At 71.3% G+C, this 186,960-nt stretch carries 163 protein-coding genes, 5 tRNA genes and 3 pseudogenes (1 of these 171 running past the window's edge); 91 read left to right on the plus strand and 80 right to left on the minus strand.

Annotation, left to right across the window (positions count from 1 at the left end; genetic code table 11):
- Positions 1-205, plus strand: partial view of a 4-hydroxyphenylpyruvate dioxygenase gene (gene hppD / locus E5082_RS25690; protein WP_135793631.1) — the 3' portion only. 941 nt of this gene lie to the left of the window's left edge; the window shows 205 of its 1,146 coding nt (coding positions 942-1,146); the start codon falls outside the window, past its left edge; its stop codon occupies positions 203-205.
- Between the two features lie 53 nt (positions 206-258).
- Here hppD and E5082_RS25695 read toward each other — a convergent pair whose 3' ends face one another.
- A complete protein-coding gene (locus E5082_RS25695) occupies positions 259-1,737 on the minus strand; it encodes a tetratricopeptide repeat protein (protein WP_135793632.1) in 1,479 nt (492 codons plus the stop codon).
- Between the two features lie 92 nt (positions 1,738-1,829).
- Here E5082_RS25695 and E5082_RS25700 point away from each other — a divergent pair, with 92 nt between their 5' ends.
- Complete coding sequence (locus E5082_RS25700) at positions 1,830-3,245, plus strand: FAD-binding oxidoreductase (RefSeq protein WP_135793633.1); 1,416 nt, start codon at positions 1,830-1,832, stop codon at positions 3,243-3,245.
- Positions 3,246-3,256: 11 nt separating this feature from the next.
- Here E5082_RS25700 and E5082_RS25705 read toward each other — a convergent pair whose 3' ends face one another.
- Positions 3,257-3,670, minus strand: a complete 414-nt coding sequence (locus E5082_RS25705) for an SsgA family sporulation/cell division regulator (protein WP_135793634.1) — start codon at positions 3,668-3,670, stop codon at positions 3,257-3,259.
- 234 nt (positions 3,671-3,904) lie between these two features.
- Here E5082_RS25705 and E5082_RS25710 point away from each other — a divergent pair, with 234 nt between their 5' ends.
- Positions 3,905-5,239, plus strand: a complete 1,335-nt coding sequence (locus tag E5082_RS25710; protein WP_135793635.1) for an RDD family protein — start codon at positions 3,905-3,907, stop codon at positions 5,237-5,239.
- A 61-nt stretch (positions 5,240-5,300) separates the two neighbouring features.
- Entirely contained in the window at positions 5,301-6,056 is a 756-nt protein-coding gene (locus E5082_RS25715; RefSeq protein WP_135793636.1) for an RDD family protein, read from the plus strand.
- A 90-nt stretch (positions 6,057-6,146) separates the two neighbouring features.
- On the opposite strand, the gene E5082_RS25720 is transcribed toward E5082_RS25715, so the two are convergent.
- Complete coding sequence (locus E5082_RS25720; RefSeq protein WP_167514140.1) at positions 6,147-6,440, minus strand: hypothetical protein; 294 nt, start codon at positions 6,438-6,440, stop codon at positions 6,147-6,149.
- 371 nt (positions 6,441-6,811) lie between these two features.
- Here E5082_RS25720 and E5082_RS25725 point away from each other — a divergent pair, with 371 nt between their 5' ends.
- From E5082_RS25725 to E5082_RS32700, 3 genes are all read left to right on the plus strand, one after another.
- A complete protein-coding gene (locus tag E5082_RS25725) occupies positions 6,812-9,169 on the plus strand; it encodes an immune inhibitor A domain-containing protein (RefSeq protein ID WP_135793637.1) in 2,358 nt (785 codons plus the stop codon).
- 121 nt (positions 9,170-9,290) lie between these two features.
- Entirely contained in the window at positions 9,291-9,596 is a 306-nt protein-coding gene (locus E5082_RS25730; protein ID WP_135793638.1) for a hypothetical protein, read from the plus strand.
- Between the two features lie 79 nt (positions 9,597-9,675).
- Positions 9,676-10,050, plus strand: a complete 375-nt coding sequence (locus tag E5082_RS32700) for a hypothetical protein (RefSeq protein ID WP_190045384.1) — start codon at positions 9,676-9,678, stop codon at positions 10,048-10,050.
- 108 nt (positions 10,051-10,158) lie between these two features.
- Here E5082_RS32700 and E5082_RS25745 read toward each other — a convergent pair whose 3' ends face one another.
- Together E5082_RS25745 and E5082_RS25750 are read right to left on the minus strand one after the other, a co-directional pair.
- Positions 10,159-10,752: an isochorismatase family protein gene (locus E5082_RS25745; protein WP_135793639.1), complete on the minus strand. Its 594-nt coding sequence runs from the start codon at positions 10,750-10,752 to the stop codon at positions 10,159-10,161.
- Between the two features lie 59 nt (positions 10,753-10,811).
- The gene (locus E5082_RS25750; protein ID WP_135793640.1) at positions 10,812-12,158 is read right to left on the minus strand and encodes a nicotinate phosphoribosyltransferase; all 1,347 of its coding nucleotides are present in this window, start codon (positions 12,156-12,158) and stop codon (positions 10,812-10,814) included.
- Between the two features lie 57 nt (positions 12,159-12,215).
- On the opposite strand from E5082_RS25750, the gene clpS reads away from it, so the two are divergent.
- The 7 genes from clpS (at position 12,216) to E5082_RS25785 (ending at position 17,588) form a co-directional block, all read left to right on the plus strand.
- A complete protein-coding gene (clpS, locus tag E5082_RS25755) occupies positions 12,216-12,533 on the plus strand; it encodes an ATP-dependent Clp protease adapter ClpS (RefSeq protein WP_135793641.1) in 318 nt (105 codons plus the stop codon).
- A gap of 10 nt (positions 12,534-12,543) precedes the next feature.
- The gene (locus E5082_RS25760; RefSeq protein ID WP_135793642.1) at positions 12,544-13,152 is read left to right on the plus strand and encodes a DUF2017 domain-containing protein; all 609 of its coding nucleotides are present in this window, start codon (positions 12,544-12,546) and stop codon (positions 13,150-13,152) included.
- Positions 13,153-13,488: 336 nt separating this feature from the next.
- Positions 13,489-14,907: an amino acid permease gene (locus E5082_RS25765; protein ID WP_135793643.1), complete on the plus strand. Its 1,419-nt coding sequence runs from the start codon at positions 13,489-13,491 to the stop codon at positions 14,905-14,907.
- Positions 14,908-15,051: 144 nt separating this feature from the next.
- A complete protein-coding gene (locus E5082_RS25770; protein WP_086694341.1) occupies positions 15,052-15,474 on the plus strand; it encodes a M67 family metallopeptidase in 423 nt (140 codons plus the stop codon).
- 165 nt (positions 15,475-15,639) lie between these two features.
- Positions 15,640-15,918 carry a MoaD/ThiS family protein gene (locus E5082_RS25775; protein WP_086694342.1) on the plus strand — a complete coding sequence of 93 codons (279 nt, stop codon included), beginning with the start codon at positions 15,640-15,642 and terminating at the stop codon, positions 15,916-15,918.
- A 17-nt stretch (positions 15,919-15,935) separates the two neighbouring features.
- The gene (locus E5082_RS25780) at positions 15,936-16,886 is read left to right on the plus strand and encodes a PLP-dependent cysteine synthase family protein (RefSeq protein WP_135793644.1); all 951 of its coding nucleotides are present in this window, start codon (positions 15,936-15,938) and stop codon (positions 16,884-16,886) included.
- A gap of 258 nt (positions 16,887-17,144) precedes the next feature.
- Positions 17,145-17,588: a hypothetical protein gene (locus E5082_RS25785; protein WP_135793645.1), complete on the plus strand. Its 444-nt coding sequence runs from the start codon at positions 17,145-17,147 to the stop codon at positions 17,586-17,588.
- A gap of 76 nt (positions 17,589-17,664) precedes the next feature.
- Here the strand turns inward: E5082_RS25785 and E5082_RS25790 are convergent, their stop codons facing one another.
- Positions 17,665-18,144: a type II toxin-antitoxin system PemK/MazF family toxin gene (locus E5082_RS25790; protein ID WP_135793646.1), complete on the minus strand. Its 480-nt coding sequence runs from the start codon at positions 18,142-18,144 to the stop codon at positions 17,665-17,667.
- Between the two features lie 216 nt (positions 18,145-18,360).
- On the opposite strand from E5082_RS25790, the gene E5082_RS25795 reads away from it, so the two are divergent.
- The gene (locus E5082_RS25795) at positions 18,361-19,113 is read left to right on the plus strand and encodes an MBL fold metallo-hydrolase (RefSeq protein WP_135793647.1); all 753 of its coding nucleotides are present in this window, start codon (positions 18,361-18,363) and stop codon (positions 19,111-19,113) included.
- Positions 19,114-19,179: 66 nt separating this feature from the next.
- Here the strand turns inward: E5082_RS25795 and E5082_RS25800 are convergent, their stop codons facing one another.
- Positions 19,180-20,445 (minus strand): PTS transporter subunit EIIC, encoded by a 1,266-nt coding sequence (locus tag E5082_RS25800; protein ID WP_135793648.1) that lies wholly within the window; start codon positions 20,443-20,445, stop codon positions 19,180-19,182.
- Positions 20,446-20,705: 260 nt separating this feature from the next.
- On the opposite strand from E5082_RS25800, the gene E5082_RS25805 reads away from it, so the two are divergent.
- From E5082_RS25805 to E5082_RS25815, 3 genes are all read left to right on the plus strand, one after another.
- On the plus strand, positions 20,706-20,939 hold the full coding sequence (locus tag E5082_RS25805) for a PTS sugar transporter subunit IIB (RefSeq protein WP_135793649.1): 234 nt from the start codon (positions 20,706-20,708) through the stop codon (positions 20,937-20,939).
- Between the two features lie 89 nt (positions 20,940-21,028).
- Positions 21,029-21,766 (plus strand): ribonuclease PH, encoded by a 738-nt coding sequence (rph, locus tag E5082_RS25810; protein WP_086690994.1) that lies wholly within the window; start codon positions 21,029-21,031, stop codon positions 21,764-21,766.
- 137 nt (positions 21,767-21,903) lie between these two features.
- The gene (locus tag E5082_RS25815; protein WP_135793650.1) at positions 21,904-22,299 is read left to right on the plus strand and encodes a prefoldin domain-containing protein; all 396 of its coding nucleotides are present in this window, start codon (positions 21,904-21,906) and stop codon (positions 22,297-22,299) included.
- Positions 22,300-22,311: 12 nt separating this feature from the next.
- Here E5082_RS25815 and E5082_RS25820 read toward each other — a convergent pair whose 3' ends face one another.
- From E5082_RS25820 to E5082_RS33075, 5 genes are all read right to left on the minus strand, one after another.
- A complete protein-coding gene (locus tag E5082_RS25820) occupies positions 22,312-23,058 on the minus strand; it encodes a DUF1707 SHOCT-like domain-containing protein (RefSeq protein WP_135793651.1) in 747 nt (248 codons plus the stop codon).
- 9 nt (positions 23,059-23,067) lie between these two features.
- On the minus strand, positions 23,068-24,039 hold the full coding sequence (locus E5082_RS25825; protein WP_135793652.1) for an ABC transporter ATP-binding protein: 972 nt from the start codon (positions 24,037-24,039) through the stop codon (positions 23,068-23,070).
- Between the two features lie 4 nt (positions 24,040-24,043).
- Positions 24,044-24,808, minus strand: a complete 765-nt coding sequence (locus E5082_RS25830; RefSeq protein WP_135793781.1) for an ABC transporter permease — start codon at positions 24,806-24,808, stop codon at positions 24,044-24,046.
- A gap of 49 nt (positions 24,809-24,857) precedes the next feature.
- A complete protein-coding gene (locus E5082_RS25835) occupies positions 24,858-25,658 on the minus strand; it encodes an ABC transporter permease (protein ID WP_135793653.1) in 801 nt (266 codons plus the stop codon).
- Between the two features lie 257 nt (positions 25,659-25,915).
- Positions 25,916-26,104, minus strand: a complete 189-nt coding sequence (locus tag E5082_RS33075) for a hypothetical protein (RefSeq protein WP_135793654.1) — start codon at positions 26,102-26,104, stop codon at positions 25,916-25,918.
- Between the two features lie 661 nt (positions 26,105-26,765).
- Here E5082_RS33075 and E5082_RS25845 point away from each other — a divergent pair.
- Complete coding sequence (locus tag E5082_RS25845; protein ID WP_425276874.1) at positions 26,766-29,027, plus strand: transglycosylase domain-containing protein; 2,262 nt, start codon at positions 26,766-26,768, stop codon at positions 29,025-29,027.
- Positions 29,028-29,109: 82 nt separating this feature from the next.
- On the opposite strand, the gene E5082_RS25850 is transcribed toward E5082_RS25845, so the two are convergent.
- Positions 29,110-29,412: a co-chaperone GroES gene (locus E5082_RS25850; protein WP_373310107.1), complete on the minus strand. Its 303-nt coding sequence runs from the start codon at positions 29,410-29,412 to the stop codon at positions 29,110-29,112.
- A gap of 150 nt (positions 29,413-29,562) precedes the next feature.
- Positions 29,563-29,904: a DUF3618 domain-containing protein gene (locus tag E5082_RS25855; RefSeq protein ID WP_135793655.1), complete on the minus strand. Its 342-nt coding sequence runs from the start codon at positions 29,902-29,904 to the stop codon at positions 29,563-29,565.
- Between the two features lie 93 nt (positions 29,905-29,997).
- Between E5082_RS25855 and bcp the strand changes: the two genes are divergently transcribed.
- Both bcp and E5082_RS25865 read left to right on the plus strand, forming a co-directional pair.
- Positions 29,998-30,465: a thioredoxin-dependent thiol peroxidase gene (gene bcp, locus E5082_RS25860; protein WP_135793656.1), complete on the plus strand. Its 468-nt coding sequence runs from the start codon at positions 29,998-30,000 to the stop codon at positions 30,463-30,465.
- A 39-nt stretch (positions 30,466-30,504) separates the two neighbouring features.
- Positions 30,505-30,591, plus strand: a tRNA-Leu gene (locus tag E5082_RS25865).
- 4 nt (positions 30,592-30,595) lie between these two features.
- On the opposite strand, the gene rdgB is transcribed toward E5082_RS25865, so the two are convergent.
- Positions 30,596-31,198 carry an RdgB/HAM1 family non-canonical purine NTP pyrophosphatase gene (gene rdgB / locus E5082_RS25870; protein WP_135793657.1) on the minus strand — a complete coding sequence of 201 codons (603 nt, stop codon included), beginning with the start codon at positions 31,196-31,198 and terminating at the stop codon, positions 30,596-30,598.
- A gap of 43 nt (positions 31,199-31,241) precedes the next feature.
- Complete coding sequence (locus tag E5082_RS25875) at positions 31,242-32,573, minus strand: SGNH/GDSL hydrolase family protein (RefSeq protein ID WP_135793658.1); 1,332 nt, start codon at positions 32,571-32,573, stop codon at positions 31,242-31,244.
- 206 nt (positions 32,574-32,779) lie between these two features.
- Between E5082_RS25875 and E5082_RS25880 the strand changes: the two genes are divergently transcribed.
- Positions 32,780-34,126, plus strand: a complete 1,347-nt coding sequence (locus tag E5082_RS25880; protein WP_135793659.1) for a DUF445 domain-containing protein — start codon at positions 32,780-32,782, stop codon at positions 34,124-34,126.
- A 114-nt stretch (positions 34,127-34,240) separates the two neighbouring features.
- Positions 34,241-35,740, plus strand: a complete 1,500-nt coding sequence (locus E5082_RS25885) for an MFS transporter (protein WP_135793660.1) — start codon at positions 34,241-34,243, stop codon at positions 35,738-35,740.
- A gap of 524 nt (positions 35,741-36,264) precedes the next feature.
- Here the strand turns inward: E5082_RS25885 and E5082_RS25890 are convergent.
- Positions 36,265-36,567 carry a hypothetical protein gene (locus E5082_RS25890; RefSeq protein WP_135793661.1) on the minus strand — a complete coding sequence of 101 codons (303 nt, stop codon included), beginning with the start codon at positions 36,565-36,567 and terminating at the stop codon, positions 36,265-36,267.
- A gap of 184 nt (positions 36,568-36,751) precedes the next feature.
- Between E5082_RS25890 and E5082_RS25895 the strand changes: the two genes are divergently transcribed.
- Positions 36,752-37,195: a DUF2267 domain-containing protein gene (locus E5082_RS25895; protein WP_135793662.1), complete on the plus strand. Its 444-nt coding sequence runs from the start codon at positions 36,752-36,754 to the stop codon at positions 37,193-37,195.
- A gap of 322 nt (positions 37,196-37,517) precedes the next feature.
- Here the strand turns inward: E5082_RS25895 and E5082_RS25900 are convergent, their stop codons facing one another.
- The gene (locus tag E5082_RS25900; protein WP_135793663.1) at positions 37,518-38,345 is read right to left on the minus strand and encodes a helix-turn-helix domain-containing protein; all 828 of its coding nucleotides are present in this window, start codon (positions 38,343-38,345) and stop codon (positions 37,518-37,520) included.
- A 236-nt stretch (positions 38,346-38,581) separates the two neighbouring features.
- On the opposite strand from E5082_RS25900, the gene E5082_RS25905 reads away from it, so the two are divergent.
- The 4 genes from E5082_RS25905 to E5082_RS25920 all read left to right on the plus strand — a co-directional run bounded on the left by E5082_RS25905 (position 38,582) and on the right by E5082_RS25920 (position 43,352).
- Positions 38,582-39,262: a hypothetical protein gene (locus E5082_RS25905; RefSeq protein WP_135793664.1), complete on the plus strand. Its 681-nt coding sequence runs from the start codon at positions 38,582-38,584 to the stop codon at positions 39,260-39,262.
- Between the two features lie 88 nt (positions 39,263-39,350).
- A complete protein-coding gene (locus E5082_RS25910; RefSeq protein ID WP_135793665.1) occupies positions 39,351-40,766 on the plus strand; it encodes a ParB N-terminal domain-containing protein in 1,416 nt (471 codons plus the stop codon).
- Positions 40,763-42,592 (plus strand): DEAD/DEAH box helicase, encoded by a 1,830-nt coding sequence (locus E5082_RS25915; protein WP_135793666.1) that lies wholly within the window; start codon positions 40,763-40,765, stop codon positions 42,590-42,592. The genes E5082_RS25910 and E5082_RS25915 overlap by 4 nt, the downstream gene beginning before the upstream one ends.
- Entirely contained in the window at positions 42,579-43,352 is a 774-nt protein-coding gene (locus E5082_RS25920) for a protein NO VEIN domain-containing protein (RefSeq protein WP_135793667.1), read from the plus strand. The genes E5082_RS25915 and E5082_RS25920 overlap by 14 nt, the downstream gene beginning before the upstream one ends.
- Positions 43,353-43,394: 42 nt before the next feature.
- On the opposite strand, the gene E5082_RS25925 is transcribed toward E5082_RS25920, so the two are convergent.
- The 3 genes from E5082_RS25925 to E5082_RS25935 form a co-directional block, all read right to left on the minus strand.
- A complete protein-coding gene (locus E5082_RS25925) occupies positions 43,395-44,762 on the minus strand; it encodes a DNA cytosine methyltransferase (RefSeq protein WP_135793668.1) in 1,368 nt (455 codons plus the stop codon).
- A gap of 379 nt (positions 44,763-45,141) precedes the next feature.
- Positions 45,142-45,597, minus strand: a complete 456-nt coding sequence (locus tag E5082_RS25930) for a very short patch repair endonuclease (protein WP_135793669.1) — start codon at positions 45,595-45,597, stop codon at positions 45,142-45,144.
- Between the two features lie 117 nt (positions 45,598-45,714).
- Complete coding sequence (locus E5082_RS25935) at positions 45,715-46,731, minus strand: SEC-C domain-containing protein (RefSeq protein ID WP_135793670.1); 1,017 nt, start codon at positions 46,729-46,731, stop codon at positions 45,715-45,717.
- A 177-nt stretch (positions 46,732-46,908) separates the two neighbouring features.
- Here E5082_RS25935 and E5082_RS25940 point away from each other — a divergent pair, with 177 nt between their 5' ends.
- A complete protein-coding gene (locus E5082_RS25940) occupies positions 46,909-47,232 on the plus strand; it encodes a DUF6412 domain-containing protein (RefSeq protein WP_135793783.1) in 324 nt (107 codons plus the stop codon).
- A 103-nt stretch (positions 47,233-47,335) separates the two neighbouring features.
- On the plus strand, positions 47,336-48,031 hold the full coding sequence (gene yidC, locus E5082_RS25945; RefSeq protein WP_135793671.1) for a membrane protein insertase YidC: 696 nt from the start codon (positions 47,336-47,338) through the stop codon (positions 48,029-48,031).
- Between the two features lie 29 nt (positions 48,032-48,060).
- On the opposite strand, the gene E5082_RS25950 is transcribed toward yidC, so the two are convergent.
- The 3 genes from E5082_RS25950 to E5082_RS25960 all read right to left on the minus strand — a co-directional run bounded on the left by E5082_RS25950 (position 48,061) and on the right by E5082_RS25960 (position 50,573).
- Complete coding sequence (locus tag E5082_RS25950; protein ID WP_135793672.1) at positions 48,061-48,942, minus strand: LLM class F420-dependent oxidoreductase; 882 nt, start codon at positions 48,940-48,942, stop codon at positions 48,061-48,063.
- A gap of 81 nt (positions 48,943-49,023) precedes the next feature.
- Positions 49,024-49,500: a heme-degrading domain-containing protein gene (locus tag E5082_RS25955; protein WP_135793673.1), complete on the minus strand. Its 477-nt coding sequence runs from the start codon at positions 49,498-49,500 to the stop codon at positions 49,024-49,026.
- Positions 49,500-50,573, minus strand: coding sequence for a Gfo/Idh/MocA family protein (locus E5082_RS25960; RefSeq protein WP_135793674.1), 1,074 nt, complete (start codon positions 50,571-50,573; stop codon positions 49,500-49,502). Before E5082_RS25960 ends, E5082_RS25955 begins: the two co-directional genes overlap by 1 nt.
- Positions 50,574-50,629: 56 nt before the next feature.
- Between E5082_RS25960 and E5082_RS25965 the strand changes: the two genes are divergently transcribed.
- The 6 genes from E5082_RS25965 to E5082_RS25990 all read left to right on the plus strand — a co-directional run bounded on the left by E5082_RS25965 (position 50,630) and on the right by E5082_RS25990 (position 56,618).
- The gene (locus tag E5082_RS25965) at positions 50,630-51,754 is read left to right on the plus strand and encodes an ROK family transcriptional regulator (protein ID WP_135793675.1); all 1,125 of its coding nucleotides are present in this window, start codon (positions 50,630-50,632) and stop codon (positions 51,752-51,754) included.
- A gap of 186 nt (positions 51,755-51,940) precedes the next feature.
- Entirely contained in the window at positions 51,941-53,236 is a 1,296-nt protein-coding gene (locus tag E5082_RS25970) for a hypothetical protein (RefSeq protein ID WP_135793676.1), read from the plus strand.
- A 126-nt stretch (positions 53,237-53,362) separates the two neighbouring features.
- Positions 53,363-54,142, plus strand: a complete 780-nt coding sequence (locus E5082_RS25975; RefSeq protein ID WP_135793677.1) for an HAD-IIA family hydrolase — start codon at positions 53,363-53,365, stop codon at positions 54,140-54,142.
- Between the two features lie 117 nt (positions 54,143-54,259).
- Positions 54,260-54,859 carry a hypothetical protein gene (locus E5082_RS25980; RefSeq protein ID WP_190045380.1) on the plus strand — a complete coding sequence of 200 codons (600 nt, stop codon included), beginning with the start codon at positions 54,260-54,262 and terminating at the stop codon, positions 54,857-54,859.
- Between the two features lie 12 nt (positions 54,860-54,871).
- Positions 54,872-55,525 carry a class F sortase gene (locus E5082_RS25985; RefSeq protein ID WP_135793678.1) on the plus strand — a complete coding sequence of 218 codons (654 nt, stop codon included), beginning with the start codon at positions 54,872-54,874 and terminating at the stop codon, positions 55,523-55,525.
- Positions 55,526-55,631: 106 nt separating this feature from the next.
- The gene (locus E5082_RS25990; protein ID WP_190045379.1) at positions 55,632-56,618 is read left to right on the plus strand and encodes a glycoside hydrolase family 6 protein; all 987 of its coding nucleotides are present in this window, start codon (positions 55,632-55,634) and stop codon (positions 56,616-56,618) included.
- 12 nt (positions 56,619-56,630) lie between these two features.
- Here E5082_RS25990 and glxA read toward each other — a convergent pair whose 3' ends face one another.
- The 3 genes from glxA to E5082_RS26005 form a co-directional block, all read right to left on the minus strand.
- Positions 56,631-58,565, minus strand: coding sequence for a radical copper oxidase GlxA (gene glxA / locus E5082_RS25995; RefSeq protein WP_135793680.1), 1,935 nt, complete (start codon positions 58,563-58,565; stop codon positions 56,631-56,633).
- Entirely contained in the window at positions 58,562-60,439 is a 1,878-nt protein-coding gene (locus tag E5082_RS26000) for a glycosyltransferase family 2 protein (RefSeq protein ID WP_135793681.1), read from the minus strand. Before E5082_RS26000 ends, glxA begins: the two co-directional genes overlap by 4 nt.
- A gap of 367 nt (positions 60,440-60,806) precedes the next feature.
- Positions 60,807-60,880, minus strand: a tRNA-Lys gene (locus E5082_RS26005).
- 186 nt (positions 60,881-61,066) lie between these two features.
- Between E5082_RS26005 and E5082_RS26010 the strand changes: the two genes are divergently transcribed.
- From E5082_RS26010 to E5082_RS26025, 4 genes and pseudogenes are all read left to right on the plus strand, one after another.
- Positions 61,067-62,359: a peptidoglycan-binding protein gene (locus E5082_RS26010; RefSeq protein ID WP_135793682.1), complete on the plus strand. Its 1,293-nt coding sequence runs from the start codon at positions 61,067-61,069 to the stop codon at positions 62,357-62,359.
- 85 nt (positions 62,360-62,444) lie between these two features.
- Positions 62,445-63,563 (plus strand): SPFH domain-containing protein, encoded by a 1,119-nt coding sequence (locus E5082_RS26015; RefSeq protein WP_135793683.1) that lies wholly within the window; start codon positions 62,445-62,447, stop codon positions 63,561-63,563.
- Positions 63,564-63,696: 133 nt separating this feature from the next.
- Positions 63,697-64,312: pseudogene (locus E5082_RS26020) on the plus strand (lytic polysaccharide monooxygenase auxiliary activity family 9 protein).
- 88 nt (positions 64,313-64,400) lie between these two features.
- Positions 64,401-64,838, plus strand: a complete 438-nt coding sequence (locus E5082_RS26025) for a DUF3592 domain-containing protein (protein WP_135793684.1) — start codon at positions 64,401-64,403, stop codon at positions 64,836-64,838.
- Between the two features lie 48 nt (positions 64,839-64,886).
- On the opposite strand, the gene E5082_RS26030 is transcribed toward E5082_RS26025, so the two are convergent.
- The 3 genes from E5082_RS26030 to E5082_RS26040 all read right to left on the minus strand — a co-directional run bounded on the left by E5082_RS26030 (position 64,887) and on the right by E5082_RS26040 (position 66,953).
- Positions 64,887-64,960: transfer RNA gene (locus E5082_RS26030), tRNA-Lys, on the minus strand.
- 75 nt (positions 64,961-65,035) lie between these two features.
- Entirely contained in the window at positions 65,036-65,794 is a 759-nt protein-coding gene (locus tag E5082_RS26035) for an IclR family transcriptional regulator domain-containing protein (protein ID WP_167514141.1), read from the minus strand.
- Between the two features lie 211 nt (positions 65,795-66,005).
- Entirely contained in the window at positions 66,006-66,953 is a 948-nt protein-coding gene (locus tag E5082_RS26040; RefSeq protein ID WP_135793686.1) for a D-2-hydroxyacid dehydrogenase, read from the minus strand.
- A gap of 230 nt (positions 66,954-67,183) precedes the next feature.
- Here E5082_RS26040 and E5082_RS26045 point away from each other — a divergent pair, with 230 nt between their 5' ends.
- Positions 67,184-67,915, plus strand: coding sequence for an aspartate racemase/maleate isomerase family protein (locus tag E5082_RS26045; protein WP_135793687.1), 732 nt, complete (start codon positions 67,184-67,186; stop codon positions 67,913-67,915).
- A gap of 108 nt (positions 67,916-68,023) precedes the next feature.
- Positions 68,024-69,112 carry an LLM class flavin-dependent oxidoreductase gene (locus E5082_RS26050; protein WP_135793688.1) on the plus strand — a complete coding sequence of 363 codons (1,089 nt, stop codon included), beginning with the start codon at positions 68,024-68,026 and terminating at the stop codon, positions 69,110-69,112.
- A gap of 10 nt (positions 69,113-69,122) precedes the next feature.
- Here the strand turns inward: E5082_RS26050 and E5082_RS26055 are convergent, their stop codons facing one another.
- Positions 69,123-71,111, minus strand: coding sequence for a putative bifunctional diguanylate cyclase/phosphodiesterase (locus tag E5082_RS26055; protein ID WP_229918968.1), 1,989 nt, complete (start codon positions 71,109-71,111; stop codon positions 69,123-69,125).
- A 379-nt stretch (positions 71,112-71,490) separates the two neighbouring features.
- Here E5082_RS26055 and E5082_RS26060 point away from each other — a divergent pair, with 379 nt between their 5' ends.
- Positions 71,491-72,705: a M6 family metalloprotease domain-containing protein gene (locus tag E5082_RS26060; RefSeq protein ID WP_167514146.1), complete on the plus strand. Its 1,215-nt coding sequence runs from the start codon at positions 71,491-71,493 to the stop codon at positions 72,703-72,705.
- A gap of 49 nt (positions 72,706-72,754) precedes the next feature.
- On the opposite strand, the gene E5082_RS26065 is transcribed toward E5082_RS26060, so the two are convergent.
- From E5082_RS26065 to E5082_RS26095, 7 genes are all read right to left on the minus strand, one after another.
- Positions 72,755-72,828, minus strand: a tRNA-Lys gene (locus E5082_RS26065).
- On the minus strand, positions 72,819-73,394 hold the full coding sequence (locus E5082_RS26070; RefSeq protein ID WP_135793690.1) for a bifunctional DNA primase/polymerase: 576 nt from the start codon (positions 73,392-73,394) through the stop codon (positions 72,819-72,821). Before E5082_RS26070 ends, E5082_RS26065 begins: the two co-directional genes overlap by 10 nt.
- Before the next feature lie 122 nt (positions 73,395-73,516).
- The gene (locus E5082_RS26075) at positions 73,517-73,888 is read right to left on the minus strand and encodes a hypothetical protein (RefSeq protein ID WP_086692790.1); all 372 of its coding nucleotides are present in this window, start codon (positions 73,886-73,888) and stop codon (positions 73,517-73,519) included.
- Positions 73,889-74,014: 126 nt separating this feature from the next.
- Positions 74,015-75,352 carry an AAA domain-containing protein gene (locus tag E5082_RS26080; protein WP_135793691.1) on the minus strand — a complete coding sequence of 446 codons (1,338 nt, stop codon included), beginning with the start codon at positions 75,350-75,352 and terminating at the stop codon, positions 74,015-74,017.
- Positions 75,349-76,947 carry a hypothetical protein gene (locus E5082_RS26085; RefSeq protein ID WP_135793692.1) on the minus strand — a complete coding sequence of 533 codons (1,599 nt, stop codon included), beginning with the start codon at positions 76,945-76,947 and terminating at the stop codon, positions 75,349-75,351. Before E5082_RS26085 ends, E5082_RS26080 begins: the two co-directional genes overlap by 4 nt.
- On the minus strand, positions 76,938-78,131 hold the full coding sequence (locus E5082_RS26090) for a hypothetical protein (RefSeq protein ID WP_373310100.1): 1,194 nt from the start codon (positions 78,129-78,131) through the stop codon (positions 76,938-76,940). Before E5082_RS26090 ends, E5082_RS26085 begins: the two co-directional genes overlap by 10 nt.
- Positions 78,028-78,981, minus strand: a complete 954-nt coding sequence (locus E5082_RS26095) for a phosphatase PAP2 family protein (RefSeq protein WP_135793693.1) — start codon at positions 78,979-78,981, stop codon at positions 78,028-78,030. Before E5082_RS26095 ends, E5082_RS26090 begins: the two co-directional genes overlap by 104 nt.
- Before the next feature lie 216 nt (positions 78,982-79,197).
- On the opposite strand from E5082_RS26095, the gene E5082_RS26100 reads away from it, so the two are divergent.
- Positions 79,198-79,794: a histidine phosphatase family protein gene (locus E5082_RS26100; protein WP_135793694.1), complete on the plus strand. Its 597-nt coding sequence runs from the start codon at positions 79,198-79,200 to the stop codon at positions 79,792-79,794.
- Positions 79,795-79,891: 97 nt separating this feature from the next.
- Here the strand turns inward: E5082_RS26100 and E5082_RS26105 are convergent, their stop codons facing one another.
- Positions 79,892-81,283 carry an NsdA family TPR-like regulatory protein gene (locus E5082_RS26105; protein WP_135793695.1) on the minus strand — a complete coding sequence of 464 codons (1,392 nt, stop codon included), beginning with the start codon at positions 81,281-81,283 and terminating at the stop codon, positions 79,892-79,894.
- Between the two features lie 265 nt (positions 81,284-81,548).
- On the opposite strand from E5082_RS26105, the gene E5082_RS26110 reads away from it, so the two are divergent.
- Complete coding sequence (locus E5082_RS26110) at positions 81,549-81,956, plus strand: hypothetical protein (RefSeq protein WP_135793696.1); 408 nt, start codon at positions 81,549-81,551, stop codon at positions 81,954-81,956.
- Positions 81,957-82,002: 46 nt separating this feature from the next.
- Positions 82,003-82,869, plus strand: coding sequence for a spermidine synthase (locus tag E5082_RS26115; RefSeq protein ID WP_135793697.1), 867 nt, complete (start codon positions 82,003-82,005; stop codon positions 82,867-82,869).
- 6 nt (positions 82,870-82,875) lie between these two features.
- On the opposite strand, the gene E5082_RS26120 is transcribed toward E5082_RS26115, so the two are convergent.
- Positions 82,876-83,394, minus strand: coding sequence for a hypothetical protein (locus E5082_RS26120; protein WP_167514142.1), 519 nt, complete (start codon positions 83,392-83,394; stop codon positions 82,876-82,878).
- 139 nt (positions 83,395-83,533) lie between these two features.
- Here E5082_RS26120 and E5082_RS26125 point away from each other — a divergent pair, with 139 nt between their 5' ends.
- The 3 genes from E5082_RS26125 (at position 83,534) to E5082_RS26135 (ending at position 87,199) form a co-directional block, all read left to right on the plus strand.
- Positions 83,534-84,238, plus strand: coding sequence for a response regulator transcription factor (locus E5082_RS26125; protein ID WP_135793699.1), 705 nt, complete (start codon positions 83,534-83,536; stop codon positions 84,236-84,238).
- Complete coding sequence (locus E5082_RS26130; protein ID WP_135793700.1) at positions 84,235-85,611, plus strand: sensor histidine kinase; 1,377 nt, start codon at positions 84,235-84,237, stop codon at positions 85,609-85,611. The genes E5082_RS26125 and E5082_RS26130 overlap by 4 nt, the downstream gene beginning before the upstream one ends.
- Before the next feature lie 148 nt (positions 85,612-85,759).
- Complete coding sequence (locus E5082_RS26135) at positions 85,760-87,199, plus strand: cellulose binding domain-containing protein (protein WP_135793701.1); 1,440 nt, start codon at positions 85,760-85,762, stop codon at positions 87,197-87,199.
- A gap of 76 nt (positions 87,200-87,275) precedes the next feature.
- On the opposite strand, the gene E5082_RS26140 is transcribed toward E5082_RS26135, so the two are convergent.
- From E5082_RS26140 to E5082_RS26155, 4 genes are all read right to left on the minus strand, one after another.
- Positions 87,276-88,727 (minus strand): GH1 family beta-glucosidase, encoded by a 1,452-nt coding sequence (locus E5082_RS26140; protein WP_135793702.1) that lies wholly within the window; start codon positions 88,725-88,727, stop codon positions 87,276-87,278.
- A 112-nt stretch (positions 88,728-88,839) separates the two neighbouring features.
- The gene (locus tag E5082_RS26145; RefSeq protein ID WP_135793703.1) at positions 88,840-89,724 is read right to left on the minus strand and encodes a carbohydrate ABC transporter permease; all 885 of its coding nucleotides are present in this window, start codon (positions 89,722-89,724) and stop codon (positions 88,840-88,842) included.
- On the minus strand, positions 89,711-90,742 hold the full coding sequence (locus tag E5082_RS26150; protein ID WP_135793704.1) for a carbohydrate ABC transporter permease: 1,032 nt from the start codon (positions 90,740-90,742) through the stop codon (positions 89,711-89,713). Before E5082_RS26150 ends, E5082_RS26145 begins: the two co-directional genes overlap by 14 nt.
- Positions 90,739-92,061 (minus strand): ABC transporter substrate-binding protein, encoded by a 1,323-nt coding sequence (locus tag E5082_RS26155; protein WP_135793705.1) that lies wholly within the window; start codon positions 92,059-92,061, stop codon positions 90,739-90,741. Before E5082_RS26155 ends, E5082_RS26150 begins: the two co-directional genes overlap by 4 nt.
- Before the next feature lie 303 nt (positions 92,062-92,364).
- Between E5082_RS26155 and E5082_RS26160 the strand changes: the two genes are divergently transcribed.
- Positions 92,365-93,423: a LacI family DNA-binding transcriptional regulator gene (locus E5082_RS26160; protein WP_135793706.1), complete on the plus strand. Its 1,059-nt coding sequence runs from the start codon at positions 92,365-92,367 to the stop codon at positions 93,421-93,423.
- 204 nt (positions 93,424-93,627) lie between these two features.
- A complete protein-coding gene (locus E5082_RS26170) occupies positions 93,628-94,368 on the plus strand; it encodes a class I SAM-dependent methyltransferase (protein WP_135793707.1) in 741 nt (246 codons plus the stop codon).
- A 78-nt stretch (positions 94,369-94,446) separates the two neighbouring features.
- On the opposite strand, the gene E5082_RS26175 is transcribed toward E5082_RS26170, so the two are convergent.
- From E5082_RS26175 to E5082_RS26190, 4 genes are all read right to left on the minus strand, one after another.
- Positions 94,447-94,519, minus strand: a tRNA-His gene (locus tag E5082_RS26175).
- 104 nt (positions 94,520-94,623) lie between these two features.
- A complete protein-coding gene (gene orn / locus E5082_RS26180) occupies positions 94,624-95,226 on the minus strand; it encodes an oligoribonuclease (protein WP_135793708.1) in 603 nt (200 codons plus the stop codon).
- A gap of 116 nt (positions 95,227-95,342) precedes the next feature.
- On the minus strand, positions 95,343-96,560 hold the full coding sequence (locus tag E5082_RS26185; RefSeq protein WP_135793709.1) for a GlxA family transcriptional regulator: 1,218 nt from the start codon (positions 96,558-96,560) through the stop codon (positions 95,343-95,345).
- A gap of 387 nt (positions 96,561-96,947) precedes the next feature.
- Entirely contained in the window at positions 96,948-97,193 is a 246-nt protein-coding gene (locus tag E5082_RS26190) for a hypothetical protein (RefSeq protein WP_135793710.1), read from the minus strand.
- A gap of 312 nt (positions 97,194-97,505) precedes the next feature.
- Between E5082_RS26190 and E5082_RS26195 the strand changes: the two genes are divergently transcribed.
- Positions 97,506-98,033, plus strand: coding sequence for a universal stress protein (locus E5082_RS26195; RefSeq protein WP_086694268.1), 528 nt, complete (start codon positions 97,506-97,508; stop codon positions 98,031-98,033).
- Between the two features lie 222 nt (positions 98,034-98,255).
- Here E5082_RS26195 and glmS read toward each other — a convergent pair whose 3' ends face one another.
- Entirely contained in the window at positions 98,256-100,073 is a 1,818-nt protein-coding gene (gene glmS / locus E5082_RS26200) for a glutamine--fructose-6-phosphate transaminase (isomerizing) (protein ID WP_135793711.1), read from the minus strand.
- Between the two features lie 25 nt (positions 100,074-100,098).
- On the minus strand, positions 100,099-100,356 hold the full coding sequence (locus E5082_RS26205; RefSeq protein WP_135793712.1) for a hypothetical protein: 258 nt from the start codon (positions 100,354-100,356) through the stop codon (positions 100,099-100,101).
- A gap of 164 nt (positions 100,357-100,520) precedes the next feature.
- Between E5082_RS26205 and E5082_RS26210 the strand changes: the two genes are divergently transcribed.
- Together E5082_RS26210 and E5082_RS26215 are read left to right on the plus strand one after the other, a co-directional pair.
- Positions 100,521-102,092 carry a purple acid phosphatase family protein gene (locus E5082_RS26210; RefSeq protein ID WP_190045394.1) on the plus strand — a complete coding sequence of 524 codons (1,572 nt, stop codon included), beginning with the start codon at positions 100,521-100,523 and terminating at the stop codon, positions 102,090-102,092.
- A 222-nt stretch (positions 102,093-102,314) separates the two neighbouring features.
- Positions 102,315-103,919, plus strand: a complete 1,605-nt coding sequence (locus E5082_RS26215) for a beta-N-acetylhexosaminidase (RefSeq protein ID WP_135793714.1) — start codon at positions 102,315-102,317, stop codon at positions 103,917-103,919.
- 108 nt (positions 103,920-104,027) lie between these two features.
- On the opposite strand, the gene E5082_RS26220 is transcribed toward E5082_RS26215, so the two are convergent.
- Positions 104,028-105,797, minus strand: a complete 1,770-nt coding sequence (locus tag E5082_RS26220) for an IucA/IucC family protein (RefSeq protein WP_135793715.1) — start codon at positions 105,795-105,797, stop codon at positions 104,028-104,030.
- Positions 105,794-106,342, minus strand: coding sequence for a GNAT family N-acetyltransferase (locus E5082_RS26225; RefSeq protein WP_135793716.1), 549 nt, complete (start codon positions 106,340-106,342; stop codon positions 105,794-105,796). The genes E5082_RS26220 and E5082_RS26225 overlap by 4 nt, the downstream gene beginning before the upstream one ends.
- A gap of 140 nt (positions 106,343-106,482) precedes the next feature.
- Between E5082_RS26225 and E5082_RS26230 the strand changes: the two genes are divergently transcribed.
- Entirely contained in the window at positions 106,483-107,742 is a 1,260-nt protein-coding gene (locus tag E5082_RS26230) for an RNA-guided endonuclease InsQ/TnpB family protein (protein ID WP_229918967.1), read from the plus strand.
- Here the strand turns inward: E5082_RS26230 and E5082_RS26235 are convergent.
- From E5082_RS26235 to E5082_RS26275, 9 genes are all read right to left on the minus strand, one after another.
- Positions 107,697-108,971, minus strand: a complete 1,275-nt coding sequence (locus E5082_RS26235; protein ID WP_190045378.1) for a lysine N(6)-hydroxylase/L-ornithine N(5)-oxygenase family protein — start codon at positions 108,969-108,971, stop codon at positions 107,697-107,699. The two genes, E5082_RS26230 and E5082_RS26235, sit on opposite strands and share 46 nt — an antisense overlap.
- Positions 108,955-110,397: a lysine decarboxylase DesA gene (desA, locus tag E5082_RS26240; protein ID WP_135793717.1), complete on the minus strand. Its 1,443-nt coding sequence runs from the start codon at positions 110,395-110,397 to the stop codon at positions 108,955-108,957. The genes E5082_RS26235 and desA overlap by 17 nt, the downstream gene beginning before the upstream one ends.
- 131 nt (positions 110,398-110,528) lie before the next feature.
- Positions 110,529-111,374 (minus strand): siderophore-interacting protein, encoded by an 846-nt coding sequence (locus E5082_RS26245; protein ID WP_135793718.1) that lies wholly within the window; start codon positions 111,372-111,374, stop codon positions 110,529-110,531.
- A 42-nt stretch (positions 111,375-111,416) separates the two neighbouring features.
- Positions 111,417-112,463 carry an ABC transporter substrate-binding protein gene (locus E5082_RS26250; RefSeq protein ID WP_135793719.1) on the minus strand — a complete coding sequence of 349 codons (1,047 nt, stop codon included), beginning with the start codon at positions 112,461-112,463 and terminating at the stop codon, positions 111,417-111,419.
- A gap of 105 nt (positions 112,464-112,568) precedes the next feature.
- Positions 112,569-113,024 carry a hypothetical protein gene (locus E5082_RS26255; RefSeq protein WP_229918966.1) on the minus strand — a complete coding sequence of 152 codons (456 nt, stop codon included), beginning with the start codon at positions 113,022-113,024 and terminating at the stop codon, positions 112,569-112,571.
- A 249-nt stretch (positions 113,025-113,273) separates the two neighbouring features.
- Positions 113,274-114,434 (minus strand): acyl-CoA dehydrogenase family protein, encoded by a 1,161-nt coding sequence (locus E5082_RS26260; RefSeq protein ID WP_086694271.1) that lies wholly within the window; start codon positions 114,432-114,434, stop codon positions 113,274-113,276.
- Positions 114,435-114,439: 5 nt separating this feature from the next.
- On the minus strand, positions 114,440-115,390 hold the full coding sequence (locus tag E5082_RS26265; protein ID WP_135793720.1) for a hydroxymethylglutaryl-CoA lyase: 951 nt from the start codon (positions 115,388-115,390) through the stop codon (positions 114,440-114,442).
- A complete protein-coding gene (locus E5082_RS26270) occupies positions 115,391-117,325 on the minus strand; it encodes an acetyl-CoA carboxylase biotin carboxylase subunit (protein ID WP_135793721.1) in 1,935 nt (644 codons plus the stop codon).
- Between the two features lie 15 nt (positions 117,326-117,340).
- On the minus strand, positions 117,341-118,957 hold the full coding sequence (locus tag E5082_RS26275) for a carboxyl transferase domain-containing protein (protein WP_135793722.1): 1,617 nt from the start codon (positions 118,955-118,957) through the stop codon (positions 117,341-117,343).
- 86 nt (positions 118,958-119,043) lie between these two features.
- Between E5082_RS26275 and E5082_RS26280 the strand changes: the two genes are divergently transcribed.
- The 5 genes from E5082_RS26280 to E5082_RS26300 all read left to right on the plus strand — a co-directional run bounded on the left by E5082_RS26280 (position 119,044) and on the right by E5082_RS26300 (position 123,359).
- The gene (locus tag E5082_RS26280) at positions 119,044-119,640 is read left to right on the plus strand and encodes an SACE_7040 family transcriptional regulator (protein ID WP_135793723.1); all 597 of its coding nucleotides are present in this window, start codon (positions 119,044-119,046) and stop codon (positions 119,638-119,640) included.
- Positions 119,641-119,679: 39 nt separating this feature from the next.
- Entirely contained in the window at positions 119,680-120,255 is a 576-nt protein-coding gene (locus E5082_RS26285) for a Uma2 family endonuclease (RefSeq protein WP_135793724.1), read from the plus strand.
- 122 nt (positions 120,256-120,377) lie between these two features.
- Complete coding sequence (locus tag E5082_RS26290; RefSeq protein ID WP_135793725.1) at positions 120,378-121,535, plus strand: acyl-CoA dehydrogenase family protein; 1,158 nt, start codon at positions 120,378-120,380, stop codon at positions 121,533-121,535.
- 36 nt (positions 121,536-121,571) lie between these two features.
- Positions 121,572-122,438 (plus strand): acyl-CoA thioesterase II, encoded by an 867-nt coding sequence (gene tesB / locus E5082_RS26295; protein WP_135793726.1) that lies wholly within the window; start codon positions 121,572-121,574, stop codon positions 122,436-122,438.
- Between the two features lie 399 nt (positions 122,439-122,837).
- Positions 122,838-123,359, plus strand: coding sequence for a hypothetical protein (locus E5082_RS26300; RefSeq protein WP_135793727.1), 522 nt, complete (start codon positions 122,838-122,840; stop codon positions 123,357-123,359).
- 70 nt (positions 123,360-123,429) lie between these two features.
- Here E5082_RS26300 and E5082_RS26305 read toward each other — a convergent pair whose 3' ends face one another.
- Complete coding sequence (locus E5082_RS26305; protein WP_086691296.1) at positions 123,430-124,218, minus strand: phosphatase; 789 nt, start codon at positions 124,216-124,218, stop codon at positions 123,430-123,432.
- Between the two features lie 70 nt (positions 124,219-124,288).
- The gene (locus tag E5082_RS26310; RefSeq protein WP_135793728.1) at positions 124,289-125,821 is read right to left on the minus strand and encodes a PucR family transcriptional regulator; all 1,533 of its coding nucleotides are present in this window, start codon (positions 125,819-125,821) and stop codon (positions 124,289-124,291) included.
- A gap of 196 nt (positions 125,822-126,017) precedes the next feature.
- Between E5082_RS26310 and E5082_RS26315 the strand changes: the two genes are divergently transcribed.
- From E5082_RS26315 to E5082_RS26325, 3 genes are read left to right on the plus strand one after another with little or no spacing between them, the layout of a single operon-like run.
- Positions 126,018-127,478 carry a sodium:solute symporter family protein gene (locus E5082_RS26315; protein ID WP_135793729.1) on the plus strand — a complete coding sequence of 487 codons (1,461 nt, stop codon included), beginning with the start codon at positions 126,018-126,020 and terminating at the stop codon, positions 127,476-127,478.
- A gap of 56 nt (positions 127,479-127,534) precedes the next feature.
- Positions 127,535-128,506 carry an agmatinase gene (gene speB, locus E5082_RS26320; protein ID WP_086691293.1) on the plus strand — a complete coding sequence of 324 codons (972 nt, stop codon included), beginning with the start codon at positions 127,535-127,537 and terminating at the stop codon, positions 128,504-128,506.
- A gap of 5 nt (positions 128,507-128,511) precedes the next feature.
- Positions 128,512-130,197 (plus strand): thiamine pyrophosphate-binding protein, encoded by a 1,686-nt coding sequence (locus E5082_RS26325; RefSeq protein ID WP_135793730.1) that lies wholly within the window; start codon positions 128,512-128,514, stop codon positions 130,195-130,197.
- A 70-nt stretch (positions 130,198-130,267) separates the two neighbouring features.
- Here the strand turns inward: E5082_RS26325 and E5082_RS26330 are convergent, their stop codons facing one another.
- Complete coding sequence (locus tag E5082_RS26330) at positions 130,268-131,071, minus strand: endonuclease I family protein (RefSeq protein WP_135793731.1); 804 nt, start codon at positions 131,069-131,071, stop codon at positions 130,268-130,270.
- 441 nt (positions 131,072-131,512) lie between these two features.
- Between E5082_RS26330 and E5082_RS26335 the strand changes: the two genes are divergently transcribed.
- The 4 genes from E5082_RS26335 to E5082_RS26350 all read left to right on the plus strand — a co-directional run bounded on the left by E5082_RS26335 (position 131,513) and on the right by E5082_RS26350 (position 137,388).
- On the plus strand, positions 131,513-132,790 hold the full coding sequence (locus E5082_RS26335; protein ID WP_135793732.1) for an AAA family ATPase: 1,278 nt from the start codon (positions 131,513-131,515) through the stop codon (positions 132,788-132,790).
- Entirely contained in the window at positions 132,790-133,470 is a 681-nt protein-coding gene (locus E5082_RS26340) for an RloB family protein (protein ID WP_135793733.1), read from the plus strand. The genes E5082_RS26335 and E5082_RS26340 overlap by 1 nt, the downstream gene beginning before the upstream one ends.
- Before the next feature lie 95 nt (positions 133,471-133,565).
- Positions 133,566-136,187, plus strand: a complete 2,622-nt coding sequence (locus E5082_RS33495) for a type I restriction-modification system subunit M (RefSeq protein ID WP_135793734.1) — start codon at positions 133,566-133,568, stop codon at positions 136,185-136,187.
- Complete coding sequence (locus tag E5082_RS26350) at positions 136,177-137,388, plus strand: restriction endonuclease subunit S (RefSeq protein ID WP_135793735.1); 1,212 nt, start codon at positions 136,177-136,179, stop codon at positions 137,386-137,388. The genes E5082_RS33495 and E5082_RS26350 overlap by 11 nt, the downstream gene beginning before the upstream one ends.
- Positions 137,389-137,449: 61 nt before the next feature.
- Here E5082_RS26350 and E5082_RS26355 read toward each other — a convergent pair whose 3' ends face one another.
- The gene (locus E5082_RS26355) at positions 137,450-137,671 is read right to left on the minus strand and encodes a DUF397 domain-containing protein (protein ID WP_135793736.1); all 222 of its coding nucleotides are present in this window, start codon (positions 137,669-137,671) and stop codon (positions 137,450-137,452) included.
- A complete protein-coding gene (locus E5082_RS26360) occupies positions 137,664-138,458 on the minus strand; it encodes a helix-turn-helix domain-containing protein (RefSeq protein WP_135793737.1) in 795 nt (264 codons plus the stop codon). Before E5082_RS26360 ends, E5082_RS26355 begins: the two co-directional genes overlap by 8 nt.
- A 77-nt stretch (positions 138,459-138,535) precedes the next feature.
- On the opposite strand from E5082_RS26360, the gene E5082_RS26365 reads away from it, so the two are divergent.
- The 4 genes from E5082_RS26365 to E5082_RS26380 all read left to right on the plus strand — a co-directional run bounded on the left by E5082_RS26365 (position 138,536) and on the right by E5082_RS26380 (position 143,903).
- Positions 138,536-139,018 carry a hypothetical protein gene (locus tag E5082_RS26365; protein ID WP_229918965.1) on the plus strand — a complete coding sequence of 161 codons (483 nt, stop codon included), beginning with the start codon at positions 138,536-138,538 and terminating at the stop codon, positions 139,016-139,018.
- On the plus strand, positions 139,015-139,383 hold the full coding sequence (locus E5082_RS26370; RefSeq protein WP_135793738.1) for a hypothetical protein: 369 nt from the start codon (positions 139,015-139,017) through the stop codon (positions 139,381-139,383). Before E5082_RS26365 ends, E5082_RS26370 begins: the two co-directional genes overlap by 4 nt.
- A 163-nt stretch (positions 139,384-139,546) precedes the next feature.
- On the plus strand, positions 139,547-143,119 hold the full coding sequence (locus E5082_RS26375; protein ID WP_135793739.1) for a type I restriction endonuclease subunit R: 3,573 nt from the start codon (positions 139,547-139,549) through the stop codon (positions 143,117-143,119).
- A gap of 4 nt (positions 143,120-143,123) precedes the next feature.
- Positions 143,124-143,903 (plus strand): M48 family metallopeptidase, encoded by a 780-nt coding sequence (locus E5082_RS26380; RefSeq protein ID WP_229918964.1) that lies wholly within the window; start codon positions 143,124-143,126, stop codon positions 143,901-143,903.
- A gap of 219 nt (positions 143,904-144,122) precedes the next feature.
- Here E5082_RS26380 and E5082_RS26385 read toward each other — a convergent pair.
- Together E5082_RS26385 and E5082_RS26390 are read right to left on the minus strand one after the other, a co-directional pair.
- A pseudogene (locus E5082_RS26385) lies at positions 144,123-144,808 on the minus strand (alpha/beta fold hydrolase).
- 263 nt (positions 144,809-145,071) lie between these two features.
- Positions 145,072-146,460, minus strand: coding sequence for an MFS transporter (locus tag E5082_RS26390; protein WP_135793740.1), 1,389 nt, complete (start codon positions 146,458-146,460; stop codon positions 145,072-145,074).
- 123 nt (positions 146,461-146,583) lie between these two features.
- Here E5082_RS26390 and E5082_RS26395 point away from each other — a divergent pair, with 123 nt between their 5' ends.
- Positions 146,584-147,462, plus strand: coding sequence for a helix-turn-helix transcriptional regulator (locus E5082_RS26395; RefSeq protein ID WP_135793741.1), 879 nt, complete (start codon positions 146,584-146,586; stop codon positions 147,460-147,462).
- Here the strand turns inward: E5082_RS26395 and E5082_RS26400 are convergent.
- The gene (locus E5082_RS26400) at positions 147,437-147,700 is read right to left on the minus strand and encodes a hypothetical protein (RefSeq protein ID WP_135793742.1); all 264 of its coding nucleotides are present in this window, start codon (positions 147,698-147,700) and stop codon (positions 147,437-147,439) included. The two genes, E5082_RS26395 and E5082_RS26400, sit on opposite strands and share 26 nt — an antisense overlap.
- 123 nt (positions 147,701-147,823) lie before the next feature.
- Between E5082_RS26400 and E5082_RS26405 the strand changes: the two genes are divergently transcribed.
- Together E5082_RS26405 and E5082_RS26410 are read left to right on the plus strand one after the other, a co-directional pair.
- Entirely contained in the window at positions 147,824-148,747 is a 924-nt protein-coding gene (locus E5082_RS26405; protein ID WP_135793743.1) for a serine hydrolase, read from the plus strand.
- Between the two features lie 54 nt (positions 148,748-148,801).
- The gene (locus tag E5082_RS26410) at positions 148,802-149,791 is read left to right on the plus strand and encodes an esterase-like activity of phytase family protein (protein ID WP_135793744.1); all 990 of its coding nucleotides are present in this window, start codon (positions 148,802-148,804) and stop codon (positions 149,789-149,791) included.
- Between the two features lie 39 nt (positions 149,792-149,830).
- Here E5082_RS26410 and E5082_RS26415 read toward each other — a convergent pair whose 3' ends face one another.
- Entirely contained in the window at positions 149,831-150,109 is a 279-nt protein-coding gene (locus E5082_RS26415) for a hypothetical protein (protein WP_135793745.1), read from the minus strand.
- Between the two features lie 118 nt (positions 150,110-150,227).
- On the opposite strand from E5082_RS26415, the gene E5082_RS26420 reads away from it, so the two are divergent.
- The 4 genes from E5082_RS26420 to E5082_RS26435 all read left to right on the plus strand — a co-directional run bounded on the left by E5082_RS26420 (position 150,228) and on the right by E5082_RS26435 (position 157,970).
- The gene (locus tag E5082_RS26420; RefSeq protein WP_135793746.1) at positions 150,228-153,947 is read left to right on the plus strand and encodes an ABC transporter ATP-binding protein; all 3,720 of its coding nucleotides are present in this window, start codon (positions 150,228-150,230) and stop codon (positions 153,945-153,947) included.
- 106 nt (positions 153,948-154,053) lie between these two features.
- Positions 154,054-154,443: a hypothetical protein gene (locus E5082_RS26425; protein ID WP_135793747.1), complete on the plus strand. Its 390-nt coding sequence runs from the start codon at positions 154,054-154,056 to the stop codon at positions 154,441-154,443.
- A gap of 87 nt (positions 154,444-154,530) precedes the next feature.
- Positions 154,531-155,964 carry a S28 family serine protease gene (locus tag E5082_RS26430; RefSeq protein ID WP_135793748.1) on the plus strand — a complete coding sequence of 478 codons (1,434 nt, stop codon included), beginning with the start codon at positions 154,531-154,533 and terminating at the stop codon, positions 155,962-155,964.
- Between the two features lie 164 nt (positions 155,965-156,128).
- Positions 156,129-157,970 (plus strand): glycoside hydrolase family 3 protein, encoded by a 1,842-nt coding sequence (locus E5082_RS26435; protein ID WP_135793749.1) that lies wholly within the window; start codon positions 156,129-156,131, stop codon positions 157,968-157,970.
- Positions 157,971-158,148: 178 nt separating this feature from the next.
- Here the strand turns inward: E5082_RS26435 and E5082_RS26440 are convergent, their stop codons facing one another.
- Genes E5082_RS26440 through E5082_RS26455 form a run of 4 tightly spaced genes read right to left on the minus strand, consistent with a single transcriptional unit; the run spans position 158,149 to position 163,610 of the window.
- Positions 158,149-159,051 carry a ribokinase gene (locus tag E5082_RS26440; protein ID WP_135793750.1) on the minus strand — a complete coding sequence of 301 codons (903 nt, stop codon included), beginning with the start codon at positions 159,049-159,051 and terminating at the stop codon, positions 158,149-158,151.
- Between the two features lie 29 nt (positions 159,052-159,080).
- On the minus strand, positions 159,081-161,033 hold the full coding sequence (locus E5082_RS26445) for an ABC transporter permease/substrate-binding protein (protein ID WP_135793751.1): 1,953 nt from the start codon (positions 161,031-161,033) through the stop codon (positions 159,081-159,083).
- Positions 161,023-162,555: a sugar ABC transporter ATP-binding protein gene (locus E5082_RS26450; protein ID WP_135793752.1), complete on the minus strand. Its 1,533-nt coding sequence runs from the start codon at positions 162,553-162,555 to the stop codon at positions 161,023-161,025. Before E5082_RS26450 ends, E5082_RS26445 begins: the two co-directional genes overlap by 11 nt.
- The gene (locus E5082_RS26455; protein ID WP_135793753.1) at positions 162,552-163,610 is read right to left on the minus strand and encodes a LacI family DNA-binding transcriptional regulator; all 1,059 of its coding nucleotides are present in this window, start codon (positions 163,608-163,610) and stop codon (positions 162,552-162,554) included. Before E5082_RS26455 ends, E5082_RS26450 begins: the two co-directional genes overlap by 4 nt.
- 180 nt (positions 163,611-163,790) lie before the next feature.
- Here E5082_RS26455 and recD2 point away from each other — a divergent pair, with 180 nt between their 5' ends.
- Both recD2 and E5082_RS26465 read left to right on the plus strand, forming a co-directional pair.
- Positions 163,791-166,136: an SF1B family DNA helicase RecD2 gene (recD2, locus tag E5082_RS26460; protein WP_135793754.1), complete on the plus strand. Its 2,346-nt coding sequence runs from the start codon at positions 163,791-163,793 to the stop codon at positions 166,134-166,136.
- A gap of 132 nt (positions 166,137-166,268) precedes the next feature.
- Positions 166,269-167,573, plus strand: coding sequence for a citrate synthase (locus E5082_RS26465; RefSeq protein ID WP_135793755.1), 1,305 nt, complete (start codon positions 166,269-166,271; stop codon positions 167,571-167,573).
- Between the two features lie 560 nt (positions 167,574-168,133).
- Here E5082_RS26465 and E5082_RS26470 read toward each other — a convergent pair.
- The 4 genes from E5082_RS26470 to E5082_RS26485 form a co-directional block, all read right to left on the minus strand.
- A complete protein-coding gene (locus tag E5082_RS26470; RefSeq protein WP_135793756.1) occupies positions 168,134-170,398 on the minus strand; it encodes a heavy metal translocating P-type ATPase in 2,265 nt (754 codons plus the stop codon).
- Positions 170,399-170,518: 120 nt separating this feature from the next.
- Positions 170,519-170,758 (minus strand): heavy-metal-associated domain-containing protein, encoded by a 240-nt coding sequence (locus E5082_RS26475; RefSeq protein ID WP_135793757.1) that lies wholly within the window; start codon positions 170,756-170,758, stop codon positions 170,519-170,521.
- 211 nt (positions 170,759-170,969) lie between these two features.
- Positions 170,970-171,170 carry a helix-turn-helix transcriptional regulator gene (locus E5082_RS26480; protein WP_135793758.1) on the minus strand — a complete coding sequence of 67 codons (201 nt, stop codon included), beginning with the start codon at positions 171,168-171,170 and terminating at the stop codon, positions 170,970-170,972.
- A gap of 295 nt (positions 171,171-171,465) precedes the next feature.
- Positions 171,466-172,380 carry a sugar phosphate isomerase/epimerase family protein gene (locus tag E5082_RS26485; protein WP_135793759.1) on the minus strand — a complete coding sequence of 305 codons (915 nt, stop codon included), beginning with the start codon at positions 172,378-172,380 and terminating at the stop codon, positions 171,466-171,468.
- A 151-nt stretch (positions 172,381-172,531) separates the two neighbouring features.
- On the opposite strand from E5082_RS26485, the gene iolC reads away from it, so the two are divergent.
- From iolC to E5082_RS26525, 8 genes are all read left to right on the plus strand, one after another.
- Positions 172,532-173,497 carry a 5-dehydro-2-deoxygluconokinase gene (iolC, locus tag E5082_RS26490; protein ID WP_135793760.1) on the plus strand — a complete coding sequence of 322 codons (966 nt, stop codon included), beginning with the start codon at positions 172,532-172,534 and terminating at the stop codon, positions 173,495-173,497.
- A 142-nt stretch (positions 173,498-173,639) separates the two neighbouring features.
- On the plus strand, positions 173,640-174,539 hold the full coding sequence (locus E5082_RS26495) for a Cgl0159 family (beta/alpha)8-fold protein (RefSeq protein WP_135793761.1): 900 nt from the start codon (positions 173,640-173,642) through the stop codon (positions 174,537-174,539).
- 9 nt (positions 174,540-174,548) lie between these two features.
- Complete coding sequence (iolB, locus tag E5082_RS26500; protein ID WP_135793762.1) at positions 174,549-175,373, plus strand: 5-deoxy-glucuronate isomerase; 825 nt, start codon at positions 174,549-174,551, stop codon at positions 175,371-175,373.
- Positions 175,370-177,247 carry a 3D-(3,5/4)-trihydroxycyclohexane-1,2-dione acylhydrolase (decyclizing) gene (gene iolD / locus E5082_RS26505; RefSeq protein ID WP_135793763.1) on the plus strand — a complete coding sequence of 626 codons (1,878 nt, stop codon included), beginning with the start codon at positions 175,370-175,372 and terminating at the stop codon, positions 177,245-177,247. The genes iolB and iolD overlap by 4 nt, the downstream gene beginning before the upstream one ends.
- 16 nt (positions 177,248-177,263) lie before the next feature.
- Positions 177,264-178,766 (plus strand): CoA-acylating methylmalonate-semialdehyde dehydrogenase, encoded by a 1,503-nt coding sequence (gene mmsA, locus E5082_RS26510; protein WP_135793764.1) that lies wholly within the window; start codon positions 177,264-177,266, stop codon positions 178,764-178,766.
- Between the two features lie 298 nt (positions 178,767-179,064).
- Complete coding sequence (locus E5082_RS26515) at positions 179,065-180,465, plus strand: APC family permease (RefSeq protein ID WP_135793765.1); 1,401 nt, start codon at positions 179,065-179,067, stop codon at positions 180,463-180,465.
- A gap of 128 nt (positions 180,466-180,593) precedes the next feature.
- Complete coding sequence (locus E5082_RS26520; RefSeq protein ID WP_135793766.1) at positions 180,594-183,227, plus strand: CocE/NonD family hydrolase; 2,634 nt, start codon at positions 180,594-180,596, stop codon at positions 183,225-183,227.
- A complete protein-coding gene (locus E5082_RS26525; RefSeq protein ID WP_135793767.1) occupies positions 183,224-184,087 on the plus strand; it encodes an ABC transporter permease in 864 nt (287 codons plus the stop codon). Before E5082_RS26520 ends, E5082_RS26525 begins: the two co-directional genes overlap by 4 nt.
- A gap of 63 nt (positions 184,088-184,150) precedes the next feature.
- Here E5082_RS26525 and E5082_RS26530 read toward each other — a convergent pair whose 3' ends face one another.
- A complete protein-coding gene (locus tag E5082_RS26530; protein WP_135793768.1) occupies positions 184,151-184,558 on the minus strand; it encodes a rodlin in 408 nt (135 codons plus the stop codon).
- A 224-nt stretch (positions 184,559-184,782) separates the two neighbouring features.
- A pseudogene (locus E5082_RS26535) lies at positions 184,783-185,061 on the minus strand (rodlin); the annotation flags it as partial.
- A gap of 183 nt (positions 185,062-185,244) precedes the next feature.
- On the opposite strand from E5082_RS26535, the gene E5082_RS26540 reads away from it, so the two are divergent.
- The 3 genes from E5082_RS26540 to E5082_RS26550 form a co-directional block, all read left to right on the plus strand.
- Positions 185,245-185,655, plus strand: a complete 411-nt coding sequence (locus E5082_RS26540; RefSeq protein WP_135793769.1) for a rodlin — start codon at positions 185,245-185,247, stop codon at positions 185,653-185,655.
- 272 nt (positions 185,656-185,927) lie between these two features.
- Positions 185,928-186,155: a chaplin gene (locus tag E5082_RS26545; RefSeq protein ID WP_135793770.1), complete on the plus strand. Its 228-nt coding sequence runs from the start codon at positions 185,928-185,930 to the stop codon at positions 186,153-186,155.
- Positions 186,156-186,278: 123 nt separating this feature from the next.
- Positions 186,279-186,960, plus strand: a 682-nt coding sequence (locus E5082_RS26550; protein ID WP_135793790.1) for a chaplin, incomplete at its 3' end; no start/stop codon positions are given.

Genomic DNA, 186,960 nt, shown 5'->3' on the forward strand with positions numbered 1-186,960 from the left:
CGAGACGCTGCGCGAGATGAAGATCCTCGCCGACCGTGACGAGGACGGCTATCTGCTGCAGATCTTCACCAAGCCGGTCCAGGACCGGCCGACGGTGTTCTTCGAACTCATCGAGCGCCACGGCTCGATGGGCTTCGGCAAGGGCAACTTCAAGGCTCTCTTCGAGGCCATCGAGCGGGAGCAGGAGAAGCGGGGCAACCTGTAACCCGGCTGCTCACAGACTGAGTCGGGGGCGCGAGGAGCGGTCGCGCCCCCGACTCACAGCACGTCGGCGGGCAGTGGCCCCTCGCTCCTCTCACCCATGTCCTGCAGCGCCGCCCGCGCCTCGGGCGCCCACAGCGGCGAGAACGCCGGGTTCACCATCAGCGCGTCCTCCAACTGCAACCGGGCGGAGCCGTACCGCTCCAGCTTGTACTCGATCATGCCCCGGTGGAAAGCGTGCAGCGCGCTGCGCACCCCGCCGCCCTTGGTCCTGTCGGTCGCGGCGGTGGCGTATTTCAGCGCCTCCTTGTCCGCGCCCGCCCGGTGCAGCGCCCAGCCCAGCGCGTCGGCCACCTCGGTGCCGGGATGTTGCCTGTACTCCGCGCGCAGCCGGGTCACCGCCTCCTGCGGGTCGCCGTGGTCGGCCTCCAGCCGGCCGAGCAGCAGCTCCTCGTCGACGCCGTCGGAGGCCGACTTCTCCGCCCGCTTCCGCACCAGCGCGTACTGCGCCTCGGCGTCCCGGGTGCGGTGCAGCGACTCGTACAACTCGCCCAGCTCCAGCGTGACTTCCGCGTCCGGCCGCTTCGCGAGGGCCTCGCGGTACGCGGTGAGCGCGTCGGCGGTACGGCCCCGGGCGGCGAGGGCGCGGGCCTTGCCGGGGCCCGCCGTCACCTCGGCCGGGTCCAGGCGAAGGGCCTCCGTGAACTGTTCGAGAGCGTCCGTGAGGTCGCCGCGCTCCCAGGCCAACTGGCCGACCCCGGCGCGGTAGGCCGCCTGCTCGGCGGGTGTACCGGCGGCCGCCGCCGCGTCCGTGAGCTGGGCCATCGCGTCCTCGCGCCAGCCCCGGTCCCGGTACACGGCCGACGCCCGCGCCATCACGGCCGGGCGGTCCGCGGGGGCGGTGCGCAGCGCCATCAGCTTGTCCAGGGTGTTCCGGGCGGCGGTGTAGTCACCGAGCCCGTTGTACGCGTCGATCAGCGGGGGGTACGCCGACCAGCGTTTCGGGGTCAGCTTCAGCGCCTGCTCCCCGTACCGCTTGGCCGCCGCGAAGTCCCGGCGGGCGTTGGCCAGCGCGGTCATCCCGGCCAGCGCCTCGGTGTTCTTCGTGGCGAGCGCCTTCAGCGAGGTGCCGAGCGCGCGCTCGGCGCGCGGGAGGTCGGCCGCGTCGGCGGTGCGGTTCGCCCGGGCCACGTAGGCCAGGCCGAGCACCGCCCAGGCGCGGGCGTCGGCGGGGCGGGCCCGTACCGCGCTCTCCTGCCGGGTGATCAGCTCCGTCAGGTCGGGCAGCGCCGCCGGGACGCCGGTGGTGACCGCCGTCAGTGCCCGCGCCTGCGGTCCGGGCGCGGGTGCCGGGGGCCGGTGGGGGGCCCGCTGCTGCGCCTCGCGCGGCAGCAGTGTCAGCGCCACGCCCGCCGCGGCCCCGGCCGCCGCCACGGTGAGCAGCGTGCGGCGCAGCCATCGCCGGGGGCGGCGCGGAGGGGGCTCGGCCACCAGGGACGTACCGGGCCGCGCATCACCATGCTGTCTCTTCGCCATGCCGTTCACTGTGCGTCAATATGACGAGCACATCCGGGTGGCCCAAGGGCGGCGCGTGCGGGGTTCACACCGATGGCCCCGAGTGACACGCTGTGATCATGAGCCGTATCGAAGCACCCCGTCACGGCGACACCGCGCCCGCCGAGAACCTCATCGAAGCGCTGCTGGCGGGGCTGCCCGCCGGGGCCGTGCTCACCGATCCCGACGTCACCGCCTCCTACGCGCACGACATGGCGAGCTTCTGCCCGGCCGGGGCCCCCGCCGCCGTGGTCCTGCCACGCACCGTCGAGCAGGTCCAGCACGTGCTGCGCACGGCCACCGCGCTGCGCGTGCCGGTCGTCCCGCAGGGTGCCCGCACCGGGCTGTCCGGCGCTGCCAACGCCTCCGAGGGCTGCATCGTGCTGTCCCTCACCAAGATGGACCGCATCCTGGAGATCAGCCCCGTCGACCGGATCGCCGTCGTCGAACCGGGCGTGGTCAACGCCGTGCTCTCCCGCGCGGTGGAGGAGCACGGGCTGTACTACCCGCCGGACCCGTCGAGCTGGGAGACCTGCACCATCGGCGGCAACATCGGCACCGCCTCCGGCGGCCTGTGCTGCGTCAAGTACGGGGTGACGGCCGAGTACGTCCTCGGGCTGGACGTCGTCCTCGCCGACGGCCGTCTGATGTCCACCGGCCGCCGCACCGCGAAGGGCGTCGCCGGGTACGACCTGACCCGGCTGTTCGTCGGCTCCGAGGGCTCGCTCGGCATCGTGGTCCGCGCCGTGCTCGGGCTCCGGCCCAAGCCGCCCCGGCAACTGGTGCTTGCCGCCGAGTTCGCCACCGCCGCCGAGGCGTGCGACGCGGTGTGCTCGATCATGGCCGGCGGGCATGTGCCCTCGCTGCTGGAGATGATGGACCGCACCACCGTCAAGGCCGTCAACGACTTCGCCCGGATGGGTCTGCCGGAGTCCACCGAGGCGCTGCTGCTGGCCGCCTTCGACACCCCGGAGCCCGCCGCCGACCTGGCCGCCGTCGGCGCCCTGTGCGAGGCGGCCGGGGCCACCGGGGTGGTCGTCGCCGACGACGCCGCCGAGTCCGAACTCCTGCTCCAGGCACGGCGGATGTCGCTCGTCGCGCTGGAGGCGGTCAAGGGCACCACGATGATCGACGACGTGTGCGTGCCGCGCTCGAAGCTGGGCGCGATGCTGGAGGGCGTGGAGCGGATCGCCGCCAAGTACGACCTGACCATCGGCCTGTGCGCGCACGCCGGGGACGGCAACACCCACCCCACGGTCTGCTTCGACGCCCTGGACGAGGACGAGTCCCGCCGCGCCCGCGAGTCCTTCGACGAGATCATGGCCCTCGGCCTCGAACTCGGCGGCACCATCACCGGCGAGCACGGGGTGGGCGTGCTGAAGAAGGAGTGGCTGGCGCGCGAACTCGGGCCCGTGGGGATGGAGATGCAGCGGGCCGTGAAGGACGTCTTCGACCCGCTCGGCATCCTCAACCCCGGCAAGCTCTTCTGAGCCGGGGCCCCTCACCGGGCCAGCAACTGGTCGAGCGCGTCGTCGATGCCGAGCTGGGCGGCCTCGGCACCCGGCGGCACCGCCCGCAGCGTCCGCTCCAGCCAGGCGGACACCTGCGGGGTGGGCGCCTCCAGCAGGGCGTCGCCGTCCGGGGAGCTGAGCGCCATCAGCACCACGCTGCGGCCGTTCACCTTCGTCGGCCACACCCGCACGTCCCCGTGCCCGCACGGCCGGAACACGCCCTCCACCAGCAGCTCGCGGGCGAACGTCCAGTGCACGGGGGAGGCGGAGTTGACGTGGAAGGTGATGTGGACGGCGCAGGGATCGTCCGACCGGTACGCGAGCCGGGCCGGGACCGGGATGCTCCGCTCCGGCGAGAGGATGAGCCTCAGCTCCAGTTCGCGCTCCACCACCGTGTGCTCCATGACCTGTCTCCTTCACCTGACCGGGGGCCGCTCGGACGGGCCCGTGCCAGGAGAGAGGCGGCAGGGGCGCGGTCATTACGCGGGTTCCCGGAAATTTTTTTCCAACCGGTGGCCAGGAGCTCCACGGCATCGCCCGGAAGGGGTCGGCTGCGGCCGGAGAGGGGTAAGGGGCGCCCCGGGTCTGATAGATGTGGAGGCTCCCTTCCACCCCCGAGCAGATACGGGACGACGGACATGAGCGCCCCTACGCCGGCCCACGGTGACGACAGGCCCCGCGAGGGCTACTACCCGGACCCGTCCATCCCCGGCTACGTCCGCTACTGGAACGGCACCGCCTGGGTGCCCGGCACCAGCCGCCCTGCCCCCGCGGACGGCGAACCGCTCACCGCCCCGTCAACCTCCGGCCCCGACACGCCCCCTGTGGAGGAGACGGGTCCGCATTTCTTCGAGGAGGGCGGCTCCGCCGACGCTCCGGCGGCCAGGGGCGAGGCGGCCCCGGACACCTTCCTGTTCCGCCGCCCGACTCCGGGTCCGGCGGCGGGAGGTCAGCGGGACGACGGGACGATGACGTTCCGGCGGGTACGGCCGGGGGCCGAGGCCCGGGGACCGGTCGGGGGCGCCGGGGACGAGGACCGGTTCGGGCCCGCGTCCTCCGCAGCCGCGGGCGACGGAAGTTCCGGCGCGGGCGGAGGCGTGGACCCCGTCGCAAGGTTCGGGGCCGCCGCGCCCCGGGGGTCCGTCGGCGAAGGTGCCCTCGCGGCCGGCGGCCCCGCCCGGACGGCCTCGGGGCCCGCCCGGGCCGATGTCGCCCCGACGGTCCCGGCGCAGGGCACGCCCGGCGCGGCCGACCCCCGCCGGGCCGGCCTGCCGCCGCAGGCGGGCGCCCCGCAGGGTTCCGCCTCGCCGGCCCCCGGCCCCGTACTCCCGCCCCGCGCCGGCGGCCCCCTCGCCCCCGGTCCCGGCGGCGGACAGGCGTCCTGGGCGCAGCAGGTGCACCAGTTGGCCGGGGCGGGCGAGGAGCAGCCCGTGGCGCCGTGGAAGCCGCCGGTGGAGGACCCGTTCCTCGCGGCGGCCGGGCGCCAGGCGGAGGCCCGACCGGCCGGACTCGGCAGGCGCTTCGCCGCCCGCCTGATCGACAACGTCTTCATCGGCGCCGTCACGGCAGCCGCAGCCGTACCCCTGGGCGTGCGCGCCGTCGACCACACGCAGAGCAAGATCGAGGCGGCCCGGCTGTCCGGCCGTACCGTCACCGTCTGGCTGCTCGACGGCACCACCGGCGTCTCGCTCGCCCTCGTCCTCGCCGTCCTGCTGGTCTTCGGGGTGGTGTACGAGGTGCTGCCGACCGCCCGCTGGGGCCGCACCCTGGGCAAGCGGCTGTGCGGCATCCAGGTGCGGGACATCGAGGGGCATCAGCCCCCGTCCTTCGGGGCCGCGCTGCGCCGCTGGCTGGTCTACAGCCTGCCCGGCGTCCTCGGCATCGGCGTGATCGGTGTGCTGTGGGGGCTGTTCGACCGTCCGTGGCGCCAGTGCTGGCACGACAAGGCGGCGCACACCTTCGTGGCCGAATAGGGTCCCCCGTACGGCCGCCCGCCGGGTGCGGCGGCCCCGCGTTCGCGGTCGACTCGGTGCCATGAGCAGTGAACCGCCCTCCGGCTCCGGACCGCAGCCCCCCGACGACGACCCGCTGAGGAAGCGGCCCCCGTCGGACCCGGGGCAGGGGCCGGGTTCGCCGTACGACCGCCCGTACGGCGCCCAGCAGCCCCCGCCACCCGGCGGCGAGCCGCCGCCCCGGGGCGGCGGCCCCTACGGGTCGGGCGACCCCTACGGGGCGGGTGGCCCTTACGGGGGCGGTCCTCAGGGCCCCGGCGGCCCCTACGGAGACAGCCCGTACGGGGGCGGCCTCGGAGGTCCCGGCCGGCCCGGCGACCCCCTCGCCGGCATGCCCCCGCTCGCGGACAGCGGCAAGCGCACGGTCGCCCGCATCATCGACATGATCATCGTCGGTATCGCCGTCTGGCTGCTGACCTGGGCCTTCGGGGTGCACCAGTACGACGTGAACGGCGACCGGATGGAGGTCGGCAAGTCGCTCGGCCAGTCCATCATCGCCGCCGTGCTGTACGTCGCCTACGACACCATCCTGATCGCCCGCACCGGACAGACGCTCGGCATGCGCTTGCTCAAGATGCGGGTGGCCAACCTGCACGACGGCGCCACTCCGTCCCGGCAGTCCTCGCTGATCCGGGCGCTGGTGCTGTGGCTGCCCTTCGCCTTCTGCTGCGCGTGTATCTGGACCGCGATCTGCGGCGGCTGGAGCTACTTCGACCGCCCGTACAAGCAGGGCCTGCACGACAAGGCGGCGAAGACCGTGGTGGTCGCCACCACCTGAGCGGGCCGGGACGCGGCGCGCCGGAGCGGCGGGCGGGGGAGGAATCCCCGGCCCGCCGCTGACGCGTGTGGTCTCAGCGGGCGGCCGCCGTCAGGACGCCGCGCGGCCGCGTACCGACTCCGCGGAGGCGCCGACGGGGCGGCGGCGCTCGGACAGCCGGGCGGGCTCGGCGGGTGTCGGCCCGGTGGCGGCGGCGGACCGGGTCGGGCGCGGCCGGGGCAGCGGCACCGTCATGGCGACCAGCAGTCCGAGCGCGAGCGCGGCCAGCGCGATGACGGCGACGCCGACGCCCGAACTGGTCTGGGACAGGGCCAGCATGGCGACGGTGGAGAGGATCACGGTGCAGGAACCGTAGACGAGCTGTGCGACGGTCGGACGAGGCATGGCAATCGTGTCCTCGGAAGACGGGGGTAGGGGGTGTGCGGGGCGCCGTTTCGACTCTATTCGCGTGCATGCCCGAGTCCTGTGCCAGGTAAGCCCCGCCTCACCCCGGGGGGCGGTGCACGGGGGGCGCACGGAGTCATGACCCACGCTAACTGGGGCGATGCGCGCGCCCGTTCTGCCGTAGCACGTGTTCGTAAAGCGGACGCCAACTCCGCATAGTGCACTTGTCCTGCTCAAGTCAAGGTCTGTCTTTTCTGGAGAACCTCTAGTCAAATTACGGCACTTGACTACACGCGTTGATCGTGCGCGCACGGAATCTTCCAAGGTCCGGAACCCTCCTGCCGTGCGCGCGGCGCGGGGGAGGATCTCAAGTGACCAGCAGACCCTGGACGTTCAGAGCCGCGGCGATAGGCGTGGCCCTGGCGGCGTCGTCCGCCACCTTCGCCACGTTCGCCGTGGCCGAGGCCGGCACGATGGCCCGCCCGGCGGCCGAGAACCGGCACGACCCGGCCCCGGCCGGACAGCGGGAGCACGACCTCGACGGCCCGCTGAGCAAGACCCAGGAGGCTCAGCGCCAGGAGGCCCTGAACCAGCTCATCGCCGGCAAGGCCACGGCGAAGGAGCGCAACGGCTCCAAGGTCGTCCAGCTCAAGAGCAAGAAGGGCGACAGCAAGTACGTCGAGCTGAGCCGGGAGAAGACCGACAAGATCTTCACCATCCTGGTGGAGTTCGGGGACCAGACGGACCCCAAGTTCGGCGGCACCCCCGGCCCGCTGCACAACAAGATCGCCGCGCCGGACCGCACCAAGGACAACTCCACGGCCTGGCAGGCGGATTACAACCAGCAGCACTACCAGGACCTCTACTTCGGCACCGGTGCCAAGACCGAGTCGCTGAAGAAGTACTACGAGAAGCAGTCCTCGGGCCGCTACTCGGTCGAGGGCGAGGTCTCGGACTGGGTCAAGGTTCCCTACAACGAGGCCCGTTACGGCAACAACGCCTGCGGCCAGACCAACTGCACCAGCGTGTGGAACGTGGTCAGCGACGGTCTGAAGTCCTGGGTCGCCGGGCAGAAGGCGGCCGGCAAGTCGGACGCCGCCATCAAGGCCGACCTGGCCCAGTACGACCAGTGGGACCGCTACGACTACGACGGTGACGGCGACTTCAACGAGCCGGACGGCTACGTCGACCACTTCCAGATCGTGCACGCCGGTGAGGACGAGTCCGCGGGCGGCGGCGCCGAGGGCGAGAACGCCATCTGGGCGCACCGCTGGTACGCGTTCGGCACCGACGCGGGCGCGACCGGCCCGGCCGGCAACAAGCTCGGCGGCGCCCCGGTCGGCGACACCGGTGTCTGGGTCGGCGACTACACCATCCAGCCGGAGAACGGCGGCCTCGGCGTCTTCGCCCACGAGTACGGCCACGACCTCGGTCTGCCGGACGAGTACGACACCGCCGGCGGCGACAACTCCACCGGTTTCTGGACCCTGATGTCCTCCGGTTCCTGGCTCGGCACCGGCAAGGACTCCATCGGTGACCTGCCCGGCGACATGAACGCGTGGGACAAGCTCCAGCTCGGCTGGCTGACCTACGACACCGCCAAGGCGGGCGTCTCCTCCTGGCACAAGCTCGGTCTCGCGGAGTACAACACCAAGTACCGCCAGGCCCTGTTGGTCACGCTGCCGGACAAGGCGGTCAAGACCGAGATCGTCACCCCGGCCCAGGGCGCGACCCAGTGGTGGAGCGGCAGTGGTGACAACCTCAAGAACACCCTGACCCGTTCGGTCGACCTGACCGGCAAGTCCAACGCCACGCTGGGCCTGGACGGCTGGTACGACATCGAGGCCGGCTACGACTACCTCTACGCCGAGGTCTCCACGGACGGCGCCAACTGGACCGCCCTGGACGGCACGGTGGACGGGCAGCCGATCCCGCATGACGGCTCCGACAAGCCCGCGCTGACCGGCACGGTGGACGGCTACAAGAAGCTCTCGTACTCGCTGGACGCGTACGCGGGCCAGAAGATCCAGCTCCGCTTCCGCTACCAGACCGACGGCGGCGTGGCGCTGAAGGGCTTCGCGGCCGACGAGATCACGGTCACCGCGGACGGCGCGCCGCTGTTCTCCGACAACGCCGAGACGGCTGACGCCGCTTGGGCCGCGGCCGGGTTCTCCCGCATCGGCGCGTCCTTCACCAAGGACTACGCGCAGTACTACCTCGCGGAGAACCGCCAGTACGTGTCGTACGACAAGACGCTGAAGGTGGGCCCGTACAACTTCGGCTTCACCGGCACCGACCGGCCCGACTGGGTGGAGCACTACCCGTACCAGGACGGCCTGTTGATCTGGAAGTGGGACACCTCCCAGGCGGACAACAACACCAACGCGGACGCGCACCCCGGTACCGGTCTGATCCTGCCGGTCGACGCCCACCCGAAGGCGCTGAAGTGGTCCGACGGGACGCTGCTGCGCAACCGGATGCAGGCGTACGACTCGCCGTTCTCGCTGGACCCGACGGACGGGATCACGCTGCACAAGGCGGGCAAGGCGACGAGGATCAAGGCGCAGAACGGGGTGTCGGTCTTCAACGACCGCACCCACACGTACTGGGACCCGTCGAACCCCACCGGTGGTGTGAAGGTCACTGACACCAACACCAAGATCAAGATCAAGAAGCAGGCGGAGGACGGCTCCACGATCGAGCTGGAAGTCGGCCCCGCGGCGAAGTAAGCGACATCTTCGCAGGTCAGAGACGTATTGGCGGTGACCCCCTAGCGGGTCGCCGCCGATCGTGTTTAGGTGCGTCCTGTGGATCGCTTATTGACACCTGACTGAACGGGGATGTGACCGCATGGCCGCAGGAGGATTCTGCAAGCTGCCCGGTGGGACGGTCGTGGTGGCGGTGAACCTGCCGCACGGTGCCGCCGGGGTACGGGTTCTCGTCCATGCGGGGAATCGTGCGCGGGCCCTGACCCGGCTGCGGAATCTCGGCCTGTGGTCCGTGTTCCTGCGCGGCAACACCGCCCCGCCCACCCCGGACGAGGTGACCGCCGTCCTCCACCATCCCGACGGCCTCATATGGCGCACGGCCCCGACGGAGGGCACGGGCCTGTGGCGCCCGATCAGGGCCCTGCGCACGTCCGCGGTCCAGCCGTAGACCCCCGGGTGCCGGCACATCGTGGCTGGTCGCGCAGTTCCCCGCGCCCCTGAGGTGGGTGTCGTGGGAGCATCTTCGGATGGATCAGGGGGATGCCGCTCGGCGGGTGGGGCTGGTGCGGGAGGCGCTCGTGCTGGTGGCCGCCTCCGCGGAGGAGCAGCGGGAGTGGGTGCTGCGGGCCGGGGTGGGGACCGATGAGATCGCGCTCATGTTCGACGACGTCTGGCGGCTCGGGGAGGGGCTCGTGCCCGGCCTGCGGGCCATCAACGAGGTCTTCGAGGAGATGACCGACGACCGCACGGTGGACCACTGGAGCGTGGCGGCTCTCGCCGAGGACGAGGGGTGGGAGCGGGCCCGTGTGCTCGCGCGGCAGGTTCTCGGCCGTCAGCGGTCGTCTGCGGGTGCGGCGTGGCTGGTCGCGCAGTTCCCCGCGCCCCTTGGGCGGGTCATCTGAGCCGGAGCCTTCAGGCGGACGCCGGTCCACGCACGCGACCCCGCCCGGGCTCGCCAGCCCAGGGGCGCGGGGAACTGCGCGACCGGCCACAGCGGGCCCGCAGCCGGACTACGCGTTCACCACCGGCTTGCCGGTGAGCTGGACGCCTGCCTCGCGCAGGGCTTCCAGCGCCTTGTCCGTGGTCTGCTGGGCCACCCCCGCCGTCAGGTCCAGCAGGACGTGGGTGCGGAAACCCTCGGCGGCCGCGTCCAGGGCGGTGGCCCGTACGCAGTGGTCCGTGGCGATGCCGACCACGTCGACCTCTTCGACGTCCCGCGCCCGGAGCCAGTCCGCGAGAGACTGCCCGTTCTCGTCCGTGCCCTCGAAGCCGCTGTACGCGGCGGAGTACGCGCCCTTGTCGAAGACCGCGTCGACCGCGCCGGAGGCGACCGCCGGGGCGAAGTTGGGGTGGAAGCCCACGCCCTCCGTGCCCGCGACGCAGTGCGCGGGCCAGGAGTGGACGTAGTCCGGGTTGTCCGCGAAGTGACCGCCCGGCGCGATGTGGTGATCGCGGGTGGCCACCACGTGCCGGTACCCGGACCCGGCCGCCTGGCCGATCAGCTCGGTGATCGCGGCGGCCACATCCGCACCGCCGGCCACCGCGAGACTGCCCCCCTCGCAGAAGTCGTTCTGCACGTCTACGACGATCAAGGCGCGGCGCATGGTGGTGTCCTTCGAGTGGGGTCCAAGGAATCGAGCCTAGAGACTTCCGGCCTCCCGCACTAGCTACCCGAGGGCAGGTGCAGGTACTCCGTCGGAATGACGGGCTCCCCGCGCGAGAGCTGCGTCGCGGACAGCGGAAGGTTGCCCCGCGCCGCGATGTGCCGCTCACGCGCCGCGTCCAGCGGCTCACGGGCGACGACCTCGCCCCCCTTGACCAGCTGCACCAGCAACTGCCGGTCGGCCAGCTCCTCCGGGACCGGCCCGGTGCCCACGACCTCGGCCTCCGCGACCCCGTACTTGTCCAGCCGCCGTGCCGCCCACTTGCGGCCGCCGATGGAGGTCTTCCCGCTGCTGGACTTCTTCGCCACCGGCACCAGCTCGGCGGCGGGATCGGCGGACTCGGCGCGGGCGACCAGCTTGTAGACCATCGAGCAGGTCGGATGCCCGGAGCCGGTGACCAGCTGCGTGCCCACCCCGTACGCGTCCACCGGCGCCGCCGCCAGCGAGGCGATGGCGTACTCGTCCAGGTCGGAGGTGACCACGATCCGGGTCTTTGTCGCGCCGAGCTCGTCGAGCTGCTGCCGCACCCGGTGCGCGACCAGCAGCAGGTCGCCGGAGTCGATGCGTACCGCACCCAGTCCGGGGCCGGCCACCTCCACCGCCGTACGGACGGCCTCCTCGACGTCGTAGGTGTCCACCAGCAGGGTGGTGTCCGGGCCGAGGGCGTCGACCTGGGCGCGGAAGGCGTCCCGCTCCTGGTCGTGCAGCAGGGTGAAGGCGTGCGCGGAGGTGCCCACGGTCGGGATGCCGTACCGGAAGCCCGCCGCGAGGTCGGAGGTGGTGGCGAAACCGCCCACGTAGGCGGCGCGCGCCGCGGCGACGGCGGCCAGCTCGTGGGTGCGGCGGGCGCCCATCTCGATCAGCGGCCGTCCGCCCGCGGCGGAGGACATCCGGGAGGCGGCGGCCGCGATGGCCGAGTCGTGGTTGAGGATGGAGAGGATCACCGTCTCCAGCAGCACGCACTCCGCGAAGCTGCCCTCGACCCGCAGCAGCGGCGAGCCGGGGAAGTACACCTCGCCCTCCGGGTAGCCCCAGATGTCGCCCTGGAAGCGGTAGTCCGCGAGCCACTTCAGGGTCGGCTCGTCGACGATCCCCCGTTCGCCCAGGAAGGCGAGCACCGCTGCGTCGAAGCGGAAGTTCGTCACCGCGTCCAGCACCCGGCCGGTGCCCCCGACCACGCCGTAGCGGCGGCCGTGCGGCAGGCGGCGGGTGAAGACCTCGAACACGCTGCGCCGCTCGGCCGTCCCGGCCTTGAGGGCGGCTTGCAGCATGGTCAGCTCGTACTGGTCCGTGAAGAGCGCCGTCGACGGGACTTCCACCGGCAGCCCAAGGTCCGCTGTGTTCATGACGACGAAGCCTACTCCCATTTCGTCAGTGTGACGATTTCTGGGCTGCGTGGCAGCATGGCTGTTGTGACGTCACCCGCGCCCGTAGAGATCGAACGCACCGAATCGGCGGAGGAAACCTTCGCCGTACCCGAGCTGGACGTCCCCTGGATCACGATCGTCCACAATGATCCGGTCAACCTCATGAGCTACGTGACCTACGTCTTCCAGACGTACTTCGGCTACTCGAAGGACAAGGCCACCGAGCTCATGCTCGACGTCCACCACAAGGGCCGGGCGGTCGTCTCCAGCGGGAGCCGCGAGGAGATGGAGCGCGACGTGCAGGCGATGCACGGTTACGGACTGTGGGCCACCCTCCAGCAGGACCGGAAGTAAACCGACACAGATGCCCGGACACTTCGAACCGCTCCCCGGCGGCGGCGCGACCGTCGCCCTCGACGACGTCGAGATCTCCATCATCCGCTCGCTGGCCGTCCAGCTCCTGGAGCTGATCGGACCCGGCCCCGCCGAGGACGCCGGCGGCGACCCGCTCGCCGAGCTGTTCGCCGAGGGCCCCAGCGAGCCGCCCGCCGACCCGGTGCTGCGCCGGCTGTTCCCGGACGCCTACACCGACCCGGAGCAGGAGCCGGCCGACCCGGCCGAGGCCGAGGAGCGGCGCGCGCACTCCGCCGAGTTCCGCCGCTACACCGAGAACGACCTCCGGGCCGGCAAGCGGGAGAACGCGCTCGCGGTCATCCGCACCCTGGACCAGCTCGCGTCGTCGGCCGAGGGCGGCGAGGCGGTGCTCAAGCTGTCGCCCGAGCGGTCCCGGCAGTGGCTCTCCGCGCTGAACGACCTGCGCCTGGCCATCGGCTCCCGGCTGGAGATCTCCGACGAGGAGGACACGGACCCGCTGTACCGCCTCCCGGACGAGGACCCGCGCAAGCCCATGGTGCTGGCCTACCTCTGGCTCGGCGGCCTCCAGGAGACCCTCGTCTCGACGCTGATGCCGTAAGCGCCGCTTTCGCGTTCGCTCAGAGGACGCTCAACTCCGGATAACGATCGCGTTACCGTTGCGGCCGTTTTTGACGCATTTGAGCGTACTTTGTCCGGTTCTTCCTGTGTGGTGCCTCACAGGGCCCCCCTTTGCTCAATATTGCGGCCGTGATAAATCTTCACGACCGCCCGGCGGACACCACCCATGTCCGGCCGGGTGCGCCACCGAGCCGGCGACCGCCGGCCAGGCACGAGCGGGTCGACGACCTGCTCACTCCATCAGTTCCGGGGGGATCGAGACCCGATCCGAGGCCGAGTGAAGGCCGCGGGTCGGCATGGAGAAAGGCGCACCACCATGGCCTCTGAGAAGGTCACCGAAGCCCCTGAAGAGGGTTACGAGCGAGGGCTCGGCAGCCGGCAGGTCCAGATGATCGCCATTGGTGGCGCCGTCGGAGTCGGTCTGTTCCTGGGAGCCGGGGCGAACATCGCCAAGGCCGGTCCCAGCCTCATCCTCATGTACGCCCTCGCAGGCGTGATCATCTTCTTCATCATGCGAGCCCTGGGCGAGCTGCTGCTCTACCGCCCGGTGTCGGGTTCGTTCGCCGAGTACTCGCGCGAATTCCTCGGCGACTTCTTCGGTTACTTCACCGGCTGGACGTACTGGCTGATGTGGGTCGTGACCGGCATGGCCGAGCTGACGGCCGCCGCCATCTATGTCAACTACTGGTTCCCGGCCGTCCCACGGTGGGTCACGGCGCTGGTCTTCCTGGTGGTCCTGTTCGGCGTCAACCTGATCTCCGTGAAGCTCTTCGGTGAGCTGGAGTTCTGGTTCTCGATGGTCAAGGTCACCGCCCTGATCGGCATGATCGTCATCGGCCTCGGCGTGCTGACCTTCGGCTTCAGCGCCGCCGGTGACACCGCCTCGGTGGCGAACCTGTACCAGTTCGACGGCTTCTTCCCCAAGGGCATCGGCTCCTCGCTGATGACCCTCCAGGGCGTCATGTTCGCCTACCTCGCGGTCGAGCTGGTCGGCGTCACCGCCGGCGAGTCGGAGGACCCGGAGAAGACGCTGCCCAAGGCCATCAACACCCTGCCCTGGCGCATCGCCCTCTTCTACGTGGGTGCCCTCACCGTCATCCTCTGCGTGGTCAAGTGGACCGAGTTCGCACCGGGCGTCAGCCCGTTCGTGAAGGCGTTCGCGGTGATCGGCATCCCGGCCGGCGCGGGCATCGTGAACTTCGTCGTCCTCACCGCCGCCCTGTCCTCCTGCAACTCCGGCATGTACTCCACGGGCCGCATGCTGCGCACCCTGGCGGACAACGGCGAGGCCCCGCGCGTCTTCGCCAAGCTGTCCTCCACCAAGACCCCGGCGCTCGGCATCACCGTCTCGGTGCTGTTCATGGGCATCGGCGTGGTGCTGAACTACGTGGTCCCGGAGAAGGCGTTCGGCTACGTCACCTCGGTCGCCACCGCCGCGGGCATCTGGACCTGGCTGATGATCCTGATCAGCCACGTGCTCTACCGCCGCGCGGTCGTCGCGGGCAAGCTGCCCGCCTCGTCCTTCCCGGCGCCGGGCGGCTCGGTCTGCTCGTACGTCGCCATCGCCTTCCTGCTCTTCGTCACCGGCCTGATCGCGTACGATGCCGACTCCCGCGTCTGCCTGTACGTGATGGCCGTCTGGGCCGTCGCCCTCGGCATCGGCTGGAAGATCATGAAGTCCCGCACGCCGCAGAGCGGCGAGCGTGACGAGCCGGCGCTGGAGAAGGTGGGCTAGACCCCGCCGAGGGACCATCCAGGACGCCTGGCCGTCGGGAGTACTCGTGGCACCCCCGGCGGCCGCCGCTCAAGGCGTCCGCCATGCGGGCCGTCCCGTACCGCACTGCGGTACGGGACGGCCCGTCCCCCTATCCTGGCCCGCATGCTGACCATCACCCAGGACCTGTACGACCGGATCGTCGCCCACGCCCGCGAGGACCACCCCGACGAGGCGTGCGGTGTGGTGGCCGGGCCGGAGGGCACCGGGCGCCCCGAGCGGTTCATCCCGATGCTGAACGCCGCCCGCTCGCCCACGTTCTACGAGTTCGACTCCCAGGACCTGCTGAAGCTCTACCGGGAGATGGACGACCGCGACGAGGAGCCGGTGGTCATCTACCACTCCCACACCGCCACCGAGGCGTACCCCTCCCGCACCGACATCGGCTACGCGAACGAGCCCGGCGCGCACTACGTCCTGGTCTCCACGGCGGACGCCGACGGCCTCGGCGACTTCCAGTTCCGCTCGTTCCGCATCCTGGACGGAGCGGTCACCGAGGAGGAGGTCAAGGTCGTCGAGGCGTACTGATCCCACTCCCCGGTCGCCGACCGTCCGCCATACGGGACAGGATTCCGGTCGGTGGACCGGGAATCGTTACGATGAGCCCATGGTTCTGACTGTGGTGCGCGCCTTCCGCTGACGACGTACCGAGCCGCAGCCCCGACGAACACCTTCGAACAGGAGCCCGCAACCATGGCCATCGAGGTCCGCATCCCGACCATCCTCCGCCAGTACACCGACGGCCAGAAGGCGGTCGAAGGCACCGGGGAGACCCTCGCCGACCTGTTCGCCGACCTCGAGACCCGGCACGCGGGCATCCAGGGCCGTGTGGTGGACGGCGGCCAGCTGCGCCGCTTCGTCAACGTGTACCTGAACGACGAGGACGTCCGCTTCGTCGACGGCATCGAGACCAAGCTGTCCGACGGCGACACCGTGACCATCCTGCCGGCCGTGGCCGGCGGCATGGTCTGATCGGCCGCCGCGCTCCGATGCGTTACGACTCCCCGCTGGCCGCGGTGGGCAACACCCCTCTGGTGCGCCTGCCGCGGCTCTCGCCGTCCCCCGACGTCCGGATCTGGGCCAAGCTGGAGGACCGCAATCCCACCGGCTCGGTCAAGGACCGGCCCGCCCTGCACATGATCGAGCAGGCGGAGAAGGACGGCCGGCTCACCCCCGGCTGCACCATCTTGGAGCCCACCTCGGGCAACACCGGTATCTCGCTCGCCATGGCCGCCAAGCTCAAGGGCTACCGCATGGTGTGCGTGATGCCGGAGAACACCTCCCGCGAGCGCCGTGACCTGCTCGGCATGTGGGGCGCGGAGATCATCCCGTCCCCGGCGGCCGGTGGCTCCAACACCGCCGTCCGGGTCGCCAAGGAACTGGCCGCCGAGCACCCGGACTGGGTGATGCTCTACCAGTACGGGAACCCCGACAACGCGGGCGCCCACTACTCCGGCACCGGCCCCGAGATCCTGGCCGACCTTCCCTCCGTCACCCACTTCGTCGCGGGCCTCGGCACCACCGGCACCCTGATGGGCGTCGGCCGCTACCTGCGCGAGCAGAAGCCGGACGTGAAGATCGTCGCCGCCGAACCGCGCTACGACGACCTGGTGTACGGCCTGCGCAACCTCGACGAGGGCTTCGTGCCCGAGCTGTACGACGCCTCGGTGCTCACCACCCGGTTCTCCGTCGGCTCGGCGGACGCGGTGGCCCGTACCCGTGAGCTCCTCCAGCAGGAGGGCATCTTCGCGGGCGTCTCCACCGGCGCGGTGCTGCACGCGGCGCTCGGGGTGGGCCGCAAGGCGGTCAAGGCGGGGGAGAGCGCCGACATCGTCTTCGTCGTCGCCGACGGCGGCTGGAAGTACCTCTCCACCGGGGTCTACACCGCCGCGACCACCGAAGAGGCGGTCGAGACGCTGCACGGCCAGCTCTGGGCCTGACCCTCCTCCGGCGACTGATTTCCGTGCGGTACTGCCGGGCCTCCGCACGCCGGGACCTAAAGCGGCGAGGCCGCGCACGCCGGTGCGTGGACGACACCGCCCTCCCCACGAGCTGAAGACCGCACCAGCACCCCGTCCCGCGCGCGGAAGCCGTCCGCGCGCGGGACACGCGCGCTTCCCGGGAGCCGATCGCGCCGGTGGTACGTCACATCACCAGCGGTGCCGGACGGTACCGGCCACGACGGAGAGGCGGACCCCATGCGCCGTACGACGTCCCGCGCCCTCGCGGCGACGGCCCTGCTCCTGCTGCTCGCGGGCTGCGGGGGCGAGTCCACGCCCTCGGCGTCGGCCAAGCCGTCCGCCGTTCCCTCGCGCTCCGGCGGCTGCGCGGACCAGGCGCGGCTGACCTCATCCGCCGCCGGGAAGACCGTCTGCCTCAAGCGGGGCGGCGAGCTGCGGCTCACCCTGGACGGCACCAGGTCCCGCCCCTGGCAGCCGGTCAGGGCGAGCGGCCACGCGCTGACCGCGATCAACACCGGGCTCGTCCTCCAGCCGGGTGACGCCACCGCCGCCTACCGCGCCGTCGCCACCGGCACCGTCCAGCTGACCTCCAGCCGCCCGCTGTGCGCCCGGCCCACCACACCGGACGGGGTCTCCTGCAAGGGCATCCAGGAGTTCCGCGTCACCGTGCGGATCGGCTAGCACCGGCAGGGGTGCGGTCGCCGGGCGTTCTCCGGCAGGTGCCGGAAGGGCGGCGGACACGGCCGCGTCCCTCCGCCTAGCGGGTCAGGCGGCGTACCTGGTCCCACAGGGCCGGGTCGACGGTGCCCACCCGGCGCCGGAAGTCCCGCACGCGCACCTCGCGCACCTCGTCGGTGCGCAGGAAACTGGGGCGGCCCCGGGCGTCGCCCACCGAACCGGGCGGCAGCGGGAGGACCCCCGCGCGCCGGTCGTGGTCCTTGCTGGTGATCTTCGCGACCGTGACCCGGTCGCCGCGCACGGCCAGCACCAGACACGGCCGGTCCTTGGACTCCGGCCGGTCCTCGTAGGGCACGTCGGCCCACCAGATGTCGCCCGGTCGCGGACGGTCCGTCAGCTTCCGTGCCCGGTCCCGCGGTCGGGGCCGCGGCGCGGGCCGGCCGGGCGGCCGCAGCCGACGCCCGCGCGGCCGGTGACCCCGTCCCCAGCCGTCCACCAGCGTGGCGACCAGGGCCAGCAGGAGTACCGCCACCAGCGCGAGCCACCAGGTCGTGTCCATGCGGAGGACGTTACCGGCGCGCGCCGCCCGCCGCGCGCCCTCGGCTGATACCCATGCGCCCCCGGTCCAGCCGAACCGGTGACAGCACAGGTGAGTTCGCCCACAACGGCCCCTGGCGAAGGAGCGACCCGCGCTTTCGCGCCTTACGCTCGACGAACCGCACAACCATGCCCTGCTGCTTCCCGACCCGCTTCTGCCCACGGAGGTTTCCGCTCCATGAAGCTCACCGTCGTCGGCTGCTCGGGGTCGTTCCCGTCCGCGGAATCGGCCTGTTCGAGCTACCTCGTCGAGGCCGACGGCTTCCGGCTGCTTCTCGACATGGGCAACGGCGCCCTGGGGGAGTTGCAGCGCCACATCGGTCTGTACGACCTCGACGCGATCTTCCTCAGCCATCTGCACGCCGATCACTGCATCGACATGTGCGCCTACTTCGTCGCGCGCTACTACCGGCACGACGGCGGCCGCTGCGAGCCGATCCCGGTCTACGGTCCCGAGGGCACCGAGCACCGGCTGACCACGGCGTACGCCGACACGCCCTCCGCGTCCTCCATGAGCGAGGTCTTCGACTTCCACACGGTCAAGCCGTCCACCTTCGAGATCGGCCCCTTCACCGTGCACACCGAGCGGGTGCGGCACCCGGTCGAGGCGTACGCGATCCGGATCGAGCACGGGGGCAAGTCCCTGACGTACTCCGGGGACACCGGGGTCAGCGAGGCGCTGGACGAGCTGGCGCGGGACGCCGACCTGTTCCTGTGCGAGGCCGCCTTCACGCACGGCAAGGAGAACATCCCCGACCTGCACCTCAACGGCCGCGAGGCCGGGGAGACGGCCACCCGCGCGGGCGCCCGCATGCTGGTCCTCACCCACATCCCGCCGTGGACCGACCCCGTGGTCAACCTGGTCGACGCCCGCCAGACCTTCGCCGGCCCGGTGGAGCTGGCGGTGCCCCGCATGACGTACGAGCTGTAGGCCCGAGCACGACGAAGGCCCCGGAACCTGGTGAGGTTCCGGGGCCTTGCGCGTACCTGGGCCGGGTTACTTGGCCTCGGCCTTCTGGATCTCGGCCAGCTCCTCGTCGGACTCGCGGCCCGGCGTGGGGAGGTTGAACTTGACGATGGCGAAGCGGAAGACCACGTAGTAGACGACCGCGAAGCACAGGCCGACCAGGATGAGGCCCCACGGGTTCGACGCGATGCCCCAGTTCAGGCCGAAGTCGATCGCGCCGGCCGAGAAGCCGAAGCCGTCCCGCATGCCCAGCGACCAGGTCAGCGCCATGGAGACACCGGTGAGCACCGCGTGGATCCCGTACAGCACCGGGGCGATGAACATGAAGGTGAACTCGATCGGCTCGGTGACACCGGTGAAGAAGGAGGTCAGCGCGAGGGAGAACATCATGCCGCCGACGACCTTGCGGCGCTCGGGGCGGGCGCAGTGCACGATGGCGAGGCAGGCGGCGGGCAGCGCGAACATCATGATCGGGAAGAAACCGGTCATGAACTGGCCCGCGTGCGGGTCACCGGCGAGGAAGCGCGCGATGTCGCCGCTCTTGCCGTGGTAGTCGCCCGCCTGGAACCAGGGGAACGAGTTCAGCAGGTGGTGCATGCCGATCGGGATCAGCGCGCGGTTGGCGACACCGAAGATGCCGGCGCCGACCGCGCCCGAGCCGACCAGCCACTCACCGAAGTTGTGCAGACCCGTGCCGAGCACCGGCCAGATGTAGCCGAAGACGATGCCGATGAGCAGACCGGCGAGCGCGGAGAGGATCGGGACCAGGCGGCGGCCGCCGAAGAAGCCGGCCCAGTCGGGCAGCTTGGTGCGGTAGAAGCGCTGGTAGAGCAGGGCGACGACGATGCCCATCACCACGCCGCCGAGGACCTTGGCGTCCACCGGGGCGTTCACCATGACGACCTTGCCGTCGACGGCGGTGGCCACCTTCGGCAGGTTCTTGTCGGTGAAGGTGGCCAGCACGTTCTTGAAGACCAGGTAGCCGACGACCGCGGCGAGCGCCGTGGAGCCGTCCGACTTCTTGGCGAAGCCGATGGCGATGCCCACCGCGAACAGCAGCGCCATGTTGTCCAGGATCGCGTTGCCGCCCGCCGCCATGAAGGAGGCGATCTTGGTGAGGAACGCCGGGTAGGAGGGGTCGCCCAGCATGTCGCCGTTGCCCAGCCGCACCAGGATGGCGGCGGCGGGCAGCACGGCGACCGGCAGCATCAGGCTGCGGCCGATCCGCTGGAGGACGCCCATCACCTTGGCGCCCCTCTTCTTCTCGGCCGGGGGCGCGGCGCTGGCCGTGGTCACAACTTCCTCCAGATGGGCAGGGCGCCGCCCTGGGACCATGGAGGGGGACGGCAGCGTCTGTGGTCTACACCACTTGTGGTGTAGACCTGTTGTAGCACGATGGCACGGATATAAGGAACCCGTGAAATAGCGATCGTGGGGCTACACGGAGTGCCCGGCCCGTGGGGGCCGGGGGGCGGTTTGGTGGGGTTCCCCATGGTGGTGTAGACCAGTCTTCGGACGGTTCTCGTTCGGACCAGTTCGGACCAGGGAGAAGGAACATGGCCACCAAGGCTGAGAAGATCGTCGCCGGGCTCGGCGGCATCGACAACATCGACGAGGTCGAGGGCTGCATCACCCGCCTGCGTACCGAGGTCCACGACGCGTCGCTCGTCGACGAGGCCGCCCTGAAGGCCGCCGGCGCGCACGGTGTCGTGAAGATGGGCACCGCCGTCCAGGTCGTCATCGGCACCGACGCCGACCCGATCGCCGCGGAGATCGAAGACATGATGTGAGCCGCCCGCCCAGCGGCAGCTGACCGGCACGAGGGGCTTCTTCCCATGGGGGAGGAGCCCCTCGCGTCACTCCCGATAGGCTCAGCCGCATGTCTCGCATCGACGGCCGCACCCCCGAACAGCTCCGCCCCGTCACCATCGAACGCGGCTGGAGCAAGCACGCCGAGGGCTCCGTCCTCGTCTCCTTCGGCGACACCAAGGTGTTCTGCACCGCCAGCGTCACCGAAGGCGTCCCCCGCTGGCGCAAGGGCAGCGGCGAGGGCTGGGTCACCGCCGAGTACTCCATGCTGCCCCGCTCCACAAACACCCGCGGCGACCGTGAGTCGGTCCGGGGCCGGATCGGCGGGCGCACGCACGAGATCTCCCGCCTCATCGGCCGCTCGCTGCGCGCCGTCATCGACTACAAGGCGCTCGGCGAGAACACCATCGTCCTGGACTGCGACGTCCTCCAGGCCGATGGCGGCACCCGCACCGCCGCCATCACCGGCGCCTACGTCGCCCTCGCCGACGCCGTCGCCTGGGCGCAGCGCAAGAAGCTGATCAAGGCGGGCCGCCAGCCGCTCACCGGCACCGTCGGCGCCGTCTCGGTCGGCATCGTCGACGGCGTCCCGCTGCTCGACCTCTGCTACGAGGAAGACGTGCGCGCCGAGACCGACATGAACGTGGTCTGCACCGGCGACGGCCGCTTCGTCGAGATCCAGGGCACCGCCGAGGCCGAGCCCTTCGCCCGCGAGGAACTGAACGCCCTGCTCGACCTGGGTGTGGCCGGCTGCGCCGAACTCACCGAGTTCCAGCGGGCCGCCCTCGCACTGACCCTGCCCGAGTAGCACCGGCCGGGTAAAGGGCACCCCAAAACAGCTGAGCTTCCCAGGCAACCCCGCCCCGGCGAACGGCGTCTTGGACGGTACGGGCGCGCGGCTCGATCCCGCGCGCCCGGCCAGCCGTACCTGGGGAGGGACACCGCATGGCCGCCGGCCGCCGACGCCGTACCACCGCCATCGCCGCACTCGCGGCCGCCGCGCTCACCATGGGCCTCACCACCGGCTGCGACGCCGTGAACAAGGCCCTGGACTGTGTGCAGACCGCCGACTCCATCGCGGACAGCGTCACCGACCTCCAGCAGGCCGTGGAGAACGCCGCGAACGATCCCACGCAGGCCGACGCCTCGCTGGACTCCATAGAGCAGAACCTCGACCGGATCGGCGACCGCACGGACGACGCCGACGTCAACAAGGCCGTGGACGACCTGAATTCGGCGGTCTCCAACGTCCGGACCGCCATCAGGAACGGCGACAACACCCCGGACGTGCGCCCGGTCACCGACGCGGCCGGTGAACTCACCAAGGTCTGCACGCCCTAGGGGCCCCAGGGGTCAGCGCCCCCGGTCCTCCCGGCGGCCCCGGCGGAGTTCCTGCCGGGCGTCGCGGCGGTCCAGGCGTTCCTGGCGGCGCAGCTCCTTCAGCCGTTGCCGCTCGGCCCGCGTGAGCTTGCGCTCCACGCCGACCCCGCCCCAGAACGCGAACCCGCTGATGATCACGCGCGGCGCCCCCGGATCGCCGGGCTCGTCCCGGTCCGGGTGCTCGAAGCCGCCCATGATGCCGATGCCGCGCACCACGACCTCGACCCCCGGCGGCACGATCACCTCCAGACCGCCCATCACGGCGACGCAGCTGATCTCGACCTCACGGTCCGCGAAGAACGCCTCGCGCAGGTCGATCTCGCCGCCGCCCATGAAGGCGAAGCAGGTGAACTTCTTCGGCATCGTCCAGCGCCCCTTGCGCTGGAATCCGGACAGCACCGCCACCGCCCCGGTCGAGGTGCCCTCGCCGCCGACGATCCGGGACGCCCAACTCCCGTCGTCCACCGGCCGCTTGGTGAGGAACACCGGGGGAGCGGCGGCCGGGGTCGCCGGGAGGTCGCTGGTCAGCGGGGCCAGCTCGCCGTAGGTGCGGGCCTGGTACGCCGACTCCAGCCGCTCCTCGAACTCCGCCATGTCCAGGCGGCCTTCGGCCAGGCCGTCGCGGAGGATCTCGGCGACCCGCTCCCGGTCGGCGTCCGAGGCGCGCAGGTCCGGGACGGGACCGGGGGAACGGCGGTCCGGGGCAGCGTCGTCGGTCATGACAGCAGACTACGAGACGGCCTTCTCCGCGTACATCTTGGCGATGACGGCCTCGATGTCGGGTTCGCGGACCGAGAGGTCCACCAGGGGGTAGGCGGCCGCCAGATGGGCCACCAGGGGCGCCGCGGACTGCCCGGCCGGGAAAGCCAGCCACTGGCGTGGCCCCTCCACCCGTACCACCCGCGCCGAGGGCACCTCGATGGGCGGCAGCTCCCGCTCCAGGTCCACCACCAGCGTCCGCTCGCCCTCCCCGGCCGCGTGCAGCCCGGTCAGCGAACCGTCGTACACCAGGCGGCCGTGGTCGATCACCATCACCCGCGAGCACAACTGCTCGATGTCCGTCAGGTCGTGGGTGGTGAGCATGACCGTGGTGCCGCGCTCCGCGTTCAGCTCCTTCAGGAAGCCGCGCACCTTGGCCTTGGAGACGACGTCCAGGCCGATCGTCGGCTCGTCCAGGTACAGCACCTCCGGGTCGTGCAGCAGGGCCGCCGCGATGTCGCCGCGCATCCGCTGGCCGAGCGAGAGCTGGCGTACCGGAACGTCCAACAGGTCGCCCAGTTCCAGCAGTTCCACACAGCGGGCCAGGTTCTCCCGGTACCGGGCGTCCGGAATCCGGTACATGCGGTGCGCCAGGCGGTAGGAGTCGGTCAGCGGCAGGTCCCACCACAGGGTCGTCCGCTGTCCGAACACCACGCCGATCCGGGACGCCAGCCGGGTCCGCTCCCGTGAGGGGTCGATCCCGGCGACCCGCAGCCGGCCCGAGGTCGGGGTGAGGATGCCGGTCAGCATCTTGATGGTGGTCGACTTGCCCGCGCCGTTCGGCCCGATGTAGCCGACCATCTCACCGCGCGCCACGGTGAACGAGATCGAGTCCACCGCCCGCACCTCGCGCCGTTCCCGCTTGAGGAACCCCGTCTTCTTGCGCACCTCGAATACCTTGCCGACCTTCTCCAGCGCGATGAACCCCTCGCCGTCCGCCATCAGTTCAGCTCCCCGTGCTCCGGTACGAACGCAGTCCCGCCCGCCAGGCCAGCCCGGCGAGCGCACAGCAGGCCAGCGCCACCAGCGGGGAGACGAACGCCGTCCACCCCGGCAGCCCCAGCGGATACGGGCGCCCCAGCACATAGGCGGCGGGCACCCAGTTGACGAAGGCCAGCGGGAGCACGAAGGTCACCCCGCGCACCAGCTCCTCGGTGAAGACCGCGGGCGGGTACTGGAGGAGCGTCGTACCGCCGTAGGTGAAGGCGTTCTGCACCTCCGAGGCGTCCTGCGCGAGGAACTGGAAGGCGGCGCCCGCCACGAACACCGCGCAGAAGATCCCGCAACCGCCCGCCACCATCACCGGCATCAGCAGCAGCTTCAGCGGCGTCCAGGCCACCTCCAGCCGGCTCAGCGACCAGCCCAGCACCAGCGCCCCCTGCGTCACCCGGCCCAGCCGCCGGAGCGCGAACCGGTCCGCCGCGACCTGCGCCAGCACCGGCGCCGGACGCACCAGCAGGGTGTCCAGCGTGCCGTCCCGCACGCGGCGCCCCAGCCGGTCCATCGACCCGATCAGCAGGTCCGCCATGCCGAACGCCACCGCCGACAGCCCGTACAGGAACGCCACCTCCGGCAGCGACCAGCCCGCCAGGGAGTCCACGCGGGAGAACATGAGCATGATCGCGACGAAGTCGAAGAAGGTCGCCGCGAAGTTGCCGAACGTGGTCATCACGAACGACGCCCGGTACACCATCGTGGAGCGCACCCACATCCCGGCGATCAGCCCGTACGCCCGCACACCCTCGCGGACCCGGCCGTACTCAGCCACCCTGGACCACCACTCGCCGGGTCGCCGCCGACTGGAGGAGGCGCCCCGCCCCCAGCAGCGCCACCGCCCACCCGGCCTGGAACAGCCAGACACCCAGCGGGTCCGCCCGGCCCAGCAGCACGTCCGCCGGGGCCTGGAGCAGCGCGGACCAGGGCAGCGCCCGGACGACCTCGCCGAGCGTGCCCGGGAAGACGTTCAGCGGGAGCAGCATCCCCGAGCAGAAGTACCCCGCCAGCCAGGCGATCCGGGTGACGCCCGCGCCGTCCAGCAGCCAGAACGCGCTCAGCGCCAGCAGGTACCGGATGCCGAAGCCGACCAGCATCGCCAGGGCCAGCGTCACCAGCAGCGCCAGCCAGGTGCCGGCGTCCGAGGGCAGGTAGGCGGGGAAGCAGAGCATCCCGAAGAGGAAGGGCAGCACCCCCCGCCCGAGCAGCTGGAAACAGGACCGGCCCAGGTCGGCCGCGAGCCACCACAGTTGCAGGTCGGCCGGCCGGTACAGGTCCACCGCCACGTCACCCGTACGGATGCGCTCCATCAACTCTTCCTCGGCGCCCCCGCCGCCGATCGCCAGCGTGGAGAGCAGGGCCTGCCCGAGCCATACGTAGGTCACGGCCTGCGCCTGGTCATATCCGCCCAAGTGCGGGCGGGCGTCCCACAGGGCACGGTAGGTGCAGACGATGATCAGACCGAAGACGGTATTGGTGAACACCCCTGCCGCCGTGGCCGCGCGGTAGGTCGCGTACCGTCTGAATCCCCCTGCCGCGACGGCCACGTACAACCGTCCAGCGCCCACGCCGGTCCACCTCCTCGGACTGCTCGACACCGAAGCGCAGGAGCCTAGTCCCGGCCCCCGCGAACGGCCACGCGTTTTCCGTGACCGAAGCGTGCCGGAATCCGGGAACGGTTCGCCAGGTGCGAGAGTCTTCAACCAGGGGGCGCAGAAGGCGTACGAGGCGTACGGGAACGTACGACGAAACAGGAGTCCGTGCACGACATGAGCGACGAGCCGCAGCCGCAGCAGCCGAACAAGGGCGGGGGGCCGGAAGAACCTCAGCCGGCTGAGGGGCCCGCAGCAGCGGAACCGCAGGCGGAACCGGCGAAGAGGCCGGCCGACCGCGCGCCGGCGGAGACCGCGCCGAAACCGGAGAGCGCCCCCGTGCGCGACTCCGCGACCCCGAACGCCCCCCGGCCGACGGGATCTTCGGCGACGGGATCTCCGGCCACGGGATCTTCGGCCACGGGATCTCCGGCCAGGGGCGGGAAGGCCGGGGCGGAGAAGCCGGACGAGGGTGCCAAGGGTGCTCCGAGCGCTTCGGCTGCGAAGGAGGCCGGCGGTGCCCCCAAGGGCGCGCCTGCCGTGCCCGCGCAGTCCGGCGCCAAGGAGGCCCCGGCGGAGAAGACCCCGGCCGGCAAGACCCCGGCTGCCAAGAGCCCGGCCGGCAAGAGCCCGGCCGGCAAGAGCCCGGCTGCCGAGCCGCCCGCCGCCGAGAGCACCCAGGTGCTGCGCCGGGTCAGCGCCCCCGCCGGGTCCGCAAAGCCCCGTACCGGTGGTGCCGAGCCGCAGCAGGCGCCCGAGAGCACCCAGGTGCTCCGGCGCGTCAAGGCCGACCAGCCGCCGCCCGCCGAGAGCACCCAGGTGCTCCGCCGGGTCAACGCGCCCCGGTCCGGCGACACCCCCAAGCCCGGCGCCGGCGGGCCCACGGCCCCCGTCGCCCCGGCCGCCGCGGCCGGAGCCACCAGCGTCCTGCCCCGCACCCCGTCCGAGTCCACCGCGACCCCCCAGGCGAGCGGGAACGGCAGCGACGGCGGCGAGGGCGGCGGCGGTACCGGTGACGGCGGCGGCAAGAAGCCCAAGCGTCCCAAGCGCACCGGCTGGCGGCGGATCTTCCCCACCTGGCGGATGGTGCTCGGCACCTTCGTGCTGGGCGTGCTCGTGATCATCGGGCTGCTGTTCCTCGGCTACTCGATGGTCCAGATCCCGGCCGCCAACGCCCTGGCCACCAAGCAGGCCACCGTCTACCTCTACGCGGACGGCTCCCAGCTCGCCCGCGACGGCGAGGTCAACCGCGAGAACGTGGGCCTCTCCCAGATCGCCAAGCCCGCCCAGCACGCCATTCTGGCCGCCGAGGACCGCGACTTCTACACCGAGTCCGCCGTCGACCCCAAGGCGATGCTCCGCGCGGGCTGGAACACCGCCCTCGGCAAGGGCAAGCAGTCCGGCTCCACCATCACCCAGCAGTACGTGAAGAACTACTACCTGGCCCAGGAGCAGACGGTCACCCGCAAGGCCAAGGAGTTCTTCATCTCGATCAAGCTGGACCGGGAGAAGTCGAAGAACGAGATCCTCGAGGGCTACCTCAACACCAGCTACTTCGGCCGCAACGCCTACGGCATCCAGGCCGCCGCCCAGGCGTACTACAGCCGCGACGCGATCGACCTCGACCCGGCCCGCGCCGCCTACCTCGCCGCGCTGGTCAACGCGCCCAGCGAGTACGACGTCGTCTCCCACCCCGAGAACAAGCCGGCCGCGCTCGCCCGCTGGAACTACGTCCTGGACGGCATGGTCGCCAAGGGCTGGCTGAGCCAGTCCGACCGTACCGGGATGAAGTTCCCGATGCCGAAGGAGCAGACCGTCTCCACCGGCATGTCCGGTCAGCGCGGCTACCTGGTGGAGGCCGTCAAGGAGTACCTGGTCGGGCACGACATCCTCACCAAGGACCAGCTGGCCACGGGTGGTTACCGGATCACGACCACCATCCAGAAGCCCAAGCAGAACGCCTTCGTGAAGGCCGTCGACGACCAGCTCATCTCCAAGCTGGACAAGAAGAACCGCAAGGCCGACACGTACGTCCGCGCGGGCGGCGCCTCGATCGACCCCAAGACCGGCAAGATCGTCGCGATGTACGGCGGCATCGACTACGTGAAGCAGTACACCAACGGCGCGACCCGGGGCGACTACCAGGTCGGCTCCACCTTCAAGCCGTTCGTGTTCACCTCGGCGGTGCAGAACTCCTCCAGCACGCAGGACGGCCAGCGCATCACGCCCAACGCGTACTACGACGGCACCAACATGCGTCCCGTGCAGGGCTGGTCCGGCGGCCGGTACGCGCCGGAGAACGAGGACCAGAAGTCCTACGGCCAGATCACCGTCCGCAAGGCCACCGACCTGTCCGTCAACGCGGTGTACGCGCAGATGGCCGCCGACGTCACCGGTGACAAGGTCAAGGAGACCGCGATCGACCTCGGCATCCCGGCCGACACCCCCGACCTCTACCCGTCCCCGTCCATCGCGCTCGGCACCGCCACCGCCAGCGTGCTGGAGATGACCGAGGCGTACGCCACCCTGGCCAACCACGGCCGGCACGGCACGTACACGATCATCGAGGAGATCAGCAAGGACAACGTCCCGGTCCACCTGCCCGGCCGTCAGACCAAGCAGGCCGTCACCCGCGAGGCCGCCGACACCACCACCTCGGTGCTGAAGAGCGTGGTCGAGGGCGGCACCGCCACGGCCGCGCAGGCCGCCGGCCGTCCGGCCGCGGGCAAGACCGGCACCGCCGAGGAGGACACGGCCGCCTGGTTCGCGGGCTACACCCCCGACCTCGCCACGGTGGTCTCCGTGATGGGCCAGGACCCGGTCACCGCCAAGCACAAGCCGCTGTACGGAGCCCTCGGCGTGGCCCGGATGAACGGTGGCGGTCCGCCCACCGAGATCTGGGCGCAGTACACGCGGGACGCGCTGCGCGGCAAGCCCGCCGCGAGCTTCGACCTGGAGCTCCAGCCCGGCGCCGACGTGGTCGCGCCCAGCACCCGGCCCTCCACCTCGCCCGGCACCGACGCGGGCCAGGACAACGGCGGCACCACCGGCACCCCGAGCCAGGGCACCACGCCCACCGACGGCGGCCAGGGCAACGGCGGCGCCACCGGTACCCCGAGCCAGGGCACCACCCCGGTCGACCCGACCACCACGGGCGGCGGTGACACCACCGACGGCGGCGCCGGCGGCGGTCCGGCCACCACCACCGGCGGGCCCACCGACGGGGGCGCCACCGGCGGCGGCCCCGGCGGCCAGCCCGGTACGGGCGGCACGGACGGCGGCGCCGACCAGGGCACGACCGGTCCGCCCGGCGGCTTCGCCCCGCAGACGGCCCGGCGCCAGTAGCAGAGAACACGAGAAGGGGCTGACGACCACGGTCGTCAGCCCCTTCTCGTGTTCTCCCGGGCGGCTCAGCGAGGGCGGCGGTTCAGAGGTACAGCCCGGTGGAGTCCTCCGACCCCTCGAAGCGGTCCGCGGCCACCGCGTGCAGGTCCCGCTCGCGCATCAGCACGTACGCCACGCCGCGGACCTCGACCTGGGCCAGGTCCTCCGGGTCGAACAGGACCCGGTCGCCGGGCTCGACGGTCCGGACGTTCTGCCCGACCGCGACGACCGCGGCCCAGGCCAGCCGGCGCCCGACCGCCGCGGTCGCGGGGATCAGGATGCCGCCGCCCGAACGGCGCTCGCCCTCACCGGTCTCCTGCCGCACGAGGACCCGGTCGTGCAGCATCCGGATGGGCAGCTTGTCGTGGTGGGGGGTGCTCTGCTCGTCTCTGTTGGCGCTCACGTACCCGAACCTACCTGCCCGGGCGGCGCGGACACGCCTCCGGGTCGCCGCGGCTCCCCACCGCGGCGACCCGGTCGCAGAAGTCGTCCGTGACTAACGCCGGCGGCGGTGCCTGCGCTTGCGCGACCCGGCGACGATCAGCCCGACCGTCCCGGCGACGATGAGCGCGGCGGGCACGATGCGCTCCACGCGGGGCGCGCCGTCGTCGTCCACGAACTGGTCGCGTACCTCGGTCATCACTCGGTTGACCTGCACGTACGCCCGTCCGAAGACACGGTCGACGCCGGCGACGGCCTTCGCCTTGGCATCCCCGACGATCGTCTTCGGGTGCACCCGCACCCCGATCTCGTCGAGCGTCTCGGCCAGCACAGCGCGACGGCGCTCGATGTCCGCCTCGATCTGCGCCGGTGTTCTGGTGTCCGACGTCTCCGCCACCGTACGGCCTCCGAAATCTCCTGATGCTGTTCCGAACAGTCTGTCAGCTCCACGCCACACCGCACGGCAGGGGCACCCGGTTAGGCTGGCCCGATGAGCGAGCGACTTGAGCCCGGGGACGTTGCCCCCGCCTTCACCCTGCCCGACGCCGACGGGAACGAGGTGTCCCTGTCGGACCACAAGGGCCGCAAGACCATCGTGTACTTCTACCCCGCGGCGCTTACCCCCGGCTGCACCAAGCAGGCGTGCGACTTCACCGACAACCTCGCCCTGCTGGCCGGTGCCGGGTACGACGTCATCGGCATCTCGCCCGACAAGCCGGAGAAGCTAGCCAAGTTCCGTGAGCAGGAGAACCTGAAGGTCACCCTCCTCGCCGACCCGGAGAAGAGGGTGCTGGAGGCTTACGGCGCCTTCGGCGAGAAGAAGCTGTACGGCAAGACCGTCACCGGTGTCATCCGCTCCACGGTCGTGGTGGACGAGGAAGGCAAGGTCGAGCGCGCGCTGTACAACGTCAAGGCCACCGGCCACGTGGCGAAGATCATCAAGGATCTGGGCGTCTGAAGCCGCCGCCCGGCCGCTAGCATGGCCGGGCAGCAGCAGGCGGCCGTGGTGGAATTGGCAGTCACGCTGGGTTTAGGTCCCAGTGGGGTAACTCCCGTGAGGGTTCGAGTCCCTCCGGCCGCACCAGAACTCAGCCCAGCAGCTCCCGCACCACCGGGACCAGGGCCCGGAACGCCTTCCCGCGATGGCTGATGGCGTTCTTCTCGTCCGCGCTCAGCTCGGCGCAGGTACGGCTCTCGCCCTCCGGCTGGAGGATCGGGTCGTAGCCGAAGCCGCCCGTACCCGCCGGGGCCTGCCGCAGGGTGCCGCGGAGCTGCCCCTCCACCACCCGCTCCGTGCCGTCCGGCAGCGCCAGCGCGGCCGCGCAGGCGAAGTGGGCGCCCCGGTGCTCGTCCGCGATGTCGGAGAGCTGGGCGAGCAGCAGGTCGAGGTTGGCGGTGTCGTCGCCGTGCCGGCCGGCCCAGCGGGCGGAGAAGATGCCGGGGGCGCCGTTCAGCACGTCGACACAGAGCCCGGAGTCGTCGGCGACAGCCGGAAGCCCGGTCGCCCGGGCGAGCGCGTGCGCCTTCAGCAGGGCGTTCTCCGCGAAGGTGACGCCGGTTTCCTTGACGTCCGGGATCTCGGGGAAGGCGTCGGCACCGATCAGCTCGTGCGGCAGCCCGGCGTCGGCCAGGATGGCCCTCAGCTCGGTGATCTTTCCGGCGTTACGGGTGGCGAGGATCAAGCGGGTCATGGGGGCCAGTATCCCCGGCCCCCTTCCGCCGCCCCGTCAGGGGTCACAGCTCCGCCTGTCCGGCGCCCTTCAGGAGCGACAGGTTCAGGGTCTCGGCCATGGTGTGGAAACCGAGGTCACTGGGGTGCAGGTGGTCGCCGGAGTCGTACTTCGGGAGCATCCGGTGCGGGTCGCGGGGGTCCTTCAGAGCGAGGTCGAAGTCCACCACCGCGTCGTACACCCCGCCGGCCCGGATCTCCGCGTTGACCTGCTGGCGCATCCGCTCCAGGGCCGGGGTCCAGGTCCGGTGGCCGCCGAAGGGGGTCAGGGTGGCGCCGACGACCTTCAGGCCGCGCGCGTGCGCCTGCCGGACCAGGGCGCGCAGCCCGTCGGTGATCTTCTTGCCGTCGGCGGCCGAGCGGGAGTGCGTGACGTCGTTGATGCCGAGGTCGATGACGACGACCTTGACGTTGGGCCGGGACAGCGCGTCGCGGCCGAAGCGGGACAGTCCGCTCGGGTTCTCGGCGGGTCGGCCCAGGCCGTCGGCCAGCACCTGGTTGCCGGTGATGCCCTCGTTGACGACGGAGTAGCGCGGAACGTCCGCCCCGCTCGCCGCGGCCGAGCGCAGCCGGGAGGCCAGCACGTCGGGCCAGCGGCGGTTCTCGCCCATGGTGGAGGTGACGCCGTCGGTTATGGAGTCGCCGAACGCCACGACCGTGCCGTCCGCCTCGTTGCTGAGCACGTCCAGCGCGGTCAGGTAACGCCAGTACGCGCTCCGCTCGGCGTACGGCATGCCCGTCGCCTCCTCGGTGCGGTCACCGGGCGCCACGAACGAGATCTGCCGCGCGTGCGGGTGGATGGTGACCGGCCCGGAGGGCGTGGGGGAGTACGTGGTGACCAGAACGTCCTGGTCGTGCGGTACGACGATCCGCACCGCGTCGCTGACGGCCTGGCCGCCGGCCGGGATGGTGACGGCGTAGGCGCCGTCGAACGTCAGGCGGCGCATCGTTTCCGCACGGGCGGCGGCGGTGCCCCGGCCCGCCGAGAGGGCCACCGAGGCGTGAGAGATCGTCAGCGGCGCCTGCCCGTACAGGTTGGAGAGGGTGACGCGGGCGCTCGTACCGCCGGTGTTCGCGTGCACGACGTTGCGCACCGAGCGGCCCGCCAGGCCGGCGGCCTCGGTCCCGGGCTCGGCGCCGACGGGCGAGGCGGCCCAGGAACCGACCCAGGTGCCCGCGGAGGCGGGTGCGGCGGACGAGCCGTGGGGGCGCCGGCCCGTGGCCGAGGACCCCGAGGTGCTGTCGCCGGCCGCCGACCTGATGAGGACGGTGACGGAAAGGGCGACGACGAGTGCGACGAACGCACTGAGCAGGGCATAACCGTGGCGCTTGGTCACGCTGGCGTTGTTCTCCTCGGGAGACGGGAAGCCGGACGATCAATACACCATGATGCGGCATATGGGGGAACGGAGTTGACGGGCACCCCGGTCCATGGGACCTGGCCCGACCCCCTTTCAGTCTGACGCCGGGAACCTCCTGTCCGTTCCGCGGGACGGCGGGAAGGGACAATGTGTGTGCGGGATCACCGATCGGGCGGAGCGAGATGGAACGCGCGCAAACGGAAGAGGCACAGCCGGGACGCACCCCCCGGCCGACGGCTGCCGGACGGGCCGGTTCGCACCGGACCATGACCGCCTTCACGGCGGCCGACGAGGAGCGCCAGCGCGGCGTACGGCGCATGAAGCTCACGGCCGCCGGACTGCTGCTGTTCGTCGCCGTCGTCTACGCCCTGGCCACCTGGGCCGGGCACGCGGGGGCGGGACCCTGGACGGGCTATGTGGCGGCGGCCGCCGAGGCCGGAATGGTCGGCGCGCTCGCGGACTGGTTCGCGGTCACCGCGCTGTTCCGCCACCCGCTGGGCCTGCCCATCCCGCACACCGCGATCATCCCCACCAAGAAGGACCAGCTCGGCGTCTCCCTCGGCGAGTTCGTCGGGGAGAACTTCCTCTCCGAGGACGTCGTACGGCAGCGGCTCGCCGCCGTCGGCATCGGCAGCCGGCTCGGTGACTGGCTGGCCGAGCCGGCGAACGCCGACCGGGTCACCGCCGAGCTGGCCACCGCGCTGCGCGGCGCGCTGACCGTACTGCGCGACTCCGACGTGCAGGCGGTGGTGGGGGAGGCGATCACCCGGCGGGCCGACGCGCGGGAGATCGGTCCGGCCGTGGGCAAGCTGCTGGACCGGATCGTGGCCGACGGCGGTCACCGGCGCGTGGTCGACCTGGTGGTGGGCCGCGCCCACGAGTGGCTGGAGCGGCACCGGGACGACGTGATGGTGGCCATCGAGGGCGGTGCGCCCGGCTGGACACCGCGCTTCGTGGACCGCAAGGTCGGCGACCGCGTCTACAAGGAACTGCTGCGCTTCGTCACCGAGATGCAGGAGATGCCCACGCACCCGGCGCGGGCCGCCCTGGACCGCTTCCTCACCGACTTCGCCTCCGACCTCCAGTCCGACACCGAGACACGGGCGCGGGTGGAGCGGCTGAAGAGCGAGGTGCTGGCGCGGGACGAGGTGCAGGACCTGATCGCGTCCGCCTGGACGGCCGTACGGTCGATGATCGTCGCGGCGTCGGAGGACGAGCACAGCGAGCTGCGTCTGCGGGTGCGGGCCGGGCTGCTCTCGCTGGGGCAACGGCTGGCGACCGAGCCGAAGATGCAGGGCAAGGTCGACCGCTGGATCGAGGGCGCGGCCGTGCACGTGGTGACGACCTACCGCAGGGAGATCACCTCCCTGATCACCGAGACGGTGGCGGGCTGGGACGCGGAGCACACCACCCGCAAGATCGAGGCGCACATCGGGCGCGACCTCCAGTTCATCCGGATCAACGGCACGGTGGTGGGTTCGCTGGCCGGGCTGGTGATCTACACCGTGTCGCGGGCGCTGGGCGGCTGAACGGCTCGTCCGGCGAGGTGAGCCTGCCGGACGGGCCGGTCTGATCCCGCGCGGCGTGGGCACCCGTAACTCGTCCTTCGACGAAGAAGGGGTGCCGATGAGCGAGGGGTGCCGATGAGCACGGGAGCAGGGACGCCGTCGAGAGCGGGCGGTTCGACCACCACCGACATCCCGGCCCGCCTGGACCGCCTGCCCTGGTCCCGCTGGCACTGGACGATCGTGATCGGGCTGGGCACGGTGTGGATTCTGGACGGCCTGGAGGTCACGGTCGTCGGCAACATCGCAGGCCGGCTCTCCGAGCCCGGCAGCGGGCTGTCCATCAGCTCCGGGCAGGTCACCGGCACCGCGGCCGCGCTGTACGTGGCCGGTGCGTGTGTCGGCGCCCTGTTCTGGGGGCGCCTGACGGACCATTTCGGGCGCCGCAAGCTGTTCATGATCACGCTGGCGGTCTATCTCGCGGCGACCGCGCTGACCTCGCTGTCGACCGAGGCATGGTGGTTCTTCCTGTTCCGCTTCCTGACCGGCTTCGGTATCGGCGGGGAGTACGCGGCCATCAACTCCGCGATCGACGAGCTGATCCCGGCCGCCTATCGGGGCCGGGTCGACCTGATGATCAACGGCAGCTTCTGGCTGGGCGCGGTGGGCGGCTCCCTGCTGTCCATCCTGGCGCTGGACACGGCCTTCCTGCCGGAGAACATCGGCTGGCGGCTGACCTTCGCCCTCGGCGCGGTGCTCGCCCTGGTCATCCTGCTGGTCCGGCGGCACGTACCGGAGAGTCCGCGCTGGCTGCTGATCCACGGACGGGACCAGGAAGCGGAGGAGATCGTCTCCGGGATCGAGCGGAAGATCGAGGAGCAGACGGGGGAGCCGCTGCCCGCGCCCGAGGGCCGGCTGGAGATCCACCGGCGGGGCAGCGTGACGTTCCTCGAGATCGCCCGCACCGTCTTCGGCCGCTACCGCCGGCGCGCGGTGCTCGGCTTCTCCCTCTTCATCGGCCAGGCGTTCCTCTACAACGCCATCACCTTCGGCTTCGGCGCCATCCTCACCCGCTTCTTCGACGTCCCGGCCGACCGGACGGGCTACTACTTCGCGGTCATCGCGGTCGGCAACTTCTTCGGCCCGCTGCTGCTGGGCAAGCTGTTCGACACGGTGGGCCGGCGGGTGATGATCTCGTCGACCTATCTGCTGTCCGGGGTCCTGCTGTTCGCCACGGCCTGGCTCTTCGACCGGGGTTCGCTGAGCGCCTCCACCCTGACCGCCTGCTGGTGCGCGGTCCTCTTCTTCGCCTCCGCGGGCGCGTCGAGTGCGTATCTGACGGTCTCGGAGATCTTCCCGATGGAGACCCGCGCGATGTCGATCGCCTTCTTCTACGCCCTGGGCACCGCGGCGGGCGGCATCAGCGGCCCGCTGCTCTTCGCGGACCTCACGGGCACCGGCAAGGTGGGGGACACGGTCCTCGCCTTCCAGATCGGCGCGTCCCTGATGTGCGTGGCGGGGCTGGTGGCGGCGGTACTGGCGGTACGGGCGGAGGGACGGTCGCTCGAGGACGTGGCCACGCCCCTGTCGTCCACCTCGCCTTCGGGGGCGGGGGAGAAGGGGGTGGGGGTGGGGTAGGGGGCTGAGTTCTGTGAAGTCGGGGCCGTCCGGGGATTACCGGACGGCCCTTGCGGCTTGAGGCCGGGCGGGGCCGAGGAGGCTCAGCTCTAAGGGTCGGCGAGCGCCGGGGCGAGGGCACCGGCCTTCGGTGTCGGCCCCGGCGGTCGGCCCGGGCGGATCGGGGCGGTAGCGGCGGTCCCGTGGTGCTCAGTTCCGGCGGGTCGGTGAGCGCCCGGGTGGAGAGGACGCCGGCGCCGGCCTCGCGGGATTCCGCCTTGGCGGCCGGCGACGAGCGGGTCGGCAGCACCGGGGCCCCTGGTTTTCAGCCCTGGCGGCCGAGGAGGGCCGACCAGGGCGCCGGCACCGGCTCCTTCGCGGGTGGCCCCGGCGGTTGGCCGGCCTGAGCTGGGCGACAGCACCGGTCCCGTCGTGCTCCGCCCCGGCGGTCGGCCAGGGCCGAGTGGGCGGCGCCGGCCTCGCGGGGTCCGGGTCTCGACGGTCGGCCGGGGCCGAGCAGAGCGACAGTACTGACGCCCTGGTGTTCAGTTCCGGCGGTCCGCGAAGGCCCAGGAGGCGAGGGCGACGGCGCCGGCCACGCCGAGGACGGACGGCCAGGCGCCGACCTTCTTGGCGAGGGGGTGGGAGCCGGCGAAGCCGGCCACGTACGCACCGGTGAGCGCGGCGGCCGTAGGAGCCCCGGCCCGGGCGTTCCACTCGCGGGCGGCAACGGCCCCGGCGGCGGCCAGCACGACCCCGCCGAGCGGCCGCTTCTTGGTCCAACGAGCGACGCCGTACCCACCGACGAGCCCGGTGGCGGCGACCACCGCGCCAGGAACCTTGGCCATGACTTGTCTCCTGTCGTCCCGTATGCCGTGTTCGGCATGCCTGCCGCCGAGGCTAACGCGCGGCACGGAGCACCCGCCGACCGGGCCACCCTCCCCGAAGTGGCCGAAAACCTCCCCCATGCCCCCGCGATCACGGGGCATCCGAGCTTCGCTGTCCCGACGTCCCGGAAGAGGAGCCCCCACGATGACCGTGACGACCATGCAGCCGAGATCCCCCATGACGGTCTCCGACTGGACCGACCTGGTGGAGGCCGTTCGCGAGACGGGCCGGTATCCGACGGCGGCGGAGGCCGAACAGGTCACCCGTATCGTCCTGTCCGGCTTCGGCGGCGTGCTGAGGGGTGACTCGCGCGCGGCCTTCGCGGAGGTCCTGCCCCCGGAGGCGTGCGAGGCGCTCTTGTCCCAAACCCCCGAGAGCTTCCAGCCCACGGCACGGGAGTTCGTCGAGTCCATGGCGACCCGCATCGAGGGCGCGACCCCCGCGACGGCCCGGTGGCATGTCAGCTCGGTCCTGAACGTCCTCGCCGAGCGCGCGGGCACCCCGGCGACCGCCCGCCTGATCTCCCAACTCCCACCGGGCTACGCCCTGCTGTTCGGACTGGCGGAGTTGATGGGGACGGCGGCGTAGAGCCCTCGGCGCGAGCGCGTTTGTTCAGCCGCGCAGATACGCGTGTATGGACGCGGCAATCGCCTTGCCCAGAGGGACGGTGACCAAGGGGTCGTCGTACCGAAGCCTTCCCGCCCCGTGGAATGGCCTTGTACTGGGCGCGGGAGAGCACCTCCGTGTTCCTGCCGAAGTGCAAGGTCGAGCCGGGAGACGGTCTCGGTACGCGAGAGCCGAACGAGCAAGTGACGCCCGCTTAGGTGGATGCGTCGCCAGGTGCGTTAGGAGGCGACCCCGCACTTCCGGCATGGTCTGCGCGAACCGGTCTGAGCCGGCGGGGCCGCTCTCAGCGGTCAGTACGCGCGGCTGCCAGTATGGTCTGCGCGTCCGCGTACTGATGGCCGTCATGGAGCGCGGCCACGATGTTGAGTACGGCCTTTACGTCACGCTCGACGACGACGGTTCGCAGCAGGGCCTCAGCCGCTTCTTCCAGCCCGGACGCTCTGTACGCGGCGAGCACCTCCGGAAGAGCCTCCGGAGTGATCTTCCGAGCCCTGTCCCACACCAGCATGTAAGTGTCGCGAACGCGCCCTGCCGTCTGATGGCGGTGAAGCAGCGCTAGTTCGGTGGAGAGTGCGGGACTCGCGGCCGCTGTCAGGTGCCGGTCCCCCTCGGCCGGGGGGACCGGCACCTCAGTACGCGGCGGCATGGCAGCCGTGCGCCGTCGGCTGCCGTGAATGTGCACGCGCTTTCGCGCCAGTCGGCGAACAAACCGGGGAGCCGGCCGACCCCGCTCAGAAGCGGGTGCCTCCGCAGAGGGTGACCCGGGGCCGGGAAGCGGGGTCCCTCCACCACGCTGAGGGCACGACATGCAAAGTGACGCGCGCCCGCGCAGCGCGATCAGTTCGTCAAGCGAGCTCGTCAAAGTCTCGCTGCGCAGCCGGACATCCTCCGAGATGACGGCGTAGATCGCCCGGATGTCCTTTTCTTTCGGCAGCCTCGCACCGTTGAGGTAGCTGGAGTACGTGCTCGCCGCCAGCCCGGAGGCGTCGGCGACTCTCTCCTGAGTCAGCGGGGTGCAGTCCTTCAGATCACGCATCGCGGTCACGAACTTGCCGAGAGCGGGAGAGCGTTCGCTCGGGATCTCTCTCCACCTCTGTGTTCTGCCGGTCACACCCGTCCCCTCCTCCGCGGCCCCACGCCAGACGCGCTCCCATTGTGAGCGATGAGACACCAGCCTTGAAGATTCCGTGAAGGATGTGACGTACGCGTTCGCCGTGAAGGTCTCGCAGCCCTGGATTTCTGGACCGTGACCGGGTGAGAGTGGACCACCGCCGGGGACATGCTGCGGACTTCCTCCGCCGTCTGGCTGACACCGGCTTTCGGGGAACTTGCGTAAGGGGAACGTGAATGACTCTTCCGTCGTACGAGGACACCAGGCTCGGCACGATGAAGCGCGCGGCGCTCTGGCTCGTGACTGTGGTGGGGGAGGGCAACGTCTTCACCAAGGAAGACGTCAAGGCGGTCTTTCCGGGCGTCAGCCAGGCCGATCGCCGGGTCCGGGATCTGCGCGACTACGGCTGGCAGATCGACACCAACCGGGAGGACGCTTCCCTCGGCCAGCACGAGCAGCGCTTCGTCCGGCAGGGAGTGCCGGTGTGGGAGCCGGGCAAGGGGACGCGGCCCAGCACGACGATCACTCAGACCCAGCGCCGCGAAGTCCTCGCGCGGGACGGTCACTTCTGCCGCTCTTGCGGTATCGCCCCGGGGGAGAACTACGCCGGCACGTACGAATCCGCGCAGCTGGACATCGCGCGCCGGGTGGTACGGCGGCCGGGCGGCGGCGAGGCTGTCGAACTCGTCGCCGAGTGCAACAGGTGCCGGGTCGGGGGGCGCGGCCTGACGGCGGACCCGGGAACGGTGCTGGCCGGCGTCAAGGAACTCAGCGGTCTGGAGCGCAGGATGCTCGCGGACTGGATCGACCAGGACAAGCGCGAGTTCAGCAGGGTGGAGCAGATCTGGGCGGAATACCGCACGCTCCCCGAGGAATCGCGGACGAGCATCCGTAAGGCGCTCTCGTCCGGCGACTGAGACTCAGCACCGCACTTTCCGGTGAGGCCGGCCCAGAGCCGGCCTCACCGGCAGGACCTGACAGACACTTCCGCAGAAGAAGGCTTTCGTGAGCAAGGACTTCGGCCGGCCGCCGCTGGCACGGCAGAACCAGACACTGGTCGAGCAGCGACTGAAAGAAGCAGCCGGCGCTGGTGGCCTCCGTGAAACCCTGACCGTGGAGTGGCGTACCAAGCCGCTGCACGTCGAGGTCATCGACATGCCGGTGGACTCCCTCTACTACAACCCCGGCACCCACCGCATCCGGGCTCAGCGCAGCCACGATCCGGTGCAGGACCTGCGGCTGGACGAGGACCCGTGGAGCCCCGAGAGCCAGGACTACCTGCACATCCTCCTCATGGCCCTGCCGGCCGATCCGACGAAGAAGGACCCTGAGTTCGAAAATCTCGCGGACAGTCTGCGTGATTACCGGCAGAACGAGCCCGGTCTCATCACGCGTGACGGGATCCTCGTCAACGGCAACACCCGCAGAGCGGCGCTCAAGGAGCTGGGTGTCGCGAACATCCGGGTGGGAGTACTGCCTGAGTCCTGCACCTGGGATGACATCAACGCGGTCGAGCTCTCGCTTCAGCTCCGTCCGGACCAGCGCCGTGACTACTCGTACATCAACCGGTTGCTTGCCATCGAGGAGCAGCACCTGCTCGGCCGCAGTGTGGCCGACATCGCCCGTGAGTTCCGGATCCGGCCCTCGACCTGTGAGCAGGACTTGTGGATCCTCTCGTGCCTGCGTGACCTCATCGACCGGTCCAGAGACGCAGACGCGCAACTGCGCCTTCTGGACTTCGAGCAGCATCAGGAGAAGCTCCGGGAACTGCATCGCCGTTACGTCAAGGAAGTCGCGGTCAACCGTGAAAACGCGGAGCTGCTGAAGGAGAATCGTCTCGCCGCGATCGTTCTGGGATTCTCCAAGACGGACGTCCGTCTCATCGAGCCGGACTTCCGGGCGCGGTACCTGGATCAGAAGCTGCCCGCGTCGCTGAAGCCAGAGGCGCCCGTTACGGCGGCTGTGTCCATCCCGGGGCTCAACCGGACGGTGAGATCTGCGGCGCCGAAGGTGGCCGAGGCCAAAGCCCTTACGGACACTGTTCTGAAGGCGAAGGCGGTTGGAGCCGCCGAGGACGGGAAGCTCACGGAGCGCGGGACGACTGCGGCGAAGGCGTTCTCGATGGTTAAGGAGGCGGTGGAGGCCGCGCTGGAACCCGCGGGCAAGGACGCCCGGGTACGGAAGCGCAAGCAGGCTGCTCCCGACCGGATCACTGACGCGTGCCAGGACATCGAACAGTGCGTTACTGACCTGACTCTCGCCAAGGCATCCAACAGCCTTGACGAGGAAGCATTCGATGAGGCGGTGCTCGCCCTGCGGAAGTCGCTGACGAAGCTGGCGATCGCGACTCAGCGGAGTATCAAGGCGCCTGGAGACGGCGTCTCATGGCTTCTGGACGCGGTGCGCCAGGAGGGCGCATGACCACGGGCACGGAGCCGACCCTGCGGGTCGCCTTCGACGCCACCCGTACCCGGGCGGTGCTGAGGGCGGCCCCGGGGCTGGAAAGCGACTTCTCAAAGATGTCCATCCGCTTTCCGGCGGGCGGGCAGCGGACCTCGCTGGCTGTGGAGGTTGACCTCGACGACTTCCTGACGGGACTGGACGCTCTCACCGCGTGGCCGCACGCCGATTCGGTTGAGTGGGACCAGGATCTCGCCACGCTTGTCGGTGAAGTGCTCGATGACGCGGACCGGGCAGAGGAACTCCTCGGCAATCCGGACACCGCTGGCGTCGTCACACCAGATGAGGTAACCCAGCACCTCGGCCTGGACTGGTGCGCCGAACTCACGGACTTCCAGCGCCGGGACATCGCTCACCTGCTGTCCATGCAGCATGGTGCGAACTTCTCGGTGCCCGGAGCCGGCAAGACGCGCGTCGGGCTGGCGGTGTTCGCGGCGATGCGCGCGAGAGGCGATGTCCGCCGGCTTCTCGTGGTGAGCCCTAAGTCGGCTTACGAGTCCTGGCAGTTCGAGGGCGAGACGTGTTTCAAGGAGCCCCTGACTGTCCGCGTCATGGACGGGGCCCCGGATCCGGGCACGGATGTGCTCATCGTCAACTATGAGCGCCTCGACCGTTCCCTGAACGCCCTCGCCTCATGGCTCCGTGCCGCTCCCGCGGTGCTCATCCTGGACGAGGCGCACCGGATGAAACTGGGAGCCCGGGGGAAATACGGCAGTGCCTGTATGGCGCTGGGGCCACTCGCCCGACGGCGTCTCATCCTGACCGGCACGCCCGCTCCGAACGGCGCCCGGGACCTGGAGAACCTGCTGTCCTTCGTCTGGCCGGGCCACGGGCGCCGAGTGGTGACCCAGGCAGTGGCGGGCGGCGATCTCGCCTACGCCAGCACCGTGCTGCGGCCGATGTTCACACGCACTACCAAGAACGAACTCGGCCTGCCCCCCTTCGAGACGCGCGTTCGTTATGTCCAGCTGCCCGGACTGCACCGTGAGTTGTACGACGCGCTGATCGGCAACTTCACCGCGCGGGCCGAGGCGGGCCGCTCGGACTTCGACGCGCTCGGCAAGGCGACTTTGCGTCTGCTCATGGCAGCCACCAGTCCGGCTCTCCTGGCGGAGGGAGAGAGCCGGCACTCGCCGCTCTCGTATCTGGTCCCGCCGCTCGCTGTACCCGAGTCTGATTCGCTGTACTCCCTGCTGCACCGGCTGCCCAGCTACGAACTGTCGCCCAAGTACAAGGAAGTGCTCAGTATCGTCGCCGAGAACGCCGCGATGGGCCAGAAGACCCTGGTCTGGTCGACATTCGTGCGCAGCCTGACAACGATGGAGAGGCTCTTCTCCGCCTATCAGCCCGCTGTCGTACATGGCGGCACGCCTGACCGGGAGGAGCAGATCCAGCGGTTCCGTGACGACCCTGACTGTCACGTGCTGCTGTCGAACCCGGCCACCCTCGGCGAGGGCATCAGTCTCCATCACGTCTGCCACGACGCTGTCTATGTCGACCGTGACTTCATGGCAGGGCGCTTCCTGCAGAGCCTCGACCGTATTCACCGGCTCGGTCTCGCCCCTGACACGGAGACGCGCGTCACGGTACTAGCCGCCGAAGCCACGATTGATGAGGTGGTGGCCCACCGGCTGGAGGACAAGCTCGCGTTCATGGGGCAGATTCTGGACGACCCCTCGGTGCAGCAGCTGGGAGACCTTGAGGAGGAACCGGCCCTCGCAGCGGGGATGGACATGGCCGACGTCCGGGCACTGCTGAAGCACATTGATACACATGGCGCCAGGTGAAGGTACCCGGCGTGCCGCGCGGCGCTGGATCGAGTACCTCGCGGTGGCCGATATCCCTCGGGTGCGTTCGCTCTTCACACACCACCCCGATTACTCGGATCTCACGCCGGTCCAGTACGCGGACGGCCTGGCCTGGCTGCTCAGCCGAGGCCTCGTCACGTCTGACGGCCGCTCGCTGATCAGGGCTTGCGGGCATGAACAGCGTGATGGAGAAGCCGCCTTGGACGGAGCGCCGGCCCAGTGGACCCCCGCGTTGGAGGCTGCCCGCAGGGAGACAGGAACGGCTGGAGAGCGTGCCGTGGTCCGGCTGCTGGAACTGAGCGGTGCGGCCCGCGTCGTTCATGTGGCCGCGCTCTCCGACGCGTACGGATACGACGTTCACACGGAGCTGGGGGACGGAACGGCTGGACACATTGAAGTCAAGGCGACAACCGACCCGACCCGCCTGGTCATTCACCTGACGCGGCATGAGTACGACGTGATGCGCAGCGATCCGGACTGGCTGCTCGCGGCTGTCCTGGTCGGCGCGGATGGCGGTGCGCTGAATGTTGTGACAGTCAGCCGTGACTGGCTCAGCACAGCGGCTCCGGAGGACCGGGACCGCCGCGTGGAGTGGGAGTCGGCGCGTTTCAGCATCCCGGATTACGCGGTACTGCCAGGCATTCTGCATACCAGCGGCCAGCGGCTGGTTCCTGAGGCGATCGCGCCGTCCCTGCCCGTCTGGGGACTGTCGCGGGCGCCGTCAGCTTCGCCAGTGTGACTCAGCGCAGCCGCGGGTTATGGCGGCTGCGCTGCCTGGAAGTCAGCTGATCTTGGCGCGGTGCTGCGCGAAGCGTTCGTGCCGGGTGTGATCCTCCTGGCCGGTGAACGCTTTGAACTCCCCAATGCGGTACGCCGTGGCTCCGTTGGACCGCGTTTCAGTGGTCAGCTCGAAGTCATGGCTGAGGTGATTGAGGTGGCGCTCGACACCAGGCAGGTCCATGTGTGTGCCCTGCTTGGCCAGCCTGTCGATGATCTGGTCGACCGTCAGTGCCCGGAGCTCACCGCGGAGCAGCTTGTATACCGGGTCCAGGACCGCGTCGGTCGCCTCCAGGAGGACCCGCTCCTCGCCGACCTGCCGGATCGCATCCCGGATCGAGTCCCCCAGCGCCTTCGCGACGGGAGGAGGGAAGGCGTTTCCGATCTGGCGGTATACAGCGGTCTTGCGGCCGGGAAACTCCCAGTGGAAGTCCTTGATCTCCTCGGAACCGTCAGTCGCGACGGGCCGGATATCGTCCCAGCCTTGGATGCGGGCCACCATGGCGGTAGTGAGCTTGGGGCCTGGGACGCCGTCCGCGGGCCGCCAGCCCTTCTCCGGCGGGGTGTCACGCACACCCATCGCGTCCACCCCGAGCTCGGCCCACGCACGCTTAGCGCGGGTCGGGCCGAGATCGGCACCGCCATGCTTCTTCGAGCCGCCAACGATGGTGGGAGCAATCCTGCTGGCCTTCTTGACCCACTTCTCGACCTGATCCTTCTCCCAGCCGTTGCTGCCCATGAGGTCTTCAAGGAGTTTCCCTACCGTCCGGGCTTCCTTGGCGTGCGGCTCCGGCCACCGGAAATACTTGGCGTACTCGGGCCGGAGGGCGATGAGAACGAAGCGCGGGCGGAGCTGGGATACGCCGAACTCGTTGGCCTGCAGAAGTTTCCACTCGCCGATGTAGCCGTACTCGCGCAGCTTGTCGAGTACGTGCTGGCGGTAGCCGGCGAACCGGTTGGCGCTCAGCCCCTTCACGTTCTCAAGGAGGAGTGCCTTCGGCCGGATTTTCCCGCAGAGCTCTACCGCCCAGGCGAAAAGATCACGCTCGTCATTGGCGCCCAGCTGCTTGCCGGCAATGCTGAAGGGCGGGCACGGGACACCCCCTGCCAGCAAGTCGATGTCCGGATACTTCTCTGGCTGCCAGACCTTGCGATCCGCTACGTCTCCGACCCGTACCGTGCGCTCGACCTCGTCCTCGCTGTAGCCGAGGAACTTCACCAGATTGTGCTTCAGCGTCGCGGCGGCATGCTTGTCGAGTTCCACAGCGAGGCGGTGACGGAAGCCAGCCCGCTCCAGGCCGAGCGTCTGGCCGCCAGCGCCGGCGCAGATTTCGACAACTTCGAGTGGCTGAGTGCCCTCCGGCGCTGACATTCCGATCTCCTTCCAGACGCGCAGGCGGGGCCAGCGCGGGGGCCGCAGGGGTCGGCCGCATGTTCACAGCGTGCATCCGACTGCCTTGAGGCAGCACAGTAGCCGTCGCTCTGCAGCGGCGGCGGCTGACCGGGACAGCCGGCCGGACGGGTTTACGAAGTCTACGGCGCCCCGCTGGGATGCTGGCATCCCAGTCGCCCCACGCGTCCGGCGCGGGCGGACTGACCGGTTTTCAAGCAGTACCTTGCCGTGATCGCCCTCCGGAGGGCTGGCTCCGCTGGGCGGATTCTGCTGCCTGTGCGGCAACGTCTGCATTCCGTTAAGTAAGGGATGTTTTCGGCCATGGGAAAGCATTGCCCCCATGCTGTGTTCACCCGCGTCACAAGGAAGGCTTACGCCGGTCAGCGACCTGGCGGATAATCGCAGCTGCGGTTTCTTCGGCGGGGGTGTGTTCCCAGAACCGGAGGACCAGCCACCCCGCGGCCTCGAGCTGCTTGTCGGTATCCCGGTCGCGGGCAATGTTCCGTGCGACTTTTTCAGACCAGTACCCCGGGTTGGTCTTTGGTGACACGTAGTGAATAGGGCAGCCGTGCCAGTAGCATCCGTCAATGAATACGGCGACCTTCGTCGGCCGGAAGACCATGTCCGCCGACCGGCGAAGGTCAGGCAGCGGGCGTGCTGCCACCCGGTAACGCAGGCCATTGGCATGCACCAGCCGCCGCACCAGGCGCTCTGGTTTGGTGTCCCGGCTGCGGATGGCCTGCATGTTGCGGCGTCTCGCGGCTGATGACGCCCAGGATCCCTCCGGTGGGGTCCAGGGCTGTGGATCGTTCATTTCGTGACTCCTGCGGCGCGTACTCGGCGCTGACCCCGCTTTCCGCCGAGTACTAGCCACGTTATGCGTCTATCACTGCCGGATGCCCACGTGTCCGCGCGGCTAACGGGGGCTGGGTCACCGGCCGTCTCCGTGGCACTCCCCGTACTCCCGCCCACTCCCGCACCAACACCCAGCCCCCCGCTGCGGCGGCCAAGCCACCGCCAGTCCCCGCGCCGCCAGTGTCGTCGCGTACTCGGGGAGCAGGGCGGGGTCCGCCGGAGACGCGCCCTCCGAGGCCGCGAAGGCCTCGTACGACGGGACCGTGCCCGTGACGATGCCGAGGTTCGGGGTGCCGGAGGCGGCCAGTTCGCGGAGGGACGTCTCTATGGTCGCGAGGTGGTGGGCATGGGACGTGTACTCCGACTCCAGGGTCGGGTACGCCGTCACCAGTTCCGTCAGCTCCGAGGACGGCCAGTGCAGGACCGCCACCGGATACGGGCGGGAGAGAGCCTCGCGGGCCGTGGACAGTTCCGCTCGGAGGCGGGAGATCTCGGCTTCGAGTTCCGCCGGGTTCTCCGAGCCGAGGGACCAGACGCGCTTGGGGTCGTGGAGTTCGTCCAGGGAGACCGGGGAGGTGTGGAGGGTGTCGGCGAGGGCGTCCCAGGTGTCGTGCGGGAGGCCCAGCATGCGGCGGACCCGGTGGCGGCCGAAGAGGAGCGGGTGGGTGGCGTACGGCGGCTCCGGCGCGTCCGTCAGCAGCACGACCGCGCCCTCGTGGAACGTCTCGTGCGCCGCCTCCAGTTCGTCGTGCGACTCCAGCGCCTCCGCGACGATCACCCACGGCGCCGCGTCCCGCGGAGCGGCCGTGCGGATGCCGTCGATGATCGCGCGCGCCTCGGCCTCGTGGCCGTACTCCCACAGGTTCGCCGCCTTCAGGGCGCGGACGAGCTGCGGATGCTCCAGCGGGCCGGCCGAGAACAGCAGCCGGTCGTAGAGCGCGGTCGCCGCGGGGCGGGCGCCGGACAGTTCGAGGTGGGCCGCGGCGCGCAGCAGCAGGGCCTCCGCGTCCTCGGGGTACAGGCCGGCGGTCCGCTCCAGGCGTGCCGCTTCGGCGGTGTGGTCGACGTTCTCGGCAGGCGTGTCGGGGCGCATGCATGACACCGTACTGCCGAGGGGTGACAGCGGAGGAGGGCGCCCGACGAGGAGATTTCTCCAACTCGCGGCGAAGATCGGGAACCGGGCCGGAACACCGGGCGTTGTACGGGGTGAACGGGCCTGTACAGCCCGTAGCCATGGGGGCAAGGGGACAGAAGGGGGGTGTCGTCGGTGGTGCACAGTCGTTCCGCCGTCGCGCGCGCCCTGCTGCCGCTGCTCGTCCTGGTCCAACTCCTGCTGCTCCAGGCCGCCCTGCTCGGCTCCGGCGGTCTGAGCACCGCCGTCGCGCTCGCCGCGACCACCGCCGCCGGCACCGCCCTCGCCCTCTGCTCGGTCCTCACCGCCCGCCGCGTCCCCGCCGTCGCGCCGACGCGCGTCCGCACCGCGATACGCGACAGGGCCCGCCGTACGGCGTTCCTGGCGCAGCGCGACCCCGACGCGAGGGGGCGCCGCAGGCCACGGGCGCCCGGCCGGGTCCTGCCGACGACCTGCGCGTAGGGCCGCACCACCCCTCTCTCCGCCCCGCCCGCGCGGGTCGTCCTGCCATCGGCCGCTTCCCGGCCGCATCCCGCATGACGCCACCCCGTACGGAGGGTTCCCCATGTCTGTCTTCGCCCACCTGGTCGAGCAACTCGCCGACCTGCTGCAGCCGTTCTTCCATGCCTCCGCGACCGCCGCCGCGATCGTCCTGTTCACCGCGCTGGTCCGGCTGGCCACCCACCCCCTCGCCCGCGCCGCCGCCCGGGGGCAGCGGGCCCGCACCGCGCTCCAGCCCAGGATCACCGAGCTGCGCGCGAAGCACGCCCGCGATCCCGAGCGGCTCCAGCGGGCGGTGCTGGAGCTGCACACCGAGGCGAAGGTCTCCCCGTTCTCCGGCCTGCTGCCCGGCCTGCTCCAACTCCCCGCGTTCTTCCTGCTGTACCACCTGTTCTCCAACGCCACGATCGGCGACGGCCGCAACACCCTCCTCGACCACGACCTCCTCGCCGCCCCGCTCGCCGGCCGCTGGGCCGATGCTCTCGGTGGCGGGATCTTCGGCGGGCCCGACCTCGTCTACCTGGCCCTCTTCGCCGTCGTCGCGGCCGTCGCCACGGTCAACTTCCGGCGCGCCAGGCGTGCGGCGGCCGAGAACCCCGTACAGGCAGGTGACGTGCCCGGTCAGGCCGCGGTCGGCAAGGTGGCCCCGTTCCTGTCCTTCCTCACCCTGGTGACCGTCGCCGTCGTCCCCCTGGCCGCCGCGCTCTACGTCGTCACCAGCACCACCTGGAGCGCGGTGGAGCGGGCGATGCTGTCGTGAGCGGCCAGGGATACGGCCGGCCGGCAGGGTCAGAGGAGGATGCCCGCCAGCTTCCGCCAGGCCGCGCGGTGCAGGTCGTCGGGAGAGCCCTCCTGCACGACCTGGAGGGCGACGTGATCGGCGCCCGCCTCGAGGAAGGCGTTCACCTTCCCGCGGATGGTGTCGTCGTCGCCCCAGGCGTACAGCGCGTCGATCAGCCGGTCGCTGCCGCCGTCGCGCAGGTCGTCCTCGGTGAAGCCGAGCCGCTGGAAGTTGGTGGTGTAGTTGGGGAGCTGGAGATACATGTCCAGGTGGCCGCGGGCCAGTTCGCGGGCACGGGCCGGGTCGGATTCCAGTACGACCGCGAACTCCGGCGCCAGCAGCGGCTCCTGGCCGAGGATCTCGCGGGCCCGCGCGGTGTGCTCGGGGGTGACGAGATACGGGATCGCCCCCAGCGAACGCTCGCCCGCCAGCCGTACGGTCTTCGGTCCGAGCGCGGCCAGGACGCGCCGCCCGGCCGGGACACCGGCCGCGTCCAGCTCGTCCAGGTACTCCACCAGCGCCGAGTACGGCCGCCGGTACTGCTCGGTCAGCCTGGCGTGGCTCACGCCCAGACCGAGCAGGAAGCGGCCGGGGTGCGCGGCCTCCACCTCGGCGTAACCGGCCGCGCTCTCGCGGGCGTCGTGCTGCCAGATGCTCTGGATGCTGGTGGCGACGATCAGCCGGTCGGTCTTCTCCAACAGGGGCAGGGCGTTGACGGGTGCGCTGGAGCCGCCGAGCCAGGCGGTGCCGTAGCCGAGTTCCTGAAGTTCGGCCGCCGCCTCGCCGATCTCACCGCGCCGGCCCGGGTCCTCGTTGCGCAGGCCGAGGCTCCATACGCCGTACCGGCCGATCTCCGCCTTGGAGATGCTCCCGCTCGTCGAGTCGCTCATCGGTTCTTTCCCTCCGGCTGGATGTCGTGCACGAACGATCGTCGTGCACGACAGGCCCGACCGGAGGGAGCCGCGCGGGTGTCACACCTTCAGGAACCGCTCCAGCGCCTCGACGACCAGCCGGTGGTCCTCGATCTGGGGCAGACCGGAGACGGTCACCGAGCCGATGACGCCCACGCCTTCCACGGTGATCGGGAAGGAACCGCCGTGCGCCGCGTAGCGGTCGGGGTCGAGGCGGGACGAGTCCTCGAAGGTGGTGCCCTTGGCGCGGAAACGTGAGCCGACCAGGTAGGAGGCGGAGCCGTACCGCTCCACCACCCGGCGCTTGCGGGCGATCCAGGCGTCGTTGTCCGGGGTCGAGCCGGGCAGCGCCGCGTGGAAGAGCTGCTGGCCCGCGCGGTGGATGTCGACGGCGATCGGCGCCTGCCGCTCCCGGCCCAGTTCGACCAGGAGGGAGCCCAGCGCCCAGGCGTCGTCGTGGGTGAAGGTACGGAAGACCAGGCGCTGTTCCTGCGCCTCCAGATCCGCCACGCTCGGGGTGTTCTGCGCTTGCGTCATCAGAGGGTCACCGTCACCTTGTCGCGGGCGGAGCGGCGGGCCGCCTCCAGTACGTCGAGGGTCTCGGCGGCCTCCAGCGCGGTCACCGGGTTCGGGCCGGTGCCCCGGACGGCTGCGGCCACGGCCGCGTAGTAGGCGGGGTAGTCGCCGGGCAGGGTCTCCACGGCGGTGCCGCCGCCGGTGACTGGGGACTCGCCGGCGCCCAGGCGGCCCCAGAGCGACTCCTCCTCGACGCCCCACGCGGCGTCGGTGCCGGGGCGGGCGCCGTCGCGCAGCGCCGCCTCCTGCGGGTCCAGGCCGTACTTCACGAAACCGGCGCGCGAGCCGAGCACCCGGAAGCGGGGGCCGAGCTGGGCGGTGGTCGCGGAGACGTACAGGTGCGAGCGGACGCCGTTCGCGTGGGTCAGGGCGAGGAAGGTGTCGTCGTCCGTCTCGGCGCCGTCACGGCGGACGACCGCCTCGGCGTACACCTCGGTGACCGGGCCGAACAGGGTGATGGCCTGGTCGACGACGTGGCTGCCGAGGTCGTAGAGCAGGCCGCCGATCTCCGCCGGGTCGCCGGACTCGCGCCAGCCGCCCTTGGGCTGCGGGCGCCAGCGCTCGAAGCGGGACTCGAAGCGCCAGACGTCGCCCAGCGCGCCGTCGGCCAGCAGCTTGCGCAGGGTGAGGAAGTCGTTGTCCCAGCGGCGGTTCTGGAAGACGGAGAGCAGCACCCCGTGCTCGTCGGCGAGGGCGGCCAGTTCGCGGGCCTCGGCGGCGGTGCCGGAGATCGGCTTGTCCACCACGACCGGCAGGCCGGCCTTGAGGGCGGTGGTGGCGAGGGGCACGTGCGTCTTGTTCGGGGACGCGATGACGATCAGGTCCAGCTCACCGGCGCGCTCGAACAGCTCGTCCGGGGTGGCGGCGACGCGGACGTCCGGGAACTCGGCGCGGGCCTGCTCCTGGCGCTCGGGGTTCGAGGTGACGACCGTGTCCAGGACGAGGCCGTCCGTGGCGGCGATCAGCGGGGCGTGGAAGACGGAGCCGGCGAGGCCGTAGCCGATCAGGCCGACGCGGAGGGGTGTACCAGTCATGACTCCTACTTTCGCAACGCTGTTGCCAAAGTGCAAGCGGCGGGGAGAATGGACCCGTGAACAGGACGAGGAGCAATCCGGCGGGGGCGAATCTGCTCGCGGTGCGGTCGCACAACACCGCACTCGTGCTCGATCTGCTGCGCGGCGCCGGGGCGGAGGGCATCAGCAGGCTGGAACTCGCCGAGCGCACGGGGCTCACCCCGCAGGCCGTCAGCAAAATCACCGCGCGGCTGCGGGAGGACGGCTTCGCCGCCGAGGCCGGACGCCGGGCCTCCACCGGTGGCAAGCCGCGCACCGTGCTGCGCCTGGTCCCCGAGGCCGGGCACGCGGTGGGCGTGCACCTGGACCGGGACGAGCTGCGGGTGGTGCTGCTCGATCTCAACGGCACCGTGGTGGGCGAGCGGCGCGGTGACACCGGCCTCGGCGGCGGGGCGGAGACGGTGCTCGCGCTGGTCGTGGACGAGGTGACGGCGCTGGTCACCGAGGTGCTGGGCGGCGAGGGGCTCGCGGACGCCGGGACGCTGCTCGGGGTCGGGGTCGCGCTGCCCGGCCCGCTGGACCACGTCGGCGGGGTGCTGCACCGGGTGACCGGGTTCCCGGAGTGGGAGGGGTTCGCGCTGCGGGACGCGCTCGCCGGGCGGCTCGGGGTGCCGGTGGTGGTCGACAAGGACACCAACGCGGCGGCGCTCGGTCTTGCGGCGGGGGGCGAGGGCGGGTCGTTCGCCTACCTGCACCTCGGTACGGGCCTCGGCGCGGGCCTGGTGATCGGCGGGAGCGTGCACCGGGGGGCGCATACCGGGGCCGGTGAGTTCGGGCACCAGGTGATCCAGCTCGACGGGCCGCCGTGCGAGTGCGGGGACCGGGGATGCCTGGAGGCGCTGTGCCTGGCGGCTGTCGGGCGCGGCGAGACGGGGGAAGCGGCGCGCGTGCTCGGGGTGGGGGCCGGGAATCTCGCCGGGCTGCTGGACATCGACCGGGTGCTGCTCGGCGGGCGGACGGTCGCCGCGGCGCCGGGGGAGTACGTCGAGGGGGTCGCCGGGATACTCGCGGCGCGGGCCCGGCGCGAGGGGATGCTCGGGGACGCGGTGCCGGTACGGCTGGCGCCGGGCGGGGAGCGGGTGGTGGCCGTGGGGGCGGGGCAGTTGCTGCTGGCGCCGGTGTTCGGGCGGGCTGGGGGATAGGGGCCGGCTTCCGGGTCAGGCCGGCTCCGGGCCGCGGCGCCTTCCGGACGGTCCGGGCGGGGGCTGGTGCGTGCGGGCGCGAGCCTGCCGGTTGGCTCAGCGTGGGTCCACCGATCGGGCGGAGCTGGGGGTGGGGCCGGAGTGGCGCGTGGGTCGGGGACGGGGGCCCGGCATGTTCATGTGTTCATGCGATTGTCCTCGGCCCTGTCGTTGTCCCTGCCCCGCTGCTCCACGTGCGCCTCCGTGCCCGCCTCGCTCTGTCTGGTCGCGGTCACCGCGCTCGCTCCCGTGCCGTCCGCGGCAGCCGTCGCGCCCTGTGCGGCGGGGGACGACGGGTCCTTCCCGCTCGGCACCCGCATCCACGGCGGCCCCGACACCTACCGGGCCGGTGGGGCGCCCGGCACCTGGTACATCGACCTCGTCAACACCGGGGCGCAGACGTGCGCGGGTGTCCATCCGGTGGTGGTCCTCGTCGACGACGAGCGTCTTCTGCGGCCGTCGCAGGCCAAACTCGATTTCTACGACGGACGCAGGCGGCGCCCCGTCCGGCTGGAGAGCACCGATCACCAGGAGCTGGTCGGCGTGGTCGGGGCCGACGGTTTCGCCGGGTACACCGTGGCCCCCGGCAAGACGGTCACCGTCAGGCTCCGCCTGATGATCACCTCCGAGGCGTACGCCGACCACGTCACCGTCAAGGCCGCGCTGGTCCAGCGGCGGGGGCAGGACGGGGAGTGGGTGGGGGAGTCCGAGGACTACGTCTTCGACATCGACGGCGAGGAGCCGGACCCTGCCCGCACGAAGGGCTCCGCCCCGCCGACCCGCCCGAGCCGGCCCACCGGTCCGACAGCCACGGACGCGGCGGGCCGCCCGGTGGGTACCCAGGACCCCGCTCGTCCGACGGGCACCGACGAAGCCGGTCGCCCAGTGGGCACCGAGGACCCCGCTCGCCCCGTGGGTACCGACGAAGCCGGTCGCCCGGTGGGTACCGATGAAGCCGGTCGCCCGGTGGGTACCGAGAACCCCGCTCGTCCGACGGGCACCGACAAAGCCGGACGCCCGGTGGGTACCGACGAAGGCGGTCGTCCGGTGGGCACTGATGAATCCGGCCGCGCGGGGGACACCGAGGCGCCCGGCCGGCCGGTGAGCACCGACGAACCCGGCGAGACCCCCGACCCGACAGACCCCGACAGCATCCCGGTCAGCCCCTCCCGAGCTCCCGACACCACGGAGGCAGGCGTCACCCCGGCCCCCGAAGACCCCTACGCCCCGGACACCCCCGCCCCCGCCGACCCCTCCCCGCCCGCCTCGTACGACGCCGAGAACCCGGACGACCCCGACGACCCAGAGGACCCCGACGACCCCGACCTCCCCGAACTCGCCCACACCGGCAGCCCTCTTCCCCGAGCCCTGCTCGCAGCCGTGGCCGCCCTCCTCATCCTCCTGGGCGCCACCGCGCTGGCCCTGACCCGCAAACGCCGGTGACGCCTGCCGCCGCCCCCCCGAGCCCTCCACCTCGCCCGACACCCCGTCCCCCGCCCCCGCAACCCCTCCCGCCTCACTACCCTGGACCTCTCAGCCGTCGGCAGACACTCGCTGGAGGACGTACGCATGGCAGACCGCAGGCCCATCGAGTCATGGCTCACCGACATGGACGGCGTTCTGATCCATGAGGGAGTGCCCATTCCGGGCGCCGACGCGTTCCTGAAGAAGCTCCGGGAGGCCGAGCGGCCGTTCCTGGTGCTGACGAACAACTCCATCTACACGGCCAGGGACCTGCACGCCCGGCTGAAGCGGCTGGGCCTCGACGTGCCGGTGGAGAACATCTGGACGTCCGCGATGGCCACCGCCCAGTTCGTGAACGAGCAGCGGCCCGGCGGCAGCGCGTACGTCATCGGTGAGGCCGGGCTGACCACCGCGCTGCACGACGTCGGCTACATCCTCACCGACCACGATCCGGACTTCGTGATCCTGGGGGAGACCCGGACGTACAGCTTCGAGGCCATGACCAAGGCGGTCCGGCTGATCAACAACGGCGCGAGGTTCATCGCCACCAACCCGGACAACGTCGGCCCCTCCACCGAGGGCGCGCTGCCCGCCACCGGCTCGGTCGCCGCGCTGATCACCGCCGCGACGAAGAAGAAGCCGTACTTCATCGGCAAGCCCAACCCGCTGATGATGCGGGCCGGCCTCAATGTGCTCGGCGCCCACTCCGAGACCTCCGCGATGATCGGTGACCGCATGGACACCGACGTACTCGCGGGACTGGAGGCCGGCATGCGGACCTTCCTGGTGCTCACCGGCGTCACCCAGGCGGCCGAGATCGACCGCTACCCGTTCCGCCCGTCCAAGGTCGTCGACTCCATCGCGGACCTCGTGGACCTCGTCTGAGCCGGGACGATACCGAGCATCTCAAGCCCGGCCCCACCCGTACGGAGCAATCGGACGCCCTGTCCGGATGCGGGTGCGCACCGGACGGGGGAACCTCCCACTATCTGGAGGTTCACGATGGGCTCACTTCGCCTCACTCTCTGTTCCGGAATCATCGCCGCCACCGCGTTCACCCCGGCGGTCGCCCACGCGGCGGACGGCGGCGGCACGCACGGCGCCGGCGGGCTCACCGTGGCCCCGGCGGTCCCGCTGCCCGGCACCGACGTGTCGCTGCGGGTACGCGGCTGCACGGCCTCGCAGGGCACGGCGGTCTCCAGCGCGTTCGTCTCGGACGCCCGGCTGACCGGCGGCCAGGGCGACCTGTCCGGGGAGACCCGGGTGCGCACCTCCCTCAAGGCAGGTACGTACGACGTGCGGATCACCTGCGCCGACTATTCGTTCACCAGCAGGATCAGCGTCGACGCGGCCGGGCCGGGCACCCGTCCCGACGCCGACTCCGGCTCGGGACCGGTCACCGGCCTCTCCCCGGTCGCCCCGGTCCTCGCGGGGGGCGGCGGTACGGCCTCCGGGGCGGACACCAGCACCCTGTTCGCCACCGTGGCTCCCACCGGCTCAGGACCCGGCGCGGCTCAGGCACTGACCGGGCTGGCCCTCGCCGGCTGTACGGCGGTCACGGTCGGGGCGCTCCGGTCCCGCCGGAGCCGGAACGACGGCTGAGCGGGCGCCGGGATGGCCGAGGAGCAGGGACGCGCCACCGGCCGGATGGTCACGGCCGTGGCCTGGGCCGTGCTGCTGCTCGGACTCTGGCTCTGGGGCCGTGACGTGACCGGGCTGCCGCACAGCCCGGCCGGCACCACGCACGGTGACATCGCCGGACTCGACGGCATCACCCTGCCCGCCCCCGCGACCCCACTGCCCGACTCCGCCCCGCAGCGCGTCGACATCCCCCAACTCGCCATCCAGGCACCGGTGGTGAAGCGTGGGCTGGACAGCCGGGGCGGCATCGACCCGCCGCCCTTCGACCAGCCGGCGGTGGTCGGCTGGTACGGCGCCGGCACCGCACCCGGCGCGGACGGCACCGCGCTGCTGGTCGGCCACGTCGACACCAAGACCCGGCCCGCCGTCTTCTACCGGCTCAGTACCCTCGAACCCGGCGAGACCGTCCGGGTGGTCCGCGCGGACGGCAAGGTCGCCCGGTTCACCATCGACGACGTCGAGGTGCTCCCCGCCGATCACTTCGACGCCGCCCGCGCCTACGGCACCCGCCACCCCGGCCGCGCCGAACTCCGCCTGATCACCTGCGGCGGCACCTACGACCGCACCACCCGCGCCTACACGGCCAATGTCGTCGTCTCCGCGTACCTCACCGGTACGGGGGCCTGAACAGCCCTGGCAATCAAAGGCGGTGGCTTCCACGTCTGGCCATGTCCGGCACGGCCGGTATGCCACGATTGGCCCTCCGGAGCGAATGCGCCCAGGGGGGAAACGCATGGACGGGAAATGGGGGACCCGCGCGTCCGTGGTGCTGCTGGGGGCGGCACTGCTGACGGCCGGGTGTTCATCGGGGGACGGCGCCGGGGGAACGCCGGCCGGTAACCGGGGGCCGGGGAACCCCTACTGGGTCAACCCCGACGGCAACGCCGCCCGCCAGGTCGCCGCCTACGAGAAGGCCGGCCGGAGGGCCGAGGCCGCGCGGATACGGCGGATCGCCGAGCAGCCGGTGGGGGAGTGGCTCGGCCCGGAGAACCCGGAGGGGGAGGCGCGCGGGTACACCGAGGCCGCCGCCAAGTCCGGCCGTACCGCCCTGCTGGTCCTCTACAACATCCCGCACCGCGACTGCGGCCAGTACTCGCAAGGGGGCGCGGCCGACGGGGCCGCGTACCGGGCCTGGGTCGACGGGGTCGTGCGCGGCATCGGCGACCGCGCCGCCACCGTCGTCCTCGAGCCCGACGCCCTGCTCCACCTGGTGGACGGCTGCACCCCGAAAAAGTTCCAGGAGGAGCGCTACGACCTCCTGCGGGGCGCGGTCACCAGACTCGCGGCCCTGAAGCACACCAGGGTCTACCTGGACGCGGGCAACGCGGGCTGGGGTCACCCCGGCCAGATCCACGCTCCGCTGAAGTCGGCGGGAGTGGAGGACGCCGACGGCTTCGCCGTCAACGTCTCCAACTTCTACTCCACCGCGGACTCCGTCACCTACGGCAAACGCCTCTCGGCCAAGGTGGGCGGCAAACACTTCGTCATCGACACCAGCCGCAACGGCAACGGCCCCTACACCCGGGGCGCCCCCGGGGAACGCTGGTGCAACCCACCGGGCCGGGCCCTGGGCGACCCCCCGACCACCAGGACAGCGGACCCCCTGGTCGACGCCTACCTGTGGGTCAAACGCCCGGGAGAGTCGGACGGCGAATGCCGAGGAGGCCCGAAGGCGGGAGCCTGGTGGCCGGAGTACGCCCTGAAGCTGACCGAGGACTAGAGGACCAGGGGACTACGGGACCCGCACCCACCGGGCCTTGGAAGGCGTCCCCTGGTCGTCGTCCACGAACAGCATGTACCACCCCGCCTGCACCAGATTCCGGTTGGCCGGCACCCGCACCGTCACCCGGTCCCCGGCCACACTGAACCCCAACGCGATGGACCGCTGATCGACATCCGTCACATGTGTGGCCGCACTCGGCCGGATCAACCGCACCTTCCGGATGCTCGAAGCGTGCGGGGAGACGAACGTCCCCGACCCGCCCCGCACGATCCGCTCGGGCCCCGCGCCCAGCGACGGCCGCGATCCCCGGTACAGATAAGGCGGCGTATAGATCTCGATCCGCTGCTCGAAGCTCCCCGGCCGGGTGTTCGCCCGGTCCCCGTACAGCGGGTCGGAGCCGAAGAACATCACCCGCCCGTCCGGCAGCAGGACGGAGCCGGAGTGATAGTCCCGTCCCACCAGCGGATCGGCGACCCGAGTGAAACGGCCGCTGTCCGGGTGGTAGATCCGCGCCTGGAGGATGTCCGAGTCACCCCGCCCCCGGTAGTCCTCCGAGCCCCCCGACACCAGCACGGTGTCGTCGGGCAGCACCGAGGCCTGGGGATACCGGGTCCCCTTCTCCAGTGAGGGCCCGTCCACGAACCGTGGTTCGGGTGCCCCGAGGTCGATCAGCCGGGTCTTCCTGCTGGCCAGCGCGGACTCGCCCACCCCGCCCCCGCCGATCACCAGATACCGCTCGTCCTGCGCCGGAGGCAACAGCACGGTGCCGGAGGTCTCCAGCCGGTCGGGATCGCTCATCCCCGGCAGCTCGGTGAACCGATTCGTGCCCACGTCCCAGACGCCCGGCTTCCGGCCCACGTCGTCGGGCCCGTACCCCGCGTTGGAGCCCGAGTAGAAGACCTTGCCGTTCTGCATCAGGAACAGCGCCGGGTAGGTCGGGAACTGCCGGACTTTCGGCGTGTACGCCCACTTCTTCGTCGCCGGGTCGAACACCTCGTTCTTGCCCGGCACCAACTGCCCGATGTCGTCCAGCCCGGAGACGCTGAGGACCTTGCCGTCCGACAGCGTGGTGAGCGTCGGGTACCAGCGGGCCTCGTTCATCGGGTCGACCTTGATGTACCGCTCGGCCACCGGATCGAACTCGAAGGCGTCGCGGATGCCCTGGAAGTCCTTCTTGTCGAGCGCGAGCTTCTGCGCGATGCCGTACGTGTTGCGCGCCTCGGCGCCGGTGAGCCCGCGCACCCGGTAGTTGTCCTGGGTGCCGGTCTCGTACCTCGTGCCGCTGCGCTGGGCCTCGACGTAGATCCGGCCGAGGCCGGGGTCGTTGCGCAGGAAGCGGCCGGCGCGGTCGAAGACCTTGCTTGCGCGCGGGACGAGGACCGGGTCCTTGGAGACGAAGGTGCGGCCGTTGCTCCGCCCGGTGAACCGGGTGCCGGCGGGCAGTGTGACGGGGCGGTCCGGGTTCTCGTTGTGGACGATCATCAGGCCGCCCGCCTTGGTGACATCGCCCTTGAGCTTCTCGTACCGCTTGGTTCCGCCCGCGATCAGCAGACGGCCGTCGGCCAGTTGGGTGTGGCCGGTGCAGAAGAGGTCCTTGGGCGTGGGGATCTTCTTGACCGTGCCCCTGACCGGGTCCCAGAGCCGGGTGTCGAACTTCTTGGCGTCGAAGTTCTCCTGCTTGTTGCCCGACCCCGCCACCAGCAGCACCTTGCCGGTCCGCAGCAGCGCCGCGTGGATGGTGTCCTGGCGGTACTCCTCGGGGAACTCCACGATCTCCCAGTGGCCGTTGGCGGCCTTGTACTCCGGCTTGTCGATCTCGTACTGGTGGTACCGCTCGGTGCCGAAGCGGTAGAGCCAGGGGCCGTTCATCCCGGCCAGCGCGAGGACCACCACGGCACCCGTCCCCAGTCGGCGGGCGCGGCGGCGGCCGGTGAGGTCCCTCATTCGTCCCGTCCCCCCAGCCCGCCGACGGCGATCCGCAGGGTCTGCTCGCTGTCACGGGCCGTGCGCTGCGCCGGGACACGCGGCGCGGGCAGCGGTTCCGGTACCGGCTCGGCGGCCGCGCCCGGCAGGCGCTCACCCCGCAGCGACCACCCCCACACGAGGATCGGCGCAGCCGTGATCAGCAGAGCGAAGACCGCCCAGGTGATCATCGCGGGGTGGGCGTGGTCCAGCGCGAAGCCCGCGGTCAGCGAGCCCGCGAAGACCGCGATGAAGAACCAGTGGATGCGAAACGTCCCGAACAGCGTGTCCGGGCTGGCCGAGTCCCCCTTGGGGGTCACCACGAAGCCGCTCCTGCGGCGCAGTACCGCGTCCAGCAGCGAGCGGGCGTACACCGGCGCGGAGAGCGCCGACATCATCATGCCCGCGATCCCGCGGGACCCCTCCGGCTCGTGCGGGGAGACGTTGTGCCGCCGGTTCCAGAGATACAGGCCGATCTGGAGTGCGGAGGCGTTGCCGTACAGCATCAGCCAGACGGTCGGGTCGATGTTCACGCCCGAGGCGCCCAGACCCAGGAAGAGCGCGCAACTCAGGGCGGCCAGAATCCAGTTGAGGGCGGACATCGGGTAGAACACGATCATCATCGTGTAGTTGAAGAGCTTGCCCGGCGGCAGGGTGGCGAAGCCCTTCCAGTACTGCTTGAGGATCGTCTCGTACGTCCCCCGCGACCAGCGCAGTTGCTGCGTGAAGAAGTCGGTCCAGGCGTTCGGGCCCTCGCCCACCGCGAGCACGTCCGGGGTGTAGACCGACCGCCACTTGCGGCCGGTGGCCGGGTTGGCCGCCCGGTGCATCTCGAAGCCGGTCGCCATGTCCTCGGTGATCGAGTCGTACAGCCCGCCGATCTGCTTGAGCGCGCGGATCCGCACCGCGTTGGAGGTGCCGACGAACATCGGGGCGCCGTAGCGGTTCCCGGCGCGCTGGATCAGGGCGTGGAAGAGGAACTGCTGCGACTCGGCGGCCTTGGTGACGAACGTGTCGTAGTTGCCGTACACCTGCGGGCCGATGACGAAGCCGACGTCCGGGTCGCGGAAGTAGCCCAGCATCCGCTCCAGGTAGTTGGGGAGCGGGACGTGGTCGGTGTCGACGGAGGCGAAGAAGTCGTAGGCGTCGCCGTGCGCGTCCAGCCAGGCGTTGTAGTTGCCGTGCTTGGTCTTCGCGCGGTGCGGGCCCGAGGGCTGGTTCCACTTCGCCACGCCCTTGCGGCTGAAGTGGCGGACGCCGAGCCGGGCGCAGACCTCCTTGACGGCCGGGTCGTCGCCCTCGTCCAGCAGCCAGACGTGCAGCGGGCCCCGGTGCCGCAGCCGTACGGCGGCCTCCAGGGTCCGGGTGACCATCTCCAGCGGCTCCTTGCCGGGCACGAAGGAGGTCAGGAAGGCCACGCGGGTCCCGGCCTCGGGCACCACCGGCACCGGGTCGCGGGCGACGAGGGTGGCGTGCGCGTTGGACAGCACGTTCAGACAGCGGAAGAACTCGATCAGGCCGATCGAGACCAGCATCAGGGTGTCCAGCGCCGGCAGGAAGCCGTAGGCCGGGTAGTCGCGCTCGGTCCAGTGCTCCGGCCGGAGCAGCCAGCTCAGCAGGACGAGCGAGAGCAGCGGAGCGGCGCCCAGCATGAGCGCGGCCCGCATCCGGTGCGGCTCCTGCGAGAGCAGCGAGCGGTAGCGCACCGTGTACGGCCGGTCGGCGGGCGGCTCGGTGAGCGGGCCGGCGAGCCGGCTGTAGTGCTCGTAGTCGTATCGCGGCAGGCTCCTCGCGGCCCGGCCGGGCCGGTGCGCGACGGCTCTGGGTCTGGTGGTGCGTGACGGATCGTCCGTCATGAGTCATCCCCCCACACGCGCGGGTCGGCGCGTGTTTCGTCAGTCCTTCCGCCCGCGACGGACCTCCCCAGGCCGGCGCGGGCGACTTCATGGCATGCGACCGTGACCACGCCCTGACTCACCGTGAGCAGGGCAGGGAACGGCGATGCTCCGGTCGCGGCGCGTGATGGCCCCCCTGGGCGCGGTGCGCGACCGGTACTTCCCCCCAACTGCCGTGTTTCCACGGCATCGTGGACAACAGGGTTCTACGACGATGAGCATGATCGCAAGAGGCGAAACCTGTTGTTTACCGGTCAAAACCGTTCATTGCGGTGCAAGGAAACGCAAGCAGGCCCCCCGCTCGCACGGGGGGCCTGCTTGTTGTCTGTGCGCCGCCAGGGACTCGAACCCCGGACCCGCTGATTAAGAGTCAGCTGCTCTAACCAACTGAGCTAGCGGCGCCTGCTGACGGGAAAACTCTACAGGACCCGCCAGGGTGCTCCTGACCACCTGAGGCGGGCCCGGCGGGGCCCGAGCCGGGGGGTGTGCACCATTCGGACCGTCAACATGCGCGTCACGCGGACAGTTGTGAGACTGATCAACGTGCACACACGCGGACATATCCACCCCGAATGTGAGGCAGATCGCATGACGGCTCCGGTGTTCGAGGAATTCGATCCGGTGAGCGACTGCGACTGCCTGGGCTGTGCCCGGTGGCGGCGGCTCGCCCCCCGCCCGGCACCCGCCCGTACCGGAGGCCGCCCGGCCGCCCGCGGCGCGGTGGTCGTGGCCGCCGCCGCGTCCGCCGTCCTCGGCGCCGCCCCCGCGGCCGGAGCGCTCGCCCAGGCGCCGCCCCCGCACGCGGCCCCGCACCGCCCCGGCGCCCCGGCGGCGGACGGTGATGCCGCCACTCCCCAGGGCGGCACCGCACCGCTGCACGGCCCGGCCGGCTCGCCCGCCCGGCCGCAGGACAGGACCCCCGCCACCACCCGGACGGCGATCATCAACCGGGTCAAGCTGTGGGTCACCGCGCAGGTGCCGTACAGCATGACCAAGTTCTGGTCGGACGGTTACCGCCAGGACTGCTCGGGTTATGTCTCCATGGCCTGGGGGCTGCTCTCCAACGAATGGACGGGCAGCCTGGCCAAGCTCGGGGTGAAGATCACCAAGGAGGAACTCCAGCCCGGCGACATCCTGCTCTTCCACAACACCGCCGACCCTCAGGGAGGCTCCCACGTCGTGATCTTCGGCGGCTGGACCGACTACACCCGCACCGCCTACACGGCGTACGAGCAGACGCCCCCGCACACCCGCCGCCAGAGCACGCCCTACCCCTACTGGAACAACACCACCAAGTACGTCCCCTACCGCTACAAGGGCGTGACCGCGGGCGCGGCGGGCGCCGAGCCGGCGGCCACCGCGGTGCCCTTCCCCGGCACCCGGTACTTCGGTCCCGGAGCGAACAACAAGTACGTCACCCAGCTCGGCGAGATGCTGGTCGCCCGGGGCGCCGGCCCGTACTACTCGACGGGGCCGGGCCCGGTCTGGGGCGAGGCCGACCGGCGCGCCACCCAGGCGTTCCAGAGGGCCCAGGGCTGGACCGGCTCCGCCGCCGACGGGCTGCCCGGCCCGCGCACCTGGGAGCTGCTGGTCACCGGCGCGGGCAAGGACATCGCCGCCGGCTCGGCCGGCCCCGGCGGTGTCCCGGCCTTCCCCGGCAAGCAGTACTTCAGGGCGGGCGCGGAAAACGCCCACGTCACCCGACTGGGGCGGCAACTGGTGAAGAAGGGATTCGGCCGGTTCTACGCCACCGCCCCCGGACCCCGCTGGAGCGAGTCGGACCGGCGTGCCGTCGAAGCCTTCCAGCGCGCCCAGGGCTGGCGCGGCGGAGCGGCGGACGGCTGTCCGGGCCCCGAGACCTGGCGCCGCCTGTTCGGCTGAGGCGCCCGGTCACCTCCGGGCCCCGCGTCCGCGCGGCCCGGCATCCCCTGTCATGACGCACCCGGCGCGGAGGCTGGAGGCACCCATGAGCACGACCACATCCCACACGTACGAGTCCGAGAAACACCCGGAGAGCCTGCCGGGCGGCGCGGGGACGGCCGTCCGGCCGCCCCGGCTGATCCACACCGAGGCGACCACCGAGATCCCCGTCCATCTGCTCTTCCGCGACGAAGGGGCCCCCGCGGCACGGCGCCCCGCCGTGGTGAACCGCCGCCAGGGCACCGGCGAACAGCCCCGGCCCGTCCGCCCCGCGCCGGTGCGCAGACGCCCCGAACTGCGTCCCGATCCGGAGCTCCAGGAGCGTCCGGCGCGGGTGCTGCCCGGCGCCGTCGGAGTGCTGGCCGGGCTCGTAGGGGTCACCGGCTGCCTGGCGACCACCTGGTCGGCGGGGCTGCTGCCCGGGGAGGTCCTCGGCCTGCACCCCGGCGCCGGACTCGGCGCCGCGCAGTGGGCGGCGTACGCGGGCACGGGGGCGCTGGGGCTGTTCGGGTTCGGTGGTCTGGCGCGGGGGCGCACCGGGCGGGCCTGGGTGCTGGGGCTGTTCGGCCGCTACCGGGGAACCGTACGGCGCACCGGGCTGCTGTGGATCAACCCGCTGCTGCGGCGGCGCCGGGCCGATGTGCGGCTGCGGCACTGGCGCAGCGGCGCGGTGCCCGCGGCCGACGCGGGCGGGGTGGCGCTGCGGGTGGTGGTGCTGGTCGTATGGCGCGTGCGGGACACCGCGCGGGCGCTGCTCGGCATCGAGGAGCACGAGACCTACCTGCGCGAATGCGTGGAGTCGGCCCTCGCGCGAGTCCCGGTGGAGCTGCCCGGCGGGGCGCGCAGCGGGGCGGACGCGGCCGGGGACGCGCTGACCCGGCTGGTCGCGGCCGACGTGGCGCCGGTCGGGGTGGAGGTGTTCTCCGTGCAGCCGGTCCGGGTGGAGTACGCGCCCGACGTCGCTGCCGCCATGCAGCGGCGCCGGATCGCCGCGCTGGACGCCCAGCAGCGGGCCACCATGCTCAGCTCGGTGGTGGACTCGGTCGAGGACACGGTCACCCGGCTCACCACGCGCGGGCTGGTCGAGCTGGACGACTACGAGCGCAAGGCGCTGGTCCGGGACCTCACGGTGGCCTTCTGCTCGGCCCGCCGGGAACCGGCCTGACGCAAGCCGCCGAATGGTATGGACACGTTCAACTACCGGCAATAATCTGGTACTTGGTCTGGACCTATCGCACCGTCATCGCACAGCCCGGCTCAGTGAACCTTCCCCCACGACGTTCCCCAGGAGCGGCAGCATGCGTACCAGGACCAGGTTGTCAGCGTTGTCCGCGGCCGTGCTCGGCATGGCCACCGCCGGCGCCTTCGTACTCTCCACCGGCGGCGCCAGCGGCCACGGCTACACCGACCTCCCCGTCAGCCGGCAGAAGCTCTGCCAGAACGGCTCCGTGGCGAACTGCGGCGACATCCAGTGGGAGCCGCAGAGCGTCGAGGGTCCCAAGGGCTTCCCCGGCGCGGGCCCCGGCGACGGCCAGCTCTGCAGCGGCGGCAACAGCCGCTTCGGCCAGCTCAACGCCCCGAACACCCCCGGCGGCGGCGCCTGGCCCACCACCCGGGTCACCGGCGGCCAGTCGTACACCTTCCGCTGGCAGTTCACCGCCATGCACGCCACCAGCGACTTCACCTACTACGTCACCAAGCAGGGCTGGAACCAGAACCACGCCCTGGCCCGGTCCGACCTCAACCTGACCCCGTTCCTCTCGGTGCCGTACAACGGCCAGCGCCCGCCGTCCACGCTCAGCCACAGCGGCACCCTGCCCCGGGGGGCTCACCGGCCACCACGTGATCCTCGCGGTGTGGAACGTGGCCGACACCGGGAACGCCTTCTACGCCTGCTCGGACGTCACATTCTGAGCTTCGCTTGAGGCCGACGGCCCCGCCGCATGGGTACGTTCACGGCACGCCGGTCCACCGGAGCGGCGTGCCGACCCAGGGGGGCCTGATGGACGCACTGCTCTACCTCGTGCCCGGAGTGATCACGGCCGGGTGTGTCTTCGGCGCGGTCCAGGTGATCCGCCGCGCCCTGCGCACCAGCCGGATGTGGGCCCACGGCCTGACCGCCGTGGCGCGCTGCCTCAACACCTACACGAAGACCAGCGGCGGTAACGACACCGCCGTGAGCAGCACGCTCCACCATGTGTACGAGTTCACCACCCGCGAGGGCGAGAGGTTCCGGTTCGACGAGGCCGGGGGCGACTCGACCGTGGTGGCGGGCGACCACCTGGTGGTGCGCTACCTGGCGGAGCGCCCGCAGTGGGCCACCGCGCTCCAGCCGGCCCGAGGGCGGCTGATCCTCGGCACCGCCGTGCTGCTCGCCTTCCTGGCGGTGATCATCCTGGGCTGCCTGCTCTTCGCCGTCACCGCCCGCTCGGTGGTCTGACAAAAGAAGCGAGGGCGGACCGGTTTCCCGGTCCGCCCTCGGCAGATGTGCGCCGCCAGGGACTCGAACCCCGGACCCGCTGATTAAGAGTCAGCTGCTCTAACCAACTGAGCTAGCGGCGCATGACTCCCGCCTTCCGCTTTCGCGGCTGGCGACAGAGAAAATACTACCCGGTCCCCGAGGGTGCTCCGGACCACCTACAGCGCCAGCGAGAGCAGGACCGGGGCCGCGTGCCGGTTGAGGGCGTCCGCCGCCCGGCGCAGCCGGTGCGCGTGCTCCACCGGCAGTGATACGGCCAGGCAGCCGACGGACGCCCCGGCCGTGATCGGGACGGCCGCGCAGACCGTGCCGACCGCGTACTCCTGGAGGTCCAGCACCGGGACCGTGGGCGGCTGGGACTCCAGCCGGGACAGCAGCAGCGTGTCGCTGGTGATCGTCCGCGAGGTCAGCCGGGCCATCCGGTGCCGGGACAGGTGGTCGCGCCGGGCGTCGTGGCCGAGCTGGGCCAGCAGGCTCTTGCCGACGGCCGTGGCGTGCGCGGAGGAGCGGAAGTCGACCCACTCGTTGACCGCGGGGGCGCTCGGGCCGGCCGCGTACTGGGTGACCCGTACCTCACCGTCCTCGTACCGGCTGATGTAGACCGCCGCGCCGACCGAGTCGCGCAGCCGGTCGAGGGTGTGCTGGAGCTTCTCGCGCAGGGCGCCGTCGTGGCCGTGGGCGGAGGTGAGGCGGCGCAGGGTGTCGCCGGTGATCCAGGCGCCGTCGGCGGTCTGCTCGACGTACCCCTCACGGCGCAGCATGCGCAGCAGGGCGGTCAGCCGGCCGGGATCAAGACCGGCCTCGCGGGCCAGCCCGGCCGCGGCGGCCCCGGCGGGGTGCCGGGCCACGGACTCCAGCACGCGCAGGGCGTCCTGCGCCGAGTGGTAGGGGGCGGTCGGCTCGTGCATCAGCGCCACGGTCTTCCCTCCGCGCTCGCTTCCTGGGCCGCGCGATCCGATCGGCGGATCGCTTCCACGGTACCGGGCAACGGGCGTGCGCGGAGGAGGAGTTGACAGCCGCCTCCGCGCCCGCTCGGCTACCGCACCGCGCTGCGGAATTCTCGCGTCCGCATGGCGAGCGCCCGCGTGATGGCGACCCGCCGCCGCTGGCCGCCCCTGGCCGGGGGGTTCAGTGGCCCGGTACGTAACCGCGCTTCTTGTCCACCACGTTGACCAGCGCTCTTCCGGCCGCCCAGCGCTCGAACAGGTCCACGAACTGGGCGCCGAGTTCGTCCCGCCAGCCGACCGTGTCGCCGCTCATGTGCGGGGAGACGAGCAGGCCGGGCAGGTCCCACAACGGGCTGTCGGCGGGCAGGGGTTCGGTGCTGAAGACGTCCAGTGCGGCGCCCGCGATCCAGCGTCTGCGCAGCGCCTCGGCGAGGGCGGCCTCGTCCACCAGCTCGCCCCGGCCGACGTTGACGAAGACGGCCGAGGGCTGCATCACCCCGAAGCGGTGCGCGTCGAACATGCCGCGCGTCCGGTCGGTGAGCGGGGCGGCCGCGATCACCCAGTCCGCGCGGGCGATCAGCCGGTCCAGGTCGGCCGGTCCGTGCACACCGGTGCGCGGCACCCGGCCCACCAGCGCGGGCGTGACTCCGAGCGCCTTCAGGGTGTCGGCGATGGCCCGGCCGATCGGCCCGGAGCCGACCACACAGGCGCGGGTGCCCGCCACCCGGCGCGTCTCGCGGTGCCGCCAGACGCGGTCCCGCTGGAGCTCCAGCGTGCGCGGGAGATCCTTGGCGGCCGCGAGCACGAGGGCGGCCACGTACTCGGCCATCGGCTGGTCGAAGATGCCGCGCGCGTTGGTCACCACCGTGTCGCAGGCGGCCAGTTCGGGGCAGAGCAGATGGTCCACGCCCGCGCTCGCGGTGTGCACCCAGGCCGGGCGCGGCCCCTCGCCGGGCCAGACGTCGCGCACCGCCCGCGACCGGAAGTCCCACACCAGCAGGACGTCCGCCTCCGGCAGCAGCGCGGCCAGACCCTCGTCGTCGGTGTGCAGCACGCGGGCCCGCCCGGTGAGCCGGCCGAGCCTGGGCGGCGGATCGGCGCCCAGCACCAGCAAAGTGGGGAGGGTCATCGGCCTGCCACCTCCCGTCTCCCGCGCGGTCGCCCCACGCTGGCACGGGGGCCCGGCGCCGTCAACGGGCCGCGCCCCGAGGGGGGCTATCCGGCCCGCGCTGGGTACCCGAACCGGGAGCGGGGGTGCCCGTACCGCCGTGCGGGCCACACGGGGCGCCCTCGCGGGAAGCGGGGGAAGACGCAGGGGAGATCCCTGAACAGACCGTGGACGAAGACAGAAGGGGCGACATGACAGCGATCGGATTCCTCTGCCCGGGCCATCGGGGCGAGGACGACTACCCGCGCGTCGAGCAACTGCTCGCCGGCGCGGTCCGGCTGGACCTGGTGCACACCGGCACCGGCGAGGACGCCCACGCGGTGGAACCGCTGCACGGCGCGGACTTCGCCGGACGGCTCACGGCGGCCATGGAGGGGCTGCGGCTGACCGGTGCCGAGGCCGTGGTGTGGACGAGCCCGGCGGGCGGCTTCGCGCACGGCTGGAAGGGCGCGCACACCGAGGCGACGGAACTGGCCCGGCAGGCCGGACTCCCCGCCTCCTCCACCTCGCTGGGCTTCGTGCACGCCGCCCAGGCCCTCGGTGTCCGCAAGGTCGCCGTCGCCCACGCCCACCCGCCGAAGACGGCCGCGCTGTTCCGGGCGTTCCTGGCCGACGGCGGCCTGGAGGTGACCGGCGCCGACGAGGTCGACGCCCTCACCGCCGAGCGCGCCGCCGAGGGCGAGGAGGCGGAACTGCTGGCCCTGGCACGGGCCGCAGACACCCCGGACGCCGAGGCGGTGCTGCTGCCCGACACCTCGCTGCGCACCGCCGCCCACCTGTCCGCGCTGGAGGCCGCGCTCGGCAAGCCGGTGCTCACGGCGTCCCAGGTCTCGGTGTGGGAGGGGCTGCGGCTGGCCGACCGCCGGCTGCACACCGACACCCTCGGCGCCCTCTTCACCCGCGAGCCCGTCGTCCAGCTCTGACGACCGGCTCCGACCAGGCCCCCTCCGGCCCGGCCGGGGAATAAGCGGGGACTGCCTCCTGTTGCGGCACGGCAGGACAGAGCACGCCGTAAACAGGAGGCATCCACCGTGCCGGCAGACGAGATCCGGGGTGCCGTGCACGGCACCGCCCCCGTCCCCCTCTCCGTACTCGACCTGGTCACCGTGGGAGCCGGGAGCACCGCGAGCGATGCGCTGCGCACCAGCGTGGAGCTGGCCCGCTTCGCCGAGGCGCGGAGCTTCAGCCGGTACTGGGTCGCCGAGCACCACTCGATGCCGGGCGTCGCCTCCTCCTCGCCCGCCGTGATCCTGGCGAACCTCGCCGCCCACACCGACCGCATCCGGCTCGGCTCGGGCGGCGTCATGCTGCCCAACCACGCCCCGCTGGTCATCGCCGAGCAGTTCGGCACCCTGGAGGCCATGGCACCGGGCCGGATCGACCTGGGCCTCGGCCGGGCGCCGGGCACGGACGGGGCGACGGCGGCCGCGCTGCGCCGCTCCGACACCCTGAACGAGGGCGCCGACGACTTCCCGCAGCAGCTCGCCGAGCTGACCAGGTTCCTCGACGACGACTTCCCCGACGGCCACCCCTATGCCCGTATCCACGCCATCCCCGGCCCGGTGCAGGGCAGCACCCCCGGCGGCGTGCAGTCGGCGCACCGGCCGGTGATCTGGTTGCTCGGCTCCTCCGGCTTCAGCGCCCAACTGGCCGGAATGCTGGGCCTGCCCTTCGCCTTCGCGCACCACTTCTCCGCGCAGAACACCATCCCGGCGCTCGACCTGTACCGGGAGACGTTCCGCCCCTCAGAGGTGCTGTCCGAGCCCTACGCCCTCATCGGTGTCTCCGCGCTCGCCACCGACGACGAGGCCGAGGCCGCCCGCCAGGTCCGCGCGACCGCGCTGAACATGCTGCGGCTGCGCATGGGCCGTCCCGGTCTCTTCCCCGACCCCGAGGACGCGGCCCGGCACGAATTCAGCCCGATGGAGGAGGAGTTCGCGGCCTCCTTCACCCGCAACATCGTGCACGGCACCGCCGACGAGGTCCGCGCGGGCCTGGACGACCTGCAGAAGCGCACCGGCGCCGACGAGCTGATGCTCACCAGCCACGCCCACCGCGGCGAGCTGCGGCTGCGCTCCTACGAGCTGATCGCCGACGCCTACGGCCTGCCCGCCGCGTAGCTCCGCACCCCTAGGGGGTGTCTTGTCGGTCAGGCCGGGCTCGCGGCGCCTGGCACCGCGCCTCGCGGCGTTGTCGTCGGTCTCCCCCGAGCTCTCGGCTTCGCTCGAGCAGGGGGGACCCCCACCGCTCCGCATCGGCTCCCTCCTCCGCCTTGCGATGCACGGCACCGGACGCCGCTCCCTGACCCGGCCTGATCGACAAGACACCCCCCAGCAGCTCCGTGATGCGCTCCGGCGGCACCGGGCGGGAGTAGAGCCAGCCCTGCCCGGTGTCGCAGCCGATCCGGCGCAGCCGGGTGGCCTGCGCGGAGGTCTCCACGCACTCGGCGGTGACGGTCAGCCCGAGCCGGTGGGCGAGCTGGATCATCGCCTCCACGATCACCTCGTCCGCCGGATTGGCGGTGTCCCCCGCCCCGGCCGGGCCGGGGTCGCCGCCCTCGTACTGGAAGCCGCGTACGAAGGACCCGTCCAGCTTCAGCACCGAGACCGGGAGCCTGCTGAGGTAGGCCAGGTTCGAGTAGCCGGTGCCGAAGTCGTCGATGGCGATGCGCACGCCCATGTCGCTGAGGGCCTGGAGCGCCTGGATCGGGCGGCCCCCGGAGCCCATCACGGCCGACTCGGTCAGCTCCAGCTGGAGCAGGTGCGGGGCGAGCCCGGTCTCGGTGAGCGTGCTCGCCACGTCCGCGACCAGGTCGGAGTCCCAGACCTGGCGCACGGCCACGTTCACGCTGACGAAGATGGGCGGCTCGTCCGGATGGGCGAGCTGCCACTGCCGGGCCTGGCGGCAGGCGGTGACCAGCGCCCAGCGGCCGAGCTGCACGATCGAGCCGTCCTCCTCGGCCAGCTGGATGAACCGATTCGGCGTCAGCGTCCCGAACTGCGGGTGGTGCCAGCGCACCAGCGCCTCCACCCCGCTCAGCCGCCCGTCCTCCATGCCGACCAGCGGCTGGTACTCCAGCGCGAACTCCCCGCGCTCGATGGCCGGGCGGAGCGTGGAGGAGAGGGCCTGCCGGGTGACGCGGTGCGCGTTGCGCTCGGGGTCGAACAGGGTCCAGCGGGCCTTGCCGTCGGCCTTCGCCCAGTACAGCGTGGTGTCGGCGGCCTGCATCAGACCGGTCGCCGTCGTCCCGGCGGTGTGCCGCTCGACCACCCCGATGGACGCGGTCAGCGACAGCCGCCGCCCGGCGAGGTCGAACGGCTCCTCCAGCGCCCGCAGCGCCGAGGCGGCGAGGTCGGAGAGCTGCTCGGTGCCGGTGGAGTCCTCCACGAGCAGCGCGAACTCGTCACCGCCGAGGCGGGCCACCAGCGGGGCACCGGCCCGCGCGCCCCCCGTCTCCTCGGCCACATGGGTCAGCCGCTTGGCCACGGCCTCCAGCAGCCGGTCACCGACGCGGTGTCCCAGGGTGTCGTTGACCGCCTTGAACCCGTCCAGGTCGAGACAGCACAGGCCGATCCGCCCGGTTCCGGCGCCGTCCTCCGGCTCCGCCTCCAGCGCGGCCGACAGCCGCTCGAAGAACAGGGTGCGGTTGGGCAGCCGGGTCACCGGGTCGTGCATCCGCAAGTGCCGCAGCCGTGCCTGGAGTTCACGGCGAGCGCTGATGTCGGAGACGGACAGCAGGGCGCCCGGCGTGCCCTCGGTCAGCGGGGTGACGGTGATCCGCACCCAGACGGGGTCCCCGTCCGGCTGTTTCAGGCGCCGGGTGCAGCGGAGCCGGTCCTGGCGGCCGGCGAGCACCTCGCGGTAGGTGTGCCGGGTGCCCGGGTCGGGGGCGAGGTCCACCAGATCGGCGGCCGGGCGGCCGGCCAGTGCCTCGGCGGTCGTGCCCAGCAGCGCTCCCAGCGCGGTGTTGGCGTGCGCGACCAGCCCGTCGGGGGTCACCACGGCCATGGGGAGCGGGGCCGTGGTGAAGACCCGGTGGTAGGTCATGTGGTCACCGTCGGTCACGGCTGACCGGTCGAGGTCTGCCGCGGGCGTCGGCCCTTCGGACGTTCCGCTCACCGCTCGCTCCCGCAGTGCACTCGATCCCTGTCCGTGCCGGAAAGTGTGCCGATCATAGAGGCTGGTCCCGGCCCCTTCCAGCCGGTCTTCAGTCTCCACGACCGACCCGCCCTCCTGACAGATCGTTTCTGCCCGGACCTGGACGGGTTCTTGAGGTCCACGACCACTTGTGACGTTCCGTGAGTGGTTCGGGGTGTCGGTCGCCGGGTGGCCGCCGGGGTGGCCGCCGGAGGCGCAAACGGGCGTACTCACCCTTCCGGTTCAGGTAAACAGGGCATAGCGCAACATAAGCACACAGTCTGGGTGGTGGTGTCCCGAACCGCGACCGGAGGTCCCAGACGTGCCCAAGCTGCGCAGCGCCGCCGCCGTGGCCACCACGATGTCGGCGCTCGCCGCGACCTCGATCCTCACCGGCCCCTCGGTGGCCGAACCCTTCTCGCCCGAGCCCTGCGCGCTGCACCGCACCGACGCCCACCACTCCGAGGGCGTGGACACCTGGAACTCCGCCTACCCGCGCCCACGGGGCACGCTCGACGCGGCCCTGGTCTTCCTGTCCTTCCCGGACGCCGCCCCGCGCACCACCCCCGACGAGCTGACCGCCGACCACTTTCCGGCCACCAGCCGCTACTTCGGGCAGTCCTCCTACGGCCGCTTCACCCTGCGCCCGCACCCGATGGACCGCTGGCTGAAGATGCCGCGCCCGTCCACCGCGTACCGCATACAGCGTGACTGGGTGCCCGCGGACCGCTCCGCCTATCTGCGGGACGCGTTCGCCGTGGCCGACAAGGCACTGGACTTCTCCCGCTACGACGTGGTCTACCTGGTGGCCGACCCGGACGCGCCCGGCGTCGACTCCGACGCCACCAAGGTCGTCAACCTGGACTCGCCCGTCCGGCTCGACGGCACCGACGTACGCCGGGTCGTCACGGTCTTCGAGCAGCACCCGCCCGACCGGCTGGTGCTCGCCCACGAGACCGGGCACGTCTTCGACCTTCCCGACCTCTATCACCGCCCGACCGACTCCAAGGACGACTGGGACACTCACGTCGGCGACTGGGACCTGATGGGCAGCCAGTTCGGGGCGGCCCCGGACCTCTCCGGCTGGCACAAGTGGAAGCTGGGCTGGCTGGGCCCCCGCCAGGTGGCCTGCGTCCGGGGTACGGGCCCGACCCGGCTCACACTGGAGCCGCTCGCCGCCGGGCCCGGTGTCCCGGTGCGGGGCACGTCCGGCACCCCGGCCTTCGGGCTCGGCAACGGCACCAAGCTCGCCGTGGTGCGCACCGGCGCGGACACCGCCCTCGCCTTCGAGGCGCGCGGACCGGCGGGTAACGACCGTACGGCGTGCAAGCAGGGCATCCTCGTCTACCGGGTGCACGCCGGCGTCGAGTCCGGGGACGGCCCGGTCGACGTGGTGGACGCCCACCCGCACACCGAGGCGTGCTGGGAGAACTCCGTCTATCCGCCACTGGCCGACGCGCCGGTGTCGCTGGGGGAGAGCTTCACCGTGCCGGGGGACGGGGTGAAGGTGGAGGTCGAGGAGCGCACCCCGGCCGGGGCCTGGACGGTACGGATCACACCGGGGGAGGGCGCCTGAGCCGGGGTACGCGAAAGGCCCCCGCTCACGCGAGGGCCTTCGTTGTCTGTGCGCCGCCAGGGACTCGAACCCCGGACCCGCTGATTAAGAGTCAGCTGCTCTAACCAACTGAGCTAGCGGCGCCTGCTGACGTCGTAGACATTAGCATCCTGGTCGGCGGGAGGAAAAATCGATACCCGGGCCGCCGCACGGGCCGCGCGCACCGCCGCCCAGAGCACCACCTCCGGGCCGGGAAGCCAGGGATGCCGGGTGTCCGGTGCGACCAGCCAGCGGGACCCCGCCGAAGCGGGGCCGGCGTCTCCCTCCAGCGCCGGGACGGTCACCGCGTCGCCGGTGCCGTGACAGAGCAGCGGCGGTACGGCGTGGGTGCGCGGGCCCCACTCCTCCCAGGCCAGCAGGGAGGGCAGCCGGTGGGCCGTGCCCGGCGCCGCGAACAGCAGGGTCCGGCCCCGGTGCACCGCGACCGGGCCGCAGCCCGGACCATCCGCCCCCCATAACCGGTCCAGCATCCGGCGCCCGAACACCGAGGGCGCGCTCACCACGTCGAAGACCGTGCCGCAGGGCAGCACGACGGGGGCACCGGGCCGCTCCTCCCAGAAGGCGAGCGTGCTGCGCGGATACGTGCCGGCGGAGGCGAGCCAGGCGGCTCCCTCGGCGGTGGCTGCGGTGACGTCCGGTGCGCTGGTCATGCACACAGGTGTACCGGCCGTGAGCGGGCCGTTTCCCTGGGTTGCGGAAAATGGGGACACCGGGGGGCGGGAGGGGGTATCTTGCCCACCTGGCATATGCCACGTGCGCGGGCGGCGGCCCCCTAGTGCGGGTCGACCGCGCGTCGGCCCTCGGGGTCGGCGCCCCGCATCAGGTCCCGGCCGAACTCCACCATCTTTCTGGCATAGTCCTCGGTCCACTCCGCCCGCTCGGCGATGTCCGCCGCCGTGAGCCGGTCGAACCGGCGGGGATCGGCGAGCTGGGCCGCCGCGACGGCCTGGAACTCCATGGCCCGGTCGGCAGCCGCGCGGAACGCCTGGGTCAGGTCGGTGGCCCGCGTCAGCAGGGCGCGCGGGTCGTCGATCGACTCCAGGTCGAAGAAATGCTCCGGATCGGCGGCCGCCTCCGCGGGCTCGAAGAGCAGGGGCGCGGGGCGTAGCCGCGGTTCGTTCCGACGCGGCGAGGGCTCCGCCATGTCCTCATCTCCTCCTCGTACGTTCGCTGCACTCGGTCCCGCCTGCAGCCGGACCACCGTCCATTGTCCCGCGCCCACGCAAGACCGCCCCGGGGCCAGACCCGCACCCACGGTCAGACCGCCGTTTCACGGCTGGTACGGCACCCGGTGTTCGGCCAGGTGGGCGAGAACGGCGTGATTCGCCTCCCACCCGTCCGGGAACTTCACCAGGGTCCCGAGCTGGACCGGTTCCGTGGACGGGTACTCGTCCAGCAGGCAGCTCACGCCCGCGCGGCAGACCACGATGCAGGCGTGACGGTGGCGGGAGGCGAGGACGCAGAGCCGGCCGGTCTCCAGGTGGAAGGCGGTGGCGTCCGGGCGGCCGGAGAGCGGGTGCAGGACCACCGTGACGTCGTACTCCCGGCCCTGGAGCCGGTTCGCGGTGTCCACCGTGACGCCCACCACGCCCAGCTCGGCCAGGGCCGCGCGGACCGCGGCCGCCTGGTCCCGGTGGGCGGTGCCCACGGCGACCCGGTCGGCGGTCAGCGGCGCCGGTGTCTCCGCGCGCTCGGAGAAGGCCGCGCCCCCTCGGTCCAGCAGCCGCCGCACCACCGCGGCCACCGCCCGCACCGCCTCCGGGTCGGTGCGCGGGGTGTGCCGGGCCGGCAGCTCCAGCAGTCCCCAGCCGGACTCCGCCGCCTCGTCGATCACCCGGTCCGGCCCCGAACCGTCCGACGGCACCGCGAAGGCGAGCCGCCGCTCCCCGTGCCCGGTCCCGCTGCGGAACGGCGTGTACGGATAGAACGCGGCCGACACCAGCGGCGCCGCCGACGCCGGCAGCCGCCAGGACACCGGGAGCCGGTGCTGCGGGAGGCCGGGGTTGTGCGCCAGCAGCGTGGTCACCGCCGAGGCGGAGGGGTCGTAGGACAGGCCCGCCCACTGGTCGCCGCCCACCGTGGAGAACGGGTCCAGCTGGCCGGGGTCGCCCACGAACAGCGCCCGCTCGAACAGCCCGGCCACGGCCAGCAGCGAGTCCGAGCGCATCTGGTACGCCTCGTCCACGATCGCGTGCCGCCACGGCTCGTCCACCTTGACGTGCGCCCACTTGGCGGCCGTGGAGAGCACCACCGGGAGCCCGCCCAGATCGCCCGCCCTGGCGGACGTACGGACGCCCGGCAGCGCGTCCAGCGCCTTGTCGTAGGCGTCGGTGTCGCTGCTGTGCAGGCGGCCCACCGGCAGGTCGGGGTCCTTCTCGGCGAGGCGCAGCACCAGGTCGTCCACCTGGGCGTTGGTCTGCGCCACCACCATCAGCGGGCGGCCCGCCCCGGCCAGCTCCAGCGCGGCCCGGACCACCAGTGTCGACTTGCCGGCGCCGGGCGGGGAGTCGACCACCACACCGCGCTCCGTGCCGTGCAGGGTGTCGGCGAGGATCGCGTCCGTGGCGCGGGTGGCGGCGGCTCCGGGGTCGAAGTCCACGGTCGTCACAGCACGTCCTCCTCGGTCACCGCGTCCGGGATCTCCGGCACGGGCTCACCGGGCGGCCCGCCGTGCGTCCACGGGGTCTGCTCCGGGTCGGGCAGCTTGGCGCCGCCCCGCTGCTCGTGCTCGAAGAGGGTGAAGCACACCGCGTCGCCCTTCTCCGGCACCGAACCGGCCTCCGGCTCCTTGCCCCGGCCCATCTTGTCCATGATCCGCAGCACCAGCACGCCGTCCTCCGGCGCGCCCTCGTACCCGGCGAACTCCGCCGTCTGCGCCCTGCCGTTCAGCGAGCGGTACACCTTGGCGCGCTCGCCCAGGTGCGGACGGTCCTCGGTGCGCACGGTCACCAGCGGGCGCGGGCTCGGCCGCCTGCCCTCGCTGTACGCCATGACCACCTCGGTCACCTCCCCCGCGAACGCCTCCCCGGCCAGCCGCCGGGCCGCCATCACCAGCGGGTCGTCCAGCGCCTCCTGCGCCTCCAGCCGGGCCTGCTCGCGCTCGCGCCCGGCCAGCTTGTTGGCGGCGGTCACCGCGTCGTCCCGGCGCGGCTGCGGGGGTTCGCCCGCGGTGATCCGGTCCCGGTGCGCGGTGAACGACCAGCGGTCCCGGGTCCACCGCTCCTCGACATGCCCGCCCTCGGGGAGCGTCCGCAGCAGGTCGAGCCCGCGCCAGACCGCGTCCCAGGTCGGCCGGGTACGGCTCTCGACCAGGTCGCGGATCTCCCGCTCGGCGGCGGTGAGGGCGGTGAGCAGGTCCTCGGCCCTCGGGGCGTCCTCGGCGGTGGCCAGCGCGGTGCGCACCCGGTCGTACCGCTCGATGGCCGGGGCCAGCAGCTTGTTGTCGAACGCCGGGTCGGTGGCCGGGCCCGCCGGGGGACACAGCAACTGGCCCGCCGCGTCCCGCGCCCGCTCCGCCCGCGCGGCCGCCTCGGCCCCGGACTCACCCTCGGGCGGGTCGATCCAGGCCAGCAGGGCGCCCAGATGCTGGTCCTCCACCATGGACTGACCCGTGGCCCAGTGCCGGGACAGCACGTCGGTCAGCGCCAGCAGCAGCGAGGAGCCCGGCACGCGGGACCGCTCGCCGTAGTGCGTGAGCCAGCGGCCCAGCAACGGCACGCGCGGCGGCGCCGGATACGGCGTCTCAGGCTCCTGCTCGGCCGTACGCCGGAACCGCATGGAGCGGCCCAGCAGCCGGACGAGGTCCAGACCCGCGCGGCTCGGCACCACGATCTGGGGCGCGTCCACACAGAGGTCCACCTCGACCTTGACGCGCTTGCCGGTCTCCGGGTCGGTGTCGGTGCGCTCGGCCGTCTCCACCGCCTCCGCGCAGGAGTCGAGGTGCGGCAGCACGATGTCGGCCAGCTCGGCGAGGAACGCGAAGCGCTGGTCGCGGTCGCGGGGCTGCGGCACGACCAGCAGCCGGGGCGCGTCCCGGTCGGTGCCGACCAGCGCGCCCAGCGGGGCGCCCGTCTCACCGGCGGTGGTCAGCGGGACGAACACCAACGGACGGTCGGACAGATGACGGTGCCGTACGGTCGCGGCAGGCTGGGCGCGGCCGGTGGCGACCGCCTCCAGGCGGGCCAGGGTGGCGATCAGGGACACGGCACGGCCTCCCGGTCCGCCGCCTCGGCGAGCGCCTCGGCGCGCAGGGCGGCGGCCCGGCGCAGCGCGGCCACCACCGGGTCGGCGGGGTCGCCGCTCTCGCCGCGTGCCGCCGAAAGCACCTCCTGGACCGTGCCCAGAGAGCCCAGCTCGGCGCGGAGCGGACGGCCCAGCCGGGTCACCGCGTCCGCCGCGCGGGACCGCTCCCGGCAGTGGAAGGCCAGCTCGCAGGAGGACAGGCACTCGGGCGCGTAGGTCGCCGGTACCGCGTCGACGGCGGCCGTCAGCTCACCGGCGGGGCGCTCCGGGTCGAAGCAGGTGCCCTCGGGCAGCTCCTCGGCGATGGTCTCCACGCGGGTCAGCCGGGCGAGCTGCCGCGCGGTGACCGCCCGCTGGGCGCGTACGTCCACCGCGCGGGCGGTGGCCAGGTTGGAGAAGTCCTTCGGGCACACCAGCAGCACCTCGTGCCGTACGGCGGGCGGCGGGCTCAGCCGGGCCGCGACCGCCTCCAGCGCCAGCACGTACACCGCCGCCTGCCGGGCGGCCGCGCCCACCTTCGCCGGGTCGGCCGAGCCGTCCAGCATCGGGAACGACTTGATCTCCACGACCGTCCAGCCGCCGTCGGGGTGTACCACCACCGCGTCCGGCTCCAGGAAGGCGGGCGAACCCGCCACGTCCAGGGCGAGCATCGGGTGGTCCAGCAGCGTCCAGCCGCCCGCCGTGACCGCCTCGCGCAGCGCCAGCGCCGTGCGCGCGGTGCGGCCCTCGGGGCCCGGCGCGCTCAGGTCCGGCACCGCCGCCCCGGCGGGCGGTTCGGCGGCCGGGTCCAGCAGGGTGTGGGTGAGCCGCAGCAGCTCGGCGCCGCCGTCCGCCTTCACGCGGGCCTCGAAGGTGTTGCCCCGGATCAGCGCGAACTGGGACTGCCCGTAGTCCGAGGGTGCGCCCAGCGCGCCCGCGAGCGCGGCCTTGTCCACCCCCGCGCCGTCCAGGATCGCGCGTCTGCGGCAGCCGGGGTTGGCCGCGAGCGCCGCGAGGGCGCGCGCGTCCAGCGCCTTGGCCGGTACGTCGGGACCGCGCAGCTCAGCGAGCCGGTGCCGCAGCGCCGTCCCCCGCGTCGCTGGGGGAGGCGTCGGTTCCGGCCGCGGGGTCGAGCCGCGACTCGCGCTGCCGTGGAATTCGCTCACCCGCGGAAGTCTGGCATCCGTCACTGACAATCGGAGCGGGACCGGCGTTTCCGGCCGCCGTGAGCGGGGCCGCCCAGGCGGTCAGCCGCAGCCGCGCGGCCGTCGCGGTCCGCGTCACGTACGGGGCCAGGAGCAGGCCCGCGCCCATCACGACCGCGCCCGCGACCGCGTCCAGGAAGTAGTGGTTGGCGGTGCCCATGACCACGATCGCGGTCAGCAGCGGATAGCCGACCGCGGCGACCCTGGTCCAGCGGGAGCGCCCGTACTTCCACAGCACCACCCCGCAGAACAGCGCCCAGCCGACGTGCAGGCTCGGCATCGCCGCGTACTGGTTGGTCATCCCGCCCATGCCGCGCGGGGCACTCGCCTCGCCGCCCCACCAGCCGTACGAGCTGTAGTGCGCCATGGTGTCCACGAAACCGTGGCCGGGGGAGAGCAGCCGGGGCGGGCAGGTGGGCAGCAGGGTGAAGCCGATGAGTCCTATGAACGTGGACGTCATCAGCCAGGTGCGGGCCGCCCGGTAGTGCTCGGCGCGGGCACGGAAAAGCCACACCAGTACCGCGGGCGTGACGACGTAGTGCAGGGAGGCGTACCAGAAGTCGGCCGGTATCCCGAGCCAGGGCTCCGCCGTGAAGAGACGGTTCAGCGGGTGCTCGGCGTTCAGGTACAGCGCCTTCTCGATGCCGAGGATGGCCAGACCGTGGTCCACGGCCGTGGAGACGTCCCCGCGCGCGAGGAGCCGTCCGGCGGTGTAGCAGCCGTAGACCAGCAGGATCAGCGGCAGCTCGGTCCACCAGCGCGGCCCGGTGGCCGGCACCGCCCCGGTGTCCGCTGCCTCGGTCTGCGGCATCCGATCGCCCTCCCCCTTCGCGCTGGCCTGGCACCCCCCGCGGGCGCCGTGACACTTTACGGTGTCGGTCCGCCCGTCCGCGCGGGCGTTCCGGCTCTCGAAGACGCCCGTATCGCCCGCCGGGTTGCCCGGGGGAGCGGTGCGCCATCATGGAAGGACCCGGCGAACGGGTTTCCCCGGCGTCCACTCGGCGTCCCTCTTCCGGAAAGGTTCCCCATGGCACCGCGCATCCTGCTGGCCCGGCACGGACAGACGGCCTGGTCGCTGTCCGGCAAGCACACGGGCAGGACCGACGTGCCGCTCCTCGAGGAGGGCCGGCGCGGGGCCAAGCTGCTCGGCGAGCGGCTGCGGCACACGCCGCCGGCCGGATTCGCGGACGTGGAGGTGCGCACCAGCCCGCTGGTCCGCGCGCACGAGACCTGCGAGCTGGCCGGGTTCGAGGACCGCGCCGAGGTGTGGGACACGCTCATGGAGTGGGACTACGGCGCCTACGAGGGCATGACCCCGGCCGAGATCCAGGACGTCCGGCCCGGCTGGCTGATCTGGCGCGACGGGGTCCCCGAGGGCGAGACGCTCGCGGAGGTCACCGCCCGCGCGGACGAGGTCGTCCAGTGGGCCCGCTCCGCCGACCGCGACGTCCTGATCTTCGCCCACGGCCACATCCTGCGCTCCATCGGCGCCCGCTGGCTCGGCCTCCCCATCGACTTCGCCGCCCGCCTGCGCCTCAACCCCACCTCCCTGTCCACCCTCGGCTGGGCCTACGGCGAGCCGGCGATCGAGAGCTGGAACGACACCGGGCATCTCGTCGGCTAGGCCTGTCCGACCATTCGCGTCGTCACCCGGAGCGCGGCAGACGGGAATCGTCAGACAGGCCCTGGGGGAAACACCCCCCTGGGGAGGCTCGCGCTTTCTATCCCCGCCGGGGCCGCGGCAACGACGCGTGACGGTCCAGGAAGTCCGCCACTCCGGTGGCGCGACGGTGGGGCAGCAGCACCCGCGCGGTGCCCGCCAGCATGGTCTGGATACGGGAGGACTGGACCTGGGCGAGCAGGTCCAGCACCCGCAGCCCGGCGGTGGCCGCTTCGTCGGGGTGGCCGTCGCGGGCCAGGTCGTCGGCGAGTTCGGCGGTGTACAGGGCGATGTTGCGGGAGAAGTGCGGGTCCTGGAGGCGGGCCGCCCGGCGGGCGTGCCGGGTCGCCCGGCCCCAGTCGCCCAGCGTCGACCAGCACTGCGCCTCCAGACCGGCCAGCTCGGCCTCGCCGTAGAAGCTCATCCACTCCGGGTCGGCCTCGCACGTACCGCGCCCGAACAGCGCCTGCGCCCGTACGAGTGCCTGTTCGCAGCCGGTGCGGTCGGCGAGCCCCGCCCAGCCGCCCGCCTCGCGCAGCGCCAGCAGCGACATCAGCCGGGGCGAGCCCAGCGGGCGGGCGGCCCGCTGGGCGGCCTGCGCGGCGCGGACCGCCTCACGGGGGCGCCCGGCGTCCCGCGCGAGGAAGGCGGTGTTGCAGAAGGCGTGCGCCTCCAGACCCGCGTCCCCGGTCATCCGGGCGGTGGCCAGCGCCTCCGCGTAGTGCGAGCGGGCGTCGTCGAAGCGGCCCGAGTCATGGGCCAGCCAGCCCACCGAGATGGCGAGTTCACCGGCGCCCGAGTGCAGCCGCTCGGCGGTGGTCTGTCGGGTGGCGCCCGCGTCCAGCAGGGCGTACGCGGCGCGCAGGGGCTCCGCCGCGCGCCGGTACAGGCCGTCCGCGCCGTGCTTGTCGTCCAGCAGCCGGATGCGCCGGACGGCCTCCTCGACGGCGGCCGCCTCCGAGGTGCCCGGCCGCCGCGCGGCGGCCGAGGCGTCCGTGGCGATGCCCAGCGGGCCCAGCGTGGCGGCGGCCGCCACCGTGGCACCCGTACCGGTCATGAATGCGCGACGCAGCACGTCGCTCTCCTCGTGGTTCAGGGGGTCGTAAGGATGCTCGTACGCGGCGGCCGGGGCGGCGCCCGGTGGCGCGGCCGGGCGCGCGCCGCGCCCCCGCACGGCCGAGCGGGGCGCGAAGCCGAGGTCGGCGAGGGTGCGGCCGGGGAACATGTGCAGGAACACCCGCTCGTACGCGTAGTTGGGACAGCGGATCTCACCCGCCTCGACTCTCCCGACGTAGCGCGCGTCGCAGCTCACCCGCTCGCCGATCTCCCGCGCCGCGCGCCGCACCAGGGCGGCGAACTCGGCGGGGGAACGGCGGCCGCGCATCTGCCGGAAGGCGGTGTTGGGGCGGGGCGGCCGGTCGGGCTGCGCCGGGGTATCGGTTGACGACGCCATGGCCGGTCCTCTCGTGCGAACCGTCGAACCATGCCGGAACGGCAGCCTCCACGGGTGTGGTCACCCGTGTGACACCGTGGGTCCGGCGGGGCAAGAACGTACAGGCTGTGTCCGGGCCGACACGCAGTGTTTGGCTACAAAACGGATATCTCATCCACGATCTGCCATGAACTGCCATCCTTTGCGGCGCACTTGTGCCGTAGCCCTTGACGCCGTCCCGCGTTGTACCTGACGGACCGCAACAGGCAGCGTGCTGGAGGCCGGCATGGAGACCCGTCCGAACAACGATCCGTGTCTGGTGCCGTCGTGGTCGCGGCCGCCCGGCGACGCGGCGTGCGACCTGGTCACGGTGCCGACCCGCCAAGGCCTGGAGGCCGTGGACATCCTGCGCCGGGAGGCCGCCGAGGGCGTCGGCCCGGTGCTGCACGACGACGGCCGCGACACCCTCGGCTTCCTCGTCCCGCCCGGCACGGCCGGCCACTGGGACGTGCCGGGCAGCACCTGTGTCCGCACCTCCGGGCGCGGCCTCCGGCTGAACCCGGAGCCGCCCGTGCAGGGTTCCGACTGGCTGCTGCCGCCCGGCGAGGCCGACCTCGCCACCGACCCGGCCACCCTGCGCCGGGCGCTCGGCGAGGCGGCCCGGCTGATCGAGGCCGCCGACAGCTGCCGCTGACCGGCGCCGTGCGGCAGGCGCCCGGGCCACCTGCGAGAATGGGCCGGTGGGCAGGTCCAGGGACAACCGGCGCAGGGCGGCCGCCGAAGCGGTGGTGGAGGCCGTCGAGGGCGGCCTCGCGGAACTCATACCCGACCCCGACAGGGCGCGGGCCTGGTCGTTGCTGATCGACGGCGCCCCGCAGTCGCACGTGGACCTGGACGACCCGGCGCATCTGTCCTTCGAGTACCAGCGCCGCATCGGCCATGTCATCGACCTGGCCGCCCCGCCCGGCAAGCCGGTTCAGGCGGTGCATCTCGGCGGTGGTGCGCTCACCCTGGCCCGCTACACCGCGGCGACCCGGCCCCGCTCGACCCAGCAGGTGGTGGAGCGCGACGCGGCCCTGGTCCAACTGGTCCGCCGGGAACTGCCTCTTGACCCCGGCGCCCGGATACGGGTGCGCTCGGCCGACGCCCGCGAGGGGCTCGCCAAGGTGCCGGACGGCTGGGCCGACCTGATCGTCGCCGACGTCTTCAGCGGCGCCCGCACCCCGGCCCACCTCACGTCGACCGAGTTCCTCGACGAGGTCCGCCGGGCCCTGCGTCCCGGCGGCGTCTACACCGCCAACCTCGCCGACGGGCCCCCGCTCGCCCACCTGCGCGCCCAGATCGCCACGGCGGCGGCCCGCTTCGCCGAACTCGCCCTGATCGCCGACCCGGCGGTGCTGCGCGGCAAGCGCTTCGGCAACGCGATCCTGGTCGCCTCCGACAGCCCGCTCCCGCTCGCCGAACTCACCCGCAGGGCCGCCTCCGACCCCCACCCGGCCCGCCTCGAACACGGCGCGAGACTCATGGACTTCACCGGCGGCGCGACCCCGGTGACGGACATCTCGGCAGTCGCCTCACCGGCTCCGCCGCCCTCCGTGTTCCGCTGAACTCCCCTAGTACGTCTGCACGTCCACGTGCGGCGGACCGTCGTGCCAGTCGCAGAAGACCGTCACGCGGTCGGTGCTGCGGCTGAACTCCACCCTGATCCAGGTCTCCGTCTTCCACACCTGCATCGACCAGCCGGTCCCCGGGGTCGCGGAGACCAGGGTCGCGCTCGCGGGGCCGAGGTCGAACACCGCCCGGCCACCGCCGGTGTCGTACGCCTTGACGTTGCCGGCGGGGGTGGCAGGTGCCGGGGGAGCCGGGGTCGGGGGGGCCGCGGACGCGGTCCGGGCCGGGGTGGGGGACGGGGGTGCCGAGGTGCGGCGGGGTGTGGGCGTGGGGGTCGGTGCCGGGGGCGTCGGCGTCGCGGTGGAGGCGTGGGCCGCGGCCTCGGCCGCGGTGATCGGTACGGCGCGCGGGGGGTCGTACGCCGTGCCCGCCATCACCGTGTGCACGCCCCACCAGGACAGCGTGGTCGCCGCCGCGGTGGCCAGCAGCCACGCAAGTACATGTACGAGTCCTCTGCGCATCGGGGCCATACTGCCTCAGCGGCCACGCGCCGCGCAGGCGACCCCGGTTGTGGACAGGCGGTTGGCGGCGAGGAGTTGTCCACAGGGAGTTGTCCACAGGCCAACACTTCGCTGGTCCGCATGGCGTACGGTGCGGCGCATGGCAAGTGTGCTCGTGGTCGAGGACGATCAGTTCGTCCGCTCGGCACTGATCCGGCATCTCACCGACGCCGCCCACGTGGTGCGCAGCGTCGGTACCGCGCTGGAGGCGCTGCGCGAGGTCGCCCATCTCCGGTTCGACGTGGTCATACTCGACCTCGGACTGCCCGACCTGGACGGCTCCGAGGCGCTGAAGATGCTGCGCGGCATCACCGACGTGCCCGTCATCATCGCCACCGCGCGGGACGACGAGACGGAGATCGTCCGGCTGCTCAACGCCGGGGCGGACGACTACCTGACCAAGCCCTTCTCGGTCGAGCACCTCTCCGCCCGCATCGCCGCCGTCCTGCGCCGCTCCCGCTCCGGCGCCGCCGAGCCACCACCCTCGCCGGTGATCCGGGTCGGCGGCCTCACCGTCGACCCGCTGCGCCGCCAGGCCGAGCTGGACGGCGCCCGACTCGACCTGACCCGGCGCGAGTTCGACCTGCTCGCCTTCCTCGCCGGCCGCCCCGGCGTGGTCGTCCCGCGCAAGGAACTGCTCGCCGAGGTCTGGCAGCAGTCCTACGGGGACGACCAGACCATCGACGTCCATCTGTCCTGGCTCCGGCGCAAGCTGGGCGAGACGGCGGCCCGGCCCCGCTATCTGCACACCCTGCGCGGGGTCGGGGTCAAGCTGGAGCCGCCCGCCGTGGGGGACCTCCGATGAGATGGGCCCTGGTCAAGGTCTGCCTGGCGGTGACCACCATGGTCGTCGTCGCCTTCGCCGTCCCGCTCGGCCTGGTCGTCAAGGAGATGGCCCGCGACCGCGCCTTCGCCGGCGCCGAGCGCGAGGCCGCCGCCGTGGCGCCCGCGCTCTCCATCACCACCGACCGGGACGAGCTGGAGCGGGTGGTGGCCGCGGCCGGGGCCGACTCCGGGATGTCCGTGCACCTGCCCGCCGACGGTGAGCGGGGCGCGCTCGACCTGGGCCGGGGGAGGGCCGCGGAGAGGGACATCGAGGCGGTGCGCCGGATGGGCCGCGCCTCCACCACCGAGGTCACCGGAGGCTCCGCCCTGCTGCAGCCGGTCGCGCTCGGCTCCGGTGCCATCGCGGTGGTCGAGGTATGGGTGCCCGAGGCCGCGATGAGCAACGGGGTGGGCACGGCCTGGGCGGTGCTCGCCGCCGTGGGGCTCGCGCTGATCGCCGGTTCGGTCGCGGTCGCCGACCGGCTCGGGGTGCGCATGGTGCGCCCCGCCCGGCGACTGGTGGAGGGCGCGCGCGAACTGGGTGACGGGCAGCTCGGGGCACGGGTGCCCGAGGAAGGGCCGACCGAACTGCGGCTCGCCGCCGTCGCGTTCAACTCCATGGCCGATCAAGTGGTCCAGCTCCTCGCCAACGAGCGGGAACTGGCCGCCGACCTCTCGCACCGGCTGCGTACCCCGCTCACCGTGCTCCGGCTGAACGCCGCCTCGCTGGGCGCCGGTGCCGCCGCCGACCAGACCCGCGCCGCCGTGGCCCAGCTGGAGGGCGAGGTCGACACGATCATCCGTACCGCCCGCGAGGCCAAGCCGCAGACGGCGGCCGTGGGGCCGGGCACGGGGTGTGACGTGGCCGAAGTGGTGCGGGGGCGCATGGAGTTCTGGTCCGCGCTCGCCGAGGACGAGGGCCGCAAGTGGCGGGTGGCCGGCGCCGAGCGGCCGGTACGGGTCCCGGTGGCCCGGGCCGACCTGGCCGCCGCCTTGGACGCTCTGCTGGGCAACGTCTTCCGGCACACCGCCGAGGGCACCGCCTTCGCGGTCGACGTCCACCACGCCGAGGACGCGGTGATCGTGCTGGTCTCCGACGCGGGCCCCGGCATACCCGACCCGCGGGCGGCGATGGCCCGCGGCCGGGGTTCCGGCACGGCGGGCTCGACCGGGCTCGGCCTGGACATCGTGCGCCGTCTGGCCGAGTCCACGGGCGGGGACGTCCGCATCGGCTCCTCCGTGCTCGGTGGCACCGAGGTGCGGATCTGGCTCCAGCTCGACGCCCGCAAGCCCGCCGGACGCGGCCACCGGGGCACCGTACGCAGGCGGCGCAAGCTGATACCCAGCCGCTGAGTGGTCTCGACCTTTAACCGGTCCCGATCCCTTCCTTAAGCGCACCCTAAGCCTTTCAACCACCGTCCCCGATAAGCCGATTGCCGGATTCCGCATCGATAGCGTGCTGCCACCACCCCCCACCCCCGCACGAAGGACAGGCACGCCAATGAGCACGCACCGGCGCAGGATCAGTGGCAGGAACAAGGCGATAGGCGGCGTGGTCGCGGCCGCCGTGGCCGGTGGCGGCGCGGTCCTGGTGACCGGGGTCGCGCACGCCGCCGGGGTCGGTGCCGCGTACACCAAGACCAGCGAGTGGTCGACCGGGTACAGCGCCCAGTACGTGGTGACCAACGACACCGGAGCGGCCAAGAAGGGCTGGAGCCTGGAGTTCGACCTCCCGGCCGGCTCCAAGCTCGGCTCGCTGTGGAACGCCGAGTCCAGCGTGAGCGGGCAGCACGTCACGGTGAAGGCCGCCAAGTGGGACACCGACGGGCTGGCCGCGGGCAAGTCGGTCACCGTCGGCTTCGTCGTCGACGGCGCGGGCGACCCCACCGGCTGCCGGATCGACGGCTCCGAGTGTGCCGCCGACCCCTCCGCCACCCCCGAGCCCAGCGGCCGCCCCACCGAGCCCGAGACCCCGGCGCCGACCCAGAGCACCCCCAGTCAGCCGGAGACGCCGGTCCCCACCAAGAGCGCGGGCAACGGCACCAAGGCGGCGGCCGGGTTCGCCCCGTACGTCGACACCTCGCTCTACCCGGCGTTCGACCTGCTGGGCACCGCCGACGCCACCGGCGTGAAGAACTTCAACCTGGCCTTCGTCACCGACGGCGGCGGCTGCACCCCCAAGTGGGGCGGTGTGAGCGACCTGACCGCCGACGGCGTGGCCGCCCAGATCGGTGCCCTGCGCGCCAAGGGCGGTGACGTCCGCGTCTCCTTCGGTGGCGCCTCCGGCTCGGAGCTGGCCACCACCTGCTCCTCCGCCGACGCCCTGGCCGCCGCGTACGGCAAGGCGGTCGACGCCTTCAATCTGACCAAGGTCGACTTCGACGTGGAGGGCGGGGCGCTGCCCAACACCGCCGCCAACACCAAGCGTGCCCAGGCCATCGCCAAGCTCCAGGCCGCCCACCCCGGCCTGAACGTCTCCTACACCCTCCCGGTGATGCCCGAGGGCCTCACCCAGGACGGTGTGAACCTGCTGGCCGACGCCAAGGCCAACGGCGTCCGCGTCGACGGCGTCAACATCATGGCGATGGACTACGGCCCGGCGTACAGCGGCGACATGGGCGACTACGCGATCCAGGCCGCCACCGCCACCCAGGCCCAGATCAAGGGTGTCCTCGCGCTCTCCGAGGACGCCGCCTGGAAGACGGTGGGCGTCACCCCGATGATCGGTGTCAACGACGTGGCCACCGAGATCTTCAAGGTCGACGACGCCGGCCAGCTCGTGGACTTCGCCAAGTCCAAGGGCATCGGCTCGCTGTCCATGTGGTCCGGCACCCGTGACAAGAGCTGCGACGGCGGCACCAAGCCCACCGCCGACGCCACGTGCAGCTCGATCACCCAGGACAAGTTCGCCTTCTCCAAGGCGTTCGCCGCCTTCAACTAGGCGCGTACGAGAGTGAGGCCCGGCGGTGTCCAGACCGCCGGGCCTCACTCGTGCGTCCGGGCGGGCCCGGAACCGGTCAGCCCGCCGACTCCACCGACGGCAGCGTTCCGGTGCGTGCCGCCTCGCCGTACCAGCGGGCGCTGGACTTCGGGGTCCGCTCCTGCGTCGCGTAGTCCACGTAGACCGCGCCGAACCGCTTCTCGTAGCCGTAGGACCACTCGAAGTTGTCCATCAGGGACCACAGGTAGTACCCGCGCACATCGGCGCCGTCGCGCAGGGCGTCGCGGACCGCCGAGAGGTGGGCGTGCAGGTAGGCGACGCGCTCGGGGTCGTGCACCCGGCCGTCCGCGTCCGGCTTGTCGTCGTAGGCGGCGCCGTTCTCCGTGATGTACAGCGGGAGTCCGGGGGCCTCGCGGGTGTAGCGCATCAGCAGGTCGTACAGGCCGGTCGGGTCGACGGTCCAGCCCATCTCGGTGCGCTCGCCGGGGCTCTGGTGGAACAGCACGTCGTCGGCGCCGGGCCAGGGGGAGTGCTCGCTCGCGCCGTGGCCGTCGGCGCGCGGGCCGCTGACCTTGTCGGTCACCGCCGAGACCAGCGCCGGGGTGTAGTAGTTCAGGCCCAGCGCGTCCAGCGGGGCGTTGCTGGTGGCGAGGTCGCCGTCCTGCACGAAGGACCAGTCGGTGAGCGGGGCCGTCGCGGTGAGCAGGGACTCGGGGTAGGCGCCGCGCAGCATCGGGCCGTGGAAGACGCCGTTGGCCAGGTCGTCGATGCGCCGGGCCGCCGCCAGGTCCGCCGGGTCCTGCGAAAGCGGGCGCACGACGGCCGAGTTGAGGCTCACGGCCACCTGGTTGCGGGCCGGCATCGCCGCGCGCAGCGCCGAAGCGCCGAGCCCGTGCGCCAGGTTGAGATGGTGGGCCGCCCTCAGCGAGGCCACCGGGTCGGTCCGGCCGGGGGCGTGCACCCCGGAGCCGTAGCCCAGGAAGGCGCTGCACCAGGGCTCGTTGAGGGTGATCCAGTTCTCCACCCGGTCGCCCAGCGCCTCGCCGACGAGATGTGCGTACTCCGCGAACCGGTGCGCGGTCTCCCGCTCCGGCCAGCCGCCCGCGTCCTCCAGCTCCTGCGGGAGGTCCCAGTGGTAGAGGGTGACGGCGGGCTTGATGCCGTTCTCCAGCAGCTCGTCCACCAGCCGCCGGTAGAAGTCCAGCCCGACCTGCACCGCCGGGCCCCGCCCGGTCGGCTGCACCCGCGACCAGGAGACGGAGAAGCGGTACGCGCCGAGCCCCAGGTCCGCCATGAGGGCCACGTCGTCGCGGTAGCGGTGGTAGTGGTCGACGGCCACGTCACCGGTCTCACCGCCCGCGGTCTTGCCGGGCGTATGGCTGAAGGTGTCCCAGATCGAGGGCGTACGGCCGCCCTCGCGCACCGCCCCCTCGATCTGGTACGCGGAGGTCGCCGCCCCCCAGAGGAAGGCAGGCGGGAAGGTGACCTCGGAGGCCACGGGGGAGACCGTGGAGGAGGAGTCGGGCATGGAAGCGCTCCCATCGAAAGTCGGGAAGACGTCGGGAAGACTCGGGGAAAGACGAGGGGCCGGGGCGTCGGTGTCCCGGCCCCCTTGACGGAACGGCGCTCGGCGGGACGGTTCAGCCCTTGATCGCGCCCTGCATGATGCCGCCCACGATCTGCTTGCCGAACAGCAGGAAGGCGATCAGCAGCGGCAGGGTGCCGAGCAGCGCGCCCGCCATGATGACCGCCTGGTCCGGTACATACCCGGTGCCGAGGGCGTTCAGGGCGACCTGCACGGTCGGGTTCTGCTGGTTCAGGGCGATGATCGGCCACAGGAAGTCGTTCCAGGCGAACACGAAGGTCAGCAGGCCGAGCACCGCCATCGCGGGCCGGGCCGCCGGGAACACCACGTGCCAGACGATCCTCAGGCTGCTCGCCCCGTCCACCCGCGCCGCCTCGATCAGCTCGGTCGGCAGCGCCTGCACCAGGTACTGCCGCATGAAGAACGTGCCGAACGCGGTCACCAGGCTCGGCAGGATCACCGTCTGGAGCTGATTGGACCAGCCGAGGTCGCTCATCCACAGATACAGCGGGACGACGGCGAGCTGCGGCGGGATCATCATCGTGCCGATGGTCAGCAGCAACAGCAGCCCCGAGAACCTGAACCGCAGCTTGGCGAAGGCGAAGCCGGCCAGGGTGGAGAAGACCACCGTACTGACCGTGATCGTGCCCGCGACGATCAGCGAGTTGAGCATCGCGGTGCCGAGTCCGGCCTGGTCCCAGGCGGCCTGAAGGTTCTTGAACAGGTTGCCGCCGAACCACAGCGGGGGCGGGGCCTGGGCGAGCCGCCGGTCGGTGCGCGAGGCCGCGACCGCCGTCCACACCAGCGGCGCCAGCGAGACGAGCGCGAACACGATCAGCGCCACGTACGTCACCGGGCCGGCGTGCAACTGCTTGCCCGCCTTCGTGGCCCGGCGCCGGCCGGTGCGCGCCTTGGGGAGAACGAGCTCACCGGCGGTCATCGGACCTCCTCAGCCAGCGGGTCAGCAGCAGGTTGACCGCGGCGATGATCAGCAGGAGCAGGAACATCGTCCAGGCGATGGCGGACGCCTTGCCGAGGTTGCCGATGATCCAGCCCTGGTCGTACATGTAGAGACCGAGCGTCTGGTACTGGTGCTCCGAGCCGCCCTTGGTCCCGCTGACCCCGCCGAACAGCAGGGGTTCACCGAAGAGCTGGGTGGCGCCGATGGTCGAGACGACGATCGTGAACAGCACGGTCGGCCGCAACTGCGGGATCGTCACGTGCCAGAACTGCTGGCGCCGGTTGGCGCCGTCGAGGGCGGCGGACTCGTACAGGTCCGCCGGGATGGCCTGCATGGCGGCCAGGTAGATCAGCGCGTTGTAGCCGGTCCAGCGCCAGATCACGATGCTCGAGACCGCGAACTGCGATCCCCAGTCCGATTCACGCCAGTTGACCGGGTCGACACCGAAGAAGTGGAGAATCCAGTTCACCATGCCGCCGTCCCACGAGTACAGCAGCGTGAACACCAACGTCGCCGCCGCCACCGATGTCGCGTACGGGGTCAGCATCACCACGCGCCACACGGTGGAGCCGCGCAGCTTGTAGTTGAGCATGTGGGCCAGCCAGAGCGCCGCCATGAGCTGCGGGACGGTCGAGATCAGACCGATGGTGAAGGTGTTCCGCAGCGCGTTCCAGAAGAAGTCCGAGGACAGCAGGTTCCGGTAGTTGGCCAGGCCCGCCCAGCTCTGGTGGTCGAGCGCGGACAACTGCACGTCGTGCAGCGAGTACCAGACCGTGTACAGCAGCGGAACCAGGGTGAACACACCGAACAGCACGAAGAAGGGGGCCACGAACGCGTACGGCGACGCCTTCGTGTCCCAGCGGTACAGCCGGCTGCGCCAGGAGGGGGCGCCGTCCGGCACACCGCGACCCTGAGCGCCCCGGACCGCGCCCGGCGGGATGCCGGGCGCGGTCTCGGCGCTCGACGCGGGATGCGCGAGAGCCTCTTTGGAGGTCACTGGCCGAGCACGTCCTTGATCTCCTTGGACGCGGCGTCCCAGCCCTGGGCCGGGGACTTGCCCTTCTGCTCGACCTGGAGGATGCCGATGTCACTGATCGCGGTGTCGATCGGCTTGTCCTTCGGACCCAGCGGCTGGGCCGGGATGGTCTTCGCCGCGTCGGAGAAGATCTGGGTGAGCGGCGCGTCGGAGAAGTACGCGGTGGTGTCCGCCTGCGGCTTCAGGCTCGCGTACGCCGACGGGGTGGAGGGGAAGCTGGCCTGCTTGGCGAAGACCTTGGCCTGCTGCTCCGGCGCGGTCAGCCACTTGGCCAGCGCGACGGCCTCCTTCTGGTGCTTGGTCGCCGTCGGCACAGCGAGGAAGGAGCCGCCCCAGTTGGACGCGGTCGGCGCCGCCGCCACGTCCCACTTGCCCTTGCCGGAGTCGCCGGCCTTCTCACCGATGTAGCCGAGCATCCAGGCGGGGCAGGCCACCGTGGCGAAGGAGCCGTTGGCGAAGCCCTTGTCCCAGGTGGGGTCGAACTGCTTCAGCTTGGCCGACATGTCGCTGGTCGCCACGCTCATCGCGTCGTCCCAGGCGTCCTTCACACCCTGGGACTTGTCCCAGACGACCTTGCCGTCCTTGTCGTAGTTCCGCTCGGAGGCACCGCCCAGGGAGGCGTTGTAGACAGAGGCCGCCGAGTCGACGTACTTGGTGCCCTTGGGCGCCTTCTTCATGTACTGCTTGCCGAGGTCGACGTACTTGGACCAGTCGCCCTTCCACTGCTCGGCGAGCTTGGCGCGGTCGGTGGGCAGGCCGGCCTTGGCGAAGAGGTCCTTGCGGTAGCAGACCGCCATCGGGCCGATGTCGGTGCCGATGCCGATCGTCTTGCCGTCCTTCGTGGTGGCCTGGGCGAGCTTCCAGTCCAGCCACTGGGACTTGTCGACCTCCTTGCCGAGGTCCACGAACTTGGCGGCCTGCGTCTGCACGGCCTCCGTGATGTTGCCGACCTCGATGGCCTGGATGTCGTCGGTGCCCGAACCGGCCTGGAGGCGGGTGAGCACCTTCGGCCAGTACACGTCTGTGCGAGTGGTGACGTTCTCCTTGATGTTGATGTCCGGGTGCAGCTTCATGTACTCGTCGTACAGACCGGCCTGCTTGTAGCCGAAGACCCCGAAGGTGCCGACCGTCAGCGTGATGTTGCCCTTGCCGTCGCCGCCGCCCGCGTCCGACGAGCCGTCGTCCGAGTCGCTGGCGCAGCCCGCCAGCAGACCCGTGGCCAGCGCGGTCGCGGCCATCATGGCCACCGTGCCGCGCGACCTGCGGATGCTCGTACGCATTGCGTCCTCCTGTTGCCTGACGTGCCGACCCCCCGGCCAACTGCATGGAAATCGCGTGGATCTGGGCCCGTTCGTACTCGCTGCGGCTCGGGCGGGGAACGTGCGGGTTGTGTAGGTGTCAGGTACCGTGGGAGCGCTCCCACGTGTGATGGGTTGAAGGGTCGTCCGTTCGGGACGAGGTGTCAAGGGAGTGCGCACGGCCAACGCGCCTCAGTTATAGGGCTGTTAACCGGCCAGTGGGATTTTCCGGCGGACAGTGTTGAATGTGAGGCCTGAGTGGGACGGCCGAGAGAGGCGGAGGCCATGGCGAGCCACGGGGTGCGGGGCGGCCGGAGCGGCGGGCGGCCGACGCTCGAAGAGGTGGCCGCCCGGGCCGGGGTGGGCCGGGGCACGGTCTCCCGCGTGATCAACGGTTCCCCGCGGGTCAGCGACGCCACCCGCGCGGCCGTGGAGGCGGCGGTCGCGGAACTCGGGTACGTCCCCAACACCGCGGCCCGCGCGCTCGCGGCCAACCGCACCGACTCCATCGCGCTGGTCGTGCCCGAGCCGGAGACCCGCTTCTTCGCCGAGCCGTACTTCTCCGACATGCTGCGCGGGGTAGGGGCGGAACTCGCCGACACCGAATGGCAGTTGCTGCTGATCTTCGCGGGCAGCGACCGCAAGCGGCAACGGCTGGCGGACTACCTCTCCGCCCACCGTGTCGACGGTGTCCTCCTGGTCTCCGTGCACGCCGACGACCCGCTGCCGGATCTGCTGGACCGGCTGGAGATCCCGGCCGTGATCAGCGGGCCCCGGTCGGCGGGGGAGACGCTCACCTCGGTCGACTCCGACAATTACGGCGGCGGTCGCTCCGCCGTCGAGCACCTCATCGCCCGCGGCCGACGCCGCATCGCCCACATCACCGGCCGCCCCGACGTCTACGGAGCCCAGCGCCGCGTCGACGGCTACCGGGACGCACTGCGCGGAGCGGGCCTGGAGGTGGACGAACTCCTCATCGAACCGGGCGACTTCACCGAGGAAGGCGGCCGTCGCGCCATGTCCGCCCTGCTCTCCCGCCGCCCCGACCTCGACGCCGTCTTCGCCGCCTCCGACGTGACGGCGGCCGGCGCCCGTCACTCCCTCCGCGAAGCGGGCCGCCGCATCCCCCACGACGTGGCCCTCGTCGGCTACGACGACTCCGCCATCGCCCGCCACATGGACCCGCCCCTGACCAGTGTCCGACAGCCGATAGAGGAGATGGGCCGGGCGATGATCGACCTGCTCCTGTCGGAGATAGCGGACCGCCGTCCGGCGGGGACGCGGGGGTTGGAGAGGCGGCACGCGGTGCTGGCCACGGAACTGGTCGGGCGGGAGTCGTCGTAGCGGGGGCGTTAACTGCTGTCGCTTCGGCGTACTCCCGGCTTAAGATCACCGGCAAGGCGGGGTCGTAGCACAGAGGTAGTGCGCCGCGACATCATCTCGGAGGACGTCGGTTCGAATCCGACCGCCCCGCCCCTTCGAACTCCGGCCGGACCAGTTGCGGTAATCGCGTTGACCGGCCGCGGCGGGCAGTGCTGGAGTCGGGGCGTGGACAGCATCCCCGCCAATCGGCGGCTCTGGAACCGGATCAGCGGCGCGTACCAGCAGAAGCACGACCCCCGGATCGGCGCCACGCCCCGGTTGTGGGGCATGTACTCCATCCCCGACGCGCACCTGCGGGCCCTGGGGGACGTCACCGGCAAGCGTGTCCTCGAACTGGGCTGCGGTGCCGGGCAGTGGTCCAGGGCACTCGCCGCCGAGGGGGCCGACGTGGTCGGGGTCGACCTGTCCGAGGCGCAACTCGACGCGGCGGCCCGTGCCATGGGAGCGGACCGCTACCCGCTGGTGCAGGGCGCCGCCGAACGGCTCCCCTTCGCCGCCGACAGCTTCGACCTGGTGTTCTGCGACTTCGGCGGGCTCAGCTGGGCGCCCCCGCACCTGGCCGTCCCGCAGGCCGCCCGCGTCCTGCGCCGGGGCGGGCGCCTGGTGTTCAACGTCGCGAGCCCATGGTTCGAAGCCTGCTACGACGAAGCCGCCGGCGGCGTGACCACGACGCTGCGGCAGGACTACTTCGGGCTGGACACCATCGCCGAGGGCGACGGCGCGGTCAGCTATCAGCTCACCTACGGCGACTGGGTCAGGGTCCTGCGCGGCGCGGGTCTCGTCATCGACGACCTCATCGAGCCGCGGCCCGACCCCGGCACACCCAACGGCTACAACAGGACCGACCCACCCGACTGGGCGCACCGCTGGCCCGCGGAACTACTCTGGGTGACCCACAAACCGTAGGCTCCGCCCGCCGGGATCGGCCGCGGAAACGACTTTGGGGCCGCTCCGTCGAAACGGAGCGGCCCCAAAGTCGATCAGGGTGAGTGACGGGACTTGAACCCGCGACATCCTGGACCACAACCAGGTGCTCTGCCAGCTGAGCTACACCCACCGCGACCGGCGGTTGAACTGTCGTTCCCCGACCGGCCGAGAAGAAGTCTACAGGGTTCTCGGGGGTGCTCGCGCACACGTTTCCGCGCACGCGTTCCCAGGGGGCTACGCAGGCGGCAGGACGTACTTCGCGGCGATCGACTTCGCGGTGTCGGAGTCCGGGCCGGGCTGCGGGACGAAGACGGCTTCGCGGTAGTAGCGCAGCTCGGCGATCGACTCGCGGATGTCGGCCAGCGCCCGGTGGTTGCCGTTCTTCTCCGGGCTGTTGAAGTAGGCGCGCGGGTACCAGCGCCGGGCCAGCTCCTTGATCGAGGAGACGTCGACGATCCGGTAGTGGAGGTAGGCCTCCAAGGCCGGCATGTCGCGCAGCAGGAAGCCGCGGTCGGTGCCGACGGAGTTGCCGCACAGTGGCGCCTTGCCCGGCTCCTTGACGTGCTCACGGATGTACGCGAGCACCTGCGCCTCGGCGTCGGCCAGCGTCGTACCCCCGGCCAGCTCGTCCAGCAGCCCGGACGCGGTGTGCATCTGGCGCACCACCTCCGGCATCGTCTCCAGCGCGGAGTCCGGCGGGCGGATGACGATGTCCACCCCTTCACCGAGCACGTTCAGCTCGGAGTCGGTGACGAGGGCGGCCACCTCGATGAGCGCGTCGTCGGACAGCGAGAGGCCGGTCATCTCGCAGTCGATCCACACCATGCGATCGTTCATGTGTCTCACCTTACGGGGCCCCGCAGCCCCCTGGACCCGCCCGTGCGCCGAGAGAAGAGCACGGAGAAGGGGGTGGGGAAGGCCGAGCCCTCCCCACCCCCTCGCACCGGCGATCCTCAGCCGCCTCCGCGCGGCCCCGGCAGCAGACTCACCGCGCCCGCGGCGTGCCGGCGGCTCTGCAGCGGCACCCCGCCGTCCCGGTCCGGGTGCAGCACCGACGGCACCGCCACCGGACCGTGACCCGGCAGACCCGACGGCCCCTGCGTCATCCCGTGCTGCGCGAGCTGCTGCTCCTGCTCGGGCGGCCGCTCACCCTGGGGCCTGCGGGCCCGGTAGGCGGCCCGGTACGTCGCGGGCGACGAGCCGAGCTGGCGGCGGAAGTGCCCGCGCAGCGCGACCGGCGAGCGGAACCCGCACCGGCCCGCGACCTCGTCCACCGAGTAGTCGGAGGTCTCCAGCAGCCGCTGTGCCTGCAGCACCCGCTGGGTGATCAGCCACTGCAGCGGCGCACTGCCGGTGAGCGAACGGAACCTGCGGTCGAACGTACGGCGGCTCATGTAGGCGCGTGCCGCCAGTGTCTCCACGTCGAACTGCTCGTGGAGGTGTTCCAGCGCCCAGGCGACGACCTCGGCCAGCGGGTCGGCGCCGATCTCCTCGGGTAAAGACCTGTCGAGGTAGCGCTCCTGGCCGCCGCTGCGGCGGGGCGGCACCACCAGGCGGCGGGCCAGCGCACCGGCGGCCTCGTTGCCGTGGTCCGTCCGCACGATGTGCAGACACAGGTCGATCCCGGCCGCCGTACCGGCCGAGGTGAGCACGTCGCCGTCGTCGACGAACAACTCACGCGGATCGACGTGCACCGACGGATAGCGCTTGGCCAGCGTCGGCGCGTACATCCAGTGGGTGGTGGCCGGGCGGCCGTCCAGCAGGCCGGCCGCGGCCAGGACGAACGCCCCGGTGCACAGGCCGACGATGCGGGCCCCCTCCTCGTGCGCGCGGCGCAGCGCGTCGAGCGCCTCCTCCGGTGGCGGCGAGGTGATCGAGCGCCAGGCCGGCACGACGACCGTGCCCGCGCGGGAGATCGCCTCCAGGCCATGCGGCGCGGTGAGTTCCAGGCCCCCCGTGGTCCGCAGCGGGCCGTCCTCGCCGGCACACACCAGCAGTCGGTAGCGCGGCACTCCGGCGTCCTGGCGGTCGATCCCGAACACCGAAAGCGGTATGGAACTTTCGAAGATGGGGCCGCCGCTGAACAGCAGCACCGCGACGATCTCCTTGCGGCGTCGCCCGGCGAGTTTGCGGACGGTGGCGTCCGGCGCGGCGGTGGAGTCGTGGCTCATACTGCTAAGCCCCCCTCGGTGGTCGCGGCTCCCTTTACGCTTCGGGTCTGTCGCTCCTGCACGTTTCCCCTCGGTCCTGCACGAGTCCCCCGCCGTAAGACATCAAGATCGAAATCTACTGGCTCCCGCGGTCTGTCGGTGGCCAGTTCCACACGCGGTGCATTGTCGACATGACAACTTGGCGTGAAGCATTCGATCACGAAGGGTTGCACTCGTGGGGCGTGCAGGGAAGTACGCCTGGGCGGGGTGGCCAAACCGCATAGGGTGCGACGGGTCGAACGACCCCTGTTTGTGCAGGTGGAACGGGGGTTGAGGGGTGGTTGGGACCCCTCCGGAGCGATATTAGGAACTTGGCTGAAAACCGGCGTTCGAGGGTGCGGAAACCGGTCAGTCGACCGGTGTACTGGCTCCCGTGTGATCTGCGACTCCCCGCGCGGCCTCCCGCAGCGAACGGCGCAGCAGCGTCCGGCAGGCGAGGGTGACGCCGGCCAGTCCCAGCCCCGCCCCCACGGCCGCGACCGGCGCCGTACCGCACCACAGCAGGACCACCGGCACCAGCACGCAGGCGAACACCGCCCAGCCGATCACCTCGCGCGCGGTGTCGGGGCCGGGCGCGGAGCGGGGTGCGGGCATCTGCGGGCTCCCTGGGACGTCGGTTGCAGGGGGTTCAACGCGCGGACGGCCGGACGGTCACCCCATGAGGGGCGGGTCCCGGCAAACCGCCTGTACGAGGCAGCGACCATTGCGTAAGGGGCGCTGCTCGTGCATGCTCCCTGGAACCCCTGGGGACGTCCCGGAGGGCCGCTCACGGAGCGTGTGCACGAACTGCGACGGGGAGGCGTGCCGCCGTACCCTTGAGGGTATGGGCAGGGGAAGACGTTTCCCGGACACAGCTCCGCCGCACGATGTCCCCCTTCATACAAGGATCACGACGCCGAGACAGCCATGGCCGGTCACGAATTCTTCGAACCCGCGGACCGCAAGCGGCCGGTAGCCGAACCCACGGCGACCGACCCCCTGACGGCTCAAGAGGCACGCCCTTCCTGCGATCCCGCCTTCCGGCACGGAGTGGTCGTCGGCTTCGACGGCTCCACCTCCAGCGAGCGCGCCCTGGCCTACGCGGTCGGCATGGCCCACCGCTCCGGCTCGGGTCTGATCATCGTCCATGTGGCCAACCGGCTGCCCACCACGGTGTGGGCCGGCTGCGAGCCGCCCGTCTTCGTCGACGTTCCCGACCACCGCACCGAGGTGCTCGGCCTGGAGCTGGCCTGCGCCGACCATCTGAGCGAGGTGCCGTGGATTCTGGTGGAGCGCGGCGGTGACATCTGCCATGAACTGGAGGAGGTCGGGCGGGAGTACGAGGCGGACGCGATCGTCGTCGGCTCCACGCACGGCATCGCGGGGCGGATCTTCGGCTCCGTGGCCGGACGCCTCACCAAACGGGCCCGGCGGCCCGTCATCGTGATTCCCTGAGACCTCGATTTCCCCTGACACCACACCGGTTCGCGCTCCGTGAAGCTACTCACGCGTAAAGGTGTTCCCGCCCCCGTGCCGGGCATAGAACAGCCGACGCCGCAGGTGAGTCGTGCTGCCGGCCGGTGGGTGACGGCCACCGGCCGGGGCGCAGCGGCACAGAAACGGACCCCCACGACGGCTCGCGCGAGGGTCCGTTTTCTTTGAACGGCAGGGGTGGACCTACTCCACCGTCACCGACTTGGCCAGGTTGCGCGGCTTGTCGATGTCGCGGCCCAGGACCTTCGCCGCGTGGTAGGCGAGCAGCTGGAGCGGGATGCCCATGAGGATCGGGTCCAGCTCGTCCTCGTTCTTCGGGACCACGATGGTCCGGTCCGCCTTCTCCTGCTCCTGGTGCGCGACCGCGAGGATCTTGCCGCTGCGGGCCTTGATCTCCTCCAGCGCGGCGCGGTTCTTCTCCAGCAGGTCGTCGTCCGGGACGATGGCGACCGTCGGCAGGGCGGGCTCGATGAGGGCCAGCGGGCCGTGCTTCAGCTCGGAGGCGGGGTACGCCTCGGCGTGGATGTAGGTGATCTCCTTGAGCTTCAGGGAGGCCTCGCGGGCGACCGGGTAGCCCCGGACACGGCCGATGAAGAGCATCGAGCGGCTCTCCGCGTACTCCTCGGCCAGCTCGCGGACCAGCTCCTCCTGCTTGAGGATCTCGGCGATCTGCGCGGGCAGCTTGCGCAGGCCCTCGATGATCCGCTTGCCGTCGCGCACCGACAGGTCGCGGGTGCGGCCCAGGTGCAGCGCGAGCAGCGCGAAGGCGACCGTGGTGTTGGTGAAGCACTTGGTGGAGACCACGCACACCTCGGGCCCGGCGTGCACGTAGATGCCGCCGTCGGCCTCGCGGGCGATGGCCGAGCCGACCACGTTGACCACACCGAGGACGCGGGCGCCCTTGCGCTTCAGCTCCTGCACGGCGGCCAGCACGTCGTACGTCTCACCGGACTGGGAGACCGCGATGTACAGCGTGTCGGGGTCGACGACCGCGTTGCGGTAGCGGAACTCGGACGCCGGCTCGGCGTCGGCGGGGATGCGGGCCAGCTCCTCGATCATCTGGGCGCCGATCATGCCCGCGTGGTAGGAGGTGCCGCAGCCGAGGATCTTGACCCGGCGGATGCGGCGGGCCTCACGGGCGTCCAGGTTGAGGCCGCCCAGGTGCACGGTGGAGAAGCGGTCGTCGATGCGGCCGCGCAGCACGCGGTCCACGGCGTCGGCCTGCTCGTGGATCTCCTTGTGCATGTACGTGTCGTGGCCGCCCATGTCGTAGGAGGCGGCCTCCCACTCCACGGTGGTGGGCTCGGCGCTGGTGCGGGTGCCCTCGGTGGTGTAGGTGCGGAAGTCGTCGGCCTTCAGGGTGGCCATCTCGCCGTCGTCCAGGGTGACGATCTGGCGGGTGTGGGTGACCAGCGCGGCGATGTCCGAGGCGACGAACATCTCCTTCTCGCCGATGCCGAGGACGACCGGGGAGCCGTTGCGGGCCACCACGATGCGGTCGGGGAAGTCGGCGTGCATCACGGCGATGCCGTAGGTGCCCTCGACCACGCGGAGCGCCTCGCGGACCTTGTCCTCCAGCTTCTCGGCGCTCGCGCGGGCCACGAGGTGGGTGAGGACCTCGGTGTCGGTGTCGGAGAGGAACTCGACCCCGTCCGCCTCCAGCTTGCGGCGCAGGTCGGAGGCGTTGTCGATGATGCCGTTGTGGACGACGGCGACCTTGTCGTCGGCCGACATGTGCGGGTGGGCGTTCACGTCGGAGGGGGCGCCGTGGGTGGCCCAGCGGGTGTGGGCGATGCCGGTGGTGCCCTTGAAGCGCGCGGGGACCTTGGCCTCCAGGTCACGGACCCGGCCCTTGGCCTTGACCATCTTCAGCGCGGCCGACTTCGGGGAGGAGACGACGATGCCCGCCGAGTCGTAGCCCCGGTACTCCAGGCGCTGGAGACCCTCCAGCAGCAGGGGAGCGACGTCCCGCTTACCGATGTATCCGACAATTCCGCACATGTAGTAGCTCCCTCACCCTGGCTTCTCAGCCATAGACCATGCGGCGCAACTGCCGGAGCGTGAGCTCGGGCGGCGCCACCGCGCGGTATTTCAGGTCCGCCTCGATCCGTTCGAAGATCGCCGCGTTCTGCAGGCCCTGGGCCTGCAGTTCTCGGTGCCGACGACGGACGTAGTCCTGGGTCGTCTCGTCGAAGAAGGCGAGCACGTCCTGTATCACTCGCAGCGCCTCGCCCCGGCTGAGCGGGGTCGAGCGCGTCAAATGATCGACAAGTTCCTCGTGCACCCGGTAGATCTTCGGGCACGAACGCCAGTTTCGCAAGAATCGTGCCCGATTCCGGGCAGGTACCTGTTGGTGCGCTCATGGCGCGCTGTTCGTCCGGTGTCCACTTCCCGTCCTGGACGGCGTTGCCGTCGGCCACGAGTTTGCTGGTCATGGACATTCCTCGTATGGGCGTACCCGAGAAGCTGGCCGAGCGGATGAGCATGGCCGAGCGGCACGAGTACCTCCGGAGCAGATTCTCCCGGCGCACCCTGATCAGGGGTGGCGCCGTGACTCTCGGCACCGTCGCGGGCGGCGCCTTCGTGCCCGGCGCCGTGACCCCGGCCGCCGCCGCGGCCCCCACGGCCCCGGCACCGCGCGGTACCGAGCACGTGGACGGCGCGCTGGCCGCCCCCTTCGGCCGTCACCTGGCCTGGGGCAACGACCCGCGTACCGAGGTCACCGTCTCCTGGCAGGTGCCGGTCGCCGTGAGGCGCCCCTTCATCCGCGTCGGCGCCCACCCCTGGGACCTCTCCCACAAGATCGAGGCCGAGGTCCGCACCCTGCACACCCCGGCCGGTGTCGGCGCGAGCGGCGACCACACCCAGTACTACGTACACGCGAGGCTGAGCCGGCTGCGCCCCGGCCAGACCTACTACTACGGCGTCGGCCACCAGGGCTTCGACCCCGCCGAGCCCCACCTCCTCGGCACCCTCGGCACCTTCACCACCGCCCCCGCCCACAAGGCGCCCTTCACCTTCACCGCCTTCGGCGACGAGGGCGTCGGCTACCACGGCCTGGCCAACAACGCCCTGATCCTCGGCCAGAACCCCGCCTTCCACCTGCACGCGGGCGACATCGCCTACGGCGACCCCTCCGGAGCCGGCAAGACCACCGACACCGGCTTCGACTCGCGCACCTGGGACCAGTTCCTGCACCAGACCGAGTCCGTCGCCAAGCAGATCCCCTGGATGCCCGCCTACGGCAACCACGACATGGAGGCCTGGTACTCGCCCAACGGCTACGGCGGCGAGGAGGCCCGTTGGTCCCTCCCGGACAACGGCCCCGACGCGGCCGGCCTGCCCGGCGTCTACTCCTTCGTCTACGGCAACACCGCCGTCATCTCGCTCGACGCCAACGACATCTCCTACGAGATCCCGGCGAACCTCGGCATCTCCGGCGGCACCCAGACCACATGGCTGGAGGCCCAGCTCAAGAAGTTCCGGGCCGCGCGGGACATCGACTTCGTGGTGGTCTTCTTCCACCACTGCGCCTACTGCACCTCGACCGCCCACGCCTCCGAGGGCGGGGTGCGCCAGGAGTGGGTGCCGCTGTTCGAGAAGTACACCGTGGACCTGGTCATCAACGGCCACAACCACCAGTACGAGCGCACCGACGTGATCAAGGGCGACACGGTCGTCAAGAAGCTCCCCGTCGGCGGCACCGCCTACCCCGAGACCGAGGGCGTCGTCTACGTCACCGCGGGCGCGGCCGGCCGCAGCCTGTACGCCTTCACCGCGCCCGACACCTACGAGGGGCACGAGCACGAGGTCGAGTCCGTCTCCTCCTTCGTCAACCTCAAGGACGGCAAGAAGCCCGAGACCGTCGCCTGGTCCCGCGTGCGCTACCTCGACTACTCGTTCCTCCGCGTGGACGTGACGCCCGCGCCGAGGGGCCGGCACACCACGCTGACCGTGTCCGGCATCGCCGAGACCGGTGAGCGCATCGACCACTTCACGGTCTCCCGCAGAGCGAAGTAGACCCACGCGCCCGCACGGAAGACCGGGGCGAACTCCGCGCCGGTCAGCGCTGCTTCGCGTTGTGGCTCGCCCGGCCACGTTCCCGTCCAGCCCCGGCGTCAGCCGCGGGGCGTCGTCGTCGAAAGCAAGGGGCCCGTCCCGCCGGATGGTTGCCGCCACGGGCGGGAGCGTTTCACCGGATCTGCGGGAGAGTGGTCCCGACCGAATCCGAAGGGAGCGCATGTGAGACGGCACCACGGCACCACTCCCCGAACGACCCGAATCCTCGGATCACTGCTGCTTGTCGCCGCGGCCGGTGTCTTCACCTTCGTCGCGAACCCCGCCGCGCAGGCGGCCGCACCGCCCGCGCTGGACCGGGTGGTCCCGGCACCCGCCTCGGTCGAGCCGGGCGGGACCCCGTACCGCATCACCCGCGCGACCCGCGTGCGGGTGGACGGCTCCGCCGAGGTCCGCCGGATCGGCGCATACCTCACGGGCATCCTGCGACCCTCCACCGGCTATCCGCTGCCGCTCACCGACCACGGCGGCGGCCAAGGCATCCGACTCCACCTCCAGAAGGGCCACTTCGGCGCCGAGGGGTACCGGCTGCACAGCGGAGCCGGTGGAGTCACCATCACCGCCGCCGCTCCCGCCGGCCTCTTCCACGGCGTGCAGACCCTGCGCCAGCTGCTGCCGGCGGCCGTCGAGAAGAAGGCGGTCCAGCCCGGCCCCTGGCGGATCGCCGGCGGTACCGTCGAGGACCGCCCGCGCTACGCCTACCGGGGCGCCATGCTGGACGTCTCCCGGCACTTCCTCACCGTCGCTCAGGTCAAGCGCTACATCGACCAGCTGGCCCTCTACAAGATCAATGAGCTGCATCTGCACCTCAGCGACGACCAGGGCTGGCGCATCGCCGTCGACTCCTGGCCCCGCCTGGCCACATACGGCGGCTCCACCGAGGTCGGCGGCGGCGAGGGCGGCCACTACAGCAAGGCCGACTACCGGGAGATCGTCCGGTACGCGGCCGGCCGCTATCTCGAGGTCGTCCCCGAGATCGACATGCCCGGCCACACCAACGCCGCCCTCGCCTCCTACGCCGAGCTGAACTGCGACGGTGTGGCGCCCCCGCTCTACACCGGCACCCAGGTCGGCTTCAGCTCGCTGTGCGTGCCCAAGCAGGTCACCTACGACTTCGTGGACGACGTCATCCGTGAGCTGGCCGCGCTCACCCCGGGCCGCTATCTGCACATCGGCGGTGACGAGGCGCACTCCACCAGCCACGCGGACTACGTGACGTTCATGGACCGTGTGCAGCCGGTCGTCGCCAAGTACGGCAAGACGGCCATCGGGTGGCACCAGCTCACCGGCGCCCATCCGGTCAAGGGCGCCCTCGCCCAGTACTGGGGTCTGGACCGCACCAGCGCGGCGGAAAAGGCGCAGGTCGCCGAGGCCGCGCGGAACGGCACCGGGCTGATCCTGTCCCCGGCCGACCGGGTCTACCTCGACATGAAGTACAACAAGGACACCCCGCTCGGCCTGGCCTGGGCGGGTCTGGTGGAGGTTCGGCGGTCCTACGACTGGGACCCGGGCGCCTATCTCGACGGAGTGCCCGCCTCGGCGATCAGGGGTGTCGAGGCTCCCCTGTGGTCGGAGACGCTGAAGAAGTCCGCCGACCTCGAGTACATGGCGTTCCCACGGCTGCCGGGCGCGGCCGAGCTGGGCTGGTCACCGGCCGCCACCCACGACTGGGACGCCTACCGGGTGCGGCTGGCCGCGCAGGCCCCGCGCTGGGACGCCCTGGGCATCAACTACTACCGCTCGCCGCAGGTCCCCTGGCCGGCGGACTGACAGGCTGACGGACCGGCGGACGGACCGGCCGGCCGAGGACGAACCGACGAAAGGGCGACGGGCACCCCGGAGGACCGTACTCCGGGGTGCCCGTGCGCCGGTGCGGGTTCAGAACCCGGCGAGGGGGTTCTTGAGGGTGCCGACGAGCTGGAGCGCGCCGGACGGGTCGGCGAGGTCCACCATCTGCTTGTTGTCGCGGAGCTGAAGCCGGTTCAGGCAGGACAGGGCGAACTCCGGCGCGAACATGTCGTACTGCTCGAACTTCTCCGCGAGCTGCGGGTTGGCCTCCTGGTACTCGCGCGTGACCTCCGCGACCGTGCGCCAGAAGGTGTCCTCCGTCAGCACGCCCTCCTCGGCCAGGTTGGCGGCGAGGAAGCGGAAGAAGCAGTCGAAGACGTCCGTGAAGATCGACAGCAGCTTCTTGTCCTCGGGCACCTCCACCCGGATGCGCCGCACCTCCGGCGGCAGGGCCGCGTCCGGGTCCATGACGGCGATCTCCTCGGCGATGTCCTTGTACACCGCGCGCCGGACCGCGCCGTCCGCCAGCACCAGGATGACGTTCTCGCCGTGCGGCATGAACACCAGGTCGTAGGCGTAGAAGCTGTGCAGCAGCGGCACGTAGTAGGCCCGCAGGTAGTCGCGCAGCCAGTCGGTGGGCGGCTGCCCCGAGCGCTCGATCAGCGCGCCCGCGAACGAGGCGCCCTCGTGGTCGGTGTGCAGCAGCGAGGCCATGGTCGCCAGCGACTCGCCCTCGGCGAGGCGGGGCACCGGGGACTCGCGCCACAGGGCGGCCAGCATCTTGCGGTAGGGGGAGTAGCGGTCGGTGGCCCGCTCGTACTCCAGGTGCCGGTAGCCGACGGCGGCCTGCTCGCGGATGATCGTCAGGCCGGTCGCGGTGAGCACCGGGTCGTTCTCGATCAGCCGGGCCAGCCAGTCGTTGATCGCCGGGGTCGCCTCCATGTACGCGGCCGACAGACCGCGCATGAAGCCCATGTTGAGCACGGACAGCGCCGTCTTCACGTAAGTCTTCCCGGGGTGCGTCCGGTTGAAGAACGTCCGGATGGACTGCTGGGCCAGGTACTCGTCGTCGCCCTCGCCCAGGCACACCAGGTTGCGGCGGGCCACCTCGGCGGCGAAGGTCACGCTGAGCTTGTTCCACCACTGCCAGGGGTGGACCGGGATCAGCAGATAGTCGTCCGGGTCCAGGCCCTGGCCGGTGAGCATGCCCCGGAACCGCTCCAGGGTGGCCTCGCCCAGCTCGCGCCGGAAGAACTCCTCGTACTCGACGCCCGCCCCGGCGGTGAAGGCGGCGCGCGAGCGGTGCGCGGCCAGCCACACCAGTCTCACCGGGCTCGCCGTCTCCGGCGCGTACGCGAGGTACTCCTGGACGCCGAAGCCGAGCCGCCCGTTGTTGGCCACGAAGCAGGGGTGGCCCTCGGTCATCCCGGTCTCGATGTCCTGGAACGAGGCGCCCGCCAGTTCCTTCGCGCTCACCCGCGGCTTGGTCAGCTTGTAGCAGGTGCCGGACAGGGTGGAGGAGATCTCCTCCAGGTACACCGGCAGGATCTCCGCGCTCAGCCCCAGGGTCTCCTTCAGCTCGATGAAGAAGTCCAGTGCCGCGAGGGGCAGTTCGGCGCCCTCGCGGCTGCGGGTGATCGAGCCGGCGTCCACCTGCCAGTGGTCCAGGCCCCGGCGCACGGCGGAGAAGCGGTACGAGGTGAGGTTGTCGTCGCTGCGGACGACGTACTCCTCGCCCTCCGGCTCGGGGAGCAGCAGGCGCTCGTGCGCGAACTCGGCGAGGGCCTTGCGGATCAGCAGGCGGTTGGCCAGGTCCCAGCGCTCGGGGGAGAGGTGGGCCACGGAGTCGGCGACGGTCATGCCGCCACCCCCGTCGCGGCCTCGAACCGTTCCCGCGTGCAGAAACTCAGCAGGGCGCGCTTCTCCGGCTTCTCTACCTCGCCCTCGGGCACGAATCCGACGGCCTCGTTCAGCGCGTGCACGGCGGTGTTGCGCACGTCGGGCTCCACGACCACCCGCAGGGTGCGCGGGTCGGCGAACAGATGCGTCATCACAGCGGTGATGACCCGCCGGGTGAACCCGTGCACGGGGGTGTCGGTGGGCGCCACCAGGAAGTGCATCCCGACATCGCCCGGCTGGGCCTCGTACAGCCCGGCCAGCTCGCGGTGCGCGGGATCGTAGCTCTCCATCAGGAACACCGGCACCCCGTCGTCCAGACCGAGGAAGGCGTGGTGGTGCTCGTCGGCCGCGATCTCCATGTAGGCACGCTCGACGTCCACCAGCGTCGCGTCCTGCATCATCCAGAACACGGCCTTCGGATCGGTCACCCAGCCGTGCACCAGGCGCGCGTCCTTCCGGGGGTCGAGGGGGCGGATCGTGAAGCCCGCCTGGGTGGTATTACTCATCAAAAACTCCTCGAGTGCGTGACGTCGTGCGGCTGGAGGTGATGACACACACATTCATCCATTCGGGTGGGGGTAATCAGAAGCCGCGCATGGCGGGTATCTCCTGTCGGTTAGCTTTGAGGCGTGGGGGGGGGCACACTGTGAAGCGGGCCTTCAAATACCGCTTTTATCCGACGCCGGATCAGGCGACACAGCTCAAGCAGACCTTCGGCTGCGTACGCAAGGTCTACAACTTGGCGCTGGAGATGCGCGATCGCGCTTGGAAAGAGGAGCGCCGCCGCATTCGCTACTCGGACACCTCCGCGATGCTGACCGAGTGGAAAAGGCAGGATGATCTCGCATACCTCTCCCAGGTTTCCTCGGTGCCGCTCCAGCAGACTCTGCGTCACCTGAGTACGGCTTTTGACAGGTTCTTCGCCAAGGTGTCCGGGCATCCTCGCTTCAAGTCGCGGAAGGCCACGCGGCAAGCGGCGGAGTACACGCGGTCCGCATTCAGATGGCGAGACGGTGCGCTGACGCTTGCGAAGATGACCACACCGCTGGACATTCGCTGGTCCCGGCCGTTGTCGACGGATTCCCAGCCGACAACGGTGACGGTGTCCCTTGACGCCGCAGGACGCTGGTTCGTCTCCATCCTCGTCGAGGATCGTCCCCAGCGGCCCAGAGAAGTGGCTACGGCCGTCGGTGTCGATTTCGGTATCCGCAGCCTCGTGACCCTGTCCACCGGGGAAAAGGTGTCCCACCCCGGAGGCGGAAGAAGACAAGCCGGCCGGCTGGCCAAAGCACAGCGAGAACTGGCTCGGAAGAAGGCGGGGTCCAAGAACCAGACCAAGGCTCGTCGCCGGGTGGCCGCGATACATGCGCGGATCGCGCACCGCAGGCGCGACGTTCTGCACAAACTCTCCACTCGAATCGTCCAGGAGAACCAACTGGTCGTGATCGAGGACCTTCCGGTACGCAACCTCATGGGCAACCGGTCGCTGGCGCGATCCATTGCTCACGCGGCGTGGGCTGAATTGCGGCGAATGCTGGAGTACAAGTGCGCATGGTACGGGCGCACTATGGTGGTCGTGGATCGCTTCTTCCCATCGAGCAGGATGTGCTCGACGTGCGCTCGGGTGTGTGAATCGCTCCCGCTCGGCGTCCGGGAGTGGACGTGCGGCGGATGTGGCACCCGCCACGACCGCGACCACAACGCCGCCAAGAATCTTCTGGCCGTCGGGCAGACGGTGTCGGCCTGTGGAGCCGATGTAAGACCTCAACGGAAACTCTCCGGACGGGCGGTCGGTGACGAAGCAGGAAAACCCATAGCGCGAGCTGTGGGGGTCCCCGCCCCAGTGGGGCGGGGAGGATGTCAAACGGCGAACTCCTGGAAGGCGATGGTCTTCTCGACCGGGTAGTACTCCGAGCCGAGCAGCTCGCGGATGATGTAGGCGTTGCGGTAGGCGCCCATGCCCAGGTCGGGGCTGGTGATGCTGTGGGTGTGGACGCCGGCGTTCTGGAGGAAGACACCCCGGCCGGTCACGTCGATGGCGTAATTGCGGCCCAGGTCGAAGTTGCCGTGGCCGTCGTAGCGCAGGCGATCGCGGACCGGCTTCAGGAACTCCGGCTCGCGGTACTGGTAGCCGGTGGCCAGCACCAGGCCCTCGCTGTCCAGCTCGTAGTCCTTGCCCTGCTCCTCCTGGCGGAGGGAGAGGGTGTAGGTGCCGTCCCGGTAAGTGGCTTCGGTGAGCGCGGAGTTGGTGAGCAGCCGGGTCTGGACGGGGCCGCCGAGGTTCTTCTGGTAGAGCAGGTCGAAGATCTCGTTGATCAGCTCGCCGTCGATGCCCTTGAACAGGCCCTTCTGCTGGGCGGTGACCCGGTAGCGGGTGTCCTCGGGGAGCGCGTGGAAGTAGTCGATGTACTCCGGGGAGGTCATCTCCAGCGTGAGCTTGGTGTACTCCAGCGGGAAGAACCGCGGGGAGCGGGTGACCCAGTTGAGCCGGTAGCCGTGGACGTCGATCTCGCTGAGGAGGTCGTGGTAGATCTCGGCCGCCGACTGTCCGCTGCCGACCAGGGTGATGGAGCGCTTCTTCTGCAGCTCCGCCTTGTGGGCCAGATAGCGGGAGTTGTGGATGAAGTCGCCGCCCAGACCCTCGCACGCCTCCGGGATGTAGGGCGGGGTGCCGGTGCCGAGGACCAGGTGCCTGGCGCGGTAGGTGTCCCCGGCGTCGGTGTGCACCGCGTACAGCCCGTCCTCGAAGGTGACCTCGGTGACCGTGGTGCCGAAGCGGACGCTGGTCAGCTTGCCGGCGGCCCAGCGGCAGTAGTCGTCGTACTCGACTCGCAGCGGGTAGAAGTTCTCCCGGATGTAGAAGGAGTACAGCCGGCCCTTCTCCTTCAGGTAGTTGAGGAAGGAGTACGGCGAGGTCGGGTCGGCCAGGGTGACCAGGTCCGACATGAAGGGCGTCTGGAGGTGGGCGCCGTCCAGGAACATCCCGGCGTGCCACTCGAACTCGGGCTTGGAGTCGAGGAAGACGCCGGTCAGCTCCTCGATGGGCTCGGTGAGGCAGGCCAGGCCGAGGTTGAAGGGGCCGAGGCCGATCCCCACGAAGTCAAGGGCGGGGCTGGCTTCAGGAAGCGCGGTCAAGGGACTCTCCCAGGTACTGCTCGGCGTGGCCGGCGATCAGATCGAGCACGGTGGCGATGTCGGCCGCGGTGGTCTCGGGGTTGAGCAGGGTGAACTTCAGGTAGTGGTGGCCGTCGGCCTTGGTGCCCGCGACCACGGCGTCGCCGGAGGCGAACAGGGCCTTGCGGGCGTACAGGTTGGCGCGGTCGATCTCGGCGGGGTCGGTGACGGTCGCCGGGAGGTAGCGGAAGACCAGGGTGGACAGCGAGGGCGCCACGACCACCTCGTAGCGTGGGTCGGCGGCGAGCAGCCGCCAGCCCTCCTGCGCCAGCTCGCAGACCTCGTCGAAGAGTTCGCCGATGCCGTCGGCGCCCATCACCCGCAGCGTCATCCACAGCTTGAGCGCGTCGAAGCGGCGGGTGGTCTGGAGGGACTTGTCGACCTGGTTGGGGATGCGCTCCCGCACCATGCGGCGCGGGTTGAGGTACTCCGCGTGGTAGGTCGCGTGCCGCAGGGTGGCCGCGTCCCGGACCAGCACGGCGGAGGAACTCACGGGCTGGAAGAAGGACTTGTGGTAGTCGACGGTGACCGAGTCGGCGCGCTCGATGCCGTCGATGCGGTCGCGGTGCTTCAGCGAGGTGAGCAGTCCGCAGCCGTAGGCGGCGTCCACGTGCATCCACACCCCGAACTGCGCGCAGAGTTCCGCGATCTCGGGGAGCGGGTCGATGGAGCCGAAGTCGGTGGTGCCCGCGGTGGCGACGACGGCCATCGGGGTGAGCCCGTCCCGGACGCAGCGCTCCAGCTCGTGGGCGAGTGCGAGGGTGTGCATCCGCTTGTCGTGGTCGACCGGGATGACGACGACCGCGTCGGGGCCGAGGCCGAGGAGTCTGGCGGACTTCTGCACGCTGAAGTGGCTGACCTCGGAGGTGAAGACGCGCAGCCGGCCGTACGACTCGGCCTTCGCCTCCTCGCGGGCCACCAGCAGCGCCTGGAGGTTGGACTGGGTGCCGCCGGAGGTGAAGACACCGTCGGCGGCGGGTCCCAGCCCGATGCGGGCGTTGGTCCAGTCGATCAGTTTCCGCTCGATGAGCGTGCCGCCGGCCGACTGGTCCCAGGTGTCCAGGGAGGAGTTGACCGCGGAGAGCACGGCCTCGCCGACCACCGCCGGGATGACGACCGGGCAGTTGAGGTGGGCGAGGTAGCGGGGGTGGTGGAAGTAGACGGCGTCCCGGAGATAGACCTCCTCCAGCTCGTCCAGCGCGGCGGCGGTGTCGCCGAGCGGCCGGTCGAGGTCCACGGAGTCGACGCGGGGAGCGAGGCCGTCGACGGTCACTCCGGTGAACGGGCTTGCGGCGGTGGCGAGTTTGGCCGCCACCCGCTCTACTCCTTCGGTCACGGAGCGGCGGTACGTCTCCGCGGTGAGGCCATTGAGCAGGTGCGAGCGCATGAGGGGGTCCTCCGGGGGAAACACGAGGGGAAGCGAAGTTCCGCGGCTCCAACTTAGGTTAGCCTAACCTAAATAGACGTCCGCTGAACACACCGCGCCCGTGACGAAGGTTCCTTGGAGGGTTCCGGCGGCTACGCGGCGCTCGCGCGGAGCTGTTCCTCCGTCAGTCCGCGCCGCCAGTAGCCGACGAAGGTCACCCGCCGGCGGTCGGTGCCGCGCTCCCCGACGAAGTGCCGGCGCAGCTCCCGCACCTGCCCGGCCTCGCCCGCGAGCCAGACGTACGGGCTGGTGTGGGCGGGCAGTCGGGCCGCGCGCAGCGCGTGGACGGCCGAGGGGGCGCCCTCGTGCCGTACCAGCCAGGTGATGCGGGCGTCCGCCTCGGTGTGCACGTCCTGGATGTCCCCGGCGTGCGGCACCTCCAGCCAGGCGAGCGCGCGGGTGGACGCCGGCAGTGACTCCAGTACGGCTGTCGCGGCCGGTACGGCGGTCTCGTCGCCCCAGATGACGACCAGGTCGGTGTCCTCCGGTGCCCGGAACCGGATGGCCCGGTTGTCGGCGATCGCCGGACCGAGCAGCAGCACCCGGTCGCCCGGGGCGGCACCGGCGGCCCAGCGGGAGGCGGGCCCGGCCGGGGCCGGAGCGCCGGGCTCGGTGCCGTGCAGGGCGAAGTCGATGTCGATCTCGTCCGGGTCCCGGCGCAGTGCGCGCAGGGTGTACGAGCGCATCACCGCCCGCACGTCGTCCGGGAGTTCACGCCAGCCGTGCCACCAGTCGTCGCCCAGCTCCAGCGGGACCGCCGGCTCGCGCTGGCCGGGATGCGGCAGGAACAACGAGAGGGACTGGTCGCGGCCCAGCGAGTGGAACCCGGCCAGCTCGGGGCCGATGAAGGTGATCCGGAGCAGAGACGGACCGAGCCGCCTCGTCCGGGCCACCGAGAGGGCGAAGAAACGGAACGGGACGGCTACGGCCCTCGTCATGCGGGGCTCCTGAACGTCAGGAAAGTGTCGTACGGGCAGGGTTCAGCTGACCTTCTTGGCCGTCTCGATGGCCTTGGCCAGGTTCTCCAGCAGCGGGGCGCACTTGTCGTAGGACAGGATGGGCTCGGCGGAGCGGGGGATGACCTGGCCGGCCTTCACGGCGGGCAGCTTCTTCCAGGTCGCCTTGGTGATGTCGGCGGGCTGGATGGCCGAGGAGCGGTCGTCCATGATGATGATGTCGGCCGGGTGCTTGTCGACGTTCTCCCAGCTCAGCGTCTCGAACCAGCCGCCGGTGGGCTTCTTGGCCGCCTCCGAGGGCTCGACGAAGTTCACGCCGAGGGACTTGAAGTACTCGAGGTCCGCGGAGAGGTTGGTGCCGGAGACGTAGAACGCGTCCTGCGCGGCGGAGCCGGCCATCACCTTGATCTCCGGGCGGGACCTGGCCGCCTTGCGCAGCCGGGCCGCGGCCGCCTCGAAGCGCTTCTTGGCGTCGGTGATCTTCGCGGACCTGGTGTCGGCGCCGAGGGACTCGGCCAGCTCCCACATCCGCTGGAGGGGGCCGGTGAGCGGGCGGTCGTAGACCGAGACCGCGACACTGGGCGCCAGCTTGGCTATCTTCGCGGCGGACTCCAGGGGCACGTACCAGAGGGTGCCCTTGGGGTCGAAGGTGGTGGTGATGAGGACCTGCGGGCCGAAGGCCGCGTACTCCTCGACGTTGAACTGGTTGAAGACGTTGCCGAAGACGGTCAGCTTGCTGACGTCCATGTCGCCGGCCTGCACATCGGCCTTGCCGTCCTTGGTCTTCGTCGGGCCGAACACGCCCTTGACCTCGATGCCGTAGTCGTACAGCGCGGCGGCGACACCGGTGAAGGCGACGATCTTCGTGGGGACCGAGTCCAGCTTCACGGTCTGGCCGCGGTCGTCCTTGAAGCTCCACGCGCCGGACCTGCCGGGCTTGGCCTGCCCCCCGGAGCCACCGCTCTTCCCCTGGTCGTCACCACAGGCGGCGAGCACGGCGCCGAGACCGAGGGCGCCGCCCGCGGCGAGGATGCCGCGGCGAGTGAGGTGGGTGGCACGGGTGTGGGGCATGGGTGTGCTGCTTTCGACCAGGGCTGATCGCCCGCCGGACTGGTTTGAGAAAGGTTAGCCTAACCTTGCTAATTGTCCAGGGGCGGCGGACGATCGCGCTCGGTCTCAGAACTTGTAGTTCGTCAGCATGGCGTTGCCGTACACGTCGTAGACGGACGCGTAGCCCTGGTCGGAGTCCTTCCAGGACGCGAACGCCTTGGCGATCGCGGTGGCGGCGCCCTGGGGGTCGGCCGCGGGCTTCTTCCCGCCGTTGATGTCGGTGGCGATGTAGGCGTTGCCCGTCTTGTCGTTCCACTCGCCGAGGATGCGGTCCACGCGGCCGGCCGCTGACTTCTGCTGGGCCGTACCGTGCTCCTCGACCCAGGACCTGAACTCCTGAGCGTTCTTCTTCGACTGGGCCTTGTCCGTGTCGTCGGGGAGCTTCTCCACGACACCGATCGCGTCCGGCTCGGCCGTCTTCTCGGTCGAGCAGGCGGCGGTCCCGGCAGCGATGACGGCACCGAGAGCGAGAACGGCGGTGATGCGGACCGCGGCCGCGGTCGGCATCGCACGGATATGCATGCATCCCCCTTGACGTCAGTCGGCACACAGTGGGGCGGGGGTACGCCGAATCGCGTCGCGTGCGTATGTGGTTCCCCGTGTTCCCGCTCCGCGCCTGCGGCCTCCCTGGTCAGCGGGACGGCCTTGAACGGATGTTCGGAACTGGCATGCAACTTAACAGGAGGGGCAAATCCTCTGCGCCGTAACTGAATCAATGTGAGATCAGACATGGCGCGAGGCGCCGCATTGCGCCCCGCGCCGTGTCATGGCTCAGCCGGTAAGGCCCAACTCCCGTGCGATCAGCATGCGCTGGACCTCGCTGGTGCCCTCGCCGATTTCGAGGATCTTGGAGTCCCGCCACATGCGGGCGACCGGGTACTCGTTCATGAAGCCGTAGCCGCCGTGGACCTGGGTGGCGTCACGGGCGTTGTCGACGGCGACGGTGGAGGAGTACAGCTTGGCGATGGCCGCCTCCTTCTTGAACGGCTCGCCGGCCACCAGGCGGGCCGCCGCGTCGCGCCAGGCGAGGCGGGCGGTGTGGGCCTTCATCTCCATGTCGGCCAGCTTGAACTGGATGGCCTGGTTGGTGCCGATGGGCCGGCCGAAGGCGTGCCGCTCCTTGGCGTAGCGCAGCGACTCGTCCACGCAGCCCTGCGCGAGCCCGGTGCCCAGCGCGGCGATCGCGATGCGGCCCTCGTCCAGGATGCGGAGGAACTGCGCGTAGCCGCGGCCCTCTTCGCCGAGCAGGTTGGCGGCCGGGACCCGGACGTCCTGGAAGGACAGCTCACGGGTGTCCGAGGCGTTCCACCCGACCTTGGAGTAGGGAGCGGCGACCGTGAAGCCCGGTGTGCCCGAGGGCACGATGATCGCGGAGATCAGCGGCTTGCCGTCCGGCTTGCGCCCGGTGACCGCGGTGACCGTCACCAGGCCGGTGATGTCGGTGCCGGAGTTGGTGATGAAGCACTTGCTGCCGTTGATGACCCATTCGTCGGTGTCCGGGTCCAGCCGGGCCGTCGTACGGGTAGCGCCCGCGTCCGAGCCACCGTCCGGCTCGGTCAGCCCGAACGCGCCCAGGATCTCGCCCGAACACAGCCGGGGCAGCCACTCGGCCTTCTGCTCCTCGGTGCCGAAGAGGTGGATCGGCATGGCGCCCAGCGAGACGCCCGCCTCCAGGGTGATGGCCACCGAGGAGTCCACCCGGGCCAGCTCCTCCAGCGCGATGCCCAGCGCCAGATAGTCGCCGCCCATCCCGCCGTACTCCTCGGGGAAGGGCAGCCCGAACAGGCCCATCCGGCCCATCTCGCGGACGATCTCGTACGGGAACTCGTGCCGCTCGTAGAAGTCGCCGATCTTCGGCGCCACGACGTCGTGCGCGAACTCCTCCACCGTGCGGCGGAGTTCCTCCAGCTCGGGGCTGAGGCGGTGGTCCATGCTGATCACTGGTCCTTGTCGGGCTGGGTCGTGGGGCCGAGGGCGCGGACGGTGCGGGAGGCGCTCGGGCGGCCCAGGTGGCCCGCCATCCAGACGCTGGTGGCGGTCAGCGCCTCAAGGTCGACCCCGGTCTCGATGCCGAGGCCGCGCAGCATCCAGACCAGGTCCTCGGTGGCGAGGTTGCCGGTGGCGGACTTGGCGTACGGGCAGCCGCCGAGGCCGCCCGCGGAGGCGTCGACGGTGGTGACGCCGTGCTGGAGCGCCGCGTAGGTGTTGGCGAGGGCCTGGCCGTAGGTGTCGTGGAAATGGACGCCGAGTTCCGCCGTGGGCAGGCCCGCTTCGTTCAGCAGGGTGAGCAGGGCGCGGACCTGGCTCGGTGTGGCGACGCCGATGGTGTCGCCGAGGCTCAGCTCGTCGCAGCCCATGTCCTTCAGGGCCGCGCACACCCGGACCACCTGGGGGAGCGGTACCTCGCCCTCCCACGGGTCGCCGAAGCACATCGACACATAGCCGCGGACATGGGCGCCTGCGTCCTTGGCCTGCCGTACCACCGGCTCGAACACGGCCAGCGACTCGTCCACCGTGCGGTTGAGGTTGGCCTTGGCGAAGGACTCCGTCGCGCTGGCGAACACCGCGATCCGGCGCGCTCCGAGCGCGAGAGCCCGGTCCAGGCCGCGCTGGTTGGGGACCAGTACCGGGAGTTCGGCGTCCACGTCGGACACCTGGGGGAACAGCTCCTCGGCGTCGGCCAGTTGGGGCACCCACTTGGGGTGCACGAAGCTGGTCGCCTCGATCGTGGTCAGGCCCGCCGCGCGCAGCCGGCGGATGAACTCCGCCTTCACCTCGGTCGGTACGGCCGTCTTCTCGTTCTGGAGGCCGTCGCGGGCGCCCACCTCGTGGATACGGACCCGCGTGGGCAGGCCGGGGTCGGGGACGACCATGGGCAGGGCGTTCATCTAGGCCTCCTCCCTCGGCGCGATGACGGCCAGCACCTGGTCCATGGCGACCGTGCTGCCGGGCGTCACGTCGAGTTCGGCGACCGTGCCCGCGTGCGGGGCGGAGACGACGTGCTCCATCTTCATCGCCTCCACCACCAGCAGGCTCTGCCCGGCCTCGACTTCGTCGCCCACGGCCACCTTCACCACCGTCACCGTGCCCGGCATGGGCGCGGTCAGCGAGTCGGCGCCCGCGTGCGCGGAGCGGCTGAGCGAGGCGGCGACCGGGTCGTGGTCCCGCACCTGCCAGGCGTCGCCGTCCCGCCCGAGCCAGTCGGCCGCGCGGCGGAAGGTGTGGCGGACGCCGTCCAGGGTGACGCTCACCGTGTCGGGGGTGACGTGGGCGTCGGTGCCGCGCCGGGCGTGCGCCACCGGTTCCTCGCCGGGCACGCGCAGGGGGAACGACACCGGCTTGGGCTTCCCGCTCAGCCGCCAGCCGTCCGGCACCGAGAAGGGGTTCACCCAGCCGTCGCCCGTGGGGCGCAGCTCCTCCAGGCGGACGGCCGCCGCCGCCTCGTAGACCTCTTCCGGGACGCCGGACGGGATCAGGTCGTCCACCGCGCGCTCCACCAGCCCGGTGTCCAGTTCGCCCGCCACCACCGCGGGGTGCGCGAGCAGCCGGCGCAGGAAGCCCGCGTTGGTCGGGACGCCCAGGGTGACCGTCTCCGCGAGGGCCGCGCGGAGCTTGCGCAGGGCGGTCGCGCGGTCGGGGCCGTAGGCGATCACCTTGGACAGCATCGGGTCGTACAGGCTGCCGACCTCGGTGCCCTCGCTGAGCCCGGAGTCGGTGCGGAGCCCGTCGCCCTGCGGCTCGGCCAGCAGCAGGACCGTTCCGCCCGAGGGGAGGAAGCCGCGCGCCGGGTCCTCGGCGCAGATACGGGCCTCCACCGCGTGCCCGGTCAGCGTCACGTCCTCCTGGGCGAAGCCCAGCGGCTCGCCGGACGCCACCCTCAGCTGCCACTCGACCAGGTCCAGGCCGGTGATCAGCTCGGTCACCGGGTGCTCGACCTGCAGGCGGGTGTTCATCTCCATGAAGTAGTACGAGGACGGGTCGCCCCCCGGCACGATGAACTCCACCGTGCCCGCGCCCCGGTACCCGCACGAGCGGGCCGCCTGCACGGCCGCCTCGCCCATCGCCGCGCGGGTCGCCTCGTCGAGCAGGACGCTGGGCGCCTCCTCGATGATCTTCTGGTGGCGCCGCTGGAGCGAGCACTCGCGCTCGCCGAGGTGGACCACGTTGCCGTGGCCGTCGGCGAGCACCTGGATCTCGATGTGCCGGGGGCGGTCGATCCACCGCTCCACCAGCAGGGTGTCGTCGCCGAAGGAGGCGCGGGCCTCGCGGCGGGCGGCCGCGATCTCCTCGGCCAGCGCGGCCTCGTCCCGCACCAGGCGCATGCCCTTGCCGCCGCCGCCCGCCGAGGGCTTCAGCAGCACCGGCATGCCGATCTCGCGGGCGGCACCGGCCAGTTCGGCGTCGGTCAGCCCACTGCCGCTGGAGCCCGGCACGACCGGCACCCCGGCCGCGCGCACCGTCTCCTTGGCGCGGATCTTGTCGCCCATCAGGGCGATGGCGTCGGCGGACGGCCCGATGAAGACGAGCCCCGCCTCCTCGCAGGCGCGCGCGAAGCCGGCGTTCTCGGCGAGGAAGCCGTAGCCGGGGTGGACGGCCTGGGCGCCGGTGCGGGCGGCGGCCTGAAGCAGCCGCTCCACCGACAGATAGCTCTCCGAAGCCGGGGCCGGGCCGATCCGGACGGCCGTGTCGGCCTCCCGGACGTGCCGCGCGTCCGCGTCGGCGTCGGAGAAGACCGCCACCGAGCGCACGCCGAGCGCGCGGAGCGTACGGATGACCCGTACGGCGATCTCACCCCGGTTGGCGACCAGCACTGTGTCGAACACGGATTCCCCTCCCTCTCACATCCGGAAGACGCCGAACCGGGGCTCTCCCAGCGGCGCGTTGGCACAGGCGGTCAGGGCGAGTCCGAGCACCTGACGGGTCTGGAGCGGGTCGATCACGCCGTCGTCCCAGAGACGGGCGGTGGCGTAGTAGGCGCTGCCCTGGCTCTCGTACTGCGCGCGGATCGGGGCCTTGAAGGCGTCCTCGTCCTCGGCGGGCCACTCCTCGCCGCGCGCCTCCATCTGGTCCCGCTTGACGGTGGCGAGCACCGAGGCGGCCTGTTCGCCGCCCATGACGGAGATCTTGGCGCCGGGCCACATCCACAGGAAGCGGGGGGAGTAGGCGCGGCCGCACATCGAGTAGTTGCCCGCGCCGTAGGAGCCGCCGACCACGACCGTCAGCTTCGGCACGCGGGTGCAGGCGACGGCGGTGACCATCTTGGCGCCGTGCTTGGCGATGCCGCCCGCCTCGTAGTCCTTGCCGACCATGAAGCCGGAGATGTTCTGGAGGAAGACCAGCGGGATGCCGCGCTGGTCGCACAGCTCGATGAAGTGCGCGCCCTTCTGGGCGGACTCGGAGAACAGGATGCCGTTGTTGGCGACGATGCCGACCGGGTGGCCGTGGATACGGGCGAAGCCGGTGACCAGGGTCTGGCCGAACTCGGACTTGAACTCGCTGAAGCGCGAGCCGTCCACCACGCGGGCGATGATCTCGCGGACGTCGTAGGGGGTGCGCGAGTCGACCGGGACCGCGCCGTACAGCCCGAAGGGGTCGACCTTGGGGTCGACGGCCTGGGTCACCTCCCAGGGGGCGTCCTTGCGGGCGGGGAGGGTGGCGACGATGTTCCGCACGATCCTCAGTGCGTGCGCGTCGTCCTCCGCGAGGTGGTCGGTGACGCCGGAGACGCGGGAGTGGACCTCGCCGCCGCCCAGCTCCTCCGCGGTGACGACCTCGCCGGTGGCGGCCTTCACCAGCGGGGGGCCGCCGAGGAAGATCGTGCCCTGGTCGCGGACGATCACCGCCTCGTCGCTCATCGCCGGGACGTACGCGCCGCCGGCCGTGCAGGAGCCGAGGACGGCGGCGATCTGCGGGATGCCGGCCGCGGACATGCGGGCCTGGTTGTAGAAGATGCGGCCGAAGTGGTCGCGGTCGGGGAAGACCTCGTCCTGCATGGGCAGGAAGGCGCCGCCGGAGTCCACCAGGTAGACGCAGGGCAGGCGGTTGTCGAGGGCCACCTCCTGGGCGCGCAGGTGCTTCTTCACCGTCATCGGGTAGTACGTGCCGCCCTTGACGGTCGCGTCGTTGGCGACGATCACGCACTCGCGTCCGCTGACCCGGCCGATCCCGGCGATCACCCCCGCCGCCGGGGCCTGTCCGTCGTACATCCCGTCGGCCGCGAGGGGGGCCAGCTCCAGGAAGGGTGAGCCGGGATCGAGCAGGGCGTCCACCCGGTCCCTCGGCAGCAGCTTGCCGCGCGCGGTGTGCCGGGCGCGCGCCTTCTCGCCGCCGCCGAGGGCCGCGGCCGCCAGCTTGGCGCGCAGCTCCTCGCCCAGGGCGAGATGGGCCTGTTCATTGGCCCGCCAGGCCTCCGACGCGGGGTCTGCCGCGCTCGTCAGCTCCGGTGCCTCGTGCATCCTGCGAACCCCTCACCTTGTTAATGAGCGTTAACGCATTTCCTTCAGGTTAACGACCGCTAACCGCGCTGTCTACAATGACCCGCATGGCCAGCAGAACCGACGCCCCGACCCGGCGCCAGCAGATCCTCAAGGAGGCCGCGCGCCTCTTCGCCGAGCGCGGGTTCCACGGCGTGGGCGTGGACGAGATAGGGGCGGCGGTCGGCATCAGCGGCCCCGGCCTCTACCGGCACTTCCCCGGCAAGGACGCGATGCTCGCGGAGCTGCTGGTGGGCATCAGCGGCCAGCTCCTCACCGGGGCGCGCCGCCGTCTGGCGGATGCGGACAGCCAGGCCGGCGCCTCCGAGGTGCTGGACTCCCTCATCGAGGGCCACATCGACTTCGCCCTGGACGACCGCCCGCTGATCACCCTCCACGACCGCGAGCTGGACCGGCTGCGCGACAGCGACCGCAAGCTCGTCCGCCAGCTCCAGCGCCAGTACGTCGAACTCTGGGTCGGCGTCGTCCGCGAGGCCCACCCCACCCTCACCGAACCCGCCGCCCGCTCCGCCGTCCACTCCGTCTTCGGCCTCCTCAACTCCACCCCCCACCTGGGCCGCTCCGGCACCCTGCCGGGCCGAGCGGTCACCGCGACGCTGCTGCACCGGATGGCGCGCGGGGCGTTCGCGGCAGCGGGGTCTTGAACGGGCTCGCAGCGGGAGGCGTCTCAGTACGCTGACCTCATGGACTACGCGAAGATGCGCGCGATCGCCGAGGAGCTCGGCGCCTACGCCGAGCAGCTCGAAGGAGCCTGGAGCGTCGAGATCGGTCCGTCCGGCCCGATACTGGCCATGATGTGTCCGTCGAAGCGTCATGAGGGCACGGTTCGCCGTATCTGCAAGCAGTTGGATGAACAGCTCCTCCGCACGCATCCCGGTTACATCTGCGCGAGCGGACCCGAGATCGAACACCCGGCGATCGGACGCATGCGTCTCCCCGACGCGGTCGTCATCCCCGAGGCCGCCCTCGACGAAGAAGGCATCGCCGTCGATGCGACGCAGGTGCTGGGGGTCGTCGAGATCGTGTCGCCCTCCAATCCCCACAACGACTATGTCGAGAAGCTGGCCGACTACCCCGCCATGGGCATCGCCCACTACCTGATCGTCGACCCGCGCACCGGCACGATCGAAGCCCACTCCGACCCCTGCAAGGGCCGCTACGCCCGCAAGGACGCCTACATCTTCGGCGACACCGTCCCCTTCGGCCCCTGGCTGATCGACGCCGGCGACTTCCGGCGATACGGCAAGGCCGGCAGCTGACCCTCGTCGTCGTCCAGGGTGGGGAAGCTCACCCTGGACGGTGAACGTACTCGCCGGTACCTTCGGTTGAGCAAGCGCTTAGACATGCCCTGTGTCATGCCGAGGTACGTGGAGGTGGCGGCGTGCGCCGTACGGTGTTCAACGAGGATCACGAGGCGTTCCGGGAGACTCTCCGGGACTTCATCGAGTCCGAGGTCGTGCCGGTCTACGACGAGTGGTTCGCCGCCGGTCAGGCTCCGCGCGACTTCTACTACAAGCTCGGCGAGCTGGGCATCTTCGGCATCAACGTGCCCGAGGAGTTCGGTGGCGCAGGGCTCGACAGCCACAAGTTCGAGGCCGTCCTCTACGAGGAGACCTCCCGTGCGGGTGTTCAGTTCGGCGGCTCCGGCGTGCACGTGCTGCTCGCCCTGCCCTACATCAAGATGCTGGCCACGGACGAGCAGAAGAAGCGTTTCCTGCCGAAGTTCGTCACCGGCGAGGAGATGTGGGCCATCGCGATGACCGAGCCCGGCACCGGCTCGGACCTCGCGGGCATGAAGACCACCGCCAAGCTCTCCGAGGACGGCACGCACTACGTCCTCAACGGCGCCAAGACCTTCATCACCGGCGGTGTGCACGCCGACAAGGTCATCGTCTGCGCCCGTACCTCCGCCCCGAAGGAGGACGACCGCCGGTTCGGCATCTCCCTCTTCGCCGTGGACACCAAGTCCGAGGGCTACTCCGTCGGCCGCAAGCTGGACAAGCTGGGCCTGAAGACCTCCGACACCGCCGAACTCGCCTTCGTGGACGTCAAGGTCCCCGTCGAGGACCTGCTCGGCGAGGAGAACAAGGGCTTCTACTACCTCGGCCACAACCTGGCCTCCGAGCGCTGGGGCATCGCCTTCGGCGCCTACGCCCAGGCCAAGGCCGCCGTCCGCTTCGCCAAGCAGTACGTGCAGGACCGTACGGTCTTCGGCAAGCCGGTCGCCCACTTCCAGAACACCAAGTTCGAGCTGGCCGCCTGCCAGGCCGAGGTGGACGCCGCCGAGGCCGTCGCCGACCGCGCCACCGAGGCGCTGGACGCCGGCGAGCTGACCCCCGCCGAGGCCGCCTCCGCCAAGCTGTTCTGCACCGAGGTCGCCCACCGTGTGATCGACCGCTGCCTCCAGCTCCACGGCGGCTACGGCTACATGAACGAGTACCCCATCGCCCGCCTGTACGCGGACAACCGCGTCAACCGCATCTACGGCGGCACCAGCGAGATCATGAAGTCGATCATCGCCAAGGACATGGGCCTGTAAGGCCCCCGCAATGACTGGCCGGTACAACCACACGACATGAGCCAGGCACTTCAGGACCTCCTCGATCTGCTCGACCTCGAGCGGATCGAGGAGGACATCTATCGCGGGCAGTCCCGCTCCGCCGTCGTCCCCCGCGTCTTCGGCGGCCAGGTCGCCGCGCAGGCGCTGGTCGCGGCGGGGCGTACGGTCCCCGCCGACCGCGCCGCCCACTCGCTGCACGCGTACTTCCTGCGCACCGGCGACCCCGGGGCGCCGATCGTCTACAGCGTCGACCGCATCCGCGACGGCCGCTCCTTCACCACCCGCCGCGTGGTCGCCGTCCAGCACGGCAAGCCGATCTTCCACCTCTCCGCCTCCTTCCAGGCGTACGAGGACGGCCTCGACCACCAGGCCCCCATGCCCCAGGCGCCCGACCCGGCCACCCTGCCGACGTCCCAGGAGCGCCTGCGCGGCTACGCCCACCTCGACCCCGAGGTCGTCGAGCGCTTCCTGGAGGCACGCGAGGCGATCGATCTGCGGTACGTGGACGAGCCGCCGTACGGGGAGTTCGGCGCTCCGCGCGAGCCGCACAGCCAGGTCTGGTTCCGCGCCAACGGCAAGCTGGACGACGACCCCCTGCTGCACGTCGTCCTCGCCACCTACGTCTCCGACATGACCCTGCTCGACTCGGTGCTGCTCGCCCACGGGCGCGGCGGCTGGGCCGTCGGGGACGTGGTCGGGGCCTCCCTGGACCACGCGATGTGGTTCCACCGCCCCTTCCGTGCCGACGAGTGGCTCCTGTACGACCAGGAGTCCCCCTCCGCCCACGGCGGCCGGGGCCTGGGCCAGGCCCGGATCTACACGCGGGACGGCGCACTCGCCATCTCGGTCGTCCAGGAGGGCGTGGTCCGCGTCCCGCGCTGAGGCGTCATCTCCCTTGTCCGGCGCCGGGGTTGCCCGCCCCGGCGCCCTCGCTTGCGGGGGCGCCCGCGCCGTGCGGGGGGCATCCGGGACAACCCGTCACTCAGTAGACCGCTCAACAGGACGCGCGACGCATCCGGGACTAGGCTTCATGAGTGAAAGCCGCAGCACACGGCATGCCCGGTGACGAGGTTTCCGGCTTCGGGACCTCAGCCGCAGCACCTGATGGCGTAGACGCGTACGGGTGGTCTGCGAGGCGTCGGCGGAGCAGGACCGTGCCGTTCAGCGCACTGCGGTGACACCTGAAGACCGTGCCGCAATCTTCCTCTTCGCGGTGACGGCCATCCACCTCGCACCCAGATCGGGATCGCGAGAGACGATGGAGATGGAAGGTAATTTCTCATGCGATCAACGCGCGCGAGGCGTCTTGTCGCCCTGTCCGCCACGGGCCTTCTGCTGGCCGGCGGAGCAGCGGTGGGCGCCGCGGGCACCGCTTCGGCGACCCAGAACGGCAACCACAGCTCCTACGACAGGGACTACCGGGGCGGTCACCACAACGGGTACGACAACGACCGCGGCTGGTGGAACGACGACGACTGGGGTTGGGGTCGTCACAACAACTGGAACTGGGGTGACTACGACAACTACTGGGGTGGCTACGGTCACGGCGGTTACGGCCACGGCGGTTACGGCCACGGTGGCTACGGTCACGGCGGTTACGGCCACGGTGGCTACGGTCACGGCGGTTACGGTCACGGCGGCTACGGCGGCGATCACGGTGGCGGCTACGGCGGCGGCCACGGTGGCGGCGGTCACGGCGGTGGCGGTCATGGCGGCGGCGGTCACGGTGGCGGCGGTCATGGCGGTGGCGGTCACGGTGGCGGCGGCCATGGTGGTGGCGGTCACGGTGGCGGCGGTCACTGACAACAACACCGCGATCTGAGCGAGACGTGCGGCCCCCGAGGGGGTCGCACTCCCGCGTCGGGGGGCGAGGTCAGACGAGTCCGGCCTGGTCGAGCAGATACGCCGTCATCGGGTCGTAATGGCGGGGGCTGACCACGTGGTCGTCCAGCGGGACCGCCACCTGCAGGGTGCCCTCGGCCTCGGCGAGGAACAGCGCCGGGTCGTTGCAGTCGGCGTATCCGGCCGCGTCGACGCCGTGCTGCGCCGCGTACCCGGCCCAGCCGTGGTCGGCCACGACGAGGTCCGGCAGCTCACGGCCCTCGCGCTCGAGTCCGGTGAGGATCGCGCGCATCGGCTCCCCGGAGTGGGTGTGCCAGAGGGTGGCGCCGTGCTCCAGGACGGCCACGTCGGCGAACTGCATGACGTACCCCTCGTCGGTCTGCAGCCGCTCCGGGATGACGACGATCTCGCAGCCGGCGGCGCGCAGCGCGGCGGCGGTGGCCCGGTGCACGTCCAGCAGGCCGCCCGGATGCCCGGTGGCGAACAGCACCCGCTGGCTGTCCTCGGCCGCCTTGCGCAGCCGCAGTGCGAGTCGCTCCAGCGCGGCGACGGTCAGCTCCGGGTCGATGGTGTCCTGCCCGTACCGGTGCTCGGCGTCGTCGTTCACGCCGACCCGCTCGGCCATCACCGCGAGCACGTCCTGCTCGTCGGTCCAGCGGTCGCCCAGCTCCAGGCCGAGCCAGAAATGCCGGTCGCCGTTGGCCAGCCTGCGGTAGTGGGAGAGGTTGTTCTCGCGAGGTGTCGCCACGTCCCCCGCGATCCGCGTTCTCACCAGATGGTCGACGAGTTGAGCACGGCTGGGCGTCCCGGATATCGGCATGCCCCCCATTGTGGGGCAGCGAACGATCCGCCGTCTCCGGGACGCCCCTCTTACGGGGGACCCCGGTGGCTCAGTGGTGGCGCAGGGCGAACCACAGCTCCATGCGGACGTCCGGATCGTCCAGGTCCGTGTCGAGGAGGGCGGCGCAGCGCGCGATGCGCTGGCGGACGGTGTTGCGGTGCACGTCCAGCGCGACCGCCGTACGGTCCCAACTCCCGTGCAGGGAGAGCCAGGTGCGCAGGGTCTCGGTGAGCGCCGGGCCCGCCGCGAGCGGGGCGAGGAGGGCCCGCGCGTGCTCCTCGGCGTCCGCGCGCGGCACCAGCTCACTCAGCCCCGGCCGGGCGCCGTGCCGGACCAGCGGGGCGCGGGTGGCTCGGGCGCGGGCCAGCGCGCGGGCGGCCTGCGCGTCGGCCGACGGCCAGCCGTCGGGCTCGGCGGGCGCGCCGACGCCCAGCGTCCAGCCGGGCTGCGCGGCCGGCTCCCGCCCGGCGGGCACGAGGACGCGTACGACGTCCCGGCCCAGGTCGATCAGGGGTGAGCCGAGCGCCGTGCCGAGGGCGGCCGCGCCGACGGGGTCGGGGGTGCCGTTCTCCGGGCGGGCGTGCACCACCAGCCACCGCCCGCCACTCCCCAGCAGCCCGGCCACCTCCGCCGGGGCCGCGCCCAGCAGCAGCCGCACCAGCGCCGAGGAGCGGGCCGCGCCCGCCCCGCTCTGGTGCTCGCCGGTCAGCAGGGAGAGCAGTACGGCGGCGACGGAGGCGATGGTGTGGTCGGCCGGCTCGCGCCGCCGGGTGGCCACGCCGAGCACGAACCCGCTGCTGCCGCCCAGGGCGTAGGCGGCGAGCTGGGTGTCGCCGAGGGAGTCGGTGGCGGAGGTGGGGGCGTCCCTGGGGGTGTTCTCCGGGCCGGTGCCCGGCCGTACCACCGCCGTCAGCTTCCGCAACGCCTCCTGCGTCCCCGGTACCGGCGCGCGGCCCGCGCTCGCGATCGCCGTGCCGTCGGGGGCGTACAGGAGGGCGTGGGCGGCAAGGCGCTGGGCGAGCTGGCGCAGGACCGAGGGGACCGGGTCGGGGCGGGAGGCGGCGGCCGCGAGGCTCTGCTGGGCCTCCGTGACCCGGCGCAGCTCGGCGAGGCGGGCCTGCGCCATGAGCTGCCACACCGCGCGGGCCACCCCGGAGAACGTGGTCCGGGGCGGCACCTCCAGCAGCGGCAGCCCGTACGCCTCACACGCGGCGACCAGCGCGCGCGGCACCGTGTCGTGCACCGGGGCCAGCCCGAAGCCGAGTGCGGCACCCCCCGCCGCGACGATCCGCGACACGTAGTCCGCGAAATAGTCCCCCGAGCTCTCGACTTCGCTCGAGCAGGGGGCGCCCCCCTCGGCCCCCGCCGCCTCCGGCACATGCACCCCGGCCGTCAGCAGCAGCTCGCCGCCCAGCAGATAGGGGTACGGGTCCGCCATCTCCGAGGTGTGCGCCCAGTGGATCACGGTGTCCGGGGCCGGGGGACCGGCGATCTGGCGCAGGCCCAGGTCCTCGCGGGCCAGCAGCGCGGAGAGCGGCACGGGCGGGGTCGGCGGGACGGACGGGGCGGTCGGCTCCGACATGGTGTGCACATCCTCCTGTCCGCCCCGTTCATATGGATGAAACGTACACTTCGCAGTCGCTTTCCGGCCACCTATCGTCTAGGCGGAACGGCAGCCGCGGGTACGGGCGGATGTCCCCGCGAACCGCTGCCGTCGACACCCCCACGCCACAGCACGACACGCCACCGGACAAGCGCGCGAAGGAGGGCCCCAGCCCATGGCCGTCGACTACACAGTGATCGTCGTCTATCTCGCCGGGATGCTGGCCATGGGCTGGTGGGGCATGCGCCGCGCCAAGTCCAAGAGCGAGTTCCTGGTGGCCGGCCGCAGACTGGGCCCGGCCATGTACTCCGGCACCATGGCCGCCATCGTGCTCGGCGGCGCGTCCACCATCGGCGGAGTCGGCCTCGGCTACAAGTACGGCCTCTCCGGCGCCTGGATGGTCTTCACCATCGGCCTCGGCCTGCTCGCCCTGTCGGTGTTCTTCTCGGCCCGCATCGCCCGGCTGAAGGTCTACACCGTCTCCGAGATGCTGGACCTGCGCTACGGCGGCCGGGCCGGGGTCATCTCCGGCGTGGTCATGTGGGCGTACACCCTGATGCTGGCGGTCACCTCGACCATCGCCTACGCCACGATCTTCGACGTGCTGTTCGACATGAACCGCACCCTGGCGATCGTCCTCGGCGGATCGATCGTCGTCGCGTACTCCACCCTCGGCGGCATGTGGTCGATCACGCTCACCGACATGGTGCAGTTCGTGGTGAAGACGATCGGCGTGCTGCTCCTGCTGCTGCCCATCGCCGTGGTCAAGGCGGGCGGCTTCTCGGAGATGCGGGCCAAGCTGCCCACCTCGTACTTCGACCCGCTGGGCATCGGCGGCGAGACGATCTTCACCTACGTGCTGATCTACACCTTCGGCATGCTGATCGGCCAGGACATCTGGCAGCGCGTGTTCACCGCCCGCGACGACCGCACCGCCAAGTGGGGCGGCACCGCGTCGGGCACGTACTGCCTGGTCTACGCGGTGGCCGGCTCGGTCATCGGCACCGCCGCCAAGGTGCTCTACCCCAAGCTCGCCAGCCCGGACGACGCGTTCGCCACCATCGTCAAGGACGAACTCCCCATCGGCGTCCGGGGTCTGGTGCTGGCCGCCGCCCTCGCCGCCGTGATGTCCACCTCCTCCGGCGCCCTGATCGCCTGCGCGACCGTCGCCAACAACGACATCTGGTCCCGGCTGCGGGGCATCGTCCGCCCCGGTGGCGAGGAGCACGACGAGGTGAAGGGCAACCGCGTCTTCATCCTGATCATGGGCATCGCCGTGATCGGCACCGCCATCGCGCTGAACAACGTGGTCGAGGCGCTGACCGTCGCGTACAACCTGCTCGTCGGCGGCCTGCTGGTGCCGATCCTCGGCGGGCTGCTGTGGAAGCGCGGCACCGTGCAGGGCGCGCTCGCTGCCGTGATCGTCGGCGGCCTCGCGGTGATCGGCCTGATGGCGGGCTACGGCATCCTCGCCAACGAGCCCGTCTACTACGGCCTGCTCGCCTCCCTCGCCGCCTACCTGGCGGTCTCCCTGGCCACCAGGCCCACCGACGAACGCGTCCTCGCCGTCTGGCGCGACCGCCTCGCCGGCAAGTCCCCCGAACTCCCGTCCGAACCGGTCCCGGCTCCCCAGTAGAGTCGTACGGAAAGCAGTACATGCGCGACTAAGCGCAAGGAAGAAGGCATTTCACGATGAGCAGCTCCGAGACGCCCCGCGGACCCGTCGACTCCTCCCGCGTCCCGCGCTACGCGGGCCCCGCGACCTTCGCCCGGCTGCCCCGGCTGGACGAGGTCGGCCGCGCCGACGTCGCCGTGGTCGGCGTGCCGTTCGACTCCGGCGTCTCGTACCGGCCGGGCGCCCGCTTCGGCGGCAACGCCATCCGCGAGGCGTCCCGGCTGCTGCGCCCGTACAACCCCGCGCAGGACGCCTCCCCCTTCGCCCTCGCGCAGGTCGCGGACGGCGGCGACATCGCGGTGAACCCGTTCAACATCAACGAGGCCGTCGACACCATCGAGGCCGCCGCCGACGACCTGCTCGGCACCGGCGCCCGCCTGATGACCCTGGGCGGCGACCACACCATCGCGCTGCCGCTGCTGCGAAGCGTCGCCAAGAAGCACGGCCCGGTCGCGCTGCTGCACTTCGACGCGCACCTCGACACCTGGGACACGTACTTCGGCGCCGAGTACACCCACGGCACGCCGTTCCGCCGCGCGGTGGAGGAGGGCATCCTCGACACCGAGGCGCTGTCCCACGTCGGCACCCGGGGCCCGCTGTACGGCAAGCAGGACCTCACCGACGACGAGAAGATGGGCTTCGGCATCGTCACCTCGGCCGACGTCTACCGCCGGGGCGCGGACGAGGTCGCCGACCAGCTCCGCCAGCGCATCGGGGACCGCCCGCTGTACATCTCCATCGACATCGACTGCCTCGACCCGGCCCACGCCCCCGGCACCGGCACCCCCGAGGCGGGCGGCATGACCTCCCGCGAGCTGCTGGAGATCCTGCGCGGGCTCGCCTCGTGCAACCTGGTCTCGGCGGACGTGGTCGAGGTCGCCCCGGCGTACGACCACGCCGAGATCACCTCGGTCGCGGCCTCGCACACGGCGTACGAACTCACCACCATCATGAGCCGTCAGATCGCGGCGGCCCGGAAGGACGCGTAAGCGACGTGACGCACGACCACGACCTGGAACTCCGCCCGACCGAGGCGCAGACGGAGGCGGCCCTGAATCCCCCGCCGGGGCGCAACGGCGGCGACCTGGTCGTGGAGACGCTGGCCGGGCTCGGCGCGACGGCCGTCTTCGGACTGCCCGGCCAGCACGCGCTCGGCATGTTCGACGCGCTGCGCCGCTCCTCGCTGCGCTACATCGGCCTGCGGGTGGAGAACAACGCGGGCTTCGCGGCGGACGCGTACGGCCGGATCACGGGGGAGGCGGCGCCGCTGCTGCTCTCCACCGGGCCGGGCGCGCTGACCTCGCTGGCCGCGCTGCAGGAGGCGGCCGCGGCCTCCGCGCCCGTGCTGGCGATCAGCAGCCAGATCCCCACGGCGGGGCTCGGTGGTGGCCGACACGGTTATCTGCACGAACTCCCGGATCAGGCGGCGTCGTTCCGGGGGATCGTGAAGTCGGTTCACACGGTCCGCTCGCAGTCGCAGATCCCGTCGGCCGTCGCGGAGGCCTGGCGGTCCGCGCTGACCGCTCCGCACGGGCCGGTGTGGGTGGAGATCCCGCAGGACGTGCTGCTGGCGGAGACCTCGCTGCCGGTGGTGACGGCCCCGGACGCGACCCCGGAGGAACTCGTCCCGCGCGTCGAACTCACGGCGGTGGCAGCGGACCTGCTGTCCCGTGCTCAGCGTCCCGCGATCATCGCGGGCGGGGGAGTCGTACGGTCCGACGCCTCGGGCAAGCTGCTGCAGCTGGCGGAGAAGCTGGACGCCCCCGTGGTGACCACCTTCGGCGGCAAGGGCGCCTTCCCCTGGGAACACCCGCTGTCCCTCCAGTCCTGGCTGGAGGACCGGCACATGACCGACCTGCTGGAGGACGCGGACGTCCTGCTGGTGGTCGGGTCGGGGCTCGGTGAACTCTCCTCGAACTACCACACGTTCAAGCCCCGTGGCCGGGTCGTCCAGATCGAGGCCGACCTCGGCAAGCTGGAGTCCAACCACCCGGCGCTGGGCATCCACGCGGACGCCCGCCTCGCGCTCCAGGCGCTGCTGGAGACGGTGTCCGAGCGGACCGACGTCACGGCGCCGGAGCGGGTGCGGGACGTGCTCGGCCGTATCGCCGACCGGATCGCCGGGCAGGAACTCACGCTGGAGCAGGACGTGTTGGCGTCCGTGCGCCGGGCGCTCCCGGCCGGCTCGCCGTCCTTCTGGGACATGACGATCCTCGCCTACTGGGCCTGGTCCGCCTTCGACCCGCGCGGCGTCAACACCATGCACTCCGCCCAGGGCGCCGGCGGCCTCGGCTACGGCTTCCCGGCGGCACTCGGCGCGGCGGCGGCCGACCCGAGCCGCCCGGTCCTCGCGGTCTCCGGCGACGGGGGCGCCCTGTACTCGATCGCCGAGCTGGCCACGGCCCGTCAGTACGACCTGCCGGTCACCTGGCTGATCGTGGACGACGGGGGCTACGGCATCCTCCGCGAGTACATGACGGATGCCTTCGGCCAGGCCACGGCGACGGAACTGACCCGCCCGGACTACGTGGCGCTGGCCGAGTCCTTCGGGGTGCCGGGCGTGCGCACGAGCCCCGAGACCCTGGAGGCGGACCTGACGAAGGCGCTGGCGACGCCCGGCCCTTCGGTGGTCGTGCTCCCCGCGGTCCTGCGGATGTTCGCGCCGACCCACCTGGGCTGACCGGCCGCGCCGGACGCCGGACAGCGGTGAACTTCCCCCGTGCGGGGGCAGGTTCACCGCTGTGCTGCGTCTACCAGATCGCGTCGACCCACTCCGGGTGGTCGATGAACGGGTTGCGGTTGTGCTGGTAGGTGTCGTAGATGACCTGGTTGCGCTTTTCCTCGAAGGCGCTCGGCGGGTCCTCGTCGTTCCACTGCTTGAGGACCGACAGTCTGCCGATGTACGGGTTGCTGCCGTTGCCGACCTTCTCGTTGGGCTCCAGGTCGGCGAAGCCGTCGCCCCCGTCGTAGCGGACCGCCATGTAGAGGATCATGCGGGCCACGTCGCCCTTGTCCGCGTCGCGCGGCTCGAAGGAGTCCGAGTCGGTGAGGCTGCCGCCCCCGCCGCTGACCGCGCTGCCGCCGTCGTCGAAGTCCTTGTTGCCACGGACGCTGTTGACCTGTACGTCCGCGGGGCGCAGGTGGTGCAGGTCGGTGCCGGGACCGGTCACCTCGCCGAAGTCGCCGTGCGACTTGGCCCACACGTGCTCGCGGTTCCAGTCGCCGGTGCTGCCGCCATTGAGGGCCTTGGCGCGTGAGACGCCGCTGTAGAGCAGGATCACGTTGCTGCTGTTGTTCGGGTCCTGGTCGGTGACCTTCAGCGCGTCCCAGACCGCCGAGTACGAGATCTTGCTCTGGCTGCTGATGATGGTGTGCAGCGAGGACTTGAGGCTCGCACCCGTCTTGCCGACGGCGTTCTTGTAGTACGTGGTGTCGTACGAGGTCGTCGTCGCGCTCGCCGGGGAGGCGATCGCCGTGGGCATGGTCAGGCCGACGAGCAGGGCCGAGACGGCCAGTGCCGGAGCCTTCCAGCGGTGTATGTGCGTCACGGGCATGTGGGGGCCGATCTACGCGAGTTGATTGAGTCGACAACCAGAGCGTGACATGGACATGCGTAAATGGCGGTGAAGAGGACGTGACCGTTGTGTGTCGAGACCCCGCACGTTGCCTGTCATGAGCGTTGTCCGACGCGACGGTGGCCGACCCGCCCGCCCGGACGGCGCGGCCTTGGGGGAGGCCTCCGGCGCGCCGGGGGCCTCCACGACCCCGGAAACCCTGGAGGCGGACCTGACGAAGGCCCCAGCGTCCCTCGGCCCGTCGGTGTCGGCCCTCCGGCGGTGCTGCGCAGGTGCGCGCCGACGCACGTGGGTGCGAGCTGATCACCCGATCGGCTGTTCGCGGTGGCCTTCAAGGGATATGTTCCGTGAGGTCGCAGGCGTCCCGGCCGGGCCGATGTCGGAGGCGGCCACTACCCTGAGCCCGGAGAGGAGGACAGCGTGCTGCTGAGGTTCCGTGTCGCGAATGTGCGGTCCCTGCGAGACGAGCAGGAGCTGTCCTTCGTCGCGCCTGGCGACGAGCAGGGCGGGGCCGCGAACCCGGTGGATCTCGCGGGCGGAGAATCCGTCTCCGTCCTACCGCTGATCGGCATCTTCGGGGCCAACGCCTCCGGCAAGTCCAACGTGCTGACCGCGATGACCGACATGCGTAACGCGGTCCTCAACTCTTATGCACGCTGGGCCTCTTACGACGGCATCCCGCGCCAGGTCTTCGCCTTGGACCCCAAGAACGAGAGCGAACCTGCCTTCTTCGAGGTCGACGTAGTCATCGACTCGGTCCGCTGGACGTACGGCTTCGAGCTGAGCGCCACCCGCGTCGAGTCCGAATGGCTGCACAGCTACCCGCGCGGTCGCCGTCAGGAATGGCTCGACCGCGACGCCTCCCGGCCGGATGTCTTCAAGTGGCCCGGCGGACGTGTCAGGGACCGGTCCCAGCTCGTACGGCGTACGCGGCCGAACGCTCTGCTGCTCTCCACGGCCGGTACGGACAATCATCCGCAGCTTTCTCCACTCTTCCACTGGTTCCGCAGGAACTTCTGGATGATCAGCCCTGAGGTCGAGAAGGACGAGCGGGCGCAGTACACCACGAAGGAATTGTCGGGCCCCAGGGCCACCAGGATTCAGGAGCTGCTGCGGGTCGCCGACCTCGGCATCACCGGGGCGACGGTGATCAAGGAAGGCCCGGGCCGTGACACGGTGAAGCTGACGCATCACTCGACCGCCGGTGACGTGTCCTTCGACTGGCAGGAGGAGTCGTACGGCACCCGCTCCTGGTTCGCCCTCGTGGGTCCCCTGCTCCTCGCTCTCGACGAGGGTGCGGTTCTGCTCGTCGACGAACTCGACGCGAGCCTGCACTCCCGTTTCGCCGCAGAGGTCATCCGGCTCTTCCACGACCCGTACGCGAATCCCAAGGGCGCTCAGCTGGTCTTCACATCCCACGACGCGACGGTGCTCACCACCCCGAGCGGCGAGCGGCTCCTCGACCCGGCGCAGGTGTGGCTGACGCAGAAGGACAAGGACGGGGCGACCGAGCTGTATCCGCTCACCGATACGGAGCCGGGTGAGGAAGAAGACCTCACGCAGTCCTACCTCGCGGGGGCCTTCGGCGGGGTGCCGGCCCTTCTGGAGGGACAGATCGCGCGGCGCCTGATGGTGGCGCGCGAGGCCGGCTCGTACGACGAGACAGGCGACCGAGCGGACCGGGCGGGGCGCGACTGATGGGGCGGGGGCACAGGGGCAGGGACTCGTGGGAGCGTCCGGCCCGAGGGGGCGGACAGCGCAGGCGCCAAGTCTTCATCTTCACCGAGGGCAAGGTCACCGAGCCGTCGTATCTCGACATTCTCAAGGACAAGGGCACCCCGTACGCCGACAAGGTTCCGGTGGAGATGCACATCGCCAACCGCAAGGCGGACAGCGGGCGCAAGCCGCTCGACCTCGTCGGGCAGGCCATCAGGCTGAAGCGCGAAGAGGACCGCAAGGCGAAGCGGGCCAAACTGGATGCCAAGTACCTGCCTGAGGTCTGGTGCCTCTTCGACCACGACAACTACAAGTACATTCGGGATGCGCTCAAGGAGGCGGAGAAGGCGGGCATCGGAGTCGCCTTCTCGCATCCGTGCTTCGAGGTGTGGCGCCTCGCCCACTACAAGCCGGTCAGCGGCTCGTTCGCCGGGGTCTGCGACGGGGCGGCCGAGCGGCTCCCGTTCCAGCGAGGGTCCCAGGACGCCAAGACTCCCAAGGTCGTCCTGCCGCACCAGGTTCTCGGCCGTTACGAGACAGCGCGCAAGAACGCCGAGCACATGAACAGCCAGCATGGGGCGCATGTAGCCAAGTGGGACAGGGACCCGTACACGGACGTGCACGAGTTCGTGGAGAAGGCGCTGCACATCAACATGTACTGACTTCCTCGACCATGATCACGGGCTGATTTCGGTATCGCCCCGGCGGGGTCATAAGGTCTCTCCGTCATCTCAGGTCGGGTCATAGGGAGTCGTACGTGGCCAAGCTCACGCTCGCCCAGCTGGAACGGCACCTGTGGGCCGCCGCGGACATCTTGCGCGGCACGATGGACGCCTCCGAGTACAAGGACTACATCTTCGGGCTGCTCTTCTTGAAGCGCGCCAACGACGAGTTCGAGGCGGCCAGGGACAAGCTCAGTAAGTACGCGGTCGAGGAGCTGAAGCTCAGCGACGAAGACCTGACCGGTTACCTGGAGCAGCCGGGGCCGTACCGTAAGCGCGATGTCCTGTACGTGCCGGAGAAGGCCCGTTGGCACGAGGTCTCCGCCGCCACCCACAACATCAACGAGATGACCCTGCGCCCCGCGCTCCAGGCGCTCGAAGCCCAGAACACCAAGCTCAAGGGCCTCTTCGACCACCTCGACTTCAACCGCATCGGCGGGTCGGGTGCCGCGTCCGGCGCGGCCAAGCTCGCCGACCAGCGCCTGAAGCTCCTCATCGCGCACTTCGGGCGGATCCGGCTGCGCACGGAGGACTTCGAGTTCCCCGACCTGATCGGTGCCGCGTACGAGTACCTGATCAAGGAGTTCGCGGACACGGCCGGACGCAAGGGCGGTGAGTTCTACACCCCGCGCGCCGTGGTCCGCATGATGGTGGAGCTCCTCGCCCCCACCGAGAACATGAGGATCTACGACCCGTGCGTCGGCTCGGGCGGCATGCTCATCCACGCGGCGGAGTACGTGGAGGAGCACGGCGGCGACACGTCGTCCATGTTCTTCGCTGGCCAGGACGCCAACTCCGGCTCCTGGATCATGTCGACCATGAACATGGTCCTGCACGGAGTGCGCCGCTTCGACCTGGCCACCGGGGACACGCTCTCGCAGCCGGCGCACGTTCCGCGCTCGGACGAGGACCGCTTCGACGGAGTGCTCAGTAATCCGCCGTTCTCCTTGGACTACGCCCTCGCGGATCTGGCGCACCCGGCGGAGCGTGCCAAGTACGGGGCGACGAGCGAGCGCGGCAAGGCCGACCTGATGTTCCTCCAGCACATGCTGTGGGAGACCAAGCGGGAGGGCTCCCGCAGCGGCATGGTGATCACGGTCATGCCGCACGGAGTGCTGTTCCGGGGTGGTGGCGAAAAGGCCATCCGTACGGAGCTGCTGGAGAAGGACACCATCGAGGCGGTCATCGGCCTCGCGCCGAACCTCTTCTACGGGACCGGCATCCCCGCCTGCATCCTGGTGCTCCGCCCGCCGGGCCGGAAGGACCCGGCGCGGGAGGGCAAGGTGCTGTTCATCAACGCCGACCGTGAGTTCCACGCGGAGCGTGCACAAAACATCCTGCTGCCCGAGCACGCTGAGAAGATCGTCTCGACGTTCCACGCGTACGAGGAGGTGCCCGGCTTCTCGCGGATCGTGACCCGCGAGGAACTCGCCGCCAACGACGACAACCTCAACATCCGCCGGTACGTGGACAACACGCCGCCGCCCGAGCCGCAGGACGTGCGGGCGCATCTGGTGGGCGGGGTACCGCGTGCGGAGATCGAGGCGAAGAAGCCGCTGCTCGACTCGTACGGGATCGGGGTGACCGATCTGTTCGTGGAGCGGGAGCCGGCGGACCTGGCGTATCTGGACTTCCGGGACGGGGCGGCAGGCGGCCGCCCTGAGTTGGGCGAACTGGCCCGGCCTCGGGAGGAGGCGCTGCGGGCGGAATTCGGCAAATGGTGGGAGGAGGAGGCCGCTCTGCGGTTGGAGGCGGTGGCGGCCACACCCGAAGCTCTCGCTTCGTCCACGTCTTCCGAGCGCAAAGCCGCGCTGATGGCGGTGCGGGGGCAGCTGATGCAGTCGTTCGGGGAACGGCTAGGCCAGGTCGGGCTGCTGGACCGGTACGCGTTGGCGGGAGCGGTCGCGGGGTGGTGGTACGACGCCAAGTACGACCTTCTCGCGCTGTCGGAGAACGGATTCGCGGGCGTCGTCGACGGGTGGGTCGAGAACGTCGACACGATGCTCTCGCCCGAACAGGACGCGCGGACGAAGAAGCTGCGCGCGCGGACGGCGGCGGAGCGGCGTCAGGCGTACGACCACAAGGTAGTTGCCGCGATCGCTCCGCAGTTTTTGCAGGAGCTGGCGGAGGCGGATGCGCGCAAGGCGGTGGCTGACGCGCGGTTCAAGGAGCTGAGTGCGTGGCTTTCCGGGGGTGGGGAGGAGTCGAAGGCTGACGGGAACCCGTCCGAGGATGAGGCCGACTCGGAGGAAGTCGTCCTGACGGTGGAGGAGTTGGCTGAACTCACGGCTGAGTTGGCGCGGGTGAAGAAGGCGCGCACGAAGGCGGGCGCCGACATCAAACGCCTTGAGGCGGACTTCCACCGGTACCCGTACCCGAGCGATCCGCCCACGCTGGGGGAGGAGCCGCCGCGGCTGTTCCGGGCGCGGGCCGAGTTGGACGCAGAGGGGGAGCGCCGGGTGGTGCTCGACCTGCTGCGGGACGAACTGGCGGCAAAGCTGGATGGGCATGTGGTGCGGTGGCAGCGGGAGTTGGTGGCGTCTTATAAGACGTGGGAGCAGAAGTACGCGGTGTCGCTGAGGGAGATCCGGGCGGAGCGGGAAGCTGCGGCGGGGCGGTTGGAAGAATTTCTGGGGAGGCTGGGATATGTCAATTAGTGCGATCCAGCAACATTATCGCCCTCTTGCAGAAATGGCCGATGTTTCCGGTGGAGTGGCGCTGGGAGGAGTGAATCCTGGTGGATTTGCTCCGGAGCTTCCATATTTGCGTGTCGCCAATGTGCAGGATGGGCGCATTTCCACGGATGATGTTAAAACGGTGCGGATTGCTTCGACTTCTGTCGAGAGGTTCCGGCTGAGAGTAGGAGATGTTCTCCTAACGGAAGGGGGTGACTTCGACAAGCTGGGGAGAGGCGCCGTATGGGACGGTCGTATTGACCCGTGCCTCCACCAGAACCACGTGTTCAGGGTGCGCTGCGATACATCCGTACTGATTCCGGAGTTTCTTTCCCTGTACATGGCTTCCCGTGAGGGGAGATCATTCTTTCTTGGAATTGCTAAGCAGACCACAAACTTGGCGACGATCAGCTCGTCGCAGTTGAAAGCGATGCCTATCCCGTTTATGCCAGTTGCCGTGCAGCGACGGATTGTCGAAGTGCTCGCTAGCATGACGGAATTGGATCGGCGTATCGAAGCATCGATCGCCAAAACTCGCTTGATCCGTAAGGAAGTTGCACGTCACGTTCTGTTGGGAGGGGACCGTCACCTTCGGAAACTCAGGGACGTAGCTGCGGTCTCCTCTGGCGGCACCCCCTCCCGAGCGCGACGGGATTTCTGGGACGGAGGTGACGTGCCGTGGATTAGGACAGGGGAGATCGACTTCAATGTGATTACTGAAACTGGCGAATATATTACGCGGAAAGCGGTTCACGAGGCCGGTCTACGCGTCTATCCGCAGGGAACTGTTCTGCTGGCCATGTACGGAGACGGTGCAACTCGCGGGCGCGTTGCCTCGCTTGGCATCCATGCCGCAATCAACCAGGCAGCAGCGGCGATCGTTTGCGATCCTCGGCAGGTTGATCACCGTTACCTGTACTATTTTCTTGAAATGCAATACGCGGAGATCCGTAATATCGGGCAAGGGTCGAATCGGTCAAATTTGAGCAGCGCTTTGGTGGGGGCGATAGAGATCCCTCTGCCGTCGGTGGAAGAGCAGCGGGATCTTGTTATCTCGCTTGAATCATTTGATAGCGATGTGCAAGCTGACCTGGCGGAGTTGGCTAAACTTCGCGAACTCAAACACGGCCTTATGGACGACCTGTTGTCGGGGCGAGCCATGGCCTCCGCTGTCGCGGCCTGAGTGAACGACGTCCGGCCCATGCCGTGGAGGCGTGGGCCGGACGAATTGTGGTGGTCGGTGGTCAAGCAGGGAGGTTTCCATCCTTAATTGCCGAAACGAACGATGTCCAGCCCGTGGACGAGAAGATCAACGCGGGTCCCTGAGGAGCCTTGGAGTCGCGGACCGGGATACCGGTCGGATAGCCGTCCAAGACCTCGATGCAGCTGCCGCCTTCGTTGCCGCTGTACGTCGACTTGCGCCAGCCCTGCAGCGATGAGGCGTTGGGGAGGGTGGGTTTATTCACGGTGTTCGTAGTCCTTTGCTGTCGCCCTCATCAGGGTCAGTGACTCCTTGAGCGGCATTGCGTCGCCTAGCGCGAGATCGTAGGTGCCTTCAAGGCGGTCGACCATGGCGGGGGAGTCGTGGATCTTGCCCACCTGGATGCCTTCGGAGTACGCCACCGGCGGCTGATCCTCGAATTTGAGCAGGGTGAGCATGCTCTGCATGAGGGGGTGGACCCCCAGCCCGAAGGGCAACACGTGGACGCGTGCGCGTCCTGATTCCGCCAGCTTCACGATGTGGCGGAGTTGTTCCGCCATGACCTCCGGCCCGCCCACCATCCGCCGCAGTACGGCCTCGTCAAGCAGTGCCCACACTACGGGCGTCACCGGGTCCTCCAGGATCTTCGCCCGCTCAAGGCGTGTGACAACGAGCCTGTCACATTCCGCTTCACCCACCGGAGGGAACGACGTGCTCAGAACCGCACGTGCGTACCTCTCCGTCTGGAGGATGCCGGGGATGAACGACAGGGCGAACTCCCGGATCATCGTCGCCTGCTGTTCGAGCTGAAGCGCCGCCTCGAAATACCCCGCGACAGCGGTGTCCTCGTCCGGCAGGAAACTGCTCAGCACATCTCCCGTGTTCAGCGCCCTGTCGAGGCGTCTCGCGTCTTCCTTCGACGGGGTGCGCCGGCCCGCCTCGATGTGCGCGATGTGCGAACGCGTCATGACGGCGGCCGTCGCCAGCTCCTGCTGCGTCAGCCCGGCCGCCTCGCGCTGCGCCTTCAACCACTCCCCATAGATGTTGCTCATCGTCAACTCCCGTGTGACAGATGCGGTGTCACATCCGACCCTCTGGCGAGCCTAGCCCGGCCGGTCTCACTCTGTGAGTGGATCGCTACGCAGCGATGTCCATGCATGTCGACCTGCCCTCGGGCACGGAAGACCCCCGCGACCGCTACCGACGGCCCGGGGGCATGGCCCTCAACCGCATCGGAGTTGAAGACGTGTCGCACCGTATCGCCCTTCTCGTCGAGCCGCTGCTGCGGCTGCTGTGGCCCGCTTTCGGGCGGCACCGGCACCGGAGCCGGCACCGCGCCGGGGGAGTGGCGCGGCCCACCCCCGTGCCGACCGCCCCCGCCGCACCCAGTCGCCGTACCTCCCCGCACGAAGCCCTCCTCCACGGCGAGGACTCCCGGCTCGCCCGCCCCTACCTCCTCGCCCACGAACGACACGCGCAGGCCATGCAGCAGCGCGCCCGCCGGTGGACCCTCTGGCTCGCCGTGCACGGCATCGACGTAGGGTCGCGGCGCATCCACGGCGTTGACGTCGGCTCGCGCCGGATCCGGGGCGCCGAGGCGGCCGCCGCATGATCTATGAGAGTCACGACGCCGCCGCCCCCACGGTCAGTCGGCCTCGCCTCCTCCCCTGGTCCAACCTCGACGGCAACCCCTGCTACCTCGTCACCGACGACACCGGCACCGGCCGTCTTTCGCGCCTCGCCGACGACGTCGAAGCCGTCCAGCTCGGCATGGCCGACGATCTCCTCGGTCACGCCGTCGATCTCCTGAGCGACAGCAAGGCCACCGCACCCCAACTTCGTTACCTTGCCGTCTGCTTGGTCGAAGCGCTTCACGACGTGCACCGCATCGCCCGCAGCAGGGGAGACCGCCTCCCCGTGCCCTATGGCGACGAGGAAAGCTTCGACGCCGCCCCGGAGGGGGACCCCGGCACCTGACCCGCCCGCCCCGCCGTCGACCGTGCGGACGTACCGGCACAAAGCCCCCCGTACGTCTGCATGCTCGGCCATGTCCTATGCCCTGTTCTCTTCCCCTCACCCCGCCCCCTGGGCACAGAATGGATCTCCGGGGAACGGCGGGACGTACGGAGGGGCGCGGGCTGTGGTGGTGCACGTTGAGCGGGACGAGGTGGAGCGGCCGTTAGTCGCGCAGTTGGAGGCCATGGGCTGGACGCATGTGCCGGGCGGGGAGCTGGACACGCTCGACGCGGCTGTGCCGCTGCTCGTCGACCAGCTCGGCCCCGCGCTGCGGCGGATCAACCTCCGGGGCAGTGACGGTCAGCCCTGGATGGGCGAGGACGACATCCGGCGGTCGGTCGGTGAGCTCGCTTCCCTCTCCCTCGGCAAGGGCGTCGTGCACGCGAACCTCGCCGCCACCGACATGCTGCTCCACGGCTGGACGCTTCCCTCGCCATCCGCCGCGCACGGTGGCCCGTCCGCCACGGTCCAGTACGTCGAGTGGCATCCGGACCTCGTCACGCGCAACACCTTCGCCGTCGTGGACCAGCTCCGCGTGCGCAGCCGCTCCGGCGAGCTGTCGATACTCGACGTCGTCCTTTTCGTGAACGGCATCCCCCTCGTCGCCGTCGAGTGCAAGAGCCCCGATCTCGCCGAGCCCGTCCGCAGTGCCGTGCTCGATCTCCGGCACTACGCCGGTAATCCCGTTCTGGACCTCGACGCCACCAGCGCTCCGGTCCCCGCCGGGGTACCGGAACTGTTCCGGACCGTGCAGCTCCTCGTCGCCGCGACCGGCGCGACCGCCCACCTGGGTACCGTCACCTCCGAGCCCGAGCACTTCCACCCGTGGCGCAGCGTCGAACCGGAGGAGGAGAGCAGACTGCGGCGGGAGCTGCGTACCGCCGGACTGCTCGAGGACGGCGCCGACCCGGCCGCGCCTGCTCCGCTCGGCGAGCAGCAGAAGCTCGTCGGTGTGGTCCTGCGGCCGGCCGCCCTGCTCAATGTCGTGAGGCACTACGTGATCCCGATGGCCGTCGAGTCGGGGGCGGACGGTGGGGCCGTGCGGACCGTGAAGGCCGTTGCCCGGCACCAGCAGTACCGGGCCGCCGAGAAGGCCGTCCGCAGGCTGCTGACCGGGCGGGCCCGTGTTGGGCGGGACACCGAGGACGAGCGCGGCGGTGTCATCTGGCACACGCAGGGCTCCGGCAAGTCGCTGACCATGACGTTCCTGGTGCGGCGAGTGCACCTGCACCCTAGACTCAGCGAGTTCATGGTGGTCGTGGTCACCGACCGCACCCAGTTGCAGACCCAGCTTTCACAGACGCTGAAACTCAGCGAGTCCGACGTCGAGACGGCGCAGACCCGGATGCAGATGGAGGGACTGCTGCGCGACGGCGGGCGGCGCGTCGTCTTCGGCATGATCCAGAAGTACGGCACCGGGTTCACCTTCGCCGGGGACGCGGAGGGCAGCGGGGACGACCGGGATCTGACGGGAGAGGGAACGGACCCGAGCGAGGAGGAAAGCCCCGGCCCCGTACCGGATTTCCCCGAGTGCAACACCTCGCCGGACATCCTCGTCCTCGTCGACGAGGCGCACCGTTCCCACACCAGCGTTCTGCACGCCGCCCTGCGCAAGGCGATCCCGAACGCCGCCAAGATCGGGTTCACGGGTACGCCGATCATCACCGGGCAAGAGGAGGACACCCGCCGGATCTTCGGGCGGGGCGACTCGCCGCGGGGCTTCCTCGACGAGTACCGGATGGAGGACGCCCAGCGTGACGGCGTCGTCGTCCGTATCCGCTATGAGGGGCGGACGGGGCAGGGCGAGGTCCGTGACGGGGAGGTCCTCGACAGGGGGTTCGACGACCTCGTCCGGGACCGCACCCCCGAGGAGCGGGCCGCGCTGCTCAAGCGGTGGCCCACCGAGCGGGACGTCGCCGAGTCCGTTCCCATGATCGAGGCGAAGGCCGAGGACATGCTGGAGCACTGGGTCACCACCGTGCTGCCCGGCGGCTTCAAGGCACAGGTCGCGGCCGTCAGCCGGAAGGCGGCCGTGCAGTACCACCATGCCCTGCGCAAGGCCCGTGACGAACTGCTCCAGCAGCTGGCCGAGTTCGACCCGGAGTCGGTGAAGGGGACACCGCCGGAGAAGCTGTCCGTCAGACAGCGCTATCTCCACCAGGCTTACCGGTTCCGGGCGTTGCTGCGGCGGATCGACTTCGTTCCCGTCATCTCCCCGGGTGCCGGCCACAAGCGCGGGGAATGGAGGGAGTGGACCGACGCCGGCCGCCAGGAGGCGTACACCGAGCGCTTCCAGAAGGCGTTCCCCGAGCTGGCGCCCGATCCGGAGTGGGTCGCGGTGACCCCCATCAATCCACCGCAGGCCCCGACCCATCCCACCGATTCCGTCGGCGGTATGAACACCCCGTGGTCCGAGGCCGCGAACAGCGAACCGCCGCCGCTCCCCACCTCGGTGCCCGACCCCGTGCACCCCGACAGCCCTATCGCGTTCCTGATCGTGAAATCCATGCTGCTCACGGGATTCGACGCCCCGCGCGAACAGGTGCTCTACCTGGACCGGCCGATCCGGGACGCCGAGCTGCTCCAAGCCGTCGCGCGTGTCAATCGCACCACACCCGGCAAGGAGGTCGGTTACGTCGTCGACTACTACGGCGTCTTCGAGCACCTCTCCAGCGCACTCGCCGGGTACCGGAACGCCGACGTCACCGACACCATACGCGATCTGTCCTACGAGGTGGACAAACTCGGCCCCGCCGCCCAGAAGGTCCGCGACTTCCTGCGGCGCAACGGCATCGACGACGCGCAGCTCGACCAGGTCGCCAAGCTCGGGCCCGCGGCCCTCACCCTGCAGCCCGAAGACCTGCGGTTCGACTTCGACGAGGTGCTGCACGAGTTCCTCGCCACCCTCGAACGCGTCCTTCCGCACGAGGACGCCTTGGACTACGTGGCGGACGCCCGGCGCTGGAGCCTGCTCCAGAAGCGGGTGCGGCGGCTGTGCCGGGACGACGAGGGCGGCACGTTCACCCTGCGCCGGTATGGGCGCAAGGTCCGGGCGATGATCGCCGACCACCTCGAAGGGCCGGAAATCGACCAGGTCATCCCGCCGGTCTCGCTCACGGCCCTCACCTTCGACGACGCCGTGCGGCGGCTGCCACCGCAGGAGGCGGCGGCGGAGATGGGCCATGCGCTCCGCTTCCACCTGGAGGAGCGGACGAAGCGGGAGGACCCCGCGAAGTACGAGCGGCTCTCCAAGCGCCTGGAAGAGATCCTGCGCACGATGCCGGGTCGCTTCGAGGAGCAGATCGAGGAGTTCGGCCCGCTGATCGAGGAGGCCAGGCAGGAGCAGGAGGAGTCGTCGGAGCTCGCCGGTCTCACCCCGCTCGAACAGAGGGTGTACCGGCTCGTGGAGCAGATCCTGGAGGACACCCCAGGGATCAGGTTCGCCGATGGCGGAGACGCCAGGCGGCTCACGGGCAAGGTGTGCGACGTGGCCACCGGGGTCATGGCCAGGGCGTCGTACCAGGGACAGCACCAGGACATCAGCATGCTGGCCGGAAACCTCCAGGACGCCTTGCTCAATAACGGTGTCCGGCCGGTGGGCGGGGACTGGGTGTCATTGGAGAACGCCGCTGAGCGCCTGGCCTCCTTCGCGCAGGACAACCTGCGGCTGTTCCGGAGCAGGGCGAGGGGAGAATAGGCGGGTGACCGCGCCAGCCGATCCTTCGACCTGTTCCGCCCCCGAAGCCCTCCTGACTGTCGACGGGCTGTCTCTGCGGGTGCGTGCCAATACCCGAAGGAAACGGTTCGCCCTGACCGTCGAGACCGACGCGACCCTCACCCTGCACACCCCGACCGGGCGCTCGACAGCAGAAGCGGAGCAGTTCGTCCGCGCACACCGGCACTGGCTCCTGACCAAGCGGCGGGAACGGGAGCGCACACGCCCGTTGAGCCCCGTCAAGCAGCTCGTCGAGGGAGAGGTCTTCCGCTATCTAGGGCGGACGTATCGGCTGGCCGTTTCCGCTGAGGAGGGGGCGAGCGGAGGAGTCCGATTGATCGCGGGGCGCCTTGTCGTGGGTCGGAATCTGGCGGCGGAGCCGCAGGCGGGTCGGGCAGCGCTGGTCGACTGGTACTGCCGGGCCGGCCGGAGCTGGACGGGACATCGGCTTCAGCCCTGGGCAGCCCGCATCGGGGTGACCGAGCCGGACCTTGAAGTGCGAGACCTGGGGGACCGATGGGGCTCCTACCGGCCTCCGCAGGACGGGGCGGGTGCCAAGGGCCTGATGAGTCTCGGGTGGCCGCTCTTCCAGCTGCCCATGCATCTGATCGACTACGTCATCGCACATGAACTGGCCCACGTGAAAGTGTCCGGGCACCGAGAGGACTTCTGGCGGCTGCTGCGGACCGCGCTACCCGAGTACGAAGAACGGCGGGAAGACCTAGACGAGTTGGGGCGGCGGCTCTGGATGGGCGATGTGCGATAGGGCCTGGCTGCACTTCACGAGTGCAGCCAGGGAAGTGCAGTCGCAACAGGGGTTGTGAGATTCCTGCAACGTCATCTGGCGGCGATCTGTACTCCATCGCTGAGATGGCGCCAGCCCGCCAGTTTCAGCCCCCCTACCTCATCCTCTAGGACGGCGACTCCGGCAGCCTCCGCGAGCGTATGACTGACACCCTCGGCGAGCCGACCGCCGCCCATGGCGTCACTCCCCGGCCGCGTCGATCAGCACCTGTGCCAGCTCGCGCGGTCGGGAGAACATCGGCCAGTGGCCGGTGTCCATGCGGACCAGCCGCCAGTGGCCGTCGGCCACCAACTGGGCCACACGGTCGTCGGGTTCTTCCCCGTCGGGTGCACAGAGGACGTAGGTCGCCTTCAGGGCGCGGAGCGGTCGGGTCAGTGCGGCGGGCTCGGTCAGGGTGCGGCCCGGGTGGGGCGTGGAGTGGGCCACGATCCGGGCGATCTGCTGCTCGGTGAGGTCATGACCCACGAAGTGGGAGGCGGGGGCCGGCGGCCAGAAACCGTCGTTCCGGGCCAGGGACGCCTCGATGTCCGGCCACGGCCCGGCGAAGGACACCCCGTCGGCCGGGACGCTGGAGTCGAGGAACACGGTGTGCGCCAGGCGGTCCCCGATCCGCTCCGCGGCCTGGCCGACCGGGACACCGGCGGAGCTGTGTCCCACGAGGACGACCTCGCGCAGATCCAGCCGCAGGACCTCGTCGACGATGTCCTGGACGTGCGTCCGCTGCCCGGCCGGGACGCCCCGCTTCTCGGCGAGGCCGGAGAGCGTCAGCGGTGGTCGCCGTGACCGGCTTCCCACAGGTGCGGTATGACGTCGTCCCAGGCCCATGCGCCCAGGCGGGCGCCCGGTACGAGTACGAAGTTGACCATGGGGGCACGGTAGCGGTGGTTCAGGGCGCTGGGGCCTTGTTTGTGGGGCAACCCGGTCCGGGTTCAGGGCGTCCTGCGGTCAACGCGAGCGGGATCGCCCCGCACGTCCCGACAGCGGAGGTCCGCCGCCGCACGAGCCGTAGTTCGGCGTCCTGCGGATCTCCAACTGCGGGGGCGGCCCTCCCGGACGCTCCGCCGATTGAGCGGGCTGCCTGCGTCAGCTCCAGGCCCTCGCGCTCCCGCCAAGTCCCGGCAGGCGGTCCCTAGGACCGCCGGGCTGCGCGGCGGCCGACGAACACGCCCAGCAACACGAGTGCCGCGTTCACCGCGATCGCCGTTTTCAGGCCCGTCAGGACGGCCGGGGTGGTCGTGCCCGGCATCGCGGCGGTGGCGATCGCGCTCATGATCGGGGCGCCCATGGTGATGCCGATCTGCTGGGTCATCGTGGCCAGGCCGGTGGCGAGGCCCTGTTCGTGGTCGGCCAGACCGGACGTGGCGGTGACCATGAAGCCGACGATGACGAGCATGTTGCCGACGCCGCCGGTGAAGGTGGCGGTGAGCAGGAGCGCCAGCGAGCCGTGACCCTCGCCGAGACCCAGCAGCGCCGCCGTGGACACGGCCTGGACGAGGCCGCCGACGATCAGCGTCCGCCTGTTGCCCAGCCGCCCGATGACCCGGGGCGCGGCCGAGCCGCCGGCGACCGTACCCGCGCCCAGCACACCGAAGGCCAGCCCGGCCGCGAGCGGGGAGAAGCCGAGCACGTTCTGGAGGTAGAGCGTCAGCAGGAAGACCAGCGAGGTCTCGGTGAGGAACGCGAGCAGCCCGACGACGTTCCCCCAGGCCACGGTGGGCCTACTCAGCACCCCGAGCGGCACCAGCGGGGCGGCCGCCCGGCGCTCGACGGCGTGGAAGGCGAGCAGCAGGGCGGCGCCGACGGCGAGCGAGAGCAGTGCGTGCGGGGAGGTCCAGCCGTGCTCGCCGGCCTGGGTGAGGCCGAGGACCACGGCGAGGAGGCCGAGGGTGACGGTGAGGGCGCCGGGGAGGTCCAGCCGGGGGCGGTCGACGGGCCTGGACTCCGCGACGACCGTCGGGGCGAGGAGCAGTACGGCGAGGGCGACGGGGACGTTGACGAAGAAGGCCCAGCGCCAGGAGAGCAGGTCGGTCAGGACGCCGCCGAGGATCGCGCCGGTGGTGAACCCCGCTGACATCAGCGCCCCGTTGAGCCCGAGCGCCTTCTCCCGCAGGGGCCCCTCGGGGAACGAGGTGGTCATCAGCGACAGCCCCGCCGGGGTCACCGCGGCCGTGGCGAGCCCTTGCAGCAGGCGGGCGGCGAGCAGCACCCCTGGGCTGGTGGCGAGACCGCCCGCGAGAGAGGCGACGGCGAGTACGGCGAGGCCGCCCAGGAACAGCCGACGGCGCCCGAAGAGGTCGGCCACGCGGCCGAAGAGCAGGGTGAATCCGGCCGCGCAGAGGGCGAAGGAGGTCCCGATCCACTGGAGCCCGGCGAGGGGGAAGCCGAGGCCCCGGCCGATGACGGGGAGGGCGACGTTGAGGATGGAGAAGTCCACGGCGAGCATGAACTGGGCGGCGAGGAGGAGCACGAGGGTGAGGCGGAGCCGGGGGGTGAGGGTTGGTGCGAGCGTCGTCGTCATGCACGCCAGGCTGGCCGGAGGGGCGGGGGCCGGCCAGAACCGTGGGGAGGGTGGTCATGACGTGACCACCCTTGGCGGGGCGGAGCACGCCATCATGGAAGCCCCGACCTCCAGGAGGCAGCGATGGACGTCCCGTCCGGCCTGGGCGAGTTCCTCAAGTCCCGCCGTGCGGGCTTGCGTCCGGAGGAGGTGGGCCTCACCCCGCTCCCGACCCGGCGCCGGGTGAGCGGCCTCCGCCGGGAGGAACTGGCCATGCTCTCCGGCGTCAGCGTCACCCACTACACCCGTCTGGAACAGGGCCGCGCGGCCGGCGCCTCGGACTCCGTCCTTAGCGCCATCGCCCGCACCCTCCGCCTGACCGACGACGAGACGGCTCACCTGCGCGCGCTGGCCCGCCCGTCCCGCCGTACGACACCCTCCCGCCCGGAACACGCGAGCGCGTCGGTACGCCAGTTGCTGTCCGCGATGCCGGGCGTCCCCGCCCTCGCGCTGGACCGCCGCAACGACATCCTGGCGTGGAACACTCCCGGCCACGCGCTCCTGGCCCCCCACCTCCCCACCGACGCCCCGGAAACCCCCGCCACCCGCCCCAACCTGACCCGCATGCTCTTCCTGGACCCCACCTTCCGCGCCCTGCACCGGGACTGGCCCACGGAAGCGAACCTGGCGGTGGCCTCCCTCCGCCAGATCACGGCCCGCCATCCCCACGACCAGCGCCTCACCGGCCTGGTGGGCCAACTGACCATCCGCTCCGAGGAATTCACGACCCTGTGGAAACGCCACCCGGTCCGCACCTGCACCTCCGGCGTAAAACACCTCGACCACCCGACGGCGGGCCCCATGGACCTGACCTTCGAAACCCTGACCCTCCCGTCCCCCTCGGGCCAACGTCTGATCACCTACACGGCAGAAGCAGGCTCGACTTCGGAACGAGCACTCCGCGACCTGACGCAGCCCCCTGAGACGGAGCACCGGCTCATTTCCCGCTCGGCAGAGCGGTGACGACGGCACCCCGCTCGAGCGTGCGCACCCCCGCCCCCGACAGCCACACCTTCGCACTGTGGGGCGGGTCCAGGAGCTCGACCTCCTTTCCGTGGCGGAGGATCGAGTCCAGGGTCAGGGGTCCCGCGTATTCCTGGCCGACGCGTGCGATGCCGGCTGTACAGCGGACCACGCATACGGCCGTGTCGAAGCCCTCATGCTCGACCGAGTGGATCTGCAATCGTGCTGCTGAGTTCATTCACCCCTCCTCGGGCCAGAGGCACCCTCAACTGCCAGGGATCGCGGGCGTGTAGGGGCGGCACGCCCCCACCTTGACGAACACCAGTGCAACCCTCCCGCCTCCCCACGAGTCAATCCGTGCATGACGCATCGGATATCACCCCGCGCCCGTAAGGGTGCGCTCGCCGCTGTTCTGGGCGGAGTGCTGCTCGTGCCCGTTGTCGGGGCCGCCCCCGCATCCGCCGCCACCGCGGTCACCTGCACCTCCGCCAAGGCCGGGCTCGCGGCGAAGCTGAGCAAGGACATCACCGCCGCGCTCGCCAACCGCAAGGGCAGCGTGGCGCTCGGGGTGTACGAGGCGGGCACGAAGACGACGTGCACACTGCGGGCGACCAGCTCGTACGACTCGGCGAGCACCGTCAAGGTCACCGTGCTGGCCACCCTGTTGTGGGACGCGAAGAAGCACAACCGGTATCTGACCAGCACCGAGACCTCGCTGGCCACGGCGATGATCACCAAGTCGGACAACACCGCGACCAGCAAGCTGTGGAAGCAGCTCGGCGTGACGAAGGTCAAGGGCTTCCTCACGGCCGCCGGGATGACGAAGACGACGCCGGGCGCGAACGGCTACTGGGGTCTGACCCAGATCAACGTCACCGACGAGCAGAGGCTGCTCAAGCTCGTCACCGCCAAGAACTCCGTGCTGAGCGACAACTCCCGTGCGTACATCCTGAAGTTGATGGGCAAGGTCATCTCGTCCCAGCGCTGGGGCACCCCCGCCGGCGCCCCCTCCACCGTCGCCGTGCACGTCAAGAACGGCTGGCTGCAGCGCTCCACCCACGGCTGGCGCGTCCACAGCCTCGGCACCTTCAACGGCGGCGGCCACGACTACACGATCACCGTGCTGACCCAGGACAACAGCACGATGAACTACGGCGTCACCACCATCCAGACCGTCGCCAAGGCCATCCACAAGGACCTGGTCCCCACCACCGCCAAGACGTCCCTGTACGTCCCCACCAGCACCCCCCGCGAGGCGTTCGTCGCGACCCCGCCGCAGGGCTGATCCTTCACCGGGCGCTCTCCCGCCGGTCACCGTGCACGCCCTACGGTGACCGGCATGCGCACCGTGCTCGCGGCCCTCGCCGCCGCCACCCTCGCCGCCACCGGCACCGCGAACGCCGACACCCCGCGAAAACAAGCCTGTTCGGCCTCCGTCGCCATCGACAGCTTCTCCGACGCCCTCGACAAGACCACCTACGACGGTGTCTACGTGGGCAACCTCTCCGCCCTCGCCGTCGACCGCGACGGTTCACTCGCCGCGCTCTCGGACCGTTCCACCCTGTTCCGCCTGGACGCCAGGGGTCCGGCGGGAGCCGTGACGCTCCCCGGCGATCTCGATTCCGAGGGGCTCGCCGTCGACCGGGACGGCACCCGACTGGTCACCTCCGAGACCGAGCCCTCCGTACGCCGCTACTCCCGCGAGGGCGAACTCCTGGAGCGGCTCCCCGTCCCGCCGGACCTCCGAGTCGCCCCCGCCGGCCGCGCCACCGCCAACCAGACCTTCGAGGGCCTCACCCTCCTCCCCGGCGGCCTCACCCTCCTCGCCTCCATGGAGTACGCCCTCGCCGGCGACACCCCCGGCACCGTCCGCTTCCAGACCTGGACGCGGGACCACGGCCGCTTCCGCCTCGGCGCGCAGTACGCGTACCGCACCGACGGCCCCGCTCTGGGCGTGCCCGAGGTGCAGGCCACCCCCGACGGGCGCCTCCTCGTGCTGGAGCGCGGCTTCGAGGCGGGCGTCGGCAACACCGTCCGGCTGAACCTCGCGGACCAGGGCCACGCCACCGACACGTCCCGTATCGATCACCTCACCGGACAGCCCGGAGTCCGAACCCTCCACAAGACCCGGCTCGCGGACCTGGCCGACTGCCCCTCCCTCGGTGCGACCGCCCGCCAGCCCCAGCCCAACCCGCTGCTGGACAACATAGAGGGGATGACCGTCACGGGCGGCGGCCGCAAGGCACTCAAGGTGCTCCTGGTCAGCGACGACAACCAGAACCCGGCCCAGACGACCCGCCTCTACCGCCTCCGCGTCCGCCTCGGCTGAGACTCCCGTCCGCTTTCCAGCCCGAAGGAATCTCCGCGGTCAGCCCCAGCCCCAGCGCCCGCGCCGCTCCTCCACATGCCGCCGGATCGCGTCCTGCGGGTCACGCCGCCCCCGCCCCACCGCGTGGATCGCCCGCCGCAGATCCTCCGCGCCGTGCGGGTCCGGCGGCCGGACGGGGCAGCCGCCGTCCGGGAGCGACCACCCCTTGGACGCGCCGTACCGCCGGGCCGCCGCGTCCAGGTCGGCCGCGTCGGGCACGTCGATGTCGCCCTTGTCCATGACCGCCTCCAGCGCAGAGACCGTACGAACGCGTCGCATTCCAGCACGAACCACGACGCCCCGCCCGCCGTGCGGCACATTCCCGCCCGGAATACCCCCATGCACCCTCGTGTTTGTGCCTCACGGAAGATCAGGCAGAGCGACGGAGGACACCCGCGTGGGACCGCAACAAGGATGGGCGCGACGGCTGGCGGGATACGCCTGGCGCCATCCGAAGGACGTCGTCCTGGCGCTGGGCGCCTCTCTTGGCGGGATGGCCGTCATGGCCGTGGTCCCGCTGATCACCAAGGTGATCATCGACGACGTGATCGGCGACCACACCCGTGACATGGCCCCCTGGGCCGGTGCCCTGATCGCCGCGGCCCTGCTGATCTACGCCCTCACCTACGTCCGCCGCTACTACGGCGGCCGGCTCGCCCTGGACGTCCAGCACGACCTCCGCACCGGGATGTACGACACGATCACCCGGCTCGACGGCCGCCGTCAGGACGAGCTGTCCACCGGGCAGGTCGTCGGCCGGGCCACCAGCGACCTCCAGCTCATCCAGGGTCTGCTGTTCATGCTCCCGATGACCATCGGGAACGTCCTGCTCTTCCTGATCTCGCTCGGCATCATGGCCTGGCTGTCGCTCCCGCTGACCCTGGTCGCGCTCGCCGTCGCCCCCGCCCTCGGCTGGATCGCCCGCCGCAGCCGGACCCGGCTGCACCCCGCCACCTGGTACGCCCAGGCCCAGGCCGCCGCCGTCGCGGGCGTGGTCGACGGCGCGGTGAGCGGCGTACGCGTGGTGAAGGGGTTCGGGCAGGAGGAGCAGGAGACCGGGAAGCTGCGCGAAGTCGGCCGCAGGCTGTTCGCGGGACGGCTGCGCACCATCCGGCTGAACAGCAAGTACACCCCCGCCCTCCAGGCCGTCCCGGCGCTCGGCCAGGTCGCGATGCTGGCCCTCGGCGGCTGGCTGGCGGTGCGCGGGCACATCACGCTCGGCACCTTCGTCGCCTTCTCCACCTACCTCGCCCAGCTCGTCGGCCCGGTCCGGATGCTCGCCGTGGTCCTCACCGTCGGCCAGCAGGCCCGCGCGGGCACCGAGCGCGTCCTGGAGCTGATCGACACCGAGCCGTCCCTCAAGGACGGCACCAAGCCCCTCCCCGCCGACGCCCCCGCCGCCGTCGAGTTCGACGACGTCTCCTTCGGCTACGACCCGGAGCGGCCGGTCCTCGACGGGCTCAGCCTGGAGATCCGCCCCGGCGAGACCCTGGCCGTCGTCGGCTCCTCCGGCTCCGGCAAGTCCACTCTCTCCCTGCTGCTGCCGCGCTTCTACGACGTCACCCACGGCGCCGTCCTGGTCGGGGGCCACGACGTGCGCGAGCTGACGCTGGACTCGCTGCGCGCCGCGATCGGCCTGGTCCCGGAGGACTCCTTCCTGTTCTCCGCCACCGTCCGCGAGAACATCGCGTACGGCCGCCCCGGTGCCACCCAGGACGAGATCGAGGCCGCCGCGCGCGCCGCCCAGGCCGACCGGTTCGTCCGCGAGCTGCCCGAGGGGTACGACACCAGGGTCGGCGAGCACGGCCTGACCCTCTCCGGCGGCCAGCGCCAGCGCCTCGCGCTCGCCCGCGCCCTGCTCACCGACCCCCGCCTGCTGGTGCTGGACGACGCCACCTCGGCGGTGGACGTACGGGTCGAGCACGAGATCCACGAGGCGCTGGCCCACGTCATGGCGGGCCGGACCACCCTGCTCATCGCACACCGCCGCTCCACCCTCAGCCTCGCCGACCGCATCGCCGTGCTGGACGGCGGCCGTCTGGTCGACCTCGGCACCGACGAGGAACTCCAGGAGCGCTGTCCGCTCTACCGCAGGCTGCTCACCGACCCCGACGAACTGGGCGCCCCCTCGCCGGGCCGCGCCCGCCCGGCCGAGCGCACCGAGGACACCTCCGTACGCGAGGAGCTGGACGCCGAGTTCGACGCCGAGCGCGGGGTCACCCCCCGGCTGTGGACCGGCGACCGCACGCCGCGGGAGCAGACCCTCTCGGGCACCCCGGCCACCCCCGAGCTGCTCGCCCAGGTGGAGGCGCTGCCCCCGGCCACCGACACCCCGGACGTGGACGAGGCCCGCGCGGTCCGCGCCGAGGACTCCTACGGGCTGCGCCGCCTGTTGCACGGCTTCGGGCGTCCCCTGCTGGTCAGCCTGGCGTTGGTCGCCGTCGACGCGGGCTCCGGCCTGCTGCTGCCGGTGCTGATCCGGCACGGCATCGACGAGGGCGTGACCCGTACCGCCCTCGGCGCGGTCTGGGCGGCCTCCCTGCTCGGCCTGCTCACCGTGCTGGTGCAGTGGACCGCGCAGTACGGCGAGACCCGGATGACCGGCCGCACCGGCGAGCGGGTGCTGTACGCGCTGCGGCTGAAGATCTTCACCCAGCTGCAGCGGCTCGGCCTGGACTACTACGAGCGCGAGCTGACCGGCCGGATCATGACCCGGATGACCACGGACGTGGACGCGCTGTCCACGTTCCTGCAGACCGGCCTGGTCACCGCGTTCGTCTCGGTCGTCACCTTCTTCGGCATCATGGGCGCCCTGCTGGTGCTGGACGTCCAGCTCGCGCTGGTCGTGTTCGCCACCCTGCCCCCGCTGATCCTCGCCACCTTCTTCTTCCGCCGGGCCAGTGTGAAGGCGTACGAGCTGGCGCGGGAGCGGGTGTCGGTGGTCAACGCCGACCTCCAGGAGTCCGTGGCGGGCCTGAGGATCGTGCAGGCGTTCCGCCGCGAGCGGGACGGCGGGCGCCGGTTCGCCGAGCGCAGCGAGTCCTACCGGCAGGCCCGTATCCGGGGCCAGTGGCTGATCTCCGTCTACTTCCCCTTCGTACAGCTCCTGTCCTCGGTCGCGGCCGCCGCCGTGCTGATCTCGGGCGCCGGGCGGGTGGAGGCGGCCACGCTGACCACGGGCGCGCTGGTCGCCTACCTGCTCTACATCGACCTGTTCTTCGCCCCGGTGCAGCAGTTGTCCCAGGTCTTCGACGGCTATCAGCAGGCCACCGTCTCGCTGGGCCGCATCCAGGAGCTGCTGCGCGAACCGGCCTCCACCGGGGCCGCCCACGCCCCGCTGGAGGTGCTCTCGCTGCGCGGTGACATCGCCTTCGAGGACGTGTCCTTCGCGTACGGCGACGAGGAGGAGGCGCTCACCGGGATCGACCTCGCCATCCCGGCCGGGCAGACCGTGGCGTTCGTCGGCGAGACCGGCGCGGGCAAGTCGACCCTGGTCAAGCTGGTCGCGCGGTTCTACGACCCGACCTCGGGCCGGGTCACCGCCGACGGCACCGATCTGCGCGCGCTCGACCTCACCTCGTACCGGCACCGGCTCGGGGTGGTGCCGCAGGAGGCGTACCTGTTCCCCGGCACGGTCCGCGACGCCATCGCGTACGGGCGGCCGGACGCCACCGACGCCGAGGTGGAGGCGGCGGCGCGGGCGGTCGGCGCGCACGAGATGATCGCCACCCTGGACGGCGGCTATCTGCACGAGGTCGCCGAGCGCGGCCGCAATCTCTCGGCCGGGCAGCGCCAGCTCATCGCGCTGGCCCGCGCCGAACTGGTCGACCCCGACGTGCTGCTGCTGGACGAGGCGACCGCCGCGCTGGACCTGGCCACCGAGGCGCAGGTCAACCAGGCCACCGACCGGCTCGCGGGCCGCCGTACCACCCTGGTGGTGGCGCACCGGCTGACCACGGCCGCGCGTGCCGACCGCATCGTGGTGATGGAGCACGGCCGGATCGTGGAGGACGGCCACCACACCGAACTCCTCGCCCGCGACGGCCGGTACGCCGACATGTGGCGGACCTTCACCGGCCAGTCGGAGCCGGAGGAGCCGGTCGGCGTCACCTCCTGAGGAGCACGGCCGCCGGGGACCGCGCAACCATCCGGCACATCTGACGCGTCCGTACATCAGTACGTAGATCGCAAAGGTGTGCCCATGGGGCGGGGAAGGACGAGCGGTGGACGGTGGGGCGATACGGCGGTGGGCGGCACTCGGCGCGGCCGCGTTGTCCCTGTCCGGGGCGTTCGCCCTCGCGGCCCCCGGCACCGCCGATGCGGCGACGAGGGGGCGGTGCGCGGGACGCGAGGTGCGCACGCTGCCGTTCCGCACCGGCACGGTCCACCTCTACCGGAGCAACGGCTATGTGTGCGCCATCACGGTCGCCAAGAAGTCCGGCTCCGGCGTCCTGCTGGTCAGCGTGCAGGCGCGCGGCAACCGGCCGGTGACCGACCAGGGCCGCTACAAGCACCACGCCGGACCGGTGACCGTCCACGCCGGGCACCGGTGCGTCAAGGTGCGCGGAGCGGCCGGCCGGGGCACCGTCGCCTCCGGCTGGATTCTGTGCTGATCACGCGAACCGGTCAATCCCCTCTGGTGTGAAGGCAGTTGCTCGGATAGCTTCCGGCGGACATCTGTCTCACAGGGGAGAGTGCGCATGCGCAAGGCGCTGAGATGGCTGCTGGCGCTCACGGTGCTCATCGGCACACTGGGCACGGCGGGCACAGCGGGGGCGGCCACCACCGCACCGCCGGCACCCACGGACATCAAGGACCGGCTGCTGGCGATACCCGGCATCAGCCTGGTGGAGGAGAAGCCGTACACCGGCTACCGCTACTTCGTCCTGAACTTCACCCAGCCGGTCGACCACCGGCACCCGGACCGGGGCACCTTCCAGCAGCGGATCACCGTGCTGCACAAGGACGTGAGCCGCCCGACCGTCTTCTACACCGGCGGCTACAACGTCTCCACCACACCGTCCCGCCGCGAACCCACCCAGATCGTGGACGGCAACCAGGTCTCGCTGGAGTACCGCTTCTTCACCCCGTCCCGCCCGGCCCCGGCCGACTGGTCCAAGCTGGACATCTGGCAGGCGGCGAGCGACCAGCACCGCGTCTTCGAGGCGCTGAAGCCGCTGTACCCCGCCAACTGGCTGGCCACCGGCGGCTCCAAGGGCGGCATGACGGCCACCTACTACGAGCGCTTCTACCCCCGCGACATGGACGGCGTGGTCGCGTACGTCGCCCCCAACGACGTGGTCAACAACGAGGACTCGGCCTACGACCGCTTCTTCGAGCGGGTCGGCACCGAGGAGTGCCGCGACAAGCTGAACGCCGTCCAGCGCGAGGCGCTCGTCCGCCGCAAGCCGCTGGAGCAGCGGTACGCCCAGTACGCCGCCGACAACGGCTACACCTTCACCACCATCGGCTCCCTGGACAAGGCGTACGAGGCCGTCGTCCTGGACTACGTGTGGGGCTTCTGGCAGTACAGCGGCCTCGCCGACTGCGACTCGATCCCGTCCGGCGCGGCCACCGCGACCGACGACGCGATCTGGGACTCGGTCGACACCATCTCCGGCTTCTCCGCCTACACCGACCAGGGGCTTGAGCAGTACACGCCGTACTACTACCAGGCGGGCACCCAGCTCGGCGCGCCCACCATTCACTTCCCGCACATCGAGCGGAAGCTGATCCGCTACGGCTACCAGCCGCCGCGCAACTTCGTGCCCCGCTCCATCCCGATGCGCTTCCAGCACGGCGCCATGCGGGACGTGGACAACTGGGTCCGGCACGACGCCCGGCACATGCTCTTCGTGTACGGGCAGAACGACCCGTGGGGCTCGGAGCGCTTCCGCCCCGGCGCGGGCGCCCGTGACTCCTACGTGTTCACCGCGCCCGGCATGAACCACGGCGCGAACGTCGCCGGACTCGTCGCCGACGAGCGGGCCTTCGCCACCGCCCGCATCCTCAAGTGGGCCGGGGTGGCGTCCCCGGCGGTCCAGGCCGACCCGTCGGCGGCGAAGCCGCTGGCCCGGTTCGACGGCCGGCTGGACGTACGGGACGTGGAGCGCGAGCCCGCGCTGCGCCCGTAGCGCAGGCGGGGGAGGGGGCGCCGGATCACGTCCGGCGCCCCCTTCGCCGTTCACGGCCACGGTGGGTGATGCCCCGTGAGTTCCCTTGACGGAAAGAAACTTCCCGGATATTGCTGACTTCCGAAAGTTTCCTTCAGCGGTTCTCTCCTTCGGAAGGGGCGCACGTGCACCACACCAGCACGGGAAGCACGGGAAACACCACGGGACCCTCCAGACGGTCCCTGTTCGCGAGCGCGGCCGGCCTCGGCGCCGCGCTCGCCGTCCCCGCCGCCTCCGGCAGGGCCCACGCCGCCGCCCCGGACGACGCGGCGCTGCGGGCGGTCATCGCCCGGATGACGCTGGAGGAGAAGGTAGGCCAGCTCTTCGTCTCCCGGATCTACGGCCACTCCGCGACCGCCCCCGACCAGGCGGACATCGACGCCAACCTCAAGGAACTCGGCGTCCGCACCGCCGACGAGCTGATCGAGCGGTACCGGGTCGGCGGCATCATCTACTTCACCTGGGCGCACAACACCCGCGACCCGCACCAGATCGCCGACCTCTCCAACGGCATCCAGCGCTCCTCGCTGACCCGGCCGCGCGGGCTGCCCATGCTCATCGCCACCGACCAGGAGCACGGCGCCGTCTGCCGGATCGGCAAGCCCGCCACCCTGCTTCCCGGCGCCATGGCGCTCGCCGCCGGCCGCTCCCGCACCGACGTCCGCACCACCGGCCGCATCTCCGGCACCGAGCTGCGCGCGATGGGCGTCAACCAGGACTACGCGCCCGACGCCGACGTCAACGTCAACCCGGCCAACCCGGTCATCGGCGTACGGTCCTTCGGCGCCGACCCCGCCCTCGTCGGCGCCCTGGCCGCGGCCGAGGTGAAGGGCTACCAGGCGGCCGGGGTCGCGGCCACCGCCAAGCACTTCCCGGGCCACGGCGACACCGCCGTCGACAGCCACACCGGCTTCCCCGTCATCACGCACAGCCGGGAGCAGTGGGACACGCTGGACGCGGTGCCGTTCCGGGCCGCCGTCGCCGCGGGCATCGACTCCGTGATGACCGCGCACATCCAGTTCCCCGCGCTCGACCCCTCCGGTGACCCCGCCACCCTCTCCCACCCGATCGTCACCGGCATCCTGCGCGGCGAACTCGGCTACGACGGCGTGGTCATCACCGACTCCCTCGGCATGGAGGGCGTCCGCACCAAGTACGGCGACGACCGGGTGCCGGTGCTCGCGCTCAAGGCCGGGGTGGACCAGCTCCTCAACCCGCCGTCCATGGACGTGGCCTGGAACGCGGTGCTGGCGGCCGTCCGCAACGGCGAGCTGACCGAGGCCCGCGTGGAGGAATCGGTTCTCCGGATCCTGCGCATGAAGGCGAGGCTCGGCCTCTTCCAGAACACCCGCGTCACCCGTGCGGGCGTCGACCGGACGGTGGGCAACAAGCAGCACCTCGCCGCCGCCGACCACATCGCCGACCGCACCACCACCCTGCTGGTCAACGAGGGCCGACTGCTCCCGCTGGACCGGCGCAGGCAGCCGAAGGTCCTCGTCGTCGGCGCCGACCCGGCCTCCCCCTCCGGCACCACCGGGCCGCCGACCGGCGTACTGGCCGCCGCGCTGACCGGACTGGGCTTCACGGCAACGGCGTTGTCCACCGGCACCGCGCCCACGGCGGACGCCATCACCAGGGCGGTCACCGCCGCCCAGGACGCCGACGCGGTGATCGTGGCCACGTACAACGTGACGGCGTCCAGCTCCCAACGCACCCTGGCCCGAAGCCTGCTGGCCACCGGACGGCCGGTGATCGCGCTGGCGATCCGCAACCCGTACGACGTCGCCCAGCTCACCGAGGTCAAGGCGCACCTGGCCGCCTACTGCTGGACCGACGTCGAACTCCGGGCCGCCGCACGGGTGATCGCCGGCCGGGTGAAGCCGCGCGGCAAGCTCCCGGTACCGATCGCGCGGGCCGACGACCCGGCGAAGGAGCTGTATCCGCTCGGGTACGGACTGAGCTACTAGGGGCCCGCGAAAAAAATCCTCGACGGGCGTGCAACCCTTCGCCGCCATCCGGTGTCGTACTACGCGTCGGGGCTTCGGGGGGGATTCCGTGGGGGGATTGCGAAGCTCCGGTACGTAGGGGGAAAGCCGAGGGGGCGTCCCCGGTCGACAAGACCGGGGACGCCCCCTCGAAACTTTCTCAGGCGTCCAGTGCCGCGACCTCCGCCGCCGTCGGGTACGACTCCTGCGCCCCGCGCCGGGTCACGGCTGCCGCGCCGACGCGGGCCGCGTAAGCGGCCGCCACCGGCAACTCCTCGCCCGCGCCCAGCCGCCAGGCCAGCGCGGCCGTGAACGCGTCCCCGGCACCCGTGGTGTCCACGGCGGCCACCGCCACCGACGGCACCGCCCGTACGCCCGAGGCGTCACACACCAGCGCGCCCTTCGCGCCCAGCGTCACCACCACCGAGCGCGGGCCGAGGGCCAGCAGGCGCCGGGCCCGGCCGGCCGGGTCGTCGCCGGTCTCCTCGTCGCCGAGCAGCACCCGCGCCTCGTGCTCGTTGACCACCAGCGGATCGCAGGCGGCGAGCACGTCATCGGGCAGCGGGCGCGGCGGGGACGGATTCAGCACGAACCGGGTGCCCTCCGGCAGCGCCCGCACCACGGCCGCCACCGTCTCCAGCGGGATCTCCAACTGCGCCGACACCACCCGCGCCGCGCCCAGCACCTCCGCCCTCACATCACCCGCGGTGAGGCGGGCGTTGGCGCCGGGGGAGACCACGATGCTGTTGTCCCCGGAGGGGTCGACGGTGATCAGCGCGACCCCGGTCGGCGCCCCGCCGGTCAGCACGGCCGCCGTGTCCACCCCGGCCGAGCGGAGCGAGTCCCGCAGCAGACGGCCGTGGCCGTCGTCGCCGACCCGCGCCAGCAGCGCCGTACGGGCGCCGAGGCGGGCGGCGGCGACCGCCTGGTTGGCGCCCTTGCCGCCCGGATGGACGGCCAGGTCACCGCCGAGCACCGTCTCCCCGGCACCCGGCCGCCGCTCCACCCCGACCACCAGATCGGCGTTGGCGGACCCCACGACCAGCAGGTCGTAGTCGTACATCAAGGCTCCCTTACGGATATGCGGCACGGTCAGCCGGTGAAGCCGGCCACGTTCTCGCGGGTGACCACCTTCACCGGCACCTTCACCATCGGCGCGACCTTGCCGCCGTCCAGCGCCTTCAGAGCGTTGGTGACGGCGATCCGGCCGAGCTGGGTCGGCTGCTGCGCCACCGAGGCGTACAGACTGCCGTCCTTGACGGCCTTGAGTCCGTCCGGGGTGCCGTCGAAGCCGACCACCTGCACGGACCTGCCCGCCTTCGCGCCGAGCGCCTTGATCGCGCCGAGGGCCATCTCGTCGTTGGCCGCGATGACGCCCTGCACGTCGGGGTGGGCCTGGAGCAGGTTGGACATCACGTCCAGACCCTTGGCCCGGTCGAAGTCGGCGGGCTGCTGCGCCAGCACCTTGATGCCGGGGAACCGCTTCAGCCCCTTGGCGAAGCCCTCGGCCCGCTCACGCGCGGCGGAGGTGCCCGCCTGGCCCTGGAGGACGACGATCCGGCCCTTGCCGCCGAGCTTCTCCGCGACCGTCCTCGCGGCCAGCTCGCCACCCGCCACGTTGTCGGACGCGACCAGCGCGGCCACCTTCGCCTTGTTGACCCCGCGGTCCACCGCGATCACCGGGATGCCGGCCCTGCCCGCCGCCTTCACCGAGTTGCCGGCCGCGTCGGAGTCCACCGGGTTGACGATGACCGCGCCGTAGCCGGAGCTGGTGAAGTTCTGGAGCTGGTCGGCCTGCTGGGAGGCGTCGTCACGGGCGTCGGTGACGGTGAGGTCCACGCCCCGCTTCTTCGCCTCCGCCTGGGCGCCGTCCCGGATCTGCACGAAGAACGGGTTGTTCAGGGTCGACAGCGACAGGCCCAGCTTCGGGCCGGCCGGGGCCGAGCCGTTGTGCAGGAAGGAGGTCGCGCCGACGATCGCCACGGTCACCACGGCCGCGAGCCCGTACGTCGCCGCCTGCCTGCCCCGGTTCCCGCCGCCGGTACCGGCCGCCACCGGGGTCGCGCCCGCCTTGCGGCGCACGGTGTCCAGCAGCACGGCCAGCGCGATGACGACACCGATGACGACCTGCTGCCAGAACGCCGAGACCGAGAGCAGGTTGAGGCCGTTGCGCAGCACCGCCAGGATCAGCGCGCCGATCAGGGTGCCCGACGCCTTGCCGGTGCCGCCCGCGAGCGAGGCACCGCCGATGACCACGGCGGCGATGGCGTCCAGCTCGTAGCCGTCGGCGGCCTGCGGCTGCGCCGAGGAGAGCCGGGAGGCGAGCACCACACCGGCGACGGCCGCGAACACCCCGGACAGCGCGTACACGGCGAGCTTCTGCCGCTTCACCCGGAGGCCGGAGAGGCGCGCGGCCTCCTCGTTGCCGCCGATCGCGTACATCGACCGGCCGATGTAGGTCCGCCCCAGCACGAACGCCGCGAGCAGCCCCATGACCACCATGACCAGCACCGGCACCGGCAGCCAGTTGCCGAGGGTGTCCCCGAGGTGGGAGACGGAGTCCGGGAACGGGATCGGCACGCCCCCGGAGATCACCAGCGACAGACCGCGCGCCACCGACAGCATGGCCAGCGTGGCGATGAACGGCGGCAGCTTCCCGTACGCCGTCAGGAAGCCGTTGACCAGGCCCGCCGCGATGCCCGTGGCGAGGGCGAGGACCACCGCGAGGGCGACCGGTACGCCGTGCGAGGTGGCGCTCCAGGCCAGCACGGTCGCCGACAGGGCGGCCACCGAGCCCACCGACAGGTCGATGCCCGCCGAGACGATCACGAACGTCACACCGAAGGCGAGGATCGCCGTCACGGCCGCCTGCACACCGATGTTGAGCAGGTTGTCGGTGGTCAGGAAGTCGCCCGACAGCACCGACAGGGCTATGACGAGGACGATCAGCGCGGTCAGCGCGCCGTTGTCGAGCAGCAGCCGGCCGAAGCCGCCTGCCGCGGAACTTCCGGAGCCGGCCCGGCTCTTGAGGGTGTCAGTGGCCACCGGGGGCCTCCGTTTCGGTACTGGGGTCGGTCGTGGGGGTGCCCACGGCGAGGGACATGACGGCGTCCTGGGTGGCCTCGGCGGCCTCGAGTTCGCCCGCGATCCGGCCCTGGGCCATCACCAGCACCCGGTCGCTCATGCCGAGCACCTCGGGCAGGTCGCTGGAGATCATCAGGACGGCCGCACCGGCCGCGGTGAGTTCGTTGACGAGCTGGTAGATCTCCACCTTGGCGCCGACGTCGATACCGCGCGTCGGCTCGTCGAGGATCAGCACCTCGGCGTCGGCCAGCAGCCACTTGCCGATGACGACCTTCTGCTGGTTGCCGCCGGACAGGGTGCGCGCGTGCTGGCCGAGGCCCGCCATCCGCACGTTCAGCCGCTCGGCGATCCGCCCGGCCGCCGCGTACTGGCCCTTGCGGTCCACCAGCCCGCCCCGGCTCGCCGAACGCAGGGTCACCAGGCCCAGGTTCTCCGCCACGGAGGCGTCCAGCACCAGCCCCTGGCCCTTGCGGTCCTCGGGCACCAGACCGATCCCGGCGGTCAGTGCCGCGTCCACGTCGTGCCGGCGCAGCGCGGTGCCGCGCACCTTCACCGAGCCCGCGTCGTACGGGTCGGCGCCGAACACCGCCCGCGCCACCTCGGTACGGCCCGCGCCGACCAGCCCGGCGATGCCGACGACCTCACCGGCGTGCACCTCGAAGCTCACGTCGTGGAAGACGCCGTCCCGGGTCAGCCCCTCCACCGCGAGCAACGGCTCGCCCCGCTCGGGGCGTTCGCGCGGGTACTGCTGCTCGATGGAGCGGCCCACCATCAGCCGGACGAGTTCGTCCTCGGGCGTGGACGCCGGGACCTGGCCGACGCTGCGGCCGTCCCGGATCACGGTGACCCGGTCGCCGAGCGCGGCGATCTCGTCCAGGTGGTGGGTGATGAACACGATGCCGACGCCGTCCGCGCGCAGCGAGCGCACCAGCGCGAACAGCCGGCCCACCTCCTCGGAGGTGAGCACCGCGGTCGGCTCGTCCATGATCAGCACACGGGCGTCCAGGCTGAGCGCCTTGGCGATCTCCACCATCTGCAGCCGGGCGATGCCCAGTTCACGCACCCGCGTGCGCGGGTGGACGTCCAGCCCGACCCGCTTCAGCAGGGCCTCGGCGTCCGCCTCCATCCGGCCCCGGTCCACCATGCCGAACCGGCGCGGCTGGCGGCCCAGGAAGATGTTCTCGGCCACCGTCAGATCGGGGACCAGGTTGAACTCCTGGTAGATCGTGGCGATCCCGAGCGCCTCCGCGTCCCGCGCACTGCGCACCCGGACCTCGGTGCCGTCGACCAGGATGCGCCCGGAGTCCGGCGGGCAGGCGCCGGAGAGGGTCTTGATCAGGGTGGACTTGCCCGCGCCGTTCTCGCCGAGCAGGACATGGACCTCGCCCCGGCGCAGGCCGAAGTCGACGCCGTCCAGCGCGACCACACCGGGGAATGCCTTGCGGATGCCCTCGACGCGCAGCAGTTCGTCGGGATCGCTCACGGTGTGCTCCTCTGCACCGGGGTGCTCCTTCGGATGGGGGACGTGGGAGGAATCAGTACGGGGGCCGGGGCACCGCACGAGCGGCGCACCACCAGCCGGGCGTCGAGGGTGACGGACTCGGCGGCCCGCCCCTCGATCCGGTCGACCAGGGCGCGCACGGCGGCCCGGCCCAGTTCGCCGGTGGGCTGGGCGATGGCGGTGATCGGCGGGTCGGTGTGCACGAACCACGGGATGTCGTCGAACACCGCCAGCGCGATGTCGTCCGGCACCCGCAGCCCGCGCGCCCGGATCGCGTCCAGCGCGCCCAGCGCCATCAGGTTGTCGGCGGCGAACACCGCGTCGGGAGGCTCGGGCAGGTCGAGGAAGCCCTCGGTGACCCGCCGTCCGCTGGCCGCCTGGAAGTCGCCGTGGCCGATCAGCTCGTCGGTGAGCGGCAGCCCGTACGCGGCCAGCGCGTCCCGGAAGGCGGTCACCCGCTCGCTGCCGGTCGTGGTGCCGGCCGGGCCCGCGATGATGGCGAGCCGCCGGTGCCCGAGCAGATGCAGATGCGCCACCAGGTCCCGTACCGCCCGTCGGCCGTCGGCCCGGACCACCGGGACGTCGGCTCCCGGAATCCAGCGGTCCACGAAGACCACGGGGGTGCCCGCGCGGGCCGCGTCCAGCAGCAGCGGGGAGTCGCCGGGGGCCGGGGAGACCAGCAGACCGTCGATCCGGCGGTCCAGCAGGGTGCGGACGTGGTGGTCCTGGAGGTCGGGGCGCTCGTCGGCGTTGCCGATGATCACGCTGTACCCGAGGGCGCGCGCCGCCTCCTCCACCGAGCGGGCCAGCTCGGTGAAGTACGGGTTGAGCACATCGCCGATCACCAGGCCGAGGGCGTGGGTCTGGTCGGTGCGCAGGGAACGGGCCACGGCGTTGGGCCGGTAGCCCAGCGCGGCCACGGCGGCCAGCACACGGGAGCGCGCCTCGGCGCTCACCGAGGGATGAGCGTTCAGCACGCGCGAGACCGTGGCGACGGAGACACCCGCCGCGGCGGCGACGTCCTTGATGCTCGCCATCGACGGCTCCACCTCCTTGTGGAATCGTTTACAACGACGTGTTCCGGAGGATTGGAATCGATTACACGGGCTCCCGGCAAGCCCCTCCCCGATGGCTGAAATCAGATCGTGATGAACCTTGCTCAGATGAGCGCAGCGGGTGCGGGGTTCACTGTCCGTCCCCGCCGGTACCGTCGGTCCATGGCTCAAGGGGCGGCTCGACAGACGGGTAACACCGCGGGCGAACGGCAGTTGGCGGAGCTGGAGGGTGTGCTGGAGCGCATCACCTACGCGGACGAGGAGACCGGCTACACCGTCGCCCGCGTCGACACCGGCCGGGGCGGCGGCGACCTGCTCACCGTGGTCGGCGCGCTGCTCGGCGCCCAGGTGGGGGAGTCGCTGCGGATGCGGGGGCGCTGGGGCTCGCACCCGCAGTACGGCAGGCAGTTCACCTGCGAGAACTACACGACCGTCCTCCCCGCCACCGTCCAGGGCATCCGCCGCTACCTCGGCTCCGGCCTGGTCAAGGGCATCGGCCCGGTCTTCGCCGACCGCATCACCCGGCACTTCGGCCTGGACACCCTGAGGATCATCGAGGAGGAGCCGAAGCGCCTGATCGAGGTCCCCGGCCTCGGCCCCAAGCGCACCCGGCGGATCGCCGACGCCTGGGAGGAACAGAAGGCGATCAAGGAGGTGATGCTCTTCCTCCAGACCGTCGAGGTCTCCACCTCCATCGCCGTGCGCATCTACAAGAAGTACGGCGACGCCTCCATCTCCGTGGTGAAGAACCAGCCGTACCGGCTCGCCGCCGACGTCTGGGGCATCGGCTTCCTCACCGCCGACAGGATCGCCCAGTCCGTCGGCATCCCGCACGACAGCCCCGAACGCGTCAAGGCCGGCCTCCAGTACGCCCTCTCCCAGTCCACCGACCAGGGCCACTGCTATCTGCCCGAGGAACGCCTCATCGCGGACGCGGTCAAGCTCCTCCAGGTCGACACCGGCCTGGTCATCGAGTGCCTGGCCGAGCTGGCCGCTCCCGGCGAGGAGGGCGAGGAGCCCGGTGTCGTGCGGGAGAGGGTGCCCGGGCCGGACGGCGGGGAGCCGGTCACCGCCGTGTACCTCGTCCCCTTCCACCGGGCCGAACTCTCCCTCGCCGCCCAGGTGTCGAGGCTGCTGCGCACCGGCGAGGACCGGATGCCGGCCTTCCGGGACGTCAACTGGGACAAGGCGCTCGGCTGGCTGAAGGGCCGTACCGGCACCGACCTCGCGCCGGAGCAGGAGGCGGCCGTCCGGCTCGCGCTCACCGAGAAGGTCGCCGTCCTCACCGGCGGCCCCGGCTGCGGCAAGTCCTTCACCGTCCGCTCGGTCGTCGAACTCGCCCGCGCCCGGCGGGCCAAGGTGGTGCTCGCCGCGCCCACCGGACGCGCCGCCAAGCGGCTGGCCGAGCTGACCGGCGCCGAGGCGTCCACCGTGCACCGGCTGCTGGAGCTGAAGCCCGGCGGGGACGCCGCCTACGACCGCGACCGCCCGCTGGACGCCGACCTCGTGGTGGTGGACGAGGCGTCCATGCTGGACCTGCTGCTCGCCAACAAGCTGGTCAAGGCCGTACCGCCCGGCGCCCACCTGCTGTTCGTGGGTGACGTGGACCAGTTGCCCAGCGTCGGCGCCGGGGAGGTGCTGCGGGACCTGCTGGCCGAGGGGAGCCCGGTGCCCGCCGTCCGGCTCACCCGTGTCTTCCGCCAGGCCCAGCGGTCCGGCGTGGTCACCAACGCGCACCGGATCAACGCGGGCCGGCACCCGCTCACCGAGGGGCTGGACGACTTCTTCCTCTTCGTCGAGGACGACACCGAGGAGGCCGGCCGGCTCACCGTCGACGTGGCCGCCCGCCGCATCCCGGCCCGCTTCGGCCTCGACCCGCGCCGGGACGTGCAGGTCCTCGCCCCGATGCACCGGGGCCCCGCGGGCGCCGGCGCCCTCAACGCCCTGCTCCAGCAGGCCGTCACCCCCGGCCGCCCCGATGTGCCGGAGAAGCGGTTCGGCGGCCGGGTCTTCCGGGTCGGCGACAAGGTCACCCAGGTCCGCAACAACTACGACAAGGGCGCGAACGGCGTCTTCAACGGCACCGTGGGCGTGGTGACCTCACTCGACCCGGTCGAGCAGCGCCTGACGGTGCTGACCGACGAGGACGAGGAGGTGGGGTACGAATTCGACGAACTGGACGAACTGGCCCACGCCTACGCCGTGACCATTCACCGCTCCCAGGGCAGTGAATACCCGGCCGTGGTGATCCCGGTCACCACCGGCGCCTGGATGATGCTCCAGCGCAACCTGCTATACACGGCGGTCACCCGCGCCAAGAAGCTGGTGGTGCTGGTGGGCTCGCGCAAGGCGATCGGGCAGGCCGTACGCACGGTGTCGGCAGGCCGGCGGTGCACGGCGCTCGGCTTCAGGCTCGCCGGTTCCGTACGGGGTGGCGAAAATGATCGATCAAATGAGTCACGAAGGTCACAGAGCCTTTCCCCGTGCCCCGCCCAGGGGGCAGGATGAGCAGGTTGACGGCACTGAGTGCCGCCAGTGGGCCAAGTGGCGACCCCGAGTGCACTCTCCTGAGCCAAATGGGGGATGGTAGAGACAGTCAGGGCACCTCGAAGATGAGGCACTAAGTCGGTGAGGGAAGACGTGAGCGAGCACACCAAGAACGACGCGGTAGTACTGCGGGTCGGCGACGGCGAGTACACCTATCCGGTGGTCGACAGCACCGTCGGCGACAAGGGCTTCGACATCGGGAAGCTCCGCGCCCAGACCGGTCTGGTGACCCTGGACAGCGGTTACGGCAACACCGCCGCGTACAAATCCGCCGTCACCTACCTCGACGGCGAGGCGGGCATCCTCCGCTACCGCGGCTACCCGATCGAGCAGCTCGCCGAGCGCTCCACCTTCCTCGAGGTGGCGTACCTGCTGATCAACGGTGAGCTGCCGACCGTCGACGAGCTGGCCAAGTTCAAGAACGACATCACGCGGCACACCCTGCTGCACGAGGACGTCAAGAACTTCTACCGGGGCTTCCCGCGCGACGCCCACCCGATGGCCATGCTGTCCTCGGTTGTCTCGGCGCTGTCCACCTTCTACCAGGACAGCCACAACCCGTTCGACGAGGAGCAGCGCGACCTCTCCACGATCCGGCTGCTCGCCAAGCTTCCGACGATCGCGGCGTACGCCTACAAGAAGTCGATCGGTCACCCGTTCGTCTACCCGCGCAACGACCTCGGCTACGTCGAGAACTTCCTGCGCATGACGTTCTCGGTGCCGGCCCAGGAGTACGACCTCGACCCGGTCGTCGTCTCCGCGCTGGACAAGCTGCTGATCCTGCACGCGGACCACGAGCAGAACTGCTCGACCTCCACGGTCCGTCTGGTCGGCTCCTCGCAGGCCAACATGTTCGCCTCGATCTCCGCCGGCATCAACGCGCTGTGGGGCCCGCTGCACGGCGGCGCCAACCAGTCGGTGCTGGAGATGCTGGAGAACATCCAGGCCAACGGCGGCGACGTCGACTCCTTCATCCGCAAGGTGAAGAACAAGGAGGACGGCGTCCGCCTGATGGGCTTCGGCCACCGGGTGTACAAGTCGTTCGACCCGCGCGCCAAGATCATCAAGGCTGCCGCGCACGACGTCCTCTCCGCGCTCGGCAAGTCCGACGAGCTGCTGGACATCGCGCTCAAGCTGGAGGAGCACGCGCTCTCCGACGACTACTTCGTCTCGCGCAACCTCTACCCCAACGTGGACTTCTACACCGGTCTGATCTACCGGGCCATGGGCTTCCCGACCGAGATGTTCACGGTCCTGTTCGCCCTCGGCCGGCTGCCGGGCTGGATCGCCCAGTGGACCGAGATGATCAAGGAGCCGGGTTCCCGCATCGGCCGCCCGCGTCAGATCTACACGGGTGTCGTCGAGCGCGACTTCGTGCCGGTCGAGCAGCGCCAGTAACGGAAAAAGCGGAAGGCGCCCTGGCGTCGGTCCCCCCACGGGCCGACGTCCAGGGCGCCTTCCCATGCCCCGGTGCGGATTCCCCCCACGGGATCCGGGCCGGGCGCTCGGAGAGACAGCGCCTGAATTCGCTGTCCGAGCAGGACGGGCGTACCCGCCGTGCTCCGGTGACGTGAAACGTGTTGCGGTCTGCCGGGACAGCGCACGCTGGGAGGGCCGCTCAAAGCTTCCCGGTGTACGTGCCCCGGCAACGCATCTCTGAAGAAGTCCCCCAAGACAACTCCAGATGCCAGCCGGCGCCCCCCAAGACGCTGGACTGACACCGCCAACTTAGACCTTCGAACCCCTTCGATGGTTACGTTCGCGTCACTGTGATCTGCGTCTCTTGCATACGTCCCATAGGTGCGCAAGAGCCCCGATACGGCGATCGGGGCCCAAGCGTAAGGAAGATGCGCGAGCCTTGTGAAGAGCTTATGTGAGGTGCGCGCCGGACTCCAGAGGGACTCTTACTTCTCCCCGGGGGACTTCTTCCGGCCACCTACGGCACTTCCTGGCCCGCCTCAGCGGAACCGGCGCAGCCGCAGGCTGTTGGTCACCACGAACACCGAGGAGAAGGCCATCGCCGCCCCCGCGATCATCGGATTCAGCAGACCCGCCGCGGCCAGCGGCAGCGCGGCGACGTTGTAGCCGAAGGCCCACACCAGGTTGCCCTTGATGGTGGCGAGGGTGCGCCGGGAGAGCCGGATGGCGTCGGCGGCCACCCGCAGGTCGCCCCGGACCAGGGTGAGGTCCCCGGCCTCGATCGCCGCGTCGGTGCCGGTGCCCATGGCGAGACCGAGGTCGGCGGTGGCGAGCGCGGCGGCGTCGTTCACCCCGTCCCCGACCATGGCCACGGCCCGGCCCTCGCGCCGCAGCTTCTGGATCACGTCCACCTTGTCCTCGGGCAGCACCTCGGCGATGACCTCGTCGATGCCGACCTCCCGCGCGACCGCCTCGGCCACCGTGCGGTTGTCCCCGGTGAGGAGCACCGGCGTCAGACCGAGCGCGCGCAGGTCGCGTACCGCCTCGGCGCTGGTCTCCTTCACCGCGTCCGCGACGGCGAGCACCGCGCGCGGCTTGCCGTCCCAGCCCGCCACGACGGCCGTACGGCCCTCCTGTTCGGCCCTGGAGCGGGCGGTGTCGAGTTCCCCGGGCAGGTCGTCCCAGAGCCGTCCGGCGGCCACCTCGTGGCCGTCCACGCGGCCGCGTACGCCGCGGCCGGGGACGTTCTCGAAGTGCCCGGCCGGGGGCAGCGTGCCGACGCGCTCCTCCGCGCCCTCCGCGACGGCGCGGGCGACCGGGTGCTCGGAGGCGTGCTCCAGGGCGCCGACGAGCCGCAGCACCTGCTTCTCGTCCTCGCCGGGGGCGGTGTACACCTCCTGGAGCGTCATCCGCCCGGTGGTGACGGTGCCGGTCTTGTCGAGGACGACGGTGTCCACACGCCGGGTGGACTCCAGCACCTCGGGACCCTTGATGAGGATGCCGAGCTGCGCGCCCCGCCCGGTGCCGACCATCAGCGCGGTCGGGGTGGCGAGGCCCAGCGCGCAGGGGCAGGCGATGATCAGTACGGCGACGGCGGCGGTGAACGCGGCGACCGTGTCCCCGGTGACGCCGAGCCAGACGCCGAAGGTGCCGAGCGCGATGAGGATGACGACCGGCACGAACACGGCGGAGATCCGGTCGGCGAGGCGCTGCACCTCGGCCTTGCCGTTCTGCGCGTCCTCCACCAGCCGGGCCATCCGGGCCAGCTGGGTGTCCCCGCCGACCCGGTTCGCCTCGACCAGCAGCCGCCCGCCCGCGTTGACGGTGGCGCCGGTGACCCGGTCGCCGGGGGAGACGTCGACGGGCACAGACTCGCCGGTCAGCATGGAGGCGTCGACGGCGGAGGTGCCCTCCAGCACCGTGCCGTCGGTGGCGATCTTCTCGCCGGGTCGCACCACGAACCGGTCGCCCACGGCGAGCGAGCCCACGGGGATCCGCGTCTCGCGCCCGTCCCGCAGTACGGTCACGTCCTTGGCGCCCAGCTCCATCAGCGCGCGTAGCGCGGCTCCGGCCCGGCGCTTGGAGCGGGCCTCCAGATAGCGGCCGAGCAGGATCAGCGCGACGACCCCGGCGGCGACCTCCAGGTAGATGACGGAGGTGCCCTCGGAGCGGGAGACGGTGAACGAGAAGGCGTGCCGCATGCCGGGCATGCCCGCGTGGCCGAAGAACAGGGCCCACAGCGACCAGCCGAACGCGGCCAGCGTGCCGACCGAGACCAGGGTGTCCATGGTGGCCGCGCCGTGCCTCAGGTTGGTCCAGGCGGCCCGGTGGAAGGGCCACCCGCCCCAGACCACCACGGGCGCGGCGAGGGTCAGGGAGAGCCACTGCCAGTTGTCGAACTGGAGCGGCGGGACCATGGCCATCAGGATCACGGGCACGGCGAGCAGGGCGGAGATCAGCAGCCGCTGCCGGAGCGCGGACAGCTCGGGGTCGCGCTCGGCCGGCCCGGCGGACTCGCCCGCGTCGGGGGCCGGTTCCGGCTCCGGGGGCGGGGGTTCCTCGGCGGTGTACCCGGTCTTCTCGACGACCGCGATCAGGTCCGCGACATGGACGCCGTCGCCGAAGCTGACCTTCGCCTTCTCCGTCGCGTAGTTCACGGTGGCGCTCACGCCGTCCATGCGGTTGAGCTTCTTCTCCACCCGCGCGGCGCAGGACGCGCAGGTCATGCCGCCGATGAGCAGCTCGACCCGGTTCTCGTCCGCCTCGGGCGCCGTGCGCCCTGTCTCTGCGGTGGTGCTGGTCATGCCCGGACTCCAGACATCGGACCGGACCTTACGGAATCCAGTATGAGCTGGTCGGTACGGCCCGGTCGGGGGAAGGTTGCGCGGTCCGCGCGCCGCGCGAGCGGACCTGCGGTGCGGTGCTCAGGCCCGGCCGGTCAGCTCGAAGCCGGCCTCGTCGACGGCGGCGCGCACGGCCTCCTCGTCGAGCGGGGCCGCCGAGACGACGGTGACCTCACCGGTGGAGGCGACGGCCTTCACCGAGCTGACGCCGGGGAGCTGGGAGATCTCGCCGGAGACGGAGCCCTCGCAGTGGCCGCAGCTCATGCCGCTCACCTGGTAGACGGCGGTGACGGAGCCGGGGGTGTCGGTCTGGGCGCTCATGTCGTTCTCCTCGTCGTACTGGGGTGTCCTCGGGGGACCCTCACTCTTCGCACACTATACCCCTAGGGGGTATGAGCCAAGGGGATACCGAGGCGGGGCGAATTCACCGGCAGCCTATGTATACGCCCCGCTTTGTCGCAGTACGACGAGCGCCCGCACGCCGTCCCCTGAGGGAGGCGTACGGGCGTTCCCGTACCGGGCGGCGCGAGGGTCAGCCGTCTCGGCGGGCCCGGTTGCCGGGCCGGGAGGCGACCCAGGCGCGGACGGTGTCGGCGTACCAGTAGGGCTTGCCGCTCTCCACGTGGTCGGGCGGCGGCAGCAGGCCGTGTTTCCGGTAGGACCGAACGGTGTCCGGCTGCACCCGGATGTGTGCCGCGATCTCCTTGTAGGACCAGAGCCTGCGGTCGGTCATGCGTCGCACCTCCTGCGCGCGCCGCGGCGGCGGCCTGGGAGCGGCCGTCGGGGGAGCCCGGCGCTGTGCTGGTGATCACCAAGCCTGTGCCCGGTCAACGACGCACAGTGACCGCGAGCAAGCGGCTGTGGGGCGGGTGTGACCGAGGACCCGCGTACACGCGACATATGTGACAGGAGAGGTGCGTTCGTGACACAACCACAGCAGAGGAAACGGGCGTGTGCCGGGCGTGGCGGGTTGACCCGTACGGGCGGGACCGTCGCGGACGCCCGCGCGCGGGCGTCCGGCGGTGCGTTTATACGCCGCAGGACCTCAGGAACGCGCGGGTGCGGCGGGCGATCGGCAGCGGCCGGTCCGGCTCGCAGGGGTACATGTCCTGCTCGACGATGGCGAACAGGTCGGTGTCCAGCCGGGCCGCCGCCTCCAGGACGGGGCCCAGCGCGGGTACCCCGCCGGGGGGTTCGCACATCACGCCCCGCGCGACCGCCGGGCCGAAGGGCGTGCCGTCCGCGCGCACCCGGGCCAGGATCTCCGGGTCGACCTGCTTGAGGTGGAGGTAACCGAGCCGCTCGCCGTAGGTCTCGATCAGCTCGACGCTGTCCCCGCCGCAGTAGGCGTAGTGGCCGGTGTCCAGACAGAGGGAGACCAGGTCGGGGTCGGTGGCGTCGAGGAAGCGGGTGACGTGGGCCTCGGTGTCGATGTGGGTGTCGGCGTGGGGGTGGACGACGATCGTCAGTCCGTACCGCTCGCGCACCTCGTGGCCCAGCCGCTCGGTCTGCCCGGTCAGGTCGCGCCACTGGGCCGGGGTCAGTTCGGCCGGCTCCAGCACCGCGCCGGTGCGGTCGTCGCGCCAGAAGGAGGGGATGACGACAAGGTGGCGGGCGCCGGTCGCGCGGGTCAGCCCGGCCACGGCGGAGACGTGCTCCCAGGTCTTCTCCCACACCGCCGGGCCGTGGTGCAGCCCGGTGAACACGGTCCCGGCCGACACCTTCAGGCCACGCCGGGCGGTCTCCTCGGCGAGCACCTCGGGGTCGGTGGGCAGGTACCCGTAGGGGCCCAGCTCGATCCACTCGTAACCGGCCGCGGCCACCTCGTCCAGGAAGCGCCGCCAGGGGACCTGGGCGGGGTCGTCCGGGAACCAGACGCCCCAGGAGTCGGGCGCCGATCCGACGCGGACGCGGGACAGCGGGGAGGACGGCATGGACGTCATGGCCGTCAGCGTGCGGGCCGTCCGGAAAGTGTGTCAATAGCTGGTCCGAATGTCTGGACAAAACGTTGACAGGGCTCACCGGTCCGGACTAGAAAGCCGGGGCAGAGTCCTGCCGGGGGTAGTCCTGACGAATCCTTGCGAAGGGGAGTCGATGGCGTACGACCTGATCACCATGGGACGGATCGGGGTGGACCTCTACCCCCTCCAGACCGGTGTCCCGCTCGACCGGGTGACCTCCTTCGGCAAGTTCCTCGGCGGCTCCGCCACCAACGTCGCCGTCGCCGCCGCCCGCCTCGGACTCGGAACCGCCGTCATCACCCGTACCGGTGACGACCCGTTCGGTACGTACCTCCACGAGGCGCTGCGCGGCTTCGGCGTGGACGACCGCTGGGTCACCCCGGTGCCCGGACTGCCCACCCCGGTCACCTTCTGCGAGATCTTCCCGCCGGACGACTTCCCGCTCTACTTCTACCGGCTCCCCAAGGCCCCCGACCTGGAGATCCACCCCGGCGAACTCGACCTCGACGCGATCCGCGCCGCCCGCGTCCTCTGGGTCACCGGCACCGGCCTGAGCGAGGAGCCGAGCCGCACCGCCACCCTGGCCGCCCTGGCCCACCGGGCCCGGTCGGGCATCACCGTCTTCGACCTGGACTGGCGGCCCGCTCTGTGGAACGACGCGGCCCGGGAGGACCCCGGCACCGCCCGCCCCATCTACACCGAGGCCCTGCGGCACGCCACCGTCGCCGTGGGAAACGTGGACGAGGTGGAGATCGCCACCGGCACCCGCGAACCGCATGCCGCCGCCCGCGCGCTGCTGGACGCGGGGGTGGAGCTGGCGGTGGTGAAGCAGGGCCCCAAGGGAGTCCTCGCCGTCCACCGCGACGGCGAGAGCGCGGAGGTGCCCCCGCTGCCCGTCACCGTCCTCAACGGCCTCGGCGCGGGCGACGCGTTCGGGGGCGCGCTGTGTCACGGGCTGCTGGAGGGCTGGGACCTGGAGACGGTGATGCGGCACGCCAACGCCGCCGGGGCGATCGTCGCCTCGCGGCTGGAGTGCTCCTCCGCCATGCCCACGCCGGACGAGGTGGCTGCCGCGCTGGCGGCGGGAGCGGTGCGATGAGCCCTGGCCGGGCGGGGGCGGGGATCGGCGTGGGGGCTACCGGTGGGGGCGCCGCCACCGGGGCGAAGGCCGCCGCCGGTGCGTCCGGAGCCGGGATCGCCGAGGCCGCCGCCGGACCCCCGGAGCGCGCCGGAGCCGGGCGATGAGCACCGCCCACGTCGACGTCGCCGCCCTGGTCCACCTCCGTACCCGGCACCCCGAGGCCATCGCGGAGGCTGCCGCACGGCGGGTGCGTCGGCCGTTGGTCGGGGCGAGGGAGCGGCTGCTGATCGTGGCCGCCGACCATCCGGCGCGGGGCGCGCTCGGCGCCGGCGGGCGGCCCTTCGCCATGGCCGACCGGGCCGACCTGCTGCGCCGGCTGTGCGTGGCGCTGTCCCGGCCCGGCGTGGACGGGGTGCTGGCCAGTGCCGACGTACTGGACGACCTGCTGCTGCTCGGCGCCCTGGAGGGCAAGGTCGTCCTCGGCTCCATGAACCGGGGCGGTCTCCAGGGCGCCCGCTTCGAACTGGACGACCGCTTCACCGGACACCGCCCCGAGGACCTCACGCGCCGCCGCTTCGACGCGGGCAAGCTGCTGCTGCGCATCGACCCCTCCGACCCCGGCTCGCTGACCACCCTGGAGTCCGCCGCCCGCGCCGTCGACGCCATGGCCGAACGCCGACTCCCGCTGTTCATCGAGCCGTTCCTCAGCCGACGCGGCCCGGACGGGCGCCTGCGCAACGATCTGTCCGCCGCGGCCGTGACCACCTCCCTCGCCATCGCCTCCGGACTCGGCGGCTCCTCCGCCTACACCTGGTTGAAGGTGCCCGTCACGGAGAACCCGGACGACATGGCCGACGTCATGGCGACCACCACGCTGCCCGCCGTCCTGCTGGGCGGCGAGACCGGCGGCTCCCCGCAGGAGCAGGCGGCCGCGTACGAGAAGTGGCGCGGCGCGCTGCAACTGCCCACCGTGCGCGGCCTGGTGGTCGGCCGCACACTGCTGTACCCGGCGGACGGCGACGTGGCCGCCGCCGTGGACACCGCCGCAGGACTGCTGTGAGGGCCCCGCATGACCAGCACCCGACTCCATCTGCCGCACGGCGAGGCCGCGAGCGGCCCGTACGCGCTCGACATCGGGCCGGATCAGGAGGGCCGGCTCCAGGGTTGGGCCCACACCCGTCTGCGCGTCGTGGAGCTGGAAGCGGGCGGCACCCATACCTTCGACACCGGTGACGCCGAATGGATCGTGCTCCCCCTCCAGGGTGCATGTACCGTACAAATGGACGAGAACGAGTTTCAGATCCGGGGCCGGGAGAACGTGTTCGCGGCAGTCTCCGACTTCGCGTACGCCCCCCGCGACAGCCGGGTCCAGATCGCCTCCGGCGCGGGAGGCCGCTTCGCCCTGGCAGGAGCGAAGTGCGAGCGACGACTCCCCGCCCGCTACGGCCCCGCGCCGGAGGTCCCCGTCGAAGAGCGCGGCAGCGGCACCTGCGGCCGCCAGGTGCGCAACTTCGCCGCGGCCGACACCTTCGACTGCGACCGGCTCATCGCCGTGGAGGTCATCACCCCCGGCGGCAACTGGTCGTCCTACCCGCCGCACAAGCACGACGAGCACCGGCCGGGGGAGGAGTCCGAACTGGAGGAGATCTACTACTTCGAGATCGAGGACGGCGGCCTCGGCTACCAGCGCGTCTTCCCCTCCCGTACCGGCGGCGCCGACCTGCTCGCCGAGGTCCGCACGGGTGACGCGGTGCTCGTACCCGACGGCTGGCACGGCCCGTCGATCGCCCAGCCGGGCCACGCCATGTACTACCTGAACGTGATGGCCGGCCCCGGCGCCGACCGGGAGTGGCGGATCAGCTTCCACCCCGACCACACAGGGGGTTACCGGTGACCACCAGGCTCACGGTCGCGCAGGCGCTCGTCCGCTTCCTCGCCGCCCAGTACACCGAGCGCGACGGCGTACGGCAGCGGCTCATCGGCGCCACCTGGGGGATCTTCGGCCACGGCAACGTCGCCGGACTCGGCCAGGCCCTGCTGGAACACCGCGAGTCGATGCCGTACCACCAGGGCCGCAACGAGCAGGCGATGGTGCACGCGGCCGTCGGGTACGCCCGCCAGTCGAACCGGCTCTCCACGCACGCGGTGACCACCTCCATCGGCCCCGGCGCCACCAACCTCGTCACCGGCGCCGCCCTCGCCACCGTCAACCACCTGCCCGTCCTGCTGCTGCCCGGCGACGTCTTCGCCACCCGCCCCGCCGACCCCGTCCTCCAGCAGCTCGAACTCCCCTGCGCGGGCGATGTGTCGGTGAACGACACCCTGCGCCCGGTGTCCCGGTACTTCGACCGGATCACCCGCCCCGAGGCCCTGATCCCGAGCGCGCTCGCGGCCGTACGGGTGCTCACCGACCCGGTCGACACCGGCGCCGTCACCCTCGCCCTCCCGCAGGACGTGCAGGTGGAGGCGTACGACTGGCCCGAGGAGTTCTTCGCCGACCGGGTGTGGACCGTGCGCAGGCCCGGCGCCGACCCGGCCGAACTCGCCGAAGCGGTACGGGTGATCAGGGAGGCCCGGCGTCCCCTCGTGGTCGCGGGCGGCGGGGTCCACCACAGCCGCGCCGAGGACGCGCTCGCGGAGTTCGCCGCCGCCACCGGCATCCCCGTCGCCTCCACCCAGGCCGGCAAGGGCTCCCTGCCCTACGACCATCCCCAGGACGTGGGCGGCATCGGCCACACCGGCACCCACACCGCCGGCGAACTCGCCCGCGCGGCCGACCTGGTGATCGGGGTCGGCACCCGGTACACCGACTTCACCACCGCCTCCGGCACCCTCTTCGAGGACCCCGGTGTGCGCTTCCTCAACCTCAACATCGCGCCCTTCGACGGCCACAAGCTGGCCGGGCTGCCGCTGGTCGCCGACGCCCGCAGCGGGCTGGGCGAGCTGACCGAGGCGCTGGGGATGCACGGGTACCGGGTGCCGGAGGCGTTGGTGGCCGGCTACACCGGGGGCAAGGCCCGCTGGGAGGCTCGCGTCGACGCCTGCTTCGCCGCCGAGGACCCCGACGCGGTGCCGACCCAGACCCAGGTGATCGGCGCGCTGGACGCCCTGGTGGACGCGAGCGACATCATCGTCAATGCGGCCGGTTCCCTCCCCGGCGACCTGCACAAGCTCTGGCGGACCCGCGCCCGCGACCAGTACCACCTCGAGTACGGATACTCCTGCATGGGCTACGAGATCCCGGCCGCCCTCGGCGTGAAGCTCGCCGCGCCCGAACGGAACGTCTGGGCGCTGGTCGGCGACGGCACGTATCTGATGATGCCGACCGAGATCGTCACCGCCGTGCAGGAGGGCGTCGCGATCAAGATGGTGCTCATCCAGAACCACGGGTACGCGTCCATCGGCGGTCTGTCCGAGTCGGTCGGCGCCGAGCGCTTCGGCACGGCCTACCGGTATCCCGCCGGGGACGGCACCCTCACCGGCCCGCCGCTCCCCGTCGACCTCGCGGCCAACGCGGCCAGCCTCGGCATGCGGGTGCTGCGCGCCCGGACCGTCTTTGAGCTGCGGGAGGCCCTCGCCGGGGCGCGCGCCGCCGACACCCCCACTTGTGTCTACGTGGAGACCGAAACGTCCGACAGTGTGTCGGGCGCGCCCGCCGCCGCGGCCTGGTGGGATGTTCCTGTGGCCGAGACCGCGACCAGGCCGTCCGCGGTCAAGGCACGCGAGCTGTACGAACGGCATCTGCCGGCCCGCCGCCGCCATCTGTGACAAGGAGCCCGAGGACATGACGAAGATCGTCAACCACTGGATCGGCGGCAAGACCGCCGAGGGCGCGTCGGGCACGTACGGGCCGGTCACCGACCCGGCGACCGGCGAGGTCACCACCAAGGTCGCCTTCGCAGGCGTCGAGGAGGTGGACGCGGCGGTCGCCGCCGCGAAGGACGCCTTCGCCGCCTGGGGACAGTCCTCGCTGGCCCAGCGCACCTCCATCCTCTTCAAGTTCCGCGCGCTGCTGGACGGGCACCGCGACGAGATCGCCGCGCTGATCACCGCCGAGCACGGCAAGGTGCACTCCGACGCGCTCGGCGAGGTCGCGCGCGGCCTGGAGATCGTGGACCTGGCCTGCGGGATCACCGTCCAGCTCAAGGGCGAGCTGTCCACCCAGGTCGCCACCGGCGTCGATGTCGCCGCCATCCGGCAGCCGCTCGGCGTGGTCGCGGGCATCACCCCGTTCAACTTCCCGGCGATGGTGCCGATGTGGATGTTCCCCCTCGCCATCGCGTGCGGCAACACCTTCGTGCTGAAGCCGTCGGAGAAGGACCCGTCGGCCGCTCTGAAGCTGGCGGAACTGCTGGCCGAGGCCGGGCTGCCGGACGGCGTCTTCAACGTCGTGCACGGGGACAAGGTGGCCGTGGACCGGCTGCTGGAGCACCCGGACGTGAAGGCGGTGTCCTTCGTCGGCTCCACCCCGATCGCCCGCTACATCCACACCACCGCCTCCGCCCACGGCAAGCGCGTCCAGGCCCTCGGAGGCGCCAAGAACCACATGCTGGTGCTCCCCGACGCCGACCTCGACGCGGCGGCGGACGCGGCGGTGAGTGCCGCCTACGGCTCGGCGGGCGAGCGCTGCATGGCCGTCTCGGCGGTCGTCGCCGTCGGCTCCATCGGCGACGAGCTGGTGCAGAAGATCCGCGAGCGCGCCGAGAAGATCAAGATCGGCCCCGGCAGCGACCCCACCTCGGAGATGGGCCCGCTGATCACCAAGGTCCACCGGGACAAGGTGGCCTCATACGTCACCGGCGCCGCCGAGGAGGGCGCCGAGGTCGTGCTCGACGGCACCGGATACACCGTCGAGGGCCACGAGGGGGGCCACTGGATCGGCATCTCCCTGCTCGACAAGGTGCCGACCAGCGCGAAGGCGTACCAGGACGAGATCTTCGGCCCGGTGCTGTCCGTGCTGCGCGTGGACACCTACGAGGACGGCGTCGCCCTCATCAACGCCTCCCCCTACGGCAACGGCACCGCCATCTTCACCCGCGACGGCGGCGCCGCCCGCCGCTTCCAGCTGGAGATCGAGGCCGGCATGGTCGGCGTCAACGTCCCCATCCCGGTCCCCGTCGGCTACCACTCCTTCGGCGGCTGGAAGGACTCCCTCTTCGGCGACCACCACATCTACGGCAACGACGGCACCCACTTCTACACCCGGGGCAAGGTCGTCACGACCCGCTGGCCCGACCCCTCCGACGCCCCCGCAGGCGTCGACCTGGGCTTCCCCCGCAACCACTGAGCCGCGCGGACATCCGGGCCCGAAGCCAGCTTTCGCCGGCTTCGGGCCCGTCTTTTTTCGGCCAGGGCCTGCGGTTCCCGTACGGGTGACGAAGGCGCGGGGGCTTGCTAGATGGTGCTGTTTCGGTCGTCCAGGGGGGCACCGAGGTGCGGATTTCGTAGGCCGGCACCCATTGACGTGGTGGTTTTCGTCGGTGTTCCATGCAGCGCCGGGAGCGAGACGTACGACACACCGCGAGCCGCCGGAGGCGATACCGCTCCCGCCCGAGTCCTCACCGCACGAGTCGATCGGACGCCGCATGACCGACACGCTCCGCCCCGCCGAGCCAGCCCACGCCGCAGAGACCGGTGACGGCCCGCGGAAACTCAAGCGTTCCATCGGCGTCGTAGGCGGCACCCTGCTGACGCTCTCCTGCGTGACGCCCGCCTCCACCCTCTTCGTGGTCGTCCCGGACCTCTTCGGCACCCTCGGCACCGCGACCGCGCTCACCATCGCCATCGGTTCCGTGCTCTGTATCGCCGTGGCGTTCTGCTACGCCGAGCTGGGCACCCTCATCCCCAGCGCGGGCGGCGAGTACGCCATGGTCTCCACCCTCGCCGGGCGCCTCGCGGGCTGGCTGGTGTTCGTGCTGTCGCTGCTGGTCGTCGTGATCGTTCCACCCGTCATCGCCATGGGCACCGCCGACTACATAGCCCCCCTCGTGCACCTGGACCCCGCCCTCACCGGCGCCGGGGTCATGCTGCTCGCCACCCTCGCCGGACTGCTCGACCTGCGCGCCAACGCCTGGATCACCGGCGTCTTCCTGGTCCTGGAGGTGATCGCGGCGGCCGTCGTCGCGGTGCTCGGCTTCTCCCACGCCCACCGGGGCGCCGGGAGCCTGGTCTCCATGGAGGTGGCCGGAGCCCACGGTGGCATCGACCCCGTCACCGCCGCACTGGTCGTCTCCGGCCTCGCCATCGCCCTCTTCGTCACCCAGGGCTTCTCGACCGCCGTCTACCTCTCCGAGGAACTGGAGCACCCGCGCCGGGACGTGGCCCGTACCGTGCTCGCCACCCTCGCCATCTCCACCGTGATCATCCTGGTGCCGGTCGCCGCCATCACCATGGGCGCCACCGACCTGAAGGAACTGACCGGCGGCGACCTCAGCGCGATGGTGACGGCCTGGTCCAGCACGGCCGTCGGTACGTTCGTCAGCCTCTGCGTCGCCCTCGCCATCGTCAACGCGGGCATCGTGATGGTCATCCAGAACTCCCGCGTCCTGTTCGCCTCCGCCCGCGACAAGGCGTGGCCCACCCCGGTCAACAGCCTGCTCTCCCGGCTCGGCCGGTTCGGCTCGCCCTGGGTCGCCACCCTCACCGTCGGCATCCCCGGCGCGCTGCTCTGCTTCGTCGACCTGGACACCCTGTACGGCGTCACCGGGGTCTCCGTCACCGCCATGTACCTGCTCGTCGCGGTCGCCGCCCTGCTGGGCCGCCGCGACAGCCACCGGCACACCCCCGCCTGGCGGATGCCGCTGTGGCCGGCCGTACCCGTGCTGCTCATCGCCGTCCTCGGCTACGTCCTCGTCCAGCAGGATCTCGTCTACCTGCTGTGGACCGGCGGGATCACCGCCGTCGCCACCCTGTACTGGGCGCTGTACCTGCGGCCCCGCCGCGACACCCACTGGCTGGTCTCACTCCCCGAGGACGCCCGAGGCTGACATCGCGGCGGAAACACCGCCCTACCGCGCCCGCAGTACACCCGCCCGGGCCCGTACTCCCGAAGGAGGGGCGGGGGTTCAGCCCGGCGGGGCCGCCCGGCGGGGAGGGCGGCCCGTACCGTTGGGTCATGGATCTCCGAGTGCCCCGGCTGCTGAAGAGGCCCCGGCGGGCCGCCGCCGCGCTGGGGGCCGCCGTACTGCTGGCCGCCACCGGGACGTGGACCGCGACCGCGTCCGACCCGCCCCGCCCGCACCGCACCGACCGGGTCCTGACCATGGCGGACGGCACCCGCGTGGACACCTCCTACTTCACCTCCGGAGGCGGCGGCCGACGCCCCGCCGTCCTCCTGGCCCACGGCTTCGGCGGCAGCAAGGACGACCTGCGCGCCCAGGCCGAGGACCTCGCCGGGCACGGGTACGCCGTACTCACCTGGTCCGCGCGGGGCTTCGGCCGCTCGACGGGCAGGATCGGGCTCAACGACCCGGCGCACGAGGTCACCGACGTCTCCCGCCTCGTCGACTGGCTGGCCAGGAGGCCCGAGGTCCGCCTCGACAAGCCCGGCGACCCGCGCGTCGGCATGGCGGGCGGCTCGTACGGCGGGGCGATCTCCCTGCTGGCGGCCGGACACGACCCCCGCGTCGACGCCATCGCGCCCGCCGTGACCTACTGGGACCTCGCCGACGCCCTGTTCCCGAACGGTGTGTTCAAGCGGCTGTGGACCGGCGTCTTCTTCAACTCCGGTGGCGGCTGCGGGCAGTTCGAGCCCGCGCTGTGCGCGATGTACCAGCGCGTCGCCCAGTCCGGCGTCCCCGACGCGGACGCCCGCGCCCTGCTCCAGCGCCGCTCACCCGCCGCCGTCGCCGACCGGATCAAGGTCCCCACTCTGCTCTTCCAGGGCCAGACCGACTCCCTGTTCACCCTCGCCCAGTCCGACGCCGCCGAGCGCGCGATCCGGGCCAACGGCGCCCCCGTCAAGGTCGACTGGATCGCGGGCGGCCACGACGGGGGAGACCTGGAGACCGGCCGGGTACAGGGGCGGGTACGGGACTGGTTCGACCACTACCTCAAGGGCGAGCCGGCCGCCGGCACCGGGCCCGCCTTCCGGGTCACCCGCACCGGCGGCGTCGACTCCACCGACGGCAGTACCCGCAGCCGGGGCGCCACCGCCGACGCCTACCCCGGCCTGCGCGGCGACCCCCGCACCATCCCCCTCACCGGCCGCGAGCAGCGCGTCGCCAACCCGGCAGGCGCCAGCCCGCCCGCCGTCTCCGCCCTGCCCGGCCTCGGCGGAGGCGGCCTCGCCCAGCTCTCCGCCCTCGGCACCGGCGTCTCCCTCGACTTCCCCGGCCAGTACGCCAGGTTCGACGCGCCACCCCAGCGCACCGCCCTCCGTATCACCGGCACCCCGACCGCCCGCGTCCACGTGAAGTCCACCAGCGCCGACGCGGTCCTCTTCGCCAAGCTCTACGACGTCGGCCCCCGCGGCGGCCAGGTGCTCCCCGGCCGGCTCGTCACCCCGCTCAGGATCACCGGCGCCAAGGCGGGCAAGGACGTGACCGTCACCCTCCCGCCCGTCGACCACGAGGTGCAGCAGGGCCACCACCTCCGCCTGGTCCTCGCCGCCACCGACCTCGGCTACGCCTCACCCACCGCCCCCGCGACCTACACGGTCTCCCTCAAGGGCCCGTTGAGCGTGCCCACGGCCCCCGCCGTCACCACCGCGGCCACCCCGCTGCCCGCCTGGGTCTGGTGGCTCCCCCTCGCGGGCGCCGCAGCGGCCCTCGCCCTCCTCCTCAGCGCCCGCCGCCGCACCTCAGCCCCCGCACCCGATCCGGAACTTGCCGAAGTCCCGCTGGTGATCACCGACTTGAGCAAGCGCTACGCCAAGTCGTCGGACGGGTACGCCGTACGCGACCTCTCCTTCCGCGTCGAGAAGGGCCAGGTGCTCGGCCTGCTCGGGCCCAACGGCGCGGGCAAGACCACCACCCTGCGCATGCTGATGGGCCTGATCCGGCCCGACGGCGGCGAAATCCGCGTCTTCGGCCACGCCGTCCGTCCCGGCGCCCCGGTCCTCTCCCGCGTCGGCGCCTTCGTGGAGGGGGCCGGCTTCCTGCCCCACCTCACCGGCCGGGAGAACCTGGAGCTGTACTGGCGGGCCACCGGCCGCCCGCCCGAGGACGCCCACCTCGCGGAGGCCCTGGAGATCGCCGGCCTCGGCGACGCCCTGGCCCGCGCGGTACGCACCTACTCCCAGGGCATGCGCCAGCGCCTGGCCATCGCCCAGGCCATGCTGGGCCTGCCCGACCTGCTCATCCTGGACGAGCCCACCAACGGCCTGGACCCGCCGCAGATCCGCGAGATGCGCGAGGTGCTGATCCGGTACGCGGCCGCCGGACGCACCGTCATCGTCTCCAGCCACCTCCTGGCCGAGGTCGAGCAGTCCTGCACCCACCTGGTGGTCATGGACCGGGGCCGGCTGGTCCAGGCGGGCCCGGTCCGGGAGATCGTCGGCTCCGGCGACACCCTGCTGGTCGGCACCGGCACCCCCCTCGCCGGCCCGGTCGTGGACAAGGTGGCCGCCCTGGACGGCGTCGCCTCCGCCGTACCGGCCGAGGACGGCCTGCTGATCCGCCTCGAACCCGGCAACACCGCGGGCGCACTCGTCGTGGACCTGGTCCGGCTGGAGGTGCCCGTGCTCTCCGTCGGCCCGCACCGGCGTCTGGAGGACGCCTTCCTCACCCTGATCGGAGGCTCCGCGTGAGCACGCTCACCGAGACCGCGGAGACGGCACCCGGCTACCGCGCCTCGCGCACCCTGCCCGTACGCGTGGAGCTCGTCCGCCAGCTCGGGCGGCGCCGCACGCTGGTCATGGGCGCCGTCCTGGCCGCGCTGCCGCTGGTCCTGCTGGCCGCGTTCGCGATCGGCGGTGACCCGGCCGGGCGAGGGCGCCGGATCTCCCTGATGGACACGGCCACCGCGTCCGGCGCCAACTTCGCCGCCGTCAGCCTCTTCGTCTCGGCCGGCTTCCTGCTGGTCGTCCCGGTCGCCCTGTTCTGCGGGGACACGGTCGCCTCCGAGGCCGGCTGGTCCTCGCTGCGCTATCTGCTGGCGGCGCCGGTGCCCAGGGCCCGGCTGCTGTGGTCCAAGCTCGTGGTGGGGCTCGGCATGAGCCTGGCCGCGATGATCCTGCTGCCCACGGTGGCCCTCGCGGTGGGCACGGCCGCGTACGGCTGGGGTCCGCTGCTCGTGCCGACCGGCGGGTCGGTGGAGGCGGGAACGGCGGTCGGGCGGCTGGCCGTGGTGGTGCTGTACCTCTTCGCCTCGCAACTGGTCACCGCCGGGCTCGCGTTCTGGCTCTCCACCCGGACCGACGCCCCGCTCGGCGCGGTGGGCGGTGCGGTCGGGCTCACCATCGTCGGCAACGTGCTGGACGCGGTGACCGCGCTCGGCCACTGGCGGGACTTCCTGCCCGCGCACTGGCAGTTCGCCTGGGCCGACCTCCTCCAGCCGCACGCCGAGTGGGCCGGCATGGCCCAGGGCGCCTCGGTCTCGGTCACCTACGCCCTGGTCCTCTTCGCCCTGGCCTTCCGGGGCTTCAGCCGCAAGGACATCGTGTCCTGACCCGGGAAACACGGGGGCGGCCCACCGGTCGGAACCGGTGGGCCGCCGCTGCGGGGGGCTCGATCAGCCGTTGCCGGTGCCGTTGCCGGACAGCGCGGAGATGTCGTCCAGGATGTGCGACAGCGGCTCGTCGCCCTTGGCCTGGGTCGAGTTCTCGACGCACTGCTGGTTCTGCGGCGAGGACAGGACGGGGATGTCCTGCACGCCGACGTTGAGCAGAGCCACCAGGGACTGGGCGTTGAGCTTCGCCGGCAGGCCGATGCAGGGCTTGTTCAGCGACCCCTGCACCAGAGCCAGCTGCGGGCTCATGTTGCCGTAGGTGGCCGAGTTGCCGAACGCCTGAGAGGCGCCGTTGCCGCTGAACGACGTGGTGCCGTGGTCGTCACCGATGGCCAGGGCCTGCGGGGCGGCCGCGCCCGCGAGACCGGCGACGGAGGCGGCGACGGCCGCGGTTGCCCACAGCTTCTTCATGTTGGTTCCCTTCGAAAGGCGGACTCCGGGGAGGAGCTGCGTGATCGTCAACGGGGAAGCGGGCGCCGGGGTTGCGGTCTTTGACCCTATCGGGGCAGCGCAGTCCGATGAGTGCACAAACGCCCCCCTAGCTCAACCGCCCCGGAAACACCCACGGGCCGCCGAAGGTGTCGGCGGCCCGGAGGGCCGGATCTCGCGCGCGGGGTCCGTGAGCGTACGGAGGGTCAGTTGTTGCCGGTGCCGTTGCCGGAGAGCGCGGAGATGTCGTCCAGGATGTGCGACAGCGGCTCGTCGCCCTTGGCCTGGGTGGAGTTCTCGACGCACTGCTGGTTCTGCGGCGAGGACAGGACGGGGATGTCCTGCACGCCGACGTTGAGCAGAGCCATCAGGGACTGGGCGTTGAGCTTCGCGGGCAGGCCGATGCAGGGCTTGTTGAGCGAGCCCTGGTTGAGCGCCAGCTGCGGGCTCATGTTGCCGTAGGTCGCGGAGTTGCCGAACGCCTGAGCGCGCGGGAAAACGGCCGCGCGCCTCGGCGGGAATTCCGTCTCCTCCGTGCACCGGAACCGATCCGATCGGGTGACTTACCGCAACCAATCGGCGCCCCCCGGGTTGATGTCTCCGCAGGAACGACCGTCTGGCGAGCAGCCAGGAAAGCATCTGGCGAGCAGCCAGGAAAGGAAAGCGAAATGCTGAAGAAGGCAATGGCCGCGGCGGCGGTCGCCGCGTCCTTCGTGGGTGTGTCGGCGGCGGCGGCCCCTCAGGCGCTTGCCATCGGCAACGACACGGGCACCACGTCGTTCAGCGGCAACGGCGCCACCGAGGCGATCGGTAACAATGTGACCAACGGTGACCTCAGCCCGCAGGCCACGCTGGTACAGAGCTCCGTGAACAAGCTCTGCGTCGGCCTGCCGGCCAAGGCGAACCTCCAGTCGGTGCTGGCCGCGATCAACGTCGGCGTCCAGGACATCCCCGTCCTGTCCTCGCCGCAGAACCAGCAGTGCGCCGAGAACTCCACCCAGGCGAAGAACGACGAGCCGCTGTCGCACCTCGTCGACGACGTCTCCGTCCTCGCGGGCAACGGCGTCGCCAACGACTGACGCGGGCGCGAGCGCTTCGAGAAAACCGCCCGGCGGCACGGATTTCCCGTGCGCCGGGCGGTTTTCGCTGTCCGTCTACTGGGCCTCCGGGCTGCTCCATGCTGTCAATTCCTTGAGGGCGTTCGAGTGAATTGGCAGGCCATGTCCGTTCCACAGTTTCTTCCGTCGTCTATTCCTCGTTCTACAACCTGCCGGTCATGGTGCGAGCCGTTCAAGTTGTGCTCGCTCGGTTTCGGCCGTCACAGGGCATGACCGCAGAGAAGGGAAAGACCATGAAGAAGAGCGCTGCTGTCGTCGCCGGCGCCATCCTGGCTCTGGGTGGGGCGGCTCCCGCCTTCGCCGACGCGGGTGCCGAGGGCGCCGCGGTCGGTTCACCGGGCGTGCTGTCCGGCAACAACCTCCAGGTCCCGATCCACATCCCGGTCAACCTCTGTGGCGACTCCGTCGACGTGATCGGCCTGCTGGACCCGGCGTTCGGCAGCGCCTGCGTCAACGACTGACGCGTATAACGCAAGGCACCAGCCCCCACGGCTGTGTTCAGGCCGGCCCCGGACCGTTGATCCCATGTGAATCTGCGTTCCGGGGCCGGCCTTCCCACTTCTTCGAGCAGGAAGACCACGAGATTGCGACAGACCCTGAGCAAGGGCATGGTCGTGGCCGCCGCCGCGACAGGTGTGCTGTCCTTGTACGTCAGTCAGGCGCTCGCCGATTCGGGAGCGCACGGAGCCGCACAGGGCTCTCCCGGCGCGCTGTCCGGCAACACCCTTCAGGTGCCGGTGCACGTCCCGGTCAACGTCTGCGGGCACTCCGTCGATGTGGCGGCCGCGCTGAACCCCGCCGTCGGCAACGCCTGTGCCAAGGACGCCCTCCCCAAGGCGCCCCGCACCACCGCGCCGTCGTCCTACGGTGACGACGACGAACCGAGCACCCCGGTCAAGACCCCGCCCGCGTACGGCGCCGAGGAGACCAAGCCGCCGGCCTCGTACGGGGACGACGAGACCACCCCGCCCCCGTCCTACGGCCACGACGAGCCGAGCACCCCGGTCACCACCGCGCCCGCCTCGTACGGTCACGACAAGGAGACGACTCGTCCGCCGTCGTACGGGCGTGACGTGGAGACGACTCGTCCGCCGTCGTACGGGCGTGACGTGGAGACGACTCGTCCGCCGTCGTACGGGCATGACGTGGAGACGACTCGTCCGCCGTCGTACGGGCGTGACGTGGAGACGACTCGTCCGCCGTCCTACGGGCGTGACGTGGAGACGACTCGTCCGCCGTCGTACGGGCATGACGTGGAGACGACTC

It is taken from the genome of Streptomyces griseoluteus (assembly GCF_004784465.1).
GTDB classification, from domain to species: domain Bacteria; phylum Actinomycetota; class Actinomycetes; order Streptomycetales; family Streptomycetaceae; genus Streptomyces; species Streptomyces griseoluteus.

Coding starts and splice junctions, on each gene's coding strand:
- E5082_RS25695 (WP_135793632.1), bottom strand. CDS start 1,737: ATGGCGAAGAGACAGCATGGTGATGCGCGGCCCGGTACGTCCCTGGTG.
- E5082_RS25705 (WP_135793634.1), bottom strand. CDS start 3,670: ATGGAGCACACGGTGGTGGAGCGCGAACTGGAGCTGAGGCTCATCCTC.
- E5082_RS25710 (WP_135793635.1), top strand. CDS start 3,905: ATGAGCGCCCCTACGCCGGCCCACGGTGACGACAGGCCCCGCGAGGGC.
- E5082_RS25715 (WP_135793636.1), top strand. CDS start 5,301: ATGAGCAGTGAACCGCCCTCCGGCTCCGGACCGCAGCCCCCCGACGAC.
- E5082_RS25720 (WP_167514140.1), bottom strand. CDS start 6,440: ATGCCTCGTCCGACCGTCGCACAGCTCGTCTACGGTTCCTGCACCGTG.
- E5082_RS25730 (WP_135793638.1), top strand. CDS start 9,291: ATGGCCGCAGGAGGATTCTGCAAGCTGCCCGGTGGGACGGTCGTGGTG.
- E5082_RS32700 (WP_190045384.1), top strand. CDS start 9,676: ATGGATCAGGGGGATGCCGCTCGGCGGGTGGGGCTGGTGCGGGAGGCG.
- E5082_RS25745 (WP_135793639.1), bottom strand. CDS start 10,752: ATGCGCCGCGCCTTGATCGTCGTAGACGTGCAGAACGACTTCTGCGAG.
- E5082_RS25750 (WP_135793640.1), bottom strand. CDS start 12,158: ATGAACACAGCGGACCTTGGGCTGCCGGTGGAAGTCCCGTCGACGGCG.
- clpS (WP_135793641.1), top strand. CDS start 12,216: ATGGCTGTTGTGACGTCACCCGCGCCCGTAGAGATCGAACGCACCGAA.
- E5082_RS25760 (WP_135793642.1), top strand. CDS start 12,544: ATGCCCGGACACTTCGAACCGCTCCCCGGCGGCGGCGCGACCGTCGCC.
- E5082_RS25765 (WP_135793643.1), top strand. CDS start 13,489: ATGGCCTCTGAGAAGGTCACCGAAGCCCCTGAAGAGGGTTACGAGCGA.
- E5082_RS25770 (WP_086694341.1), top strand. CDS start 15,052: ATGCTGACCATCACCCAGGACCTGTACGACCGGATCGTCGCCCACGCC.
- E5082_RS25775 (WP_086694342.1), top strand. CDS start 15,640: ATGGCCATCGAGGTCCGCATCCCGACCATCCTCCGCCAGTACACCGAC.
- E5082_RS25780 (WP_135793644.1), top strand. CDS start 15,936: ATGCGTTACGACTCCCCGCTGGCCGCGGTGGGCAACACCCCTCTGGTG.
- E5082_RS25785 (WP_135793645.1), top strand. CDS start 17,145: ATGCGCCGTACGACGTCCCGCGCCCTCGCGGCGACGGCCCTGCTCCTG.
- E5082_RS25790 (WP_135793646.1), bottom strand. CDS start 18,144: ATGGACACGACCTGGTGGCTCGCGCTGGTGGCGGTACTCCTGCTGGCC.
- E5082_RS25795 (WP_135793647.1), top strand. CDS start 18,361: ATGAAGCTCACCGTCGTCGGCTGCTCGGGGTCGTTCCCGTCCGCGGAA.
- E5082_RS25805 (WP_135793649.1), top strand. CDS start 20,706: ATGGCCACCAAGGCTGAGAAGATCGTCGCCGGGCTCGGCGGCATCGAC.
- rph (WP_086690994.1), top strand. CDS start 21,029: ATGTCTCGCATCGACGGCCGCACCCCCGAACAGCTCCGCCCCGTCACC.
- E5082_RS25815 (WP_135793650.1), top strand. CDS start 21,904: ATGGCCGCCGGCCGCCGACGCCGTACCACCGCCATCGCCGCACTCGCG.
- E5082_RS25820 (WP_135793651.1), bottom strand. CDS start 23,058: ATGACCGACGACGCTGCCCCGGACCGCCGTTCCCCCGGTCCCGTCCCG.
- E5082_RS25825 (WP_135793652.1), bottom strand. CDS start 24,039: ATGGCGGACGGCGAGGGGTTCATCGCGCTGGAGAAGGTCGGCAAGGTA.
- E5082_RS25830 (WP_135793781.1), bottom strand. CDS start 24,808: ATGTGGGTGCGCTCCACGATGGTGTACCGGGCGTCGTTCGTGATGACC.
- E5082_RS25845 (WP_425276874.1), top strand. CDS start 26,766: ATGGTGCTCGGCACCTTCGTGCTGGGCGTGCTCGTGATCATCGGGCTG.
- E5082_RS25850 (WP_373310107.1), bottom strand. CDS start 29,412: ATGCTGCACGACCGGGTCCTCGTGCGGCAGGAGACCGGTGAGGGCGAG.
- bcp (WP_135793656.1), top strand. CDS start 29,998: ATGAGCGAGCGACTTGAGCCCGGGGACGTTGCCCCCGCCTTCACCCTG.
- rdgB (WP_135793657.1), bottom strand. CDS start 31,198: ATGACCCGCTTGATCCTCGCCACCCGTAACGCCGGAAAGATCACCGAG.
- E5082_RS25880 (WP_135793659.1), top strand. CDS start 32,780: ATGGAACGCGCGCAAACGGAAGAGGCACAGCCGGGACGCACCCCCCGG.
- E5082_RS25885 (WP_135793660.1), top strand. CDS start 34,241: ATGAGCACGGGAGCAGGGACGCCGTCGAGAGCGGGCGGTTCGACCACC.
- E5082_RS25890 (WP_135793661.1), bottom strand. CDS start 36,567: ATGGCCAAGGTTCCTGGCGCGGTGGTCGCCGCCACCGGGCTCGTCGGT.
- E5082_RS25895 (WP_135793662.1), top strand. CDS start 36,752: ATGACCGTGACGACCATGCAGCCGAGATCCCCCATGACGGTCTCCGAC.
- E5082_RS25905 (WP_135793664.1), top strand. CDS start 38,582: ATGACTCTTCCGTCGTACGAGGACACCAGGCTCGGCACGATGAAGCGC.
- E5082_RS25915 (WP_135793666.1), top strand. CDS start 40,763: ATGACCACGGGCACGGAGCCGACCCTGCGGGTCGCCTTCGACGCCACC.
- E5082_RS25920 (WP_135793667.1), top strand. CDS start 42,579: ATGGCGCCAGGTGAAGGTACCCGGCGTGCCGCGCGGCGCTGGATCGAG.
- E5082_RS25925 (WP_135793668.1), bottom strand. CDS start 44,762: ATGTCAGCGCCGGAGGGCACTCAGCCACTCGAAGTTGTCGAAATCTGC.
- E5082_RS25930 (WP_135793669.1), bottom strand. CDS start 45,597: ATGAACGATCCACAGCCCTGGACCCCACCGGAGGGATCCTGGGCGTCA.
- E5082_RS25935 (WP_135793670.1), bottom strand. CDS start 46,731: ATGCGCCCCGACACGCCTGCCGAGAACGTCGACCACACCGCCGAAGCG.
- yidC (WP_135793671.1), top strand. CDS start 47,336: ATGTCTGTCTTCGCCCACCTGGTCGAGCAACTCGCCGACCTGCTGCAG.
- E5082_RS25950 (WP_135793672.1), bottom strand. CDS start 48,942: ATGAGCGACTCGACGAGCGGGAGCATCTCCAAGGCGGAGATCGGCCGG.
- E5082_RS25955 (WP_135793673.1), bottom strand. CDS start 49,500: ATGACGCAAGCGCAGAACACCCCGAGCGTGGCGGATCTGGAGGCGCAG.
- E5082_RS25960 (WP_135793674.1), bottom strand. CDS start 50,573: ATGACTGGTACACCCCTCCGCGTCGGCCTGATCGGCTACGGCCTCGCC.
- E5082_RS25970 (WP_135793676.1), top strand. CDS start 51,941: ATGCGATTGTCCTCGGCCCTGTCGTTGTCCCTGCCCCGCTGCTCCACG.
- E5082_RS25975 (WP_135793677.1), top strand. CDS start 53,363: ATGGCAGACCGCAGGCCCATCGAGTCATGGCTCACCGACATGGACGGC.
- E5082_RS25980 (WP_190045380.1), top strand. CDS start 54,260: ATGGGCTCACTTCGCCTCACTCTCTGTTCCGGAATCATCGCCGCCACC.
- E5082_RS25985 (WP_135793678.1), top strand. CDS start 54,872: ATGGCCGAGGAGCAGGGACGCGCCACCGGCCGGATGGTCACGGCCGTG.
- E5082_RS25990 (WP_190045379.1), top strand. CDS start 55,632: ATGGACGGGAAATGGGGGACCCGCGCGTCCGTGGTGCTGCTGGGGGCG.
- glxA (WP_135793680.1), bottom strand. CDS start 58,565: ATGAGGGACCTCACCGGCCGCCGCCGCGCCCGCCGACTGGGGACGGGT.
- E5082_RS26000 (WP_135793681.1), bottom strand. CDS start 60,439: ATGACGGACGATCCGTCACGCACCACCAGACCCAGAGCCGTCGCGCAC.
- E5082_RS26010 (WP_135793682.1), top strand. CDS start 61,067: ATGACGGCTCCGGTGTTCGAGGAATTCGATCCGGTGAGCGACTGCGAC.
- E5082_RS26015 (WP_135793683.1), top strand. CDS start 62,445: ATGAGCACGACCACATCCCACACGTACGAGTCCGAGAAACACCCGGAG.
- E5082_RS26025 (WP_135793684.1), top strand. CDS start 64,401: ATGGACGCACTGCTCTACCTCGTGCCCGGAGTGATCACGGCCGGGTGT.
- E5082_RS26040 (WP_135793686.1), bottom strand. CDS start 66,953: ATGACCCTCCCCACTTTGCTGGTGCTGGGCGCCGATCCGCCGCCCAGG.
- E5082_RS26045 (WP_135793687.1), top strand. CDS start 67,184: ATGACAGCGATCGGATTCCTCTGCCCGGGCCATCGGGGCGAGGACGAC.
- E5082_RS26060 (WP_167514146.1), top strand. CDS start 71,491: ATGTCGGCGCTCGCCGCGACCTCGATCCTCACCGGCCCCTCGGTGGCC.
- E5082_RS26070 (WP_135793690.1), bottom strand. CDS start 73,394: ATGACCAGCGCACCGGACGTCACCGCAGCCACCGCCGAGGGAGCCGCC.
- E5082_RS26075 (WP_086692790.1), bottom strand. CDS start 73,888: ATGGCGGAGCCCTCGCCGCGTCGGAACGAACCGCGGCTACGCCCCGCG.
- E5082_RS26095 (WP_135793693.1), bottom strand. CDS start 78,981: ATGCCGCAGACCGAGGCAGCGGACACCGGGGCGGTGCCGGCCACCGGG.
- E5082_RS26100 (WP_135793694.1), top strand. CDS start 79,198: ATGGCACCGCGCATCCTGCTGGCCCGGCACGGACAGACGGCCTGGTCG.
- E5082_RS26105 (WP_135793695.1), bottom strand. CDS start 81,283: ATGGCGTCGTCAACCGATACCCCGGCGCAGCCCGACCGGCCGCCCCGC.
- E5082_RS26110 (WP_135793696.1), top strand. CDS start 81,549: ATGGAGACCCGTCCGAACAACGATCCGTGTCTGGTGCCGTCGTGGTCG.
- E5082_RS26120 (WP_167514142.1), bottom strand. CDS start 83,394: ATGCGCAGAGGACTCGTACATGTACTTGCGTGGCTGCTGGCCACCGCG.
- E5082_RS26125 (WP_135793699.1), top strand. CDS start 83,534: ATGGCAAGTGTGCTCGTGGTCGAGGACGATCAGTTCGTCCGCTCGGCA.
- E5082_RS26130 (WP_135793700.1), top strand. CDS start 84,235: ATGAGATGGGCCCTGGTCAAGGTCTGCCTGGCGGTGACCACCATGGTC.
- E5082_RS26135 (WP_135793701.1), top strand. CDS start 85,760: ATGAGCACGCACCGGCGCAGGATCAGTGGCAGGAACAAGGCGATAGGC.
- E5082_RS26140 (WP_135793702.1), bottom strand. CDS start 88,727: ATGCCCGACTCCTCCTCCACGGTCTCCCCCGTGGCCTCCGAGGTCACC.
- E5082_RS26145 (WP_135793703.1), bottom strand. CDS start 89,724: ATGACCGCCGGTGAGCTCGTTCTCCCCAAGGCGCGCACCGGCCGGCGC.
- E5082_RS26155 (WP_135793705.1), bottom strand. CDS start 92,061: ATGCGTACGAGCATCCGCAGGTCGCGCGGCACGGTGGCCATGATGGCC.
- E5082_RS26160 (WP_135793706.1), top strand. CDS start 92,365: ATGGCGAGCCACGGGGTGCGGGGCGGCCGGAGCGGCGGGCGGCCGACG.
- orn (WP_135793708.1), bottom strand. CDS start 95,226: ATGAACGATCGCATGGTGTGGATCGACTGCGAGATGACCGGCCTCTCG.
- E5082_RS26185 (WP_135793709.1), bottom strand. CDS start 96,560: ATGAGCCACGACTCCACCGCCGCGCCGGACGCCACCGTCCGCAAACTC.
- E5082_RS26190 (WP_135793710.1), bottom strand. CDS start 97,193: ATGCCCGCACCCCGCTCCGCGCCCGGCCCCGACACCGCGCGCGAGGTG.
- E5082_RS26195 (WP_086694268.1), top strand. CDS start 97,506: ATGGCCGGTCACGAATTCTTCGAACCCGCGGACCGCAAGCGGCCGGTA.
- glmS (WP_135793711.1), bottom strand. CDS start 100,073: ATGTGCGGAATTGTCGGATACATCGGTAAGCGGGACGTCGCTCCCCTG.
- E5082_RS26210 (WP_190045394.1), top strand. CDS start 100,521: ATGGGCGTACCCGAGAAGCTGGCCGAGCGGATGAGCATGGCCGAGCGG.
- E5082_RS26220 (WP_135793715.1), bottom strand. CDS start 105,797: ATGACCGTCGCCGACTCCGTGGCCCACCTCTCCCCCGAGCGCTGGGAC.
- E5082_RS26225 (WP_135793716.1), bottom strand. CDS start 106,342: ATGAGTAATACCACCCAGGCGGGCTTCACGATCCGCCCCCTCGACCCC.
- desA (WP_135793717.1), bottom strand. CDS start 110,397: ATGCGCTCGCACCTGCTCAATGGCCTCACCGCGGAGACGTACCGCCGC.
- E5082_RS26245 (WP_135793718.1), bottom strand. CDS start 111,374: ATGACGAGGGCCGTAGCCGTCCCGTTCCGTTTCTTCGCCCTCTCGGTG.
- E5082_RS26250 (WP_135793719.1), bottom strand. CDS start 112,463: ATGCCCCACACCCGTGCCACCCACCTCACTCGCCGCGGCATCCTCGCC.
- E5082_RS26255 (WP_229918966.1), bottom strand. CDS start 113,024: ATGCATATCCGTGCGATGCCGACCGCGGCCGCGGTCCGCATCACCGCC.
- E5082_RS26260 (WP_086694271.1), bottom strand. CDS start 114,434: ATGGACCACCGCCTCAGCCCCGAGCTGGAGGAACTCCGCCGCACGGTG.
- E5082_RS26265 (WP_135793720.1), bottom strand. CDS start 115,390: ATGAACGCCCTGCCCATGGTCGTCCCCGACCCCGGCCTGCCCACGCGG.
- E5082_RS26275 (WP_135793722.1), bottom strand. CDS start 118,957: ATGCACGAGGCACCGGAGCTGACGAGCGCGGCAGACCCCGCGTCGGAG.
- E5082_RS26280 (WP_135793723.1), top strand. CDS start 119,044: ATGGCCAGCAGAACCGACGCCCCGACCCGGCGCCAGCAGATCCTCAAG.
- E5082_RS26285 (WP_135793724.1), top strand. CDS start 119,680: ATGGACTACGCGAAGATGCGCGCGATCGCCGAGGAGCTCGGCGCCTAC.
- tesB (WP_135793726.1), top strand. CDS start 121,572: ATGAGCCAGGCACTTCAGGACCTCCTCGATCTGCTCGACCTCGAGCGG.
- E5082_RS26300 (WP_135793727.1), top strand. CDS start 122,838: ATGCGATCAACGCGCGCGAGGCGTCTTGTCGCCCTGTCCGCCACGGGC.
- E5082_RS26305 (WP_086691296.1), bottom strand. CDS start 124,218: ATGCCGATATCCGGGACGCCCAGCCGTGCTCAACTCGTCGACCATCTG.
- E5082_RS26310 (WP_135793728.1), bottom strand. CDS start 125,821: ATGTCGGAGCCGACCGCCCCGTCCGTCCCGCCGACCCCGCCCGTGCCG.
- E5082_RS26315 (WP_135793729.1), top strand. CDS start 126,018: ATGGCCGTCGACTACACAGTGATCGTCGTCTATCTCGCCGGGATGCTG.
- speB (WP_086691293.1), top strand. CDS start 127,535: ATGAGCAGCTCCGAGACGCCCCGCGGACCCGTCGACTCCTCCCGCGTC.
- E5082_RS26330 (WP_135793731.1), bottom strand. CDS start 131,071: ATGCCCGTGACGCACATACACCGCTGGAAGGCTCCGGCACTGGCCGTC.
- E5082_RS26340 (WP_135793733.1), top strand. CDS start 132,790: ATGGGGCGGGGGCACAGGGGCAGGGACTCGTGGGAGCGTCCGGCCCGA.
- E5082_RS26350 (WP_135793735.1), top strand. CDS start 136,177: ATGTCAATTAGTGCGATCCAGCAACATTATCGCCCTCTTGCAGAAATG.
- E5082_RS26360 (WP_135793737.1), bottom strand. CDS start 138,458: ATGAGCAACATCTATGGGGAGTGGTTGAAGGCGCAGCGCGAGGCGGCC.
- E5082_RS26370 (WP_135793738.1), top strand. CDS start 139,015: ATGATCTATGAGAGTCACGACGCCGCCGCCCCCACGGTCAGTCGGCCT.
- E5082_RS26390 (WP_135793740.1), bottom strand. CDS start 146,460: ATGACGACGACGCTCGCACCAACCCTCACCCCCCGGCTCCGCCTCACC.
- E5082_RS26395 (WP_135793741.1), top strand. CDS start 146,584: ATGGACGTCCCGTCCGGCCTGGGCGAGTTCCTCAAGTCCCGCCGTGCG.
- E5082_RS26400 (WP_135793742.1), bottom strand. CDS start 147,700: ATGAACTCAGCAGCACGATTGCAGATCCACTCGGTCGAGCATGAGGGC.
- E5082_RS26405 (WP_135793743.1), top strand. CDS start 147,824: ATGACGCATCGGATATCACCCCGCGCCCGTAAGGGTGCGCTCGCCGCT.
- E5082_RS26410 (WP_135793744.1), top strand. CDS start 148,802: ATGCGCACCGTGCTCGCGGCCCTCGCCGCCGCCACCCTCGCCGCCACC.
- E5082_RS26415 (WP_135793745.1), bottom strand. CDS start 150,109: ATGCGACGCGTTCGTACGGTCTCTGCGCTGGAGGCGGTCATGGACAAG.
- E5082_RS26430 (WP_135793748.1), top strand. CDS start 154,531: ATGCGCAAGGCGCTGAGATGGCTGCTGGCGCTCACGGTGCTCATCGGC.
- E5082_RS26440 (WP_135793750.1), bottom strand. CDS start 159,051: ATGTACGACTACGACCTGCTGGTCGTGGGGTCCGCCAACGCCGATCTG.
- E5082_RS26455 (WP_135793753.1), bottom strand. CDS start 163,610: ATGGCGAGCATCAAGGACGTCGCCGCCGCGGCGGGTGTCTCCGTCGCC.
- recD2 (WP_135793754.1), top strand. CDS start 163,791: ATGGCTCAAGGGGCGGCTCGACAGACGGGTAACACCGCGGGCGAACGG.
- E5082_RS26470 (WP_135793756.1), bottom strand. CDS start 170,398: ATGACCAGCACCACCGCAGAGACAGGGCGCACGGCGCCCGAGGCGGAC.
- E5082_RS26475 (WP_135793757.1), bottom strand. CDS start 170,758: ATGAGCGCCCAGACCGACACCCCCGGCTCCGTCACCGCCGTCTACCAG.
- E5082_RS26480 (WP_135793758.1), bottom strand. CDS start 171,170: ATGACCGACCGCAGGCTCTGGTCCTACAAGGAGATCGCGGCACACATC.
- E5082_RS26485 (WP_135793759.1), bottom strand. CDS start 172,380: ATGACGTCCATGCCGTCCTCCCCGCTGTCCCGCGTCCGCGTCGGATCG.
- iolC (WP_135793760.1), top strand. CDS start 172,532: ATGGCGTACGACCTGATCACCATGGGACGGATCGGGGTGGACCTCTAC.
- E5082_RS26495 (WP_135793761.1), top strand. CDS start 173,640: ATGAGCACCGCCCACGTCGACGTCGCCGCCCTGGTCCACCTCCGTACC.
- iolB (WP_135793762.1), top strand. CDS start 174,549: ATGACCAGCACCCGACTCCATCTGCCGCACGGCGAGGCCGCGAGCGGC.
- mmsA (WP_135793764.1), top strand. CDS start 177,264: ATGACGAAGATCGTCAACCACTGGATCGGCGGCAAGACCGCCGAGGGC.
- E5082_RS26515 (WP_135793765.1), top strand. CDS start 179,065: ATGACCGACACGCTCCGCCCCGCCGAGCCAGCCCACGCCGCAGAGACC.
- E5082_RS26520 (WP_135793766.1), top strand. CDS start 180,594: ATGGATCTCCGAGTGCCCCGGCTGCTGAAGAGGCCCCGGCGGGCCGCC.
- E5082_RS26530 (WP_135793768.1), bottom strand. CDS start 184,558: ATGAAGAAGCTGTGGGCAACCGCGGCCGTCGCCGCCTCCGTCGCCGGT.
- E5082_RS26540 (WP_135793769.1), top strand. CDS start 185,245: ATGCTGAAGAAGGCAATGGCCGCGGCGGCGGTCGCCGCGTCCTTCGTG.
- E5082_RS26545 (WP_135793770.1), top strand. CDS start 185,928: ATGAAGAAGAGCGCTGCTGTCGTCGCCGGCGCCATCCTGGCTCTGGGT.